This window comes from Pseudomonas iranensis (assembly GCF_014268585.2).
GTDB classification, from domain to species: domain Bacteria; phylum Pseudomonadota; class Gammaproteobacteria; order Pseudomonadales; family Pseudomonadaceae; genus Aquipseudomonas; species Aquipseudomonas iranensis.
The window spans coordinates 1,433,392-1,659,644 of record NZ_CP077092.1; the positions used below are offsets into that span (position 1 = coordinate 1,433,392).

The 226,253-nt window shown below is 60.3% G+C and carries 209 protein-coding genes, 2 tRNA genes and 2 pseudogenes (2 of these 213 only partly in view); 124 read left to right on the forward strand and 89 right to left on the reverse strand.

Annotated features, from left to right (window positions below; all coding sequences use genetic code 11):
• On the forward strand, nucleotides 1-1,404 hold the 3' portion of the coding sequence (locus HU724_RS06245) for an efflux RND transporter permease subunit (protein WP_186569532.1). It extends 1,665 nt beyond the left edge of the window; only the last 1,404 of its 3,069 coding nucleotides appear in the window; its start codon lies beyond the left edge, outside the window; its stop codon occupies nucleotides 1,402-1,404.
• A 586-nt stretch (nucleotides 1,405-1,990) separates the two neighbouring features.
• Nucleotides 1,991-3,382, forward strand: a complete 1,392-nt coding sequence (locus HU724_RS06250) for a Fic family protein (RefSeq protein WP_186569533.1) — start codon at nucleotides 1,991-1,993, stop codon at nucleotides 3,380-3,382.
• On the opposite strand, the gene HU724_RS06255 is transcribed toward HU724_RS06250, so the two are convergent.
• From HU724_RS06255 to plsB, 3 genes are all read right to left on the reverse strand, one after another.
• Nucleotides 3,379-4,068: a DUF4197 domain-containing protein gene (locus HU724_RS06255; protein WP_110645885.1), complete on the reverse strand. Its 690-nt coding sequence runs from the start codon at nucleotides 4,066-4,068 to the stop codon at nucleotides 3,379-3,381. The genes HU724_RS06250 and HU724_RS06255 overlap by 4 nt on opposite strands.
• A gap of 27 nt (nucleotides 4,069-4,095) precedes the next feature.
• Nucleotides 4,096-4,494 (reverse strand): YbaY family lipoprotein, encoded by a 399-nt coding sequence (locus HU724_RS06260; RefSeq protein WP_186569534.1) that lies wholly within the window; start codon nucleotides 4,492-4,494, stop codon nucleotides 4,096-4,098.
• Nucleotides 4,495-4,613: 119 nt separating this feature from the next.
• Nucleotides 4,614-7,115 carry a glycerol-3-phosphate 1-O-acyltransferase PlsB gene (plsB, locus tag HU724_RS06265; RefSeq protein ID WP_186569535.1) on the reverse strand — a complete coding sequence of 834 codons (2,502 nt, stop codon included), beginning with the start codon at nucleotides 7,113-7,115 and terminating at the stop codon, nucleotides 4,614-4,616.
• A 236-nt stretch (nucleotides 7,116-7,351) separates the two neighbouring features.
• On the opposite strand from plsB, the gene HU724_RS06270 reads away from it, so the two are divergent.
• Complete coding sequence (locus HU724_RS06270; protein ID WP_003222087.1) at nucleotides 7,352-7,561, forward strand: cold-shock protein; 210 nt, start codon at nucleotides 7,352-7,354, stop codon at nucleotides 7,559-7,561.
• A gap of 139 nt (nucleotides 7,562-7,700) precedes the next feature.
• Here HU724_RS06270 and HU724_RS06275 read toward each other — a convergent pair whose 3' ends face one another.
• The 4 genes from HU724_RS06275 to HU724_RS06290 form a co-directional block, all read right to left on the reverse strand.
• Entirely contained in the window at nucleotides 7,701-8,078 is a 378-nt protein-coding gene (locus HU724_RS06275) for a hypothetical protein (RefSeq protein WP_186569536.1), read from the reverse strand.
• A 75-nt stretch (nucleotides 8,079-8,153) separates the two neighbouring features.
• Nucleotides 8,154-8,963 carry a putative RNA methyltransferase gene (locus HU724_RS06280; protein WP_016771487.1) on the reverse strand — a complete coding sequence of 270 codons (810 nt, stop codon included), beginning with the start codon at nucleotides 8,961-8,963 and terminating at the stop codon, nucleotides 8,154-8,156.
• Nucleotides 8,963-10,114, reverse strand: a complete 1,152-nt coding sequence (gene dapE / locus HU724_RS06285) for a succinyl-diaminopimelate desuccinylase (RefSeq protein ID WP_016771486.1) — start codon at nucleotides 10,112-10,114, stop codon at nucleotides 8,963-8,965. Before dapE ends, HU724_RS06280 begins: the two co-directional genes overlap by 1 nt.
• Before the next feature lie 242 nt (nucleotides 10,115-10,356).
• Nucleotides 10,357-12,948 carry a glycosyltransferase gene (locus HU724_RS06290; RefSeq protein ID WP_186569537.1) on the reverse strand — a complete coding sequence of 864 codons (2,592 nt, stop codon included), beginning with the start codon at nucleotides 12,946-12,948 and terminating at the stop codon, nucleotides 10,357-10,359.
• 214 nt (nucleotides 12,949-13,162) lie between these two features.
• Between HU724_RS06290 and tcdA the strand changes: the two genes are divergently transcribed.
• Nucleotides 13,163-13,981 (forward strand): tRNA cyclic N6-threonylcarbamoyladenosine(37) synthase TcdA, encoded by an 819-nt coding sequence (gene tcdA, locus HU724_RS06295; protein ID WP_039762445.1) that lies wholly within the window; start codon nucleotides 13,163-13,165, stop codon nucleotides 13,979-13,981.
• Nucleotides 13,982-14,117: 136 nt separating this feature from the next.
• Here the strand turns inward: tcdA and HU724_RS06300 are convergent, their stop codons facing one another.
• From HU724_RS06300 to HU724_RS06315, 4 genes are all read right to left on the reverse strand, one after another.
• On the reverse strand, nucleotides 14,118-14,522 hold the full coding sequence (locus tag HU724_RS06300) for a SufE family protein (RefSeq protein WP_186569538.1): 405 nt from the start codon (nucleotides 14,520-14,522) through the stop codon (nucleotides 14,118-14,120).
• A complete protein-coding gene (locus tag HU724_RS06305) occupies nucleotides 14,519-15,724 on the reverse strand; it encodes an aminotransferase class V-fold PLP-dependent enzyme (protein WP_186569539.1) in 1,206 nt (401 codons plus the stop codon). The genes HU724_RS06300 and HU724_RS06305 overlap by 4 nt, the downstream gene beginning before the upstream one ends.
• Before the next feature lie 126 nt (nucleotides 15,725-15,850).
• A complete protein-coding gene (gene dapD / locus HU724_RS06310; protein WP_041478134.1) occupies nucleotides 15,851-16,885 on the reverse strand; it encodes a 2,3,4,5-tetrahydropyridine-2,6-dicarboxylate N-succinyltransferase in 1,035 nt (344 codons plus the stop codon).
• Nucleotides 16,886-16,916: 31 nt separating this feature from the next.
• Nucleotides 16,917-17,279 carry an ArsC family reductase gene (locus HU724_RS06315; protein WP_038860603.1) on the reverse strand — a complete coding sequence of 121 codons (363 nt, stop codon included), beginning with the start codon at nucleotides 17,277-17,279 and terminating at the stop codon, nucleotides 16,917-16,919.
• 292 nt (nucleotides 17,280-17,571) lie between these two features.
• Between HU724_RS06315 and HU724_RS06320 the strand changes: the two genes are divergently transcribed.
• A complete protein-coding gene (locus HU724_RS06320; protein ID WP_186569540.1) occupies nucleotides 17,572-19,206 on the forward strand; it encodes a Na+/H+ antiporter in 1,635 nt (544 codons plus the stop codon).
• 24 nt (nucleotides 19,207-19,230) lie between these two features.
• Here the strand turns inward: HU724_RS06320 and HU724_RS06325 are convergent, their stop codons facing one another.
• The 4 genes from HU724_RS06325 to map all read right to left on the reverse strand — a co-directional run bounded on the left by HU724_RS06325 (nucleotide 19,231) and on the right by map (nucleotide 25,122).
• Nucleotides 19,231-19,986: a M12 family metallopeptidase gene (locus HU724_RS06325; protein ID WP_125917998.1), complete on the reverse strand. Its 756-nt coding sequence runs from the start codon at nucleotides 19,984-19,986 to the stop codon at nucleotides 19,231-19,233.
• A gap of 188 nt (nucleotides 19,987-20,174) precedes the next feature.
• A complete protein-coding gene (dapC, locus tag HU724_RS06330) occupies nucleotides 20,175-21,374 on the reverse strand; it encodes a succinyldiaminopimelate transaminase (RefSeq protein WP_186569541.1) in 1,200 nt (399 codons plus the stop codon).
• A 222-nt stretch (nucleotides 21,375-21,596) separates the two neighbouring features.
• Nucleotides 21,597-24,299 (reverse strand): [protein-PII] uridylyltransferase, encoded by a 2,703-nt coding sequence (locus HU724_RS06335; RefSeq protein ID WP_186569542.1) that lies wholly within the window; start codon nucleotides 24,297-24,299, stop codon nucleotides 21,597-21,599.
• A gap of 40 nt (nucleotides 24,300-24,339) precedes the next feature.
• Entirely contained in the window at nucleotides 24,340-25,122 is a 783-nt protein-coding gene (map, locus tag HU724_RS06340) for a type I methionyl aminopeptidase (RefSeq protein ID WP_133334983.1), read from the reverse strand.
• Between the two features lie 373 nt (nucleotides 25,123-25,495).
• On the opposite strand from map, the gene rpsB reads away from it, so the two are divergent.
• The 23 genes from rpsB (at nucleotide 25,496) to ispD (ending at nucleotide 51,631) form a co-directional block, all read left to right on the forward strand.
• Entirely contained in the window at nucleotides 25,496-26,233 is a 738-nt protein-coding gene (gene rpsB, locus HU724_RS06345) for a 30S ribosomal protein S2 (RefSeq protein WP_003222119.1), read from the forward strand.
• Nucleotides 26,234-26,424: 191 nt separating this feature from the next.
• Entirely contained in the window at nucleotides 26,425-27,288 is an 864-nt protein-coding gene (gene tsf, locus HU724_RS06350) for a translation elongation factor Ts (protein ID WP_016771476.1), read from the forward strand.
• 210 nt (nucleotides 27,289-27,498) lie between these two features.
• Nucleotides 27,499-28,242, forward strand: a complete 744-nt coding sequence (gene pyrH / locus HU724_RS06355; RefSeq protein ID WP_003222124.1) for a UMP kinase — start codon at nucleotides 27,499-27,501, stop codon at nucleotides 28,240-28,242.
• The gene (gene frr / locus HU724_RS06360) at nucleotides 28,239-28,796 is read left to right on the forward strand and encodes a ribosome recycling factor (protein ID WP_007954771.1); all 558 of its coding nucleotides are present in this window, start codon (nucleotides 28,239-28,241) and stop codon (nucleotides 28,794-28,796) included. The genes pyrH and frr overlap by 4 nt, the downstream gene beginning before the upstream one ends.
• A 14-nt stretch (nucleotides 28,797-28,810) precedes the next feature.
• The gene (uppS, locus tag HU724_RS06365) at nucleotides 28,811-29,566 is read left to right on the forward strand and encodes a polyprenyl diphosphate synthase (protein WP_186569543.1); all 756 of its coding nucleotides are present in this window, start codon (nucleotides 28,811-28,813) and stop codon (nucleotides 29,564-29,566) included.
• Nucleotides 29,566-30,372: a phosphatidate cytidylyltransferase gene (locus HU724_RS06370; RefSeq protein ID WP_186569544.1), complete on the forward strand. Its 807-nt coding sequence runs from the start codon at nucleotides 29,566-29,568 to the stop codon at nucleotides 30,370-30,372. Before uppS ends, HU724_RS06370 begins: the two co-directional genes overlap by 1 nt.
• On the forward strand, nucleotides 30,369-31,559 hold the full coding sequence (ispC, locus tag HU724_RS06375) for a 1-deoxy-D-xylulose-5-phosphate reductoisomerase (protein ID WP_186569545.1): 1,191 nt from the start codon (nucleotides 30,369-30,371) through the stop codon (nucleotides 31,557-31,559). Before HU724_RS06370 ends, ispC begins: the two co-directional genes overlap by 4 nt.
• A 55-nt stretch (nucleotides 31,560-31,614) precedes the next feature.
• Nucleotides 31,615-32,967, forward strand: a complete 1,353-nt coding sequence (gene rseP, locus HU724_RS06380; protein WP_186569546.1) for a sigma E protease regulator RseP — start codon at nucleotides 31,615-31,617, stop codon at nucleotides 32,965-32,967.
• A 74-nt stretch (nucleotides 32,968-33,041) separates the two neighbouring features.
• A complete protein-coding gene (bamA, locus tag HU724_RS06385; RefSeq protein WP_125925190.1) occupies nucleotides 33,042-35,417 on the forward strand; it encodes an outer membrane protein assembly factor BamA in 2,376 nt (791 codons plus the stop codon).
• Between the two features lie 45 nt (nucleotides 35,418-35,462).
• On the forward strand, nucleotides 35,463-35,966 hold the full coding sequence (locus tag HU724_RS06390; protein WP_003222140.1) for an OmpH/Skp family outer membrane protein: 504 nt from the start codon (nucleotides 35,463-35,465) through the stop codon (nucleotides 35,964-35,966).
• A 3-nt stretch (nucleotides 35,967-35,969) separates the two neighbouring features.
• Nucleotides 35,970-37,025, forward strand: a complete 1,056-nt coding sequence (gene lpxD, locus HU724_RS06395) for a UDP-3-O-(3-hydroxymyristoyl)glucosamine N-acyltransferase (protein WP_016771470.1) — start codon at nucleotides 35,970-35,972, stop codon at nucleotides 37,023-37,025.
• 106 nt (nucleotides 37,026-37,131) lie between these two features.
• Entirely contained in the window at nucleotides 37,132-37,572 is a 441-nt protein-coding gene (fabZ, locus tag HU724_RS06400) for a 3-hydroxyacyl-ACP dehydratase FabZ (protein WP_016771469.1), read from the forward strand.
• On the forward strand, nucleotides 37,569-38,345 hold the full coding sequence (gene lpxA / locus HU724_RS06405) for an acyl-ACP--UDP-N-acetylglucosamine O-acyltransferase (protein ID WP_186569547.1): 777 nt from the start codon (nucleotides 37,569-37,571) through the stop codon (nucleotides 38,343-38,345). The genes fabZ and lpxA overlap by 4 nt, the downstream gene beginning before the upstream one ends.
• 2 nt (nucleotides 38,346-38,347) lie before the next feature.
• Entirely contained in the window at nucleotides 38,348-39,478 is a 1,131-nt protein-coding gene (lpxB, locus tag HU724_RS06410) for a lipid-A-disaccharide synthase (RefSeq protein WP_189691535.1), read from the forward strand.
• An 11-nt stretch (nucleotides 39,479-39,489) separates the two neighbouring features.
• Entirely contained in the window at nucleotides 39,490-40,116 is a 627-nt protein-coding gene (gene rnhB, locus HU724_RS06415; RefSeq protein WP_016771466.1) for a ribonuclease HII, read from the forward strand.
• Between the two features lie 76 nt (nucleotides 40,117-40,192).
• On the forward strand, nucleotides 40,193-43,714 hold the full coding sequence (gene dnaE / locus HU724_RS06420) for a DNA polymerase III subunit alpha (protein WP_122747625.1): 3,522 nt from the start codon (nucleotides 40,193-40,195) through the stop codon (nucleotides 43,712-43,714).
• A 139-nt stretch (nucleotides 43,715-43,853) separates the two neighbouring features.
• Complete coding sequence (locus HU724_RS06425) at nucleotides 43,854-44,801, forward strand: acetyl-CoA carboxylase carboxyltransferase subunit alpha (protein WP_133334993.1); 948 nt, start codon at nucleotides 43,854-43,856, stop codon at nucleotides 44,799-44,801.
• Nucleotides 44,802-44,949: 148 nt separating this feature from the next.
• Nucleotides 44,950-46,278, forward strand: coding sequence for a tRNA lysidine(34) synthetase TilS (tilS, locus tag HU724_RS06430; protein WP_186569548.1), 1,329 nt, complete (start codon nucleotides 44,950-44,952; stop codon nucleotides 46,276-46,278).
• Between the two features lie 274 nt (nucleotides 46,279-46,552).
• On the forward strand, nucleotides 46,553-48,184 hold the full coding sequence (gene pyrG / locus HU724_RS06435; protein WP_133334997.1) for a CTP synthase: 1,632 nt from the start codon (nucleotides 46,553-46,555) through the stop codon (nucleotides 48,182-48,184).
• 4 nt (nucleotides 48,185-48,188) lie between these two features.
• On the forward strand, nucleotides 48,189-49,034 hold the full coding sequence (gene kdsA, locus HU724_RS06440) for a 3-deoxy-8-phosphooctulonate synthase (RefSeq protein WP_016985082.1): 846 nt from the start codon (nucleotides 48,189-48,191) through the stop codon (nucleotides 49,032-49,034).
• A 155-nt stretch (nucleotides 49,035-49,189) separates the two neighbouring features.
• Nucleotides 49,190-50,479 carry a phosphopyruvate hydratase gene (gene eno, locus HU724_RS06445; protein WP_016771461.1) on the forward strand — a complete coding sequence of 430 codons (1,290 nt, stop codon included), beginning with the start codon at nucleotides 49,190-49,192 and terminating at the stop codon, nucleotides 50,477-50,479.
• A 169-nt stretch (nucleotides 50,480-50,648) separates the two neighbouring features.
• On the forward strand, nucleotides 50,649-50,927 hold the full coding sequence (gene ftsB, locus HU724_RS06450; protein ID WP_016771460.1) for a cell division protein FtsB: 279 nt from the start codon (nucleotides 50,649-50,651) through the stop codon (nucleotides 50,925-50,927).
• The gene (ispD, locus tag HU724_RS06455; protein ID WP_125918006.1) at nucleotides 50,924-51,631 is read left to right on the forward strand and encodes a 2-C-methyl-D-erythritol 4-phosphate cytidylyltransferase; all 708 of its coding nucleotides are present in this window, start codon (nucleotides 50,924-50,926) and stop codon (nucleotides 51,629-51,631) included. The genes ftsB and ispD overlap by 4 nt, the downstream gene beginning before the upstream one ends.
• Before the next feature lie 143 nt (nucleotides 51,632-51,774).
• Here the strand turns inward: ispD and HU724_RS06460 are convergent, their stop codons facing one another.
• Nucleotides 51,775-52,671, reverse strand: a complete 897-nt coding sequence (locus tag HU724_RS06460) for a LysR substrate-binding domain-containing protein (protein WP_073476033.1) — start codon at nucleotides 52,669-52,671, stop codon at nucleotides 51,775-51,777.
• A 116-nt stretch (nucleotides 52,672-52,787) separates the two neighbouring features.
• On the opposite strand from HU724_RS06460, the gene HU724_RS06465 reads away from it, so the two are divergent.
• The 8 genes from HU724_RS06465 to rpoS all read left to right on the forward strand — a co-directional run bounded on the left by HU724_RS06465 (nucleotide 52,788) and on the right by rpoS (nucleotide 60,012).
• The gene (locus tag HU724_RS06465; RefSeq protein WP_007908835.1) at nucleotides 52,788-53,900 is read left to right on the forward strand and encodes an S-(hydroxymethyl)glutathione dehydrogenase/class III alcohol dehydrogenase; all 1,113 of its coding nucleotides are present in this window, start codon (nucleotides 52,788-52,790) and stop codon (nucleotides 53,898-53,900) included.
• A gap of 88 nt (nucleotides 53,901-53,988) precedes the next feature.
• A complete protein-coding gene (gene fghA / locus HU724_RS06470) occupies nucleotides 53,989-54,834 on the forward strand; it encodes an S-formylglutathione hydrolase (RefSeq protein WP_186569549.1) in 846 nt (281 codons plus the stop codon).
• A 44-nt stretch (nucleotides 54,835-54,878) separates the two neighbouring features.
• On the forward strand, nucleotides 54,879-55,352 hold the full coding sequence (gene ispF, locus HU724_RS06475; protein WP_125925197.1) for a 2-C-methyl-D-erythritol 2,4-cyclodiphosphate synthase: 474 nt from the start codon (nucleotides 54,879-54,881) through the stop codon (nucleotides 55,350-55,352).
• Nucleotides 55,349-56,407 (forward strand): tRNA pseudouridine(13) synthase TruD, encoded by a 1,059-nt coding sequence (truD, locus tag HU724_RS06480; protein ID WP_186569550.1) that lies wholly within the window; start codon nucleotides 55,349-55,351, stop codon nucleotides 56,405-56,407. Before ispF ends, truD begins: the two co-directional genes overlap by 4 nt.
• The gene (surE, locus tag HU724_RS06485) at nucleotides 56,395-57,144 is read left to right on the forward strand and encodes a 5'/3'-nucleotidase SurE (RefSeq protein ID WP_024011837.1); all 750 of its coding nucleotides are present in this window, start codon (nucleotides 56,395-56,397) and stop codon (nucleotides 57,142-57,144) included. The genes truD and surE overlap by 13 nt, the downstream gene beginning before the upstream one ends.
• Before the next feature lie 38 nt (nucleotides 57,145-57,182).
• Nucleotides 57,183-57,818 (forward strand): protein-L-isoaspartate(D-aspartate) O-methyltransferase, encoded by a 636-nt coding sequence (locus HU724_RS06490; protein WP_160768345.1) that lies wholly within the window; start codon nucleotides 57,183-57,185, stop codon nucleotides 57,816-57,818.
• A gap of 210 nt (nucleotides 57,819-58,028) precedes the next feature.
• A complete protein-coding gene (locus HU724_RS06495; RefSeq protein WP_016771452.1) occupies nucleotides 58,029-58,898 on the forward strand; it encodes a peptidoglycan DD-metalloendopeptidase family protein in 870 nt (289 codons plus the stop codon).
• Between the two features lie 106 nt (nucleotides 58,899-59,004).
• Nucleotides 59,005-60,012 carry an RNA polymerase sigma factor RpoS gene (gene rpoS, locus HU724_RS06500; protein WP_016771451.1) on the forward strand — a complete coding sequence of 336 codons (1,008 nt, stop codon included), beginning with the start codon at nucleotides 59,005-59,007 and terminating at the stop codon, nucleotides 60,010-60,012.
• A gap of 532 nt (nucleotides 60,013-60,544) precedes the next feature.
• Here rpoS and fdxA read toward each other — a convergent pair.
• Both fdxA and mutS read right to left on the reverse strand, forming a co-directional pair.
• The gene (gene fdxA, locus HU724_RS06505; RefSeq protein ID WP_041478114.1) at nucleotides 60,545-60,868 is read right to left on the reverse strand and encodes a ferredoxin FdxA; all 324 of its coding nucleotides are present in this window, start codon (nucleotides 60,866-60,868) and stop codon (nucleotides 60,545-60,547) included.
• A 163-nt stretch (nucleotides 60,869-61,031) separates the two neighbouring features.
• Nucleotides 61,032-63,614: a DNA mismatch repair protein MutS gene (gene mutS / locus HU724_RS06510; protein ID WP_041478113.1), complete on the reverse strand. Its 2,583-nt coding sequence runs from the start codon at nucleotides 63,612-63,614 to the stop codon at nucleotides 61,032-61,034.
• Nucleotides 63,615-63,816: 202 nt separating this feature from the next.
• Between mutS and HU724_RS06515 the strand changes: the two genes are divergently transcribed.
• From HU724_RS06515 to recX, 26 genes are all read left to right on the forward strand, one after another.
• On the forward strand, nucleotides 63,817-64,560 hold the full coding sequence (locus HU724_RS06515; RefSeq protein ID WP_110600122.1) for a LexA family transcriptional regulator: 744 nt from the start codon (nucleotides 63,817-63,819) through the stop codon (nucleotides 64,558-64,560).
• A gap of 111 nt (nucleotides 64,561-64,671) precedes the next feature.
• Nucleotides 64,672-66,096 (forward strand): IS1182 family transposase, encoded by a 1,425-nt coding sequence (locus HU724_RS06520; protein WP_217847183.1) that lies wholly within the window; start codon nucleotides 64,672-64,674, stop codon nucleotides 66,094-66,096.
• Between the two features lie 596 nt (nucleotides 66,097-66,692).
• Entirely contained in the window at nucleotides 66,693-67,031 is a 339-nt protein-coding gene (locus tag HU724_RS06525) for a phage holin family protein (protein ID WP_024011844.1), read from the forward strand.
• 153 nt (nucleotides 67,032-67,184) lie between these two features.
• A complete protein-coding gene (locus tag HU724_RS06530) occupies nucleotides 67,185-67,769 on the forward strand; it encodes a phage tail terminator protein (RefSeq protein ID WP_186569841.1) in 585 nt (194 codons plus the stop codon).
• A complete protein-coding gene (locus tag HU724_RS06535) occupies nucleotides 67,766-67,948 on the forward strand; it encodes a DUF2635 domain-containing protein (RefSeq protein WP_016771429.1) in 183 nt (60 codons plus the stop codon). Before HU724_RS06530 ends, HU724_RS06535 begins: the two co-directional genes overlap by 4 nt.
• Nucleotides 67,948-69,444 carry a phage tail sheath subtilisin-like domain-containing protein gene (locus HU724_RS06540; RefSeq protein ID WP_130909728.1) on the forward strand — a complete coding sequence of 499 codons (1,497 nt, stop codon included), beginning with the start codon at nucleotides 67,948-67,950 and terminating at the stop codon, nucleotides 69,442-69,444. The genes HU724_RS06535 and HU724_RS06540 overlap by 1 nt, the downstream gene beginning before the upstream one ends.
• A gap of 67 nt (nucleotides 69,445-69,511) precedes the next feature.
• The gene (locus tag HU724_RS06545; RefSeq protein WP_007908779.1) at nucleotides 69,512-69,859 is read left to right on the forward strand and encodes a phage tail tube protein; all 348 of its coding nucleotides are present in this window, start codon (nucleotides 69,512-69,514) and stop codon (nucleotides 69,857-69,859) included.
• A complete protein-coding gene (locus tag HU724_RS06550; protein WP_007908778.1) occupies nucleotides 69,856-70,152 on the forward strand; it encodes a phage tail assembly protein in 297 nt (98 codons plus the stop codon). The genes HU724_RS06545 and HU724_RS06550 overlap by 4 nt, the downstream gene beginning before the upstream one ends.
• A 130-nt stretch (nucleotides 70,153-70,282) precedes the next feature.
• A complete protein-coding gene (locus HU724_RS06555) occupies nucleotides 70,283-72,049 on the forward strand; it encodes a phage tail family protein (RefSeq protein ID WP_186569840.1) in 1,767 nt (588 codons plus the stop codon).
• On the forward strand, nucleotides 72,046-73,281 hold the full coding sequence (locus tag HU724_RS06560; RefSeq protein WP_186569839.1) for a DNA circularization protein: 1,236 nt from the start codon (nucleotides 72,046-72,048) through the stop codon (nucleotides 73,279-73,281). Before HU724_RS06555 ends, HU724_RS06560 begins: the two co-directional genes overlap by 4 nt.
• A gap of 4 nt (nucleotides 73,282-73,285) precedes the next feature.
• A complete protein-coding gene (locus HU724_RS06565; protein ID WP_186569838.1) occupies nucleotides 73,286-74,329 on the forward strand; it encodes a phage baseplate assembly protein in 1,044 nt (347 codons plus the stop codon).
• A 142-nt stretch (nucleotides 74,330-74,471) separates the two neighbouring features.
• A complete protein-coding gene (locus HU724_RS06570; protein WP_110645920.1) occupies nucleotides 74,472-74,981 on the forward strand; it encodes a phage baseplate assembly protein V in 510 nt (169 codons plus the stop codon).
• Nucleotides 74,981-75,379 (forward strand): phage GP46 family protein, encoded by a 399-nt coding sequence (locus tag HU724_RS06575; RefSeq protein WP_016771422.1) that lies wholly within the window; start codon nucleotides 74,981-74,983, stop codon nucleotides 75,377-75,379. Before HU724_RS06570 ends, HU724_RS06575 begins: the two co-directional genes overlap by 1 nt.
• The gene (locus tag HU724_RS06580) at nucleotides 75,369-76,415 is read left to right on the forward strand and encodes a baseplate J/gp47 family protein (RefSeq protein WP_160768305.1); all 1,047 of its coding nucleotides are present in this window, start codon (nucleotides 75,369-75,371) and stop codon (nucleotides 76,413-76,415) included. The genes HU724_RS06575 and HU724_RS06580 overlap by 11 nt, the downstream gene beginning before the upstream one ends.
• The gene (locus tag HU724_RS06585; RefSeq protein ID WP_042607028.1) at nucleotides 76,403-77,002 is read left to right on the forward strand and encodes a YmfQ family protein; all 600 of its coding nucleotides are present in this window, start codon (nucleotides 76,403-76,405) and stop codon (nucleotides 77,000-77,002) included. The genes HU724_RS06580 and HU724_RS06585 overlap by 13 nt, the downstream gene beginning before the upstream one ends.
• 13 nt (nucleotides 77,003-77,015) lie before the next feature.
• Nucleotides 77,016-78,173 (forward strand): phage tail protein, encoded by a 1,158-nt coding sequence (locus HU724_RS06590; RefSeq protein ID WP_186569837.1) that lies wholly within the window; start codon nucleotides 77,016-77,018, stop codon nucleotides 78,171-78,173.
• Complete coding sequence (locus HU724_RS06595; protein ID WP_186569836.1) at nucleotides 78,170-78,685, forward strand: phage tail protein; 516 nt, start codon at nucleotides 78,170-78,172, stop codon at nucleotides 78,683-78,685. The genes HU724_RS06590 and HU724_RS06595 overlap by 4 nt, the downstream gene beginning before the upstream one ends.
• A 122-nt stretch (nucleotides 78,686-78,807) precedes the next feature.
• On the forward strand, nucleotides 78,808-79,701 hold the full coding sequence (locus tag HU724_RS06600) for a gp53-like domain-containing protein (protein WP_186569835.1): 894 nt from the start codon (nucleotides 78,808-78,810) through the stop codon (nucleotides 79,699-79,701).
• A complete protein-coding gene (locus tag HU724_RS06605; protein WP_186569834.1) occupies nucleotides 79,702-80,148 on the forward strand; it encodes a phage tail assembly chaperone in 447 nt (148 codons plus the stop codon).
• A 17-nt stretch (nucleotides 80,149-80,165) separates the two neighbouring features.
• Nucleotides 80,166-81,368: a carbohydrate-binding protein CenC gene (locus tag HU724_RS06610; protein ID WP_186569833.1), complete on the forward strand. Its 1,203-nt coding sequence runs from the start codon at nucleotides 80,166-80,168 to the stop codon at nucleotides 81,366-81,368.
• 11 nt (nucleotides 81,369-81,379) lie between these two features.
• Nucleotides 81,380-81,598, forward strand: a complete 219-nt coding sequence (locus tag HU724_RS06615) for a hypothetical protein (RefSeq protein ID WP_186569832.1) — start codon at nucleotides 81,380-81,382, stop codon at nucleotides 81,596-81,598.
• 36 nt (nucleotides 81,599-81,634) lie between these two features.
• Nucleotides 81,635-82,201, forward strand: a complete 567-nt coding sequence (locus HU724_RS06620) for a glycoside hydrolase family 19 protein (protein ID WP_186569831.1) — start codon at nucleotides 81,635-81,637, stop codon at nucleotides 82,199-82,201.
• On the forward strand, nucleotides 82,180-82,698 hold the full coding sequence (locus HU724_RS06625; protein WP_186569830.1) for a lysis system i-spanin subunit Rz: 519 nt from the start codon (nucleotides 82,180-82,182) through the stop codon (nucleotides 82,696-82,698). The genes HU724_RS06620 and HU724_RS06625 overlap by 22 nt, the downstream gene beginning before the upstream one ends.
• A gap of 67 nt (nucleotides 82,699-82,765) precedes the next feature.
• Nucleotides 82,766-83,266 carry a CinA family protein gene (locus tag HU724_RS06630; protein ID WP_038861108.1) on the forward strand — a complete coding sequence of 167 codons (501 nt, stop codon included), beginning with the start codon at nucleotides 82,766-82,768 and terminating at the stop codon, nucleotides 83,264-83,266.
• A gap of 83 nt (nucleotides 83,267-83,349) precedes the next feature.
• A complete protein-coding gene (gene recA / locus HU724_RS06635; RefSeq protein ID WP_024011876.1) occupies nucleotides 83,350-84,408 on the forward strand; it encodes a recombinase RecA in 1,059 nt (352 codons plus the stop codon).
• Between the two features lie 8 nt (nucleotides 84,409-84,416).
• Nucleotides 84,417-84,887 carry a recombination regulator RecX gene (recX, locus tag HU724_RS06640; protein ID WP_133335041.1) on the forward strand — a complete coding sequence of 157 codons (471 nt, stop codon included), beginning with the start codon at nucleotides 84,417-84,419 and terminating at the stop codon, nucleotides 84,885-84,887.
• 59 nt (nucleotides 84,888-84,946) lie between these two features.
• On the opposite strand, the gene HU724_RS06645 is transcribed toward recX, so the two are convergent.
• Nucleotides 84,947-86,062 carry an LOG family protein gene (locus tag HU724_RS06645; RefSeq protein WP_186569829.1) on the reverse strand — a complete coding sequence of 372 codons (1,116 nt, stop codon included), beginning with the start codon at nucleotides 86,060-86,062 and terminating at the stop codon, nucleotides 84,947-84,949.
• 340 nt (nucleotides 86,063-86,402) lie between these two features.
• On the opposite strand from HU724_RS06645, the gene HU724_RS06650 reads away from it, so the two are divergent.
• Nucleotides 86,403-86,600, forward strand: a complete 198-nt coding sequence (locus HU724_RS06650; RefSeq protein ID WP_016770569.1) for a hypothetical protein — start codon at nucleotides 86,403-86,405, stop codon at nucleotides 86,598-86,600.
• Here HU724_RS06650 and HU724_RS06655 read toward each other — a convergent pair whose 3' ends face one another.
• Nucleotides 86,601-87,026 (reverse strand): PA3611 family quorum-sensing-regulated virulence factor, encoded by a 426-nt coding sequence (locus HU724_RS06655; RefSeq protein WP_007908738.1) that lies wholly within the window; start codon nucleotides 87,024-87,026, stop codon nucleotides 86,601-86,603.
• Between the two features lie 189 nt (nucleotides 87,027-87,215).
• On the opposite strand from HU724_RS06655, the gene HU724_RS06660 reads away from it, so the two are divergent.
• The 3 genes from HU724_RS06660 (at nucleotide 87,216) to HU724_RS06670 (ending at nucleotide 89,274) form a co-directional block, all read left to right on the forward strand.
• Entirely contained in the window at nucleotides 87,216-87,962 is a 747-nt protein-coding gene (locus HU724_RS06660; RefSeq protein WP_186569828.1) for a tRNA-uridine aminocarboxypropyltransferase, read from the forward strand.
• 224 nt (nucleotides 87,963-88,186) lie between these two features.
• Complete coding sequence (gene erdR, locus HU724_RS06665) at nucleotides 88,187-88,837, forward strand: response regulator transcription factor ErdR (RefSeq protein ID WP_186569827.1); 651 nt, start codon at nucleotides 88,187-88,189, stop codon at nucleotides 88,835-88,837.
• A 74-nt stretch (nucleotides 88,838-88,911) separates the two neighbouring features.
• The gene (locus tag HU724_RS06670) at nucleotides 88,912-89,274 is read left to right on the forward strand and encodes a diacylglycerol kinase (RefSeq protein WP_016771411.1); all 363 of its coding nucleotides are present in this window, start codon (nucleotides 88,912-88,914) and stop codon (nucleotides 89,272-89,274) included.
• On the opposite strand, the gene HU724_RS06675 is transcribed toward HU724_RS06670, so the two are convergent.
• Complete coding sequence (locus HU724_RS06675; protein ID WP_186569826.1) at nucleotides 89,271-90,197, reverse strand: LysR family transcriptional regulator; 927 nt, start codon at nucleotides 90,195-90,197, stop codon at nucleotides 89,271-89,273. The two genes, HU724_RS06670 and HU724_RS06675, sit on opposite strands and share 4 nt — an antisense overlap.
• Nucleotides 90,198-90,329: 132 nt before the next feature.
• Between HU724_RS06675 and fpr the strand changes: the two genes are divergently transcribed.
• Complete coding sequence (fpr, locus tag HU724_RS06680) at nucleotides 90,330-91,109, forward strand: ferredoxin-NADP reductase (RefSeq protein WP_007908723.1); 780 nt, start codon at nucleotides 90,330-90,332, stop codon at nucleotides 91,107-91,109.
• Between the two features lie 416 nt (nucleotides 91,110-91,525).
• Here the strand turns inward: fpr and HU724_RS06685 are convergent, their stop codons facing one another.
• The 7 genes from HU724_RS06685 to rimO all read right to left on the reverse strand — a co-directional run bounded on the left by HU724_RS06685 (nucleotide 91,526) and on the right by rimO (nucleotide 98,097).
• Nucleotides 91,526-92,626, reverse strand: a complete 1,101-nt coding sequence (locus HU724_RS06685; protein WP_189691555.1) for an IS110 family RNA-guided transposase — start codon at nucleotides 92,624-92,626, stop codon at nucleotides 91,526-91,528.
• Between the two features lie 99 nt (nucleotides 92,627-92,725).
• Nucleotides 92,726-93,424 (reverse strand): tRNA (N6-threonylcarbamoyladenosine(37)-N6)-methyltransferase TrmO, encoded by a 699-nt coding sequence (tsaA, locus tag HU724_RS06690; RefSeq protein WP_186569865.1) that lies wholly within the window; start codon nucleotides 93,422-93,424, stop codon nucleotides 92,726-92,728.
• Nucleotides 93,425-93,606: 182 nt separating this feature from the next.
• Nucleotides 93,607-94,377 carry an SDR family oxidoreductase gene (locus HU724_RS06695; protein ID WP_186569866.1) on the reverse strand — a complete coding sequence of 257 codons (771 nt, stop codon included), beginning with the start codon at nucleotides 94,375-94,377 and terminating at the stop codon, nucleotides 93,607-93,609.
• A gap of 129 nt (nucleotides 94,378-94,506) precedes the next feature.
• A complete protein-coding gene (locus HU724_RS06700) occupies nucleotides 94,507-94,977 on the reverse strand; it encodes a YehS family protein (RefSeq protein WP_056783315.1) in 471 nt (156 codons plus the stop codon).
• 70 nt (nucleotides 94,978-95,047) lie between these two features.
• Nucleotides 95,048-95,758: an rRNA pseudouridine synthase gene (locus tag HU724_RS06705; RefSeq protein ID WP_056783317.1), complete on the reverse strand. Its 711-nt coding sequence runs from the start codon at nucleotides 95,756-95,758 to the stop codon at nucleotides 95,048-95,050.
• Nucleotides 95,759-95,949: 191 nt separating this feature from the next.
• The gene (locus HU724_RS06710) at nucleotides 95,950-96,423 is read right to left on the reverse strand and encodes a GNAT family N-acetyltransferase (protein WP_110645929.1); all 474 of its coding nucleotides are present in this window, start codon (nucleotides 96,421-96,423) and stop codon (nucleotides 95,950-95,952) included.
• A 336-nt stretch (nucleotides 96,424-96,759) separates the two neighbouring features.
• Complete coding sequence (gene rimO, locus HU724_RS06715) at nucleotides 96,760-98,097, reverse strand: 30S ribosomal protein S12 methylthiotransferase RimO (RefSeq protein WP_024011887.1); 1,338 nt, start codon at nucleotides 98,095-98,097, stop codon at nucleotides 96,760-96,762.
• A 349-nt stretch (nucleotides 98,098-98,446) separates the two neighbouring features.
• Here rimO and HU724_RS06720 point away from each other — a divergent pair, with 349 nt between their 5' ends.
• Together HU724_RS06720 and HU724_RS06725 are read left to right on the forward strand one after the other, a co-directional pair.
• Nucleotides 98,447-100,288, forward strand: coding sequence for a potassium transporter Kup (locus HU724_RS06720; protein WP_371699263.1), 1,842 nt, complete (start codon nucleotides 98,447-98,449; stop codon nucleotides 100,286-100,288).
• A gap of 204 nt (nucleotides 100,289-100,492) precedes the next feature.
• A pseudogene (locus tag HU724_RS06725) lies at nucleotides 100,493-101,592 on the forward strand (IS110 family RNA-guided transposase).
• Between the two features lie 291 nt (nucleotides 101,593-101,883).
• Here the strand turns inward: HU724_RS06725 and HU724_RS06730 are convergent.
• Nucleotides 101,884-102,210 carry a DUF3077 domain-containing protein gene (locus HU724_RS06730; RefSeq protein WP_186569870.1) on the reverse strand — a complete coding sequence of 109 codons (327 nt, stop codon included), beginning with the start codon at nucleotides 102,208-102,210 and terminating at the stop codon, nucleotides 101,884-101,886.
• Nucleotides 102,211-102,684: 474 nt separating this feature from the next.
• On the opposite strand from HU724_RS06730, the gene HU724_RS06735 reads away from it, so the two are divergent.
• Genes HU724_RS06735 through HU724_RS06745 form a run of 3 tightly spaced genes read left to right on the forward strand, consistent with a single transcriptional unit; the run spans nucleotide 102,685 to nucleotide 104,832 of the window.
• Complete coding sequence (locus HU724_RS06735; protein WP_186569869.1) at nucleotides 102,685-103,452, forward strand: MarR family transcriptional regulator; 768 nt, start codon at nucleotides 102,685-102,687, stop codon at nucleotides 103,450-103,452.
• Between the two features lies 1 nt (nucleotide 103,453).
• On the forward strand, nucleotides 103,454-104,152 hold the full coding sequence (locus HU724_RS06740; protein WP_123442998.1) for a hypothetical protein: 699 nt from the start codon (nucleotides 103,454-103,456) through the stop codon (nucleotides 104,150-104,152).
• Nucleotides 104,149-104,832 carry a serine/threonine protein phosphatase gene (locus HU724_RS06745; RefSeq protein WP_130887136.1) on the forward strand — a complete coding sequence of 228 codons (684 nt, stop codon included), beginning with the start codon at nucleotides 104,149-104,151 and terminating at the stop codon, nucleotides 104,830-104,832. Before HU724_RS06740 ends, HU724_RS06745 begins: the two co-directional genes overlap by 4 nt.
• A gap of 186 nt (nucleotides 104,833-105,018) precedes the next feature.
• Here HU724_RS06745 and HU724_RS06750 read toward each other — a convergent pair whose 3' ends face one another.
• The 4 genes from HU724_RS06750 to HU724_RS06765 form a co-directional block, all read right to left on the reverse strand.
• The gene (locus HU724_RS06750; protein ID WP_186569868.1) at nucleotides 105,019-106,314 is read right to left on the reverse strand and encodes a virulence factor family protein; all 1,296 of its coding nucleotides are present in this window, start codon (nucleotides 106,312-106,314) and stop codon (nucleotides 105,019-105,021) included.
• The gene (gene mprF / locus HU724_RS06755; RefSeq protein ID WP_217847184.1) at nucleotides 106,314-108,953 is read right to left on the reverse strand and encodes a bifunctional lysylphosphatidylglycerol flippase/synthetase MprF; all 2,640 of its coding nucleotides are present in this window, start codon (nucleotides 108,951-108,953) and stop codon (nucleotides 106,314-106,316) included. The genes HU724_RS06750 and mprF overlap by 1 nt, the downstream gene beginning before the upstream one ends.
• 279 nt (nucleotides 108,954-109,232) lie before the next feature.
• Nucleotides 109,233-109,309, reverse strand: a tRNA-Met gene (locus HU724_RS06760).
• 217 nt (nucleotides 109,310-109,526) lie between these two features.
• A tRNA-Met gene (locus HU724_RS06765) sits at nucleotides 109,527-109,603 on the reverse strand.
• A gap of 279 nt (nucleotides 109,604-109,882) precedes the next feature.
• Between HU724_RS06765 and dinB the strand changes: the two genes are divergently transcribed.
• Nucleotides 109,883-110,944 (forward strand): DNA polymerase IV, encoded by a 1,062-nt coding sequence (gene dinB / locus HU724_RS06770; protein ID WP_038861106.1) that lies wholly within the window; start codon nucleotides 109,883-109,885, stop codon nucleotides 110,942-110,944.
• 124 nt (nucleotides 110,945-111,068) lie between these two features.
• Here the strand turns inward: dinB and HU724_RS06775 are convergent, their stop codons facing one another.
• The 4 genes from HU724_RS06775 to HU724_RS06790 all read right to left on the reverse strand — a co-directional run bounded on the left by HU724_RS06775 (nucleotide 111,069) and on the right by HU724_RS06790 (nucleotide 115,841).
• Nucleotides 111,069-112,022: a hypothetical protein gene (locus HU724_RS06775; RefSeq protein ID WP_186568185.1), complete on the reverse strand. Its 954-nt coding sequence runs from the start codon at nucleotides 112,020-112,022 to the stop codon at nucleotides 111,069-111,071.
• A 17-nt stretch (nucleotides 112,023-112,039) separates the two neighbouring features.
• Nucleotides 112,040-113,755, reverse strand: a complete 1,716-nt coding sequence (locus HU724_RS06780) for a proline--tRNA ligase (RefSeq protein WP_186568187.1) — start codon at nucleotides 113,753-113,755, stop codon at nucleotides 112,040-112,042.
• 129 nt (nucleotides 113,756-113,884) lie between these two features.
• On the reverse strand, nucleotides 113,885-115,444 hold the full coding sequence (locus HU724_RS06785) for an AmpG family muropeptide MFS transporter (RefSeq protein WP_024011895.1): 1,560 nt from the start codon (nucleotides 115,442-115,444) through the stop codon (nucleotides 113,885-113,887).
• Between the two features lie 43 nt (nucleotides 115,445-115,487).
• Nucleotides 115,488-115,841, reverse strand: a complete 354-nt coding sequence (locus HU724_RS06790; protein ID WP_016771391.1) for an MGMT family protein — start codon at nucleotides 115,839-115,841, stop codon at nucleotides 115,488-115,490.
• 165 nt (nucleotides 115,842-116,006) lie between these two features.
• Here HU724_RS06790 and HU724_RS06795 point away from each other — a divergent pair, with 165 nt between their 5' ends.
• On the forward strand, nucleotides 116,007-117,014 hold the full coding sequence (locus HU724_RS06795) for a DUF481 domain-containing protein (protein WP_024011896.1): 1,008 nt from the start codon (nucleotides 116,007-116,009) through the stop codon (nucleotides 117,012-117,014).
• Nucleotides 117,015-117,064: 50 nt separating this feature from the next.
• On the opposite strand, the gene HU724_RS06800 is transcribed toward HU724_RS06795, so the two are convergent.
• Both HU724_RS06800 and HU724_RS06805 read right to left on the reverse strand, forming a co-directional pair.
• Complete coding sequence (locus HU724_RS06800) at nucleotides 117,065-118,519, reverse strand: toxin-antitoxin system YwqK family antitoxin (RefSeq protein WP_225927669.1); 1,455 nt, start codon at nucleotides 118,517-118,519, stop codon at nucleotides 117,065-117,067.
• A 130-nt stretch (nucleotides 118,520-118,649) separates the two neighbouring features.
• Nucleotides 118,650-118,859 carry a cold-shock protein gene (locus tag HU724_RS06805; protein ID WP_002554837.1) on the reverse strand — a complete coding sequence of 70 codons (210 nt, stop codon included), beginning with the start codon at nucleotides 118,857-118,859 and terminating at the stop codon, nucleotides 118,650-118,652.
• A 355-nt stretch (nucleotides 118,860-119,214) separates the two neighbouring features.
• Between HU724_RS06805 and dcd the strand changes: the two genes are divergently transcribed.
• Together dcd and HU724_RS06815 are read left to right on the forward strand one after the other, a co-directional pair.
• Nucleotides 119,215-119,781, forward strand: a complete 567-nt coding sequence (dcd, locus tag HU724_RS06810) for a dCTP deaminase (protein ID WP_007940589.1) — start codon at nucleotides 119,215-119,217, stop codon at nucleotides 119,779-119,781.
• 107 nt (nucleotides 119,782-119,888) lie between these two features.
• The gene (locus tag HU724_RS06815) at nucleotides 119,889-120,098 is read left to right on the forward strand and encodes a hypothetical protein (protein WP_016771389.1); all 210 of its coding nucleotides are present in this window, start codon (nucleotides 119,889-119,891) and stop codon (nucleotides 120,096-120,098) included.
• 44 nt (nucleotides 120,099-120,142) lie between these two features.
• Here HU724_RS06815 and pdeM read toward each other — a convergent pair whose 3' ends face one another.
• The 10 genes from pdeM to HU724_RS06865 form a co-directional block, all read right to left on the reverse strand.
• Complete coding sequence (gene pdeM / locus HU724_RS06820; RefSeq protein WP_410056006.1) at nucleotides 120,143-120,796, reverse strand: ligase-associated DNA damage response endonuclease PdeM; 654 nt, start codon at nucleotides 120,794-120,796, stop codon at nucleotides 120,143-120,145.
• Nucleotides 120,793-123,282, reverse strand: coding sequence for a ligase-associated DNA damage response DEXH box helicase (locus tag HU724_RS06825; protein WP_186568189.1), 2,490 nt, complete (start codon nucleotides 123,280-123,282; stop codon nucleotides 120,793-120,795). The genes pdeM and HU724_RS06825 overlap by 4 nt, the downstream gene beginning before the upstream one ends.
• A gap of 194 nt (nucleotides 123,283-123,476) precedes the next feature.
• Entirely contained in the window at nucleotides 123,477-124,241 is a 765-nt protein-coding gene (locus HU724_RS06830; RefSeq protein WP_186568191.1) for an ABC transporter ATP-binding protein, read from the reverse strand.
• A 12-nt stretch (nucleotides 124,242-124,253) separates the two neighbouring features.
• Entirely contained in the window at nucleotides 124,254-125,372 is a 1,119-nt protein-coding gene (locus HU724_RS06835) for a succinylglutamate desuccinylase/aspartoacylase family protein (protein ID WP_186568192.1), read from the reverse strand.
• Between the two features lie 27 nt (nucleotides 125,373-125,399).
• Nucleotides 125,400-126,110 (reverse strand): ABC transporter permease, encoded by a 711-nt coding sequence (locus tag HU724_RS06840; RefSeq protein ID WP_016771384.1) that lies wholly within the window; start codon nucleotides 126,108-126,110, stop codon nucleotides 125,400-125,402.
• Nucleotides 126,107-126,835, reverse strand: a complete 729-nt coding sequence (locus HU724_RS06845; RefSeq protein WP_016771383.1) for an ABC transporter permease — start codon at nucleotides 126,833-126,835, stop codon at nucleotides 126,107-126,109. The genes HU724_RS06840 and HU724_RS06845 overlap by 4 nt, the downstream gene beginning before the upstream one ends.
• 56 nt (nucleotides 126,836-126,891) lie before the next feature.
• Nucleotides 126,892-127,674, reverse strand: a complete 783-nt coding sequence (locus HU724_RS06850; protein ID WP_024011901.1) for a transporter substrate-binding domain-containing protein — start codon at nucleotides 127,672-127,674, stop codon at nucleotides 126,892-126,894.
• Nucleotides 127,675-128,046: 372 nt separating this feature from the next.
• Nucleotides 128,047-129,735: an ATP-dependent DNA ligase gene (locus HU724_RS06855; RefSeq protein ID WP_186568193.1), complete on the reverse strand. Its 1,689-nt coding sequence runs from the start codon at nucleotides 129,733-129,735 to the stop codon at nucleotides 128,047-128,049.
• A complete protein-coding gene (locus HU724_RS06860; RefSeq protein WP_186568195.1) occupies nucleotides 129,732-130,766 on the reverse strand; it encodes a ligase-associated DNA damage response exonuclease in 1,035 nt (344 codons plus the stop codon). Before HU724_RS06860 ends, HU724_RS06855 begins: the two co-directional genes overlap by 4 nt.
• Before the next feature lie 524 nt (nucleotides 130,767-131,290).
• On the reverse strand, nucleotides 131,291-133,741 hold the full coding sequence (locus HU724_RS06865; RefSeq protein ID WP_186568197.1) for a penicillin acylase family protein: 2,451 nt from the start codon (nucleotides 133,739-133,741) through the stop codon (nucleotides 131,291-131,293).
• Between the two features lie 201 nt (nucleotides 133,742-133,942).
• On the opposite strand from HU724_RS06865, the gene HU724_RS06870 reads away from it, so the two are divergent.
• Nucleotides 133,943-134,500, forward strand: coding sequence for a cysteine hydrolase family protein (locus tag HU724_RS06870; protein ID WP_186568199.1), 558 nt, complete (start codon nucleotides 133,943-133,945; stop codon nucleotides 134,498-134,500).
• A gap of 145 nt (nucleotides 134,501-134,645) precedes the next feature.
• On the opposite strand, the gene HU724_RS06875 is transcribed toward HU724_RS06870, so the two are convergent.
• From HU724_RS06875 to HU724_RS06890, 4 genes are all read right to left on the reverse strand, one after another.
• A complete protein-coding gene (locus tag HU724_RS06875; protein ID WP_003198420.1) occupies nucleotides 134,646-134,849 on the reverse strand; it encodes an SEC-C metal-binding domain-containing protein in 204 nt (67 codons plus the stop codon).
• Nucleotides 134,850-134,854: 5 nt separating this feature from the next.
• On the reverse strand, nucleotides 134,855-135,340 hold the full coding sequence (locus HU724_RS06880) for an LEA/WHy family protein (protein WP_133335093.1): 486 nt from the start codon (nucleotides 135,338-135,340) through the stop codon (nucleotides 134,855-134,857).
• Between the two features lie 116 nt (nucleotides 135,341-135,456).
• The gene (locus tag HU724_RS06885; protein ID WP_071174594.1) at nucleotides 135,457-135,933 is read right to left on the reverse strand and encodes a YchJ family protein; all 477 of its coding nucleotides are present in this window, start codon (nucleotides 135,931-135,933) and stop codon (nucleotides 135,457-135,459) included.
• A 4-nt stretch (nucleotides 135,934-135,937) separates the two neighbouring features.
• On the reverse strand, nucleotides 135,938-136,435 hold the full coding sequence (locus tag HU724_RS06890) for a DUF6231 family protein (RefSeq protein WP_039762620.1): 498 nt from the start codon (nucleotides 136,433-136,435) through the stop codon (nucleotides 135,938-135,940).
• Nucleotides 136,436-136,634: 199 nt separating this feature from the next.
• Between HU724_RS06890 and HU724_RS06895 the strand changes: the two genes are divergently transcribed.
• The 4 genes from HU724_RS06895 to HU724_RS06910 all read left to right on the forward strand — a co-directional run bounded on the left by HU724_RS06895 (nucleotide 136,635) and on the right by HU724_RS06910 (nucleotide 139,336).
• Complete coding sequence (locus HU724_RS06895; RefSeq protein WP_041478049.1) at nucleotides 136,635-137,330, forward strand: PA1041 family peptidoglycan-binding anchor lipoprotein; 696 nt, start codon at nucleotides 136,635-136,637, stop codon at nucleotides 137,328-137,330.
• A 90-nt stretch (nucleotides 137,331-137,420) separates the two neighbouring features.
• Nucleotides 137,421-138,143 carry a PA1041 family peptidoglycan-binding anchor lipoprotein gene (locus HU724_RS06900; RefSeq protein ID WP_186568200.1) on the forward strand — a complete coding sequence of 241 codons (723 nt, stop codon included), beginning with the start codon at nucleotides 137,421-137,423 and terminating at the stop codon, nucleotides 138,141-138,143.
• A 160-nt stretch (nucleotides 138,144-138,303) separates the two neighbouring features.
• Nucleotides 138,304-138,585 (forward strand): DUF1145 domain-containing protein, encoded by a 282-nt coding sequence (locus HU724_RS06905; RefSeq protein WP_186568202.1) that lies wholly within the window; start codon nucleotides 138,304-138,306, stop codon nucleotides 138,583-138,585.
• The gene (locus tag HU724_RS06910; protein ID WP_186568204.1) at nucleotides 138,578-139,336 is read left to right on the forward strand and encodes a collagen-like protein; all 759 of its coding nucleotides are present in this window, start codon (nucleotides 138,578-138,580) and stop codon (nucleotides 139,334-139,336) included. The genes HU724_RS06905 and HU724_RS06910 overlap by 8 nt, the downstream gene beginning before the upstream one ends.
• A gap of 200 nt (nucleotides 139,337-139,536) precedes the next feature.
• Here HU724_RS06910 and HU724_RS06915 read toward each other — a convergent pair whose 3' ends face one another.
• Complete coding sequence (locus HU724_RS06915) at nucleotides 139,537-140,001, reverse strand: CopD family protein (RefSeq protein ID WP_016771373.1); 465 nt, start codon at nucleotides 139,999-140,001, stop codon at nucleotides 139,537-139,539.
• A 99-nt stretch (nucleotides 140,002-140,100) separates the two neighbouring features.
• On the opposite strand from HU724_RS06915, the gene dinG reads away from it, so the two are divergent.
• From dinG to HU724_RS06945, 6 genes are all read left to right on the forward strand, one after another.
• Nucleotides 140,101-142,245 carry an ATP-dependent DNA helicase DinG gene (dinG, locus tag HU724_RS06920; protein WP_024011911.1) on the forward strand — a complete coding sequence of 715 codons (2,145 nt, stop codon included), beginning with the start codon at nucleotides 140,101-140,103 and terminating at the stop codon, nucleotides 142,243-142,245.
• Between the two features lie 95 nt (nucleotides 142,246-142,340).
• A complete protein-coding gene (locus tag HU724_RS06925) occupies nucleotides 142,341-144,809 on the forward strand; it encodes a beta-galactosidase (RefSeq protein ID WP_186568207.1) in 2,469 nt (822 codons plus the stop codon).
• Nucleotides 144,810-145,019: 210 nt separating this feature from the next.
• Nucleotides 145,020-146,165 carry a serine hydrolase domain-containing protein gene (locus HU724_RS06930; RefSeq protein ID WP_186568209.1) on the forward strand — a complete coding sequence of 382 codons (1,146 nt, stop codon included), beginning with the start codon at nucleotides 145,020-145,022 and terminating at the stop codon, nucleotides 146,163-146,165.
• A 113-nt stretch (nucleotides 146,166-146,278) separates the two neighbouring features.
• Nucleotides 146,279-147,382, forward strand: coding sequence for an OmpA family protein (locus tag HU724_RS06935; protein WP_186568211.1), 1,104 nt, complete (start codon nucleotides 146,279-146,281; stop codon nucleotides 147,380-147,382).
• A 24-nt stretch (nucleotides 147,383-147,406) separates the two neighbouring features.
• A complete protein-coding gene (gene pdxH / locus HU724_RS06940) occupies nucleotides 147,407-148,054 on the forward strand; it encodes a pyridoxamine 5'-phosphate oxidase (RefSeq protein WP_130902007.1) in 648 nt (215 codons plus the stop codon).
• 180 nt (nucleotides 148,055-148,234) lie between these two features.
• A complete protein-coding gene (locus tag HU724_RS06945; RefSeq protein ID WP_016771369.1) occupies nucleotides 148,235-148,699 on the forward strand; it encodes an outer membrane lipoprotein in 465 nt (154 codons plus the stop codon).
• A gap of 73 nt (nucleotides 148,700-148,772) precedes the next feature.
• Here HU724_RS06945 and HU724_RS06950 read toward each other — a convergent pair whose 3' ends face one another.
• The 5 genes from HU724_RS06950 to nhaA form a co-directional block, all read right to left on the reverse strand.
• Entirely contained in the window at nucleotides 148,773-149,024 is a 252-nt protein-coding gene (locus HU724_RS06950) for a pyocin S6 family toxin immunity protein (protein ID WP_186568213.1), read from the reverse strand.
• Nucleotides 149,025-149,044: 20 nt separating this feature from the next.
• Nucleotides 149,045-149,290, reverse strand: a complete 246-nt coding sequence (locus HU724_RS06955) for a colicin E3-like toxin immunity protein (RefSeq protein WP_186568215.1) — start codon at nucleotides 149,288-149,290, stop codon at nucleotides 149,045-149,047.
• 63 nt (nucleotides 149,291-149,353) lie between these two features.
• On the reverse strand, nucleotides 149,354-149,590 hold the full coding sequence (locus HU724_RS27925) for a DUF7683 domain-containing protein (RefSeq protein WP_437180348.1): 237 nt from the start codon (nucleotides 149,588-149,590) through the stop codon (nucleotides 149,354-149,356).
• Nucleotides 149,587-150,798: an S-type pyocin domain-containing protein gene (locus HU724_RS06960; RefSeq protein ID WP_186568217.1), complete on the reverse strand. Its 1,212-nt coding sequence runs from the start codon at nucleotides 150,796-150,798 to the stop codon at nucleotides 149,587-149,589. The genes HU724_RS27925 and HU724_RS06960 overlap by 4 nt, the downstream gene beginning before the upstream one ends.
• 170 nt (nucleotides 150,799-150,968) lie before the next feature.
• Nucleotides 150,969-152,153 (reverse strand): Na+/H+ antiporter NhaA, encoded by a 1,185-nt coding sequence (nhaA, locus tag HU724_RS06965; RefSeq protein ID WP_186568219.1) that lies wholly within the window; start codon nucleotides 152,151-152,153, stop codon nucleotides 150,969-150,971.
• A gap of 251 nt (nucleotides 152,154-152,404) precedes the next feature.
• On the opposite strand from nhaA, the gene HU724_RS06970 reads away from it, so the two are divergent.
• Nucleotides 152,405-153,499 (forward strand): PLP-dependent cysteine synthase family protein, encoded by a 1,095-nt coding sequence (locus HU724_RS06970; protein ID WP_186568221.1) that lies wholly within the window; start codon nucleotides 152,405-152,407, stop codon nucleotides 153,497-153,499.
• 138 nt (nucleotides 153,500-153,637) lie between these two features.
• On the opposite strand, the gene HU724_RS06975 is transcribed toward HU724_RS06970, so the two are convergent.
• The 3 genes from HU724_RS06975 to HU724_RS06985 all read right to left on the reverse strand — a co-directional run bounded on the left by HU724_RS06975 (nucleotide 153,638) and on the right by HU724_RS06985 (nucleotide 156,661).
• The gene (locus HU724_RS06975; protein WP_186568223.1) at nucleotides 153,638-155,251 is read right to left on the reverse strand and encodes an NAD(P)/FAD-dependent oxidoreductase; all 1,614 of its coding nucleotides are present in this window, start codon (nucleotides 155,249-155,251) and stop codon (nucleotides 153,638-153,640) included.
• 96 nt (nucleotides 155,252-155,347) lie between these two features.
• On the reverse strand, nucleotides 155,348-156,001 hold the full coding sequence (locus tag HU724_RS06980) for a COG3650 family protein (RefSeq protein ID WP_186568225.1): 654 nt from the start codon (nucleotides 155,999-156,001) through the stop codon (nucleotides 155,348-155,350).
• A gap of 60 nt (nucleotides 156,002-156,061) precedes the next feature.
• The gene (locus tag HU724_RS06985; RefSeq protein WP_186568227.1) at nucleotides 156,062-156,661 is read right to left on the reverse strand and encodes a short chain dehydrogenase; all 600 of its coding nucleotides are present in this window, start codon (nucleotides 156,659-156,661) and stop codon (nucleotides 156,062-156,064) included.
• Nucleotides 156,662-156,765: 104 nt separating this feature from the next.
• On the opposite strand from HU724_RS06985, the gene HU724_RS06990 reads away from it, so the two are divergent.
• Nucleotides 156,766-157,680, forward strand: a complete 915-nt coding sequence (locus HU724_RS06990; RefSeq protein ID WP_186568229.1) for a LysR family transcriptional regulator — start codon at nucleotides 156,766-156,768, stop codon at nucleotides 157,678-157,680.
• Nucleotides 157,681-157,790: 110 nt separating this feature from the next.
• Here the strand turns inward: HU724_RS06990 and HU724_RS06995 are convergent, their stop codons facing one another.
• From HU724_RS06995 to HU724_RS07035, 9 genes are all read right to left on the reverse strand, one after another.
• Nucleotides 157,791-158,267 carry a DoxX family protein gene (locus tag HU724_RS06995; protein WP_186568231.1) on the reverse strand — a complete coding sequence of 159 codons (477 nt, stop codon included), beginning with the start codon at nucleotides 158,265-158,267 and terminating at the stop codon, nucleotides 157,791-157,793.
• Nucleotides 158,264-159,022 (reverse strand): HvfC/BufC N-terminal domain-containing protein, encoded by a 759-nt coding sequence (locus HU724_RS07000; RefSeq protein ID WP_186568233.1) that lies wholly within the window; start codon nucleotides 159,020-159,022, stop codon nucleotides 158,264-158,266. Before HU724_RS07000 ends, HU724_RS06995 begins: the two co-directional genes overlap by 4 nt.
• Nucleotides 159,019-159,906, reverse strand: coding sequence for an MNIO family bufferin maturase (bufB, locus tag HU724_RS07005; protein ID WP_186568235.1), 888 nt, complete (start codon nucleotides 159,904-159,906; stop codon nucleotides 159,019-159,021). The genes HU724_RS07000 and bufB overlap by 4 nt, the downstream gene beginning before the upstream one ends.
• 25 nt (nucleotides 159,907-159,931) lie before the next feature.
• Complete coding sequence (locus HU724_RS07010) at nucleotides 159,932-160,237, reverse strand: BufA1 family periplasmic bufferin-type metallophore (RefSeq protein ID WP_016771358.1); 306 nt, start codon at nucleotides 160,235-160,237, stop codon at nucleotides 159,932-159,934.
• 291 nt (nucleotides 160,238-160,528) lie between these two features.
• On the reverse strand, nucleotides 160,529-161,230 hold the full coding sequence (locus HU724_RS07015) for an ABC transporter ATP-binding protein (protein WP_003222380.1): 702 nt from the start codon (nucleotides 161,228-161,230) through the stop codon (nucleotides 160,529-160,531).
• Entirely contained in the window at nucleotides 161,231-161,998 is a 768-nt protein-coding gene (gene livG, locus HU724_RS07020) for a high-affinity branched-chain amino acid ABC transporter ATP-binding protein LivG (protein ID WP_016771357.1), read from the reverse strand.
• Complete coding sequence (locus HU724_RS07025) at nucleotides 161,995-163,251, reverse strand: high-affinity branched-chain amino acid ABC transporter permease LivM (protein WP_016771356.1); 1,257 nt, start codon at nucleotides 163,249-163,251, stop codon at nucleotides 161,995-161,997. The genes livG and HU724_RS07025 overlap by 4 nt, the downstream gene beginning before the upstream one ends.
• Entirely contained in the window at nucleotides 163,248-164,171 is a 924-nt protein-coding gene (livH, locus tag HU724_RS07030; RefSeq protein ID WP_016771355.1) for a high-affinity branched-chain amino acid ABC transporter permease LivH, read from the reverse strand. Before livH ends, HU724_RS07025 begins: the two co-directional genes overlap by 4 nt.
• A gap of 229 nt (nucleotides 164,172-164,400) precedes the next feature.
• Nucleotides 164,401-165,528, reverse strand: coding sequence for a branched-chain amino acid ABC transporter substrate-binding protein (locus tag HU724_RS07035; RefSeq protein WP_016771354.1), 1,128 nt, complete (start codon nucleotides 165,526-165,528; stop codon nucleotides 164,401-164,403).
• Nucleotides 165,529-165,879: 351 nt separating this feature from the next.
• On the opposite strand from HU724_RS07035, the gene HU724_RS07040 reads away from it, so the two are divergent.
• Nucleotides 165,880-166,185, forward strand: a complete 306-nt coding sequence (locus HU724_RS07040; RefSeq protein ID WP_016771353.1) for a DUF2288 domain-containing protein — start codon at nucleotides 165,880-165,882, stop codon at nucleotides 166,183-166,185.
• Nucleotides 166,186-166,468: 283 nt separating this feature from the next.
• Here HU724_RS07040 and HU724_RS07045 read toward each other — a convergent pair whose 3' ends face one another.
• Nucleotides 166,469-168,667 carry a hypothetical protein gene (locus tag HU724_RS07045; protein ID WP_076566290.1) on the reverse strand — a complete coding sequence of 733 codons (2,199 nt, stop codon included), beginning with the start codon at nucleotides 168,665-168,667 and terminating at the stop codon, nucleotides 166,469-166,471.
• Nucleotides 168,668-168,863: 196 nt separating this feature from the next.
• Here HU724_RS07045 and HU724_RS07050 point away from each other — a divergent pair, with 196 nt between their 5' ends.
• On the forward strand, nucleotides 168,864-169,760 hold the full coding sequence (locus tag HU724_RS07050; RefSeq protein ID WP_186568237.1) for an NAD(P)-dependent oxidoreductase: 897 nt from the start codon (nucleotides 168,864-168,866) through the stop codon (nucleotides 169,758-169,760).
• On the opposite strand, the gene HU724_RS07055 is transcribed toward HU724_RS07050, so the two are convergent.
• Together HU724_RS07055 and HU724_RS07060 are read right to left on the reverse strand one after the other, a co-directional pair.
• Nucleotides 169,651-171,933, reverse strand: coding sequence for a putative bifunctional diguanylate cyclase/phosphodiesterase (locus HU724_RS07055; RefSeq protein ID WP_186568239.1), 2,283 nt, complete (start codon nucleotides 171,931-171,933; stop codon nucleotides 169,651-169,653). The genes HU724_RS07050 and HU724_RS07055 overlap by 110 nt on opposite strands.
• 150 nt (nucleotides 171,934-172,083) lie before the next feature.
• Nucleotides 172,084-172,452 carry a YkgJ family cysteine cluster protein gene (locus HU724_RS07060; RefSeq protein ID WP_125925258.1) on the reverse strand — a complete coding sequence of 123 codons (369 nt, stop codon included), beginning with the start codon at nucleotides 172,450-172,452 and terminating at the stop codon, nucleotides 172,084-172,086.
• A 301-nt stretch (nucleotides 172,453-172,753) separates the two neighbouring features.
• Between HU724_RS07060 and HU724_RS07065 the strand changes: the two genes are divergently transcribed.
• Nucleotides 172,754-174,103, forward strand: coding sequence for a spinster family MFS transporter (locus HU724_RS07065; protein WP_073475856.1), 1,350 nt, complete (start codon nucleotides 172,754-172,756; stop codon nucleotides 174,101-174,103).
• Nucleotides 174,104-174,295: 192 nt separating this feature from the next.
• Here the strand turns inward: HU724_RS07065 and rapA are convergent, their stop codons facing one another.
• Complete coding sequence (gene rapA, locus HU724_RS07070) at nucleotides 174,296-177,142, reverse strand: RNA polymerase-associated protein RapA (RefSeq protein WP_186568241.1); 2,847 nt, start codon at nucleotides 177,140-177,142, stop codon at nucleotides 174,296-174,298.
• Nucleotides 177,143-177,394: 252 nt separating this feature from the next.
• Between rapA and HU724_RS07075 the strand changes: the two genes are divergently transcribed.
• The 3 genes from HU724_RS07075 to ccoM all read left to right on the forward strand — a co-directional run bounded on the left by HU724_RS07075 (nucleotide 177,395) and on the right by ccoM (nucleotide 178,260).
• Complete coding sequence (locus tag HU724_RS07075; RefSeq protein ID WP_024011931.1) at nucleotides 177,395-177,736, forward strand: hypothetical protein; 342 nt, start codon at nucleotides 177,395-177,397, stop codon at nucleotides 177,734-177,736.
• A gap of 94 nt (nucleotides 177,737-177,830) precedes the next feature.
• Nucleotides 177,831-177,992: a hypothetical protein gene (locus HU724_RS07080; RefSeq protein ID WP_016771347.1), complete on the forward strand. Its 162-nt coding sequence runs from the start codon at nucleotides 177,831-177,833 to the stop codon at nucleotides 177,990-177,992.
• A gap of 154 nt (nucleotides 177,993-178,146) precedes the next feature.
• Nucleotides 178,147-178,260, forward strand: a complete 114-nt coding sequence (ccoM, locus tag HU724_RS27770) for a cytochrome c oxidase subunit CcoM (protein ID WP_016771346.1) — start codon at nucleotides 178,147-178,149, stop codon at nucleotides 178,258-178,260.
• A gap of 746 nt (nucleotides 178,261-179,006) precedes the next feature.
• Here the strand turns inward: ccoM and HU724_RS07085 are convergent.
• Together HU724_RS07085 and HU724_RS07090 are read right to left on the reverse strand one after the other, a co-directional pair.
• Nucleotides 179,007-180,482: an inorganic phosphate transporter gene (locus HU724_RS07085; RefSeq protein WP_016771345.1), complete on the reverse strand. Its 1,476-nt coding sequence runs from the start codon at nucleotides 180,480-180,482 to the stop codon at nucleotides 179,007-179,009.
• Between the two features lie 370 nt (nucleotides 180,483-180,852).
• Nucleotides 180,853-181,053 carry a hypothetical protein gene (locus HU724_RS07090; protein WP_008080067.1) on the reverse strand — a complete coding sequence of 67 codons (201 nt, stop codon included), beginning with the start codon at nucleotides 181,051-181,053 and terminating at the stop codon, nucleotides 180,853-180,855.
• Nucleotides 181,054-181,683: 630 nt separating this feature from the next.
• Here HU724_RS07090 and pcaR point away from each other — a divergent pair.
• The 11 genes from pcaR to pcaC all read left to right on the forward strand — a co-directional run bounded on the left by pcaR (nucleotide 181,684) and on the right by pcaC (nucleotide 192,754).
• Nucleotides 181,684-182,526, forward strand: a complete 843-nt coding sequence (pcaR, locus tag HU724_RS07095) for a pca regulon transcriptional regulator PcaR (RefSeq protein ID WP_016771343.1) — start codon at nucleotides 181,684-181,686, stop codon at nucleotides 182,524-182,526.
• A gap of 293 nt (nucleotides 182,527-182,819) precedes the next feature.
• Nucleotides 182,820-184,166 carry a 4-hydroxybenzoate transporter PcaK gene (gene pcaK, locus HU724_RS07100; protein WP_039762657.1) on the forward strand — a complete coding sequence of 449 codons (1,347 nt, stop codon included), beginning with the start codon at nucleotides 182,820-182,822 and terminating at the stop codon, nucleotides 184,164-184,166.
• 274 nt (nucleotides 184,167-184,440) lie between these two features.
• The gene (locus HU724_RS07105; RefSeq protein WP_024011937.1) at nucleotides 184,441-185,298 is read left to right on the forward strand and encodes a CoA transferase subunit A; all 858 of its coding nucleotides are present in this window, start codon (nucleotides 184,441-184,443) and stop codon (nucleotides 185,296-185,298) included.
• Complete coding sequence (locus HU724_RS07110; protein WP_186568243.1) at nucleotides 185,298-186,077, forward strand: CoA-transferase subunit beta; 780 nt, start codon at nucleotides 185,298-185,300, stop codon at nucleotides 186,075-186,077. Before HU724_RS07105 ends, HU724_RS07110 begins: the two co-directional genes overlap by 1 nt.
• A complete protein-coding gene (pcaF, locus tag HU724_RS07115; RefSeq protein WP_186568245.1) occupies nucleotides 186,074-187,279 on the forward strand; it encodes a 3-oxoadipyl-CoA thiolase in 1,206 nt (401 codons plus the stop codon). Before HU724_RS07110 ends, pcaF begins: the two co-directional genes overlap by 4 nt.
• A 36-nt stretch (nucleotides 187,280-187,315) precedes the next feature.
• On the forward strand, nucleotides 187,316-188,020 hold the full coding sequence (gene pcaH / locus HU724_RS07120; RefSeq protein WP_186568247.1) for a protocatechuate 3,4-dioxygenase subunit beta: 705 nt from the start codon (nucleotides 187,316-187,318) through the stop codon (nucleotides 188,018-188,020).
• A gap of 1 nt (nucleotide 188,021) precedes the next feature.
• On the forward strand, nucleotides 188,022-188,588 hold the full coding sequence (pcaG, locus tag HU724_RS07125) for a protocatechuate 3,4-dioxygenase subunit alpha (RefSeq protein WP_186568248.1): 567 nt from the start codon (nucleotides 188,022-188,024) through the stop codon (nucleotides 188,586-188,588).
• A 254-nt stretch (nucleotides 188,589-188,842) separates the two neighbouring features.
• Complete coding sequence (locus HU724_RS07130; RefSeq protein WP_186568250.1) at nucleotides 188,843-190,138, forward strand: MFS family transporter; 1,296 nt, start codon at nucleotides 188,843-188,845, stop codon at nucleotides 190,136-190,138.
• Between the two features lie 45 nt (nucleotides 190,139-190,183).
• Complete coding sequence (locus tag HU724_RS07135; protein WP_186568252.1) at nucleotides 190,184-191,548, forward strand: 3-carboxy-cis,cis-muconate cycloisomerase; 1,365 nt, start codon at nucleotides 190,184-190,186, stop codon at nucleotides 191,546-191,548.
• Nucleotides 191,549-191,559: 11 nt separating this feature from the next.
• A complete protein-coding gene (pcaD, locus tag HU724_RS07140; protein ID WP_186568253.1) occupies nucleotides 191,560-192,351 on the forward strand; it encodes a 3-oxoadipate enol-lactonase in 792 nt (263 codons plus the stop codon).
• A gap of 10 nt (nucleotides 192,352-192,361) precedes the next feature.
• Nucleotides 192,362-192,754 (forward strand): 4-carboxymuconolactone decarboxylase, encoded by a 393-nt coding sequence (pcaC, locus tag HU724_RS07145; protein ID WP_007917093.1) that lies wholly within the window; start codon nucleotides 192,362-192,364, stop codon nucleotides 192,752-192,754.
• Between the two features lie 164 nt (nucleotides 192,755-192,918).
• On the opposite strand, the gene HU724_RS07150 is transcribed toward pcaC, so the two are convergent.
• The 4 genes from HU724_RS07150 to emhA all read right to left on the reverse strand — a co-directional run bounded on the left by HU724_RS07150 (nucleotide 192,919) and on the right by emhA (nucleotide 200,377).
• Nucleotides 192,919-194,178 carry an OprD family porin gene (locus HU724_RS07150; RefSeq protein WP_186568255.1) on the reverse strand — a complete coding sequence of 420 codons (1,260 nt, stop codon included), beginning with the start codon at nucleotides 194,176-194,178 and terminating at the stop codon, nucleotides 192,919-192,921.
• A gap of 416 nt (nucleotides 194,179-194,594) precedes the next feature.
• On the reverse strand, nucleotides 194,595-196,055 hold the full coding sequence (gene emhC / locus HU724_RS07155) for an efflux RND transporter outer membrane subunit EmhC (protein ID WP_016771333.1): 1,461 nt from the start codon (nucleotides 196,053-196,055) through the stop codon (nucleotides 194,595-194,597).
• Complete coding sequence (gene emhB, locus HU724_RS07160; RefSeq protein WP_024011946.1) at nucleotides 196,052-199,216, reverse strand: efflux RND transporter permease subunit EmhB; 3,165 nt, start codon at nucleotides 199,214-199,216, stop codon at nucleotides 196,052-196,054. Before emhB ends, emhC begins: the two co-directional genes overlap by 4 nt.
• A 3-nt stretch (nucleotides 199,217-199,219) precedes the next feature.
• A complete protein-coding gene (emhA, locus tag HU724_RS07165) occupies nucleotides 199,220-200,377 on the reverse strand; it encodes an efflux RND transporter periplasmic adaptor subunit EmhA (protein WP_186568257.1) in 1,158 nt (385 codons plus the stop codon).
• A 266-nt stretch (nucleotides 200,378-200,643) separates the two neighbouring features.
• Between emhA and emhR the strand changes: the two genes are divergently transcribed.
• Nucleotides 200,644-201,276, forward strand: coding sequence for an efflux system transcriptional repressor EmhR (gene emhR / locus HU724_RS07170; RefSeq protein WP_186568259.1), 633 nt, complete (start codon nucleotides 200,644-200,646; stop codon nucleotides 201,274-201,276).
• 211 nt (nucleotides 201,277-201,487) lie between these two features.
• Here the strand turns inward: emhR and HU724_RS07175 are convergent, their stop codons facing one another.
• From HU724_RS07175 to HU724_RS07185, 3 genes are read right to left on the reverse strand one after another with little or no spacing between them, the layout of a single operon-like run.
• The gene (locus HU724_RS07175) at nucleotides 201,488-202,537 is read right to left on the reverse strand and encodes an alkene reductase (protein WP_186568261.1); all 1,050 of its coding nucleotides are present in this window, start codon (nucleotides 202,535-202,537) and stop codon (nucleotides 201,488-201,490) included.
• A gap of 28 nt (nucleotides 202,538-202,565) precedes the next feature.
• Complete coding sequence (locus HU724_RS07180; protein ID WP_016771328.1) at nucleotides 202,566-203,732, reverse strand: MFS transporter; 1,167 nt, start codon at nucleotides 203,730-203,732, stop codon at nucleotides 202,566-202,568.
• Between the two features lie 34 nt (nucleotides 203,733-203,766).
• Complete coding sequence (locus HU724_RS07185) at nucleotides 203,767-204,069, reverse strand: ArsR/SmtB family transcription factor (RefSeq protein ID WP_016771327.1); 303 nt, start codon at nucleotides 204,067-204,069, stop codon at nucleotides 203,767-203,769.
• 168 nt (nucleotides 204,070-204,237) lie between these two features.
• Between HU724_RS07185 and HU724_RS07190 the strand changes: the two are divergent.
• Nucleotides 204,238-204,801: pseudogene (locus HU724_RS07190) on the forward strand (acyl carrier protein phosphodiesterase); the annotation flags it as partial.
• A 126-nt stretch (nucleotides 204,802-204,927) separates the two neighbouring features.
• On the opposite strand, the gene HU724_RS07195 reads toward HU724_RS07190, so the two are convergent.
• Both HU724_RS07195 and olsB read right to left on the reverse strand, forming a co-directional pair.
• The gene (locus HU724_RS07195) at nucleotides 204,928-205,722 is read right to left on the reverse strand and encodes a lysophospholipid acyltransferase family protein (RefSeq protein ID WP_186568263.1); all 795 of its coding nucleotides are present in this window, start codon (nucleotides 205,720-205,722) and stop codon (nucleotides 204,928-204,930) included.
• Nucleotides 205,722-206,477: an L-ornithine N(alpha)-acyltransferase gene (gene olsB / locus HU724_RS07200; protein WP_016771324.1), complete on the reverse strand. Its 756-nt coding sequence runs from the start codon at nucleotides 206,475-206,477 to the stop codon at nucleotides 205,722-205,724. Before olsB ends, HU724_RS07195 begins: the two co-directional genes overlap by 1 nt.
• 153 nt (nucleotides 206,478-206,630) lie before the next feature.
• Between olsB and HU724_RS07205 the strand changes: the two genes are divergently transcribed.
• The 5 genes from HU724_RS07205 to HU724_RS07225 all read left to right on the forward strand — a co-directional run bounded on the left by HU724_RS07205 (nucleotide 206,631) and on the right by HU724_RS07225 (nucleotide 210,974).
• On the forward strand, nucleotides 206,631-207,509 hold the full coding sequence (locus HU724_RS07205) for an acyl-CoA dehydrogenase middle domain-containing protein (protein WP_186568265.1): 879 nt from the start codon (nucleotides 206,631-206,633) through the stop codon (nucleotides 207,507-207,509).
• Nucleotides 207,510-207,674: 165 nt separating this feature from the next.
• On the forward strand, nucleotides 207,675-208,754 hold the full coding sequence (locus tag HU724_RS07210; RefSeq protein WP_186568267.1) for a serine hydrolase domain-containing protein: 1,080 nt from the start codon (nucleotides 207,675-207,677) through the stop codon (nucleotides 208,752-208,754).
• Nucleotides 208,751-209,053: an amidase gene (locus HU724_RS07215; protein WP_186568269.1), complete on the forward strand. Its 303-nt coding sequence runs from the start codon at nucleotides 208,751-208,753 to the stop codon at nucleotides 209,051-209,053. The genes HU724_RS07210 and HU724_RS07215 overlap by 4 nt, the downstream gene beginning before the upstream one ends.
• 171 nt (nucleotides 209,054-209,224) lie before the next feature.
• Nucleotides 209,225-209,815 (forward strand): YceI family protein, encoded by a 591-nt coding sequence (locus HU724_RS07220; RefSeq protein ID WP_186568271.1) that lies wholly within the window; start codon nucleotides 209,225-209,227, stop codon nucleotides 209,813-209,815.
• A gap of 1 nt (nucleotide 209,816) precedes the next feature.
• Complete coding sequence (locus HU724_RS07225) at nucleotides 209,817-210,974, forward strand: phospholipase D-like domain-containing protein (RefSeq protein WP_122612582.1); 1,158 nt, start codon at nucleotides 209,817-209,819, stop codon at nucleotides 210,972-210,974.
• A gap of 185 nt (nucleotides 210,975-211,159) precedes the next feature.
• On the opposite strand, the gene bglX is transcribed toward HU724_RS07225, so the two are convergent.
• Nucleotides 211,160-213,451 (reverse strand): beta-glucosidase BglX, encoded by a 2,292-nt coding sequence (bglX, locus tag HU724_RS07230; protein ID WP_130887059.1) that lies wholly within the window; start codon nucleotides 213,449-213,451, stop codon nucleotides 211,160-211,162.
• A gap of 258 nt (nucleotides 213,452-213,709) precedes the next feature.
• Between bglX and HU724_RS07235 the strand changes: the two genes are divergently transcribed.
• The 6 genes from HU724_RS07235 to HU724_RS07260 all read left to right on the forward strand — a co-directional run bounded on the left by HU724_RS07235 (nucleotide 213,710) and on the right by HU724_RS07260 (nucleotide 218,395).
• On the forward strand, nucleotides 213,710-214,318 hold the full coding sequence (locus HU724_RS07235; RefSeq protein ID WP_024011957.1) for a LemA family protein: 609 nt from the start codon (nucleotides 213,710-213,712) through the stop codon (nucleotides 214,316-214,318).
• A gap of 13 nt (nucleotides 214,319-214,331) precedes the next feature.
• Nucleotides 214,332-215,090 carry a TPM domain-containing protein gene (locus tag HU724_RS27720; RefSeq protein WP_125917730.1) on the forward strand — a complete coding sequence of 253 codons (759 nt, stop codon included), beginning with the start codon at nucleotides 214,332-214,334 and terminating at the stop codon, nucleotides 215,088-215,090.
• Nucleotides 215,091-215,123: 33 nt separating this feature from the next.
• A complete protein-coding gene (locus HU724_RS07245) occupies nucleotides 215,124-215,741 on the forward strand; it encodes a TPM domain-containing protein (protein WP_024011959.1) in 618 nt (205 codons plus the stop codon).
• A 256-nt stretch (nucleotides 215,742-215,997) separates the two neighbouring features.
• The gene (locus tag HU724_RS07250; RefSeq protein ID WP_186568273.1) at nucleotides 215,998-217,224 is read left to right on the forward strand and encodes a class I SAM-dependent methyltransferase; all 1,227 of its coding nucleotides are present in this window, start codon (nucleotides 215,998-216,000) and stop codon (nucleotides 217,222-217,224) included.
• 164 nt (nucleotides 217,225-217,388) lie between these two features.
• Nucleotides 217,389-217,970 (forward strand): DJ-1/PfpI family protein, encoded by a 582-nt coding sequence (locus HU724_RS07255; RefSeq protein ID WP_186568275.1) that lies wholly within the window; start codon nucleotides 217,389-217,391, stop codon nucleotides 217,968-217,970.
• A gap of 80 nt (nucleotides 217,971-218,050) precedes the next feature.
• Entirely contained in the window at nucleotides 218,051-218,395 is a 345-nt protein-coding gene (locus HU724_RS07260) for a YegP family protein (RefSeq protein WP_133335170.1), read from the forward strand.
• A 164-nt stretch (nucleotides 218,396-218,559) separates the two neighbouring features.
• Here HU724_RS07260 and HU724_RS07265 read toward each other — a convergent pair whose 3' ends face one another.
• A complete protein-coding gene (locus tag HU724_RS07265; RefSeq protein WP_186568277.1) occupies nucleotides 218,560-219,579 on the reverse strand; it encodes a DUF4917 family protein in 1,020 nt (339 codons plus the stop codon).
• A 154-nt stretch (nucleotides 219,580-219,733) separates the two neighbouring features.
• Here HU724_RS07265 and yiaY point away from each other — a divergent pair, with 154 nt between their 5' ends.
• Nucleotides 219,734-220,882, forward strand: coding sequence for an L-threonine dehydrogenase (gene yiaY / locus HU724_RS07270; RefSeq protein ID WP_186568279.1), 1,149 nt, complete (start codon nucleotides 219,734-219,736; stop codon nucleotides 220,880-220,882).
• On the opposite strand, the gene HU724_RS07275 is transcribed toward yiaY, so the two are convergent.
• Nucleotides 220,843-221,520: a hypothetical protein gene (locus HU724_RS07275; RefSeq protein WP_186568280.1), complete on the reverse strand. Its 678-nt coding sequence runs from the start codon at nucleotides 221,518-221,520 to the stop codon at nucleotides 220,843-220,845. The two genes, yiaY and HU724_RS07275, sit on opposite strands and share 40 nt — an antisense overlap.
• 218 nt (nucleotides 221,521-221,738) lie before the next feature.
• On the opposite strand from HU724_RS07275, the gene HU724_RS07280 reads away from it, so the two are divergent.
• The 4 genes from HU724_RS07280 to HU724_RS07295 form a co-directional block, all read left to right on the forward strand.
• Nucleotides 221,739-223,049: an NHL repeat-containing protein gene (locus HU724_RS07280; RefSeq protein ID WP_186568282.1), complete on the forward strand. Its 1,311-nt coding sequence runs from the start codon at nucleotides 221,739-221,741 to the stop codon at nucleotides 223,047-223,049.
• Nucleotides 223,050-223,111: 62 nt separating this feature from the next.
• On the forward strand, nucleotides 223,112-224,017 hold the full coding sequence (locus HU724_RS07285; protein ID WP_186568284.1) for a LysR family transcriptional regulator: 906 nt from the start codon (nucleotides 223,112-223,114) through the stop codon (nucleotides 224,015-224,017).
• A 252-nt stretch (nucleotides 224,018-224,269) separates the two neighbouring features.
• Complete coding sequence (locus HU724_RS07290) at nucleotides 224,270-225,463, forward strand: CaiB/BaiF CoA transferase family protein (protein ID WP_123442951.1); 1,194 nt, start codon at nucleotides 224,270-224,272, stop codon at nucleotides 225,461-225,463.
• Nucleotides 225,460-226,253, forward strand: the 5' portion of a protein-coding gene (locus tag HU724_RS07295) for a hydroxymethylglutaryl-CoA lyase (protein WP_186568286.1). Its footprint extends 133 nt past the window's final position; only the first 794 of its 927 coding nucleotides appear in the window; its start codon is at nucleotides 225,460-225,462; its stop codon lies beyond the right edge, outside the window. The genes HU724_RS07290 and HU724_RS07295 overlap by 4 nt, the downstream gene beginning before the upstream one ends.

The window sequence follows — 226,253 nt, forward strand, 5'->3', positions numbered from 1 at the left end:
TTCTTCCCGGCTTCGAACCGGCTGGAGTTGATGGTCGACCTGAAACTGGCCGAAGGTGTTTCGCTGGCCAACACCACCAGTGAAGTCAAACGCCTCGAAGCGCTGCTCAAGGAGCACGCCGGCATCGACAATTACGTGGCCTACGTCGGTACCGGCTCGCCGCGTTTCTACCTGCCGCTGGATCAGCAACTGCCGGCGGCGAGTTTTGCCCAGTTCGTGGTGTTGGCGAAAACCATTGAAGAGCGTGAAGCGCTGCGCAGCTGGTTGATCGAAACCCTCAACGAACAATTCCCGGCCCTGCGTTCGCGGGTCACTCGCTTGGAAAACGGCCCGCCGGTTGGCTATCCGGTGCAGTTCCGCGTCACTGGCGAGCACATCGAAGAAGTCCGTGCGTTGGCGCGCAAGGTGGCAGCGAAGGTTCGCGAGAATCCGCATGTGGTCAACGTGCATCTGGACTGGGAGGAGCCGAGCAAAGTTGTTTATCTGAACATCGATCAGGATCGCGCCCGTGCGCTTGGTGTGAGCACGGCCAATCTGGCGAAATTCCTGCAGAGTTCGCTGGTCGGCTCGACGGTCAGCCAGTACCGCGAAGACAACGAGTTGATCGAGATTCTGCTGCGCGGCACCGTGCACGAGCGCACTGAATTGTCGTTGTTGCCGAGCCTGGCGGTGCCGACCGATAACGGTCGCAGTGTGGCGTTGTCGCAGATTGCCACGCTGGAATATGGCTTCGAGGAAGGCATCATCTGGCACCGCAATCGGCTGCCAAACGTGACGGTACGCGCTGACATTTATGGCAAGGAGCAGCCGGCGACGCTGGTCAAGCAGATCATGCCGACGCTGGACCCGATTCGCGCTGAGTTGCCCGATGGTTATCTGCTGGATGTCGGTGGCACGGTGGAGGACTCCGAGCGCGGGCAGAAGTCGGTGAATGCCGGGGTACCGATGTTCATTGTCGTGGTGCTGACCTTGCTGATGGTGCAGTTGCGCAGTTTCTCGCGCACGGCGATGGTGTTTCTGACGGCGCCGTTGGGCTTGATCGGGGTGACCCTGTTTCTGATGGTGTTCCGGCAGCCGTTCGGGTTTGTGGCGATGCTCGGGACCATTGCGTTGTCCGGGATGATCATGCGCAATTCGGTGATTCTGGTCGATCAGATCGAGCAGGATATCGCTTCGGGGCTCAGGCCCTGGCAGGCGATTATCGAGGCTACGGTTCGGCGGTTCCGGCCGATTGTGTTGACGGCGCTGGCGGCGGTGCTGGCGATGATTCCGCTGTCGCGCAGTGTGTTTTTCGGGCCGATGGCGGTGGCGATCATGGGCGGGTTGATTGTTGCGACTGCGCTGACGCTGTTGTTTTTGCCGGCGTTGTATGCGGCCTGGTTTCGGGTGCGTAAGGAGGCTTGAGTTTCTTTGTCGTGGCGGCCTTCGGGCCGACCATGACTTGGGGTTTTGGGTGTATATCCGTTGCTGTGGGTGTTGCGGCTGGCGGTTTCGCCCTTACGGTGAGGCACTTTTTCCAGACGCCCGGAATGCCGGCCCAGAAAAAAGTACCCAAAAAGGCTTGCTCCTGCGTTCGGCCCTCGCAGGCTCGGGTTCCTTCGCTGCGGGATCGATCCGGGCGCAGCGGCTACGGTTTGCTTCGCTGCACCTCCTTGCGCTGTGTCTGGCTGCGCCAGACGGTCGCTGCGCTCTCACGCCCGGATCAATCCCTCCACTCAGCCTTCCGATGTCGCCGGTGGATCAAGATCAAGAGCACTCGAGCTTGCGCTCATTGTTGAGTGGGGCGGCTTTGCCGCAGGCAGCTGCGCTGCTTTGCTTTTGCTTTTGTGGGAGCGAGCCTGCTCGCGAAGGCGGTCTGACAGCCAATTCATTTCGAATCGCCAATTCACGCTGCCTTCCTACAGCTTTTTCAGAGTCCTCCGATCTTGAGGCGCTGGCCGTCCAATGCTGTACTCCGGGTTCTGCCTTTCCGAGTCCTTGAGTCTGTCTGATGAAGAAACCACCGACATTAGCCGGCAGAACGGATCCTGTTTTCGAACTGTTGGCCCGCTCGCCCCACAAGCAACGACTTGCGGATTATCTGGCGCTGCTCAAGCCGCTCGATGATCAGGGGCGCTATCTGCCATTCGAGGCGTTGCGCTATCGCTGGGCGGCAGGGTTGGACGCGAATCTTTGTTGGGCGTTGGTGAAGAAGGCGCGGGCGGCCCAGTACATTCATTTGTTGCCGTTGGGCGAGCCGGTGCAGTGGGGCAAATACGTGCCAACGCCGTTGGCGCAGAAAACCTTGGCTGTGGTGGATCGTTACGCCAGTACGGCCGCGCTGGATTACATGACCAGTCAGATCGGCGAGCGGGCGCATTTCTCCTGTCTGCTCAATGACCTGATCGAAGACGAAGCCATCGCCAGTAGCCAGTTGGAGGGCGCGGCGACCACTACTCGTGTTGCCAAGGACATGCTCAAGCATCAGCGCCAGCCGCGGACGCCGGATGAGCGCATGGTAATGGGTAATTATCGAATGATGAATTTCGCTTGGGAAAAGCGTTATGAACCTCTGAGCATTGAGCTGATTGCAGAGATCCATCGAGTGGGTGTGGAGGGGATCGACGACGAGCAGTATTCCCCCGGATTGTTCCGGACCAATGATGAGGTGGTTGTTCAGGATGGTTCAGGCAACACCGTGCACCGACCACCTCCTGCTCCAGGATTGGTTGCGCGGTTGGCGAGGTTGTCCGCCTGGATCAACCGGCCCGCTGCCTCGATTCTGGACAAAAATTATCTGCATCCACTGATCAAGGCCGTGACGCTGCATTTCGCCATGGGTTATGAACATCCATTTCGCGACGGTAACGGGCGGGTCGCGAGAGCCTTGTTTTACTGGTTCATGTTCAAACATGAGTTCGCGGCGTTTCGCTACATTGCGATCAGTCTGTTGCTGCGCAATGCACCGGTGAAATACGGACGCTCCTACCTGCACACCGAGGCAGATGAGCTGGATCTGACTTATTTCATCGAGTTTCAATGCGCGGTGATTTTGCGAGCCGTGGTCGGTTTTATAACTGTGTACCGCAAGAGTCTGGCAGACACTCAGGACTTTGAGCGCTGGCTGACGAGCTCTGGCGTAATTGCTCAACTGACGGAACGGCAGCGCGCGGTTTATCAGGTGGCTAAAAGCGGGGAGGCGAAGGAGTTTACGGCGAGCAATGTCGCGGAAAATTTTTCCTGCTCGGGTAGCGAGGCGGCGTCGATTCTGGAAGGGCTGGACCAATTGCAGCTTTTTGAGAGAAGGAAGATGGGGCGGGAGTGGGTGTTTTTTTTACGTAGTTCTCTACGTGGAGGCAAGCATGGGAGCGAATTGAATCGCCCCCATGTTGTAACGACTTAAAGCGTACCAAACACCTTCTTCGCCAGACTCGTCGCCGCAGCGGCCGGGTTCTGACGAATTGTTTCTTCCTGCTTGCCGATCATCTCGAACAAACCATTGAGTGCCTGTTCGGTGACGTAGCTTTCAACGTTGGCGCTCTTGGCGTCGACGACACCGAAAGCCGCAGCTTGACCTGCAAATGAATTGTACTTCTGCGCGACGCCGACCTTGTCGGTGGCTTGTTTGACGATGGGCAGGAATTTCGCGCGGATCTGTTCGCGGCTGGATTTGTTCAGGTATTGGGTCGCCGAATCGTTGCCGCCGCTGAGGATGCCTTTGGCGTCGGCCACGCTCATTTTCTTCACTGCATCGACGAGGATGGGCTGGGCTTGGGTCACGGCGGATTCGGCGGCTTTGTTCATTGCGGTTTCCAGTTCTTCGACCTGGGCGCCCATGCCGAAGGCTTTCATCTTGCTCGCGGCTTTGCCGAGTTTGCCCGGCAGTTCGATTTTCACTTCGGGGTTATTGCTGAAGCCGCCCGGGGTGCCGAGTTGCTTCACGGCGATCTGTGCGCCTTGGGTCAGGGCGTCCTTGAGGCCGCCGGTGGCGTCTTGTTGCGACAGGTCGTTGAGCGACAAGGCCAAGGCGTTGGCGGAGATCAGCAGGCCGGCGCAGGCGGCGGCGAAGCGAAGGGTAGGGCGGCGCATGGCGGCTTCCTTGTGGCGAAAAATGGATTAACGAACGGCGTCGACGCGAATTTTCAGCGGCTGCGGGTCGTTGCCGTCGAGTTGCACGGCGTGGTTTTCGGTGGTGATGAACATCAGCTCGCCGTTGACTTCAATGCGCGCGCTGACCGAGTAACGGTGGCCGGATTTGACCTGCGCCGGATCGTAGCTCAAATGAAACGGCAGCGGCACCTGGCCTTTGATCGGGCCTTTCTGTTCGGCGAGGACGAAGGCCGGCGCATCGGCCAGCGACACATCTTGCAGGCTGACGCTCAGGGTCGCGCTCGGGGGCAGGGCGATGCGTTGCAGGTAGAAGACTTCGCCGTCGAGGCTGGCCTTGCCGGCGGGTGTGGTTGATTGGCAGGCGCTGAGCAGGGTGGCGGCAGCGAGGGTTAGCAGTTTTTTCATGGGTGAATCTCCTTTCGATGTGGGAGCGAGCCTGCTCGCGAAAGCGCTGGATCAGTCAAAATAAATGGCGACTGACACTCCGTCTTCGCGAGCAGGCTCGCTCCCACAGGGGTAAGGCTTCAAGGCTCAGGCTGTGGCGTGATCTGATCCGCCGCATCTTCACTGCGGTGCAGCGCGACCTGGCGGATCGACAGGCGAATCTCCGCCGGCAGCACGCGTTTGGCCGCGCCTTCGGCCAGCTCGCCGAGCAGTTCGTGATAGCTGAGCTTGCCGGCTTCGTCGCGGCGCAGGACGTCGAGTTCGAGCAGGGTCTGGATGAAGTGGCGGAACAGACTCTTGTCGAAAAACTCTGGGGCGTTCAAACCGTGGAGGATCGACAGGCGCTGGGCCATCACTGTGCAGAGGTCTTCCAGCTCTTCGGCGCTGATGCTGTTCTGGCCGCTGTTGAGCAGCAGGGACACGGTCATGTAGAAGCGCTGCAAGGTCTGCGCGATGCTTTTCGACAGCAGCGTCAGCAGCACGAAATGCCGCGAACTCGGCGCCGGGCGCATGTAAACGTCCTTCTCGAAACGCAGCAGGCCCTGCTCGACGAACGCTTCCAGCCACTGATCGATCACGGCATCAAGTTCGTCCAGACTCCAGCGGATGAACAGCTCCGATTGCAGGTACGGATACAGCGCGCGGGTGTAGCGCAGGATCTGCTCGCGGCTCATGCGCGAGGTGCTCTGGAAGAAACTCGCCAGCAACGACGGCAGAGCGAAAATGTGCAGGACGTTGTTGCGGTAGTAGGTCATCAGGACCGCGTTCTGCTCGTCCAGATAGAGAATCTTGCCCAGCGCATCGTTCTGCTCGGCGAGCAGATCCATGTCTTTCACATGCTCGATCAGCGCCCGGCCATCGCCTTCCGGCAAGGTGGTGTGTGGCGAATACGGGACCTTGCGCAGCAGCGCGAGATACAAGTCAAGCACCCGCGCCATGGCCCGATCATCCAGGGCCAGACGCGTGGTCGACAGCAGAGCCAACGCCACCAGATTCACTGGATTGATCGCCGCCGCTTCGTTGAGGTGCCGGGCGACTTTCTCGCCGAGGCGGTTGGTGGTTTCGTTGAGCCACGCCGGTTTGAACTGCGGGCCGAGCTCCTGCTGGCGCCAGTCCGGTTGCTCGGCGTCGAGGAATTCGGCCAGTTTGATCGGCTCACCGAAGTTGACCGCGACCTGACCGAAACGCTGCTTGAGCGCGCCGATCACTTTGAAAATATCGAAGATCGATTCTTTTTTCTTGCTCGCCCCACGCAGTTCGCCGAGGTAGGTGCGGCCTTCGAGCACGCGCTCGTATCCGATGTACACCGGCACGAAGACGATCGGCATCCGCGACGAACGCAGGAAACTGCGCAGGGTGATCGCGAGCATGCCGGTTTTCGGTTGCAGCATGCGCCCGGTGCGCGAGCGACCGCCCTCGACGAAATACTCGACCGGGAAACCTTTGGTGAACAGGGTGTGCAGGTATTCGTTGAACACCGAGGTGTACAACGGATTGCCCTTGAAGGTGCGGCGCATGAAAAACGCACCGCCGCGACGCAGCAGGCTGCCGATCACCGGCATGTTCAGGTTGATCCCGGCGGCAATGTGCGGCGGGGTCAGGCCGTTGCGGAACAGCAGATACGAGAGCAGCAAGTAATCGATGTGGCTGCGGTGGCACGGCACGTAGATCACTTCGTGACCTTGCGCGACGTTCTGCACGCCCTCGATGTGGTTGACCTTGATGCCGTCGTAGATCTTATTCCAGAACCAGCTCAGCACCACTTCGAGAAAACGGATCGCGGTGTAGGTGTAGTCCGAGGCGATCTCGTTGCCGTAGCGCAGGGCCTGGGCCTTGGCTTTTTCCGGCGAGATTTTTTCGCGCTCGGCCTCCTCGAGGATCGCCTGTTTGACCAGTGGCTGGTTGAGCAGGCCTTTGACCAGATTGCGCCGGTGAGAGATGTCCGGGCCGATCACCGCAGCTTTGAGGTTGCGGAAGTGCACGCGCAGGATGCGCTGGGCCATGCGCACGGTGCGCTCGTGGCCCTTATTGTGATCGATCAGTTCGCGCAGGTGGATCGGCGCGGAAAACTGCACGCGGGTTTTACGCCCGAGGACGATGATGCTCAGCAGCCGGCGCAGACGGCCGGTGACTGCCCAGCTGTCGGCGAACAACAGTTTCCACGGACTGTTTTCGCTGTCTGGGGACTGGCCCCAGAACACGCTGACCGGAATGATCTGCGCGTCTTCGGCAGCATTCTGAGTCAGCGCGCTGACCAGACGGGTGAGAGTCGGCGGCGCGCCGCGTTTGTCCTGGCGGCCAAGCCAGTCCGGGTCCGGCGTCAAATAGAAAAACGCCGCCGGCTCGATCAGCGCACCCACCGATACCGCCAGCACCGGGCGTGGCAGACCGGCCTTGGTGCACTCGGTGTCAACCACCGCCAGATCGGTCAGTGACGGGTTTTGCAGGACGTAGAACACCGGACGACTGCGGTCGAGGTTGAGGGTGAACGACGACTGATTGATGGTCTCGGAGCGAACCCAGAGATACAACAGGCGGCGCAGGGTGCCAAACACAAGACGGCGGAACGGGGAACGGGTCATACGGCTTCTGCGTGAGTGAATAAAACCGAGCAGGCGCTCGGGGCGGACAGTTTGCCGTATTAGGCGAAAATCGGCAAAAAAGCGCCGAAGTAATCTCCTGTTGAGAGTTTCTTCACCTGTCATATACTCGGCGCTCTGTTGCCGGTGCCCTGTCATGGACGTCGGACGCAGGCTGACGTTCCTCGAAGGCTTTCCTGCGAAAAGCCCGTTCAATAATAAAAAAGGAGTATGAACAGATGGCAACACGCGAAACCGGCAACGTGAAGTGGTTCAACGACGCCAAAGGCTATGGCTTTATCCAGCGCGACGACGGCGTGGACGTGTTCGTGCACTACCGCGCGATACGCGGCGAAGGGCACCGCTCGCTGACTGAAGGTCAGCAGGTTGAGTACGCGGTGGTCACCGGCGAGAAGGGGTTGCAGGCTGAGGATGTTGTAGGCCTGTAACACAAACCTCCAGAACGCCAAAAACCACTGTGGGAGCGAGCCTGCTCGCGAATGCGGTGTATCAGTCACCATTCATATCGACTGACACTGCGCATTCGCGAGCAGGCTCGCTCCCACGTGGACTCTACGTTGCCCGTGGTTACGCGGTCTTCCAGGTAATTTCTTCTTCACCATCGGCACTGATGCGAATCCAGCGGTCGGCGGTTTCTTCACCTTCTTCTTCGACCCACGTCCCGGGTGCACAACGCACTTCGACGTTCAGTGCCGCGAAGGCTGCGCGGGCGCAGGCGATGTCGTCGTCCCAGGGGGTCTGGTCGCTTTCCAGGAACAGGCTGTTCCATTTGCCCACGGCTTTCGGCAGCCAGGTCACCGGCACGTTGCCGGCCTTGCACTTGTACGTCTGGCCTTTCTGCACCCAGTCGCTGCACGGGCCCAGCGCTTGGCCGAGCCAGGCGGCGATGGCCTTGTGGTCGACGTCGGCGTCTTTCAGGTAAATCTCGATGTCCGGTTGGCGCATGGATGTCCTCACTGCGGGTCTGAAAAATCCATTCGCGGATTTAGCCGGCCCCGGGCCTTTGCCCGAGACCAAAAGTTATTGAAGAACGAAATAATCGTAGCGCATCGACACGGTGGTCTCGAACGGCTCGGCCTGCTCGATCACCGCCGCACGACGCTCGGCACTGGCACGCCAGCCGTGAGGCGTCATCGCCAACAGGTTGGCGCGGTCCTCGGGCTTGTCCAGGGTCAGCTTGAATTCCAGGGTTTCGCTGTGCGCCAAGGCCATGCCTGCCGGCACCAGGGCCAGGTGCTTGTCGTCGGTGTACTCGCGCACTTCGTCGTACAGGCGTTCGCGCAATTCCATCAGATGGCCACGGGTCGGGCCGACTTTCATCAGCCCACCGCCGACGCTGAGCAGACGCTTGGCTTCCTCCCAATCCAGCGGACTGAAGACGCTGGCGAGAAACTGGCAACTGCCTGAAGCCAATGGCACGCGGGCCATGCTGGCGATCAACCAGGTAATCGCCGGGTTGCGCTTGCAGGCGCGTTTGACGGCTTCGCGGGAAATGTCCAGCGCGTAGCCGTCAGCATTGGGCAAAGCCTCGGCGATTTGCGCGGTGTAGTAACCCTCGCCACAACCGATGTCGACCCAGCGCTCCGGCGCATAACTCGCCGCCAATTCAGCCAGACGCCTGGCAACTGGCGCGTAGTGCCCGGCGTTGAGGAAATCACGCCGCGCCTCGACCATCGCTTGATTGTCGCCCGGGTCGCGGCTGTTCTTGTGCTGCACCGGCAACAGGTTCAGATAACCCTGACGCGCACGGTCAAACCGATGCCCGGCGGGGCAGACCACGCCGTTCTCTACCGCATTGAGCGGCTCACTGCAGATCGGGCACGCGAGCATCAGGCGAGCAACTTGATCAGGGTCTGGTAATAGATTTCCGTCAGCACGTCGAGATCGGCTGCCAGCACGCGCTCGTTGACCTGGTGGATGGTCGCGTTGACCGGGCCCAGTTCAACCACTTGCGTGCCCATGGTCGCGATGAAGCGGCCATCGGAGGTGCCGCCGCTGGTCGATGCCTTGGTTTCGCGACCGGTGATGTCCTTGATGCTCGACGACACCGCATCGAGCAGCGCGCCCGGTTCGGTGAGGAATGGCAGGCCGGACAGCGCCCAGTCGATGTGCCAGTCCAGGCCATGCTTGTCGAGAATATCGGCAACGCGTTTCTGCAGGCCTTCGACGGTCGATTCGGTGGAGAAACGGAAGTTGAACACCGCCACCAGATCACCCGGGATCACGTTGGTCGCGCCGGTGCCGGAATTGAGGTTGGAAATCTGGAAACTGGTCGGCGGGAAGAAATCGTTGCCGTGGTCCCAGTGCTCGGCGGCCAGCTCTGCCAGCGCCGGAGCGGCGAGGTGGATCGGGTTCTTCGCCAGATGCGGATAGGCCACGTGGCCCTGCACGCCTTTGACCGTCAGCTTGGCGCCGAGGGAGCCGCGACGGCCGTTTTTCACCACATCGCCGACCAGCGTGGTGCTCGACGGCTCGCCAACGATGCACCAGTCCAGACGCTCGTTGCGCGCGACCAGACGCTCGACCACTGCCTTGGTGCCGTGATGCGCCGGGCCTTCTTCATCGCTGGTGATCAGGAAAGCGACCTTGCCCTTGTGATTCGGATAGTCGGCGACGAAGCGTTCAGCGGCGACTGTCATCGATGCCAGGCTGCCTTTCATGTCTGCCGCGCCACGGCCGCAGAGCATGCCATGTTCGTCGATCACGGCATTGAACGGATCGATCTGCCATGCGGTAACCGGACCGGTCGGCACCACGTCGGTGTGGCCGGCGAAGCACAGCACCGGGCCGTCGTTGTTGCCGTGAGTGGCCCAGAAGTTATCCACATCTTCGATGCGCATCGGCTCCAGGGTGAAACCGGCATCGCCCAGGCGCTGCATCATCTGCTTCTGGCAGTCGGCATCGACCGGGGTCACGGAAGGACGGCGGATCAGGTCGATGGCCAGTTGAAGGGTCGGCGATAGGTCGGCGTGGGCCGTCATGGAAAACTCCGGGATCATGGGGTATGAGCTTGGGCGTCTAATGTGGGAGCGAGCCTGCTCGCGAAAGCGGTCTACCAGGCACCTTAAAGGTTGAATGTTACAACGCCTTCGCGAGCAGGCTCGCTCCCACAAGGGATAGGGGTGGTCAGTCAGACCGGCTATCACGCCAAGCCCCGCAAAATGGCGGTTATCTTAAAGCAAAACGGCGACCATTGGCCGCCGTTTAGTGCTGCGTTGCGGATTTAGACGACCGGTGCCGGCTCAGCCTTGGCCACAGGTTTGGGCAGCGACGACAGGAACGCCATGATCAGCGCAGCCAGATACGGCAGCGACTGCACCAGCAGCATGGTCACCCAGAAGCGCATGTCATTGCTCGGAATGCCCTGCACGAGGAAGATCCCCAGCGCCGCGCCCCACAGCAACAGCATGATGAACAACTCTTCGCGAGCCTCGCTGATCGCCACCCAGAAGCCGTGGTTGTCAGCGTTTTTTGGCGTGCGGAAAAACGGAATGCTGCTGGTGAAGAAACCGTACAGCACCGCTTTGGCGATGGTGTGCGACAACGCCAGCCCGGCCAGTGCCGCGCAGAACGCATCCTTCAGATTCACACCGACGGCGCGGCGATAGAGAAAGATGATCTTGCCGACCTTGAACACGAACAGCGCCAGTGGCGGGATTGCGAAAATCAGCAGCGGCGGATCGACCCGTTGCGGCACGATGATCATCGCCGCCGACCACAACAGCGCGCCAACGGTGAAGAAGATGTTCATGCCATCGGCGACCCACGGCAGCCAGCCAGCGAGGAAGTGATAACGCTGACCGCGAGTCAGTTCGGTGTCCTTGCCGCGCAGCAGGCTGCGGGTGTGGCGCTTGATGATCTGGATCGCGCCATAGGCCCAGCGGAAACGCTGTTTCTTGAAGTCGATGAAGGTATCCGGCATCAGGCCCTTGCCGTAGCTGTCGTGGTAATACGCCGCCGACAGGCCCTTCTCGAACACGCGCAGACCGAGCTCGGCGTCTTCACAGATGCACCAGTCAGCCCAGCCCAATTCTTCCAGCACGGAACGGCGGGTCATGGTCATGGTGCCGTGCTGAATGATCGCGTCACGGTCGTTGCGAGTGACCATGCCGATATGGAAGAAGCCCTTGTATTCGGCGTAGCAGAGCTTCTTGAAGGTGCTTTCGTTCTGGTCGCGATAATCCTGCGGCGACTGCACTACGGCGATTTTTGGGTCGGCGAAGTGCGGCACCATGTGCTTGAGCCAGTTGGGGTGCACGCAGTAGTCGGAGTCGATCACGGCAATGACCTCGGCATCCTTGGCTGTGTGCGGGATCAGGTAATTCAGCGCGCCGCCCTTGAAACCGGCCAGCGGCGATACGTGGAAGAACTTGAAGCGCGGGCCGAGGGTTGCGCAGTAATCGCGCACCGGTTCCCACACCGCCGGGTCCTTGGTGTTGTTGTCGATGATCAGGACTTCGAAGTCGGGATAATCGAGTGCGGCCAGTGCGTCGAGGGTCTGTTTGACCATCTCTGGCGGCTCGTTGTAGCACGGCACATGGATCGAGACTTTCGGTCGGTAATCGGAATCGCCCAACACTGGCAGGAATTCCCGACGGCGCTTGTGAATCCACACCGCTTCGGCCAGTTCATGGGCCTCGGTGAGCAGGACGATGAACACCCCGAGCGCACCGAGCGCCAGGAGGAATCCGACCGTGAGGCTGAACCACGTGCTGTATTGCTGGCTGTAGTCGTAACCGATGTACACCAGCACCGAACCGCAGAGGAACGCGATAAACGTCAGGAACGTGCGACCGCGCTGGCGCAGCGCCGAGCCGTCGATCATCAGCAGGGTCAGCGACAGCAGCGCCAGCACCACCGAGCCGATGGCCAGCACGCGCCATTGCGGAATCGCCACCACCGGGCCTTCGAAATTGAATTTCTGCTGGCGCGCGGCGTTGAACACGCCCCAGTAGGCGCCGACCGAACCTTCATCGCTGGCCTTCCACGGCTGGTCGAACGCTTCGATCACGAAGTAGTTGAAGCCCTGGCGATTGAGCTTGTTGACCAGTGTGCGCAGGTAAATCGCCTGATCTGCCGGCGAGGCATCGGCGCCACCGCGCATGCGACCGTTGCTCGGCCAGCCGACCTCGGAGAGCAGCAGCGGTTTTTTCGGAAACAGTTTCTTCAGATCGCGGGCGCGGTCGAAGACGAACTGGCCGGCCTTGTCCACCGGAATGAATTCCCAGTAGGGCAGGACGTGGGCGGCGATCAGGTCAACGTGCTTGGCCAGTTGCGGGTATTTCTCCCAGATATGCCATTGCTCGGAGGTGGTCACCGGTACTTTGACCGCAGCGCGCACCCGATCCAGCAGAACGATCAGCGCTTCCGGGGTGATCTCTTCGCGAAACAGCGCCTCGTTGCCGACCACCACGCGCACGACGCTTCTGGAGGTGTTGGCCAGTTCGATGGCTTTGCTGATTTCCCGTTCGTTGCGTTCCTGGTCCGGGCTGATCCAGATGCCGAGGGTGACGCGCAGGCCGAATTCCTCCGCCAGTTTCGGGATGTCTCCCAGCGAACCGTCGACCGAATAGATACGAATGTTGTCGGTCAGCTTGCTCATGATTTCCAGGTCACGGCGCATTTCGTCGTCAGACGAATACTGATCCTTCTGTGGGAATTGCCCCTGCTGGAATGGCGAATACGAGAAGCCGGAGATTTGCTGCGGCCAGTTCGGCGCCGTGACCGGGCGATTGACCAGCGCCCAGAAACCGGTGAACAAGGCAGCGATGGCCAGCACCACCACCAGGTTGAGTCCAAATTTACGCGATGACATAGCTGTTTCGGGTTCCAAAGGCTGTGGAACGAAGGATCGGTCGGATAGACGCCCTAGGGGCGCGCATCCTACACCGGCGATTAACCAGTCGTACAACTGACGGGAAAATGCCTGACGTTGGGCAGCCGTCTCTGACTTAAGTTCTTACACTTGTCGCTTGCAGCTTAAAACTTGTCGCTGCGTAGCCCTATAATGCGCGCCGGTTTTTGGGGTAATGGTCATGAGTACAGAAGATCCGCGGTTTGCAGGTATCGCCCGTTTATATGGCATCGAGGGCCTGGAACGCTTGCGCGCCGCCCATGTGGCGATCGTCGGCGTCGGTGGCGTCGGCTCCTGGGCGGCGGAAGCCATGGCGCGTTGCGGGGTTGGCGAGATCTCGCTGTTCGACCTCGACGACGTCTGCGTCAGCAATGCCAACCGCCAGTTGCATGCGCTGGACAGCACCGTCGGCAAACCCAAGGTCGAGGTGATGGCCGAGCGTCTGCGCGGGATCAACCCCGATTGCACGGTGCACGCCGTGGCCGATTTCGTTACCCGCGACACCATGGCCGAATACATCACGCCGAACATCGACTGCGTGATCGACTGCATCGATGCGGTCAATGCCAAAGCGGCGCTGATCGCCTGGTGCAAACGCCGCAAGATCCAGATTATTACCACTGGCGGGGCGGGCGGGCAGATTGACCCGACGCTGATTCAGGTCTGCGATCTGAACCGCACCTTCAACGATCCGCTGGCTTCGAAAGTGCGCTCGACCTTGCGTCGTGACTACGGCTTTTCCCGCACCGTGACCCGCCACTACAGCGTGCCGTGTGTGTTTTCCACCGAACAGCTGCGCTACCCGAAACCGGACGGCAGCATTTGTCTGCAGAAGAGTTTTGTCGGCGATGGCGTGAAGCTCGACTGCGCCGGCGGGTTTGGCGCGGTGATGATGGTTACCGCGACATTTGGCATGGTCGCGGCGACCAAGGCTGTGGACAAGATTGTCGCTGGTGTACGGCGCCCGGCGGACCGGGTCAAGCCTCAAGCCTGAATGTATTAATGAGGGCCTCTTTTGATCGTTCCCACGCTCCGCGTGGTAATGCAGCCCGGGACGCTCCGCGTCCCATCCAGAGCCGAACGCGGAGCGTCCGTTGAGGCATTCCCACGCAGAGCGTGGGAACGATCAGTCAGCGAGCCAACTCATTCATCCGCTGAAGCACGGCATTGAGGCCATTGCTGCGCGATGGCGATAGCTGGCGGGACAGGCCGAGCTGATTAAACCAATCCGGCAAATCGATTTGCTTTATATCAGCCGCCGACAAGCCGTTGACCCGCAATAGCAGCAACGCCACCAACCCGCGAATCATCCGCGCATCGCTGCTTGCCTTGAACTGCCAGTGTCCGTCGCGGAAATCTCCGACCAGCCACACCTGACTCTCACAGCCATGCACCCGGTTGGCCTCGCACTTTTGCGCGTCATCCAGCGCCGGCAGACGATCACCAAACTGCATCAGCAACCGCGCCCGCTGTTCCCAGCCCGCCGCAGTCTGAAACGTCTGCAGCGCTTCGGCCGCTTCCACCGGCAGGCTCATCGCAACATCTCCAGCGCCTGATCCAGCGCCTCGAAAAAGCGCTCCAGATCTTCCGATTCGTTATACAGCGCCAACGACACACGAATCGCGCCAGCCAGTTCGAAGCTTTTCATCAATGGCATGGCGCAGTGATGTCCGGCGCGCACGGCGATGCCTTGTTCGGTGAGCAGATGCGCCAAATCGGCGTTGTGCACGCCTTCGACGACAAAACTGGCCAGCGCCAGTTGCGGCTTGCCCAGCAGGCGAATGCCATTGCGTGCGGCGAGGCCGCGCAGCAGATAGTCGTGCAGTGCCGCTTCATGGGCAGATACGGCGTCCTGATCCAAACCGGCCAAGTAGTCGAGGGTCGCTCCGAGGCCGATGACGCTGGCGATCGGCGGTGTGCCTGCCTCGAACCCCAACGGCGCCGGGCGGAAGCGCGAATCCTGATAGTTGGCGTCTAGCACCATCTCGCCGCCGAACTGCCAATGCTGCAATTGCTCCAGCGCAGCGTTGCGCCCGAACAGCACGCCGAGGCCATCCGGGCCGTAGAGCTTGTGGCTGGAAAATACATAGAAGTCGCAACCCAGCGCCTGTACATCGTGCCGACCGTGCACCACACCTTGCGCGCCATCGACCACGGTCAGCGCGTTCTGCGCCTTGGCCATGCCCAGCAAAGCGGTCAGTGGCTGCCAGGCGCCGAGGACATTGGACAACTGGCTGACCGCCAACAAACGCGTGCGCGGGCCGATCAGATGCACGGCAGCGCCGAGGTCGATCAGGCCGTCGGCATCCAGCGGCAGGATCACCAGTTTCAGCTGACGGCGTTGCGCCAGTTGCTGCCACGGCAGCAGGTTGGCGTGATGCTCCAGAGCGCTGATGACAATCTCATCGCCCGGCTGAAACAGAGGCTCCAGACCATAAGCCAGCAGATTCAGCGCACTGGTGGCGCCGTGGGTGAAGATGATTTGCCCGCTGTCACCGGCATTCAGCCATTGGCCAACCTTGCGCCGACTGTCTTCGAACGCTTGCGTCGCGTGGGCACCGGGCAGGTGTTGCGCACGATGCACATTGGCCGCGCCGTTGGCGTAGTAATGCGTCAGTGCGTCGAGCAGGGCCTGGGGTTTTTGCGTGGTGGCGGCGCTGTCCAGATAGGTCTGGTCTTGCCGTTGCAGGGCGGCGATAGCCGGGAAATCGGCGCGCCAGGGGGAGGGGATCATCATGAGTTCAGCCCTGTGAAATTGGGCGGCGTGTACGCCAAACCTTGTGGGAGCGAGCCTGCTCGCGAAAGCGTCCTTGAGGACGCCAGAAGTTTCGCGAGCAGACTCGCTCCCACAGGCCTACAGCGCTTAGTTGTGAGCGTGCAGCGCTTCGTTCAGTTCGATCGCCGATTTGTGGGTCTTGCATTCCACAGCACCGGTTTCCGAGTTGCGACGGAACAGCAGATCAGTCTGACCAGCCAGCTCACGCGCCTTCACAACCTTGACCAGATTGTTGTTTTCGTCCAGCAGCGCAACCTTGGTACCGGCGGTCACGTACAGGCCCGATTCCACAGTGTTGCGGTCGCCCAGCGGAATACCGATACCGGCGTTGGCGCCGATCAGGCAGCCTTCGCCGACCTTGATCACGATGTTGCCACCGCCCGACAGGGTGCCCATGGTCGAGCAACCGCCGCCCAGGTCCGAACCCTTGCCGACGAAGACGCCAGCGGAAACGCGGCCTTCGATCATGCCCGGGCCTTCGGTGCCAGCGTTGAAGTTGATGAAACCTTCGTGCATGACGGTGGTGCCTTCGCCGACATAGGCGCCCAGACGCAGACGTGCGGCATCAGCGATACGCACGCCAGCCGGTACCACGTAGTCGGTCATTTTCGGGAACTTGTCCACCGAGAACACTTCCAGAAGCTCGCCGCGCAGGCGCGCTTCGAGTTGCATTTCCGCCAGTTCGCTCAAGTCGATCGCGCCCTGGCTCGTCCACGCCACGTTCGGCAGCAGCGGGAAGATACCGGCCAGGCTCACGCCGTGCGGCTTGACCAGACGGTGCGAGAGCAGATGCAGCTTGAGGTAGGCCTCAGGCGTGGAGGTCAGTTGCGCGTCTTCGGCCAGCAGCGTGGCGACCAGCGGCTTGTGGCTTTCAGCCAGGCGGGTCAGCAGCTTGCCTTGCACGGCGTCGATGCCTTTCACGGCTTCAGCCAGTTGCGCAGCCTGGGCGGTGGTGAAGGTGATGGCCTGGTTGCCTTCGGTGTAACCGAGGATCGGCGCAACAGCCGCGACCAGTTCGGCCGAAGGGTTGAGCAGTGGCTGAGCGTAGAACACTTCCAGCCATGCGCCTTGACGGTTCTGGGTGCCGACACCAAAAGCGATGCTGAACAGGGAATTGGACATGTGAATACCTCTACAAAGAGTGACGGGCTGCTTACTTCAGAGCGGCCGCGTAGATATCTGGCTTGAAGCCAATCAGGGTTCGGTCACCGAGATCGAGCACCGGGCGCTTGATCATCGAGGGTTGTGCGAGCATCAGTTCGATGGCTTTCGCTTGGTCGAGATCGGCTTTGCGTTCGTCGTCGAGTTTGCGAAAGGTCGTGCCGGCGCGGTTCAACACGGTTTGCCAGCCGTGCTCGTCGCACCATTGGGTCAGGTGCTCACGGTCAATGCCGGCGGTCTTGTAATCGTGAAAGTCATAGCTGACAGCGTGTTCATCGAGCCAGGTGCGCGCCTTTTTCATGGTGTCGCAGGCTTTGATGCCGAAAAGGTGCAACGTTTTACTTGAAACGGCCAAGGAATCGCCCCCTTTACAGGTGCTGGAAAAAAATGGTGACGGATTATGCCATGACCGGACGGTTTCGTCGGCCACGGTTGTCGTAACGCTGTAAAACCTGTGGGAGCGAGCTTGCTCGCGAAGGGGGCCTGTCAGTCAATTCCTGTGCTGAATGACACACCGCATTCGCGAGCAAGCTCGCTCCCACATTTAGTCCGGCGTCTGGCCGTGCGACATAGGTGCAACGGTCAGCCACAGCCTAAGGCGCTAATATGGCAGTTCAATGCTATCGATCGCCTGAGATTCTGGTTTTATGCAAACTGCTTACACCGTCCTCATCCTGCTGATGCTGGTCAGCGTCTCGCGACTGGTCGGGCGGGTCATCCCGCTGCCGTTGCCGTTGGTGCAAATTGCTGCCGGTGCCTTGCTCGCCTGGCCGACGCTTGGCCTGCACGTCGCCCTCGATCCCGAATTGTTCCTGTTTCTGTTCCTGCCGCCGTTGTTGTTTTCCGATGGCTGGCGCATGCCCAAACGCGCGCTCTGGCAATTGCGCGGGCCGATACTGACCCTGGCCGTGGGCCTTGTGCTGTTCACCGTGGTCGGTGCCGGCTATTTCATTCATTGGCTGTTGCCGACGATTCCGCTGCCGGTAGCCTTCGCCCTTGCGGCCGTGTTGTCGCCAACCGACGCCGTAGCGGTTTCAGCGATTGCGCAGAACCGCTTGCCGACGCCGCTGATGCACATGCTGCAAGGCGAGGCGCTGATGAACGATGCATCGGGTCTGGTGACTTTCAAGTTCGCCCTCGCTGCTGCGGTCACGGGTGTGTTCTCGTTGACCAATGCCAGTCTGACCTTCGTTGCGGTGGCGCTCGGTGGCCTGGCTGTGGGTGTAGCGTTGAGCTGGCTGGTCGGGCGCCTGCGCGCATGGATGATCGCCCGGGGCTGGGACGATCCGGCCACTCACGTGGTGTTCATGTTGCTGCTGCCCTTCGCCGCTTATGTACTGGCCGAACGTTTGGGCGCCTCGGGCATTCTTTCCGCTGTGGCAGCGGGGATGATGCAGAGCTGGCTCGATCTGCTGCCACGCCAGACCAGCACGCGACTGCTTAATCGCAGCGTTTGGGCGCTGCTCGAATTTGCGTTCAATGGCTTGATCTTCCTGCTGCTTGGCCTGCAATTGCCAGACATCATCAAAGCTGTGGTCAGCCATGAGCCGACGCTGTGGCCGACGCTGTTCTATCGCTGCCTCGATGTGCTGGCGATCTTCGTCGCGCTGGTGTTGCTGCGCTTCATCTGGGTGCAGAGCATCTGGCGCTTGTCGGTGTTGCTGCGCCGAGTGCGCGGCAAGGGCGAGCTGACGCAAGTGCCGACGGCGCGTTCATGCTGGTTGCTGACGGTGGGCGGTGTGCGCGGGGCGGTGACGCTGGCGGGCGTGATGTCGGTGCCGATGCTGATCGGCGCCGAGGCTTTTCCTGAACGCGACTTGCTGATCTTCATTGCTGCCGGGGTGATTCTGCTGTCGCTGGTCTCGGCCTGTATCGCGCTGCCCTTGCTGCTGCGCGGCATCGACAAAAGTCCCGACGACAAGCGTCGTCAGGAAGTGCGCGACGCCTGGCGCAAGACAGCCGAAGCGGCGATTCACTCGCTGGAAAGCGAAGAAGTGGTCCCGCAGGATGCCGCTCAAGCGGCGCTGGCAGCGGAGCTCAAGGCGCGGATCATGTCCGAATATCGCCATCAACTTGATGTGTTCAATGATTCCGCCGAGGCTCAGGCGCTGGCATTCCAGATGGATCTGCTTGAACGGCGTTTGCGCTTGAAAGCGCTGCGCGCGCAGCGTCTGGAACTCTACAGCCTCAGTCGTCAGCACCAGATCGGTGATGACGTGTTGCGAGAAGTGCTCGGGGAACTGGATTTGAGCGAGGCCAATCTGGGCCAGGTCAAGTCGTAGCACGAGATGATTCCTGATGGCGATTCAAGGGGATTCGCAAGAGCCGCCGTCAGGAATTTCGATCGGATAAAAATGTGCGCAGATGCGTTTGTCCTGCCAACTTATTTCCGTGTTCATCGGTATCTCAAACTTCCCATCGGTTAGTTCCTTCTCGACAGGATAATGCATGATTGAAGTCGGATCGTATGGGGTGACGGTGATCGCCTCGTCTATCGGTGTAAAAATGTTCAGGTCCACGCTTTGCTTATCCATTCCCCATTTTTCCGCATATTCCTGATAGACCTTCGGTCTATTCCAGGGAATGTTAGCATCAGGGTGCAGATGCTCATGATGAAAACCGAGCGCATGACCGAACTCGTGTATTACTACCGTGCGAAAATCCGCATCTCCCGGTCGCGCGTATATGAACATCGTGGGTTTTCCTGCCGCGACTGTTAGTGCGTCGGTGCCAATTTGCGAAGCGTTTTGAGTAGTGTCGGTTGTAATTCGGATTACGCCGTCTTTACTATCGATGAAGCTAAAGGTGAGGCTGACATAGTCCGCCCATTCCCATATATGGCTCTTTATCGCTTCTTTCAGCGAGGCGGGTGGGTTGTCCATAAACGAAATGGTCAGATGGCGGCTCGGGTGCCAACACTTTGCATTGAGTGCCATGGTCCGGGAGGTCAGGCCTGAGTTGTTGGTGTACGAAATATTTTTCGAGTTTTCATTGATGGCCGCTCGAAAGCTGGCAACTGGATCTTCTATTTCAAGATTCAGACAGGGTCTGGTTTTGTACATGGTCAATTCCTTTGAGGTTTTTATCCAGGGTTGACTGCAAGTTAGTGGTTAAAAGCTTGTAGTTTGTAAGTTGGTTATTGCGGGGGGTAGGTTATTAGTTAGTGTATTGAGGAGTAAAGGAGGGGGTTGTAAGGTAGCGTTTCTTTTTTTTAATCCGCATCAGGTGGCCTGATGCGGACACTTGAAAGTTACTGTTGGCGAGTAACGAATGCGCGTATTCTTTCGGCGGCCTCGACACATTCCGCCAGCGGCGCAACCAGCGCCATGCGCACGCGGCCCGCCCCCGGATTGACGCCATCGACATCGCGAGACAGATACGAGCCCGGCACCACGGTCACGTGTTCCTGCTCGAACAGATCGCGGCAGAACGCCGCATCATCGCCCTGCACGTTCGGCCACAGATAGAAGCTGCCGTCCGGGCGCTGTACGTCCATGACCGGGCTGAGAATGTTCAGCACCGCATCGAACTTCTCGCGGTACAGCGCACGGTTGGCGCGCACATGCACTTCGTCATTCCACGCGGCAACGCTGGCCAGTTGAGTCTGTACCGGCATCGCGCAGCCGTGGTAAGTGCGATAGAGCAGGAAGCCTTTGAGGATGTCGGCATCGCCGGCAACGAAGCCTGAACGCAGACCCGGGAGGTTGGAGCGCTTGGACAGGCTGTGAAACACCACGCAGCGCTTGAAGTCATTGCGCCCCAGTTCAACGCAAGCACTCAGCAGGCCGGGCGGCGGGGTTTGTTCGTCGAAGTACAGTTCGCTGTAGCACTCGTCGGCGGCGATCACGAAGTCATACTCATCAGCCAGGGCGATCAACTTCTTCAGAGTCTCGACCGGAATCAGCGCGCCGGTCGGATTGCCCGGCGAGCACAGGAACAGAATCTGGCAACGCTGCCAGATCTCCGGCGCTACTGCGTCGAAGTCCGGGTTGAAGCCGTTTTCATCCAGGCATGGCAGGTAATGCGGCTTGGCCCCGGCGAGGAACGCCGCGCCTTCGTAGATCTGATAGAACGGGTTGGGGCTGACCACCAGCGCATCGTCGCCACGGTTGACCACGGTCTGGGTAAAGGCGAACAGGGCTTCGCGGGTGCCGTTGACCGGCAGCACATTGCGCGCCGGATCAATCCAGCCGTTCGGCACACCGAAGCGCCGCTCGCACCAGCCGGCGATGGCTTCGCGCAGGGCCGGGATGCCGAGGGTGGTCGGGTACACCGCCATTTGATCCAGATTGTTCGCCAGCGCTTCGGCGACAAAGCTCGGCGAACGGTGTTTCGGCTCGCCGATCGACAGGGCGATCGGGCGTTTGTCCGGGTTCGGCGTAACGCTGCCGAGCAGGGCGCGGAGCTTTTCGAACGGGTACGGCTGGAGCTGGTTCAGAGCGTTGTTCATGGGGGCCTCTTTTAAATGCTCAAGAGCTTTCTGTGGCGAGGGGATTTATCCCCGTTGGGCTGCGCAGCGGCCGCAAAACCATTCACTGCGGTTCAACTGAATGTCCGCATACACAGGTTTTACGACTGCTTCGCAGCTGAACGGGGATAAATCCCCTCGCCACAGGGAATTGTATGTACCGGAGGAAAGCATGGGCTGCATTCACAGGGATAAACGGGTGATTCAGATACTGATCCGCGAAAGTTTGATATCCGGTTCCTGATTGACGCTCAACTGTTCGACGATCGCATCCTGCAGACGGCTGCACAGCAGCGGATCGGACAGCGGCTGGTTGTGCGCGTCGGTGATGAAGAACACGTCTTCCACGCGCTCGCCCAGGGTCGCAATCTTGGCGTTCTGCAGCGACAGATCGAACTCGAGGAAAATCCCCCCGACCCGCGCCAGCAGGCCCGGCCGGTCAGGCGCCGTCAGTTCCAGCACGGTCACCGGACGCTGGGCGTCGTTGTGAATGGTGACCTGCGGCGCAAAGGCGAAATGCTTGAGCTGACGCGGCACACGGCGCTGGATGATCGTCGGGTAGTCGTCCGGGTTGCGCAGGGCTTCGGTCAGGCCTTCGCGGATTTGCTTGATCCGCGCCGGATTGTCGCCGATCGATTCGCCTTCGTTGTCGAGCACGATGTAGGTGTCGAGCGTGAACTGGCTGCTCGAGGTGATGACCCGGGCGTCGTGAATGTTCAGGTTGAGCTGGTCCATCGCCGCCACGGTCACGGCGAAGAAGTCATGCTGGTCCGGTGCATAAATGAAGATCTGCGTGCCGCCCTCGAACTCGCGCTGGGTGGTTTCCTTGATCAGCACCAGCGGCCCGCCATCCACCGGTTGCTGCAGGATCGCGTCGCTGTGCCAGGCTACATCGCCGGCGGTGTGACGCAGGAAATAGTCATCGCCCAATTGCGCCCACAGCTGCTCGACGTCGTCCGGATCGGTGCCGCCGCGCACCAGAATGTCCAGCGCCGCGCTTTGCGTCTGGCGGATCTGTTCTTCGCGATCCACCGGGTTTTCCAGACCCCGGCGCAGGGCGCGCTTGGTCTCGGTATAAAGCTGGCGCAGCAGGCTCGCGCGCCATGAATTCCAGAGCGTCGGGTTGGTCGCATTGATGTCGGCTACGGTCAGCACGTAGAGGTAGTCGAGGCGGGTTTCGTCGCCGACCGCCTGGGCGAAATCGTGGATCACCTGCGGGTCCGACAGATCCTTGCGCTGTGCGGTGGTGGACATCACCAGGTGGTTCTGCACCAGCCAGACGATCAGGCGGCTGTCCCACACCGGCAACTGATGGCGCTGGCAGAACGCCTCGGCATCGACCGCGCCGATCTCCGAGTGATCGCCGTGTCGACCCTTGCCGATATCGTGATACAGACCGGCCATGTAGATCAGCTCAGGCTTGGGCAACTTGGCCATGAGTTTGGCGGCCAGCGGAAATTTCTCCGACACTTGGGTGTACTGAAGTTTGCGCAGGTGTTTGATCAGATTCAGCGTGTGCGCATCGACCGTATAAATGTGGAACAGGTCGTGCTGCATCTGCCCGACGATAAAACCGAACTCCGGCAGATAGCGCCCGAGAATGCCGTAACGGTTCATCCGCCGCAGATTGCGATGGATGCCGATCTTGCACTTGAACAGCTCGATGAACAGGCTGGTGTTGCGGATATCGTTACGGAAGTTGTCATCGATCAGATGACGATGTTCGCGCAGCAGACGAATGGTGTCGGCGCGCACGCCTTTGATTTCCGGCTGTTGGGCCATCAGCACGAAAATTTCCAGCATGGCGAACGGCGTGCGGCGGAACACATTGTCATTGCGCGCTTCGATGTAACCGTCATGCAGCTGGAAGCGTGAATTGATCGGTTGCGGCGGCGCCTCGTCTTCCGGAGCGAGGATGACTTCCTCGAAGTGCTGGATGATCAGATCGCTCAGTTGGGCGATGCTCATCACGGTGCGGAAGTACTGCTGCATGAAAGCTTCGACCGCCTGTTTGGCATCATCACCTTCAAAACCGAGCAGGCCGGCGATGGTGCGCTGGTGATCGAACAGCAAGCGGTCTTCGGAGCGGCCGGCGAGCATGTGCAGGGCGTAACGCACTTTCCAGAGAAATTCCTGGGAGGAGGCGAGCAGGGCGTTTTCGCTTTCTACCAGAAATCCTTCGCCGGCGAGGGCGCGCAGGTTCAGGGTGCCGTACTGACGCCGCGCCACCCAAAGGATGGTTTGAATATCGCGCAGGCCGCCGGGCGAACCTTTGACGTTCGGTTCGAGGTTGTACTCGGTGTCGTTGTATTTGTGGTGACGTGCTTTCTGTTCCGCACGCTTGGCCAGGAAGAACTCCTTGGCCGGCCACATGTGCGCGGTGCTGGTCACTTCGAGCATGCGCTGACGCAGACGCTCGGGGCCGCAGATGGTGCGGCTTTCCATCAGGTTGGTGACCACGGTCAGGTCGGCGCGGGCCTCTTCTGCGCATTCGTCGACCGAGCGCACGCTCTGGCCGACTTCCAGGCCTATGTCCCACAACAACGTCAGAAAACGCTCGATGGAGTCGCGGAAAACTTCGTGGTCGGCACTGTCGAGCAGGATCAGCAGATCGATATCGGAGTATGGATGCAGTTCGCCGCGACCGTAGCCGCCCACCGCCACCAGAGCGATGTCGGCGTCTTCGCTCCAGTTGAACTGCTCCCAGGCCTTTTGCAGGATGTTGTCGACAAACCAGGCGCGGTCCTCGATCAGCCGGCGGATGTCGCGGCCATTGCGAAAACGCGTGTCGAGGACCTCGCGAGCCTGGCGGATCGCCTTCTTGAACGCCGCGATGGGACTCGCTTTGAGGGCCAGTTCAGCCTGGAACTGGCCGCGGTCGAAGAGTTCGGGATCCACCTGCGGCATCGATTGGCTTTCCTTCTATAGGCTGGGAGCGTTCTGGGTGTCAGGCCGAGATACGCGGGATGGTGTCATCGCTGCGCAAAGTGAAAATCTCGTAGCCGGTCTCGGTGACCAGCAGGGTGTGTTCCCACTGTGCCGAGAGCTTGCGGTCCTTGGTGATCGCCGTCCAGCCGTCGCCGAGAACCTTGGTGTCGGCCTTGCCCTGGTTGATCATCGGCTCGATGGTGAAGGTCATGCCAGCCTTCAGTTCCATACCGGTGCCGGCACGACCGTAGTGCAGGATCTGCGGTTCTTCGTGGAAGACCTTGCCAATACCGTGGCCGCAGAACTCGCGTACCACCGAGAAACCGTTCTTTTCTGCGTGCTTCTGGATTACTTCGCCGATGTCGCCGAGGCGGCAGCCGGGTTTGACGATCTCGATCGCCTTGTACATGCATTCCTGGGTGACCTGCGACAGGCGCTCGGCCCAGACCGGCACTTCGCCGACGTGGAACATGCGGCTGGTGTCACCGTGGTAACCGTCCTTGATCACCGTGACATCGATGTTCAGGGTGTCGCCGTTTTTCAGCGGTTTGTCGTTCGGGATGCCGTGGCAGACCACATGGTTGATCGAGGTGCAGATCGACTTCGGGTAGCCCTTGTAGTTGAGCGGTGCAGGGATCGCTTGCTGCACATCGACGATGTAGTCGTGGCAGATCTGATTGAGCTGATCAGTGGTCACGCCGGGTTTGACATGTTCGGCAATCATTTCCAGCACATCGGCGGCCAGTTTGCCGGCGACACGCATGCCAGCGATGTCCTCGGGGGTTTTGAGGTTGACGGTCATACAGGCTCTCTCTGCGCTCGGCGGCGCTTACGGATACGAATTGGGTGGCAAGCGTACATTTTGCGACCCTGAAAAACGCGATTCTACCAGACGGGAGGCGCAAATCCGCGCCTGCATGTCCAGCTTCTGTCTATACAATGGTGCCCATCGAGCCGATTCCAAGGGGGCTGCGCCCATGTCACTGGCGCGAATACAGATTCCGGGTTCCGTTTCTGCGCACCCTGTGGTATAAAATGCGCCGCTTTCCGGGGATGCCCCGAAAAGCTTAAATCCACACACGTGTCGACACGATGACCTGGGTGCCTTGGGCTTTATGCCTCTGGTTGGTCATTGGGATACGTGGAGGCCAAACCCGACTTATCAAGGAACTATCATGTCCCAAGTCAACATGCGCGATATGCTGAAGGCCGGTGTGCACTTCGGTCACCAAACCCGTTACTGGAATCCGAAAATGGGCAAGTACATTTTCGGCGCGCGTAACAAGATTCACATCATCAACCTTGAAAAAACCCTGCCAATGTTCAACGAAGCTCTGACTTTCGTAGAGCGTCTGGCCCAGGGCAAAAACAAGATTCTGTTCGTCGGCACCAAGCGTTCCGCTGGCAAGATCGTTGCTGAAGAAGCAGCACGTTGCGGTTCGCCGTACGTCGATCACCGCTGGTTGGGCGGCATGCTGACCAACTTCAAGACCATTCGTGCTTCCATCAAGCGTCTGCGTGACCTTGAAGTTCAAGCCGAAGACGGTACTTTCGCCAAGCTGACCAAGAAAGAAGCGCTGATGCGCTCCCGTGATCTTGAGAAGCTGGATCGTTCGCTGGGCGGCATCAAGGACATGGGCGGTCTGCCAGACGCACTGTTCGTGATCGACGTTGACCACGAGCGCATCGCGATCACCGAAGCCAACAAGCTGGGCATCCCGGTCATCGGCGTCGTCGATACCAACAGCAGCCCGGAAGGCGTTGACTACATCATCCCAGGCAACGATGACGCCATCCGCGCTATCCAGCTGTACATGGGTTCGATGGCTGACGCAGTTATCCGCGGTCGCAACAACGTTGCTGGCGGTACTGTTGAATTCGCAGCTGAAGAAACTCAGGCTGCAGCTGAGTAATCGACGCCCCTGGCGTTGACTCAGTAAGCAAAAAGGGGGCTTGGCCCCCTTTTTGCCACCTCGAAAACCATTTGTCGGCGCCCACGTCTGTATTTGTCATGTGCGGCAGCCAACATGGGTGGTTCGGGAAGAATTGAACGCCCGTTCGATCGGGTGGAATGGTTGAAAACCTATCCAAGAGGAATTTGAAAATGGCAGCAATTACTGCAGCGTTGGTCAAAGAACTGCGCGAGCGTACCGGCGAAGGCATGATGGATTGCAAGAAAGCCCTGGAAAAGGCTGACGGCGACATCGAAAAAGCCATTGATGACATGCGTGCTTCGGGCGCCATCAAGGCTGCGAAAAAAGCTGGCAACGTTGCCGCTGAAGGCGCAATCGCCATCAAATCGAATGACAAGGCGGCCGTGCTGCTGGAAGTCAACTCGCAGACCGACTTCCTGGCCCTGCAAGACGATTTCAAGAACTTCGTTGCTGCCAGCGTAGAAAAAGCTTTCGACGAAAAACTGACCGACGCAGCTCCGCTGATCGCCGCTCAGGAATCGGCTCGTGAAGCGCTGGTTGCCAAAGTCGGCGAGAACGTCAACATCCGTCGTCTGGTACGCGTAGAAGGTGACGTTGTCGGCACCTACCTGCACGGTAACAAGATCGGTGTTGCTGTTGTCCTGAAAGGCGGTGACGTCGAGCTGGCCAAAGACATCGCTATGCACGTTGCTGCAAGCAACCCTGAGTTCCTGCTGCCTTCGCAAGTCTCCGACGAAGCGATCGAGCGTGAGAAGGCTGTGTTCCTGCAGCTGAACGAAGAAAAGATCAAAGGCAAGCCAGAAAACATTGTTGAGAACATGGTCAAAGGCCGTATCAGCAAGTTCCTGGCAGAAGCGAGCCTGGTCGAGCAGGCGTTCGTCAAGAACCCTGAAGTCAAGGTTGGCGAACTGGCCAAGAAAGCCGGCGCAGAAATCGTTTCCTTCACCTACTTCAAAGTAGGCGAAGGCATCGAGAAGCCGGTCGACAACTTCGCTGAAGAAGTTGCTGCCCAGCTGGCTGCCGCCAAGCAATAAGACGGTTTTTCAACTGTCGCCCGAAAGAGGCTGCCCGCTAACGCGCGCAGCCTCTTTTCAGATGGGGTTGCCAATTTTTTATTTGGTTTCCACCCGGAACTGACTTACAAAGCCATGTTCCGATGGCGCTGCAGCAGCGCCAAGCTAGAGTGAACGCCAGCTGTAAACAGCTCGCAAAGAATTTTAAATACGCCGCAGGAGAGATTCGCAATGGCTCAGCAGGGCAGTGGTTATCAGGCTCGCTATAAACGCATTCTACTCAAGCTTAGCGGCGAGGCCCTGATGGGCTCGGAAGAGTTCGGGATCGATCCGAAGGTGCTCGATCGCATGGCGCTGGAAGTCGGCCAACTGGTCGGCATCGGCGTCCAGGTCGGTCTGGTGATCGGCGGTGGCAACCTGTTCCGGGGCGAAGCCCTGAGCAAGGCAGGTATGGATCGGGTCACGGGCGACCACATGGGCATGCTGGCCACTGTGATGAACGCCCTGGCCATGCGCGATGCGCTGGAACGTGCCAATATCTCGGCCATCGTCATGTCGGCCATTTCCATGGTTGGTGTGACCGATCACTACGATCGCCGCAAAGCCATGCGCCACCTGAACTCCAAAGACGTCGTGATCTTCGCGGCCGGTACCGGCAATCCGTTCTTCACCACGGATTCGGCAGCCTGCCTGCGTGCAATCGAAATCGACGCCGACGTTGTGCTCAAGGCCACCAAGGTTGACGGCGTGTACACCGCAGACCCGTTCAAAGACCCGCATGCCGAGAAGTTCGATCATCTGACTTATGATGAAGTACTGGATCGCAAGCTGGGCGTAATGGATCTGACTGCCATCTGCCTGTGCCGCGATCACAAGATGCCGCTGCGCGTATTCAACATGAACAAGCCCGGCGCCCTGCTGAACATTGTGCACGGCGGCGCTGAAGGGACATTGATCGAGGAAGGCCAACAATGATCAACGAAATCAAGAAAGACGCCCAAGCGCGTATGCAGAAATCCCTGGAATCTCTGAACCACGCGTTCGGCCAGATTCGTACCGGCAAGGCTCACCCGAGCATCCTTGGCAGCGTCATGGTGCCTTACTACGGCACTGACACTCCGCTGAGCGGCGTTGCCAACGTCACCGTGAAAGATTCGCGCACCCTGCAGGTCGTGGCCTTCGAGCGCAACATGCTCGCTGCCGTCGACAAGGCAATCCAGAGCGCCGGTCTGAACCTCAACCCGACCAATCTGGGCGAGTTGCTGTTGATCCCGATGCCTGCCCTTACCGAAGAAACGCGCAAAGGCTTCACCAAGCAGGCCCGCAGTGCAGCCGAAGACGCGCGCGTAGCCGTGCGCAACATCCGTCGCGATGCTTTGGGTGAGCTGAAAAAACTGGTCAAGGACAAGGAAATCAGCGAAGACGAAGAGCGTCGTGCCATCGCCGATATCGATAAGCTGACCAAAGAATCCGAGGCCCAGATCACCAAGGCCACGGACGAGAAAGAAAAAGACCTGATGGCCGTATAAGGGTCGAGCTTTAAATGGACAAGACCAAGCAGACTGCGCCGTCCGCGGTGCCGCGCCATGTCGCGATCATCATGGATGGCAATAATCGCTGGGCGAAAAAACGCTTTATGCCGGGTGTCGCCGGGCATAAAGCGGGCGTGGATGCTGTGCGGGCGGTGATCGAGGTGTGCGCTGAGGCCAAGGTCGAAGTCCTGACCCTGTTCGCCTTCTCCAGTGAAAACTGGCAGCGCCCGGCCGATGAGGTCAGTGCCTTGATGGATTTGTTCTTCAAGGCGCTGCGTCGTGAGGCCAAGCGTCTCAACGACAACAACATCAGCCTGCGCATCATTGGCGATCGCTCGCGCTTCCACCCTGAGCTTCAGGCGGCGATGCGCGAGGCCGAGGCCATGACGGTCGGTACCAACCGCTTTGTCCTGCAGATCGCCGCCAACTATGGCGGTCAGTGGGATATCGCTCAGGCTGCGCAACGTCTGGCGCGTGAGGTTCAGGCCGGGCATTTGCGCCCGGAGGACATTACCCCGGATCTGCTGCAAACGTGTCTGGCCACCGGCGATCTGCCGTTGCCTGACCTGTGCATCCGCACCGGTGGCGAGCATCGCATCAGTAACTTCCTGCTCTGGCAGCTGGCCTACGCCGAGCTGTACTTCTCCGACCTGTTCTGGCCGGACTTCAAACACGAAGCCATGCGCACTGCGCTGGCCGATTTCGCTTCGCGCCAGCGTCGCTTCGGTAAAACGAGCGAACAGGTCGAAGCTGGAGCCCGGGTTTAATGCTTAAACAACGAATCATCACTGCACTGATCCTGCTGCCGATTGCCTTGTGCGGGTTTTTCCTGCTCAAAGGTGCCGGCTTTGCGCTGTTCATTGGCCTGGTGGTGAGCCTCGGTGCCTGGGAATGGGCGCGTCTGGCCGGCTTCACCGCACAATCGTTCCGCGTCGGCTTTGCCGCGGTGGTCGCCTTGATGCTGTTCGTCATGTATGTGCTGCCGGGCCTTGCGCCTTGGGTGCTCGGTGCATCGGTGATCTGGTGGGCGATTGCGACTTATCTGGTGCTGACGTATCCACGCTCCAGCGCGCATTGGTCTCCTGCGGCGACCAAACTGCTGATTGGTCTGCTGATCCTGCTGCCTGCGTGGCAGGGGCTTGTGCAGATCAAGCAATATCCGCTGGGTAACTGGTTGATCATGGCGGTGATGGTGCTGGTCTGGGGCGCGGACATCGGCGCTTATTTTTCCGGGCGCAAGTTCGGCAAGCGCAAGCTGGCGCCGCAGGTCAGCCCGGGCAAGAGCTGGGAAGGCGTTTACGGTGGTCTGGCGCTGAGTCTGGTGATTACCGCGATCGTCGGGCTGGTGCGCGACTGGACCGTGGCCGAGCTGCTCAAAGGCCTGATCGGCGCGGCAGTGATCGTCTTCATTTCCGTGGTCGGTGACCTTACCGAAAGCATGTTCAAGCGCCAGTCCGGCATCAAGGACAGCAGTAATCTGCTGCCCGGCCATGGTGGCGTGCTGGACCGCATTGACAGCCTGACCGCAGCCATTCCGGTGTTCGCCGTATTGCTCTGGATGGCCGCACCGTGAGTCGTCCCCAGCAGATTACGGTGTTGGGTGCGACCGGTTCGATCGGTCTGAGCACTCTGGATGTGATTGCCCGTCATCCTGAGCGTTATCAGGTTTTTGCATTGAGTGGTTTCACGCGCCTTAGTCAGTTGTTCGCCTTGTGCGTACGCCATGTGCCGCAATTTGCCGTAGTGCCTGAAGTGGCCGCAGCGCGCGGTTTGCAGGATGACTTGCGTGCAGCCGGCTTGCCGACTCGTGTGCTGGTAGGCGAGGAGGGCCTGTGTCAGGTCGCCTCCGCGCCTGAAGTCGATGCGGTCATGGCGGCCATTGTCGGTGCGGCGGGTTTGCGTCCGACACTGGCGGCGGTCGAGGCGGGCAAGAAGATTCTGCTGGCCAACAAGGAAGCGCTGGTGATGTCCGGCGCTCTGTTCATGCAGGCCGTGCGCAAAAGCGGTTCGGTACTGCTGCCGATCGACAGTGAGCACAACGCGATTTTTCAGTGCATGCCCGCGGATTTCGCCCGCGGCTTGAGCTCGGTGGGTGTGCGGCGGATCTTGCTGACGGCCTCTGGCGGTCCTTTCCGGCAGACGCCGATGTCCGAGCTGGCGCATGTTTCGCCGGAACAGGCGTGTGCGCATCCGAACTGGTCCATGGGGCGCAAGATCTCCGTGGACTCGGCGAGCATGATGAACAAGGGGCTCGAGTTGATCGAGGCCTGCTGGTTGTTCGATGCCAAACCGTCTCAGGTCGAAGTGGTAATTCATCCGCAAAGCGTGATCCACTCTCTGGTGGACTATGTCGATGGCTCGGTCCTGGCGCAGTTGGGTAACCCGGATATGCGCACACCGATTGCCAACGCATTGGCCTGGCCGGAGCGTATCGATTCCGGCGTAGCGCCACTGGACCTGTTTGCCATTGCACGACTGGATTTCGAAGCGCCCGATGAAAGCCGTTTCCCCTGTCTGCGTTTGGCCCGTCAGGCGGCCGAAGCTGGCGACAGCGCGCCGGCGATGCTTAACGCGGCCAATGAAGTAGCAGTTGCAGCGTTTCTCGACGGACGGGTTCGCTACCTGGAAATCGCGAGTATCATCGAGGAAGTCTTGAATCTGGAGCCGGTGGTGGCGCTGCACGACCTCGACGCCGTATTTACGGCGGACGCGAAAGCGCGATTGCTGGCTGAGCAGTGGTTGAGTCGGCACGGCCGATAGTTTTTTGTAACGCAACGGCGACACGCGACACTGAACAGGATTGCGGAGAAAGTAGATGAGCGCGCTCTATATGATTGCCGGCACCCTGATCGCCCTGGGTGTGCTGGTCACCTTCCACGAATTCGGCCACTTCTGGGTCGCGCGTCGCTGTGGCGTCAAGGTTCTGCGGTTTTCCGTGGGCTTTGGCATGCCGTTGCTGCGCTGGCACGACAAGCAAGGCACTGAATTTGTGGTCGCCGCGATCCCGCTGGGCGGCTACGTCAAGATGCTCGATGAGCGCGAAGGCGAAGTGCCGGTCGATCAGCTCGATCAATCGTTCAATCGCAAATCGGTACGTCAGCGTATCGCCATTGTTGCCGCTGGCCCGATTGCTAACTTCCTGCTGGCGTTAGTCTTCTTTTGGGTCTTGGCGATGCTCGGCAGCGAGCAGGTGCGTCCGGTCATTGGCGCAGTCGAGTCTGGCAGCATTGCCGCCAAGGCTGGTCTGAATGCTGGCCAGGAGATTGTCTCGATCGATGGCGAGCCAACGTCCGGTTGGGCTGCGGTCAATCTGCAACTGGTGCGTCGTCTCGGTGAGAGCGGTGCGATTCAATTGCTGGTGCGCGAGCAGGGTTCGACTGCCGAGTCGCCGCGCACCCTGGCACTGGATAACTGGCTGAAAGGGGCCGACGAGCCGGATCCGATCCGCTCGCTGGGCATTCGTCCTTGGCGTCCGGCCTTGCCGCCGGTGCTTGCCGAGCTGGACCCGAAAGGTCCGGCCCAGGCCGCCGGGCTGAAAACCGGCGATCGCTTGCTGGCGCTTGATGGTCAGCCGCTGAGTGACTGGCAGCAGGTGGTTGATACTGTTCGTACGCGTCCTGATACCAAAATCATGCTGCGCATCGAGCGCGACAATGCTCAAATCGACGTCCCTGTGACCCTGGCGGCGCGCGGTGAAAGCAAAGCGCCAAGCGGTTATCTGGGCGCTGGCGTCAAAGCCATCGACTGGCCGCCGGAAATGATCCGCGAGGTCAGTTATGGCCCGCTGGCCGCGATTGGCGAGGGTGCCCGTCGCACTTGGACCATGAGCATTCTGACGCTGGATTCACTGAAGAAAATGCTGTTCGGCGAGCTCTCGGTAAAAAACTTGAGTGGACCGATAACCATTGCTAAAGTGGCGGGCGCTTCTGCCCAGTCGGGCGTCGCTGATTTCCTGAATTTCCTTGCTTATCTGAGTATTAGCCTGGGGGTTCTGAATTTGCTGCCCATTCCTGTACTGGATGGGGGGCATTTGTTGTTTTATCTGATCGAGTGGGTGCGTGGTCGCCCCTTGTCGGATCGGGTGCAAGGTTGGGGGATACAGATCGGTATCAGTTTGGTGGTCGGGGTGATGTTGCTTGCTCTGGTCAACGATCTGGGTCGACTGTAACGCTTCGCTGAATTGCGAATCTGCCGCATTTTGCGGCAGTTTGTTTATTGCCAGTTGGAATAAGAAAGGACTTCATGAAACGTCTGCTGCTAACTGCGGTTCTCACCGTATTGATGATCGCCGAAGTTCACGCCGAGTCCTTCACTATCTCTGATATTCGCGTCAATGGCCTCCAGCGGGTCTCCGCGGGTAGCGTCTTTGGTGCCTTGCCGTTGAACGTCGGCGAGCAGGCGGATGATCGTCGCCTGGTGGAATCCACTCGTGCGTTGTTCAAAACCGGTTTCTTTCAAGATATCCAGCTGGGCCGCGAAGGCAACGTTCTGGTCATCACCGTGGTCGAGCGTCCATCGGTCGCCAGTATCGAAATCGAAGGCAACAAGGCGATTTCCACTGAAGACCTGATGAAAGGCCTCAAGCAATCCGGTCTGGCCGAAGGCGAAATCTTCCAGCGCGCTACCCTTGAGGGTGTGCGTAACGAACTGCAGCGTCAGTACGTTGCCCAGGGTCGTTACTCCGCTACCGTCGATACCGAAGTGGTTTCGCAGCCGCGTAACCGCGTGGGTCTGAAGGTGAAGATCAACGAAGGCACCGTTGCCGCCATCCAGCACATCAACGTGGTAGGCAATACGGTTTTCCCTGAGGAAGACCTGACTGACCTGTTCGAACTGAAAACCACCAACTGGCTGTCGTTCTTCAAGAACGATGACAAATATGCCCGCGAAAAACTCTCCGGTGACCTGGAGCGTCTGCGTTCCTACTATCTGGACCGCGGCTATATCAACATGGACATCGCTTCGACCCAGGTATCGATTACCCCGGACAAGAAGCACGTCTACATTACTGTCAACGTCACCGAAGGCGAGAAGTACACCGTTCGTGACGTCAAGCTCAGCGGTGACCTGAAAGTCCCTGAAGAACAGATCAAGTCGCTGTTGCTGGTGCAGAAGGGCCAGGTGTTCTCGCGCAAGCTGATGACCACCACCTCCGAGCTGATCACTCGTCGTCTGGGTAATGAGGGCTACACCTTCGCCAACGTCAACGGCGTGCCTCAGCCGCACGATGATGACCACACTGTGGACATCCTGTTCGCTGTCGATCCGGGCAAGCGTGCCTACGTCAACCGCATCAACTTCCGTGGCAACACCAAGTCCGAAGACGAAGTGCTGCGTCGTGAAATGCGTCAGATGGAAGGTGGCTGGGCTTCGACCTACCTGATCGACCAGTCCAAGACCCGTCTGGAGCGCCTGGGCTTCTTCAAGGAAGTCAACGTTGAAACCCCGGCCGTGCCAGGTGTCGACGACCAGGTTGATGTGAACTACGCCGTTGAAGAACAGGCTTCCGGTTCGATCACTGCCAGCGTTGGTTTCGCCCAGAGCGCCGGTCTGATCCTTGGTGGCTCGATCACCCAGAACAACTTCCTCGGTACCGGTAACCGCGTCAGCATCGGTCTGACCCGCAGCGAATACCAGAGCCGCTACAACTTCGGCTACGTTGACCCCTACTGGACCGCTGATGGCGTGAGCCTGGGTTACAACGCGTTCTATCGCACCACCGACTACGATGAACTCGATGCCGATATTTCCAGCTATGCGGTAGACAGCCTCGGTGCGGGCGTGAACGTCGGCTACCCGATCAGTGAGACTTCGCGTCTGACGTTCGGTCTGTCGGCCCAGCAGGACAAGATCAACACCGGTCGCTATACCGTTGACGAGATTTTCGATTTCGTCGAGAAGGAAGGCGACAACTACCTGAACTTCAAGGCCTCGGCCGGTTGGTCCGAGTCGACCCTGAACAAAGGCGTGTTGCCGACCCGTGGTCGTTCCCAGAGCCTGACCCTGGAAACCACCATTCCGGGCAGCGACCTGTCGTTCTTCAAACTTGACTACCGTGGTCAGCTGTTCCAGCCGATCACCGAAAACTACACACTGCGCCTGCACTCCGAACTCGGTTATGGCGATGGTTACGGTTCGACCGATGGTCTGCCGTTCTATGAAAACTACTATGCCGGTGGTTTCAACTCGGTTCGTGGCTTCAAGGACAGCACCCTTGGCCCGCGCAGTACGCCGAGCCGTGGTAACAACCCTGGCACTATCGCTGACCCGGACCAGGATCCGCTGCCGTTCGGTGGTAACGTCCTGATCCAGGGCGGTGTAGAAGTTCTGTTCCCGCTGCCATTCGTCAAGGATCAGCGTTCCCTGCGTACTTCGGTCTTCTGGGATGTCGGTAACGTGTTTGACTCGCAGTGCAAGGACACTACGAACGCCAATGGTTCGTCGTCCAACACCAAGTGCAACGACATCAGCCTGAGCAACATGGCCAGTTCCGTCGGTGTCGGCGTGACCTGGGTCACCGCACTGGGGCCGTTGAGCTTCGCCCTGGCGATGCCGATCAAGAAACCGGATGACGCTGAAACTCAAGTGTTCCAATTCTCCCTCGGCCAGACGTTCTAAGCGTCTGACCCAAGATAACGACAATGGATTTTGTAGGAGTGCATCGTGCGTAAGTTGACTCAATTGGTTCTCCTGGCCTCCGTACTGGTGGCAGGCCCGGCGTTCGCCGACATGAAAATTGCCGTGCTGAACTATCAGATGGCTCTGCTGGAATCCGACGCGGCGAAGAAGTACGCGGTGGATGCAGAGAAGAAGTTCGGTCCGCAACTGACCAAGCTGAAAACCCTGGAAAGCAGTGCCAAAGGCATTCAGGACCGTCTGATGGCCGGTGGTGACAAAATGCAGCAGGGCGAGCGTGAGCGTCTGGAGCTGGAATTCAAGCAAAAGGCCCGTGACTTCCAGTTCCAGTCCAAGGAACTGAATGAAGCCAAAGCCGTTGCCGACCGTGAAATGCTCAAGCAACTGAAGCCGAAACTGGACAGCGCCGTGGAAGAAGTCATCAAGAAAGGTGGTTTTGACCTGGTGTTCGAGCGTGGCGCAGTCATCGATGTCAAACCTCAGTACGACATCACGCGCCAGGTTATCGAGCGCATGAATCAGCTGAAGTAACCCATGACCGTGACTATCAGGCTCGGCCAGTTGGCCGAGCACCTCGGCGCCACCCTGCGTGGCGACCCCGAGAGGCAAATTACTGGGCTAGCCACTTTGCAAGAGGCTGGCCCAGCTCAGTTGAGCTTTCTGGCAAATCCCCAATACCGCAAATACCTGGCCGGTTCTCAGGCAGCTGCACTGCTGCTCAAGGAAGCCGACGCCGAAGGTTTCGCAGGTAATGCTTTGGTGGTGCCGGACCCTTACCTGGCCTATGCACGTATCTCGCATCTGTTCGATCCAAAGCCAAAAGCGGCTGGCGGGATTCATCCGACAGCGGTGATCGCGGCGGACGCGGTGGTTGACCCGAGTGCCAGCATCGGTCCGTTCGTGGTGATCGAAGCCGGTGCACGCATCGCTGCACAGGTCACGCTGGGCGCGCATTGCGTAGTCGGCGCGCGCAGCGAAATCGGTGAAGGCGGCTGGCTCGCTCCGCGCGTTACGCTGTATCACGATGTGCGCATCGGCAAGCGTGTGGTTATTCAGTCCGGCGCAGTGATCGGCGGTGAGGGCTTCGGCTTCGCCAACGAAAAAGGCGTCTGGCAGAAAATCGCCCAGATCGGTGGCGTGACCATCGGCGACGATGTCGAGATCGGCGTGAACACCGCCATCGACCGCGGCGCTCTGGCCGATACTGTGATCGGCAACGGTGTGAAGCTCGACAACCAGATTCAGATCGCGCACAACGTCCAGGTCGGTGATCACACCGCCATGGCCGCGTGTGTCGGCATTTCCGGCAGCACCAAAATCGGCAAGCACTGCATGCTAGCCGGCGGGGTTGGTCTGGTCGGCCACATTGATATCTGTGACAACGTTTTCCTTACCGGGATGACCATGGTGACTCACTCGATTACCGAGCCGGGCGCCTATTCTTCCGGCACAGCCATGCAACCGGCGGCCGAATGGCGCAAAAGCGCGGCCCGCATCCGTCAGCTCGATGACATCGCGCGACGGTTGAAACAGCTGGAAAAGCGCGTTGGGGAAGTGACCCCTGACGGCAATGCTTCATCTGATGGCTGATACCATTTCCATATCAAGTGTGCACAGCCTCTGGACTGCCTCCTTGATTTGCTAGAGGAGTGCGCGTCAGTCGCGCTCCCAATCTTTACATAGGCTTTCCCCTGAAATGATGGACATCAACGAGATTCGCGAATACCTGCCTCACCGTTACCCGTTCCTGCTGGTGGACCGGGTGGTGGAACTGGACACTGAAGGCAAGCGAATTCGCGCCTACAAGAATGTCAGCATCAATGAACCGTTCTTCAATGGTCACTTCCCTGCGCATCCAATCATGCCGGGCGTGCTGATCATTGAGGCGATGGCTCAGGCTGCCGGGATCCTCGGTTTCAAGATGCTCGACGTCAAACCGGCCGACGGCACCCTGTATTACTTCGTCGGTTCCGACAAGCTGCGCTTCCGCCAGCCAGTCAAGCCGGGCGATCAGTTGATCCTTGAAGCGACCTTCATCAGTTGCAAGCGCAAGATCTGGAAGTTCGAGTGCCAGGCTTCGGTGGACGGCAAGCCGGTCTGCTCGGCAGAAATCATCTGCGCGGAACAGAAAGTATGAGTTTGATTGACCCTCGCGCAATCATCGATCCGTCCGCCGTTCTGGCTGACGGCGTCGAGGTCGGCCCGTGGTCGATCATCGGCGCAGGTGTGGAAATCGGCGAGGGTACCGTGATCGGGCCGCACGTGATTCTCAAGGGGCCGACCCGCATTGGTAAGCACAATCGCATCTACCAGTTTTCTTCGGTAGGCGAAGACACCCCGGATCTGAAGTACAAAGGCGAGGAAACCCGCCTGGTGATCGGTGACCACAATGTCATCCGCGAAGGCGTGACGATTCACCGTGGCACCGTTCAGGACCGGTCGGAAACCACCCTGGGCGATCACAACCTGGTCATGGCCTATGCCCATATCGGTCACGATAGCGTCATCGGCAATCACTGCATTCTGGTCAACAACACTGCGTTGGCCGGGCATGTACACGTTGACGATTGGGCGATCCTCTCCGGTTTCACCTTGGTACATCAGTACTGCCACATCGGCGCTCACAGCTTTTCCGGCATGGGCACGGCGATCGGCAAGGACGTTCCGGCATTCGTCACCGTGTTCGGTAACCCGGCCGAAGCGCGCAGCATGAACTTCGAAGGTATGCGCCGTCGCGGTTTCAGTGAAGACGCGATCCACGCATTGCGTCGAGCCTACAAAACGGTCTACCGCCAGGGCCTGACGGTCGAGCAGGCGCTGGCCGAGCTGGCAGAGCCGTCTGCGCAGTTCCCTGAAGTCGCCGTGTTCCGCGATTCGATCCAGGCGTCGACTCGCGGCATCACCCGCTGATCATGGCCAGTCTGCGTATTGCGCTGGTGGCGGGTGAGGCTTCCGGTGACATTCTCGGCGCCGGCCTCATGCGCGCGCTCAAGGCACAGCACCCGGCGGTCGAGTTCATCGGCGTCGGCGGTCCGCTGATGCAGGCCGAAGGCCTGACGTCATACTTTCCCATGGAGCGCCTGTCGGTCATGGGCCTGGTGGAAGTCCTTGGTCGGCTGCGTGAGTTGCTCAAGCGCCGTAAGGAACTGATCGCCACGCTGATCGCCGCGAAGCCGGATGTGTTCATTGGCATCGATGCTCCGGATTTCAACCTCAACATCGAACTCAAACTGCGTCAGGCCGGAATCAAGACCGTGCATTACGTCAGCCCGTCGGTATGGGCGTGGCGGCAGAAACGGGTGCTGAAGATCCGCGAAGGCTGCGATCTGATGCTCACCCTGTTGCCGTTCGAAGCGAAATTCTACGAAGAGAAAGGCGTGCCGGTGCGTTTCGTCGGTCACACCTTGGCCGATACGATTCCGCTCGAGGCTGACCGAGCTGCCGCGCGCGCCGAGCTGGGTTTGCCTGACGGCCCATTGGTGGCGCTGATGCCGGGCAGCCGTGGCGGTGAGGTCAGTCGTCTCGGTGCGCTGTTCCTTGATACTGCCGAACGCCTGCGCGGCATGCGTCCGAGCGTGCGCTTTGTCATGCCTTGTGCAAACCCGGAACGCCGGGTGCAACTCGAGGCCTTGCTTGCTGGCCGGGATTTGCCGGTAACCTTGCTCGACGGTAAATCCCACTTGGCCCTCGCCGCGTGCAACGCCGTGTTGATCGCCTCTGGCACTGCTACCCTTGAAGCGCTGCTGTACAAGCGGCCGATGGTGGTGGCCTATCGGTTGGCGCCGCTGACGTTCTGGATTCTCAAGCGCATGGTCAAGAGCCCGTACGTGTCGCTGCCCAACTTGCTCGCCCAGCGCTTGCTGGTGCCGGAGTTGTTGCAGGATGATGCGACTGTCGAAGCCTTGGCGCAGACGCTGTCGCCCTTGATCGATGGCGGCGAGGAACAGACCCGCGGCTTCGACGAGATCCACCGCACGCTGCGGCGCGATGCTTCCAATCAGGCGGCGCAAGCCGTCCTTGACCTGATCGGCAAACCACAATGAGCAAGACAAGCATGCAAATGGGCCTGGATTTCACTCTGGTGGCCGAAGTCGAAGAACTGGTCGCCGGTGTTGATGAAGTCGGTCGTGGCCCGTTGTGCGGTGCGGTGGTAACGGCAGCAGTGATTCTCGATCCGAACCGGCCGATCCTCGGCCTCGACGATTCGAAAAAGCTCACCGAAGCCAAGCGCGAAAAGCTCTACGACGAGATCTGCGAGAAAGCCCTGAGCTGGTGCATCGCCCGTGCCGAAGTTGAAGAAATCGACGATCTGAATATCCTCCACGCGACCATGCTGGCCATGCAGCGCGCGGTCGCCGGTCTGCACATTCAGCCGAAGCTGGCGATGATCGATGGTAACCGCTGCCCGCATTTGCCGATGCGTGCCGAGGCGGTGATTCAGGGCGACGGCAAGGTGCCGGCGATCGCGGCGGCGTCGATTCTGGCCAAGGTCAGTCGTGATCGCGAAATGGCGGCGTTCGAATTGATCTACCCGGGCTACGGCATCGGCGGCCATAAAGGCTACCCGACGCCCGTTCATCTGGAAGCACTGGCGCGGCTCGGCCCGACGCCGATTCACCGCCGCTCGTTCGCCCCGGTACGCCTGGCTTACGAGGCGCGGGAAAGCCTGACGCAGGTTTAGGCCCAAGGCTGATGTTTTAACCAAGGCCCGGTACAATCCGGGCCTCGTTGTCTCTATGTAACTGGACAGGATCACTATGCCGGCTTCATTCGTTCATCTACGCCTGCACACTGAATACTCCCTGGTCGACGGGCTGGTGCGGATCAAGCCGCTGGTCAAGGCGCTGACCGCCATGAACATGCCGGCGGTCGCGGTCACCGACCAGAACAACATGTGTTCCCTGGTCAAGTTCTATAAAAACGCAATGGGCGCCGGCATCAAGCCGATTTGCGGCGCCGACCTGTGGCTGGCGAACAAGGACCCGGATGCACCCCTGAGCCGCCTCAGCCTGCTGGTGATGAACGCTCAGGGTTATCGCAATCTCACCGAACTGATCTCGCGGGGCTTCATTGAAGGCCAGCGCAACGGCATGGTCATCGTCGAGCGCGAGTGGGTGGCCGAGGCCAACGAAGGCCTGATCATGCTGTCCGCCGCCAAAGAAGGCGAGATCGGCATGGCCATGATCGGCGGCAACCCGGCGGAAGCCGAAGCGCTGGCACGCGAGTGGATGGCGGTGTTCCCGGATCGTTTCTATCTGGAAATCCAGCGCACCAACCGCCCCAACGATGAAGAGCAACTGCACGGCGCCGTGGCGCTGGCCGACAAGCTTGGCGCGCCGCTGGTGGCGACCAACGATGTGCGCTTCATCAAGCAGGAAGACTTCGCCGCCCACGAAACCCGTGTGTGCATCGGTGAAGGCCGCGCCCTCGATGACCCGCGTCGTTCGAAGAATTACAGCGATCAGCAATACCTGAAGAGCGCCGAGGAAATGCTCGAGCTGTTCAGCGATATTCCCGACGCCATCGAAAACACCGTCGAGATCGCCAAGCGCTGCAACATCGAAGTGAAGCTGGGCACGCACTTCCTCCCCAACTTCCCGATCCCCGATGGCATGACCATCGACGAATATTTCCGCAAGGTCTCCTTCGAAGGGCTCGAAGAACGCCTGGCGGTGCTGCTGCCCAAGGACACCACCGAAGACTACGAAGCCAAGCGCCAGGTCTACGTCGACCGCTTGAATTTCGAGCTGGATATCATCATCCAGATGGGCTTCCCCGGTTACTTCCTGATCGTGATGGACTTTATCCAGTGGGCCAAGAATAACGGCGTACCGGTAGGTCCGGGCCGTGGGTCAGGTGCCGGATCGCTGGTGGCTTACGTACAGAAGATCACCGACCTCGACCCGCTGGAATATGACCTGCTGTTCGAACGTTTCCTTAACCCGGAACGGGTTTCCATGCCCGACTTCGACGTCGACTTCTGCATGGACGGCCGTGACCGGGTGATCGATTACGTGGCCGAGAAATACGGCCGCAACGCGGTGAGCCAGATCATCACCTTCGGTTCCATGGCCGCCAAGGCTGTGGTCCGTGACGTGGCGCGGGTGCAGGGCAAGTCCTATGGCCTGGCGGATCGTCTGTCGAAGATGATTCCGTTCGAAGTCGGCATGACTCTGGAAAAAGCCTACGAGCAGGAAGAGATCCTGCGCGACTTCATCAAGGTCGATGAAGAAGCGGCGGAAATCTGGGAGATGGCGCGCAAGCTCGAGGGCGTGGTGCGTAACGTCGGCAAACACGCCGGTGGCGTGGTGATCGCGCCGACCAAGCTGACCGACTTCTCGCCGATCTATTGCGACGAGGCCGGTGACGGTCTGGTAACCCAGTTCGACAAGGATGACGTTGAGGCCGCCGGTCTGGTGAAGTTCGACTTCCTCGGCCTGCGGACCCTGACGATCATCGACTGGGCGCTGAAAACCATCAACCGCGATCGCGCCAAGGTCAACGAGCCGCCGCTGGATATCGCTTTTATTCCGCTGGACGACAAGCCGACCTACCAGTTGCTGCAAAAAGCCGAAACCACGGCGGTGTTCCAGCTTGAATCCCGAGGCATGAAAGAGCTGATCAAAAAGCTCAAGCCCGACTGCCTGGAAGACTTGATCGCACTGGTGGCACTGTTCCGTCCCGGTCCGCTGCAATCGGGCATGGTGGACGACTTCATCAACCGTAAGCACGGTCGCGCCGAACTGGCGTATCCGCACTCGGACTACCAGTACGACGGGCTCAAGCCGGTATTGGCGCCGACTTACGGCATCATCCTGTATCAGGAACAGGTGATGCAGATTGCTCAGGTCATGGCCGGTTACACCCTCGGCGGTGCGGACATGCTGCGTCGGGCGATGGGTAAGAAAAAGCCCGAAGAAATGGCCAAGCAGCGCGGCGGTTTCATTGAGGGTTGCGCGACCAACGGGATCGACGCGGATCTTGCCGGTAACATTTTCGACCTGGTGGAGAAATTCGCCGGTTACGGCTTCAACAAATCCCACTCCGCCGCCTACGGCCTGGTGTCGTACCAGACCGCTTGGCTGAAAGCTCACTACCCGGCGCCGTTCATGGCCGCGGTACTCTCGGCGGATATGCACAACACCGACAAGGTCGTGACCTTGATCGAGGAAGTGCGGACGATGAAGCTGCGCCTCGACGCGCCAGACGTGAACACTTCGGAGTTCAAGTTCACGGTGAACGACGACGGCCGCATCGTTTACGGCCTCGGCGCGATCAAAGGCGTTGGTGAAGGTCCGGTTGAAGCGATCACTGAAGCGCGACAGGCCGGTCCGTTCAAGGATCTGTTCGATTTCTGCGCGCGGGTCGACCTCAAGCGCATCAACAAACGAACTCTTGATGGCTTGATTCGCAGCGGCGCGCTGGATCGTCTTGGTCCGTATTTCCACGATGAACAAAAGGCCTATCAAGCCAACATCGACCGCAACCGTGCGGTACTGCTGGCGGCGATGGAAGAGGCGATCAAGGCTGCCGAGCAGACTGCGCGGACCCACGACTCTGGCCACGCCGACCTGTTTGGCGGCTTGTTCGTCGAAGAAGATGCCGACGTCTACGCGTCCCATCGCAAGGCCAAGGAACTGACCCTCAAGGAACGCCTCAAGGGTGAGAAAGACACCTTGGGCCTGTACCTGACCGGTCACCCGATCGACGAATACGAAGGCGAGATCCGCCGTTTCGCCCGCCAGCGCATCATCGACCTGAAACCGGCGCGCGATACGCAAACCGTAGCGGGGATGATCATTGCCCTGCGGGTGATGAAGAACAAGAAGGGCGACAAGATGGGTTTCATCACCCTCGACGACCGCTCCGGGCGGATCGAAGCGTCGCTGTTTGCCGATGCGTTCCATTCGGCGCAATCGCTGCTGCAGACCGACGCGATGGTGGTGGTTGAAGGCGAGGTCAGCAATGACGACTTCTCCGGCGGCCTGCGCCTGCGGGTCAAGCGGGTGATGAGCATGGAGGATGCGCGGACCAATCTGGCCGAAAGCCTGCGCTTGAAGCTGCACACCCAGGATCTCAAAGGCGATCAGCTACGCTGGTTGGGCGAACTGCTCAAGCGTCATCGCGGCGCGTGCCCGGTGACCATGGAGTACACCAGCCCGGATGCGAAGACCTTGCTGCAGTTCGGCGAGACCTGGCGGATCGACCCGGCGGATACCTTGATTCAAGCCCTGCGTGACCAGTTCGGGCGAGACAACGTCTTCCTCCAATACCGTTGACCGGCAAGTGCCATCATGGCGCTTGCCCGCAACCTGAATTTTTAATCTCGACCTCAGCGCGCCTCTCCCTTAAGGTAGGGCGCGAATAGACAACCGGCCGGCCCAAGCTCACTTGGGACACGACCCAAGACGGACGCCTATGAACCCGAATTTTCTAGATTTCGAACAGCCGATCGCCGACCTGCAAGCCAAGATCGAAGAGTTGCGCTTGGTCGGTAATGACAATTCGCTGAATATCGGCGATGAGATCTCCCGCCTGCAGGACAAGAGCCGAACGCTGACCGAAGACATCTTCGGCAAGCTGACCAGCTGGCAGATCGCACGCCTGGCGCGTCACCCGAAACGCCCGTATACCCTCGATTACATCGAGCACATCTTCACCGAGTTCGACGAACTGCACGGCGACCGTCACTTCTCCGACGACGCTGCCATCGTTGGCGGTATCGCCCGTCTCGAAGACCAGCCGGTAATGATCATCGGCCACCAGAAGGGCCGTGAAGTGCGTGAGAAAGTTCGCCGCAACTTCGGCATGCCGCGTCCGGAAGGCTACCGCAAGGCCTGCCGTCTGATGGAGATGGCCGAGCGCTTCAAGATGCCTATCCTGACTTTCATCGACACCCCGGGTGCCTACCCTGGCATCGACGCTGAAGAGCGCAACCAGAGCGAAGCGATTGCCTGGAACCTGCGTGTGATGGCGCGGTTGAAGACCCCGATCATCGCCACCGTAATTGGTGAGGGTGGTTCCGGCGGCGCACTGGCCATCGGCGTCTGCGACCAACTGAACATGCTGCAATATTCGACCTACGCGGTGATCTCGCCAGAAGGTTGCGCATCGATCCTGTGGAAGACTGCCGAGAAAGCACCGGATGCCGCAGAAGCAATGGGCATCACCGCTGAGCGTCTCAAAGGCCTGGGCATTGTTGACAAAGTGATCAGCGAGCCACTGGGCGGCGCCCACCGTGATCCGGCTGCTGCCGCTGCGTCGATCCGCGCCGAGCTGAGCTCGCAACTGGCGATGCTCAAGCAGTTCGATAACGAAGCGCTGCTCAAGCGCCGTTATGATCGCCTGATGAGCTACGGTCTCTAATCGAGCGCCGATTTGGCTGACGATGCAAAACACTGTGGGAGCGAGCTTGCTCGCGAAGGCGTTATAACAGACGACGAAATTGTTGAATGTTAATCAGCTTTCGCGAGCAAGCTCGCTCCCACACTTGGTTTCCGGCGAGGGTAAAGACATGGGTGAACGCTCGATTGATTTGCCATCCCGTCTTCTGCTGAACCTTGAGCCCTGGCGCAACGTCGCTCACTGGCGCGTCGCCTTCTCCGGCGGCCTCGATTCCACCGTCCTCCTGCACCTTCTCGCCACTCTGGCGAAAAGCCAATCCCTCCCTGCGTTAAGCGCCATCCACATTCACCACGGCCTCCAGGCTGCGGCCGACGCGTGGCCGCAACATTGCCAGGCCGTTTGCGATGCGCTGGATATTCCCTTGCAAGTAGAGCGGGTCACCGTGAAGGGCGGGGCGAGCCTGGAGCGGGCGGCGCGGGATGCGCGTTACGCGGTGTTCAGTTCGCTGACGCAGAGCAATGACGTGCTGTTGACTGGCCAGCACCGCGACGATCAAGCGGAAACCCTGCTGTTTCGGCTGTTGCGCGGTGCCGGTGTCCGCGGGCTCGGCGCGATGCCGCAGCAGCGCCCAGTGGGGCAGGGCACGCTGGTTCGACCGTTGCTGGATGTCAGCCGCGCCGAGCTGGAAGGTTATGCACAGGCGCATCGGTTGCGCTGGATCGACGACCCGTCGAACCAGGATCGGCAGTTTTCGCGCAACTACCTGCGCCATCAAGTCATGCCGGTGCTGACCGAGCGCTGGCCGCAAGCGCAGGCCAGCATGGCGCGCACGGCTGCGCATCTGCGTGAGGCGCAGGGCTTGCTCGATGAGCTGGCGCAGATTGATCTAGCACAAGCCGAAACGCCCCATGAATTCGCTTGGCTGGGTGTGCCATCGCTGGAGTTGACACCATTGACAGCGTTGTCTGACGCGCGCCAGCGAAATGCCCTCAGCCACTGGCTCGAACCGTTGACCCGGCTGCCAGACGCTGACCATTGGTCGGGTTGGACAACGCTGTGCAATGCCGGCGCCGACGCTTCACCGATCTGGCGTCTGGCCGACGGAGAGCTGCACCGCAGCGCCGGTCGCGTCTGGTGGCTGAGCGGCAATTGGTTGCGCACGCCAGCGATCGGCGCCGACTGGCAGACCCCGACTTCAGCGCTACGCTTGCCGGATAACGGACGCGTCATGCTCCACGGCCAAGTTCCATGCGGGCCTTTGCGTATTGCCTATCGGCAGGGCGGTGAGGTCATGCAACTGGCCGAGCGCGGCAGCCGGGATCTCAAGCGTCTGCTCAACGAGCGCGCGGTGCCGGCCTTCGTGCGTGGCAGATTGCCGCTGCTGTTTCGCGGTGAAGAATTGCTCGCGGTGGCGAACCTGTCGGGTCTTGATGGTCAGATGCGCGAAGGCTGGGCATTGCACTGGCAGCCGACAGACGAAGATCAAGGTTTGAGCTGAAAGGAGCATTCCGGTAGACTACGCTCCCTTCTTGATACAACTTCTGTGGATTCGCCTGAATTGCAGAAGTTGCCGATTACCAAGCAGTCTTTGCTGGGCGATTCCAAAAAATGTGTAGCGAGCAACGTACCGGTGTTTCATCTGCCGGTCTGTCACAACGCGGCGGTTTTTTCGAAAGGTGCACTGTGATTAATGCAGGTGATCGGGGGCTTCGGCCTTCCTTCGCTTTCCCCGGCGGCTCGTTCCGCTTTAACGCAGACTTCTAGGGTTTTTCATGACGCGCTACATATTCGTCACGGGCGGTGTTGTTTCTTCATTGGGGAAAGGCATTGCCTCGGCTTCATTGGCGGCTATCCTGGAGGCGCGGGGGCTTAAGGTCACCATGCTGAAGCTGGATCCGTACATCAACGTCGATCCAGGCACCATGAGTCCGTTCCAGCACGGTGAAGTGTTCGTCACCCACGACGGCGCCGAGACCGACCTGGATCTGGGGCACTACGAGCGGTTCATCCGCACGACCATGACCCAGAACAACAACTTCACCACTGGCCGTGTCTACGAGCACGTGCTGCGCAAAGAGCGCCGTGGCGACTACCTGGGTGCAACCATCCAGGTGATCCCGCACATTACCGACGAAATCAAGCGCCGCATCATCAAGGGTGCCGGTGACGCTGACGTGGCGATGGTCGAGATCGGTGGCACCGTCGGTGACATCGAGTCGCAACCATTCCTCGAAGCCATCCGCCAGTTGCGTTTCGAAGTCGGCGCCAAGCGCGCGATGCTGATGCACCTGACGCTGGTGCCGTACATCGCCACCGCTGGCGAGACCAAGACCAAACCGACCCAGCACTCCGTCAAGGAACTGCGTTCGATCGGTCTGCAGCCAGACGTGCTGGTGTGCCGCTCCGATCACCCGATCGACATTTCCTCGCGTCGCAAGATTGCGCAGTTCACCAACGTTGAAGAACGTGCGGTGATCGCGCTGGAAGACGCCGACACCATCTACAAGATCCCGGGCATCCTGCATTCGCAGGGTCTGGACGATTTCGTCGTTGAGCGTTTCGGCTTGCAGTGCGGCAGCGCTGACCTGTCCGAGTGGGACGCAGTGGTCGATGCCAAGCTGAACCCGGAACACGAAGTGACCATCGCCATGGTCGGCAAGTACATGGAGCTGCTCGATGCCTACAAGTCGCTGATCGAAGCGATGAGCCACGCTGGCATCAGCAACCGCACCAAGGTCAACCTGCGCTACATCGATTCCGAAGACATCGAGAATCAGGGCACTGCGCTGCTCGAAGGTGTCGACGCGATTCTGGTGCCGGGCGGCTTCGGTCTGCGTGGCGTGGAAGGCAAGATCACCGCTGTTCAGTACGCTCGCGAAAACAAGGTTCCGTACCTCGGCATCTGCCTGGGCATGCAAGTGGCGGTCATCGAGTTCGCCCGTAACGTGCTGGGCTGGAAAGACGCCAACTCCACCGAGTTCGATCGTGCCAGCGGCCATCCGGTTGTCGGCCTGATCACCGAGTGGGAAGACGCCACCGGCGCTGTCGAAGTGCGTACCGAAGCGTCCGATCTGGGCGGCACCATGCGCCTCGGCGCACAGGATTGCCTGCTCGAGCCGGGCTCCAAAGTCCATGATTGCTACGGCAAGGACGTGATCGTCGAGCGTCACCGTCACCGTTACGAAGTGAACAACAACCTGCTGCCGCAGATCATCGAAGCCGGCCTGAAGATTTCCGGTCGCTCCGCCGATGCTGCGCTGGTCGAAGTGGTTGAAGCGCCGGATCATCCATGGTTCGTTGCCTGCCAGTTCCACCCTGAGTTCACCTCGACCCCACGCGACGGTCATCCGCTGTTCAGCGGTTTCGTCAAAGCCGCGTTGGCTCAACACCAGAAGAAGGCGTAACCCGATGGCACAGAAGATCATCCGCGTCGGCGACATCGAGATTGCCAACGACAAGCCCATGGTGCTGTTCGGCGGCATGAACGTGCTGGAAAGCCGTGACATGGCCATGCAGGTTTGCGAAGAGTACGTGAAGGTCACCGAAAAACTCGGTATCCCTTACGTATTCAAGGCCAGCTTCGACAAGGCCAACCGTTCTTCTGTGACCTCGTATCGCGGTCCTGGCCTGGAAGAGGGCATGCGCATCTTCCAGGACATCAAGCAAGCGTTCGGCGTGCCGATCATCACCGACGTCCACGAGCCGGATCAGGCTGCGGTCGTCGCTGAAGTCTGCGACATCATTCAGTTGCCGGCCTTCCTGTCGCGCCAGACCGATCTGGTCGTGGCGATGGCCAAGACCAATGCCGTGATCAACATCAAGAAAGCCCAGTTCCTCGCGCCTCAGGAAATGAAACACATCCTGAACAAGTGCGTGGAAGCCGGTAACGATCAGTTGATCCTTTGCGAGCGTGGTTCGAGCTTCGGCTACAACAACCTCGTGGTCGACATGCTCGGCTTCGGCATCATGAAGCAGTTCGAATACCCGGTGTTCTTCGACGTGACCCACGCGCTGCAAATGCCTGGCGGTCGTGCCGACTCCGCCGGCGGTCGCCGTGCCCAAGTTCTGGATCTGGCCAAGGCCGGCATGAGCCAGTCGCTGGCGGGTCTGTTCCTCGAAGCGCATCCGGATCCGGACAACGCCAAATGCGACGGCCCTTGCGCCTTGCGTCTGGACAAACTGGAGCCATTCCTGGCCCAGCTCAAAGCTCTGGACGAACTGGTGAAGAGTTTTCCGACGGTAGAAACCGCGTAACGCTCGATTCTCCGGTAAAGTACCGCACGATTTGTCGCTCATGCCCTCGGGCGTGAGCGTTGTCGTCTGCAAGTCTGCCCGCTGTACTTCGCTTGCCGACGATAAAGATTTCCTCTAGCTGCGTCGTTTTCGTCAACTTTGGAGTGTTTACAACAATGGCAAAAATCGTCGACATCAAAGGTCGTGAAGTTCTCGACTCCCGTGGCAATCCCACCGTGGAAGCGGACGTGCTTCTCGACAACGGCATCATCGGCAGCGCCTGCGCGCCGTCCGGTGCATCCACTGGCTCGCGTGAAGCGCTCGAGCTGCGTGATGGCGACAAGAGCCGTTACCTGGGCAAGGGCGTGCTCAAGGCGGTAGCCAACATCAACGGTCCGATCCGCGATCTGCTGCTGGGCACCGACCCGAGCGACCAGAAAGCCCTCGACCACGCGATGATCAAGCTCGACGGTACCGAAAACAAAGCGACCCTGGGCGCCAACGCCATCCTCGCCGTGTCCCTGGCTGCGGCCAAGGCTGCTGCGCAGGATCAGGATCTGCCGCTGTACGCACACATCGCCAACCTCAACGGCACCCCGGGTGTGTACTCGATGCCGGTACCGATGATGAACATCATCAACGGTGGCGAGCACGCCGATAACAACGTCGACATCCAGGAATTCATGGTGCAGCCAGTTGGCGCCAAGTCTTTCTCGGAAGGTCTGCGCATGGGCACCGAGATTTTCCATCACCTGAAAGCCGTGCTGAAGGCCCGTGGCCTGAGCACCGCCGTTGGCGACGAGGGCGGTTTCGCACCGAACCTGGCGTCCAACGAAGACGCGTTGAAAGTGATCTCCGAAGCCGTGGCCAATGCCGGTTACAAGCTGGGCACCGACGTGACCCTGGCGCTGGACTGCGCCGCGAGCGAGTTCTACGAAGACGGCAAGTACAACCTGTCCGGTGAAGGCCAGGTGTTCACTGCTGAAGGTTTCGCCGACTACCTCAAAGGCCTGACCGAGCGTTACCCGATCATCTCCATCGAAGACGGTCTCGACGAGTCTGACTGGGCAGGCTGGAAAATCCTCACCGACAAGATCGGCGAGAAGACCCAGCTGGTGGGCGACGACCTGTTCGTGACCAACACCAAGATCCTCAAAGAAGGCATCGATAAAAAGATCGCCAACTCGATCCTGATCAAGTTCAACCAGATCGGCACCCTGACCGAAACCCTGGAAGCCATCCAGATGGCCAAGGCTGCCGGTTACACCGCAGTGATCTCGCACCGCTCTGGCGAAACCGAAGATTCGACCATTGCCGACCTGGCTGTGGGCACCTCGGCTGGCCAGATCAAGACCGGTTCGCTGTGCCGCTCCGACCGCGTTTCCAAGTACAACCAACTGCTGCGTATCGAAGAGCAGTTGAACGGCAAGGCCAAGTACAACGGCCGTGCCGAGTTCCGCGGTTAAGCGCAACCTGATCAAAGGACACCGGATTGTGTCGGAAAAGTCGTGACAGCGATGGATTTGCCACTAATCTGATGCCTTAAGCACAAGCCTGGATCTTTCCAGGCTTCGTGCTATCAGATGCTGCAACATTATGCGTGGCTGTCTTTTTTCACTGGATACCTGATATTCGATGCGCAGTCCTTACTGGTTGTTTCTTGTTTTGCTCTTGCTGCTGGCCGGTCTGCAGTACCGCCTGTGGGTGGGCAATGGCAGTCTGGCGCAGGTCGCCGAGCTGAAACAGCAGATCGCCGAGCAACATGCCGAAAACGAAGGCCTGCTGGAGCGCAACCGGGTGATGGACGCGGAAGTCAGCGAATTGAAAAAAGGCATGGAGACCGTTGAAGAGCGGGCTCGTCACGAACTGGGCATGGTCAAGGACGGCGAAACCCTTTACCAGTTGGCCCAATGATCGATTCCCTGCCGGCCTTCTGGGCCGTGATTCCTGCCGCGGGCGTCGGTGCCCGAATGGCCGCGGACCGTCCCAAGCAATATCTGCAACTGGGCGGGCGCACAATTCTCGAACACAGCCTCGGCTGTTTCCTCGATCACCCAAGCCTCAAGGGCCTGGTGGTCAGTCTTGCTGTCGATGATCCCTATTGGCCGAATCTGGCATGCGTCAACGATCCGCGCATTCAGCGGGTTGATGGCGGGGCGGAGCGTTCCGCTTCGGTGCTCAATGCCTTGCTGCACCTGCATGCGCAAGGCGCCGACGATGACGATTGGGTGCTGGTGCACGATGCGGCCCGGCCGAATCTGAGTCGTGATGATCTCGACAAGTTGCTTGCCGAACTGGCGGACGACCCAGTCGGCGGTCTGTTGGCGGTGCCCGCTCGCGACACGCTCAAACGCGTTGATAACAACGGGCGTGTGGTTGAAACCGTGGATCGCAGCGTGATCTGGCAGGCGTATACGCCGCAGATGTTCCGCCTCGGTGCGTTGCATCGGGCGTTGGCCGATAGCCTGGTTGCGGATGCCGTGATTACCGATGAAGCTTCGGCGATGGAATGGGCCGGTCTGGCACCGCGTCTGATCGAAGGGCGCGCGGATAACCTCAAGGTGACCCGGCCGGAAGATCTGGAGTGGTTGCGCCAGCGATGGGCTAACCGCCGCTGATTGCTGTGGCGCCCATTGCGCCGCCTTCGCGAGCAAGCTCGCTCCCACATTTGATTTGCGCCTGACACCAGATTTGCAGTCACTGCACGTCCACTGTGGGAGCGAGCTTGCTCGCGAAGGCGGCCGCACTAACAACCCATCACTCAGCTTCGATACTCCGCCCGCTCAGCCAACCCTTCTTTAAGAAAATCCACCAACTTGCGCACTTTCGGCGACAGATGCCGCTGCTGCGGATACAGCGCCCACACCGCCGTATTAGGCGGCTGATGCGCCTCGAGCAAGGAAATCAGCGCGCCGCTGTGCAGGTGCTCGAGCACGTAATAGTCCGGCAACTGACACAATCCGACACCCTGAAGCGCCGCATCCAGCACCGCCTGCCCACTGTTGCAACGCCAGTTGCCTTGCACTCGCTGGGAAAATTCCCGCCCGTTCTGTTCCAGTTGCCAGATATCGGAACTGCCGATCAGGCAATTGTGCCGACTCAGTTCCGACAGACTGTGTGGGCGCCCGTACCGTTCCAGGTAGGACGGCGACGCGCACAGGTACATTCTCCGTGGCGCCAGGCGTGTCGCAACCAAGCGCGAATCCTGTAACCGACCCAGACGGATCGCCAGGTCCAGCCCTTCATGCACCAGATCCAGCTGGCGATTGCTCAGCTCGATATCTATACGCAGCTGCGGGTACAGCCCCATGAAGCGAGTCACCAGCGGCACGATAAAGCGTTCGCCATAGGCCACCGCGCAGGTCATGCGCAGCATGCCTTTCGGTTCGCTGGTCAGATCGCCTACCGCGCGCAAGGCTTCTTCGCGACCGTCCTGCAGGCGCTGGCAATGTTGCAGGAAAGTCTGCCCGGCTTCGGTCAACGTAACTCGCCGAGTGCTGCGGTAGAGCAGGCGCGTCTGCAAACGCTCTTCGAGCCGTACGATTTGTCGACTGATGTGCGAGGAAGAAACCCCAAGACGCTCGGCAGCGGCGGTGAATTGGTTGCATTCGGCGACGGCAACGAACTCGTCGATGCCTTCCCAGCGGTTTTCCGACACTTGGATTATCCCTGTATGGCAATAATGTTTTGCTTTCGTCCGGATTATTCCTCAGGACGCGCTGAACTACACTGTCTGTCTGCTTTTTTATTTATTGGATTCACTGGAGAGTCAGCATGATCAAGTCGCGCGCCGCCGTTGCCTTCGAGGCCAAGAAGCCGCTGGAAATCGTAGAAGTCGATGTCGCCATGCCCAAGGCTGGTGAAGTGTTGCTGCGCGTTGTCGCTTCCGGGGTGTGCCACACCGATGCCTACACCTTGTCCGGCGCAGACCCGGAAGGCATCTTCCCGTCGATCCTCGGCCACGAAGGTGGCGCCATCGTTGAAGCGATCGGCGAGGGCGTGACCTCGGTTGCCGTCGGCGACCACGTCATCCCGCTGTACACCCCGGAATGCGGCCAGTGCAAATTCTGCAAGTCGGGCAAGACTAACCTCTGCCAGGCGATTCGCGCCACCCAAGGCAAGGGCCTGATGCCGGACGGCACTTCGCGCTTTTCCTACAAGGGCGAAACGATTTTCCACTACATGGGCACATCGACGTTTTCGGAATACACCGTGCTCCCGGAAATCTCCGTGGCCAAGATCTCCAAAGACGCGCCGCTGGAAAAGGTCTGCCTGCTCGGTTGCGGCGTGACCACCGGTATCGGCGCCGTGCTCAATACCGCCAAGGTCAAACCGGGTGACACCGTGGCCATCTTCGGTCTCGGTGGTATCGGCTTGTCGGCGGTGATCGGCGCGGTGAAAGCCAAGGCTGCGCGCATCATTGCGATCGACATCAACCCGGCCAAGTTCGAAATCGCCAAACAACTCGGTGCCACCGATTGCGTGAACCCGAAAGACTTTGATCGTCCGATTCAGGAAGTAATCGTCGACATGACCGATGGTGGCGTCGACTTCTCCTTCGAGTGCATCGGCAATGTGCAATTGATGCGCGCCGCGCTTGAGTGCTGCCACAAAGGCTGGGGCGAGTCGGTCATCATCGGTGTCGCCGGTGCCGGTCAGGAAATCGCTACCCGTCCGTTCCAGTTGGTTACCGGTCGCGTCTGGCGCGGTTCGGCGTTCGGCGGCGTGCGTGGCCGTACTGAATTGCCGAGTTACGTCGACATGGCCCAGAGCGGCGAGATCCCCCTGGATACCTTCATCACCCACACCATGGGCCTGGAAGATATCAACAAGGCGTTCGACCTGATGCACGAAGGCAAGAGCATCCGCACCGTCATTCATTTCTAAGGAGCAGCGGCAAGCTACAAGCCACAAGCTGCAAGCAGGCGCAACGCCCTCTTGCAGCTTGAAGCTCGCAGCTTGCGGCTGAAGTGCTATGAATCTGGAAAACATTTCCTGTCAGAAGAGTTTCGGTGGCTGGCACAAGCGTTATCGCCATCGCTCCGAAGTGCTTGATTGCGACATGGTCTTCGCCGTGTACCTGCCGCCGCAAGCGGAGCAGGGCGGCAAGCTGCCAGTGCTGTACTGGTTGTCCGGGCTGACCTGCACCGATGAGAATTTCATGCAAAAGGCCGGTGCGATGCGCATGGCCGCCGAGCTTGGTTTGATTATCGTCGCCCCGGATACCAGCCCACGTGGCCCGGATGTCCCGGACGATGCCGAAAAAGCTTGGGATTTCGGTCTCGGCGCCGGGTTTTATCTGAACGCCACGCAGGAACCGTGGGCGCGGCACTATCAGATGCATGACTATGTCGTGCAGGAATTGCCTGCATTGGTTGAAGCGCATTTCCCAGCGTCCGACAAGCGCAGCATCAGCGGTCACTCCATGGGCGGCCACGGTGCTTTGGTCTGTGCCTTGCGCAATCCTGGGCGGTATAAATCGGTCTCGGCCTTTTCGCCGATTACCCATCCGATCGATTGCCCGTGGGGTGAGAAGGCCTTTTCCAACTATTTGGGCGAAGACCGTTCGAAGTGGAAGGAGTGGGACGCCTGTGTGCTGATCGCCGAGGCGACGGAGAAGTTGCCGTTGTTGGTCGATCAAGGTGATCGTGACGATTTCCTCGCCACCCAACTGAAACCCGAAGCCTTGCAACACGCGGCAAAACAAGCGGGGCATCCGCTGGAGCTGCGCCTGCAACCGGGCTACGACCACAGCTATTTCTTCATCTCAAGCTTCATTGACGACCACTTGCAGCATCACGCACGCGCTCTGCGCGGTTAATGCAGGTAGAATCACGCCCTGACAAAAATCGGGGCGTTTTTTTTATGCGTATTGGCCACGGCTACGATGTGCACCGTTTCGCTGAAGGCGATTTCATTACTCTGGGCGGCGTGCGGATTGCACACAGCTTCGGGCTGCTCGCTCATTCCGACGGTGACGTCCTGCTGCACGCCTTGAGCGATGCCTTGCTCGGCGCGGCGGCGCTGGGTGATATCGGTAAACACTTCCCGGACACCGATCCGCAATTCAAGGGCGCCGACAGCCGTGTGCTGTTGCGTCATGTGGTCAGTCTGATCCACGCCAAGGGCTGGAAGGTCGGCAACGTCGACAACACCATCGTTGCCCAGGCGCCAAAAATGGCGCCGCATATCGAATCGATGCGCGCGCTGATCGCGGCGGATCTTCAAGTTGAGTTGGATCAAGTGAACGTCAAAGCTACCACCACCGAAAAGCTTGGCTTTGTCGGTCGCGAAGAAGGTATCGCCGTGCACTCCGTTGCCTTGTTGCTGCGCGCATGAATGAACTGCAATTGCTCGGCCCACGGGCCTATGGCGAACCCCTCGGCACAGCGGTACTGAAAGCCATCGCCGAAGATTTTCAGGTCGATGAAGTGCTGGATATCCCGTTCAGCGGTGACGGCGAACATTTGTGGATCTGGGTGGAAAAGCGCGGCCTCAATACCGAAGAAGCGGCGCGGCGGATCGCCAAAGCGGCGGGCGTGCCGTTGCGTACCGTCAGCTATGCCGGCCTCAAGGACCGTCAGGCCTTGACCCGACAGTGGTTCAGCGTGCAACTGCCGGGCAAGGCCGATCCGGATCTGTCGGCAGCGGAGAACGACACGCTGAAGATCCTCAAGACCACGCGCCACAAGCGCAAGCTGCAACGCGGTGCGCATTCGGCCAACGGTTTCACGTTGCGCCTGACGCAATTCAATGGCGACAAAGACGCGCTTGAACAGCGCCTGCAACTGATCGCCAAACAAGGTATTCCCAATTATTTCGGCGCCCAGCGCTTCGGCCATGACGGCGGCAACGTTATCGATGCGCGGGCGTGGGCGGCGCGCAAGGCTTTGCCGGAACAGCGCAATGTGCGTTCGCGGTTGCTGTCGACGGCGCGCAGCTTTCTGTTCAACCAGGTGCTGGCGGCGCGCGTCGCCGATGGCACCTGGAACACGGCGCTGGTTGGCGATCTGCTGGCCTTCACCGACAGCCGCAGTTTTTTCCCGGCCGGTGAAGCCGAATGCAGCGACCCGCGTCTGGCAATTCTCGACCTGCACCCGACCGGTCCGCAGTGGGGCGAAGGTGACTCGCCGGCTGCCGGTGCTGTCCATGAACTGGAGCAGGCGATCGCCGCCCGCGAAGCGGATCTGCGCGACTGGTTGATCCACGCCGGCATGAGCCATGAACGTCGCATCCTGCGGCTGCCCATTGGCGGGTTGACGTGGCATTATCCCCAACCTGACATTCTGCAACTGGAATTCGTCCTCCCGGCCGGATGCTTTGCCACCGTATTGGTGCGCGAGCTCGTTGATCTGGTGCCGGTGGGGCAGACGGACAGCCCATGCGTATTCTGATTTCTAACGACGATGGGGTAACTGCACCCGGTCTCGCCGCGCTTTATGCTGCGCTGGCGGATTACACCGAATGCGTGGTTATCGCCCCGGAGCAGGACAAAAGCGGCGCCAGCAGTTCGCTGACGCTCGACCGTCCGCTGCACCCGCAATACCTGGCCAACGGCTTTATCAGCCTCAACGGCACACCGACCGATTGCATTCACCTGGGCCTCAACGGCTTGCTTGAGCGCGAGGCGGACATGGTGGTTTCCGGCATCAACCTGGGCGCCAACCTCGGTGACGACGTGCTGTATTCCGGAACCGTGGCGGCAGCCCTTGAAGGACGATTTCTCGAGCGCCCATCGTTTGCCTTTTCACTGGTCTCGCGTCAGGTGGATAACCTGCCGACTGCGGCCTACTTTGCGCGCAAACTGGTCGAGGCCCACGCCGGGCTCGATCTGCCACCGCGCACGGTACTCAACGTGAACATTCCCAATCTGCCTATCGATCACATCCGTGGCATTCAGTTGACCCGTCTCGGCCATCGCGCCCGCGCGGCGGCGCCGATGAAAGTGGTCGATCCGCGCGGCAAGGCCGGTTACTGGATCGCCGCTGCCGGCGACGCTGAAGACGGCGGCCCGGGCACCGATTTTCATGCCGTGATGCAGGGTTATGTGTCCATCACACCGTTGCAGCTCGATCGTACCTTCAATGATGCCTTCAGAAGTCTGGATGGCTGGCTGGGGGGGCTGAGCTGATGCGTGAACATGACGACCGCCTGCGCAGCGGCATTGGCATGACCTCCCAGCGTACGCGCGAGCGACTGATCCAGCGGCTGTATGAAGAAGGCGTGTCGAACGCCAAAGTCCTGGAAGTGATCCGCCGCACACCGCGTCACCTGTTTGTCGACGAGGCGCTGGCGCATCGCGCTTATGAAGACACCGCGCTGCCGATCGGCAACAACCAGACCATCTCCCAGCCTTACATGGTGGCGCGCATGAGCGAGCTGCTGCTGGAGGCCGGCCCGCTGGATAAAGTGTTGGAGATCGGCACCGGTTCCGGCTACCAGACGGCGGTGTTGTCGCAACTGGTTGAACGGGTGTTTTCGGTCGAGCGCATCAAGGTGTTGCAGGATCGCGCCAAGGAGCGTCTGGTCGAGCTGAACCTGCGCAACGTGGTGTTTCGCTGGGGCGATGGCTGGGAAGGCTGGCCGGCGCTGGCGCCATACAACGGCATCATCGTCACCGCCGTTGCCACCGATGTACCGCAGGCTTTGCTCGATCAACTGGCTCCCGGTGGACGCATGGTGATTCCCGTCGGCTCCGGTGAAGTGCAACAGCTGATGCTGATCGTGCGCGAAGAACATGGCTTTTCCCGACACGTTCTGGGCGCTGTGCGTTTCGTGCCTTTGCTCAACGGTCCACTGGCCTGAGCATTTGTAAACAGGCGCTGAATTCCTTTCAACGGCGCCGGTCTTACACGGCAGCCAGAGTTTAAACGCAGCGTACTTGCCCCTGGCAAACGTGTGCGCACGGTGATTTCGCTTCATTAAAGGTAAAGCCGTTTCGGCCCGTTATACTTGCGACACCTCATGCCGCAACGCGGCATTCAGAATTTTCAGCCACCACAAAGGGAGCGGCGGGTGAGTCTCACAGTCATTGCGCAGCGTATGGGTAACACGAGCTTTCAGCGCCTGGTGACTGGCCTTGTCTTGAGCACCTTGCTGGTCGGTTGCTCCAGCACCAAATCGAGCAACGTACGGGTTGTCGATCGCAATAATTCGGTCGCACAACGTCCGACCGTTACTACCGGGCAATATGTAGTCCGCCCCGGCGATACCCTGTTTTCGATCGCCTTTCGTTACGGCTGGGACTACAAAACCCTCGCCGCCCGGAACAATATTCCTACGCCGTATACGATCCATCCGGGTCAGACAATTCGCTTCGACGGGCGCAGCGGTTCAACGCCGACAGCCGTGGTGAGCAACTCCAGTTCTTCACCTTCTTCGTCGAGTAAAACCACGGTAATCCGGCGCCAGGCGAATGGCACCACAACCACTACAACCACCGGTTCCAAAGGGGTTGTACCGTCCGTCGCGAGCAAACCTGCACCCGCTCCACTGCCTCCGGCAGGCCCGGCCCCGACCGGCTGGGGATGGCCATCTAATGGCGTTCTGATTGGAAAATTCTCTTCAAACGGTAGTTTGAATAAAGGAATTGATATCGCCGGAGATTTGGGACAGCCTGTTTTAGCTGCGTCTGATGGGACGGTCGTATACGCCGGGAGTGGCTTAAGGGGCTACGGCGAATTGGTCATCATCAAACACAGCGAAACCTACGTCAGTGCTTACGGTCACAACCGCAGGCTGTTGGTTCGGGAGGGGCAGCAGGTCAAGGTCGGACAGACAATTGCCGAAATGGGGTCAACGGGTACAGACCGGGTGAAACTGCATTTTGAGATTCGCCGCCAAGGTAAACCTGTAGATCCGCTGCAGTTCCTGCCAAGACGTTGATTTGTAGGCCAGCCTGTTCCGTCGCGTAGAGGGGACAGGCTCCAGCGTTGCCAAGGATAAAGGCGTCGCTTGAGCTTGGGGTCGAACTCACCAAAGGACTATAACAATGGCTCTCAGTAAAGAAGTGCCGGAGTTTGACATCGACGATGAGGTTCTCCTTATGGAGACCGGCATCGATTCGGATTCGATGTTGAATGATGAAGGGGCTGCTCCACCTTCCGTTCGTTCCAAATCCAGACACTCCGCCACACTCAAACAACATAAATACATCGACTACACTCGGGCACTTGATGCCACGCAGCTGTATCTCAACGAAATCGGCTTTTCCCCTCTGCTCTCCCCGGAAGAAGAAGTTCATTTTGCGCGCTTGTCGCAAAGTGGCGATCCGGCCGGGCGCAAGCGCATGATCGAAAGTAACCTGCGGCTGGTCGTCAAGATCGCCCGGCGTTACGTCAATCGGGGGCTGTCGCTGCTGGATCTGATCGAAGAGGGCAACCTCGGCCTGATCCGCGCGGTGGAAAAGTTCGATCCCGAGCGCGGCTTCCGCTTCTCGACCTACGCCACTTGGTGGATCCGTCAGACCATCGAACGCGCGATCATGAATCAGACGCGGACCATCCGGTTGCCGATTCATGTGGTCAAGGAGCTCAACGTATACCTGCGGGCTGCACGTGAGCTGACGCAAAAACTCGATCACGAACCTTCACCCGAAGAAATCGCCAACCTGCTGGAAAAACCGGTGGGCGAGGTCAAGCGCATGCTCGGCCTCAACGAAAGGGTTTCTTCGGTCGACGTCTCGCTGGGTCCGGATTCGGATAAAACCCTGCTGGACACACTCACTGATGATCGTCCGACCGATCCGTGCGAACTGCTGCAGGACGATGACCTGTCGCAGAGCATCGATCAATGGCTGTCGGAGCTGACCGACAAGCAGCGCGAGGTGGTGATTCGCCGCTTCGGACTGCGCGGTCACGAAAGCAGCACGCTGGAAGATGTCGGCCTGGAGATCGGTCTGACCCGCGAGCGGGTACGGCAGATCCAGGTGGAAGGCCTCAAGCGCCTTCGCGAGATCCTGGAGAAGAATGGCCTGTCGAGCGAGTCGCTGTTCCAATAAGCGCCTGATCGTCCGCCCGCAAAAAGCCCCGGCTGATTCAATCAGTCGGGGCTTTTTGTTTATGCCTGTCTCGTGCATCGCGTTTGTCGAGCGATGTGCCAGACGAGCGGTCAGCATTTTCTGAGTTTGTAGTCTCGCGCTGTAAGCCTTTGCTTACTGTGTCGTAAGTGTTCGTTATTTATACACTTCGGCAGAAGGCGATTGCGATCGCTGCTAAACGGTAAATTACTGATTTATTGAAATATTTATAAATTGTTATGTCTTTATGTCAGCGCAGACTTGCGCCTGAGCCTGATTGCTCCGCTGCGGAAACTCTCTAATATCAGGGCTGTGTCGACGGACAGACACGCCCTTCACGGAAGAGGGGAACGGACATCGCAGGAGGCGATTCATCAGGACGATGAAAAGGACTACAGGGAATAGGGAAAAAATGTGGGCGGGTCATACCGCCCCTTTTTTCGTCTGCAGAAAAGCAGAACCTGCAAAAGCAAAAAGGCCCACAAGGGGCCTTTTAGTCGAGCGGGGGGATAGATCAGCGTTCGAGTTGTTCGATCTTGTTCGGCTTGCCATCCCACTCTTCAGCATCAGGCAGCGATTCTTTCTTTTCGGTGATGTTCGGCCAGATATCCGCCAGCTCGGCATTGAGCTCGATGAAGTTTTCCATGCCGCTTGGGATCTCGTCTTCCGAGAAGATCGCCACAGCCGGGCATTCTGGTTCACACAGCGCGCAGTCGATGCACTCGTCCGGGTGAATCACCAGGAAGTTCGGGCCTTCGTAAAAGCAGTCCACCGGACAGACTTCTACGCAGTCGGTGTACTTGCACTTGATGCAGTTGTCGGTGACGACGAAGGTCATTTCTAATTTTCTCCTCAGGCGGCGGCAGCGTTGCCCCTTCACGGTTGGGGTCGCCAGGTTCGGGAGCGATACCTGCTGACCAGGCTATGAGCCAGCAGCATCCCGAACCGCGCGAGATTCTAACAGCTTGAAGCGAATTGCGTTATATCCGCTTCTTCAGTGCTTATATCCGGTTCTTCAGTGCATAGAGCATTTCCAGCGCACGACGCGGAGTCATGTCGTCGAGGTCCACTTTCGCCAATTCGTCCAGCACTGGATGCGGCAGCGAGGCGAACATATCGCTTTGCTGCGGTGTCGACGGCTTGCCCTTGGCCGCCGGTTTCGGCGCCTCGTGGGGCAGGGCAGTGTCTTCCAGGCGACTCAGATGCTCGCGCGCGCGCAAGATCACTTCGCTCGGCACACCCGCCAGTTGTGCGACTGCCAAGCCATAGCTCTGACTGGCAGGCCCAGGCAGAACGTGGTGAAGGAACACGATGCGTTCATTGTGCTCGGTGGCATTGAGATGCACGTTAGCGACAAGAGGTTCGGCTTCCGGCAGCACGGTCAGTTCAAAATAGTGCGTAGCAAACAGGGTGTAGGCGCGCAAATGGGCCAAGCGCTCGGCCGCTGCCCATGCCAGCGACAGACCGTCAAAGGTGCTGGTACCGCGCCCGACTTCGTCCATCAGCACCAGACTGCGCTCGGTGGCGTTATGCAGGATGTTGGCGGTTTCGCTCATCTCGACCATGAAGGTCGAGCGACCGCCGGCCAGATCATCGCTCGAGCCGATACGGGTGAAGATGCGGTCGACCAGCGACAACTCGCAACTGGCGGCCGGTACGAAACTGCCGATATGCGCCAGCAACACGATCAAAGCGGTCTGGCGCATGTAGGTGGATTTACCGCCCATGTTCGGGCCGGTGATCACCAGCATGCGCGTGTTGTCATCGAGGCTCAGATCGTTGGCCACGAACGGCGTGGTCAGCACTTGCTCGACCACCGGGTGACGACCCTGGGTGATGCGCATGCACGGCTCGCTGACGAAACGCGGGCAGTTAAGATCGAGGTTCAAGGCACGCTCGGCGAGGTTGCTCAGCACATCCAGCTCGGCCAAGGCGCCGGCGGTGTCCTGCAACGGCGGCAACTGGCTGATCAAGTCTTCGAGCAGCGCTTCATAAAGCATCTTTTCCCGAGCCAGCGCGCGACTCTTGGCCGACAGCGCCTTGTCTTCGAATTCTTTCAGCTCGGGCGTGATGAAACGCTCGGCGCCTTTGAGCGTCTGCCGGCGGATGTAGTCGGCCGGCGCCGATTCGGCCTGCTTGCTCGGCAATTCAATGAAGTAGCCGTGGATACGGTTGTAGCCGACTTTCAGATTGGCCAGACCCGTACGAGCCTTCTCCCGAGCTTCGAGATCGATGAGGAACTGGCCGGCGTTTTCGCTCAGCGATTGCAGTTCATCGAGTTCGCTGTCGTAACCGGTTTTCAGCACGCCGCCGTCACGGATCACCGCAGGCGGGTTATCGATGATGGCTTTGGCCAGCAGCGCCGCCAGTTCTGGATAGGTGCTGGTGGTGGCCGCCAGATGCTGCAGGTGCGGCGCTTCCAGATCGGTCATCGCCACTTGCAGTTCGGGCAGCGCGCCGAGAGCGTCACGCAGACGCGCAAGGTCACGTGGTCGGGCATTGCGCAGACCGATTCGCGCGAGGATCCGCTCGATGTCGCCGATTTCCTTGAGCTGCGGTTGCAGCTTTTCGAAGCGGTAGCCGTCGAGCAGGCAGCGGATCGAGGTCTGACGCGCCAGCAACACGGTGAGATCGCGCAACGGTCGGTTCAACCAGCGAGTCAGCAAGCGACTGCCCATGGCGGTCTGGCAGCGATCGACCACCGATTGCAGGGTGTTGTCGCGGCCACCGGCCAGGTTGGTGTCGAGTTCCAGATTGCGCCGGCTGGCGCCGTCGAGCACCACGGTGTCATCGAGACGTTCGTGACGCAGGCTGCGCAAGTGGGGGAGGGCGGTGCGCTGGGTTTCCTTGGCGTAGGCCAGCAGGCAGCCGGCAGCGCCGATGGCCAGGGTCAGGTTTTCGCAGCCGAAGCCTTTCAGGTCTTGGGTGGAAAACTGCTGGCAGAGACTTTTCAGCGCAGAGTCACGCTCAAAGTCCCACGGCGCACGACGACGTACGCCACGGCGTTTTTCCGCCGGCAGGTCTTTTGGCCAGTCATCTGGAATCAACAGTTCCACCGGGTTGACCCGCTCCAGTTCCGCCAGCAGGTTTTCCCAGCCTTTGATCTCAAGTACGGTGAAGTTGCCGCTGGTGATGTCCAGCACGGCCAGACCGAACAGACGCTCGTCGCCCAATACCGCTGCAATCAGGTTATCGCGGCGCTCATCCAGCAGCGCTTCGTCACTGACCGTCCCCGGCGTGATGATCCGTACGACTTGACGCTCCACCGGGCCTTTGCTGGTGGCCGGGTCGCCGACCTGCTCGCAGATCACCACCGACTCGCCGAGCTTGACCAGTTTCGCCAGGTACCCTTCCGCCGCGTGGTAAGGAATCCCACACATCGGAATCGCCTGTCCCGCCGACTGCCCGCGCGCGGTCAGGGTGATGTCCAGCAACTTGGCGGCTTTCTTCGCATCTTCGTAGAAGATTTCGTAGAAATCGCCCATGCGATAGAACATCAGCTGGTCCGGATGCTGGTTCTTCAGGCGCCAGTATTGCTGCATCATCGGAGTGTGGGAGGACAGGTCGGAGACGGCTTTATTCATCGGATTGTCGGGCAACTCGTTAAAAGATGTAGGGCAAAGCGCGCGCAATGGCCGGGCTTTTCCGCGATGGGCGCAAGGTTACCATGGGCAGTCAGCCCGACGCAGGCACTGCGGTCGGGTGAGCGTTTACTTGCAATGAAAAGTTGATCTATGCACGATTTATGCAAATCAGCATTTGTCTTCGCGAAAAACTTCAAGCACTATGCGCGTTATGCAAAAACGCAACGTTTCCTCCGTCTTAAGAGCACTGCTCGACCAGCACGGGATCTCCCCCACGGAGCTCCACCGTCGCACCGGCGTGCCTCAATCAACGCTCTCGCGGATTCTCAGCGGGAAGATTGTCGATCCTTCGGATAAACACATCTCGAAGATCGCCGAGTATTTCAACGTCAGCACCGATCAGTTGCGCGGGCGCGCGGACGTCGCGCCAACGACCGGCGGCACTCGCGCTGACGTGCATGCGGAACTCAAGGACATAAGCCTGTGGGACGACGACACGCCCGTCGATGACGACGAGGTGTCGGTGCCCTTTCTACGCGAGGTTGAATTGGCTGCTGGATCAGGAAGATTCGTCATCGAAGAGAGCGAGCGCTCTAGCCTGCGCTTCGGCAAGCGCAGCCTGCGCCACAACGGCGTGCAATTCGACCAGGCCAAATGCGTGACGGTGCGCGGCAACAGCATGTTGCCGGTTCTGCGTGATGGCGCCACCGTCGGCGTCAACGCCGGCAAGTGCGGCATCGGCGACATCATTGATGGCGATCTGTATGCGATCAATCACAACGGCCAGCTGCGCGTGAAACAACTCTATCGCCTGCCCACCGGCATCCGTCTGCGCAGCTTCAATCGCGACGAGCATCCGGACGAGGACTATAGCTTCCAGGAAATCCAGGAAGAGCAGATTGTCATCCTCGGTCACGTCTTCTGGTGGGGCATGTACGCCCGCTAACTCTCGTTCATCCAACTGAAACCTGCCCCTCCAGACTGTGTGAAAACCTAGCAATCTGCGCAGCGCTCAAAGAAAATGCTCCGTATCGAAAGATACGGAGCATTTTTCGTTATGGCCTACATCCAGGGACAGTCCCGCAGCCAGACCAGCCTGTTTCCGGTCTCGCTGGAAGAGTTGATCCCCGAGGATCACCTCGTTCGCGTTATCGATCTTTACGGCGCCAAGCTGGATCTGGCTCGACTGGGCTTTGATAAAGCACTTCCCAAAAGCACCGGCCGTCCCTCTTACGATCCAGCGGATCAGCTCAAACTCTACCTCTACGGCTATTTCCAGCGGATTCGCTCATCACGACGGCTCGAAGCCGAGTGCCAGCGCAACGTCGAAGTGATGTGGCTGATCAATCGACTCAAGCCTGATTTCAAGACCATCGCCGATTTCCGTAAAGACAACAAAGCCGCTTTCATCGCGACGTGCCGGGCCTTCGTGCAGTTTTGCCGCTCAGCGGGGCTGATAACCGGCGAGTTGGTGGCCATTGATGGCAGCAAATTTCAGGCGGTCGCCTCTTCACGGCGTCATATGAATTTGAAGCGGCTCCAACATCAAGAGCAGAAGCTGGAGAAGCGCATCGCCCACTATTTGGCAGAGCTGGACGAGGCAGATAAAACCGAAGCCGGCGAGAAGATTGACCGCAATGCAATCAAGGCGACTTTGGCGCAACTTAAAGTCAGGCATTCCAATAACTTGACGTGCCAGGCGCTGATGAAATCCATGGAGCTTGAGCAATTCAATACCCACGAAAGCGATGCGCGAATGCTGCGAACGCACAAAGGGCCTCGGGTCGGGTACAACGTGCAGACAGCCGTGGACGCTGAAAACTGCATGATCGTGCATCATGAAGTGACTCAGGACAGCGATGATCGCAAGCAACTTGAACCGATGGCCAAGGCCGCCAAGGAACAACTTTCACAAGATGAACTGACGGTCACCGCGGATGCGGGCTACTCCAATGGCAAGCAGTTCCAGGCATGTGAGGATGAGAACATCACGGCTTATGTGCCTGTGGCGCGATCACTCAACTCCTGCGGCAAGGAGCAGATATTTTTCGATCGAACAGCATTTGCCTACGATGCGTCGCAAGATCGATATCAATGCCCTGCCGGAAAATGGCTGATCTTTAAGCAGATCAGCAACAAAGGCCGGATCTACCAAGCGAAGGTCAGCGACTGCGCAAGCTGCCCGATTAAAGCGAAGTGCACCGACGCCAAACGCCGATACATCTCGCGCCATCTGCACGAACAGGCTTTCGAGCGAATGGAGCAGCGAATGCAGGCACATCCCGAAATGATGGTCAGTCGACGATCCATCGTCGAACATCCCTTCGGCAACCTTAAACAGTGGTTATTTGGTAACGCTCGCTTCTTGCTGCGACAGCTTGAAGGCGCGAGAGCTGAAATGGCCTTGGCGGTGAACGCCTACAACCTGAAAAGAGCAATTAACGTGTTGGGCGTGCGCCAGATGATGGCGCTGATGGGCTGAAACGCCTTTTTTCGTTTGCTGTGAGCACAAAAGCAAACGCCCCGAACAAGTCGGGGCGTTTGCTGGAACCACCATCAGTGCGTTTTCACACAGTCTGCCTCGGCAGGTTTTTTTTCGCCTGCACAAATCTCCCCACCCCTTGGCCCGCTTGGGTTTCATGCATGCGCGCAAATTTAATGCATAAATAAATGCATTCACGCATTGACTGTATATGCATCCATGCATATTCTTGCCACCAAGCCGCTCGACAAAGCGGCTGGCAAGACAAGCTCTTTAGTTCCACAAGAACAGGCAGCGATGAACCGGCCTCAACGGTTCAGAGGGTTGGCAACTGACCCGGGTGTGCAGCGTAAAGCACCAGAAGCAGTTATCCGGCGGGCAGGGACCGCGGTCGGAAAAACAATCTGAATGGACTCGTACCGCGCCAGTAGCGCCGAAAAGTCAGCTTCCTTCTCGAACACAGGATTTGAAGGAAGGCGAAGGAGCGCATTACTGAAAAGCCCGGTGTGCAAGCGCCGGGCTTTTTGGAATGCCTGCCTCAAGAGAAATCGTTTGAATCCAACCCATCACTCATCAATCACCCACGGAGGCGTGACATGACAAACGAGCAACAAGCGTTGGCGGACATGCCGATCTGGCTGGTCATCCTCCTCGCCGTCGTCGGCGGGGTGTCCGGCGAAATGTGGCGCGCCGACAAGGAGGGCGCACGCGGCTGGTCGCTGGTGCGGCGTCTGGCTCTGCGTTCCGGTGCCTGCATGATCTGCGGCGTGTCGGCGATCATGCTGCTGTATGCCGCCGGCATGTCGATCTGGGCCGCTGGTGCGTTTGGCTGCCTGACCGCCATGGCCGGCGCCGACGTCGCCATCGGCCTTTACGAGCGCTGGGCAGCCAAGCGCATTGGCGTCTGTGAAGTGCCGCCGCGCGACCAGCCTTAACCCTTCACGCATAGCCCTATGGGAGCGAGCTTGCTCGCGAATGCAAGCTGATATTCGAAAAATTCATCGACTGAAGCACCGCTTTCGCGAGCAGGCTCGCTCCCACAGGGACTGCGGCGTCCTCTGTAATTCCCCTTATTCCGGAACACCCCCATGAAGATCACCCCGATCCTCACGCAACTGCGTGGGCAATGCCCTGGGCTTGCCAATCATATTTCGGTGGGCCTCGATCTGGCGTTGCTGCAAGGCAACCCGGATCTGCCAACACCTTCGGCCCACGTGCTGCCAATCGCCGATCTGGCCAGCAACAGCACCACACAAAACCTCACCACCCAACCAATCCGCGACCGCTTTGAAATCGTCCTGGCCCTTGACGCGACCGACGCGACAAAAGCGCTGGATCTGTTGCACGACCTGCGCGCCGAACTGTGGCGCGCGCTGGTGGGGTTCAAGCCCGATGCCGACTACAGCGCCATCGCCTACGACGGCGGCGAGATGGTCTCGATCAACAGCAGCCGCGCCTTCTATCGGCTGCGCTTTTATGCCGAGTTCCAGCTCGGCCGCAATCTGCCAAGTCAGCCTGCGGAGAGTTGGCACGAGCGCGAACTGGACGCTTTGTCGTCCTTTACCGGGATGACGGTGCGGGTCGATGCGATCGATCCGGCCGACCCCAACCTGCACCGCCCGGGCCCGGATGGCCGGGTGGAAATGACTTTCTCTGGAGACGTAACCCCATGAGCAACCGCATCACCGTAGTGCCGGCCGCTGGCCGTGTCGTACCTGACCCGGAGGCGGGCGACCTGTTGCCGGCTGCAGGCCGTGACGTGCTGGACAGCGCCTGGTGGCGCCGGCGTCTGGCCGACGGCGATATCACACTCAAAACCGCAAAAGCGGCTAAACCACAGGGAGCCAAATAATGGCGATCGGATTCAGCAACATCCCGGCGGACATTCGTGTGCCGCTGTTCTATGCCGAAATGGACAACTCGGCGGCCAATAGCGCGACCTCGGCCATGCGCCGTTTGATCGTCGCGCAGGTCAACGACAATATTGCCCCGACTGAAGTCGGCAAGCTGGTGCTGGTTTCCAGCGTGGCGCTGGCGAAAAGCATCGGCGGCCAGGGCTCAATGCTCGCCTCGATGTACGAAACCTTCCGCAAGGCCGACCCGATCGGCGAGATCTGGTGCCTGCCGCTGCACAACACTGAAGGCGCTATCGCCAAAGGTGTGTTGACCCTGACCGGCACCGCAACTCAGGCGGGCATGCTCAACCTGTATGTCGGCGGCGTGCGTGTGCAAGCCACCGTGGTCAACGGCGCCACCGCCGCTCAAGCGGCCACTGCACTGGCGCAGAAAATCAACGCCACTGCCGACCTGCCGGTCAGCGCTGCCGCTGCTGAAGGTATTGTCACCCTGAACGCCAAATGGACCGGCGACAGCGGCAACGACATCAGCCTGCAATTCAATCGCCTGGGCAAGAGCAACGGCGAAGAAACTCCGGCCGGTCTGACCAGCGCAATCACCGCCATGACCGGCGGCGCCGGCGTGCCGGATCAGATCGCCGCCGTCGCGGCACTGGGCGATGAGCCGTTCGAATTCATCGCGCTGCCGTGGTCCGATCTGGCCACCCTCAACACTTGGCAAGCGGTCATGGATGACAGCACCGGGCGCTGGTCGTGGGCCAAGCAACTGTTCGGTCACGTCTACAGCGCCAAGCGCGGCACCGTTGGCACTTTGGTCGCTGCCGGCCAGGCGCGCAACGATCAGCACATGACCATCCAGGCGCTGGAACCGGGCGTGCCGCAACCGTTCTGGGTACAGGCCGCGGCACTGGCTGCGCGCACGGCGGTGTTCATCTCTGCCGACGCCAGCCGCCCGACGCAAAGCGGCAGTCTGCCGGGCGTTGACCCGGCGCCGGCCAGCGAGCGCTTCACCCTGACCGAGCGTCAGTCGCTGCTCAACTACGGCATCGCCACCGCGTACTACGAAGGCGGTTACGTGCGCATCCAGCGCTCGATCACCACCTACCAGAAGAACGCCTACGGTCAGGCCGACAACTCCTATCTGGACAGCGAAACCATGCACCAGTCGGCGTTCATCGTGCGTCGTCTGCAAAGCGTGATCACCAGCAAATATGGCCGCCACAAACTGGCCTCCGACGGCACCCGTTTCGGCGCCGGTCAGCCGATCGTTACCCCGGCGACCATTCGCGGCGAGCTGATCGCGCAGTACGCCAAGCTTGAGCTGGAAGGCCATGTGGAGAACGCCGAACTGTTCGCCGAACACCTGATCGTCGAGCGCGACGTGCAGGACCCGAGCCGCGTGAACGTGCTGTTCCCGCCGGATTACATCAACGGCCTGCGCGTGTTCGCACTGCTCAACCAGTTCCGTCTGCAGTACGACGACGCGGCCTGATCCGCGCAGTCGGCGTTAAGCATTCAGCCCACCTCGCGTGGGCTTTTTATTTGAAGGGAGAAACACCATGGGTCAACTGATTGCAGGCACCTGCTACGTCAAGGTCGACGGCGCACAACTGACCATCAATGGCGGCTGCGAAGCCCCGCTGATGGCCGTCAAACGTGAAACCGTCGTGCCCGGTTTCTACAAGGAAACCGACATCGCACCGTCGTTCAAAGTGACCGCGCTGCACACCGCCGACTTCCCGCTGAAGAAGCTGATCGAAGGCACCGATATCACCGTCACCTGCGAGTTCAGCAACGGCAAAGTCTACGTGCTGGCCGGCGCCTATCTGGTCGAGGAGCCAGTTTCCAAGGGCGACGACGCCACCATCGAACTGAAATTCGAAGGCATCAAGGGGACCTGGCAATGAGCGGCGCCGTGAAGCTTCAGGTAGCGATCGAAGCCCACGGCGAGCCACTGACCGAACTCGTTCTGCGCCGTCCGACGGTGCAGGAAGTGCGAGCGATCAAGGCGCTGCCGTACAAGATCGACAAGAGCGAAGAAGTCAGCCTCGACATGGACGTGGCGGCCAAATACATCGCCGTGTGCGCCGGCATCCCGCCGTCGTCGGTCAACCAGTTGGATCTGGCTGACCTCAACGCGCTGAGCTGGGCCGTTGCGAGTTTTTTCATGAGTGCGGCGTCGGCGCCATCACCGACCTGATCGCAGTCGCCTATGACCTGGCCTGGTTCTGGAAGGTTGACCCCGAACAGATGATGGCCAGGCCACTGGATGTGCTCCGCGAATCGCTGGAGCACGCGCAACGGATCAATGCGATGCAGCAGGTGCAGTGATGGCAGACGAAGAGAAGAAAACCCCGAAACCGGTGCTGATCACCGGCATCGATGAACTTTCGCCCAAACTGGGCGCCCTGCGCATGAAGGTTGAGAGTTTTAAAAACAATCTCGAGCAGACCGGCCTCGGCAAACTGGACATCAGTGGTCTGTTCAACGGCGGCAGCGTGATCACGCCGTTTGTAGACGGCATCAAATCGGCCGCAGCGTTCCAGGGAAAATTGAGCGAAGTCAGCGACACGGCGAAAACCGTCGATCTGCCCGCCGCGCCGACTGCTGCCACGCAGAACATGAACGTGTTCAGTGCGTCGATGCAGAAGGTTTCGGCGGCGGTGGACGCCGCGCTGGTGCCGGCGGTGGGGGCCTTGGTGGTCGGGCTGGAACCGATGCTGACGCAGGTTGGCAGCCTGCTCGCCGACAACCCGAAACTGGTCGAAGGCCTGGCGGCGGGGGCGATTGCCTTCTCCGCCATGCAAACCGCGGTCACCGGTATGACTCAGGTGATGGACCTCATGAGCATGGTGCTCAAGACCAACCCGATCATGCTGATCGCCATGGGCATTGCCGTGGCTGCCGGATTGATCGTGGCCAACTGGACACCGATCAGCGCGTTTTTCACAGGGATGTGGGAAGGCGTGAAAAACGCCGGGGCGAGTGCGATGGCGACGTTGCGCTCGGTACTTGACTGGCGACCGCTGGCGGCACTGGCGGTGTTGTGGGAACCGGTCACGGGATTTTTCTCCGGAGTCTGGGACAAGGTGATGGCCGTGACGGCGCCAGTGATCGACTTCTTCAAGTCGGTTTTCGCGTGGTCGCCTGCGGGGATGATCATTGAAAACTGGGGGCCGCTGACCGGCCTGTTCTCGGCGATCTGGGAATTGCTCGAGGCCTTGAGTGTGCCGGTGATGGCGTTTCTCAGAAACCTGTTCGATTTCTCGCCGATGCAGATGATTACCGATGCCTGGGGTGGTGTCGTGACGTTCTTCGAACCGATGTTCACGACGCTGCAATCGGCCGTACAAAGCACCCGGGATATCCTGCGGACACTGTTCGATTTTTTCCCGTTGGAAATGCTCACCAGCGCCTGGGGTGGAGTTGTCGGGTTCTTCGAACCGATCTGGATGGCGCTGCAAACGTCTGTGCAGCGAGTCAGGGGCTTTTTCACCAGCCTGTTCGAGTGGTCACCGCTGGAGCAGATTGCCCAGTATTGGCAGCCGATCGGTGAGGTCTTTTCGGCGCTCTGGGGCGTTGTGTTGGCGCTGTCCGCGCCGGTCGTGGACTTTCTGCACAGCCTGTTCGAATGGAAACCGCTGGATCAGATCATCGAGAGTTGGGGGCCGATCACTGAGTGGTTCGGCGACTTGTGGCAAAAGCTGCAAACCGTCATTGCGCCGATCAAGGAGTTGTTCGACGGTGGCTTCGCCGGACTGATCGCCAAGGTCACCGGCAAAGTTGAAACTCTCACTGAAGCACAACGCCAGACCAATGCCGAAGGTAAAGGCGAACTGGCACCGGCGTTCTTCGCTGCCAGTCCGGCGCCTGCTGGCAACGGCGCACTGCAAAGCGGTTCGTTGCCACAAACCTCCAGCGCGCTGATCCAGCAAAGCGCCGCCAACAACCGCACGCAACTCGAAGGCGGCCTGACCGTGCGCTTCGAAAATGCGCCGGCAGGCCTGCGCACCGAACAACCGCAAACCAATCAACCGGGCCTGGCCGTGTCTTCACGCATCGGCTATCGCTCACTGTCGATGGGAGGTTCCCAATGAACTGGCGTGACCGTTTATTGCCGGCATCCTTTCGCGGTGTCGGTTTCTGGATCGACCAGGCGAAAACCCCGGTCGGGCGCAAAGGGCAGTTGCATGAATACCCGCAACGCGACCTGCCGTATTTCGAGGACCTCGGCCAGCAGGCCAAGACCCACGATCTGACCGCGTTCATCATCGGCCCCGATTGCCTGGAGCAGCGCGACAAGCTGCTCAAGGCGCTGGAGCAGGGCCGTGGCGAGCTGGTGCATCCGTGGCTTGGACGCCTGCAAGTCAAGGTCGGCGAATGCGACATGACCCACACCCGCCAGGACGGTGGGCTGGTGACGTTTGCATTGAAGTTCTATCCCGACCAACCCCTGCCGTTTCCGACAGCCACGGTCAGCACGCAGAAAGTGCTGCTGGCCAAAGCCGACGGTCTGCTGGGTTCAGCGGTGGCGCGTTTCGAACAGGCGATGACTTTGATCAAGGCTGCGCGGATCGGCATCACCAACCTGCGCAACAGCCTCACCGGGGTTTACGAGGTGATCAAGGAGCAACTGAAACCTTTGATCGAGCAGTACCGCCAGATCACTGAGCTGGTCAAGGCCGTGAAGGAGCTGCCCAAGGAAGTGGCGGCGGAATTCAAGGGTTTGCTCGGCGATATCAAGGAGCTGAAAGCGTTCGCCAAGGAAGGCTACCGTGGCGTGATAGCCGACGTGTCGCAGCAACTCGAAGCGATTCGCAAGGCTGATGCGCCAAAGATCACCACGGGCAGAGACACCAATGCCGCAGCGCAGGCGATGGCCGATCTGGTGCAGGACACGATGCTGGTCAAAGTGGCGCAGTGGGTGGCGTCGATGCCGGTGGCGACCACGCCGGTGAAGCTGGCGTCGACGCCGTCGGTGGCTCAACAGTCGACGTCGCCGGTCAGCCGTCAGGAAGTCCCTGTCAGCGATGACATGCAAGCGCTGCGCGCGGCTGTGACTGCCGCCATTGATCCAATGCTGGCAAAAGCCGGACCTGCCCACTTCCAAGCCATCAACGATGTAAAGGAAGCGCTGGTGGCTCATCTCAAAGCGGTGGCGTCCTCCGGCGTGCGGCAAGTCAGCAAATCGTTTCAGGAAAGCTTTCCGGCAGTGGTCGTGGCCTACAAGCAGTTCGGCGACGCCACGCGAGTCGAAGAAGTGACTCAGCGTAACGCGATTACCCATCCCGGTTTCTCGCCCAACGATGTGAAAGTCTCGCGGGAGTGATGCCATGAACGAGATGGACAATCACGTCACGCTGACGGTCAACAATATGGAATACGGCGGCTGGAAAAGCGTCGAAATCACCGCTGATCTGGAGCGCCAGTTCCGCACCTTCAAGCTCGACATTACCTGGCAATGGCCGGGGCAGGCGGTGAGCAAACCGATTAAACCCGGTGACCCCTGTGAAGTGAAAATCGGCAAGGACCTGGTGCTCACCGGTTACGTGTTCAAAGCACCGATCCGCTATGACGGGCGGCAGATCAGCCTGACCATCGAAGGCAGTTCCAAGACCCAGGATCTGGTCGATTGCGCCGCTCGCAACCTGCCCAGCCAATGGCAGCAACAACCCTTGCTGACTATCGTCCGCGATCTGGCGAGCGAATATGGGCTGTCAGTGGTCAACGAAATCAGCGAAACCACACGCCTGACCAAACACACCATCGTGCCGGGTGAAACGGCATTCCAGTCGATCGACCGATTGCTGTCGCTGCTGCGGGTGTTTTCCACCGACAACGAGCTGGGCCAGTTGGTGCTGGCCAAACCCGGCAGCGGCGGACGCGCCAGCGATGCGCTGGAGCTGGGCAAGAACATCCTGTCGGCCAGTGCGCCAATGGATTTCAGCCAGGTGTTCTCCGAGTACCGGGTGATCGGCCAGCAAAAAGGCTCGGATGCGAAGAGCGGCGCGGCGGTCAGCGAAGTCGAGTCGACCGCGGCCGACCTGAGTTTCAAACGGCGGCGCACCACGGTGATCAATGAAGGCACGCAACTGACCTTTGAGTTAGCGCAGCAGCGTGCTCTATGGGAAAGCGCGACTCGCATGGGCCGCGCGCAGACCACCACCTATAAGGTGCAGGGCTGGCGGCAGAGCAATGGCGATTTGTGGCGCCATAACACGCTGGTCAAGGTCAAGGATCCGGTGCTCGATTTCGATGGTGACATGCTGATTTCCAAGGTCACTTATTCGCTGTCGGCGCAGGGATCGGTGACCACATTGCAAGTGGCGCCGCCGCATACCTTTGATGCCAATCCGACTCCCCCGAAAGAAACCTGAGCCTGACCCCGAACCCTGTGGGAGCGAGCCTGCTCGCGAAAGCGTCGCCAGCCTCAACATCACAGCGCCTGACCCGCCGCGTTCGCGAGCAGGCTCGCTCCCACACTGATCCCATTCGGGCGACTCTTTTCAAGGACACCCCATGAGCCTACTGACACGCCTGCTGGCGCGCGGCACTGTCGTGCTCGCCAATTCGGCTTCGAAACTGCAATCGCTGCAAATGCGCCTCACCGCCGGTGAAATCAACGACGACCTCGAACACTTCGAGCCCTATGGTTTCACCAGCCATCCGCTGGCGGGAGCGGAAGGGGTCGTCACCTTCATCGGCGGCGACCGGTCCCACGCCATCGCCCTGGTCATCGCCGACCGTCGCTATCGCCTGCAAGCACTCGCTGCCGGTGAAGTGGCGATCTACACCGACGAGGGCGACAAAATTCATTTCAAGCGCGGGCGGATCATCGACATCGAAACCGCCACGCTGAACATCCGCGCCAGCAGCGCGGTGAACTTCGACACACCGGTGATAAACCAGACCGGCAAGATCGTCTCCACCGGTGATCAACTGGCCGGCGGCATCAGCCAGATCAAGCACGTGCATGTTGGCGTCCAGGCCGGTAACGGTCAGACCGGCGCGCCGGCAGGAGGCCAATGATGTTCATCAGCCAGAACCTCCACGCCGCACTGACCCGCGCGGTGCTGATCAGCCTGTTCACCTGGCGTCGCGCCGCCGATGACGATGCCCTCGATGACGAAGAACGCTTCGGCTGGTGGGGCGACAGTTTTCCCACGGTTGCCGACGATCGCATCGGCTCGCGGCTGTGGCTGTTGCGCCGGGTCAAGCTGACCCGGCAAACGCAGATGGACGCCGAGTTCTATGCCCGTGAAGCCCTGCAATGGCTACTCGACGACGGCCACTGCAGCGCCATCGACATCATCAGCGAACGCCTCGACGCCCAGCGCTTGAACCTGCGCACGGTCCTGACCCTGGCCGACGGTGAACGTCTGGACATCAACCCCGATAACAGTTGGCAGGTGATCTATGCCGTTTGAAACCCCTTCGCTGCCGGTGCTGATCAAGCGCACCCAAAGCGACCTGGCCGGCGATTCGCTGCGCCAGTCCGATGCGCAAGTGCTCGCCCGCACCCTCGGCGGCGCCGCTTATGGTCTGTACGGTTATCTCGACTGGATTGCCGAGCAGATCCTGCCCGACAAAGCCGATGAGTCAACCCTGGAACGCATCGCCGCGCTGCGCCTGAATCAGCCGCGCAAAGCTGCGCAAGTGGCTACCGGCAGCGTCAGTTTTACCGCCACTGCCGGCGCGGTGCTCGACGTCGACACGCTGCTGCAAGCGAACGATGGCCGCACCTACAAAGTCACCGCCGCGCGCACCACGGTCAATGGCAGCAACAACACCACAATTGCCGCGTTGGAGGCCGGCAGCCTCGGCAACGCTGACGCCGGTCTGACGCTGACCCCGGTGCAGCCGATTGCCGGGATTGTCGGCAACAGCTTCGTGGTGCTGGCGCCGGGCCTCAGCGGCGGTGTGGCGCGGGAAAGCCTCGAATCGCTGCGCTCGCGGGTGATTCGTTCCTATCGGGTGATTCCTCACGGAGGCGCGGCCAGCGACTACGAAACCTGGGCACTGGAAGTGCCGGGCGTGACGCGGGCGTGGTGCCGTGGTGGCTTGCTCGGCCCGGGCACCGTAACCGTGTTCATCATGCGCGACGATGATCCGCAACCGGTGCCGAACGATGAACAGTTGGCGGAGGTTCAGGAGTACATCGAACCGCTGCGTCCGGTGACCGCGGAAGTGCACGTGCAGCGACCGGTTCAGGTGCCGGTGGTGTATCGCTTCAAGAGCGTCAATCCGGACACCACCGCCGTGCGCGCCGCCGTCGAAGCGCAGTTGCGCGATCTGCACAACCGCGAGGCTGACCTCGGCGTGCCGCTGCTGATCAGCCATATCCGCGAAGCGATCAGCAGCGCCGGCGGCGAATACGATCACACGCTCACTGCTCCAGCCGCTGACGTGCCGGCCGGGCAGAGCGAACTGCTGACCTTCGGAGGCTGCGTATGGGGGGCATAAGAACCGCCGCGCAATACCAGGCGCAGTTGCGCGCCTTGCTGCCCAGTGGCCCGGCATGGGATCCGGAACGCGTGCCGGAACTCGAAGAAGTGTTGCAAGGCGTCGCCGTCGAACTGGCTCGTCTGGATGCGCGCGCCGCCGACCTGCTCAACGAAATGGACCCGGCCGGCGTCAGCGAACTGGTGCCGGACTGGGAACGCGTCATGCAATTGCCCGACCCGTGCCTGGGCACCACGCCACTGTTCGACGACCGCCGCCTCGCCGTACGCCGCCGCCTGCTCGCGGTCGGCAGCCAGGCTGTCGGCTATTACCTCGACATCGCCAAAAGCCAGGGTTACCCCAACGCCAGCATCACCGAACACGAAGCCCCACGCATGGGCCGCGCCCGGTTTGGTTCGGCGCACTGGGGCACCTGGGAAGCGCAATTCATGTGGACGCTCAACACCGGCGGCCGCCTGCTGCTCGGTCGGCGTTACGGTGCGAGCTACTGGGGCGAGCGCTTCGGCGTAAACCCGGGCTCGGCGCTGGAATGCCTGATCCACCGCAGTGCGCCGGCGCATACCAAGGTGCATATCAATTATGACTAGGGAGGAATGAGGGATGGATTATCCGAAGAGTGTGCCCAGTGCCGGGCTGGTCAATGGGAAGTTTGTTGATGAGAACCCGTTGATGGGGACACCGGGGTCGTTGATCCCGGCGGACTGGGGTAACGGAGTTACGCAGGAAATTCTCAACGTGATCAAGGCGGCGGACCTGACGCCGGACGAGAAGAAATACGATCAGTTGTTGCAAGCGATCCAATCGGTGACGGCCAAGGGCTGGAACCAGGATCTGGCGCTGCCGTTGGCTGCTTTGCCTTTACCTACAGTTGCCACCGCCGATGCACGTCTGCCGGTCAGTCCGGCTGCGGCCTCAACCAGTGGCGGCCGGGTTTCGATCGCAGCGGGAACCTTTATCAGTCTCGGCCAGGAAGTAGTGGCCGGCCAACTCGGACGCTCGCGCACCTTTGTGACGGCGGCGTGGAGCAGTGCGGACCTGCTGCCCAGCAGCCATTACTTTCTGCGAGCGCAAGTTATCGCTGGGGTACTCACGTTCTACACCCAACGCGGTGGCATTCATGACGTCGTGCCTGACTCGCTCAAAGGAATGGTCAACGGCGCTGCCGGCGGCGGTTTTCAGTCCACGCCTCTGGACATGTGTCTGGCGTGGGTGATAACCGGAGCACCGGGTTCGGTGCCGGTTTTGCGGACCATATACAACCGCGCACGATTGACTTGGACGCAAACGGTGAATGGCACAGGGGCGATATTTTTACCGCTCGACCCGCATGCGCGTGCGGCACGACTAGTCGCCGGTAACCCAACGCCATCGTCCACGGCGGTCACCTCAGTCGCCTTTCCGTCCACCGGGTGGGCAGGGGGCAACTACTGCTTCCTGTCGCCGATCCTGACAGGCAGTTCTAACAACCCGGGAGGGTGGAACCCGGCAACGGTTTCCCCGTGCGTACTGTTCACCAACAACATCGTCAATGACGTCACGGTTTCGACGTTGGCGGCCAGCTTCGACCACGCCAATTTGCGCTCACTGTGGCAGTGCTATCAGGCCGAACACAACCTGGGCCAATCGAATGCCGACAGCGATGAGTTATTGCTGAGCATGGGCATCAAAACCCATCCAATCACTGATTACAGTGTGGGCATTGCCATCAACTTTTCCGACGCGGTGAACGTGCAATTCTCGTGGGAGCTTATTCGATGATCGTTATTCAGGAGCTTCATCAGTGCGACGGTGAGTTGCGCCTGCCGCAACCGTCGGCTGCGCACGAGTGGGACGGGCAGAACTGGGTTTTCAATGCAGACAGGCAGATTGCACTGGATCTGCAGGAAGCCGAACGCCTTTGCGCCAAAGTCGACGCCGCCGCCGACAACGCTCGCAACGCACTGGCTGGTGATCCACTCAAGGCCATGGAGTACGCACAGGCAGCCGCAGACGCTCAGGCTTTCAGCGACGCCGGATACCCGAAAAAGGAAGTGCCACTTTCGGTCGCAGCGTGGGTTGCCAAAGGGCGCAGCGCCAAACAGGCCGCCGAGCAAATTCTGAGCAAGGCGGAGCAGTTGACTGCGCATTTGCTCACGCTGCGCACTTTGCGCCTGAAAGCCAAGGCGCAGATTCGCGCACAGGCTGGCAAGGGCAAGGTCGATTTGGCGCGTGGCGCGGCAGACGATGCGTTGATCGGGATTCGTGACCTGATCAACGGTATATCCAGCTAGGCAACAAGGTCCATTTCTACGTCACCGACGCCACGCGATATGGGCTTGTTTAGTTTGTACATCATTTGGCCAGTGGCGCCGCGCGACCGCAAGGATCGAAGTCATCGTTAAGGAAAAAGACAATGGATTATCCAATCAGTGTGCCAAGCGCAGGCTTGGTCAATGGCATGTTTGTTGATGAGGACGCGCTCGCGGGCACACCCGGCTCGTTGATTCCCGCGAGTTGGGGCAACGGCGTGACGCAGGAAATTCTCGGCGTTGTGCGGGCCGCTGGAATGACACCGACCGAGACTTCAAATACACAAATGCTCGACGCGCTACGTAGCTCGCAGCTCTTCAAAACCCCGGCGCAATTCGATTTCAGCCGTTCAGTGGCTACGGCCGAGTTCGTGCAGCGTGCACTGGGCAATCACGCAGGGTCTCGCGACATCGCAGCCACGGCGCAACTTTCTTTTGCGGATGTGGGATGGGCGATCGGCCTGGGCGGAAACTCGGCCTATACCGTGTCTTTGCCAGACATCAAGTCAGTTCCCAATGGCGCAACGTTCACGCTGCATTGCCGTAGCAACGCCCCGGTCACTATTGCCTGTACAGGCATTGCGAAAATAAGCCCGCAAGGAGCTGAACTGACCTCGATTGTCATGAACAGTGGTGAGAGCGCCACTGTCGTCAGGGAAAACGGAGTCTGGGCAGTCCACGGCACCGCGAGTCTCAAATATGCCGCGCTGTTTTCAGGGTTGACTGCTAACCCCGGGTATCAGAAGCACGCCAGTGGGAACATAGATCAATGGGGAACCGGCATTACGGATGCCAACGGTGAAATGTGGGTCAATTTCCCGGTTTCCTTCCCGAATGGGTTTTTCTCATGTGTCGCCAACCACGCTGGTGGCGAAGCGGCCATCGTGATTGTTGTCGGAGGCACCGCCACCAAGCAAGGCGTTCGCTTGAAAGTGCGCAACGCGGTCAACCAGCCTGGCGCTGGCTGGACCGTGTTTTATTTTGCCAAGGGTTATTGAATGAATACTACCAACGTGCTTTTCAGCGCCGGTACGCGAGGCGTGTATGTACCGGGTATCAATTCGTCGGACATTCCTGACGATGTCATCGAAATTCCCCAAGCCTATTGGATCTCGCTGCTGCAGCAACTGTCGGTCACCGCGAAAGTTATTGGCGTGCATGCTGAAAGCGGTTATCCGGTCCTGGTCGATCCACCGCCTCCTTCGGCAGAGGCGGCCGCAGGCTTCGAGCGCACTTGGCGCAACGCCCAGCTTGCCGCCACTGACGGCCTGGTCGCACGCGACCGTGATGAACTGGAGGACGGCGGCGGCACAACATTGACCACTGAACAATATGCCGAACTGCAAACTTATCGACGGGCGTTGCGCGAGTGGCCGCAAGGCTCATTCTTCCCGTCCAGCGCGCATCGGCCGGTGGCACCGAGCTGGCTGTCTGCTGCGCTTTAAATCATCAGGAACGTGATATGGATTATCCGAAAAGCATTCCGGGCTCAGGTCTGGAAAACGGCAGATTTGTCGACGAAGACCCGATTGAAGGAAAGCCTGGGTCACTGATTCCGGCGAGTTGGGGGAACAGTGTTACCGAGGAAATACTCAATGCAATCACGGCTGCCGGCCTGACACCTGATGAAAATCAGACCCATCAATTGGCCCAGGCCATTCGACAGTTGTCCAGACCTGATCCGCTGCAAGCGTTTCCGGTGCAGGTCTATCGCAAGAATCTGTTGATCAATGGCGATTTCCGAATCTGGCAGCGTGGTGCGAGCAATCAGGCGCCAAATGTCGGCGGGTACGTGGCTGATCGTTTCCGTTGTGACTGGAACGGAAACGCCGGAGTGAGCATCACACGGCAAAATTTTGCTCTCGGGCAAGGCGAGGTCTCTGATGAGCCGGCCTGTTTCCTGCGCTGGCAGCAAACGTCCGCAGGGGCGGGAGCTACCGTTCACAAAATTTCCCAGAATATAGAGTCGGTCAGAACGCTCGCCGGAAAAACGGCAACGCTGACGTTTTGGGCTCGATCCGATGCCGTACGGCCTTTGCAAATAACAATTGCGCAGCAATTCGGGGTGGGTGGATCGGCAGCCGTTGGGAAATTGATTGATACGTTTCAACTGAACACAGTGTGGACGCGCTACACCGCAACGTTCCAGGTGCCTGCCATTGCAGGGAAAATGCAAGGCAGCGGCGACTGTCTGACATTGGCGTTCGATCTGCCTCTCGACGTGCTGCAAACGGTCGATCTGACACAGGTCCAATTGGAGGAGGGGCCTGTATCCACGCCCTTTGAACTTCGTCCCTTAGCGCAGGAGCTGGCGTTATGTCAGCGCTATTACGAAAAGTCATTTGCTTCCGGGTTGCCGGTTAAAGCCAATAATGGCACCAATACCTGTATCTCGACGTTTACTCAGGTCCCGGCAGGAAATACCGGCCAATACGGGATGACGATCGGCTTTCTGGTTCAGAAAAGGGTTCAACCGACGGTTACTGCCTATAGCCCGGCGGACAGCAGTAATCAGGTCTGGAATCAAACGATCAGCAAAGCTTGCACCGGCACACTACTTCAAGGCGTAACGGATCGTAGTATTTCTTTTGCCACTGTCACGCCTGTTGGCAGCGCACCGGGGCAGACTTTGCAACTGGAATGGACAGCGGACGCTGAAATCTAGGAGCGACACTCATGGCTTATAAACTAAGCGCTTGCGGCGTGTTGCGCCTGTCTGATTGTGCATTTATTCCACAGGACTCCAATAATCGCGACTGGCTAGAGTTCCAGCAGTGGCAGCTCTCGGGCGGGCAGGTGCTACCGGCGGATGGGGGACTCGCGGAAACTGGTGCGACCGGCACCCTGAAAACTCTGGCAAATAAATGGCTGGCAACCATCAGCCGCCAGCCGTGATTCAATCGGGACAACATCCAGGGAGGATCATGCATCATGCAATTAACTGAAAAACACCTTACCGACATCATGCCCAACGCCCGCTCCCAAGCGGGCGTTTTTGTTTCGGCGCTCAACACCGCGATGGCCAGGCAGCGCATCGATACGCCAAAGCGTATCGCGGCGTTCCTGGCACAGGTCGGTCACGAGTCGGGCGAATTGCGTTACGTGCGCGAACTGGGCAACAACCAGTACCTGAGCAAATACGATACCGGCACCCTGGCGCTGCGTTTGGGCAATACGCCGGAGGCGGATGGCGACGGGCAAAAGTACCGAGGACGCGGGCTGATACAAATCACCGGTCGCGCCAACTATCGCCAATGCAGCCTCGGCTTGTTTGGCGATGAGCGTCTGTTGGCATTGCCCGAACTGCTCGAACAACCGCAATGGGCGGCCGAATCGGCGGCGTGGTTCTGGGCGCAGAAGGGCTTGAATGAACTGGCCGACGCTGACCAGTTCAACACCATCACCCGCCGGATCAACGGCGGGTTGAATGGCTTGCAGGATCGACTCGAGATTTGGGCACGGGCGAGGGCGGTGCTATGTCCAGCTCCTGGCGCGTGATGGGTCTGTTGCTGCTGCTGGCCGGGGCGTTTGCAGCGGCATGGCAGTTTCAGGACTGGCGCTACGGGCGGCAATTGGCCGAGCAGGCGCGGTTAAACGCCGAAACCCTCAATCAACTGACGCTGACCGCCGCCACCGCGCAACAGGCCGAGCAGGACAAACGCCTGGCGCTGGAGCAGCGGCTCGCGGCCAGTGAACAAACCCATTATCGAGCGCTGAGCGATGCCCAACGTGATCAGGATCGCCTGCGCGATCGTCTTGCTACTGCCGATGTGCGGCTGTCGGTCCTTCTCGACGCCGGTGACGTTGCCCACGGCTGTGCGCTGCCAGCCACCGCCGGCAGCGGCGGCGTGGATTCTGCAGCCGTACGCGCCCGACTTGACCCGGCGCATGCTCAACGAATTATCGCCATCACCGACACCGGCGACCGTGGATTGATTGCGTTGCAGGCCTGTCAGGCCTATGTCAGAGCGCTGGCGCCCGAACATCTTGAATGATTCTGTGTATTGAAAGCATGGCCGGCTCGTGTACGGTGAAGGCATTCCACACGATCCGGAGCTCGCCGTGAAAGAGACCACCCAACTGGCCGCAGAACTGGGCCGACGTCTGCAAGTGCTCAATGCCCATGTGACCACCGCAGAGTCCTGTACCGGTGGCGGTATCGCCGAAGCGATTACGCGGATTCCGGGCAGTTCGGCCTGGTTTGAAGCGGGGTACGTGACGTATTCCAATCGGCAGAAGACCCGGCAGCTGGATGTGCCGGGCGATTTGTTCGAGACGGTAGGGGCGGTCAGTCGCGAAGTGGTCGAGGCCATGGTGCGCGGTGCGCAGCAGCACAGCCTGGCGCATTTTGCCGTGGCGGTCAGCGGTGTCGCCGGCCCCGACGGTGGCACACCGAACAAGCCAGTCGGCACGGTATGGCTGGCCTGGGGTGTTGGCGACGAGGTTTACAGTGAGGTTCAGCACTTCCCCGGCAACCGTGATGAGGTCCGCCGACAAACGGTGAAGGCCGCGCTAGAGGGGCTTGTGCGACTAGCGGCACGAGAAATCGAAAATCAGGGGTAGGCGATCTTCGAACGCTGTGGAATAATACTGGCTACTTATACAGGTGTTGGCCGTCAGGCCTTATTGATTACGTGAGGACTTTAATGGACGACAACAAGAAGAAAGCCTTGGCTGCGGCCCTGGGTCAGATCGAACGTCAATTCGGCAAGGGTGCCGTAATGCGTATGGGCGATCAGGACCGTCAGGCGATCCCGGCCATCTCTACTGGCTCTCTGGGTCTGGACATTGCACTCGGCATCGGCGGTCTGCCAAAAGGCCGTATTGTTGAAATCTACGGTCCTGAATCCTCCGGTAAAACCACACTGACCTTGTCCGTGATCGCCCAGGCGCAAAAAGCCGGCGCGACCTGCGCATTCGTCGACGCCGAACACGCGCTCGATCCAGAGTATGCCGGCAAGCTGGGCGTCAACGTCGACGACCTGCTGGTTTCCCAGCCGGACACCGGCGAACAGGCACTGGAAATCACCGACATGCTGGTGCGCTCCAACGCTGTTGACGTAATCATCGTCGACTCCGTGGCGGCACTGGTACCGAAGGCTGAAATCGAAGGTGAAATGGGTGACATGCACGTCGGCCTGCAAGCACGTCTGATGTCTCAGGCGCTGCGTAAAATCACCGGTAACATCAAGAACGCCAACTGCCTGGTCATCTTCATCAACCAGATCCGTATGAAGATCGGCGTGATGTTCGGCAGCCCGGAAACCACCACCGGTGGTAATGCGCTGAAGTTCTACGCTTCGGTTCGTCTCGACATCCGTCGTACCGGCGCGGTGAAGGAAGGCGACGAAGTGGTCGGCAGCGAAACCCGCGTCAAGGTTGTGAAGAACAAGGTGGCTTCGCCGTTCCGTCAGGCCGAGTTCCAGATTCTTTACGGTAAAGGCATCTACCTCAACGGCGAGATGATCGACCTGGGTGTGCTGCACGGTTTCGTCGAGAAGTCCGGCGCCTGGTACGCCTACGAAGGCACCAAGATCGGTCAGGGCAAGGCCAACTCGGCCAAGTTCCTGGCGGACAACCCGGAAATCGCCGCGAAGCTCGAGAAGCAGCTGCGTGACAAGCTGCTGTCGCCAGCGGTGATCGCGGACTCCAAGGCCTCGGCGGTCAAAGAGACCGAAGACGACCTGGCCGACGCTGACCTCTGATACCAGCGATGACCACCGCCGTACTGGATACCCTCGTCGCGGTGCGGCGAACCGCTATGGACCTGCTCGCACGTCGCGAGCATGGTCGAGTCGAGTTGACGCGTAAGCTGCGTCAGCGCGGCGCCGAGGCGGAGCTGATCGAAACAGCCCTCGACCGTTTGACGGAAGAGGGGCTGCTTTCCGAAGCCCGTTACCTTGAAAGTTTTGTTTCCTACCGCGCCCGTTCCGGCTATGGCCCTCTGCGAATTCGTGAGGAGCTCAGCCAGCGGGGCTTGCAACGTGCCGATATCGAAATCGCCCTGCGCGAAAGCGGTATCAATTGGCAGGCGCAGCTTCAGGATACGTGGCAACGCAAGTTCTCCGGACATTTACCGATTGATGCGAAAGAACGGGCCAGGCAAGGCCGGTTTCTGGCGTATCGGGGGTTCTCGATGGAGATGATCAACCGCTTGTTCAGCGGTCGAGGGATGGACGATTAGACCGATTCAACAAAAAAGGCCCGCTATTTTTTAGAAAATAGCGGGCCTTTTTTTTGCTTTCAAATCACGTTGAAAGGTTCGCGTGAGCGTTGTGCAGTGGGCGGTTTCGAATCGGCCCAGTTTTCCGGCAGATTGATAAAGTCCACCAACTCCCTCAGGCGACCATGGGTACGGCCATTGAAGGCAAACGCCAGCCGTGCCAGATGGCTGAACTGTGCATCGTCGTGTTCTTCACCGCTGTAGGCGTGTTGATGAAACTCGTCGCTCAGGCACAGGTCGGCGAACTCTTCCTGCATCTGTGTCAGTGCCTGGTCGCTGAGCTTGTGGTTCATGCGAATTACAAATTGCCGCTTGAGCCAGCGGCTGGAGTGGAAGTTGCTATAGAACTGATTGATCTCATCCACCGCGTCTTCAACGCTGTAAACCAGTCGCATCAACTTCATATCGGTCGGCAGGATATAGCGGTTTTCTTCCAGCTGATTGCGGATGAAGTCCAGCGCTCCCTGCCAGAAGGTACCGCCCGGAACATCCAGCAATACCACTGGCACCAATGGGCTTTTGCCGGTCTGAATCAGCGTCAGCACTTCCAGCGCTTCATCAAGGGTGCCGAAACCGCCCGGGCACAGTACCAGCGCGTCTGCCTCTTTGACGAAGAACAGTTTTCGGGTGAAGAAAAAGTGGAATGGCAACAGATTATCGGTGCCGTCGACGGTGGGGTTGGCATGTTGTTCGAAGGGCAGGGTGATGTTGAATCCCAAACTGTGGTCACGCCCGGCTCCTTCGTGGGCGGCGGCCATGATGCCGCCGCCGGCGCCGGTGATGACCATCATGTCTGCGCGTGTCAGCGCTGCGCCGAGTTCGCGGGCCATCGCGTATAGCGGATGTTCCACTGGCGTACGTGCCGAGCCGAACACGGTGACTTTGCGCCGGCCCTTGAATTGTTCGAGCACGCGGAACGCCTGCTCCAGTTCACGCAGGGCTTGCAGGGTGATCTTGGCGTTCCAGCGGTTGTGGTCTTCCTGAGCCATGCGCAGCACGGTCAGGATCATGTCGCGGTAGATGGGGATGTTCGGGCTGTTGGTGGAAATACGGTTGAGTTGGGCTTCGACCTGGCTGATGAGGTCGCCGCTTTCCTGAAAATGACGGCTCAAGAGGTCATTCGGTTGATAAGGCATTCAACGTCTCCTTCTGTACAGAGCGGGTAGCCCGGACAACCAGCGTCCGGGTCGCACTGCAAAACACACAGGGCCGGCAGTTCCATTTCTGCCGTTAACGAATGATCGGGAATACTCTCAATCTAGACCCTCGCACGCATTCGCGCTGACTTGAACAGTGCGCTGTAACGTTTTGCCTGGCAACCGCTTACTGATTTGCGCCAAAGCGTCGCCGCTCGTCTGAACGTGTCGCAAAGGGCCATCACTCTGATTTACTCAAATACAGACGTCGTAAGACAACCTTGCGCTTGCGCAAGGCTAGGCAATTCATGGATTCGTGGGTGGCAAGGAGGCGGGATGCATGGTCAGAGTGGTTCTGGAGATCGATACTCAGCTGTATCGAATGTTGCAGGAGTCGGCCGAGACGCATCAATTGAGTCTCGAAGAAGAGTGCTGCCGACGATTGGCCGGCGGCGAACGTCGCTCGCGCTATCTGCAAGCGCTAGTGGCGGAATTGCGCGCCGAGGATGAGCAGCGGCGCGCCAAGGCTTCGCGCTGATTACTTCTTCTTCGCCGGCGCGGCTTTCGGGCAATCGGATTCCTGATAGCTGGCCGAACCGATGGCTTTGTTGGTTTTCACTTCGGTGAAGTCGTAGCGCATGATCGCGCCCTTGGCCATCAGCTTGCGGTACGACGGGTTGTTGCAGACCGACGCGCCCAACTGGAAATAGACAGCCTTGGGATCGGCGCGCATCTTGTCGGCGTGGCTCTTCTGCACACTCAGATGGTTGATCAGCTGCGTGCCCTCGACGGTGTAGCCTTGATCAAGAATGTCTTCATTGATCGCCCGTGGCGTGCCGACGCTGCTTTGGGCGGCGACGTTGCGCAGCTCTCGGTTCAGATTCTGCTCACTCAGGGACGCAGCCTGAGCGGTAAAGGACGACGCCAGCAGAATGGCAGCGGTGGGAACGATAAGGCGCAGCATGAAACTCTCCTGATTCGGTGACTGGTGGTTCGACCCGTCACGGGGCGGTGCGTTCAGTGGCGGCGAATTATAGGTGAGCCGGTCTGGACGGTACAGGCTTGTGGCCGTCGCTCTGGTAAACTGCCGGCCTTTATTGCCCTGCCGAGTGTCGTTCGTGTCGAGTTTTCCTGTCTGCCGGTGTTGCCTGCGATGATCCATGCCCCCAACGCCGTGGCCCGCCTGCGCGATCAGCGTGAGGACGAAGGCATCAAGCCGATTCAGGCGCGCGGCTTTCGCTCCGAGCGTTGCCGCGATTGCCGGGTCATCATCAGTCATTGCCTGTGCGCGTGGCGACCAAGCGTCGACACCCGTTCCGGCGTGTGCCTGATCATGACCGGCAAGGAAGTGTTCAAGCCAAGCAACACCGGTTGGCTGATTGCCGATGTGGTGCGCGACAACCACGCGTTCATCTGGTCACGCACCGAGCCCGACCCGCACATGCTCGCATTGCTCAACGATCCGCAGTGGCAGCCGTATCTGGTGTTTCCGGGTGAGTATGTCGAACCGTCGCGGGTGACCAACACGGTGACAGTCGATAGCAGCAAGCGGCCGCTGTTCATTCTGCTCGATGCGACCTGGACTGAAGCGCGGAAGATTTTCCGCAAGAGTCCGTATTTCGACCGCCTGCCGATCCTCAGCCTGCTGCCCGACAAACTCTCGCGCTATCGCTTGCGCCGTTCGACCCGTAGCGAGCATCTGTGCACCGCCGAAGTCGCGGCGTTGTGCCTGGAATTGGCCGGTGACAGCGCTGCCGCTTCGGCGCTGGATGCTTATTTCGATGTGTTCAGCCAGCATTACCTCGGTGCCAAGCAGCAACTGGACATGAATGAATCAACGCCCGCTCACGCCGAACTGTTGCCCTATATACGAAAGCCGCAGCCGGAGTTGGCCCGATAGTGGCCCATACTGTCGACAGCGCTGGCCATGTTGCTTGACCACCCCGGCTGCGCTGGGCATGCTTGGCGCCGATTAGGGTGCGGCCAAGGTTTGAGACGCCGTGTTTGCTGTTGATTGGCGTTGAACGTGCCCCTGTGGATATCGCTTCCAAGCGCTGTCTCGAGTTGCTTTGGCAAGACCGGAATGCACCGCGTCTGCCATTAAAAAACAGGATCATTTGAAAAATGGCCACATACGACATCCTGATTGCCGATGATCACCCCCTGTTTCGCAGCGCCCTGCACCAAGCGGTGACGCTGGGCCTTGGCCCGGACGTGCGACTGGTGGAGGTTACGAGCATTGCCGAACTGGAAGCTCGCCTGACTGAAAAGGCTGACTGGGATCTGGTCCTGCTGGATCTGAACATGCCCGGCGCCTATGGTTTTTCCGGGCTGGTGCTGCTGCGCGGGCAGTATCCGCAGATTCCGGTGGTGATGGTCTCGGCCCAGGAGGAGGCTTCGGTGATGGTCAAGTCCCGCGAGTTCGGCGCCAGTGGCTTCATTCCCAAGTCCAGCGATCTGAGCGTAATTCAGGAAGCGGTGCGCAAGGTGCTCGATGGCGACGTGTTCTGGCCGCCGCAAGCGTTCGAAGCAGTCAGCGTCTCGGATGAAGCGAAAGCCGCCAGCGATGGCCTCGCCAGCCTGACGCCGCAACAGTTCCGCGTGCTGACCATGGTCTGCGAAGGTCTGCTGAACAAGCAGATCGCTTATGAGCTGAGCGTGTCGGAAGCGACCATCAAGGCCCACGTCACGGCGATCTTTCGCAAACTGAACGTGCGCACTCGCACGCAAGCGGCTTTACTGCTGCAACAACTTGAGTCAATTCCCAGCCAGTGATGGCTGGCGGTTTCACGCTTTTTTGACTTTCGTTGATCTAGCTTCCCCACACCTTTTTGGCTGGTTTTTTTCTTATGTCACCTTTCAAGGGCCAGACCGGCCTGAAACGCATCCTCAACGCGTCCGGCTATTCGCTCGATGGCCTGCGCGCGGCCTTCACTGGCGAAGCGGCATTCCGCCAACTGGTGCTGCTCAACGTGGTGCTGATTCCGCTGACATTCTTCCTCAATGTCAGCCGGGTCGAGCAGGCGGTGTTGATCGCGGTTTGCTTGCTGGCGCTTATTGTCGAGCTGCTCAACTCAGCGGTGGAAGCGGCCATTGACCGCATCTCGCTGGAATTGCATCCGCTATCGAAGAACGCCAAGGACATGGGCAGCGCCGCGCAATTCGTGGCGCTGAGCATGATCGGACTGGTGTGGGCGGTGATTCTGCTTTAAGCAATGGTCGGCAAGACGATCTCGTCGCTGCGCTGCACCCCGGCGGTAAAAGCGCGGCACAGCTCGAGAAACTCGCGCATGGCCGAGGTCTGGTACTTCTGTTTGTGCCAGATGAAATAGAACTGCCGGGCCAGGTCCAGATCCGGCGTCTCCACCGGCACCAGACTGCCGCGCCGGAAGGCATCGCGCAGCGCCAGCCGCGAAATGCAGCCAATCCCCAAGCCGGATTCCACTGCGCGCTTGATCGCTTCGGTGTGTTCCAGCTCGAGACGAATATTCAGCGCGCTGCGATGGTGACGCATGGCCTGGTCGAAGGTTAGCCGCGTGCCGGAACCCTGTTCCCGCAGAATCCATGCCTCATGGGTCAGCGCTTCCATCGTCGCACTGCCACGTTTGGCCAACGGATGCTGCGGCGCGCAAAACACCACCAGCTCATCCTCGACCCAACTCTGCACTTCGATGTCAGGGTGGCTGCAATCGCCTTCAATCAGACCCAGATCAATTTCGTAGTGGGCGACCTGTTGCACGATATTGGCAGTGTTCTGCACGTGCAGCTTGACCTGACTTTCGGGGTGGCGCTGCATGAAGCTGCCGATCAGCAGGGTGGCCAGATAGTTGCCAATGGTCAGGGTCGCCCCCACTGATAACGAGCCGAAACCGGATTTGCCATTGAGCAGGTCTTCGATTTCCTTGGCCTGGTCGAGCAGGGCCACCGCTTGCGGCAACAGTTGTTTGCCGAGGGCGTTGAGGCTCAGACGTTTGCCGGCGCGGTCGAACAGCTGGCAGCTGGACTGGCGCTCGAGCTCGGTGATCGAAGTGCTGGCCGCCGATTGCGAGAGGTTGAGCAGACCCGCAGCACGGGATACGCTTTCCTGCTGGGCGACGGCGACGAAGACTTGCAGTTGACGGAGAGTAAATCGCATATCGATATAACCGATAACCCTTATCTTAATAATCCAGTTAACAGATATTGTCGTCGCTATTAGAATGCGATGCAATTGCGCACGTTAAGCCTCATTGAGCCGCGCAGACCAATCTCCAGGAGTCAAACGTACATGAGCAACATGAACCACGAGCGTGTCCTCAGTGTTCATCACTGGAACGACACTCTGTTCAGCTTCAAGTGCACCCGCGATCCGGGCCTGCGCTTCGAGAACGGTCAGTTCGTGATGATCGGCCTGCAACAGCCCAACGGCCGCCCGCTTATGCGCGCTTACTCGATCGCCAGCCCGAACTGGGAAGAGCATCTCGAGTTCTTCAGCATCAAAGTGCAGGACGGTCCGCTGACCTCCCAGCTGCAGCACTTGAAGGAAGGCGACGAGATCATCATCTCGAAGAAGCCTACCGGCACGCTGGTTCTTGATGACCTGAACCCGGGCAAGCACCTGTACCTGCTGAGCACCGGTACCGGTCTGGCGCCGTTCATGAGCGTCATTCAGGACCCTGAAACCTACGAGCGCTTTGAGAAAGTGATCCTGGTTCACGGTGTGCGTTACGTCAACGAAGTCGCTTACCGCGAATTCATCACCGAGCACCTGCCGCAGAACGAGTTCTTCGGCGAAGCGCTGCGTGACAAGCTGATCTACTACCCGACCGTGACCCGCGAGCCGTTCGAGAATCAGGGCCGCCTGACTGACCTGATGCGCAGCGGCAAGCTGTTCAGCGACATCGGCCTGCCACCGATCAACCCGCAGGACGACCGAGCAATGATCTGCGGCAGCCCGAGCATGCTCGATGAAACCAGCGAAGTGCTCGACAGCTTCGGCCTGAAGATCTCGGCGCGGATGCGCGAGCCGGGTGATTACCTGATCGAGCGTGCGTTCGTCGAGAAGTAAGCGCCACAGAGAGCCCCCATTGCCTTGCAGGCAATGGGGGCTTTTTTATGCCCGACACATTTCCCCATGCTTACGACAATCTCCTGTAGGAGCTGCCGAAGGCTGCGATCTTTTGATCTTGATCTTAAAAGCAAGATCAACAGATCGCAGCCTTCGGCAGCTCCTATGTATGGACTCGCCCCACCATTCAACCCGCTTTTGAACACTGCTACCCGGTTGCATCTATGTATAAGGCCTGTTCGAGGAAGCGTTGAGCGGCTTCTGGCCAACATTGGGTTAGCTCGCGGTATGCCGATTACAGTAAGGCCTCAAGGGCCAGTAGGAGCTCAGGCATCAATCCGCGACGGTCTGACCTGGGGTCAATGTTCTTCAGCATGGGTTGGAGCGGTTTACGCCCCGGTGGCAGAACTTTGTTGTCAGTGACTCATCGCAGCCTCCTGGCCATCGCCCGGCCGGCGCCGATAAGTCTGGTCGTTTTGCAGCAGCACCCAGAGGATGCGCAGATTTCGATTGGCTAATCGCACTGCTGCCTGCTTGCGGCCCAGGCGGGAAATCCAGCGCCAAAGACGCCTGTCGTCCGGCTGCTCTGAATCCGGACGTATCTGTCTTAAAACGGCATGAGCGCCCTGAATCGTTAAACTTCGCAGATAAGCGTCACCGTTCTTGCTCATTCCGCCCAATCGGTTTTTCTCGCCAGAGCTGTGCTGGCTGGGCACCAATCCGAAGTAGGCGGCGAACAAACGGGCGTTGGCGAAGCGTTCGGGTTCGGTCTGCTTGGCCAGCAGCGCCGTGGCAATGATCGGACCAACACCGCGCACCGTCATCAGCCGCTTCGCCGTTTCATCCTCATTCGCTGCCGTTTCCAGCCGACCGGTCAGCACGTTGACGCGCTCACCCAGTTGGCCCCACTCACCCAAAAGTTCGGCGATCAGTTCACGCAGCAAATCAGGTAGCGGCTGAGTGGCATCTTCCAGAACTCGAGGCACGAGCTGCCTGATCGCTATCTCACCCTGAGCCATGGCTACCCCATGTTCCAACAGCAAGGCGCGTATCTGATTACCCACCGCAGTGCGGCGCCGCACATAGCCCTGACGAGCCCTGTGCAGGGCCTGCATCGCCAGCGCCGCAGCACTCTTGATCGGTACTGCCGAAATTTTGCAGTCGCGGCCTGCACGCAAGATCGCCAATACATCGTTGCGATCATTTTTTGGGCCGCTACGATGACTGGCAACCAGCTGGGCCGGCAGGATGCGGACGGAATTACCCTGCATCTGGAGCAATCGCGCCCATGCTTGAGCGCCGGGCCCGGTTTCAACTAACACCGTAACGCTCGCGGGAAGCCCACGCAGAAATACCTGAAAGGCTTCTCGCGACTTGATTCGATCTTCGAAAATCACCTGACCGAGGGCATCCTCCCCAGCCACCTGAAAAACCCTCTTGGCAAGATCTATCGCAACTGTGGAGCATGCCGACACGTCGGCTGACAAGGATTGATCAATCGTCGTATGCTTTTTCATGGCCTCGCCCTCGCTGTCGTTGGCTTCTATAAGAATGCCACCGTGGCGCACAGACGCCTCGGCTTGGGCGAGTCCATCCAATTACATCGACCGTGAGCATCAATCCCCGGCAGGAATGACTTCCAGCACGCGGATCTGTTCGGGCGTCGGGTAGTGCCAGCGCACGTCCAGGTCCCAGAACTGCGCACCATATTCACGTTCCGGCGCCGGCGTCTGATACGCCGGGCGTGGATCCTGCGCCAGGCACTGCTCGATCAGCTCAACCAGCGGCTCATCGAGCCGCTGAGCGTGGGTGTGCGCCTGTTTCAAAGCCGAATCCGCCCACTGCACTTCGATCAGCTGCGGCGCGGCGCTGGCGATGTCATTGGTCGCCCCCGGGATGATATCGGCGTACGGCACATAGGGTTTGATATCCAGCACCGGCGTGCCGTCGAGCAGATCGATCCCGGAAATAAACAGGCGATTGCCTTCGACTTTGTCCAGCTTCACCACCGATTGGCCGATGCCGTTCGGCCGGTGCGTGGCGCGGGTGGCAAACACGCCCATCGACTTGTTACCGCCCAGGCGAGGCGGGCGCACTTTCAGGCGCGGTTTGTCTTCCAGGGCTTGGTGGAACAGAAACAACAGCCACACATGGCTGACCTGCTCCAGCCCCTGCACGGCGTCACCCTGGTCGAACGGCGCGACCAGTTCCAGCACGCCACGGGCGGCCGGGGCCAGTTGCGGTTGGCGGGGGATGGCGAACTTCTCCTTGAAGCAGGAGCGCACGAAGCCGATGGGGGAGAAGCTGTAAGTCATGGTCTGGGATCGAAGCGGGTAGGGCGGGCATGATAACCCGGCTCGCTTCAAGTCTGGTGGCGACAGGGCGGACGCCATCGCTGGCAAGCCAGCTCCCACAGGTTTTTGAGTGAACCTGGATTGTTCAAACACCAAAGAACCCTGTGGGAGCTGGCTTGCCAGCGATAGTCACACCGCCGATGTCAGAGGCTGAAGCCACCATCCAGCGGAATGATATTCCCGGTCATATAAGCCCCCGCCGTACTCGCCAGGCTGATCGCCAGCGCCGCCATCTCTTCCTCACGCCCCCAGCGCTTCATCGGAATCAGCGCAGTATCCTCAGCCAATGCCTGCTCATCATTACCAATATGCTGGGTCATCTTGCTCGGAAAGCGGCCCGGCGCAATCACGTTGACGTTGATGTGCTGGCTCACCAGTTCCCGCGCCAGAATGCGCGACAACTGATGCAGGGCGGCCTTGCTCGGCCCGTAGGCATACGCCTGCTCGCCAAACGAAGAAATCCCCGCCACCGAACCGATATTGATGATCCGCGCCGGATTCGCCGCCGAACCGGCCTTGCGCAGCAACGGCAGAAACTGCTGGATGCAACTGAACACCGAGGTCACGTTGAGCTGCATGACCTTTTCCCAGCCCTTGACCGGATAACTCTCCAGCGGCGCGCCCCAGGTGGTGCCGGCGTTGTTCACCAGAATATCCAGATGAGTGATCTGCTCACCCAGGCGCGCGGCCAGTTCCCGCACACCTTCTTCGGTCGCCAGATTCGCCGCCATGCCGTGGCAAGTGCCCAGGGCGCCAAGTTCTCCGGCGGTTTGATGGCAGGCTTCGACGTCGCGCGAGCACACGTAGACATGGGCGCCGGCCTCGACGAACGCCTTGGCGATCATTTTGCCGATACCACGAGTACCGCCAGTCACCAGAGCGGTGCGGCCTTGCAGGGAAAAGTAGGGATGCATGGCGAATCCTGAAGATTAGGGATCAGTACACCCTAGTCGTCAGCCGCGAAAAGCGGAGCCATTATTTTTGCAAGGAATGAACGGTCATGCGTTGCGGCGGCGACTATCGGTCGCCACCGCACAAGGGCATCAGGCAGGGCGGACGCGCAGGGTCAGGCCCTTGAGGAAGTTACGCAGCAACTGGTCGCCACACGGGCGATAGTTGGTGTGGCCGACCTTGCGGAACAGCGCGCTCAGTTCAGGCTTGGATACCGGAAACTCGGCGGCCTTGAGGATCGCGTGCATGTCGTCTTCTTTCAGTTCGAAGGCCACACGCAGTTTTTTCAGGATGATGTTGTTGGTCACCGGCACTTCGATCGGCTGCGGCGGACGGCTTTCGTCCTTGCCGCGCTTGAAGATCACCAGTCCGTCGAGGAAGTGCGCGATGACTTCGTCCGGGCAGCGCACGAAGCCTTCTTCGTCTTCTTCTTTCTTGTCGAGCCAGGTGATGACATCGGCGAGCGTGACGTCCATGCCGCCGAGTTTGATGATCTCGACAACTTTCTTGTCGCTGATGTCGAGCATGTAGCGCACGCTGCGCAGTACGTCGTTATGAACCATGTCGGTATTCCTGATGCGTTGTGGGCAGCGCTCGTAGGCGCTGCCGGAATGTGTGGCGGCAGTGGAAGTTCTAGAACTTCTCTTTGCCGGACAGGTAGCGCCATTGGCCAACCGGGACCTTGCCGATCGACACGCCGCCGATGCGGATGCGGCGGATGCCGATGACCTTCAGGCCGACCGCTTCGCAGAACTGCGCGATGATTCCCGGCTGCGGGTTTTTCATGGCGAAGCGCAGGCGGTTTTCGTTCTGCCAGCTGGCCTTCACCGGCGGCAACTCCTTGCCCTTGTGCGTCAGGCCATGCTGCAGGCGGTTGAGGCCGTGGGCAGCCATCTCACCTTCGACTTCGACGATGTATTCCTGCTCGATCTTCGCTGCGTCGGCGGTGAGCTTGCGCAGGATTTTCCAGTCCTGGGTGAACACCAGCAGGCCGCTGGCCTTGGGCTGCAGGTCGGCGCTGGCGGTCAGGCGCAGGAAATGCCCGCGCAACGGACGCTTGCCGTAGCGATGCTCTTCGCTGAGGGTTTCGGCGCTGAGCGATTGCATGGCGCTGTCGACATCCATGCCGGCGGGCGCGTTAAGCAGGATGGTCACCGGCTCCGGCGCGGTGGCCTTGGCGTCCTTGTCGAGCTCGACCTTTTGCTCGCCAACCTTGAATTGCGGCTCATCGATGACTTCGCCGTCCACGGTGACCCAGCCGCCCTCGATGAACAGCTCGGCCTCCCGGCGGGAGCAACCGACCAGTTCGATGAGGCGTTTGGAGAGGCGAATCGGGTCAGTCATGACGGGGCCGTAACAAAAAAGGGGTGGGCATTGTACCTGTGTGGAAGCGGTTAAGCCCGGTTCCATTTGCAGGCGCTGTATTCAATGTGGGAGCGAGCCTGCTCGCGAAGGCGTCCTGCCAGTCAATGTTTGCAGTGACTGATACACCGCATTCGCGAGCAGGCTCGCTCCCACAGGGGTTTCATGGTGTGTCAGCCGTTGCCTGAGCGCTGTTGGGACTGCCGCAAGCGCATATGCAGCAGCGGATACGGCTGGCCCATGCCATCGACCTCGGAGCGGCCGATCACTTCAAATCCCTGCTTTTCATAAAAACCCAAGGCTTGCGGGTTCTGCTCATTGACGTCGAGTTCATCGGCGTTGAGCCGTTCGATCGCATAGCGCAGCAACTGCTTGCCCAAGCCTTGACCACGATGATCAGGATCGATGAACAGCATTTCAATCTTGCCCGCCGCCACACCGGCAAACCCGGTGATGCGCTGCTGGCGGTCCTTGGTGCAGATCAGCATGACCGCATCAAGATAGCGGGTGAGCACCAGATTGCGCAGCAGCTCGATGTAGCTGTCCGGCAGGAACTGGTGAGTCGCACGGACCGAGGCCTCCCAGACCCGGGTCAGTTCTTCGTAATCGCTGATTTTCGGTGTGTGAATGACCGAATGCTGACGCATGTGCGTGTGCCTCTTGTGCGGTTCAAGGGAGTCCGTCCCCCGCTAAACGATAGCCGCAAAAAAGCCCCGCATCTCGGAAAAGAGCGGGGCTTTTTGGATTTGTTGCGGTGTCTGGCTGGCTATTTCTGTCGCCAGCAAGATCTCTCCCCCTCACCCCAACCCTCTCCCCCAGAGGGGGCGAGGGGGAAGGGAGCTGATCTTCGTGCTGTTCAAAGCCTGAGTTCGACTCGATATTTCAAGTCGCCGTCATTCTGAAGAGCACCTCGATCAGTCCCCTCTCCCTCTGGGAGAGGGGTAGGCGGGCGGCGTTCCGATGAGGGGCTTTTGAGGTTCAGATCAGATCTGCTCAGCCCACAAATCATATTCGTCGGCATCAGTCACCTTGCACCAGACCTTGTCGCCCGGCTTCAGGTTGCTGCCATTGTCGATAAACACGTTGCCATCGATTTCCGGGGCGTCGAAGAAGCAACGGCCGACCGCACCTTGTTCGTCAACCTCGTCCACCAGCACTTCAATCTCACGACCGATGCGCATTTGCAGGCGTGCCGAGCTGATCGCCTGCTGGTGCGCCATGAAGCGCTCCCAACGATCCTGCTTGACGTCGTCCGGTACCACTTCCAGATCCAGATCATTCGCTGGTGCGCCGTCAACCGGCGAGTACTGGAAGCAGCCGACGCGGTCGAGCTGGGCTTCGGTCAGCCAGTTGAGCAGGTACTGGAAGTCTTCTTCGGTTTCGCCCGGGAAGCCGACGATGAAGGTCGAACGGATGATCAGGTCCGGGCAGATTTCGCGCCAGTTCTTGATGCGCGCCAGGGTCTTGTCTTCGAACGCCGGGCGTTTCATCGATTTCAGGACTTTCGGGCTGGCGTGCTGGAACGGGATATCCAGGTACGGCAGGATCTTGCCGGCGGCCATCAGTGGAATCAGCTCGTCGACGTGCGGGTACGGATAAACGTAGTGCAGGCGGACCCAGACGCCCAGCGTGCTCAGCGCCTCGCAAAGCTCGGTCATGCGGGTTTTCACCGGCGCGCCGTTCCAGAAGCCGGTGCGATATTTCACATCAACGCCGTAAGCGCTGGTGTCTTGCGAGATCACCAGCAGCTCTTTGACGCCGGATTTCACCAGGCGCTGAGCTTCGTCGAGCACATCACCGACCGGACGGCTGACCAGTTTGCCGCGCATCGACGGGATGATGCAGAACGAGCAGCTGTGGTTGCAGCCTTCGGAAATCTTCAGGTAGGCGTAGTGGCGTGGGGTCAGTTTGATGCCTTGCGGCGGCACCAGGTCGATCAGCGGGTTGTGATCCTGACGCGGCGGCACCACTTCGTGCACGGCGTTGACCACTTGCTCGTACTGCTGCGGACCGGTCACGGCGAGCACGCTCGGGTGTACGTCGCGGATGTTGCCTTCTTCCACGCCCATGCAACCGGTGACGATGACCTTGCCGTTTTCCTTGATCGCTTCACCGATCACTTCCAAAGATTCAGCCTTGGCCGAATCGATGAAGCCGCAGGTGTTGACGACTACAACGTCGGCGTCCTGATAGGTGGACACCACGTCATAACCTTCCATGCGCAGCTGGGTCAGGATGCGCTCGGAGTCGACCAGTGCTTTCGGGCAACCCAGAGATACAAAGCCAACCTTTGGATTGGCCGGCGCAGGAGTGGTGGACATGTCTAACCTCGGTGTTTTGTGACGTCGCTGGCCACGCGCGGCAGCTGACGGATGGGCGCTTGAGATGCGCCTCTGATCAAAAAGTGCGCAATTCTAGCGGCGGGCAACGCACTTGACCAGCTTTATACGGGGAAATACGACGAGTGCTGCGCTATGCTTCGCGCCGTTGAGCTTTACCGATTTCGTGCAGTCAATCATTGGTCTGTAACAACAGGTAAAACAGCGCATGCTGCAACTCAAAGCATAGTGCTTCCTTCAAAGAAGCCGGTATCGAGATCAGGAGTGTTGGATGGGTCAGGCAAGTAGTCATGCGGCGGGCGCCGAGGGTTCGGCAAGCAGACCGCTGAGCATGCTGGTCGCGGCAGTCGGGGTGGTTTATGGCGACATCGGCACGAGCCCGTTGTACACCCTCAAGGAAGTGTTCTCCGGCGGATACGGCGTGCCGGTCAATCACGACGGCGTGCTGGGCATTTTGTCGTTGATCTTCTGGTCGCTGATCTGGGTGGTTTCGATCAAGTACATGATGTTCGTCCTGCGCGCCGATAACCAGGGCGAGGGCGGCATCATGGCCCTGACGGCACTGGCACGGCGGGCAGCGGCGGGGCGCAAGCGCCTGCGCACGCTGTTGGTGGTGTGCGGGCTGATCGGCGCGGCGCTGTTCTACGGCGACAGCATGATCACCCCGGCCATTTCGGTGCTGTCGGCGATCGAAGGCCTCGGCCTGGCGTTTGAAGGCATCGATCACTGGGTGGTGCCGCTGTCGCTGGTGGTGCTGGTCGCGCTGTTTCTGATCCAGCGCCACGGCACCGCGCGGATCGGCATTCTGTTCGGGCCGATCATGGTCACTTGGTTCCTCGTCCTCGGCGCCCTCGGTGTGTACGGCATTAGCCACACGCCGGAAGTGCTGCACGCACTGAACCCGATGTGGGCGGTGAATTTTTTCGTCGTGCACCCGGGCATGGGCGTTGCAATTCTCGGCGCCGTGGTGCTGGCGCTGACCGGCGCCGAAGCGCTGTACGCCGACATGGGCCACTTCGGCCGCAAGCCGATCGCCCGCGCCTGGTTTCTGCTGGTGCTGCCGGCGCTGGTGCTCAACTACTTCGGCCAGGGCGCATTGCTGCTGGAAAACCCGGACGCGGCGCGTAACCCGTTTTATCTGCTGGCGCCGAGCTGGGCGCTGATTCCGCTGGTCGGCCTTTCCACCCTGGCCACGGTGATCGCTTCGCAAGCCGTGATTTCCGGTGCGTTCTCCCTGACCCGTCAGGCGATCCAGCTCGGTTACATACCGCGCATGTACATCCAGCACACCTCCAGCGACGAGCAGGGCCAGATCTACATTGGCGCGGTGAACTGGGCGCTGATGGTCGGCGTCGTCTTGCTGGTGCTGGGCTTCGAATCCTCCGGTGCACTGGCCTCGGCCTACGGCGTGGCAGTGACTGGCACCATGCTGATGACCACTATTCTGGTGTCGGCGGTCATGCTGCTGCTATGGAAATGGCCACCGATCCTCGCGGTGCCGGTGTTGCTCGGCTTCCTGTTGGTGGACGGTCTGTACTTCGCCGCCAACGTGCCGAAGATCGTTCAGGGCGGCGCGTTCCCGGTGATCGCCGGTATCGCCCTGTTCGTGCTGATGACCACCTGGAAGCGCGGCAAACAACTGCTGGTCGAACGCCTCGACGAAGGCGCGCTGCCGCTGCCGATCTTCATCAGCAGCATCCGCGTGCAACCGCCGCATCGCGTGCAGGGCACCGCCGTGTTCCTCACCGCCCGCTCCGACGCCGTGCCGCATGCGCTGTTGCACAACCTGCTGCATAACCAGGTGCTGCATGAGCAAGTGGTGTTGCTGACGGTGGTCTACGAAGACATCCCCCGTGTGCCGCCATCACGGCGCTTCGAAGTGGAAGCCCATGGTGAAGGCTTCTTCCGGGTAATCCTGCACTTCGGCTTCACCGACGAGCCCGACGTGCCGCAAGCGTTGAAGCTGTGTCATCTGGATGATCTGGACTTCAGCCCGATGCGCACGACCTATTTCCTCAGTCGCGAGACGGTAATTGCCTCGAAACTCGAGGGGATGGCGCGTTGGCGTGAGGCGCTGTTTGCGTTCATGTTGAAGAATGCCAATGGCAATTTGCGGTTCTTCAATCTACCGCTGAACCGAGTGATTGAGTTGGGGACGCAGGTGGAGATGTAGCTTCGCGTTATAGAAAGAGCCCCCGTCAGCCTTGTGGTTGGCGGGGGCTTTTTTGTCGGCGGCAACTTCAGATCAAAAGATCGCAGCCTTCGGCAGCTCCTACAGGTTTCGCATTCCATGTAATTGGATGGACTCGCCCAAGCCGAGGCGTCTGTGCGCCACGGTGGCATTCTTATAGAAGCCAACGACAGCGAGGGCGAGGCCATGAAAAAGCATACGACGATTGATCAATCCTTGTCAGCCGACGTGTCGGCATGCTCCACAGTTGCGATAGATCTTGCCAAGAGGGTTTTTCAGGTGGCTGGGGAGGATGCCCTCGGTCAGGTGATTTTCGAAGATCGAATCAAGTCGCGAGAAGCCTTTCAGGTATTTCTGCGTGGGCTTCCCGCGAGCGTTACGGTGTTAGTTGAAACCGGGCCCGGCGCTCAAGCATGGGCGCGATTGCTCCAGATGCAGGGTAATTCCGTCCGCATCCTGCCGGCCCAGCTGGTTGCCAGTCATCGTAGCGGCCCAAAAATGATCGCAACGATGTATTGGCGATCTTGCGTGCAGGCCGCGACTGCAAAATTTCGGCAGTACCGATCAAGAGTGCTGCGGCGCTGGCGATGCAGGCCCTGCACAGGGCTCGTCAGGGCTATGTGCGGCGCCGCACTGCGGTGGGTAATCAGATACGCGCCTTGCTGTTGGAACATGGGGTAGCCATGGCTCAGGGTGAGATAGCGATCAGGCAGCTCGTGCCTCGAGTTCTGGAAGATGCCACTCAGCCGCTACCTGATTTGCTGCGTGAACTGATCGCCGAACTTTTGGGTGAGTGGGGCCAACTGGGTGAGCGCGTCAACGTGCTGACCGGTCGGCTGGAAACGGCAGCGAATGAGGATGAAACGGCGAAGCGGCTGATGACGGTGCGCGGTGTTGGTCCGATCATTGCCACGGCGCTGCTGGCCAAGCAGACCGAACCCGAACGCTTCGCCAACGCCCGTTTGTTCGCCGCCTACTTCGGATTGGTGCCCAGCCAGCACAGCTCTGGCGAGAAAAACCGATTGGGCGGAATGAGCAAGAACGGTGACGCTTATCTGCGAAGTTTAACGATTCAGGGCGCTCATGCCGTTTTAAGACAGATACGTCCGGATTCAGAGCAGCCGGACGACAGGCGTCTTTGGCGCTGGATTTCCCGCCTGGGCCGCAAGCAGGCAGCAGTGCGATTAGCCAATCGAAATCTGCGCATCCTCTGGGTGCTGCTGCAAAACGACCAGACTTATCGGCGCCGGCCGGGCGATGGCCAGGAGGCTGCGATGAGTCACTGACAACAAAGTTCTGCCACCGGGGCGTAAACCGCTCCAACCCATGCTGAAGAACATTGACCCCAGGTCAGACCGTCGCGGATTGATGCCTGAGCTCCTACTGGCCCTTGAGGCCTTACTGTAATCGGCATACCGCGAGCTAACCCAATGTTGGCCAGAAGCCGCTCAACGCTTCCTCGAACAGGCCTTATACATAGATGCAACCGGGTAGCAGTGTTCAAAAGCGGGTTGAATGGTGGGGCGAGTCCATACATAGGAGCTGCCGAAGGCTGCGATCTTTTGATCTTCAAACCTCTACAAGCTTTCAGGCATCTCTGCTTCAGACTCGGTCTTCGTCCGCGCAGGTCGTGGGATCAGCGCTTGGATCACATCATCAACCAAGGCTTTGCCCATCACTGTCAGGTAATGCGCAGCCCAAGCATGCCGGTCGGTGTCTCTGTTGAAAGCAGCGTCTTCTGCGAAGGATTTGGCGAGGGACAGCAGGTCGGAGGATTGCGACAAGGCATCGATGATCGGAATGCCGGTGCGGACGTTGAAGAACGCTTGATCCGCGTTGTAGAGGAAAGGGGTGAAGCCGATGGTTTTAACGCTTGCGAGTCCGTGCAGATCAGATTCGGTCATCGTGTTACTCCTTAGTTCGAAGCGCCGCGACTTTCGTTACCACGCGAAAGGGAGGCAACTGTACGCAGGGTGGTAAACCGGGAACCAAGGAAACCGGCACGCCCGAAAGCGTCCCACGCACAGCCGCCATAACTCGAGGAGCGGGCTGTTGCGATGGTTTCTCCGGGTTACCACACCCGATCGCTGAATGGGTCAGCGACGTCCGGAGAGTATCCCGTCGAAAAACAGCGCAATAGAGCGGAAAAGCGCCCGAACACGAGTATCGGAGTTTGCCTACAAGGTCTGTGGGCGTCATCTGATATTGCGAAACTGGAAGTAAACGATACTAAACGTCTGACACGAACACAGCCATGACGATATGCGGGCAAGGTATGCAGCGATTAGTGATCGACCCAAGGGCTTGACGACCCGGCCTCGGCAGTGAGACAAGTGTCCACGTTTTATGGAATGTGGACACTCGAGGTTTTGAGCTAAATGAAGAGTCAAGACATTTTACTTTTGTTCAAGATGGCCAGTCTCCACGCTCAGGAAGAGAACCTTTTGGGGGAGATGGAGGCCGAATCGAATTCGGACAGGGTCGAAGAGCTGCTCAGGCCTTATGTCGTCAGCCCGATGACCGCAGGGGAGAGTGTGGGGAAGCCATTGGTCACCTACTCCACTGATGGGGAAGACACAATCTTCCAACACCGCGAACTCGATTCGCCTTTCGCTGATGGGCCAGGCTGGGAGGGTTGGGCGGAACCAGCATCTGATCCACCGCTGACAAGTTGGAGCGATCGGTACTCTCTGCGTGCGCTGTCTGCCTCTCTCGGACTGAGCAAAAGCGAAGTCTCAAATGCTCTCGCCCGATGCCGGGAATCCGGATTGCTCATCCATGACTACGACACCGGGCTTGCCAAAGTGCACCGCCGGGAACTGCTGAAAATTACCGAGCACGCGCTGAAGTACTTCTTCCCGGTCAAGCCTGGCGCGATGGTTCGTGGCATACCCACAGGTTTTGCAGCGCCTGCGCTGTCCAAAAGCATCAAGAGTGCGGGTGGTTTGATTCCGGTCTGGCCGGATGCGCAGGGAACCGAGCGAGGCCAAGCGATCGAGCCGCTTTACAAAACAGTGCCGGAAGCGGTGAAAAAAGACCGGATTCTTTACCACTATCTGGCGCTCGCTGATGCAATCCGTCTGGGTGGTCCGCGTGAGTGTGGTGTGGCAATCAGTATTCTGAAGGCAGGGATGGGGCTGAAATAACATGTCGTCAAACGCGGATCACAACTACGAACTCATTGAGTTCGTGGCTGGAGGCTTGGGCGAGGCGTTTCTCGCCGAAGTTGCTTTTGTTGGCGGTTGCACAACCGCCATGCTGGTTACAGATACAGCCGTGCTGGACGACATTCGTTTCACTGATGACGTTGATCTAGTGATCGAGTTGGCCGGTATCAGCGCCTGGAACCAACTCACCGAACGGCTGGCGGCCAAGGGATTCAAGATCACGGGTGAGGACGAGGTGAATTGTCGTTTTCGCTTCAATGACGTTGTCGTGGATGTCATGCCTTCCGACCCTGCAGTGCTCGGCTATGCCAACCGCTGGTTCGTCGAGGGGCTGGCGAGGGCGGATAAATTCACCCTGCCCAGCGGCACTGCCATCCAGATATTCCAGCCCGCGTATTTTCTCGCGACGAAACTGGAAGCTTTCGCCGGTCGGGGAAATGGCGATCCTTATCACAAGGATGTCGAGGATATGATCATCTTGATCGATGGTCGGCCTGAGCTGTTGGAGGAGGTGGTCCAGGCTGACAAGGACCTCAAGGCATTCATTACAGAGGGAGTCCAGAAGCTGATGGCGCTCGATGGGGTTGGCTACGTGATCGAAAGTTCAGGCTCGGTGCAGGCGAATCCAGGCAGAGGGCAGATTATTCACAGGCGTATGAAAGCGCTGGCCAGCGCATGAGATACCTCTCCCGATCAATCACTGGGCAAGCCAGCAGAGCAAATAATGACTATGCCGGAGCTACCTGTGAGGGTGACCGTGGTTTTTTTGTTGTCGCGGATGGCACTTCAAGGCGCGGCAGTGGACAGCTGGCTGAATGCTTCGTAAGCGGCATGTTGGCGGCTGATTCCACACAGTTGGAGCAGGGGGGCTATCCTGCAGAACCCGGAGCTATCGAGCGTCTATTGGGTTCAATACTGTCGGATTTTCATGCGTCGTTGCCTGCTGATCAGACGGGAGCCATCTGTTACCTGATTGGCTTGGTCGCTCATGGCCGACTCACCGTTGCATACGAAGGTGACTGTTCATGCGGGATTGTGACGCTGTTGGGAGCCATCGAGTGGATTACGCCTCCTCACTGCAAGGCCAATTGGCGGCGCGACCGTTCGCACTGTGAGTTGGCGCAAGATCCTGCTCGAAATTCAGTAACGCGATGCTTGAAGATCAATCGGGTTCCGAACCCTGACTTTGTTTGGTGTGAACTGGAGGCTGTTGAGCGCTTGGTATTTGTCACTGATGGCTTTTGGGCGGACTTGACGCAAGTCCAGCAAAGCAGTTTGTTGGCGGCGCCGGATAGCGACTTTAGCGTTGGCGACGATGATGTCACGTGGATAGATGTTCAGCTTGGCCGGCGGGACTGACGAGTTGTCTGAGTCCGGCACAATACCCTGTGGGAGCGCGAAGACGTAGTGTCAGTCGACGAATCTGTAAACTGACCCACCGCTTCGCGAGCAAGCTCGCTCCCACAGGGATTTTGGTGGCGGCTGGAATGTAAAAAGCCCCCGTAACTGCGAAGTTGTGGGGGCCTTTTGTGGATGCGGCTCAGATCACTCTTCGGCGACCGAGTCCTTGCTCTGGCGCTTCTCGATCAAGTCCACCAGACGCTTGGCCAGCGCCGGGTAGTTCTCGTCGAAGTGGTGGCCACCAGGCAGTTTCACTGCTTCACCGACTGCAGTCTTGTCCGTGCAGCCACTTTCATCGGTCTCTTCTTCACCGTAGATGCACACAACCTTGCCGGCTGGCAGTTTGGCCATTTCCGGGCCGGTGGCGGCTTCTTTACCAGCGTTGCCCAGCCAGCCTTCGACTTCGATTTCGAAGCTGCCGGTGCGGGCGAAGGCGAGCAGGATGATCGCGTCGACGCGTTGCTGTTCGTTCTCTGGCAGACGGTTGTAGATCGCTGGCAGAACGTCGGCACCGAACGAGTAGCCGGTGAGGATGAAGCGCTTGGTGCCCCATTTCTGCCGGTAGTGCTGCATCAGTTCGGTGAGGTCGAGTGCGCTTTGCTCCGGGCTCTTGTGCTGCCAGTAGTAGCGCAGGGTGTCGATGCCGACCACCGGGTAGCCGATCTTGGCCATTTCCCCGGCCACGTCGCGGTCGAGGTCACGCCAGCCGCCGTCGCCGGAGAGGAACAGGGTAACGGTGTCGTTGGCCTGACCGGCCGGCACTTCCACGACCGGGATCGCCAGGCCGCCGTTGGCCTTGTCGCCACCGACGAGGATTTTGCGCAGTTCGTTGTTCAGCACTTGCGGCAGGTTGATGTCGTAGTCGCTGATGCTGGTTTCGGCGTTCGGCTGATCGCGCACGAAGCCTGCGCTGGCGTCGTCCGGGTTGTCGTTCCACGCCACCAGCCAGTGGCCGTGGGCGGCGGATTTCGGCAGCAGGTGGGTGCAGCCGGGCTTTTCCAGAGCCAAGTCGACGGAGATGGCCTGGGCCTTGTCGTCTTTCTGTTCCGCCAGCCAGCGCCACGCCAGCACAGCGCCTGGGCCGATGCCGCTGACCAGAGTGGCCGGGCCATTCAGTTCACGCAGGCCTGATTGCAGGGCGCGGCTTTGCAGCAGGCAGTCCTTGGGCAGAATCACCTGAACGATCTGCGCCGAAGCGCTGCGGCTGAGGGTGGTCAGTTGTTTCTCGGAGAGCTTCTGTTCGTCGGTGACGGCCACCAGCACCTGAGCCTTCGGCTTGCTGCCGGGGATCACGCGGGTCATGGCTGTGCCATCGGCGGGTTTCAGTTGTTCGACGGTCGGTTCCGGTGCCGGACGTTTGAGGTACCAGTAACCGCCGCCGGCAATCACGGCCAGCACCAGCAGGGCGGCCAGGATGTACTTCAGGGAGCGTTGAATCATCAGCGTTTCACCAATCCAGTCAAGCCGCCCGCGATCAGGGCGGCAGTGTCGGCCAGCGCCACGAGCGGATCGAGTCCGGCGGGCACGGCCATATAACGGGGTTCCCAGTCAGGCTGGAACTTGTCTTTGAAGCGGCGCAAGCCTTGGAAGTTGTACAGTTGCTCACCACGGCGGAAGACCATCGAGCCCAGGCGCTGGGTCAGTGGTGCGCCGCGCCGGGGTTGCAGCCCCGACAACGGCACCATGCCCAGGCTGAAGCGCGCGTATCCGTGACTCTTATAGTGTTGAATCAGGCCGACCATCATGAATTCCATGGTCAGCTTCGGCGCTTCCGGGTGCGCGCGCATCAGGTCGAGACTGGCCAGATCGTGGCTGTAGGTCTCGAGCAGATTGGCGAACGCCACCGGGCGGCCTTCGAAGCGAATCACCGCAATGCGGAAATGCTTCAGGTAATCGTCGCTGAAACGGCCGAGGGAGAAGCCTTTCTCACGCACGTTCTTGCCCGTCAGCCAGGCATCGGAAATCACTTTCAGCTCGTCCATCGGCGCCTGCCCGGGCTCATGAATTTCCAGCGAAAGTCCATCGCGGGTACCACGGTTCCAGGTGTAGCGCAGGTCCTTCATCTCCTTGCCCTTGGCTTCCAGATCGAAGCGCAGCAGATCGACCCGGGCTTCTTCGCCGAGCTTGATCGCCGTCAGGCCGATGTCCATGTAGTACGGCAGGTTCTCCGCGCGCACTTGATAGAACACCGGGCGCGTGTGGTGGATGTCGCAGAGATCGCGGAACTGCCAGATCATTTCCGCACGTTGCTGGCTCGGCCCGATCGGGTCGTACAGCGCCACCAGACTGCGGCCACGGCGGGCGTACATCAGGAACGCTTCATCGTTGGGGTGAAACAGCAACGCCTTGTCACCGGTCAGCGCGAGGCCGCCATCGGGTTGCGACGAGGCCATGAGGATTTTTGCCGCGCGATCCAGTTCGTCCGGCGTCGGCAAATGGATCACCGGGCGCGCGGTGCGCAGCAGCCAGGTCAGCGAGATGATCACCAGCAACACCGCCGCACCGAGCAGCGAGCGCAGGCCACGCGGCGCGTCAGCGTCGAGGGTGAACTGCCACCACAATTGATGGCTGTAGGGCACGTCCTGATAGGCAAACAGCAGCAACCAGGCCGAAGCGCCCAGCACGCAGAGACTGGCGACCAGATACAGCGGCGAAAACGGCAGTTCGGTCAAACGGCTCGGGCGATAGAAGGAGCGGCGGAACACGCCGAGCAGCGCGGCCGTAAACGTCATCAGCGTGGCTTCTTCCCAGTCGAAGCCTTTGAGTAGCGAGAGCAGGGCACCGACCAGCAGCAGAATGACGGTCAGCATCCACGCCGCCGACAGGCGCCGGCGCAGGCCCTGCGCGAGTAACAGACAGAGGACGCCGATCAGGCTGGCGCCAAAGTGCGAGGCGTCGACCAGGCGATGCGGGATCAGAAAACCGATGTGCTCCAGGCGCGTGTCGATCTCCGGTGTGGCGCCGGAAAACAGCAGCACGACGCCAGACAGAAACACCAGCACCGCCAGAACCGGCGCGGCCAGACCGGACGCGGCGCGCATGGTCTGGGATTGAAACAGGCGCTGGCCTTCGTTGATCAGCAGCAATACGCAAGCGACCAGCAGCGGCAGCACCACGTAGATCAGGCGATACAGCAGCAGGGCAGCGGCCAGCGGTGCGGCGCCAAGCTTGTCGGCAAACGCGGCGAGCAGAATCGCTTCGAACACACCGACGCCGCCAGGTACATGACTGAGGACACCGGCGGCGAGTGCCAGCAGATACACCAGCAGGAACGGCGCAAACGGCGGCGCTTCCGGCAGCAACAAATACAGAACGGTGGCGGCAGCCGCGACATCGAGGGCGGTGATCACCAGTTGCAGCAAGGTCAAGCGTCGACCCGGCAGGCGCAATGTCCGCCGCCCGGCACGAACCAGCAGATTGTCGGGGTAGGGTTGTTCCGGCAGACGACGGCGATAGATGCCGATCGCCAGCACTGCACCGAGGATCAGTACGGCAGCGGCGACGGAGCCGAGCAAGACTTCGGACAATCCCAGCGCTTGCGAGGCGGCGGGCAGGTTGCTCAGCGTGGCCAGCGCTGCCAGTGGCGGCAATGCGCAGCCCAGCGAGAGGCTGGCAAATAGCGTCATGTGCGCAACTTCCGACGCACCGACGCCCAATCGCGCATATAAGCGATAACGAACCGAGCCGCCGGACAGTAGCGACAGACCAATGGCATTGCCAATCGCAAATGCGGTGAAGCCGCCGAGGGCGAGCGTGCGCGGCGGCAGTTTCACGCCAGCGTAGCGGCTGGCCGACCATTCATAGCCGAGCAGAATAATGAAACCGACCACGGTCGCACCGATGGCGCCAAGCAGGGCGGGTTTCGGCACGTCGAGAATCGAGTCATGCAACGCGTCGAGATCGAGCTCGGCGAGCAGATGGCGGCAGGCAATCAGGGCAATGGCAAACAGCAGCAACGTGACGGCCAGACCGATCGGCTGACGGTATTTGCTTAATCGATCCAGCCAGCGCAAACGCTCGGGTTTGATCGGTTGTTCTGCTGTAACGGTGTCTTGTGGATCAGACGAGTTGGCGCGCATCAATCACCTCTTGGATTGTGCGCGACAGGATGGAGGTATCCAGCCAAGTTACCAATCCCTGTAGAAAAAAATAATCACAAAATACTACGCCTCTCGTCGGGCATCGGCGAGGGCAGTTCCTGGATTGCAGATACCTTGTCCGCGACTCAAGCATAGTCGCAAGTCAGTGGTACTGATGATCCCCAGCGGTTCACTGCACAGTGACAGATCATTGTTGCGAAAGGACTTTTTCAACAGATACAAAAAAGGCCACTCTTTCGAGTAGCCTTTTTTGATGTTTGGTTGCGGGAGCCGGATTTGAACCGACGACCTTCGGGTTATGAGCCCGACGAGCTACCAGACTGCTCCATCCCGCGTCTGTGTGGCGGCATTCTACAGGCGAACGACGAGGTGTCAACCGCTAATCCAGGAATGGGCCAAATAACTGCGAAATCGCGGCAAACGGTCGCAGGTGATGCGTAAGTTTCGGAAATGCAACGAATTGCCGTTTCGCCAGCGATTGAGCGGGGCGCCCCTTTGCAAAACAGACGCGCACAAAAAAGGCCACTCTTTCGAGTAGCCTTTTCTGATGTTTGGTTGCGGGAGCCGGATTTGAACCGACGACCTTCGGGTTATGAGCCCGACGAGCTACCAGACTGCTCCATCCCGCGTCTGTGTGGCGGCATTCTACAGAGGTTCGCGAGTGTGTCAACCGTCGATCTGGATAAATCTGTTGAGGTTCAAGCGCTTAGCGTATTTTCGCGGCGGTTGGCCGGCGCGCAGGGCAGGTAGCGCAAGGCTTTCAGCTCTATTGCACCTTGATCTGTGATTGAAAAAATAAATTCAGCGGAAATCTCCTACGGTCGGAAAAGAACATTCAACCACTGGTGCTATATACAGGTGCCAATGAGATACTGCCGCTCCGGCTTGCCACGTTGTCTTTTTCCGACATGACCCAGCGAAAAATCATCCACATCGACTGTGACTGTTTCTACGCCGCCATCGAGATGCGCGATGATCCGCGTCTGGCCGGCAAGCCGTTGGCGGTGGGTGGTTCGGCGGATCGACGCGGGGTGATCGCCACCTGCAATTACGAAGCGCGCGCCTATGGTGTGCGCTCGGCAATGGCTTCCGGGCATGCATTAAAGCTGTGCCCGGACCTGACCATCGTCAAGCCGCGTATGGAGGCTTATCGCGAAGCTTCGAAAGAAATTCATACGATCTTTGCCGACTACACCGACCTGATCGAGCCGCTTTCGCTGGACGAGGCCTACCTGGATGTGTCGGACAGCGCGCATTTCGGCGGCAGCGCCACGCGCATCGCCCAGGACATTCGCCGCCGGGTCTCCAACCAATTGCACATCACCGTTTCCGCAGGCGTTGCGCCAAACAAGTTTCTGGCGAAGATCGCCAGCGACTGGAAAAAACCCAACGGTTTGTTCGTGATCACCCCGGATCAGGTCGAAGAGTTCGTCAGTGGTCTGCCGGTAAGCAAGCTGCACGGCGTCGGCAAGGTCACCGCCGACAAGCTCGGCAAGCTCGGCATCGTTGACTGCCAGCATCTGCGCGAGTGGGGCAGGCTGGCGCTGGTGCGCGAATTCGGCAGTTTCGGCGAGCGCTTGTGGAATCTCGCCCGTGGAATCGATGACCGGCTGGTGCACAACGACAGCCGCCGTCAGTCGATCAGCGTGGAAAACACCTACGACGTTGATCTGCCGGACTTGCGCAGCTGCCTAGAAAAATTGCCCGAGTTGCTCGATACCCTGAAAACCCGCATGGCGCGGATCGACAGCAGTTATCGACCGGGCAAGCCGTTCGTCAAAGTCAAATTTCATGATTTCACCCAGACCACGCTGGAACAGGCCGGGGCAGGGCGTGACCTGGGCAGTTATCAGTTGATGCTGACGCAGGCGTTCAATCGCGGCGGCAAACCGGTGCGGTTGTTGGGGGTGGGGGTGAGGCTGGAGGATCTGCGGGGCGGGTTTGAGCAGATGGAGTTGTTTGAGCGGTAGATTTGCGGCGCCTGGCAGGGCCTCTTCGCGAGCAGGCTCGCTCCCACATTGGATCTGCGTCGTTTACAGATCCCTTGTGGGAGCGAGCCTGCTCCGGGCGGCGTTCCGACGAAGCTTCTAAGCTTTAATTCGGTCCCGGATCAGCCACTAAACGCCCGGCATCCTTGGCCAGAGACTTGAGAAACTCAGTCTGCAACTCAGGATCATTGCGGGTCAGTTCGATCAGACTCTGCTCCAATTCGCTGGCTTCTTCTTCCAGGCCCAGCTCCGACAGGCGTTTGACCCGGTGTACCCACTGGCTCACCTCATCATCTTCCAGGTCGTCATAAATCAGCCCGTGCGCCTCGATCAACTTGCCGCGCAGGTGGCCGCTGAGCATCAGGGTCGAGTCGGTATGCACGTCGTCCTTGGCGTCTTCGACACTGATCTGCAAGCGGCCAACATGGTTGAGTTCATGTTCGGCGAAAGGGCTATCGAGCAGATTCAAGCGCAGCACACCGTTGCGGTCGGTGGTCATGTCGAATGTCTGCTTGCCGGCCTTGACCTGCACCGGTCGTTCGCTCCACGGCAGGCTCGAATACTCCGTGCGCTTGTCGCGCTGGACTTCATCGATGCCCGCGAGGTTCTGCTGCGCGCGACCGTTGGACTGCACGTTCATGAACGGGTTGAGCCCGGCAAAACCGTAGCTCAGCCAATCCTTGGTGACGCTGTCCGGCAGGTTACCGAGGGCAAACACGTTGACCACGTTGGCACCGACACCACCGACCACGGCCACCGCCCCCAGCGGAATCTCGTAGACTTCGCGCCAGGGTTGATAAGGCGTGTAGCGGTCGTAACGGCGGGTGACCTCGAACTCGGTGACTTCGAAAGTCTTCTGCTCGTTGATCTTCACGCGTCGCTGCGGCAGCTCGAGCACCTTGGGCTCGCCGACATCGATCTGCAGGCTGTGATCGAGCAGTTTTCGCTCGACCCGCTCTTCGTGCTCGCTGCGTTGCGACATGTGATTGGCGCAGCCGCTGGCCAGCAGGGCGCCGCACAGGGCGGCGCCACCGAGGCCTAAGGTGTTTCGCTTGAACATGACGTCTCTATCTGGTTTCAGCGGCGGATACGGGCCTGAAGGAAGGACACAACATCGGCCACCGGCAGTGCTTGCGCCTCTGCTTCGGAACGACTCTTGTATTCCAGGTTGCCTTCGGCGAGGCCGCGGTCGCTGACCACGATCCGGTGTGGAATGCCGATCAGCTCCATGTCCGCAAACTTGATGCCCGGGCTGGTTTTCTTGTCGCGATCGTCCAGCAGCACTTCGAAGCCGGCCGCCGTAAGTTCGGCGTACAGCTTGTCGGTGGCTTCGCGCACCTGCTCGGTTTCATAGCGCAGCGGTACCAGCGCGATCTGGAACGGCGCCAGGGTGTCGCTCCAGATGATGCCGTTGGCGTCGTTGTTCTGCTCGATGGCAGCGGCGACCACGCGGGAAACGCCAATCCCGTAGCAGCCCATTTCCAGGGTCACCGGCTTGCCGTTTTCGCCCAGCACTTCGCACTTCATCGCCTTGCTGTACTTGTTGCCCAGCTGGAAGATGTGGCCGACTTCGATGCCGCGCTTGATTTCCAGCGTGCCTTTGCCGTCCGGGCTTGGGTCGCCGGCGACGACGTTGCGCAGGTCGGCAACGGTCGGAACCGGCAGATCACGCTCCCAGTTCACGCCGAAGTAGTGCTTGTCGTCGATGTTCGCGCCAATGCCGAAGTCGCTCATCATCGCGACCGAGCGGTCGATGATGATCGGCAGCGGCAGGTTCAGCGGGCCGAGCGAACCGGCGCCGGCGCCAATCGCGTCACGCAGTTCGGCATCGGAGGCCATCACCAGCGGGCTGGCCACGCCAGGCTGGTTGGCAGCCTTGATTTCGTTCAGTTCGTGGTCGCCACGAATCACCAGCGCGATCAGCTTGCCTTCTTCTTCGGCGTGGACGATCAGGGTCTTGATGGTCTTTTCAATCGGCAGATTGAATTTTTCCACCAGCGCCGCGATGGTTTTGGTGTCTGGCGTATCGACCAAGCGCAGTTCTTCGGTTGGCGCAGGGCGCGAGGTTTCCCGTGGCACCGCTTCGGCTTTTTCGATGTTCGCCGCGTAGTCGGAACCGTTGCTGAAGACGATATCGTCTTCGCCGGACTCGGCCAGCACGTGGAATTCGTGGGAGCCGGCGCCGCCGATGGAGCCGTTGTCGGCTTCTACCGGACGGAATTTCAGACCCAGACGCGTGAAGATGTTGCAGTAGGCTTCATGCATGCGGTCATAAGTGATCTGCAGCGACGCCTGATCGGCGTGGAAGGAGTAGGCGTCCTTCATGGTGAATTCGCGGCCGCGCATCAAACCGAAGCGTGGGCGGATTTCATCGCGGAATTTGGTCTGGATCTGGTACAGGTTGATTGGCAGCTGTTTGTAGCTGCTCAACTCGTTGCGCATCAGATCGGTGATCACTTCTTCGTGGGTCGGGCCCGCGCAGAAGTCACGACCGTGGCGGTCTTTGATGCGCAGCAGCTCAGGGCCGTATTCTTCCCAGCGCCCCGATTCCTGCCACAGCTCGGCCGGTTGGGTGCTCGGCATCAACACTTCCAGAGAACCGGCAGCGTTCATTTCTTCGCGAACGATGGCTTCGACCTTGCGCATGACTCGCAGGCCCATCGGCAGCCAGGTATACAGGCCCGAGGCAAGCTTGCGGATCATGCCGGCGCGCAGCATCAGCTGGTGGCTGATCACGACCGCGTCGGAAGGCGTTTCTTTCTGTGTGGCGAGCAAAAATTGACTGGTGCGCATGGTTGGCCGTTGTCGGTTGCTATGACTGGAAATGACGGAGCAGTGTACCGGCGAGTTTTGCTGACGTACAGAAGTGTGGCCGGGCGAGGACGTCAGCGGCGGGATTCCTCCCGCCATTGGCGAAGCGTCCTACGATTCTTCGGTGACGGGCGTCGGTGCAGGCTCGGGCGTCGGTGTCTGTCCTTCGCGGCGGCGCTCCTGAAACCAGTGCAGCGCGATCAGTAGCAGCGTCGGCACGCCGAGCAGGGCGGTAATGAGGAAGAAGCTGTGATAGCCGAACTTCTCGACCAGCACGCCGGAATAGCCGCCCATCAGGCGCGGCAGCAGCAACATGATCGAGCTGAGCAGGGCGTATTGCGTTGCGGAAAACTTCAGGTTGGTCAGGCTCGACAGGTAAGCGACGAACGCCGACGTCGCCAGGCCCGAACTGAAGTTGTCGAGGGAAATGGTCACCACCAGCATCTGCAGGTTCGGGCCCATGTCCGCGAGCATGACGAACAGCAGGTTGGTCGCTGCCGAAGACACACCACCGATAAACAGGATCGGCAGAATGCCGAAACGCACGATCAACAGGCCACCCATGCCGGCACCGACGAGGGTCATGATCAGGCCGAAGATCTTGCTGACACTGGCGATCTGATCCTTGGTGAAACCCTGGTCGATGTAGAACACGTTGGCCATCACGCCCATTACCGTGTCCGACATGCGATAGGTCGCGATCAGGCCCAGCAGCAACAGCGCCTGCCAGCGATAACGCAGGATGAAGTCATTGATCGGCGTGAGTACCGGCGCCAGTCCGCGTCGGCCCATGGCCGACAGGCACATGCCGGTGAGCAATATGTAGAGGATGGCGCGCAGAAAAGCGCGGTCTTCGAGGAGCAGGTCGAGCGGGCTCATGTCACCAAACAGCACGCCAGCGAAATCGGTGTTGTACAGCTGGGTGAACATCGCCGGTACGGAAACCAGCAAAACGATCAGCACGAACACCGACATCAGTTGATGCATGAACGTGTAGCGCCCGGCCTGCAACTGCGTGCGCAGCGGCACCGGTGGTTCGCGCATGAACAGCGTGGTCAGCAGCGCGGGCACCATCAATGCGCCAAACAGCACATAGGTGCCGGTCCATGCCGCGTGCTTATAGTTGAAGCCGGTGGAGCCGAAACCTTCGGCGAAAAACAGCGCGCCGGCGGTGGCGAGCAGGGCGGCGACGCGGTAACCGGACATATAGCTGGCGGCGAGGGCGGCCTGGCGGCTGTCATCGGCGATTTCCAGGCGATAGGCGTCGACCGCGATATCTTGCGTGGCCGAGGCGAAGGCGACGACGACGGCAATGGCGATCAGCCAGGACAAATGCTTCTGCGGATCACAGAAGCCCATGCCGATCAGCCCGAGAATCACCAGTGCCTGGGAGAGCACCAGCCAGGAACGGCGGCGGCCGAGCTTGCCCAGCAAGGGCAGGCGCCATTGGTCGAGCAGGGGCGACCAGACCCATTTGAACGCATACGCCAGGCCGATCAGGCTGGCATAGCCGATGGTTTCACGGGCCACGCCCGCTTCACGCAGCCATACGGAGAGCGTCGAGAACACCAGCATGTACGGCAGGCCGGCGGCAAAACCGAGCAACAACAGCACGAGCGTCGAAGGACTGGCATAGGCGGCGAGCGCGGCGCGCCAGGTTTTACGGGGCATGGGCTGAAGTCTGCCTCAAAATTGCGAAAACAAAGCGCGCACTCTAACCGCTGTGCTCTACCGGACGCCAGCCATGGCGCCGAATATCCACACGATTGTTCTGGACGGTGATGCCTTCCATGCGCAATCGCGCACGTTGTTCATCACCGGAAGGGCTGCCGACCGGCAGGCTGATGCGTCCGCCGGCGCCGAGCACGCGGTGCCAGGGCAGCTTGGTGTCGCCGGGCAACTGGCTCAAAGTCCGCCCGACCCAGCGCGCGGCGCGGCCCAGCCCGGCAAGTTCGGCTAACTGGCCATAACTGACGACTTTGCCTTCGGGCACTTGCGCGAGCGTCGAGTAGAGTGCCGTGCGTCGGATTTGCGCATCGTTTTCGACGCTGTCGAGCGGGTCTTTCACGTACGCGGCTCCTGAGCATTGGCGTGACGATGGCGACAAGGGTAATCGCTCGTGGCCCAGTTGAGAAATGAACTCAATTGAAATAGTCCGGTCAGTCCTTGTCATGGGCAAAATCCTACGGATAATGCCGACCCTTTTCGCCAACTCTGAGCCCCCGATCTGCTTATGTTCCCCAGAACCCTGTTGTGCCTTGCTGTTTTCAGCGCGTCCACGCCCCTGCTTGCCGACACCGTCTGGTTGAAAAACGGCGACAAGCTGAGTGGCACTATCACGGTATTCGATGGCGGCAAGCTGTTGATCCAGACCAAATACGCCGGCGCAGTGGCGATTGACTGGAAAGAGGTCAAGACCCTCGACAGCGATCAGCACCTGTTGGTGAAGCAGGACGCCTATGCCGGTGAAGTATCGAAGTCGCTGACGGCGGCCGACGATGGCAAGGTCACCCTGGCCAACGGCGAGGCGCCGAAGACGGTCGAGCTGGCGAGCATTCAGCAGATCCTCAAGCCCAAGCCGATCGTCACCGACCTGGTGTGGAAGGGCAACGTCGATCTGGCGCTGGACTATCAGCGCGCCGAAAAGGACACCGACGATTACGACGTTGCCTTCAAGACTTCGGCTCGCCATGGCCGCTGGCGCCATACCGGCGAGGGTGAGTACAACCGCGAAGTCCAGGATGCGGAAACCACCACCAACAACTGGCGCGCCGAATACTCTCTCGACCGTTTCCTCACCGATCAGTGGTTCTGGCAGGGGCGCATCAACTACAAGCGTGATCACATCGAAGAGCTGGCGCGTCAGCGCGTGGTCGGTACCGGTCCGGGCTACCAGTTCTGGGACGACGAACTCGGCGCGTTCTCCCTGGGCTCGTTGCTCAACCGCACCGATTACGAGTATCGCGATGGCAGCAAGGACAACTTCTATTCCGTCGCGATGAAGTGGGACTATAACCGCTACCTGATCGGCAAGAAGGTCGAGTTCTTCACCAATGGCGAAGTCGGCAAGCCGCTGTCGGGCGTTGCCGATTACGCGCTGGATGCCGAACTGGGCCTGCGCTACAAGGTCACCGACTGGGCCTCGCTCAACCTCAAGGCCGAGCGCGACATCATCAGCGGCACCAACGATGCGGATCTGAACAAGACCCGTTATACCGCAGGGTTTGGTGTGGCCTGGTAAGCACCTGCGCTAGAAAGGAGAAAGCCCCGTGATTGCGGGGCTTTTCATTGTCAGCTTTCTGCTTTGGTCTTGCTGACGGGAATCGAAACACATTCTCCCTGCCTGACGCCCATCTGGTATTGGCATTGGTAGCTAAGGCTGCCGTCTTTCCTGAAGAAGCGCATCGGTCCATGCTCGGCGCCATCGATATAATCGGTAAATGAAGCCATCTCACCGTTTTCGTGCCATGTCGTGGATGATCCGTGAAGGTTGCCGTCTTTGTATTTTCGATGTTCTTTAAGCTGGCCGGTCGCGTACCACTGTTTGAAGTCGCCCTGTTGGCGATGTTTTTCATCCCACTGCCACTGCAAGGTTTGCCTGCCTTGCTCATTCCATTGCTCATAGCTTCGTTGCACACCGTCCCTGTAAAACTGTTTCTCTTTGACTGTCCCGTCGATGAAGTAAGTGGTTAGCCAGCCATCTGGCTTGCCGTCGACATTGGTGCGGGAGGTCTCAACGGCTCCATTATCAAAATAATGATTATTTGGCCCTTGGGATTTGCCGTTGATGAAAACGGTTTCGTACCTGATCTGTCCATTCGAGTGGTATCCAAGGGCAGGGCCGTGGAGAACGTCATTTCGATAACTGCTGCGCCCGATCAGCGTCCCGTCCTCGTCATATTCCAAATACTCGCCATCTACATGCTTGCCCAGATGCCAATTGTAGGACTCAGCGATTTTGCCATTTTCGTGATAGATAAATTGCCAACCCTCGAGATGGTTGTTGAGGTAGTTTTCACGCTTGATGACGACCCCTTGTTCGGAATATGTCAGCGCCTCGCCCTGACGCAGGCCGTTAGCATCATTCTGGTAGGTCCGGCGGGGTTTTCCGTTTCGATAGTAAGCTTTGTATGTCAGAACGGGTTTCGCTGAAGCGAAGTCTTCTCTGTCGACGTAATGCTCGCTGCGTAGACTTCGCGTGTCCCGGTAAAAAATTTGTGCTTGCCACGCCTGTTTTTCTTCGTCATAGGACATTGGCATTTTCAGGTAGTACAACGCCAGGCCTTCGCCGATCGGCTTGAGGTGCTCGTCCAGATAAAGCTTGTCGTCTGCCAGAGGGTTCGTCAGGTCTGCGCACTCCTCAGGAGTGCAGGGGCGTACCTTTTCGAAGAAGGCGCGTTTTCGCTCGCAAGCGGAGAGCGTCAGAATCAGGGGGATTTTTTGGTCGATCAAGTCTTGGACTTCGCCGAGCGCTCGTCGAAATGATTCGTTCGGAATGCCCAATGATTCTGGCGTCAAATAGACCTCGTTGCTCCCGCAGGCGTGAGGAGTCGAGAGCGTCAGGAGCGCTGCGCCTCTGAGTTGCATCGAAGAGTGGCCATTGACTTCTGGTCCTTTCGCCAGATATGTCGCACGAGGGTTCATGCCGAGAATCACCGTCGGATGATCAGATTTGGTCTCTGCATTCAGAGGGGGGGCGAACGCCAACAGCAACGCGTTGAATGTGTTCCAAGAGATGAATTGCATCCTGCTTCTTCCATGTGATTCCAGGGCGCGGATCATATAGAGCGGAGGCAAAAAGAGGGGCAGACAAAATATACAGACACAAAAAAGCCCCGCTTTTAAGGGCGGGGCTCTTTTCTAAAGAAGCTACAAGTTAGATAACTTGTACTTCTTCAGCTTGCATGCCTTTCTGACCGCGGGTAGCGATGAAAGAAACCTGTTGGCCTTCTTTCAGGCTTTTGAAGCCGTCGGATTGGATAGCTTTGAAGTGAACGAACAGGTCGTCACCGGATTGTGGAGTGATGAAGCCGAAGCCTTTTTCATCGTTGAACCACTTAACGGTACCGGTTTGGCGATTAGACATGGTGTAACTCCTTGAACAAAGATAACTGCGACTCAGGAAGAACCCTGGCCGAGACTGAGTGCAAAGAGCAGGAAAAATTCTTGTAGATGGTTGGATCGAAATTCAACATATCGTGTAGAGATTCTCAGTGACACAAGCAACACAGTGACGCCACCTTAACCCTTTTTCCGGAACGTGCCAATGTTTCTTGCAAAGGATTCTGTGTTTTAGGGATCGGCGGTGCGACGGTTCGTCGCCACAGCGCGTAAATACGGGGTGTTCGCCGAGAATTGCGTTGCGCACTTTGATCGCGGCGACGCGCCCGGTAAGATGCCGGACAGAATTTTTCCACCTCGCTATTCAGGACAAACCCGCCATGAGCATCAAATCGGACAAGTGGATTCGCCGCATGGCGCAGGAACACGGCATGATCGAACCGTTCGTCGAGCGCCAGATGCGCGGCAGCGACGACAGCCGGGTGATTTCCTACGGCGTATCGAGCTACGGCTACGACGTGCGTTGCACCAACCACTTCAAGGTGTTCACCAACATCAACTCGGCCATTGTTGACCCGAAGAACTTCGACGCCGGCAGCTTCGTCGACATCCACAGCGACGTCTGCATCATTCCGCCGAACTCCTTCGCCCTGGCCAGCACCGTCGAGTACTTCCGCATTCCGCGTAACGTGCTGACCATCTGCCTGGGTAAAAGCACCTACGCGCGCTGCGGCATCATCGTCAACGTCACTCCGCTCGAGCCTGAGTGGGAAGGTCATGTGACGCTGGAGTTCTCGAACACCACCAATCTGCCGGCGAAAATCTACGCCAACGAAGGCGTGGCGCAGATGCTCTTCCTCGAATCCGATGAAGAATGTGAAGTTTCCTACAAGGATCGTGGCGGCAAATATCAGGGCCAGCGTGGCGTAACCTTGCCGCGTACCTGATCGACCATCCGACGGATGTCGGGAATTCTTTGGCGGGCAGACACTCTATGGGGTGTACTGCCCGTTTTTGTTACACACAAATTCGGGCCTTCACTGAGGAGTGCCCTATGAAGATCGACCCGCGAATCAGCGCTGAACTGGCAAGGCTTGAGCCCAATCAGATAGGCGTTCTGGCTTGGTCGTTACTGGCGAATCCGTCTTTGAGCCTGTCCGGCGGCGTGCCCGGCCAGCCCGATCCCGATACTCCCAACGAACAACCGACCGAACCAGGCGAACCGACGCTGCCGGATGAGCCGCCGCCGGCGCCTGTTGCCTGATCCACTGTCATGAATATGGCCCGTCAGTCTGATCGATTTGCGATCTAGCTGACGGGCCATATTTCGTTGTCGCCGATCACGAAGACCTTGCAGCTGTCATCGCGCTCGACCTGATAGCCGCCGGTAAACGCACCGAATGCCGGCATCAGGCTGATGCGCTCACCGAGTCTGAAACAAGCCAGGCGCAAGCTTTGCCGACCTTTGCCATGCAGCCGATAGACCGGGTGAACGTGGCCGGCGAGCACGTGCCGTTCCGGATGCGCATCGGGCTCATGCTGCAAGGCAAACGGCCCGAGTAACAGCGGTTCTGGCACCACGCGCATATTCAGCGAGGCCGGCGGGTCGCCTGCGCGTTTGTCATGGTTGCCGCGAATCAGCGTCATCGGCAGGTCAGCGTGCCGCGCTCGCCACTCTGCCAGCGCATTCAGTGTGGTCGGGACATGGGAACCAGGCCCATGCAGAAAATCCCCGAGAAAAATCAATTGGCGACACGGCAGCCGCGCCAGCAATGCGTCGATCACCTCGATGTTGCTCGCCGTCGTGCCATGCGGCACCGGCTGGCCGAGGCTGCGATAGGCCGCCGCCTTACCGAAGTGCACATCGGCGATCAGCAATGCTTCCTGCGCTGGCCAGTACAGGGCTTTCTCCGGCAGCAGCCACAACTCCTCACCGGCCAAACGCACTGGGTACGCACTCACGACGATTTTCCGTTATCAGCGGTTTTTTCCAGGTCACCGACCATTCTTCTGATCCTGTCAGCCAGTTTTTCCGAACTCATGCTCTCGCGCATCCGCTCCACCAGCAGCGGAAAGCCCAGTGGGGTAGGACGTTTAACCTGATGCACGTCGAGTTTCATCTGATTGATCCGCTCCAATGTCTGTTCCAAACGACGAATATCCAGTTCCTCGCGTAGGACTTCTTCCCCTGCCTGGGCCAAGAGCAGATTGTCGGCGTCGTATTGTTTGAATACCTGGAAAAACAGACCACTCGACGCCTGCACCTGGCGGGTGCTTTTCGGTGCGCCCGGATACCCGGCGAAGACCAGCCCGGCGATCCGCGCGATTTCGCGGAAGCGGCGCAACGCCAGTTCACCGGCATTGAGACTGGCCAGCACATCCAGCAACAAGTCATCGGCGTTGAACAGGTGAGCGTCGAGATGCGCGGCCCAATCCACCGGCGTGGCGCTGAGCAGTTCCAGGCCGTAATCATTCACGGCAATCGAGAAGGTCACCGGTTGCCGCTGACTGACGCGCCACGCCAGCAGGCTCGCCAGTCCCAGATGCACTTGGCGCCCGGCGAACGGATAGAGGAAAAGATGCCAGCCTTCGCGGGATTTCAGTACCTCGGCCAGCAGATTTTCCGTGGTGGGCAAGCCGGACCAGCGTATCTGCGTCTCCAGCAGCGGCCGCAGCGCGTGCATTTCCGGGCCGTTGAACTGACCTTGAGCAGCGGCGCTGAAGCGCGTCACCACCGCTTCGGCCAGTTCGTTGGATAACGGCATGCGCCCGCCATTCCAGCGCGGCACGGCGGCTTTTTTTGCGGTGCTGCGTTTGACGTAGGCGGTCATGTTTTCCACCCGCACCAGCTCCAGCAAGCGCCCGGCGAAGAGGAAACCATCGCCGGGTTTCAGCCGGGCGATAAAGCCTTCCTCGACGCTGCCCAGCTGTTTCCCGCCGCCGCCCTTGCTCCAGAATTTCAGGTTGATGCTCGCGTCGCTGACGATGGTGCCGATGCTCATGCGATGGCGCCGCGCCAGACGCGCATCCGGCACACGCCAGACGCCGTGTTCGTCCGGCTCGACCCGGCGGTAATCCGGATACGCTGTAAGAGACATCCCGCCATGGCGTACGAACGCCAGCGCCCAGGCCCAGTCTGCCGCTGTCAGGTCACGATAAGCCCAGGCACCACGGACTTCTTCGTACAAGTCTTCAGGAATAAACCCACCGCCAAGGGCCATGCTGACCAAATGCTGGACCAGCACATCCAGCGGCTTGTGCGGTGACAGACGCGGCTCGATGCGCCGCTGTTCGACGGCGTCGCGTGCGGCAACCGCTTCGATCAGTTCAAGACTGTGGGTCGGCACCAGCGTCACCCGCGAGGTGCGCCCCGGCGCGTGGCCGGAACGGCCGGCACGTTGCATCAAGCGCGCGACGCCTTTCGCCGAGCCGATCTGCAGCACGCGCTCGACCGGGAGGAAATCCACACCCAAGTCCAGGCTCGAAGTGCAGACCACCGCTTTCAACTGGCCATTCTTCACCGCCTGCTCGACCCAGTCGCGGGTATCGCGTGACAGTGAGCTGTGGTGCAGCGCGATCAACCCGGCCCAGTCCGGCCGCGCTTCCAGCAGCGCCTGATACCAGATCTCCGATTGCGCGCGGGTGTTGGTGAACACCAGGCTGCTGGCGCAGGCGTCGAGCTCGGCCACCACTTGCGGCAGCATCTTCAGACCGATGTGGCCGGCCCAGGGGAAACGCTCGATGGCCGGTGGCAGCAGGGTGTCGACTTGCAGGGTTTTTTCGCTTTTGCCCTGAACACTGACGCCGCCGCCCTGTGGGATCAGCACTTGCTCGGCGTGGGATTGATTACCGAGGGTGGCGGACACGCCCCAAACGATCAGTTCCGGCTGCCAATGACGCAGGCGGGCGAGGGCCAGTTGCAATTGCACGCCACGCTTGTTGCCGAGCAACTCGTGCCATTCATCGACGACGATCATGCGCAGGCTCGACAACGCCGTGCGCGCATCGGCGCGGGCCAGTAGCAGAGTCAGGCTTTCCGGGGTGGTGATCAGCGTCGTCGGCAGGCGTCGGCCCTGGCGGGCGCGTTCGCTGCTGCTGGTGTCGCCGGTGCGTAGGCCGATGCTCCACGGAATCTGTAAATCATCTACCGGGCTTTGCAGCGCGCGGGCGGTATCGGCGGCGAGGGCGCGCATCGGCGTGATCCACAGCACCGTCAACGGCTCGGCCGGCGGTTTGCGTTTGCGCGGTATGGCCACGGGCGGTTGCAGACGGGCGAAGCGGTTGAGCGCAGCAAACCACACCGCATAGGTTTTGCCGGCGCCGGTGCTGGCGTGGAGCAATCCGGACTCACCGTTTTTCACCGCCGCCCACACCTGTTTCTGAAAGGCGAACGGCTTCCAGTCGCGGGCGCTGAACCAGGTTTTTGCAAAGTCGGGGGATTTCGCCATGCCGGCTGCGTGCGCTCTGGAGGTGTTGTTTCAGAGACAGCGAAGCGGGGGGACAAGTTTAACTTTGTCGGTCGGTGGATTCCCCCTGTGGGAGCGAGCCTGCTCGCGAATGCGATGTCTCATTCAACATTGATGTTGATTGATAAACCGCTTTCGCGAGCAGGCTCGCTCCCACACAGGGTTGGGTGCCAACCTTATTTAAGATTGCCGCTGAGGAACTGCTTCAGCCGTTCGCTTTTCGGATTGCCCAGCACGTCTTCAGGTGCACCTTCTTCCTCCACCAGACCCTGATGCAGAAACAGCACCTGATTCGACACCTTGCGCGCAAAACTCATTTCATGGGTAACCATGATCATCGTCCGACCTTCCTCGGCCAGACCCTGAATCACTTTCAGCACTTCGCCGACCAGTTCCGGGTCGAGTGCCGAGGTCGGTTCGTCGAACAGCATCACTTCCGGTTCCATCGCCAGTGCCCGGGCGATCGCCACGCGCTGTTGCTGACCGCCGGACAGAAACGCCGGGTATTGATCGGCGACCCGCGCCGGCAAGCCGACTTTGTCCAGATAACGTCGGGCCCGATCCTCGGCTTCCTGTTTGCTGCAACCGAGCACCCGGCGCGGGGCCATGGTGATGTTTTCCAGCACGGTCATGTGGCTCCACAGGTTGAAATGCTGGAACACCATCGCCAACCGCGTGCGCAGGCGTTGCAGTTCATCGGCGTCGGCGACGTGCATGCCGTGGCGGTCGGTGACCATGCGGATCGATTGGCCATCAAGGCTCATGGCGCCGTCATTCGGTTGCTCGAGGAAATTGATGCAGCGCAAAAAGGTGCTTTTGCCCGAGCCGCTGGCGCCGATCAGGCTGATCACGTCGCCGGTTTTGGCCTTGAGCGAAACGCCTTTGAGCACCTGATGATCGCCATAGCTTTTGTGCAGGCCTTCAACGGTCAGTTTGTACATGGACGAGCATCCTCAAGGCGAAAGTAGGTAGCCGCTGCGATAGGCTTCGGCGCCCGCGACGTGGGCGATGACCATGCCGGCAGTGGCCATGCGCCGCAGCGAGCGCGCATACAGCATGCCGGCGGCGGTGCAATGAATGGGGGTGACCTTGTCGTGGACCGGGTCAATGATTTCGGCGATCTGCTGGCCGGCTTCCAGGTATTGGCCGGGTGTGGCGCAGTACACCAACAGGCCACCCACTGGCGTGGTCACCGGTTCGACCCCGGCCAGCGGCGTGGCCGGGTGCGGCAGTGGCGGTTGCGGCTTGGTCTCGCCGACGATGGCATCGAACTGGATCAGGTAATCGATCAGCGCCTGACAATCGCGGCTGGCCAGCGGGTGATTGACGTCGCCCTGACCGCGCAATTCGACGGTCACCGAGAAGCTGCCCAGCGGAATCTCGAACTGCTCACCGAAGCGCTCGCGCAGTTGCCACCAGAGCAGGGTGAAGCACTCGTCGAACGACTGCCCGCCGGAATCCGTAGCGAGCAGACTGGCCTGGGCTTCGATATAGCGCGCCAGCGGCTCGACCTGCGGCCAGGCTTCGGGCGTGGTGTACAGGTGCACCACCGATTCGAAGTCACAATGCAAGTCCAGCACCATATCGGCATCGCAGGCCAGGCGTTGCAGGGTCAGACGCTGGGATTGCAGTTGTGTGGTCGGCGTCTGACGGTCGAGGGCGTTGCGCAGGCTGGCGCGGATCAGTTCGAGGTTGTGCTGCGCATCGTCGTTCAACTGGCCTTCGATGGCGTTGCCGATTTCTTCGCTGAGGTCGACGAACCAGCGATTGAAGTTCTGCCCACTCTCGAGGTCGTAACGGCCCAGCGGCACATCCATCAGCACTTGTTCGAGGCCGACCGGATTGGCCACCGGCACCAGGACGATTTCGCTGCGCAGGCGGCCGGCGGCTTCCAGCTCGGCGAGACGCTGCTTGAGGTGCCAGGCGACCAGCATGCCGGGCAGTTCGTCGGCGTGCAGCGAGGCCTGAATGTACACCTTGCCCTTGGCCTGCTGTGGGCCGAAGTGGAAACTGTGAATCTGCCGTGCGGTCCCCGGCAGCGGGGCCAGCAAGTCATGAATCTGGTGGCGCATTGTTATCTCTTTATTTTCAAACCGGTGCTAGTGAGTCGGCCCGAGGAAGGCCAGCCAGCGGCGTTCGGCGAGGCGGAACAGGCCGACCAGCGCAAAAGTAATGGTCAGGTAGATCAGCGCGGCGATGCCGAACGACTGGAAGGTCAGGAAGGTCGCCGAGTTGGCATCCCGCGCGACTTTCAGAATATCGGGAATGGTCGCGGTGAACGCCACGGTGGTCGAGTGCAGCATCAGGATCACTTCGTTGCTGTAGTAAGGCAACGAGCGGCGCAATGCCGACGGCATGATCACGTAGGCGTACAACTTCCAGCCGGTCAGGCCATAAGCCTTGGCCGCTTCGACTTCGCCGTGGTTCATGCTGCGAATTGCCCCGGCGAAAATCTCCGTGGTGTACGCGCAGGTATTGAGCGCGAAGGCGAGGATCGTGCAGTTCATCGCATCGCGAAAGAAACTGTCGAGGATCGGCTGTTCTCGTACGGCGGCGAGGCTGTAGATGCCCGTGTAGCAGATCAGCAGCTGGATATACAGCGGCGTGCCACGGAACAGATAGGTGTAGAACTGCACCGGCCAGCGAATGTAGAAGTGCGGCGAGACGCGGGCAATCGACAATGGGATCGAGACGACGAAGCCGATGCAGATCGAGGCGGTCAGCAGCCACATCGTCATCGCCAGCCCGGTGATGTTCTGGCCGTCGGTATAAAGGAAGGCGCGCCAATATTCCTGCAGGAGTTCGATCATCGTACGGCCTCCCGGGCACCGGCGGCGTAGCGGCGTTCGAGCCAGCGCAGGATGAAGTTCGAAGCACTGGTGATCAGCAGATAGATCAAAGCGGCAAGAACCAGAAAGTAGAACAGTTGATAGGTGCTTTTACCGGCGTCCTGCGCTGCCTTGACCAGATCGGCGAGGCCAATGATCGATACCAGGGCGGTGGCCTTGAGCATGACCATCCAGTTGTTGCCGATGCCCGGCAACGCGAAGCGCATCATTTGCGGAAACACCACAAAGCGAAAACGCTGGCCACGTTTGAGGCCGTACGCGGTGGCGGCTTCGACCTGACCACGCGGCACCGCGAGGATCGCGCCACGGAAGGTCTCGGTGAAATACGCGCCATAAATGAAGCCCAGCGTCAGCACGCCGGCGCTGAACGGGTCGATTTCGATGTATTCCCATTCCATGTAGTCGGTCAGTGACGTCAGCCAGGTTTGCAGGCTGTAGAAGATCAACAGCATCAGCACCAGATCCGGCACGCCGCGAATCAGCGTGGTGTAGAGCTGCGCGGGCAGGCGCACCAATTTGACTTTCGACAGTTTGGCACTGGCGCCGAGCAGGCCGAGCAACACGGCCACCAGCAGCGACATCGCCGATAATTTGATGGTCATCCAGGTGCCTTGCAGCAGCAACGGGCCGAAGCCCTGCAGACTGAACGAGGCCAGCCCCAGATTTTGCAGGAGGGTTTCAAACATAAATCAGCAACCTGAGCGGATGGAAAAGGCGCCCATCGAGGATGGGCGCCGGGGCATTATTTGCCGCTGTACAGATTCAGGTCGCCAAAGTGTTTCTTTTGAATCTCGGCGTATTTGCCGTCGTCGTGTAACGCTTTGATACCTTTATCCAAAAGCGCTTTCAGCTCAGTGTTACCTTTCTTGATACCGATAGCGGTTTTCGACGGCAGCAATTCGCTGTCGACCGGCTGGCTGACTTCGTAACCTTCGCCTTTCGGCGACTTGAGGAAGCCCAGTTCGGCTTGCAGCATGTCCTGGATGGCTGCGTCGAGGCGGCCGGAGGTCAGGTCGGAATACACCTGATCCTGGTTCTGATAGGCCTGGGTTTTCACACCGGCCTTGTCCAGCACGGCTTTGGCGTAGGCTTCCTGAATCGTGCCTTGCTCATAGCCAACGGTCTTGCCCTTGAGCGACGCGACGTCTGCGCTGAGGCCGGAGCCTTTCTTGAACACGTAAGCGGTCGGGCCGGAAAACAGTTCGCTGGAGAAGTCGATGACCTTCTCGCGCGCCGGGGTCACGGTCATCGACGAGATCACACCGTCGAACTTGTTGGCTTTGAGGCCCGGAATCATGCCGTCGAAATCGCTTTCGACCCATTTGCACTTGACCTTCAGTTCGGCGCAGATGGCGTTACCCAGATCGATATCGAACCCGACCAGGCTGCCATCGGCCGCTTTCGACTCGAACGGTGCGTACGAAGGGTCAACGCCAAAGCGCAGCTCTTTGTATTCCTTGGCCAGCGCGGAGCCGGCGGCCATGCACAACGCCAGTGCAGAAAGGGTCAGCAATGCTTTTTTCATTATTCAATCCCTAAGAACCAATATGAGCGCTTGTGGCGCAGAATTATTGTTACTGCAACGCTTACGACCTATAGAAAGTAGCAATTTCCGAACCAGAGTGCCGAACAGGTGTTTTAAAAGGTCGAGTGCAGAGAGGCAAGGGTAGTTGAATGCCCGGAAACGGGCATTGCTGTTTGCATGCACTGTTTCGGTTCAAGCGCGTGGCTGAGAGCAGGTAAAACTGTGGCAAGGGATTTGTCCCTGATGACTGATCGTTCCCTCGCTCCTGCGTGGGAATGCATCAACGGACGCTCCGCGTTCGGCTCTGGGGGGACGCAGAGCGTCCCGGGCTGCATTCCCACGCAGAGCGTGGGAACGATCAGTGAAAAGGGGTCAGGCCAACAGATCCTGAAGGGTAGCGAGGCTGTCGGCTTCTTCGACGGTCTTGTCCTTGCGCCAGCGCAGCATGCGCGGGAAGCGCACGGCGATGCCGCTCTTGTGTCGGCGCGACAGGGCGATGCCTTCGAAGCCCAGTTCGAACACCAGGCTCGGTTTGACGCTGCTCACCGGGCCGAATTTTTCCACCGTGGTTTTGCGCACGATGCTGTCGACCTGGCGCATTTCTTCATCGGTCAGCCCAGAATACGCCTTGGCAAACGGCACCAGTGAGCGCTGGCTGGATTCCGGCGGGCCGTCCCACACGGCGAAGGTGTAATCGCTGTACAGACTGGCGCGACGGCCGTGTCCGCGCTGGGCATATATCAGTACCGCGTCGACGCTGAACGGGTCGACCTTCCACTTCCACCACACGCCCATGTCCTTGGTCCGGCCGACGCCATACAACGAATCGCGCGCCTTGAGCATCATGCCCTCGACGCCGAGTTTGCGTGACGCTTCGCGCTGGCGGCCGAGGTCGAGCCAGTCTTCGCCGTTCAATACCGGGGAGGGCAGCAGTACCGGGCTGTTGCAGCGCGCGATCACCTCTTCGAGTTGCGCCCGGCGCTTGACCTGCGGCTGGTTACGCCAGTCTTCGCCCTGCCATTCCAACAGGTCGTAGGCCAGCACCACCACCGGCACTTCTTCGAGAATCTTCTTGTCGAGGGTCTTGCGACCGATGCGTTGTTGCAGCAGGGCGAACGGTTGCACGGCCGACGGCTCATCGGATTGCGGATCGAAGGCATCTTCAGTAGTCGGATGGGTACTCTTCCACACGACGATTTCGCCGTCGATCACCGTGCCGTCGGGCAAGCCGTGGACCAGCACATCGAATTCAGGGAAGCGCTCGGTCACCAGTTCCTCGCCGCGCGACCACACCCACAGCTTGCCGTCGCGCTTGACCACTTGCGCGCGGATACCGTCCCACTTCCATTCCACCTGCCAGTCGCTGGCGGGGCCGAGCAGAGCTTCGAATTCCTCGACCGGTTGCGACAAGGCGTGGGCAAGAAAGAACGGATAGGGCTGACCGCCGCGCTGGGCATGTTCGTCGGCGGACTCCGGGGCGATCAGTTTCAGGTAACTCGCCGCGTTGGGCCGGTTCGACAGATCGGTATAACCGACCAGGCGCTGTGCCACGCGCTTGCTGTCGAGCCCGGCCATTGAGGCGAGGGCGCGGGTGACCAGCAACTTCGACACGCCAACGCGGAAACTGCCGGTGATCAGCTTGATGCACAGCATCAGGCTAGGCCGGTCCAGTTGCGCCCACAACATCGGCAGCTGCCGCGCCAGATATTCCGGGGTTTCACCGCGCAGTGGCAACAGCTTGTCTTCGATCCATTCGGCAAGACCGGCCTCGGAGCTGTGGGAATTTTCCGGTAGTACCAGAGAAATGGTCTCGGCCAGATCGCCGACGGCTTGGTAGCTTTCTTCGAACAGCCATGGCTCCAGTCCTGAGACTTCGACCGCCAACTCGCGGAGGATGCGCACCGGCACCAGTTGCCGAGGTCGCCCGCCGGAAAGGAAATACACCGCCCATGCGGCATCTTCCGGCGCGGCCTGCGCGAAGTAAGCCTGCATCGCCGCCAGCTTGGCGTTGCTCGACGTGGTGGCGTCGAGTTCGGCATATAACTCGGCGAAGGCTTTCATGGCGATGTCTCGGCAACGGTGGGTTCACTGGCGATGTTGTCGTCTTCGTCATCGCCGTATTCGGTGGTGAAGCCTTGTGCATCGAGGCCCTGCTCGCGCAGATGGCGCACGAGCACGCCGATCGAGCCGTGGGTGACCATCACCCGTTCCGCACCGGTCTGGTTGATCGCCCACAGCAGGCCGGGCCAGTCGGCGTGATCGGAAAGGACGAAACCGCGATCGACGCCGCGCCGCCGCCGGGTCCCGCGCAGGCGCATCCAGCCGCTGGCAAAGGCATCGCTGAACTCGCCGAAACGACGCATCCAGGTACTGCCGCCTGCTGACGGCGGAGCAATGACCAGCGCCTGGCGCATGATCGGGTCGCTTTTTTTTACGTCGCCCGCATAGACCGTCGGCGGCAGGTACACGCCGGCAGCGCGGTAGACGCGGTTCAGCGGTTCGACCGCGCCATGGCTGAGGATCGGCCCGAGGGTTTCGTCGATGCCGTGGAGAATCCGCTGTGCCTTGCCGAAGGAATAGCAGAACAGCACGCTGGCCTTGCCGGCGGCAATATTGGCCGCCCACCACTGATTGATCTCGGCGAAGATCTGCGCCTGTGGCTGCCAGCGATAGATCGGCAGGCCGAAGGTCGATTCGGTGATAAACGTGTGGCAGCGCACCGGTTCGAATGGGGTGCAGGTGCCATCCGGCTCGACCTTGTAATCGCCCGATGCGACCCAGACTTCGCCGCCGTATTCCAGGCGCACTTGCGCTGAACCGAGGACATGCCCGGCGGGGTGAAAGCTCAGGGTCACGCCGTGGTGGGTCAGGCGCTGGCCGTAGTCGAGGGTTTGCAACTGGATGTCCTGACCCAGACGCGCGCGCAGAATCCCGGCGCTGGCGCTGCTCGACAGGTAGTGCTGATTTCCGGTGCGCGCGTGATCGCCATGGGCATGGGTAATCACCGAACGCTCGACCGGCCGCCACGGATCGATATAGAAATCCCCGGCGGGGCAGTAGAGACCTTCAGGTCGGGCAATAACAAGATCCATGTCGTGACCGGAATGGGGGGCTTGTTAGCTATGAGGCGGGCGTAAGGCTGGAAGTTCGATCGGCTTTAAAGCGCTACCCTCACCCCAGCCCTCTCCCAGAGGGAGAGGGGGCCGACCGAGGTGTCTGGTGAGGTACATCGACCTGGGGGACCGAGTTGAATATGGATCCGGCACAGCCTTGAGCCTGATCCAATGTTGGATTCACCCCGCTTTGTAGAGGGGCCGACCGAGGTGTCTGGTGAGGTGCATCGACCTGAGGGACCGAGTTGAATATGGATCCGGCACAGCCTTGAGCCTGATCCAATGTTGGATTCACCTCGCTTTGTAGAGGGGCCGACCGAGGTGTCTGGTGAAGTACATCGACCTGAGGGGCCGGGTTGGATATGGATCTGGCACAGCCTTGAGCCTGATCCAATATTGGATTCACCGTCTCTCTTTCAGGTCGGCGCAAGACCCAAGCATCCCCCAATCAGTCCCCTCTCCCTCCGGGAGAGGGCTAGGGTGAGGGGCTGTTGATCTTTGCTTTATTTCCCTGGAGTCAGGGTCAAGCGGGTCTTGCCATACACCCGATCAAAGTTTTGCGGCTGCATCGGCAGGCCGATGTACTGACCTTTCAGCCACGCATCGGTCCCGTTCAGGTAATTTGGACTCAGTGGATTGCCCGACTGCCCCGTAGCGTTCTGCGCCATCAGCGGCTCGCTCTGGCCGAAGTCGACGATAAAGCGCATCGACGGCGCGCGCGTGGTGACGAAGTCCTGGCCCCAGGCAAACGCCGAGCTGTTCAGCGTGGTGTGATCGCCACCGGCCGCCAGCGGCCCGCGTACAGTCTGACCGTTGCTGTTTTTCCACGCATAGCTGTGCAATTTGCCCCACTGCCAGGCGCGATGATCGCCGCCCAACTGGCTGTCGCCCGCTGTAATCGCTGCAGCGAGACTGCGGGCGAGAATCACCGCTTTGTCTTCCTTCTGCGGCGTGCGCAGGTCATCCCAGAACGGACTGTCCTCACGCCCCAAGAGATGATCGGCCTGCGCCGCGTAGGACAGATCGCCATTGGCGACAAAGGCCTTCCACGCCGGGCTCGACTCAGGACCCAGTTCATCGAGGAAGATCTGCTTCATGCTTTCCTGCAGAAACAGTTCGTAGATCGCCGCATCCGCCGAGGTCGGGCTGAGCTTGCCGTCGAACGCCATCAAACGGGTGAAGGCTTCGCGCGCCTTGCTGCGTTCGGCTTCCGGCAGGGCGTCGATCGCCTGTTTCAGCGGTTGCTTCATGCCCGGCGCTTCGAAGACTTTTTTCAGCTTGGCGGCGAAGGTGGTGGTCTGGTCGTACTGCATGGCGATCACGCTGCGGCTGTCGTGCTTGCCGCTGCCGGCCATTTCCGCCAGGCGTTCGCCGCGCTCCGGTGCCGCCCAGGATTTCGACAACTGCATGCCGTAGCCGTCGGGGATGACACGCTGGTTGGCGGTGCCGAGCCAGCCTTGTGCCGGGTCCTGATCGTAAGGGTGCAGCATCGGGTCGGCATAACCGTCCCAGTCATAGCGACCGTCCCAGCCCGGCGAGGGCAGCAGACCTTCGCCTTCGCGACGGTTGGGGAAGCGCCCGGTGACTTGCCAGCCGATATTGCTTGCGTCGGCGAATACCAGATTGAGGGTGATGGCGCGGATTTCGCGGCTGGCGTCCGAGGCGCGCTCGACGTTCTGCGCGCGGGTCAGATCGAAAAAGGCATCCAGGGTTTTGTCGTCGGTGAAGCTTGGCGTCTGCAGGGCGAGGCCGAAACCGCTGCCTTGCGCCGCTGCCTGGGCACTGTTGAGCAGCGCGCCGTGGCGGGTTTCGTAAACGGCTTCGCGAATCGGTCGCTGGCCTTTGACGAAGTAGGTCTCGTTGCGCACGCCCAACGGCTGCCATTTGCCGTTGACTTCGTAAGTGAGGCTGCTGCCCTGACGGCGGATTTTCTCGAGGAACAGGTCCTGGTTATCGCCGAGCACGCTGGTCATGCTCCACGCCACTTTGCCGTTGAAACCACCGAGCACCATCGGCAGACCGGCAACCGTGACCCCAGCCGCCTGATATTTCGGCGCGCGGATCTGCACGAAACTCCACAGCGACGGCGCGGCCAGCGGCCCGTGCGCATCGCTGGCCAGCAGGCTCTTGCCGCTGCGGCTGCGTTGCGGGGCAATCGCCCAGTTATTCGCAGTCGGCGTGGCGAGCAGGTTCAGCGCCGACAGTTGCTGGCTGGCGCTGCTCAGTTCGGTCAGCCCCGGAATCTGCCCGTTGAGCTTGAGGCCTTGCAGCTTGTCGGCTTCAGCCACTGGCAGGTTTTCATCAGGCGCCGACGGGCTCAGCCAGGCGAGTTTGTCAGTGGTCACGGTTTGCGCGAGCACCAGCGACTGGATTTCCTCCGGCAGGTTGGCCGACTGGCTGAAATTCAGCAGGGCAAAAATCAGCGCCGAATCTTCCGGTTTCCAGTATTCCGGCTTGTAACCGCTGGCGGCGAGATCGCCCGGCAACTTGTCGGCGTAGCGGAACAGGTAGGCGTTGACGCCCCGTGCATACACCTCGAAGAAGCGCTTGAGCCGTGGCGACGAGGCCTTGTACAGCTCGCCGGCGCTTTTCTTCAGATTGACCGCGCGCATGTAACGGTCGGCATCGAGCATCGACGCGCCGGACATTTCCGCCAACCGGCCCTGAGCCAACAGGCGCAGGGTGACCATCTGATTGATGCGGTCGCTGGCGTGGACGTAACCGAGGCTGAACAGCGCGTCATGGAAGCTGTTGCTTTCGATCAGCGGCATGCCCATCGCATTGCGCCGCACCGAAACGTTCTGCGCCAGGCCCTTGAGCGGTTGCACGCCGGAGGTCGGCGGCAGGCTGTCCTGGGCGTTCCAGGTCTGGCAGCCTGACAGGCCGAGGACACCGGCCACTGCTGCGGCAACGCCGAACCGGGGAAGAATAAGTGTAAGGGCTGGCGAGGCCATGGCGAAGCTCCTGCGGGGGTATAAGGCTGGGGGCGCAATAAAGCCGCTACGTTAGTGAGGGCGCGATGGCCGCGCAAGCAGGGCGAGTGGTTATTTATGCAGTTGTCGGCTGATCGGTCAGGGCTGTGGCGGTTGCTTGTGGGAAAGCGCTGATGTTGAACTACGGAACAAGTCCCGAGCCCTGTCAGGAGAAAGATCGCTATGGAGCTTCAGAGCAACGCTGCGCTGATCATCATCGACCAGCAGAAAGGCATTCTGCATCCGCGTCTGGGGCGGCGGAATAATCCTCAGGCCGAGGAAAGAATGCTTGAGCTACTGGCGCTGTGGCGGCGCAGCGGGCGCCCGGTGATTCACGTGCAGCATTTGTCGCGCTCGCCTGATTCGGTGTTCTGGCCCGGGCAGGACGGAGTGGAGTTTCAACCGCGCTTTGCGCCGCAGAAGGGTGAATGGCTGATCCAGAAACAGGTGCCGGATGCGTTTTGTGCCAGTGGGCTGGAGGCGCAGTTGCGTGAGGCTGGCATCGGGCAATTGATCATCGTTGGCGTGGCGACCAATAACTCGGTTGAGTCGACGGCGCGCACTGCGGGCAACCTGGGGTTCGACACATGGGTGGTAGAGGATGCGTGTTTTACCTTCGACAAGGCCGATTATTTCGGCACACCGCGTACCGCTGAAGAGGTGCACGGGATGTCGCTGGGCAATCTGCATGGGGAGTATGCGACGGTGGTCAATAGTGTGCAGGTTTTGGCGGCAGGCTGAAGTTTTGTAGTGGAGGCGCCGCCGCCTTCGCGAGCAGGCTCGCTCCCACAGTGACCATATTTCTTCAGATGAAACGCGATCCCTGTGGGAGCGAGCCTGCTCGCGAAAGCGGTGTGTCAGGCGAAGAAGACCTTCGCCAGTGACATCAAGCGCCGTGGCACTTCTTGAATTTCTTGCCGTTGCCGCATGGGCAAGGGTCGTTGCGGCCGACGTCTTTCAAGGCGTTGCGCACCGGTTCCTGGTGGGCGTGGCCGCAGTTCGGGCCGTGGACATGGCCATGGTCGTGATCGTGATGGTGGTCATGATCGTGGTTGCAGTCAGGGCCATGGACATGGGGTTGCTGGGTCATCGAGGTCACTCCGGAGTTAGATCGGCGGGGATTATCACGCCATTGCGCTCAAGGTGCACGTAGTGGGCGATGAATAAACCGGTTTCCATTTCCCCCTGCAATCGATAGGGAATCTGCTGATTCGGGTTTTTCAGCAGTTTCACCACCTGTTTCACCTTCGGCCACAGGTTGGTGCGGATCGGCACTTTGAAGTAAGCGCTGCGCTTTGGCCCGACGGTAAACCAGTGCTCGTGCTCGCCTTCGGTGAGCAGCATGTCGGCCAGGTGAATCCGGTATTCGAGGCCGCGCACGGTCAGGTCGCTGTCGTTGGGATTGTCGACGCGAAAGTGCAGGATGAATTTCTGCTCGAGCAGTTTGGCCCGCACCACCTCGACTTTCACCAGATGCACGGCGGGCTCGACGCTTTCGTCGCTGAACCACGAGGCACAGCCGCCGAGGTTGAGGATCAGCATCAACAGCAGAAAATGTAATGTGCGCCGACGACCGAGCATGAAATTGACTCCCTTTGTGCCCAGTCTAGACCTTAAAAGATTTCAGCCTTCGGCTAATCCCGTGTAGGAGCGGCCGAAGGCTCGGGCCGCGATCGGACGATCTTTTGATCTTCAGCTCAAGCGCCGAAATAACCCGAACAACACTTCTTGAACTTCTGCCCGCTGCCACACGGGCAGCCGTCATTGCGCCCTAGCTTCATCTGTACCGTCGGATCGATGAAGTACCAGCGCCCGCCGTTCTGCACAAACGAGGAGCGCTCGCGATGGCTGTGCTCGCCCTGGCTGTCATGCCAGCGCGCGGTGAAGGTCACAAAAGCGTGTTCCGGCTGGCCGCCGAACACTTCCGAGCTTTCAACCTCAAGGCCGAGCCAGGTGCTTTGCGCACTCCAGTCGCTGATCGATTGTCGATTCAATCCCGCCTGCTGCGCGGGCAGGGTAGTCGCCACCAGATAATCGACGAGCCCCAGCACATAAGCGCTGTAGCGCGAACGCATCAAGGCTTCGGCACACGGTGCCGGGTGGCCGTCGTGATAAGGGCCGCAGCAGGCATCCAGCAGATTGCCGCTGCCGCATGGGCAAATGGCTGTACTCATTGCATTACCACCAGTATTTCCCGAAGTTTTCCGGATTGGCCCAGAAGCGTGAATTGAGCCAGTCGGGGACTTGTTTGTAGTCAAGCAGATCGTAGGTGAACAGGGTCAGCACCTGCTCGTCGCGCTGGAAACGCTCGCTGGCCTGCAGGGCCAGCGAATAGAAATCGGTTTCCTGCCAGCCACTGGCCGCCAGATCCGCCAGCACCGCGATGCGACTGGCGTTGAGATTGCGGATGCCGCCCAAAAGATTCAGGCCGTCGCGCTTGGGCAAATGTTCCAGGCAATCGACTACCAGCGCCAGATCGAAGCGTTGCGCGGCCAGCTCAGCCGGCAGTGCGCCGGGTGCGGCATGGGCGACCACGGTGTCTGGATGCGCGTCCTTGAAAGCGCTCAAGGCGGGAAACTCGCTGGCGCCGATCAGCAGCAGACGGGCCGGGGCGTAGCGATCCAGCAAAGCGGCCAACGCCTGTTGTGGCGTGCGCGAAGAAATGGCGGCGTTCATCGAAGCTCCTCAGTCAGACCGCCAAGACTAGCCTGCCAGACCGCGTCGGCAAAGCGCCCGGTGGCAGCGGTTTTCGCCAAAAGAGGCAAACCCCTGTGAACACGGTCGCAAACAGCGGTGGCCTATTGCTGGCGGAGATTAAAACTCCGGTCTTTACTCCCTGAATCGGTTTTAAGCCGATCCCTCAGGAGAAAACTAGATGAGCATAGTTCGGACAGCATTACCCTTGGTTCTGCTAACCAGTGTGTTGACTGGTTGTGCAGGTTTGCAGAAAACCGACTGGCCGACCTGTGCGGCGGTCGGTGGTGTGGTCGGTGCCGGTCTCGGCGCGACCGAGAGCGCCTCGTGGGCGGGCGGCGGCGCACTGATCGTCGGTGGTATGGCGGCGGCCTATTGCTGGGTGCATGGTGATGGCGATGAAGACGGCGATGGCGTGCCGGACAGTCGTGACAAGTGCCCGGGTACGCCTAAAGGCGTGCAGGTCGATGCTGACGGTTGCCCGCCACCGACGCCTGCGCCAGTGGTCGAAGAAGCGGTTGTGGTCAAGGAAGAAACCATCGTCATTCGTGATGTGCATTTCGAATTCGACAAAGCCACGCTGACCGGCCCTGACAAGCAAGTGCTGGACAAGGTCGCCGATCGCCTGAAACAGGAATCCTCTACCGCGCAACTGACCGTGACCGGTCACACCGACAGTGTCGGCAGCGATGCCTACAACAAGAAACTGTCGGATCGTCGTGCGCACTCGGTGGTGGAATACCTGATCCAGCAGGGCGTGCCACGTGCCAGCTTCGTTTCGGTGTCGGGCCTTGGTGAAAGCCAGCCTGTGGCTGACAACAAGTCGGCTGATGGTCGTGCGCAGAACCGTCGCACCGAAATCAAAATCGTCCGCTAGCCCCTCTCGCATCCGCGGCTTGTGCAGTCGCGGATGCGGGTCTTTACTCCTGTGTAACCGGTATGGGCCGGTACACAGGAGCGTTCACAAATGCGTCTTTTCTCAAGGTCCGTCTTGCCGGTGCTGCTGCTAGGCAGCTTGCTCACCGGTTGTGCCACTCACAGCGATGGCACCGCCCCCCTCAATCAACGTACGTGGCCGATCTGCAGCCTGCTTGGCGGCCTGGTCGGCGGCGGTCTTGGCGCCATTGAAAGCGCCGGCTGGGCCGGTGGCGGCGCGGCATTGGGTATCGTCACCGGCGGGCTGATCTGTTACGCCCAGGATGGTGACGAGGACAGCGACGGCGTTTTCGACCGCCGCGACCGCTGCCCGGACACACCGGAAAATACCGAAGTCGATCACCGTGGCTGCCCGCTGCCGCAATATCCGGCGGCAGTCAAACCGGTCGAACCGGCGCCGCAAACCGAAGTGATCACCTTGAGCGATGCCGGCAACGTGCTGTTCGATTTCGACAAGTCCGATCTGACCCCGGCGGCCAAAGCCCAGCTCGACACCTTGATGGACAAACTGCGCAATGCCGATGTGGTCAGCATCAAAGTCATCGGGCACACCGACAGTAAAGGCTCCGACGCCTATAACCAGGCTTTGTCCGAACGGCGCGCGAGCAGTGTTGCAGCGTACTTGCTCAGTCAAGGCTTGACGCCGAACAAGCTCACCAGCGAGGGCCGTGGCGAGAGTGAGCCGGTCGCCGATAACGCCACCGATGAAGGCCGCGCGGAAAATCGCCGGGTCGAGCTGCATATCAATCGTTAGGAAAGGTCTGTAGTCCGCCGGCTAGAGCTGCCGGGTCGAAATCATCGGCCAGGCAGCCATTTACCCGGCGTTTGTAGAAATTTCATTTTTCCCTCTGGCTTATCCCCCGCAGAAGCCGGTACTGTGCGTGCAAAGAATAATTCGCAACACGGGGGAGCGTATGAAGGTGTTCTGGGGGCTGGGGCGTTTGCTGACCCTGCTGTTCTGCTGCGTGGTACTGGCCAATCAACTGGTGCCGTTTGTTCATCCGCTGCATCTGCTGGTCAATATGGCCGGCGCTCTGTTGTTGCTGATTCATCTACTCGAAGTGCTGCTGTGCAACCGCAGCCTCAAGGGCCGTCCGCACCCTTGGCGTGACCGTGGCCGCATCCTGTTGTTCGGCGTTTTCCACCTGCAAACCATCCCGGCCCCGGCCGCCCCGGAGGCTTCTTCCCATGCGTAAACTCTGCCTGCTCGCTGCATTCATCAGTCCACTGGCCTGCGCCCAGGTGGTCAACGTGCAAAGCAATTCTTTGATGCGCTTGCCCAACACCACCAGCACGCTGCAACTGGAGAAACTGGAAGTCGCCGATTACGGCACCTTGCTGATCCCGTCCAACGTGACTGAATTGAACATTGATGAACTGCGCCTGGGCCACGAAGCACGTATTGCTATCGTTCCGGCTGAACAGGCGCTGGAAGTGAAGGTCAAGCGCGCTGAATTGAGCGAGGGCAGCCAGATCACCGCGCGCGGCGCCCCCGGCACTTATGAAAAAGCAGCCCGGGCCGGGCGCAATCTGAATCTGCAATTCCAGGCCCTGAGCGCGCCGCAACTGACGGTCGATGCCCGTGGCGGCAGGGGCGCGCCGGGGTTCGTCGGCCTCGACGGCGGCAACGGTGAAGATCCGGGCTGCACCTATGGCTCGGCCGGCCACGGTGCCGATGGCAGTGACGGCAGCGATGGCCAGCCAGGCGCGCGGGGTGCGCTGGTACGCCTGGCCGTACCACGGGATTTCCCGGTCGAGCTGATCAAGGTCAACGTGGCTGGCGGTGCCGGCGGCCCGGCGGGTGTCGGTGGTAAAGCAGGGAAGGGCGGCAAATCCAAGGGCTGCCTGGTGTACCGCGCAGATGGCGGCAAGAACGGCAAGGCCGGCGCGGATGGCCAGCCGGGGCCGGAGGGAGCGGCGGGTTCGGTTACCGTGCAACGCCTCTAAAACTGCGACCCACTCTCTGATGAATAAAATGCTTTGGTGAGTGAAATTCTGTGGCGAGTGAAATTATGTGGCGAGGGGATTTATCCCCGCTGGGTCGCGAAGCGGCCCCGCTCTAAAAATCAAAAGCGGGACTGCTACGCAGCCCAGCGGGGATAAATCCCCTCGCCACAACTGTGTTCACAGCAGAACAAGAGTGCGATTCAGAGCATCGGCCGAGCCGCAGCCACGGCCACCAGCACCAACCCGACCAGCAGATTAAGCCCCACCACTCGGCGAATCCGCCCCAGCACTGCCGCACCCGCCGGCCAATCCTTCGCCTCAACCGCCTTGCGCAATTCCGGCAGCATCAGCCCCTGAATGCGGATGAACAGCGCCGTCATCACCACATACAAACCGATCATCACCTGCACATACTTCGGCGCGGTCTCGAAGCCGACCTGCTGTAGATGCAGCATGCCCACGCCGCTGATCGGCAACAGGATCACGGCGACCCAGACCCAACGGAAAAAACCTTGAAACACTTCCACCCACAGGGTCAGGCGAGCTGGGCCGTCCAGAGCCTTCACAGCCGCAGGGCGCAAGACCATCCAGGCGAAAAACATGCCGCCAACCCACACCAGCGCGGCGAGGACATGCAGGGGATAAACAAGGCTAAAAGGTGTCATTCGGGCACTCCGTTCTGCGCAGGATCGATTAGGCAGGTATGATAGCCGGCGAACCAAACTACTGAAAATTTATCCAGCGTTTCCAGCGCCCGACACTCAATGATCAGCACTGAACTCAAAACCACGATCCAGGGCGCCTATTCGCGTTTTCTAGAGGCCAAGAGCCTCAAGCCGCGTTACGGCCAGCGCCTGATGATCGCCGAAATCGCCAAGGTCCTCGGGGATATCGACACCGACGATGAAGGCCGGCGCAGTGGCGACCCCGCGATCGTCGCGGTGGAAGCCGGCACCGGTACCGGCAAGACGGTGGCCTACAGCCTGGCGGCGATTCCTACGGCGAAACTGGCCGGCAAGCGTCTGGTGATTGCCACCGCGACCGTCGCCCTGCAAGAGCAGATCGTCTACAAGGATCTGCCCGACCTGATGCGCAACAGCGGGCTGAATTTCAGTTTCGCCCTGGCCAAGGGCCGTGGCCGCTACATGTGCCTGTCCAAGCTCGACATGCTGTTGCAGGAAGGCCACGCGCAAACCGCCACCGCGCAGCTGTTCGAAGAAGAAGGCTTCAAGATCGAAGTCGACGAGGCCAGTCAGAAGCTGTTCACCAGCATGATCGAAAAGCTCGCCGGCAATAAGTGGGACGGCGATCGCGACAGCTGGCCGAACGCGCTGGAAGACGCCGACTGGGCGCGCCTGACCACCGATCACAGCCAGTGCACCAACCGTCATTGCCCGAACTTCGGCCAGTGCGCCTTCTACAAGGCTCGCGAGGGCATGGGCAAGGTTGACGTGATCGTCACCAACCACGACATGGTCCTGGCGGATCTGGCACTGGGCGGCGGCGCCGTGCTGCCCGATCCGCGCGACACCATTTACGTGTTCGACGAAGGTCACCATTTGCCGGACAAGGCCATCGGCCACTTCGCTCATTACACGCGCCTGCGCTCCACCGCCGACTGGCTGGAAACCACCGCCAAGAACCTGACCAAACTGCTGGCTCAGCATCCGTTGCCGGGTGATCTCGGCAAGCTGATCGAGCAGGTGCCCGAGCTGGCGCGGGAGATCAAGACCCAGCAGCAGTTCATGTTCACCGCGTGTGAGCAGATCGCCGATTTCAAACCCGGCGAAGACGTCGAAGGCCGAGAACGTCCGCGTCATCGCTTTGTCGGCGGGGTGATTCCCGAGGACATGCGCGAGATGGGCATCGAGCTGAAAAAAGGCTATTCGCGCCTTAACGATCTGTTCCAGCGCCTGACTGATCTGCTCAAGGAAGGCATGGATGGCGAGGTCAATATCGGCATCGCCAGCAATCAGGCCGAAGAGTGGTATCCGCTGTTCGGCAGCCTGTTGTCCCGCGCTTCCGGTAACTGGGAGTTGTGGACCGCGTTCACCGCCGAAGACCCGGAAGACAGCCCGCCCATGGCCCGCTGGCTGACCCTGGCCGAAAGCGGTTCGCTGTTCGACATCGAGGTCAACGCCAGCCCGATTCTGGCGGCGGAAACCTTGCGTCGCAGTTTGTGGAATGTCGCTTACGGCTGCCTGGTGACGTCGGCGACGCTGACGGCGCTGGGCACTTTCGACCGTTTCCGCATGCGCGCCGGTCTGCCGAAAAAAGCTGTCACGGCGGTGGTGCCGAGCCCGTTCCATCATGCCGATGCCGGCGTGCTGCGAGTGCCGGATCTGAAGGCCGACCCGCGCGATGCCGCCGCCCACACGGCGGCGATCATTCGCGAACTGCCGGATCTGGTCGAAGGGTCGCGCGGCACGCTGGTGTTGTTCTCCTCGCGCAAGCAAATGCAGGACGTGTTCGACGGTCTCGACCGCGACTGGCGCAAGCAAGTGTTCATTCAGGGCAACCTGTCGAAACAGGAAACGCTCAACAAGCACAAGGCGCGGGTCGATGGCGGTGATTCCAGCGTGCTGTTCGGGCTGGCCAGTTTTGCCGAGGGTGTCGATTTGCCGGGTGCCTACTGCGAGCACGTGGTGATCGCCAAGATTCCGTTCTCGGTGCCCGATGATCCGGTCGAGGCCGCGTTGTCGGAGTGGATCGAGGCGCGCGGCGGCAATCCGTTCATGGAAATCTCCGTGCCCGATGCCTCGCTGAAACTGGTTCAGGCCTGCGGGCGTCTGCTGCGCACCGAAGAAGACCGCGGCACCATCACCTTGCTCGACCGGCGTCTGGTCACCCAGCGCTACGGCAAGGCGATCCTCAATGCGTTGCCTCCTTTCCGTCGTGAAATATCCTGAGACACGGGTGGGCCGATTGGCCCGCCGCGTTGTCTATCTCTCTGCCACCGCTTTTCCACTGGCCTTGACTGGTCGTTAGGGAGAACTCCGTTCTTATGATCCGCCGTTCGTTGCCCGCTGTTTTCGCCATGATCTTTGCCGCGCCGTTGCTGGCCGCGCCCGCCGGTCAGCAGACGCTGTTCAACTTCGTACGCCCGGCCGACGTGGTCAAGGTCGCCACGGAAAACGCCGACCTGCCCCAGGCCAATGCCGAACAGACCGCGGAAGGCGAAGTGCTGCGCCGGGTGACGTTCAACCCGGTCGCCCGGCCGACCTTGCGCCTGACCCCACAGAGCGGCGCTTGGGACTGGTCGCAGTCCGGCATGATGACTCTGCGACTGCAGAGTGCGATGAACTGGGCGGTGACGGTTTATGTGCAGATCCAGAGCAACGATGGCCGCACTCTGGTCAGCCGCGTCGATCTGCCGGCCGGCCCCGCGCAGACCTTGCTGGTGCCGCTGGTGGCTTCGACGCCGCTGAGCCAGGGCATGAAAGCCGGGCCGCCGATGCCGATGACCGTCGATGGCCAACGCATCCTGCTGGCCAGTAGCACCGGCGAGATCGACCGCAGCCAAGTGGTCTCGGTGAGTCTGTCGATGGATCAGCCGAAAGTTGCGCAGAGCCTGTTGCTCGAGCGTTTCGGCGTGCAGGACGGCGAGTCGGTGACGCGCGCGGTGTACGGTAATCTGGTCGACGCATACGGGCAGTCAACCCGCAGTAAATGGCCGGAAAAAGTCAGCAGCGACGAGCAACTGAAAAGCGCCGCCAGCAAAGAGCAGCAACAGCTGAAAACATGGCTGGCCGAGCGTGAAAAGGCTTCGCTGGACAAGTTCGGCGGCTGGAACAAGGGCCCGGCGTTCAAGGCCAGCGGTTTCTTTCGCACGGAAAAACGTGACGGCCGCTGGTATCTGGTGACCCCTGAAGGCCACCCGTTCTATTCGCTGGGCGTCAACACCGTCAGCCCGCAGGTCAACCAGACCTACGTGGCTGGTCGTGAGTACATGTTCGAATCGTTGCCGAAGAACGACGACCCGCTGGCCGCGCATTTCGGCGAGGGCGACAACCGTGGCGGCAACGGTGCCGATCAGGGCCGTGGCTACGGCAACGGCCGCTGGTACGACTTCTATGGCGCCAATCTGCAACGCCTGTACGGCGAACCGTGCAAGGCGGACAGCGACAACAAGGCCGGGATTGCCGAAGCGGCGAAGGCGGGGGCGGCTGAAGCCGGCTCGGTGCAGGCTGCTGAAACTGCAGCGGTGCCTGCCGAGCCAAAATCCGGTATTGCCGAAGCGGCGCAGACCGATGCGGTGCAAGCGTCCAGCGCGCAAACCACTCCGTGCACAGCCGCAATTGATGAAGAACGCTGGACCCGGCATACCCTCGATCGGCTGCAAGCCTGGGGCTTCAACACGGTGGGCAACTGGAGCGCGCCGTCGCTGGCTGACGCTGAGCGCGTGCCGTACACCTTGCCGCTGTCGATCGTCGGCGATTACACCAGCATCAGCACCGGCAGCGATTGGTGGGGCGGCATGCCGGATCCGTTCGATCCGCGTTTCGCCATGGCCACCGAGCGCGCCGTGGCCATTGCCGCCCGCGATCACCGTGACGATCCGTGGCTGATCGGTTATTACGCCGACAACGAACTGGCCTGGGCTGGCCCTGGCGACGATCCGAAAGCTCGCTACGCGCTGGCCTACGGCACGTTGAAAATGACCACCGACGTGCCGGCCAAACGCGCCTTTCTCAAGCAATTGCGCGACAAGTACCGCAATCAGGCCGGACTGTCCAAGGCCTGGGGCATCGAGTTGCCGGCGTGGGAGTTGATGGAAGATCCGGGCTTCGTGCCGCCATTGCCGAACCCGGAGCATCCGGAGATCGAAGCGGATTTCAAATACTTCCAGAAGGTCTTCGCCGATACCTATTTCAAGACCATTTCCGATTCGCTGAAATGGCACGCGCCGAACCAGATGCTGCTTGGCGGCCGCTTCGCTATCAGTACGCCTGAAGCCGTGGCCTCCTGCGCGCAGTACTGCGATGTGTTGAGCTTCAACATGTACACGCTCAAGCCGCAGGACGGTTACGACTTCGCCGCGCTGGCGGGGTTGGACAAGCCGGTGCTGATCACCGAATTCAACTTCGGCTCGGCTGACCGAGGGCCGTTCTGGGGCGGCGTGACGCAATTGGCCAAGGAAGAAGATCGCGGGCCGGCTTATGCCAACTTCCTCAAACAGGCGCTGAGCGAACCGTCGATTGTCGGCGTGCACTGGTTCCAGTATCTCGACCAACCGGTGACCGGGCGTTTGCTCGACGGCGAGAACGGCCATTTCGGTCTGGTCGGGGTCACTGACCTGCCGTATCAGGGCTTTGTCGAGGCGGTGCGTAAAAGCAATCTGCAGGCGCTGGAGCAGTTGGGCAAGGAGGCGCAGAAAACCCCGGCGGCGGAAGTGGAAGGCGGGCGCAAGGCCGAGGCTGGCAAAGCTGCGGAGGCTGCACAGGCGGGTGGGCATTCGGGGAATGGTCACTAGGTTTCCGACCGCGTTATCGTTCTTGGCGAGCAGGCTCGCTCCCACAGGGGATCTGCGCTGCTGTTGAGATCCAGTGTGGGAGCGAGCCTGCTCGCGAAGGGATCAACACAAATTGCCGATCAACCGTCTGGCCCGCGCCTGTTCCCAAATCCCTCAAGGGCTGGAACAATGCGGGCCACTTTGTAGAGCGTTTTCGCGGGGGAGTTGCGGGTGCAGATTCAGGGACATTACGAGCTTCAATTCGAAGCGTTGCGCGAGGCTTTCGCCGCACTGTTCGACGATCCCCAGGAACGCGGCGCAGCCCTGTGCATCAAGGTCGGTGGAGAAACCGTCCTCGACCTCTGGTCCGGTACTGCCGACAAGGACGGCGCCGAGGCTTGGCACAGCGACACCATCGCCAACCTGTTCTCCTGCACCAAGACCTTCACCGCCGTTACCGCGCTGCAACTGGTGGCCGAAGGCAAGTTGCAACTCGACGCCCCGGTTGCCCGCTACTGGCCGGAATTCGCCGCCGCCGGCAAAGAATCCGTCACCCTGCGCCAATTGCTTTGCCATCAGGCCGGCTTGCCGGCGCTGCGCGAACTGCTCGCACCTGAAGCCCTTTACGACTGGCAAACCATGGTCGACGCCCTTGCGGCCGAAGCGCCATGGTGGACGCCGGGCACCGGTCACGGTTATGCCGCGATCACCTACGGTTGGCTGGTCGGCGAATTGCTGCGTCGCGCCGACGGTCGTGGGCCGGGCGAGTCGATCGTCGCTCGGATCGCCAAACCGTTGGGCCTGGATTTCCATGTGGGCCTGGCCGACGAAGAGTTTCATCGCGTGGCGCACATTGCCCGTGGCAAGGGCAACGCCGGCGACGCTGCGGCGCAGCGCCTGCTGCAAGTGACCATGCGCGAACCGACTGCCATGACCACCCGCGCCTTCACCAATCCGCCGTCAGTGCTGACCAGCACCAACAAGCCGGAATGGCGCCGCATGCAGCAGCCTGCGGCTAACGGCCACGGCAATGCGCGCAGCCTCGCCGGGTTTTACGCCGGCCTGCTCGACGGCAGCCTGCTCGAGAGCGAGATGCTCGAAGAGCTGACCCGTGAGCACAGTCTTGGCGATGACAAGACCTTGCTCACCCGCACCCGTTTCGGCCTCGGCTGCATGCTCGATCAACCGGACGTGCCCAACGCCACCTACGGCCTCGGCCCACGCGCGTTCGGCCATCCGGGAGCAGGCGGCTCGATCGGTTTTGCTGATCCTGAGCACGATGTGGCTTTCGGTTTCGTGACAAATACCCTGGGGCCTTACGTTTTGATGGATCCGCGCGCGCAAAAGCTGGCGCGGGTGCTTGCCACTTGTCTGTAAAGCTTCAACAGAGGTTCCAGGGTCGGAACCTCGAAGGGATTTTCGTTTCAAAACGGCTGTTTATCCGGGCGAAAGTGCTCTGATTTTTCATTACTTCATTTTGTGGATTTTCAATGTCATCTAAAAAGACCCTCGCCCTGGCCCTGTGTGTAGCGATCACCGGTTGCGCACAGACTCCGAAAAACGATGCAGATGGCGGCAGTTGGTGGCCATTCGGTTCTTCCGACAAAGTCGCGGCCAAAGATTCGACTTCGGCTCCAGCTCCTTTGAAACCTGCGGCGACCGCGCCAGTGGCCAAGGCTGAGAGCAGCAACCCGTGGTACTGGCCGTTCGGTTCCAGCGATGAAGCGGTCAAGGCTGATCTGAAAGCCGAGGTCAAACCTGAAGCCAAACCGGTCGAGGTGGCCAAAGCCGAGGCGCAGTCCAATGGCAAATGGTGGTGGCCGTTCGGCGGCAAGGACCAGCCAACCGCCAAAGCCGTGCCGATGCCGGATCCGAAGGTGACTCAGGCCTGGCTGGATGACTACGAGCCGCGTCTGCGTGAAGCGGTGAAGGACAGCAATCTGCAACTCGAGCGTCGCGACAATGTGCTGGTAGTGACGGCGCCGGTCGAAGGCTCGTTCAATCCAGACCGCCCGGCGATGCTGCTGCCGGTCACCCTTGGCCCGTTCACTCGCGTAGCGAAAATCCTTGAAGCCGACCCGAAAACCGCAGTTCTGGTGCTCGGTCACAGCGATACCAGCGGTGCTGCGCCGGCCAACGTCAAACTGAGCCAGGAGCGTGCGCAATCGGTGGCGGCGATCTTCCGCCTCAGCGGCTTGCAACGTGATCGCCTGATGCTGCGCGGCATGGGTTCCGAAGCGCCGCGTGCGGCCAACGACAGCGTTGAAGGCCGTGCCTTGAACCGTCGCGTCGAACTGCTGGTGACTCCGCAGAACACCATGGTTGCGCTGCTGAGCAAATACAACATGCCAGCACCGAAGCCTGTAACGATGGTCGCTGCGCAAGACGTCAAGCCAGTTGCCAAACCGGTTACCCCGGCGCCTGCGGCGAAAAAAGCCGCTGTGCCGGCGGCGAAAAAGGCGCCAGCCAAGAAAACCGCCGCCAAGGCTCCTGCGAAGAAGGCACCGGCCAAGGCTCCAGCGAAAAAAACTGCACCAGCCAAAGCCGCCGCGACCGACAAGAAAGTCGCCGCAGCCGACGCCGCCAAGAAGTGATCCGCTAACGAAAAGGAATCCGCCATGACCCAGGCTCTGGCCGATATGCGTCGCGACTACACCCGTGACGGTTTGACCGAGGCGCAAGCCCCGGCCGAGCCGTTTGCGCTGTTTCACCAGTGGTTCGCCGATGCGGTGAAAACCGAGCAGGCGCCGGTAGAAGCCAATGCCATGACCCTGGCCACGGTTGATGCCGACGGTCGTCCGCATTGCCGCATTTTGTTGCTCAAGGGCCTGGACGAGCAGGGCTTCACCTTCTTCACCAACTACGACAGCGCCAAGGGCCAGCATCTGGCGGCCAACCCGTTTGCCGCCATGACCTTCTTCTGGCCAACCCTGGAGCGCCAGGTGCGCATCGAGGGGCGGGTGGTCAAGGTCACGGCGCAAGAGTCCGACGCGTATTATCAGGTGCGTCCGCTGGGCAGCCGCCTCGGCGCTTGGGCCTCGCCGCAGAGCCGAGTCATCAACGGTCGTGGTGAGCTGGAGGATTTGCTCAAGGCCACCGAGCAACGCTTCAGCGACAGCCAGCCGCACTGCCCGGAACATTGGGGTGGTTACCGCTTGTTGCCCGAGCGCATCGAATTCTGGCAGGGCCGTCCGAGCCGCCTGCACGATCGCCTCAACTACCGCCTCCAGGGCACCGAGTGGATTCTGGAACGACTGGCACCCTGAGCAGTCTACCGAGCGAGATAAACGCGGATGGCGCAGGATCGCTGATTTGACGCTACCTTGAGTGGACGCTCGCGGGCATCTGTACCAGGCCTGAATGGAAGCCAATTTTATCCGGATGGTGTCGTGACAGGCGCCAGGCCACGGGGTTTAATGAACACATGTTCTTTTGGAGTTGATGCTATGCGTAAGTCTGTTCTGCTGGTTGCTTCTTTTTCGACGATGGCGATGTTGCTGACCGGCTGCCAATCGAGCCTCACCGGCGACTCCTACTCCCGTGACGAAGCGCGTCGTGTGCAGACGATTCGCATGGGCACCATCGAATCCCTGCGCCCGGTAAAAATCGAAGGCACCAAGACCCCGATCGGCGGCGCAGCAGGCGCAGTGGTCGGCGGCGTCGGCGGTAGCGCCATCGGCGGCGGCAAGGGCAGCATTGTTGCTGCGGTCATCGGTGCAGTGGCTGGCGGCCTGCTAGGCTCGGCCACCGAAGAAGGCCTGACCCGCACCCAGGGCGTGGAAATCACCGTCCGCGAAGACGACGGCAGCATGCGCGCCTATGTGCAGCAGGTTCAGGAGAATGAAGTATTCCGCGTTGGCGAGCGGGTACGGATCTCCACCGTTGGCGGAACCAGCCGCGTTTCGCACTAAGCGGGAAGCTGGGTAAAAGAAAACCCCGATCAGGTGACTGGTCGGGGTTTTTCTTTGTTTGTGAATTGCTCATTCAGTATGTGGAGCAGGTGCCCATGAAGTATTCGAGGCCCTTTGGAAAACTGACGTTGAGCAGGGTTTCCAATGCGGTTACCTGATCCTGAGTCAACAACAGCTCGCCGGGTTCCACCTCATCCAAGGGCTTGGATTCAATGAGCTGGGCCACTTTTTCATTCATCTCGCTGCCTGTGATATCCAGCTCGAATTGCAAGGAGTCATCTTGGACTTCGTCAGGGAAGAATCCGGTAATCGAAAGAAAGCGCATGAAGAACTCATCCCGGTTATTTAACTGTAATCAAACGAAATCTGGTAGTCGCAGGTATTCAGAGTGATTTGATGTTGAAAGTACGGCTGAATGCTAGCTACCCACTTTTCGATGACGTTGAAGCCGCCATTATTGATGCTGCCTTCCACCGGAATACTCAGAGCATTCAAAACTGATTCATCGTCCCCCAGATCTTTTGACGATTCCTCGCCCTGAATTTGTAGGGTTGCTGTGTCGTACCACTCCAGCCTCAATACCAGACCCATTTCTTCCTCGCAGATACTTTGATGTTGCTTTTATTTTTTGTTCTTCACATTGCTCGCTTACGGCTAATCGGGGCCGTTACATGTCAGCTGAAAGTAATAGCGTGAATCTGCGATTGATATCTGCATCAGTTTTTCAAAGGCTTGAACTTGATTCTGATTCAAATCGTAGCCTTCCCACCCTTGCTGCTTGGTCGTCCAACCCATAATCGACTTAATGTGCTCCGCATACTCTTTGGGTATTTCGGTTACCGATACTTGGTAATCAGTCTGCTTATCAAAAGCTTCTATCAAAAATCTCAAGGCTCAACGCTCCGTTTTTTTCCTTTCTTCGAGTTTTTATTCTTTTTTGTAGACGTGGGCTCACCAGTCGCTGGATCGAATTCCCCGATGTGGTTTCCCCGAGGATCATATTTTTCAATCGTTCCGTGCATGGAGTCCCATTCAAGAATATGCCCTTTGGCGGTTTTCCATCTTTTGCGTTTTGAACCACCGCCTTGGACTACTGTTTTACGGCCGACGATTCTGGCATCGGGAAAAGCTGGCAGTATGTCAGGCGGCGGATGATATTCGTGATCACCAGCGCGAGTACTGATGACGATGTAGACCGGTTTAATACTAGATCCGGCCGGAAACACCAAAATAAAGTCTTTGTACTCCGGCGGATAAACCGGATTCACCAATATTCCGTCCGCCGCCTTCGTCGGTGGATACACCCAGATATGCGGTGTCTGCGGTGCGGCCTCCAGCGCTGGAATGCCTAGAATGTCCGAGCCATCCACCGCCGGGGTCCAGAGCAGTTCGACGCCTTCACCCAGATCCGCAACGAACCGGTCGCCGCGCGCAGTGAATTGCACGACATCAACCATTTCCCAACCGCGGTTCTTACCGGTGTAGAAACCGTAACCCTTGAGGCTGCCATCGGCCTGTTGCTCGACGCGCAGGCGTACGCGGGTTCGAGCTTGTTTGAGCGTGTTCAGTTGCTCGTCGGTATAGAGCGCGCTGTCGCCCAGGCTTGACGGCATCAGCAGCGCAACGAGGCCCACCAAAGACGCAGCGGCTGCGCTTGATGCGAGCGCTGGCAGCGCTTCAAAAGCCGAACCTGCCAGGGCCAGACTGCCGAACCCGACCGGGATGGCGTTGGCGCTGATTTTCTTGAGAGGAATGCCGCCGCTTTCGTCGACTTCGCGCGCGCCGAGCAGAATCAGCTCGCCGTAATCCTTCAGGCTGTCGGTCGGCACCATGCCGGAGGGATTGCTGTAATCGATAATCGCATCCGGCAGCTTGCAGGACTTGGCGAATACACAGCCGGCACGCACGGCTTCAGGTTTTTTCGCCGCCACTTCACGGCTGTGCTCGAAAGCCTCCTGCCGCGCCAGCATCGCGTCGTAAGCGTTTTGCCCGGCTTCGCGCTCGGCCAGTTCTGCCGCCGTCATATACCGCCAGGTAACGTGATGTCCGTCGCCCTGCGGTGGGTTTTGCACCCGGGGAATGTCCTTGTTCCGCGCCACTGATCGTCCCTTCCTTCACCATCGACAGCCCCTGAGAAGGGGCCGCACGACGTTATCGAAGCGGGGAAAGTGTGGCTGTAGGACGGGTCGCTAATGACGTGGGGATTGTTCGCTGCGTAACTGTCAGGCGAGGAATCAGTGGCGAGGGCCAAGCTCCCTCGCCACAGAGGTTATTGCCGTTGTGAATTCTTGCGACTCGCCGCCGCCGTCACCGCATAACCGATCACCGCCGCGAGGATCGAGCCGGTGAGGATGCCCATGCGATCCATGCCGGCGTAATCACTCACGCCCGGTTCGAAGGCCAGCGAGCCGACGAACAGGCTCATGGTGAAGCCGATGCCGCAGAGGATCGCGACGCCGAGGACCTGGCCCCAGTTGGCGCCTTGGGGCAGGGCGGCGATACCGATCTTGACCGCCAGCCAGGTCAGGCCGAACACGCCGATGGTCTTGCCCAGCAGCAGGCCGATGGCGATGCCCATCGGTACGTCGTGGGTGAAGCTTTCGACGGTGACGCCGCTCAGCGACAGGCCGGCGTTGGCGAAGGCGAACAGCGGCAGGATGCCGTAGGCGACCCAAGGGTGCAGCGCGTGTTCGAGGGTCAGCAGCGGCGACGACTCGGCGTTTTTCGTGCGCAGGGGAATGCAGAAAGCCAGGGTCACGCCGGCCAGTGTCGCGTGGACACCGCTCTTGAGTACGCAGACCCAGAGGATCAGGCCGATGATCATGTACGGGCCGAGCTTGACCACGCCGAGCCGGTTCATCGCCACCAGCGCGGCAATGCAAGCAGCCGCCAGGCCAAGGGACAGGGTCGAGAGTTCGCCGGAATAGAAGATTGCGATGATGACGATAGCGCCGAGGTCATCGATGATCGCCAGGGTCATCAGGAACAGTTTCAGCGACACCGGCACGCGCTTGCCGAGCAGCGCCAGTACGCCGAGGGCGAAGGCGATATCGGTGGCGGTCGGAATGGCCCAGCCACTCAGGGCGGCGGGGTTGTCGCGATTGAGGAACCAGTAGATCAGCGCCGGCACCAGCATGCCGCCGATCGCCGCTGCGCCGGGCAGGACGATTTGCGAAGGCTTGGACAGCTGGCCGTCGAGCACTTCGCGTTTCACTTCCAGGCCGATGAGCAGGAAGAACATCGCCATCAGGCCGTCGTTAATCCACAGCAGCAGGGGTTTGGCGATTTTCAACGCGCCGATCTGCGCCACCACAGGAGTGTCGAGCAGGCCGGTGTACAGCCACGACAGCGGTGAGTTGTTGATGATCAGCGCGAGAACGGCTGCGGCGATCAAAAGCAGACCGCTGGCGGCTTCCAACTGGAAGAAACGCGTGAAAGTGCTACGCAGAGGCAAGGTCGCTCTCCATGGAATCGTGAAAAAGATGGGCTACCCTAACCCGTACCGTTAGTTGTTAAAATAAAAGTTATATTCTTTTTTGTTATATGTCGTTACAGACTGTCTGGTACGGGCAGCACTGAGCCTAGCAGTTGCCTGACACATTGAGACTCAGCTGTATCTTTGCCGCCTGCGGGATTTTTCCTAAGCTTGCGGCAGACCTTTTTCAGAAGACCGATCTTCTGGCTGATTCAACGAGAACCGAAACCATGAGCGACAACCGACAGTGGGCCCGTGAAGCCATCCGCATCATCGAGGCGGACTTCCAGCGCAGCGCCGACACCCACCTGATCCCTTTGCCGCTGCCCGGTTTTGCCGGCATCGAGTTGTATTTCAAGGACGAATCCAGCCACCCGACCGGCAGCCTCAAGCACCGCTTGGCCCGCTCGCTGTTCCTTTACGCGCTGTGTAACGGCTGGCTGAAACCCGGCGCGCCGGTGATCGAAGCGTCCAGCGGCTCGACGGCGATTTCCGAAGCGTATTTCGCGCGCATGCTCGGTTTGCCGTTTATCGCGGTGATGCCGGCGACCACCTCGAAAGAGAAGATTGCCCAGATTGCCTTCTACGGCGGCCAGAGCCATCTGGTGCAGGATCCGACGCAGATCTATGCCGAATCCGAGCGCCTGGCCCGCGAGCATGGCGGTCACTTCATCGATCAGTTCACTTACGCTGAACGCGCCACCGACTGGCGAGCGAACAACAACATCGCCGAGTCGATCTTCCAGCAGATGCGCTACGAAAAACACCCTGAGCCGACCTGGCTGATTTCCAGCCCCGGCACCGGCGGCACCACCGCGACCCTCGGCCGTTACGTGCGCTATCGCCAGCACTGCACCCGCGTGTTGTGTGCCGATGCCGAGCGTTCGGTGTTCTTCGATTTTTACCAGACCGGAGATGCCAGCCTGCGCCTGGATTGCGGTTCACGCATAGAAGGCATTGGCCGGCCTCGGGTGGAAGCGTCGTTCCTGCCCAAGGTGATTGATGCGATGGTCAAGGTGCCGGACGCCCTGTCCCTGGCGGCCATGCATTATCTGGCGCAGCGTTTGGGGCGGCATGTCGGCGGGTCGAGCGGGACCAATCTGATCGGTGCGCTGATGGCGGCGCAGCAGATGAAAGCGGCGGGGCAGTCGGGGTCGATCGTGGCGATCCTGTGCGATGGCGGCGAGCGATATGCCGACACCTATTACGATCAGGATTGGCTGACGGCGCAGGGGTATGCACTGGGTGATTTGATTGCAGCGGCGGCGGCAAGTGCCGAGCGCGGGGAGGCGCTGCCGACCTCGGTGCTGCGCGCGAATATCTAAAGCCAAATGCAGAAACTACTGCGGGAGCGAGCCTGCTCGCGAAGGCGAAGTCACATTCAACAACTTCGTTGAATGACAGGCCGCTTTCGCGAGCAGGCTCGCTCCCACAGGGTTTTGCGTTGTTGCGAACTTAGCGGATCAGGCGTCGAGGCCGAGGATGTCTCGAGCCACTGCCTCGGCAATGCGAATCCCGTCGACACCCGCCGAGAGAATTCCGCCGGCATAGCCCGCGCCTTCACCGGCCGGGAACAGGCCTTTGACGTTCATGCTCTGCAGCGACTCGTTGCGGGTGATGCGCAGCGGCGATGAAGTGCGGGTCTCGATTCCGGTCAGCACGGCGTCGTGCAGGGAATAACCGCGAATCTGCTTCTCGAACGCCGGCAAGGCTTCACGGATCGCCTCAATGGCAAAATCCGGCAATGCCAAGGCCAGATCGCCCAAGGCCACGCCCGGCTTGTACGACGGCTCGACTTCGCCCAGCTCGGTCGACGGCTTGCCGTTGATGAAGTCGCCAACCAGTTGCGCCGGGGCCTTGTAGTCGCTGCCGCCAAGGATGAACGCGTGAGATTCCAAGCGCTCCTGCAACTCGATACCGGCGAGCGGGCCGCCCGGATAATCGACTTCCGGGGTGATGCCGACGACGATGCCGGAGTTGGCATTACGCTCGTTACGCGAGTACTGGCTCATGCCATTGGTGACCACGCGATTGGGCTCGGAGGTGGCCGCGACCACGGTGCCGCCCGGGCACATGCAGAAGCTGTAGACCGAACGCCCGTTCTTGGCGTGGTGCACCAGTTTGTAATCGGCAGCGCCAAGTTTCGGGTGGCCAGCGTATTTGCCCAGGCGCGCGCGGTCGATCAGCGACTGCGGATGTTCGATGCGGAAACCCACCGAGAATGGCTTGGCTTCCATGAACACGCCACGGCTGTGGAGCATGCGGAAGGTGTCGCGGGCGCTGTGGCCGAGGGCCAGAACTACGTGTCTGGAGTGCAGGGTTTCGCCGCTGGCCAGTTGCACGCCGACCAGTTGGCCATCTTCGATCAGCACGTCGCTGACGCGCTCCTGGAAGCGCACTTCACCGCCCAGTTCGCGGATCTGCTCGCGCATGTTTTCGACCATACCGGTCAGGCGGAACGTACCGATGTGCGGCTTGCTGACGTAGAGGATTTCTTCCGGCGCGCCGGCCTTGACGAACTCGTGCAGGACTTTACGACCGAGGAATTTCGGGTCCTTGATCTGGCTGTACAGCTTGCCGTCGGAGAACGTCCCCGCGCCGCCTTCGCCAAACTGTACGTTGGACTCGGGATTGAGCACGCTTTTGCGCCACAGGCCCCAAGTGTCCTTGGTGCGCTGACGGACTTCGGTGCCGCGTTCGAGAATGATCGGTTTGAAGCCCATTTGTGCCAGCAGCAGACCGGCGAAGATGCCGCACGGGCCGAAACCGACGACGATCGGCCGTTGGCCGAGATCGCTCGGTGCCTGGCCGACGAATTTGTAGCTGACATCCGGCGCCACGTTGACGTTACGGTCGTCGGCGAACTTGCCCAACACTCTGGCCTCGTCGCGTACGTTGAGGTCGATGGTGTAGATGAAGCACAGTTCTGAGGACTTTTTGCGCGCGTCATAGCTGCGCTTGAACAAGGTGAAATCGAGCAGATCATCACTGGCGATGCCCAGGCGTTGCACGATAGCAACGCGCAGGTCTTCTTCGGGATGGTCGATTGGCAGCTTGAGTTCAGTGATTCGTAACATGGCGGGGATCCGGATTCGCGGGGCGCACAACTGCGCCAGGGCGTTTGAAGGCGGCGATTATAAGCCGCCGCGAGCGGATCCGTGGGGGAAAAACGATCAGTCGTTGCGTGCGCCGCCGAAATAGCCGCAGCCGCGCTGCACCTGACCGTCGATGCGCAACTCGGCGCTCATGTGCTGCACGCTGCCGGTGCTGCTGTCGACGCAGCGCTGTGGCGCGACCCACAATTCGATGCGCTGGTTGTTGGCTTCGCTGCTGAGATTGAAGCGGCCGTCGCCCAGTTGCTCTTCCACATACGGCACGGCGAGTGGAGCCTGGCCGTCGCGCTCGATGACCATGCCTTTGCCGCTGATCTTGACGTTCCACTCCGGGCCATGGCCGGCGGCGCGCAGGATCAGCAGTTTGAAATTCGGATCGTCGCAGGCCGTGCCCGAGCGCTCGACGCGATACAACTGGCCGAGGTCGAGACGGTCGCCGGAGACCTTGCCGCGCACATCGGCAAACAGCTTGCCCTGCTCGTCGGCAAGGGTGGCGGCCTCTTGCAGGACGCTGGTGCCGCCGATGTCGTTGACCACCAGTTGCCGCTGATCCTGGCACGGCTGGAACATCAGTTTGCCGTCGGCGGCGGTCAGTTGCCCCTGCATCCGCGTCTGCCCGGCATGGGACACACTTTCACGCTGGCCGTCGAACAACTGGCAGGCGGCAAACATCGGCAGCAGGGCAACGAGGACAAACGAACGGGCAACACGCATCTTTGGCTCTCCAGACAAGTGCTGCCACGTTACGCAGCCTGACCGTTCATCACAAGGGCCTTAACCCACGTGAAACGTCTGGCCGGACTGCAAGCCCTCGACACTTTTCGCGTAGGCCAACGCCACGTCCGCCGCAGGCACGGGCTTGTAACCACGGAAGTACGGCGCATAGCTGCCCATCGCTTCCAGCAGCACGGTCGGGCTCACCGAATTCACCCGCAGGCCACGCGGCAGTTCGATGGCGGCGGCGCGGACGAAGCTGTCGAGGGCGCCGTTAACCAGCGCTGCCGAGGCGCCGCTGCGAATCGGGTCGTGGCTGAGCACGCCGGTGGTGAAGGTGAACGAGGCGCCGTCATTGGCGAACTCGCGACCGATCAGCAGCAGGTTGACCTGGCCCATCAGCTTGTCTTTCAGGCCGAGGGCGAAGCTGTCCCCAGTCATCTCGTCCAGCGCTGCGAAGGTCACGTTGCCCGCCGCGCAGATCAGCGCATCGAACTTGCCGGTCTGCTCGAACAGCTTGCGGATCGACGCGCTGTCGCTGATATCCACTTGCAAGTCACCGCTGTTGCGGCCGATACGAATGACCTCGTGGCGTTGCGACAATTCTTTGTCCACCGCCGAACCGATGGTGCCGCCGGCGCCTATCAACAGAATTTTCATCGAGCTGTACCCCATGTGTGTGAATGAGGTTTCAGTCTAGAGTGGTTTTTTCTGCGGATAAGCGCACTAATAGGCAACCTTTGGTTTTCAAATGGAAACAATCCTTGAGCGAAATGGATGACCTTGCTGCATTCGCCGTGCTGATCGAGGCCGGCAGTTTTACCCTCGCCGCGCAGCAGTTGGGCTGCAGCAAGGGCCAGTTGTCCAAGCGCATCAGCCAGCTCGAAGCGCAGTTCGGTGTGGTATTGCTGCAACGCACCACCCGGCGCTTGAGTCTGACGGCGGCAGGGGCGGCGTTGCTGCCGCAGGCTCAGGCTCTGGTGGTTCAGGTCGAACGCGCGCGGCAGGCTTTGGCGCGTTTGAAGGACGACATGGCCGGTCCCGTGCGCATGACGGTTCCGGTGTCGCTCGGCGAAACCTTCTTCGATGGCTTGCTTCTGGAGTTTTCCGGGCAATACCCGGAGGTGCAGATCGAGTTGGAGCTGAACAATAGCTATCGCGATCTGGCCCGCGATGGCTTTGATCTGGCGATTCGTGCCGAAGTGGCCAATGACGATCGGCTGGTGGCCAAGCCGCTGTTGGCGTGGCACGAAATGACCTGCGCCAGCCCAGCCTACCTCGAGCGCTTCGGCGAGCCGGCGACGCCGCAGTCACTGGCTGAGCATCGTTGCCTGCTCAACAGCCATTACAGCGGCCGCGAAGAATGGCTGTATCACCAGCAGCATGAGTTGTTGCGGGTGCGGGTTTCGGGTCCGTTTGCCAGCAATCACTACAGCCTGTTGAAGAAAGCAGCGCTGTCCGGTGCCGGCATCGCCCGTTTGCCGTCGTATCTCCTGCAAACGGAACTGGCTGACGGCCGCTTGCGCTGGTTGCTGCGCGATTACCAGACCCGACGCATGCCGATGTATCTGGTGCACCCGTATCAGGGTGGATTACCGAAACGCACGCAGGTGCTCGCGGATTATCTGATGGGCTGGTTCAAGCGCAGTGGCGAGGCGCTGGATCGACTCCAGCGCTGATGTGATTTCCGTGTGGGAGCGAGCCTGCTCGCGAATGCGTCAGCTCAGTCGATATCGATGTTGAATGACACACCGCTTTCGCGAGCAGGCTCGCTCCCACAGGGGGGATCTTATTTTGCGAATCGGCGGGCAATCAGCTGATCAATCGACAACCTGCCCGGCCCGGTCGCCATCAAATACAGCAACACCGCCGCCCAAGTGCCATGGGTCGGGTAGGCATCCGGATAGACAAACAGTTGGATAGTCAGGGTCATGCCCAGCAGCGCCAGCGCCGAAAACCGTGTGGCGAAGCCGAGCAGAATCAACAGCGGAAACAGATGCTCGGCAAAAGCCGCCAGATGCGCGGCAATTTCCGGCGACAACAGCGGCAGGTCGTACTCGCTCTGAAACAGCGGAATCGTCGAGTCGGCCAAGCGTGGCCAGCCCAGTTCAAAGGTGCCGTCAATCAAATCCACGGCCAGTCCTTCGACCTTGGTTTGCCCGGATTTCCAGAACACCGCAGCGATGGAAAAACGCGCGATGAAGGCAATCAGGCTGTGCGGGATTTTTTCGAACAGCGCGATGACGCGCAGGATAAAAGCCTTCATGGCAACTCCTTGTAATTCAGACGGGTAATCGCGTTATGCGCAATCAGTAAGGCGAGGGTTTGGGCGAGATCGAACGGCGGGCTGTTTTCTGCCGCCGCGAGCAGTGGCGAGCCCTGGAGCAGATGACCAATGAACACGCTCGCACCCGCCTCAAGAGCGAACACCTCAACGTCGAGACCATTGCGCAGCACCAGGGCATGCTGGCCTTGATTCAGGCCAATGCCCGCCAGAGTTGGCTCCTGCTGATGCGCGGCCCAGATCGCCACGACCGCAAAAGCAGAGTCGAGCAGGTGCAGCGAGGGATGCAGTTCGAAACACAGTCCACTCAGCGACTGCGGATCGGCCAGCGCGGCACTGACTTGTTCAGGCCGGATCGGCTGCGCATCGGCGGCGTGGTAGGCGACAGTGCGCAAGTGCTCGAGTCGCGCGACATCAGCCACATAAGGCACGCCGGCAATGGGTTCGAATTGTGCGATGAAGTCGGCGAAGTGCTCGCCATAGCGGCTCATCAACGGACTGTGTGGCGGCTGACTCTGGACGAAAATCGCCGCCATGGCGCGGAAGAATTCTTCGCCGACCAACTGCTGCACCACCGGATAGCTGTCGGCCAGGGCATTGATCAGCGAGCTCTGCACGTTGTTGCGATAGACCGCAAAACGCCGCGACGGATCAGCGCCATTGCGGCTGCACAGGCCCTTGGGATACGGCAGTTGCGCATTGAGCAGGGCGGCGGCGAAGTCCGCTTGCGTGCTCATGCCGCACGCTCCGCGCGGCGCAACAGAGTCTCGGCTTGCTGCGCTTCGGCGAGCAAAACGTCGAAGGCCGGCACCTGGTTATCGCGTTCGATCAGCGTCGCCACCGGGCCGATACGTTGCAGCACTTGCCGGTACAGATCCCAGACGGCCTGATCAATAGGCGCGCCGTGATCGTCAATCAGCAAGCGATCGCCGAGGTTGTCGCAATCTTCAGCGAAGCCGGCCAGATGAATCTCGCCGACCGCGTGCAGCGGTAACGCATCGAGGTAGGCCAAAGGATTGCGCTGATGGTTTATGCACGACACGTAGACATTGTTGACGTCGAGCAACAAGCCGCAGCCGCTGCGGCGGATCACTTCGGCGATGAACTCGGCCTCGTCGATCGTCGAGTGCTCAAATCCCAGATAGGTCGCCGGGTTCTCCAGCAGCATCGGTCGTTTCAGGGTGTTCTGCACCTGGTCGATGTGCGCACAGACGCGGTTCAGTGTCGGCGTGTCGTAAGCCAGTGGCAGCAGGTCATTGAGGAACACCGGGCCGTGGCTCGACCACGCCAGATGTTCGGAAAAGGCTTGCGGTTGATAGCGCTCGATCAGCTCGGCGAGGCGTTTGAGGTGCTGGCCGTCCAGCGGGCCTTCGCCACCGATCGACAGGCCCACGCCGTGCAATGACAGCGGGTACTGTTGGCGAATCAGACCGAGAAAATGATGAAAAGGGCCGCCGGCCACCATGTAGTTTTCGGCGTGGACCTCGAAGAAACCGAGGTCCGGTACGGAGCCGAGCACTTCGAGGAAGTGCCCGGTCTTGAGCCCCAGCCCGGCGCGGGCAGGGAGCTCGGTGCGAGCTGCCTGAGTGCGCGGCAGGGACGGTTCGTGATGACTGAACATGGGCGTCACTCAGGCAGGCCGTGGATCAGGACTTGGCTTTGAAGGCTTCGAGCTGACCGAAACCGGTCGGCGAGGTTTTGCTTTCGGTGGTGGCGCAGGTGCCTTTCGGAACGAGCTTCCAGGCGTTGGCCTGGTAGTCCATTTTCGCCGTGCCGGCGCAGGTAGTCCCGGCACCTGCGGCGCAATCGTTCTTGCCCTTCATGGCCACGCCGAAGCATTTTTCCATGTTGGCATCGGCGGCTTGGGCGGTGGAGACAGTGGCGATGCTCAGAGCGGAACCGAGGGCCAGAACCAGGGCGGTAGCGGACAGGGTACGGGTAGTCGCAGTCATGATGTTTCTCCAGTTTTTATCAGGGTTTCTGCAAGCGGTTTGCGCTTGCTTGTCCCTCTAGAGAACGGGTGGGGGGATGCGTTACAGGCGGGGCGAGAAATTTATGAAAAATTTCGGATTCAGCGGTATCCCGGTGGGAGCGAGCCTGCTCGCGAAGGCGGTGTGTCAGGCACCCATAATGTTGAATGACAGAGCGCTTCGCGAGCAGGCTCGCTCCCACAGGGTTACCTTGGTGGTACTCAGGAAATAAAAAAACGGCCCGAAGGCCGTTTTTTTGTGCAGCGATAACACTCAACCACCGAGATACGCCTCGCGTACTTTCGGGTCGGTCAGCAGCGCTTCACCGGTGCCTTGCATGACCACGCGGCCGTTCTCCAGAACGTAGGCGCGGTCGGCGATTTTCAGCGCCTGGTTGGCGTTCTGCTCGACCAGGAACACCGTCACACCGTCCTTGCGCAGCTGTTCGATGATGTCGAAGATCTGCTGGATGATGATCGGCGCCAGACCCAGCGACGGCTCGTCGAGCAGCAGCAGCTTGGGCTTGCTCATCAGCGCACGGCCGATGGCGAGCATTTGCTGTTCGCCGCCGGACATGGTGCCGCCGCGCTGGTTGAAGCGTTCTTTCAGGCGTGGGAAAAGTCCGAGAACCTTGTCCATCTGTTCCTGATAGTCGCCCTTGTCGGTGAAAAATCCGCCCATCGACAGGTTTTCTTCAACGGTCAGACGGGCAAACACCCGACGCCCTTCCGGGACCACGGCGATGCTCTTGCGCATGATCTGCGACGAGTCCTGGCCGACCAGTTCCTCACCCATGTAGCGGATGCTGCCGCTGTGCGCCTGCGGCGAACCGCAGAGTGTCATCAGCAGCGTGGATTTGCCGGCACCGTTGGCGCCGATCAGCGTCACGATCTCGCCCTGACGGACTTCGACGTTGACGCTGTGCAGGGCCTGGATCTTGCCGTAGAAGGTGGAAACGTTTTCGAACTGCAGCATTTACGCTTCCCCCAGGTAGGCTTTGATCACTTCAGGATTGTCGCGGATCTGTTCCGGCGTGCCGTCGGCCAGCGGCGTGCCCTGGTTGATCACGACGATGTGGTCGGAAATGCTCATGACCAGTTTCATGTCGTGTTCAATCAGCAGCACGGTGACGTTGTGCTCTTCGCGCAACACACCGATCAGCGCCTTGAGGTCTTCGGTTTCCTTCGGGTTCAGGCCGGCGGCCGGTTCGTCGAGCATGAGAATCCGCGGGCGGGTCATCATGCAGCGGGCGATTTCCAGACGCCGTTGCTGGCCGTAGGCGAGGGTGCCGGCGGTGCGGTTGGCGAACTCTTTGAGATTGACCTTTTCCAGCCAGTACTCGGCAAATTCCATGGCCTCGCGCTCGCTTTTGCGGAACGCCGGGGTCTTGAACAGGCCGGACAGGAAGTTGGTGTTCAAGTGACGGTGCTGGGCGATCAACAGGTTCTCGACGGCAGTCATGTCCTTGAACAAACGCACGTTCTGGAAGGTCCGCACCACGCCTTTGAGGGCGATCTTGTGGCCCGGCAGGCCCTGGATCGGCTCGCCGTCGAGCAGGATGCTGCCGCCGGTAGGCTGATAGAAGCCGGTCAGGCAGTTGAACACGGTGGTCTTGCCGGCGCCGTTCGGGCCGATCAGGGCAACCACCTGCTTTTCCTTGACGGTCAGCGCCACGCCGTTGACCGCGAGCAAGCCGCCGAAGCGCATGCTCAGATTTTCGACTTTAAGGATCTCGCGGCTCATTTGCGCAACTCCATGTGTGGGCGTTGCATCGGCAGCAGACCTTGTGGACGCCAGATCATCATCAGCACCATCAGCGCACCGAACATCAACATGCGGTACTCGCTGAACTCACGCATCATTTCCGGCAACAGGATCATCACGATCGCCGCCAGAATCACGCCCAGTTGCGAGCCCATGCCACCCAATACGACGATGGCGAGGATGATCGCCGACTCGATGAAGGTGAACGACTCGGGCGTCACCAGGCCCTGACGCGCGGCGAAGAAGCTGCCGGCGAAACCGGCGAACGCAGCACCTAGGGTGAAGGCGGAGAGCTTGATCACGGTCGGGTTCAGGCCCAGCGCACGGCAGGCAATTTCGTCTTCACGCAACGCTTCCCACGCACGGCCGATCGGCATGCGCAGCAGACGGTTGATCACGAACAGCGCGGCCAGTGCGAGCAACAGCGCAACCAGGTAAAGGAAGATCACCTTGTTGATCGAGTTGTATTGCAGGCCGAAATACTCGTGGAACGTCTGCAGGCCTTCGGCGGCTTTGCGCTCGAAGGTCAGGCCGAAGAACGTCGGTTTTTCGATGTTGCTGATGCCGTTCGGGCCACCGGTGATATCGGTCAGGTTACGCAGGAACAGACGGATGATTTCGCCGAAACCCAAGGTCACGATCGCCAGATAGTCGCCGCGCAGACGCAACACCGGGAAGCCCAGCAGGAAGCCGAACGTCGCCGCCATCAGGCCGGCAATCGGCAGGCAGATCCAGAAGCTCAAGCCGTAGTAATGCGACAGCAGCGCGTAGCTATAGGCGCCGACGGCGTAGAAACCGACGTAGCCCAGGTCAAGCAGACCGGCCAGACCGACCACGATGTTCAGGCCCAGGCCGAGCATCACGTAGATCAGGATCAGCGTTGCGATATCCACCGCGCCACGGGAGCCGAAGAACGGCCAGACCAGGGCGATCAGAATCAGCGCAATGATGAAATAGCGCTGGGTGGTTGGCAGGGTCAGGAAGTTGCTGGCCTTGGCCGGGATCAACGGCATGCCCGGCGAGGAGCGCCAGGCCTTGCTGATCTGCTGGTTGAACAGCACGCGCAAGAACATCAGCACCGAGCAGATCGCGATGGTCGCGAGTACCGCAGGGCTGGTGTTGTGCACTTCCAGATTGATGCCGACGATGGTCAGTTTCAGACCGAGTACCGGGTAGGCCACCGCCCACACCAGCAAGGCACTGAACAGTGCCTGTTTAAGATTCCTAGTCATACTTTCTCAACCTCCGGACGGCCCAGAATGCCGGTCGGACGGAACAACAGCACCAGAACCAGCAGGCCGAACGCAACGACGTCCTTGTACTGGTCGCCGAAGATATCGGCACCGAACGCTTCCGCTACACCGAGCACCAGGCCGCCGAGCATTGCCCCGGGGATGCTGCCGATGCCGCCCAGTACCGCAGCGGTGAAGGCCTTGAGGCCGACGAGGAAACCAGCGTTGGGGTTGATCACGCCGTATTGCATGCTCAGCAGCACTGCGGCAACGGCGGCCAGCGCAGCACCGATGACGAAGGTCAGGGCGATGATGTTGTTGGTATTGATGCCGAGCAGGTTGGCCATCTTGATGTCCTCGGCACAGGCGCGGCAGGCGCGGCCCAGACGGGAACGGGAGATGAACAGGGTCAGGCCGAGCATGGCGATCAGGGTCACCACAAACACCACGATCTGCATGTAGGAAATCAGCACTTCTTGTGCGCCACCCGGACCGAAGGCGAAGTTGCCCGGGATCAGGTTGGGGATAGCTTTGTCCTTGGAGTCTTGCGCCAGCAGAACGGTGTTCTGCAGGAAGATCGACATACCGATGGCAGAAATCAGCGGGATCAGACGGTTGCTGCCGCGCAGGGGGCGGTAGGCGATCCGTTCGATGCTGTAACCGTAGGAACTGGTGACGACGATGCTGGCGATGAACGCCGCGGTCATCAACAGCGGGACACTGTCGAGTCCCATCATGGTCAGCCCGGCGATGGCGATGAAGGCCACGTAGGAACCGATCATGTACACCTCGCCGTGGGCGAAGTTGATCATTCCAATGATGCCGTAGACCATCGTGTAGCCGATGGCGATCAGGGCATACATGCTGCCAACGTTGAGGCCGTTAACCAGCTGTTGGAAGAAGTGATAGAGGTCAGGCATTACAGCGCTCCTAAAAACCTGTACGCATTTCACTGGTGGAGTCATTTTCCCGCCCGGCCCCGTGGATCTCTATCCACTTCGAATCCGGGTTTTGCCAGCGAACCGCTGATGACGGTTTTGAGATTTTCAGGTGGGTCGACTGGCGGATCACGCCAGCGCGGCCCATACATTCGCAAAACAAAGCCCACGGCACGCCGTGGGCTTTATTGGCAGTCAGTCGGGCAAGGCCTTACTGAGGCGAAACTTCGGTTTTAGGTTTGCCGTTGTGCCACTCGTACACGACAAATTTGAAGTCCTTCAGGTCGCCCTTGTCGTCGAAGCTCAGGTCGCCGGTCGGGGTCTTGAACGAACCGGCGTGGATGGCTTCAGCCACTTTGGTCGCGTCTTCGGACTTGGCCGCCTTGATGCCTTCGGCAATCACGGTCACTGCCGAGTAGGACGGGAACACGAACGGACCGCTCGGATCTTCCTTCTTGGCTTTGAACGCGTCAGCCAGGGCAACGTTGGCCGGATCCTGGTCGAAGGATTTCGGCAGGGTCACCAGCAGGCCTTCGGACGCGTCCTTGGCGATCTGGGTGATCGAGTCGTTACCCACGCCTTCCGGACCCATGAAGCGGGCTTTCAGGCCTTTTTCCTGAGCCTGACGCAGAATCAGACCCAGCTCCGGGTGGTAGCCGCCGTAGTAGACGAAGTCGACGCCGGCTTGCTTGAGCTTGGCGATGATGGCGGAGAAGTCCTTGTCGCCAGCGTTGACGCCTTCGAAGACGGCAACCTTGGTGCCTTTCTTCTCGAGGGTCGATTTCACGGCGGTGGCGATGCCTTCACCGTACTGCTGTTTGTCGTGCAGCACGCCAACCACTTTCGGTTTCACGTGATCGGCGATGTAGTTGCCGGCGGCAGGGCCCTGGGCGCTGTCGAGACCGATGGTGCGGAAGATCATTTTGTAGCCACGGGCGGTGATATCCGGGCTGGTGGCAGCCGGGGTGATCATGATCACGCCTTCGTCTTCGTAGATGTCCGAAGCTGGCTGAGTGGAGCTGGAGCACAGGTGACCGACCACGAACTTGACGCCGTCGTTGACGACCTTGTTCGCTACCGCTACCGCTTGTTTCGGATCGCAGGCATCGTCGTATTCAACGGCTTCGAGTTTCTTGCCGTCGACGCCGCCCTTGGCGTTGATCTGCTCGATGGCCATTTTCGCGCCACTGAACTGCATGTCGCCGTACTGGGCTACTGGACCGGTTTTAGGACCGGCGATACCGATTTTGATGGTGTCAGCTGCGAACGAATGGCTGGCAACCCCGGCCAGAACCATAGCGGCAAACAGTTTGGAAATCTGCTTAGTAGCCTTAGTCATAGTGCTCCACTCTTACTGTTGTATTTTTTAGAGTTCTGGCGCCGTAGCAGCAGAACCGGGTCAGATATCTTTGCGATACCCTCCGGAAAATGCCCCGGCAACTGTACCGGTACAGTGTAGAGCGCCGCTTGATCAACTGGGAAGCGGGCGCCACGGGGCAAAACTTGGGGGTGTCGCATTTTTGAATGAAAGAGACAGAATTGCGGCGGGGCAATCGGGGGCATATATCCCAAAAGGCAGCATTCCCTGGCGTTCCTGCTCTTTTCGTTCGGTGCAGCGATTTGCAACCGGGTTTTTCTGACGGACCACCGACGTTATCATTCGCGTCGATTTCTTTTCCGGACAGCTCCCATGAATCAAGAACCTAGCACCCTCTATGCCAAGCTGCTTGGTGAAACGGCATCTATTACCTGGAAAGAGCTGGAGCCGTTCTTCGCCAAGGGTGCCCTATTGTGGGTCGACCCTGACCTGGATTTGATCGCCGCCGCCGAGGCCGTGGCTTCGGATGAAGGCGAGAAAGTCGCGGCCTGGCTGGCCGACGACAAGGTCGCCAAGCTGTCTGAAACGCGGGCACTGGATATTTTCGAACGTGATCCGCAGCTGTGGGCCGTGGTGGTTTCGCCGTGGATTCTGATCCAGGAAAGGGCGGCCGTTTAATTGCCCGCACCCTTTTGGTGCCTCGATTGCCGCGCCGCAAGTGTGTAGCGGAGTAGCGTGATGGCACCTTGCCGTGGAGAAATGCCACGCCTCACGGTGACGTAAACGTAACGGGAACAGTTTATGGAGCGGCCTGAGGGTCGCTTAATTGTTTCTGGATGTTCGTAAAGCTGAATTTGTCGGTGAAGTCGAGGGCGCCTTCGCGAGCAGGCTCGCTCCCACCTTGGAATGCACTTTCCTGTGGGAGCGAGCCTGCTCGCGAATGGGGCGACTCGCTGCTGGATCAGACCGAGTAAGTCTTCCCGGTATGGTTATTCAGCGAAATCACCTTGGTCTTGCCAATCCGGTGGCGGTAGATCTCGCGCAGGTACTTGATCGACTTCTTCACGCAATCGCGTGACAGGCGAATGTCATTGATCGAGACGAACTTGTCCTTGTCGTTGATCAACTCACGGTATTTCTTTTCGTACATCGGTTTGATCGCGTACCAGTTGGTATCGAGGATCTTCGCCGGGTTTTCGAATTCGTTGAGCAGGTCGTCGATCCGCTCCTCGTCGAAGTCTTCCTGAATGATGAAGTCGAGAATCGAGTTATCCAGCGTCTCGTCGAAACGGTACGGATTCTTCGCGAAGCAGCGCTTGATGAACGCCACGATCAGTGTGAGGAAGTCGTCCGACAGGCACGGGCTCTTGGCGATCAGGGTGGTCAGCGACAGGTTGGCCGAAGCGCCGATCACCAGCGCGTAACGCTTGAGCGTGGTGTTGGGGAACAGGCTGTTGAGGTGGGTCTTCAACCGGTTCAGGTCCATGTACGACAGTTTGTAGTCTTTCGGCAGCGAGACGATCGACACCACCGACGAGCAATTCTTGAAAAAGTGCAAATCGTGCAGCGCGGCGGCGTCGTAGCCGGAATTCTTGTACTGCTCAAGCGAAGCGCGATAACGCTTGGATTCAATCGGCAGCAGGCTGATGCCTTCGATGGCCTGAGTGACCTTGTTGAAGTGCGGCAGGTCGATCGAACGGAAGAACAGGTCGTCGATGTTCAGGCGTTGCGGCTCTTTATCGAAGACCTTGAACTTGTCGCTGCTCGGCGGTGGGGTTTCCGGGACTACCGATTCGGCGTAGGCAATCGCCACCGGGCCGGCCAGACTCATGAACAGGTCGTTGGCATCCAGGCGGATGGTTTCGCCGATGTCGATGCCGGCGCGGCGGAAGTAGTTCTGGTCGTAGTCAGTGGTGACTGCCTGCGCCGTCAGAATATTGAAGATCTGCTGCGAGATGTACTGGTTGGCGTGTTTCTCCATGGCATTGACATCAATGTTCTGGATATTGCCGTCATCGCTTTCTTCGGCGTAACGCATGATGTCGTTGGAGATCAGCATCATCGCGTTCCACGGGCGGATACGCCCCATCACGCTGGCTTCGCTGCTGTCTTCGTTGGCGAAGTTGTAGGAGAAATCCCATTCCTCCGACAGGTATTTGCACAGCAGGCGCCCGGCGTTGATGTGCAGCGCCTCGGACATTTCGCTGCGGTGGTCGGAAATGTTCGGCAGCACGCAGATGCCGCTGGTGAAGATCGGCTCGAAGACAAACGAATGACCGCTCTTGCCGTCATGCTCGTCCATCGGCTTGGTGTCGAAGGTCTTGTTCATGTACGAGTGCTGCTGGGCTAGACCGAACTCCGAGGCCATGCCCGAACCGGTACCGCCGCCGGCACTGAAGATCGAGAAATACAGGCGCGACTGGTTGGCCTTGATCCCGCAGCTGTCGATCAGGTACGAGTGGATCATTTTCCAGTCGGGACTGGAGAAGCGCTGGGTGTCCTTGTTGAGGATGATTTTCGCCAGGTACTGGCCGAGGATCGGCGCGTTACCGGCGCCACCGGCGTGGACTTCGGACAAGTCCATGATCTTCATTTTGCTGTAGTCGCGCAGGAAGCCGCTTTTCTCGCCCTTGCGCGAGAAACGGATGCGCCCGGCGATGTCCTTGTCGAGGTCGCCGAGCATCACCAGCGGTTCGACCAGAAACACCGGTTTGGTCGATTTGCTGGTGCCGATGCGCAGGTTGTTCTTGATCCACTGCGCCGGGCTGTAGCCCTTGTCGGCCAGACGCCGGTCGGTCGGGCGGTCTTCGTTGTTGAATTCGTTGAGGTAGAACTTGCGCGCGTTGTACACCAGCTCCGCCACGTCGAGGGCGATGTTGGAGCCGCAGCGACCGAGGCCGATCAGGCACACCGAGGGGAATTCCTGGTCGTTGTGCTGCTCGTTGTCGCCTTCCTGATGCGCCGGGCGCGGGAACACCGAATCGCGCAGGCCGTCGAGGTTATCGAGGATGCGGTCGGTGTTGGTCTCGGTGAAGTACAAGTATTGCTGGGTCGACAGCGGGCGCGAAGGCGGCGTCGGTCTGGATAATGACGCGCTGTTCGCGGCGGGGCTCAGGGTCAGATCGGCTGTTGCACTGGCGGGGTTGTTTTTAGAGGTCATGGTGCGCCATTTACCTGGACTGGATTGGCCCGCCGAACAGTGCCGGCGAACCTCACGGAATAAGATCTCGCGTCTTGTGTGCGCGAATACGGCCCGGGCGTCGTAGTGCTGGCTGATCTGATCGCCGGGCGGAATCCTTTCCTGATCGTTGATGAATCGGCCATGATTCGGTGATCTTTAATCGAAAAGAGGCGAAATGATGTCAACGCTACCTTCGTTGGGGTTTGCCGGAATCGGCCTGATGGGCCTGCCCATGTGCCGGCGTCTGCTGGCGGCGGGTTATCCGCTGACGGTGTGGAACCGCAACCCGGACAAGTGTGCACCGCTGGTTGCGGCCGGCGCCCGCCAGGTATCGAGCCCGGCTGACCTGTGCGCACACGCCGACATCGTCATGCTGTGTCTGGCCGACACTGCCGTGGTGCGTGAGGTGGTGTTTGGCGCTGGCGGCGTTGCCAAAGGTGCGAAAAACGGCCAGCTATTGGTGGATTTCTCCAGTCTTGAACCGACCGCCACTCGCGAAATGGCCGCAGCGCTGGCCGAGAAAAGCGGCATGGGCTGGCTTGACTCCCCGGTTTCCGGCGGCGTGGGCGGCGCCGACGCTGGCAGTCTGGCGATCATGGTCGGTGGTGCAGCGGCAGATCTTGAGCGCGTACGCCCGGTGCTGCTCAGCCTCGGTCAGCGCGTCACGCACATGGGCGGCGTCGGTGCTGGCCAGGTCACCAAGGCCTGCAACCAGATGATTGTCGCCTGCAATGCGCTGGTGATTGCCGAAGTGGTGGCGTTGGCCGAACAGGCCGGGGTCGATGCCAGCCTGATCGCCGAGGCGCTGGCCGGTGGTTTTGCCGATTCCAAACCGTTGCAGATCCTTGCTCCGCAAATGGCCGAGAGCCGTTTCGAACCGATCAAGTGGCATGTGCGCACGCTGCTCAAGGATCTCGACACAGCGGTGAAATTTTCCCGCGAGCAGGGCTCGGCGACGCCGATCAGCGGATTGGCCGCACAATTGATGCGCCTGCATGGGGCGCAAGGCTTTTTAGCGAAGGATCCAGCGACGCTGGTGCAAATGTATCGCGCGCCAGACTCAACGGATTGACCCCGAGCACGGGTTTGCGCTGGTTGATTTCATCGAGCACCGCGCGTAATTCGTCCAGCGGCACCGGGCGGCTGAGCAGATAACCCTGAATGAAGTCGCAGCCCGAACGCTCGAGAAACTCGTATTGCTCCAGGCTCTCGACGCCCTCGGTGACCACCTGCAGATGCAGGGTGTGAGCCATGACGATGATCGCCTGGACGATCTCCATGTCCGCCGTAGCGGTGGGGATGTCGAGGATGAACGAGCGGTCGATTTTCAGGGTGTTCAGCGGCAGACGCTTGAGGTAGGCCAGCGACGAATAGCCGGTGCCGAAATCATCGATCGACAGCGACACACCGAGGGCGCGGATCTGCCGCAGCAGCACCAGAGTGTTGGCGATGTTGCCCATCAAGGCGTTTTCGGTGACCTCCAGTTCCAGGCGTTCCGGCGCCACACCGGCGGTGCGCAAGGCGTGTTCGATCTCCTCGGCCAGCTCCTCGCGCGCCAGATTCAGCGGCGAGCAGTTCCAGGCGATTTTCAATTCGGCACAACCATGCCGCGACAGCTCGCCAAGATCCTTGCAGGCGCGGCGCAACACCCAGTTGTCCAGTTCGGCGATCAAACCGTTGTTCTCGGCAATACTGATGAAGCGATCCGGGGTGAGCAAACCGTGAACCGGATGCTGCCAGCGAATCAACGCTTCGAGCTTGGTCACGCGACCGGTTTTTACTTCGAAGATCGGCTGGTAATAGAGCATCAGCGCGTGGTCTTGCCGTAGCGCACTGCGCAGTTCTTCTTCCAGTTGCAGCTCGAAACTGGCGCGGGTCTTCAGGCTGGAATTGAAGAAATGCAGACCGTTGCGCCCGGCGCCTTTGGATTGGTACAAGGCCAGGTCGGCGTGTTTGAGCAGCTCTTCGCAAGTGGTGCCGTCTTCGGGAAACAGGCTGATGCCGATGCTGGTGGTCATCACCATGCGCCGGCCGGCCAGTTCGATCGGCTCTTTCATCTTGTGCATGATGCGCTGCGCCATACCGCGCGCCTCTTCGCGGTCACGCAGGCTGATGAGTATGCAGAATTCGTCGCCGCCGAACCGCGCGACCACGTCTTCATGGCTGCGCACCGAGCTTTTGATGTGCTGGGCGATGACTTTGAGCAGCGCGTCGCCGGCGTCATGGCCAAGGCTGTCGTTGATGCGCTTGAAGTGGTCAATGTCGAGAAACATCACCGCGAGCATGCCGCCCTCGCTGGTTTTCTGGCTGAGCTTCTCGGCGAACATCTGGTTGAAACCACGGCGGTTGATCAGGTTGGTCAGCGCGTCGTAATTGGCCGCTTGCTGCAAAGACATGCGCGCCTGATCGAGTTGGCTGAGCAGGGCGTTGAGCCGGCGCAGGTCGTTTTCCTTGTTCTGCAGCTTTTTGTCGGCGAGGGCGGCGCTGATCGCACTGCCGAGAATCAACAGGATGATCAGCGCTACGGTCAGGCCCAGTTGCAGATGGCCGGTGTCGCCACCGCTCGCTGCCAGAGCGCCTTCTGGAAGCACCAGATCCAGCGCAGCCATGCCGGTGAAGTGCATGCTGATAATGCCGGCGCCGAGAATCAGCGCCGCGCTGTACTTGAGCAATTGATGCGCGACGCCGCTGCCTTCGCTGAGATAGCGCGCCACCCACAGCGCGGTGAAACTGGCGCCGATGGCAATCAGCACCGACAGCGCGAACAGCCCTGGCTGATAGTAGGCGGTGGCGCTCGACTTCATCGCGGCCATGCCGACGTAATGCATGCCAGCGATGCCCAAACCGATGACACACGCGGTCTTCAGGCAATGCAACGCGCTCGGCTGCACCTCACTGAGGGTGTGCATGGCCAGCCAAGAGGCGAGCAGGGCGATCAGCAACGACAGGAGGGTAATGCCGAGGTCGTACTGAATATCGATGGGGGTCTGGAAGGCCAGCATGCCGATGAAGTGCATGGCCCAGATGCCGCCGGCCAGGCAGGTCGCGCCGATCCAGCGCCAGATTCGCCGCGACCCCGGATCTTCGGCATGCACCAGGCGCTCTGCCATGTCCAGGGTGGCGAAGCTCGCTGCACAGGCGACCAGATAGGCCACCATCACCAGCAGAGGATTGTGACTGCAATCAAGGAGAATCTGCCCGCTCGCCGGCAGCTCGGCAACAAACTGCAAACCAAGCCACTCCATAGCATGCCCCGTCTCGGATTCATCTGGCCCGTGCGTCAATCAACGCAGGCGAATGAAAGCAGTATAGAGGCGGTTTCCCGGCTGCAAGCCGTAGTGGCACATTGGTGGTAATGATTTTGCCATTAGGCTCATAGCGATTCGCGCTAACGCTCAGGCAATGCGCTCCAGCGGCAGGTCGTTCCAGTGTGGCGGCAAGGGTGGCAGGCCGTGGGCGGCGCGGGCCTTGTCGCAGTCGGGATTGTGCTCGCCGTTCTCCCACGACGCCTCGAACTCGCGGCAGGTGCTCGAGCGCTTGTCATAGATCGTGCAGGCCACAGCGCTGCCGACCTCACCCGCCAGCGACATGCAACGCGCCGGTTTGCGATCGGTGCCGATCATTGCCACCCGGCTCGGAGTGATCTGCGCGACCAGTTCATCGGGCACCGTCCCGCCAGCGGATGAGCACTCACCCCAGAAAAAAGACACGCGAAAGTGGGAACAGCAGGCACCGCAATTCAGACACGGACTGGCTTCGGACATGGGCGGGGGTATCAAAGGGATTGATCGGAAGATCCGGACGGATCCGGCGGCCATTCTAGGCTTTGCCATGGCGTTGGGAAGGGGGGCGCGAAACTATTTTTTTGTCGCCGGATTTTGCCGCGAAAGCCCCGTATGGCGGGGGATTCCAGACTTATCAAGGGCTTACGTTTCGTTACAGTGCGATGGGTCGATATCAGGCTGACGAATGATGACAGACAGCCCCCGTGCGGCTGACTAGATTGCAGGTTCCGGGCTCGACGCGCTGGCAGTGAAGCCCTCATAACAATAAAGAGACGGACCCATGCAGAACTCGACCCAAGCGGCGAATGCCTGGCGCATTCTGTTCCTGCTGTTCCTCGCCAACCTGTTCAATTTCTTCGATCGCACCATCCCGGCGATCATCATCGAACCGATCCGCATGGAATGGCACCTCAGCGACTTTCAGCTGGGCATCATCGGCACTGCGTTCACCATTGTTTACGCGATTGCCGGCCTGCCACTCGGGCGCATGGCCGACACCGGTTCACGCAGCAAGCTGATGGGCTGGGGCCTGGCGACCTGGAGTGCGCTGACTGCGGTCAACGGCATGGTCGGCAGTTTCTGGAGTTTCCTCATCGTGCGCATGGGCATCGGCATCGGCGAAGCCAGTTACGCACCAGCGGCCAACTCGCTGATCGGCGATCTGTTTCCCGCACACCGTCGGGCGCGGGCGATGGGTATTTTCATGCTTGGCCTGCCGCTGGGGCTGCTGCTGGCGTTCTTCACCATCGGCGCGATGGTCAAGGCGTTCGACAGCTGGCGCGCGCCGTTCTTCATCGCTGCCGTGCCGGGGCTGATCCTCGCGGTGTTCATGTTCTTCATCAAAGAGCCGAAACGCGGAGCGGCTGAAACCGTGCAGGTCTCGCAAGAGAAAGTCGACAAACCGATCCGCCGCGTCCTCGCCGTGCCGACCTTCCTGTGGCTGGTGATGGCCGGGCTGTGCTTCAACTTCGCGACCTATGCCTGCAACTCGTTTCTGGTGCCGATGCTGCAGCGCTATTTCCTCATGCCGTTGCAGGAGGCGGCGGTGGCCACCGGTGTCATCGTTGGCGTGACGGGATTGGTCGGGCTGACCCTTGGCGGCTGGATCGCCGACAAGATTCATCAGCGCTTCGCCAGTGGGCGGCTGTTGTTTGCCGCGTTCAGCCTGATCATTTCAACGTTGTGCACAGCCTGGGCGCTGCATGCCGGGCGCATCGAGATCGGTGTGTTCGTCGCGGTATTCAGCGTCGGCTGGCTGTTCGCCTACAACTTCTATACCTGCGTGTACACGGCAATTCAGGACGTCGTCGAACCGCGCCTGCGGGCCACGGCGATGGCGTTGTTCTTTGCCGGTCTGTATCTGCTCGGCGGCGGGTTGGGGCCAGTGGTGGTGGGTGGGCTGTCGGATCACTTCGCGCACACGGCGATGCTGGCGGCGGGGGCTGAGCAGATGACCGAAGCGTTCAAGGCTGTCGGCCTGCATGACGCGATGTACCTGATCCCGGTGGCGCTGTTCCTGACGATGGTCTTTCTGTTTCTGGCATCGCGGTGTTTTGTTCGCGATGCACAGCGGATGAAGGAGGGATTGGTGGCGGTGGTTGAGCCAGAAATTTCTGCGGCGACTGCCTGACCGTTTTCGCGAGCAGGCTCGCTCCCACATGATCGTTCCCACGCTCTGCGTGGGAATGCCTCAAGGGACGCTCTGCGTTCCAGCTTCGGTAGGGACGCGGAGCGTCCCGGGCTGCATTCCCACGCAGAGCGTGGGAACGATCGGCCCGCATCACTGCGGGCCTCTTGGTTTTCAGCGGTGGAGCAGGGCGGTTTAACCCGCCACCAGCACCCGAATCGCTTCCAGGCGCAACGCCGCTTTGTCGAGCATTGCCAGACCCTGCTCACGCTGAGTGCGCAACGCCTCCAGTTCGCTGTCACGCACGGTCGGGTTGACCGCTTGCAACGCGGTCAGGCGCGCCAGTTCTTCGTCAGTGTCGGCGGCCAGACGACGGCGCGCTTCGGCCACACGCTCGGCGTGACGCGGGGCGATCTTTTCTTCGCCGGCGTTGATCCGTGGCGTCAATTGATCGCGCTGGGCCTGGATGAACTTGTTGGCGCTGGCCCGTGGCACGCTTTCCAGCTGATCGTTGAGGGTTTCGAACGACACCCGTGGCGACAGGTCATTACCATTGGCATCGAGCAGGCAACGCAGCGCCGCCGGTGGCAGGTAGCGACCCAGTTGCAGCGAGCGCGGTGCGACCACTTCGCTGACGTACAGCAATTCCAGCAACACGGTGCCCGGCTTCAGCGCCTTGTTCTTGATCAGCGCGACGGCGGTGTTGCCCATCGAACCGGACAGCACCAGGTCCATGCCGCCCTGCACCATAGGGTGTTCCCAGGTGATGAACTGCATGTCTTCGCGCGACAGCGCCTGATTGCGGTCGTAGGTGATGGTCACGCCTTCGTCGTCGCCCAGCGGGAAACTGGCGTCGAGCATCTTCTCGCTCGGCTTGAGGATCAGAGCGTTTTCCGAATGGTCTTCGCTGTCGATGCCGAAGGCGTCGAACAGGGTTTCCATGTAGATCGGCAGGGCGAACTGGTCGTCCTGCTCGAGGATCGCTTCTACCAGCGCTTCACCTTCGCCAGCGCCGCCGGAATTCAATTCCAGCAAACGGTCGCGGCCGGTGTGCAGCTCGGCTTCGAGACGCTCACGCTCGGCCCGTGCTTCGTCGATCAGCGCTTGCCACTCGCCGTCATCGGCTTCTTCGAGCAGCGGCAGCAGGCGTGGGCCGAACTGATGCTGCAAGGCGTTGCCGGTCGGGCAGGTGTTGAGGAAGGCGTTGAGCGCTTCGTGGTACCACTGGAACAGGCGCTGTTGCGGGCTGGTTTCCAGGTATGGCACGTGCAGTTCGATGATGTGCTTCTGGCCGATCCGGTCAAGACGGCCGATGCGCTGTTCGAGCAGGTCCGGGTGCGACGGCAGATCGAACAGCACCAGGTGGTGAGCGAACTGGAAGTTGCGACCCTCACTGCCGATCTCCGAGCAGATCAGCACCTGCGCGCCGAATTCTTCGTCGGCGAAGTAGGCGGCGGCGCGGTCACGCTCGAGGATGTTCATGCCTTCGTGGAACACCGTGGCCGGGATGCCGGAACGCACGCGCAACGCGTCTTCCAGGTCCATCGCGGTTTCGGCGTGGGCGCAGATCACCAGCACTTTGGTGCGCTTGAGCATTTTCAGCTGATCGATCAGCCACTCGACGCGCGGGTCGAATTTCCACCAGCGCTCTTCTTCGCTGGCGTCCGGCTGGGCCTGGAAGCTGACTTCCGGGTACAGCTCGGCGTGTTCGCCCAGCGGCAGTTCGAGGTATTCGTCCGGGCACGGCAGCGGGTATGGATGCAGTTTTCGCTCCGGGAAACCCTGCACAGCGGCGCGGGTGTTGCGGAACAGCACGCGGCCGGTGCCGTGGCGATCAAGCAGTTCACGGACGAGGCGGGCGCTGGCTTCAGTATCGCCATCGTTGACGGCGGTGAGCAGGGCTTCGCCTTCATTGCCGAGGAAACCGTGAATGGTCTTGTGCGCCTCGGCGGAGAGACGGCCCTTGTCGAGCAGTTCCTGCACCGCTTCGGCCACAGGGCGATAGTTGTCGCTCTCGGCGCGGAACGCGGCCAGGTCGTGGAAACGATTCGGGTCAAGCAGGCGCAGACGGGCGAAGTGGCTGTCCTGACCGAGTTGTTCCGGGGTGGCGGTGAGCAGCAGCACGCCGGGAATCACTTCGGCCAGTTGCTCGACCAGCGAGTATTCCGCGCTGGCCTTGTCTTCATGCCAGACCAGGTGGTGCGCTTCGTCGACCACCATCAGGTCCCAACCAGCGGCGAACAAGGCGTCCTGTGCCTTCTCGTCGTCGACCAGCCACTCCAGCGCGACCAGCGCCAGTTGCGTGTCTTCGAACGGGTTGGTGGCATCGCTTTCGATAAAGCGTTCTTCGTCGAACAGCGCGACCTGCAGATTGAAACGGCGGCGCATCTCCACCAGCCACTGATGCTGGAGGTTTTCCGGGACCAGAATCAGCACGCGATTGGCGCGGCCCGAGAGCAGCTGGCGGTGGATGACCAGACCGGCTTCGATGGTCTTACCCAGACCCACTTCGTCCGCCAGCAATACACGCGGGGCGATACGGTCGGCGACTTCGCGGGCGATGTGCAACTGGTGCGCGATCGGTTGCGCACGCACGCCACCCAAGCCCCACAGCGAGGACTGCAACTGGCGGCTGGTGTGTTCAAGAGTGTTGTAGCGCAGGGAGAACCACGGCAGCGGGTCGATCTGTCCGGCGAACAGGCGGTCGCTGGCCAGACGGAACTGAATGAAGTTCGACAGCTGGGTTTCCGGCAGCGTGACGACCTCGTTCTGCCCGTTGAGGCCGTGATAGACCATCAGCCCGTCGACGTCGTCGACCTGCTGCACGGTCATCTTCCAGCCTTCGAAATGGGTGATGGAGTCGCCCGGCGAAAACCGCACGCGGGTCAGGGGCGCATTCCGTAGCGCGTACTGGCGGGTTTCGCCAGTGGCCGGGTAAAGCACGGTCAGCAAGCGGCCGTCCTGTGCCAGAACGGTGCCTAAACCAAGCTCTGCTTCGCTGTCACTGATCCAGCGTTGCCCCGGTTGATACTGCTGCGCCATGCTGCCTGACTCCCACCTTGAAAAAGCGGGCTATCTTAACGGAATGCGACCCTGAGGCCAAAGAAATACTGGGGTAGGAGCTGCCGCAGGCTGCGATCTTTTGATCTGTGGGAACACTTCGGTTTTGCGTTGTCCCATAAGAGATCGCAGCCTTCGGCAGCTCCAACAGGTGCCAAGCGCATCACAAGTTTGCGACAGGCGGCTCAAGGCGCCTGCACCCCAGCCGATAGCCTGCAGACAGGAGACCTTTATATGTTGCCACCGATGCTCCCCTTGAGCGCCGTGCCGATCACTTCCCAGCAGGATCCGATCCGCCAGCGGCCGGACATCCCGCCAGTGGTGCCGGTGCAGGAAAGCTCCAACGAAAGCACGATCGATCTGCAGAAGCGTGATCCGGAAGAGGATCGTCTGCTGGCGCGCGAAGAACAGCGTCGTCAGCAGGAACGTGACCGCCGACGCCGCGAGGCGGATGAGGATCCTGAAGAGCATCTGGCCGTGCCGGGTACCGAGTTGAACGCCGACAACACCGTGCCAGTGGTGCCGTTGATAGATGATCAGCCGCGTCAGGGGCTGTGGGTCGATATCGAGATTTGAGCAGTGACTGGTCAGCGCCTGCGCCAAGCGGCATGATTGGCGCAATCCTGTCGGTGACGGCAGCTGTGATCTCTTCTGCGATGTGCCGGACGCCATGAGCCAAGACGACAAACTGATCGACCTCAGCACTGAACGCGCCAAGCGTGTGCATGACCTCAACGAAAAGCGCCTGAACGAAGTGCGTCAGGCTTTCGAGCAGGCGATGCCGTTGGGAAAAGCCAAGAAAAAGTCGAAGAACAAGCCGAAAAAGCGTTGATCTCCCGCTGCATTGGTTGATGCAGGTCAGTTATTTCCCCTCCTTTATTTCCCTTCGTTGCGGATATTGATCCTGGTCAATATGTGCGCCTGTGTGTTTGTTAATTTGAGTCCATCGCAGCAAAGCAAAGCAAAGCAGGGCCGGGAGGTCAGTCATGTTTTTCGATAACGTGGTGTTTGCCGGGGTTCTCACGGTGGGGCTTATGGTGCTGTTTTTTGCAGGGTTTGGATTTTTTATCTGGAAGGATGCGCATAAGCGGCGCAAGTGAGTTCTTCTGGATTTGATGGGCACGCAAGGCATTTTGGGGCGACTTCGGTTGCCCCTTTTTTTTGTGCCTTGGCGGCCTTTTGGCCGACTAGGCTGTTGGGGTTTTGGGTGAATATCCGTTGCTTCGGGTGTGGCGGCTGGCGGTTTCGCCCTTACGGCGAGTCACTTTTTCAGACGCCAAAAAGTAACCAAAACGCTAGCTCCTGCGTTCGGCCCTCGCAGGCTCGGGTCCCTTCGCTCCGGGACTGATCCGGGCGCAGCGGCTCCGGTTTGCTTCGCTGCACCTCCTTCCGCTGTGTCTGGCTGCGCCAGACGGTCGCTGCGCTCCCACCCCCGGATCAATCCCTCCGCTCAGCCTTCCGACGTCGCCTGTGAATCAAGATCAAAAGCGGTACTCGAGCTTGCGCTCATTGTTTTGAGTGGTGAAAAGCGTGTGATCTGCTTTGGATCTGTGTTGGATTCGCCCCTCATCGGAACGCCGCCCGCCCAGCCCTCTCCCCGAGGAGAGGGAGCTGATTTGTGTGCTTTTCAAATCCTGAGTTCAACTCGGAATTTCACATCGACGTAACTCGCTCAAACACCTCGGTCAGTTCCCTCTCCCTCCGGGAGAGGGCTAGGGTGAGGGGCTCTTGATCTGGCTTTTGCTTTGGCTTTTGATCTTTTGCCCCTTCGGCAGACTTCCTACCCCCAATAACAAAAAAGGCGTGATCCTCACGAATCACGCCTTTTCCAATCAACAGCTAACGATCAACTACCCAAAGCCTTCGAAGCCAACCAGAACAACCCGGCCGACAGCGCCACGGTCGCCGGCAGGGTCAACACCCAGGCCAGCAGAATAGTCTTCACCGTGCCACCCTGCAGGCCGCTTTTGTTAGCAACCATGGTCCCGGCCACACCCGAAGACAACACATGAGTGGTCGACACTGGCAGGCTGAAGATGTTGGCCATGCCGATCAGACTGGCGGTGGTGATCTGCGCCGACATGCCCTGGGAATAGGTCATGCCTTGCTTGCCGATCTTCTCGCCAATGGTCAGCACTACGCGCTTCCAGCCGACCATGGTGCCCAGGCCCAGTGCCAGGGCGACCGCCAGAATCACCCAGAACGGGGCGTATTCAGTGGTGGTGGTCAGATCTTTGCGCAGCTTGTCGAGGTCAGCCTTTTCACGGGCTTCGAGGCCTGGCAGCTTGCCGACTTTCTTCGCCGTGTCGTCCAGGCAGAGCAGGTAGCGACGCACTTCGATGCGGCTGTCCGACGACAGCGAATGGTAGTCCGCTACACCTTTAAGGGTGTGCAGCAGGGCGGTGATGGTCGGTTCGGTCTGCTGCGGGTTGCAGCGGAATTTTTCCGGCAGGTCGCCTTCCACGCTCTTGCCCAGGGCTAGGAACTCACCCAGCGAATCGGCGTTGCGCTGGTAGAACTGGCTCAGGTGCAGGGTCGCGTCGCGGGTGCGTTCGATCTGGTAGGTGGTGCTGTTCAGATCGAGTACGAACTGCGCCGGGACGATACCGATCAGCACCAGCATGATCAGGCCGATGCCTTTCTGGCCATCGTTGGAACCGTGCACGAAGCTCACGGCCATGGCCGAGATCACCAGGACCAGGCGGTTCCAGAACGGCGGGTGTTTTTTGTCGTCGATCTTGCGGCGCTGTTCCGGCGTCTTGTGCATCTTCGACAGCGGGCGCCACCATTTCAGGCCGATCAGCACCAGCGCGGCGATGAGGAAGCCGGCCATCGGCGAGAACACCAGCGAGGCGCCGATGTCGATCGCTTTCTGCCAGTTCACGCCATCTCTCAACGGAATGTCGTTGATCAGTGCGTTGGCCAGGCCGACACCGAGGATCGAGCCGATCAGGGTGTGCGAGCTGGAAGCCGGGATACCGAAGTACCAGGTGCCCAGGTTCCAGGCGATTGCCGCGGCGAGCAACGAGAACACCATCGCCAGGCCATGGCCGGTGTTCACATTGATCAGCAGTTCAACCGGCAGCAAGTGGACGATGGCATACGCCACGCCAACGCCGCCCAGCAGCACGCCGAGGAAATTGAACACACCGGAAAAGAACACCGCCAGGTGTGGCGGCATGGCTTTGGTGTAGATAACAGTGGCTACCGCGTTAGCGGTGTCATGAAATCCATTGATGAACTCGAAGGCGAGGACAAACGTCAGGGCGAGCAAGAGGCTCACAAGCACCCAAGCATCCAGTCCGCTGAATAAATCGATCATGAAGGTTTTCTGACCCGGTCGTAAGGGGGCGCGATTATGCCAGAAAAGACAGGAAATCGATGCCCCGTCTGCTCACTGGTCACACCCTTCTTCGATTTAATTTGTTGCAGGGCGTGAAAACCAAGCAGCACGCAGGGTTTTTCAACTCTTTGATTTTATTGAAAAAAGAAGATTTTTAAGCCAATTTTTCTGATATCTCAAAGGCTCAAACGCTTGTCTGAAATATCTCTGAAACCTGTGGGACGCTCGTTCATAAGCCGCAGAACAGCGATGCAGCCGCTGCCCGCGGTTAGCGGGCGCGCGAGGTGTCGTCTTCCACCGCGCTGTGGCTCAGGCGGACGCCGACTTTCGAATGCTCAATCGCCGTGGCTCATGGCTCTTCGGCTTTGAGTTCCTTTTCGATCTTTTCGATTTCCTGCTTGAACACCTGATCCTGAACAGTAGGGCGCTTGCGCCATGCCTTGCGTTCCGGTTCCGGCTGAGCGGCGTAGGTGGTGACTTCCCCGCCGTAAACTTCCTTGTAACGTTGTTCCTGGCGCTCTAGTTCCGCGCGCAGTTCGTCTTTTGTCACGGTGCTACCTGTATGAGTTGAATTGAATATCCGGTGAAACACACTGCAACGAGTCAATTGAGCGAGCCCGCCAGTCATCCACAGCCCGATCGGGCGCGGAGACATTGCAGAGGCGATCAAGACTTCCGTGTTACAGGCGGCTACGGCACCAGATAAAAACTGACGCAGCATCAGTTTCCTGTTTCAGCGAGCGCTGGCGTTGCATGTGTGATGGGCGCCGGGCGCTGGCCGGAGCTGAGACGAAGGACCTCGTTTCAGCAAGTCGCGGGCTTTTGATTAAAGCGCCGCGACTAGGGTGCATTATAGCGGCCGATTCGGGAATGACTATCTTTGCCAAGTTAAAAACGGTTCTGAATGTGTGATGGTTTTGTTGCTGGCAACTTTTGCCGCTAGTTAAGTGTAAAGACAGCGTTATAGAACCGGCGTTCTGTTTTTGGCGTCATTAACTAGAACAACTAAGTTGCGAGCAGAATCGCTAAAGCTGCCTCAAGGATGAAGAGGAGAGCGGGGGCTGGATTGCGATTATCGGTCGGCGGTTCGATAATCGCCCAATGTTGGCGCCCCGGTGCTTGTGCATCGCGCGGCGAGCCGTTTGACTAGGCATCGATGCGTGCCGGACAAGGACAAGAAATGAACGATCAAATGCGCAACTCCTTCACCTCGGTGGCGCCGCCCATTGTCGCCTCGCCGGCCAAGCGCATTCAGGCGCTGACCGGTGATCCGGATTTCATGACGTCCCTGGCCCGTGGTCTGGCCGTGGTGCAGGCGTTTCAGGAACGCAAACGCCACCTGACCATCGCGCAGATAAGTCATCGCACTGAAATCCCTCGCGCCGCCGTGCGCCGTTGCCTGCACACGCTGATCAAGCTCGGCTACGCCACCACCGACGGCCGCACCTATTCGCTGCTGCCGAAAGTGCTGACCCTCGGCCACGCCTATCTGTCCTCGACACCGCTGGCCGTCTCCGCCCAACCGTATCTGGATCGCATGAGCGAGCAACTGCACGAGGCCTGCAACATGGCGACGCTGGAGGGCGATGACATTCTCTATATCGCGCGTTCGGCGACCACTCAGCGATTGATCTCGGTCGACCTTTCCGTCGGCGGGCGTCTCCCTGCCTATTGCACGTCGATGGGGCGCATTCTGTTGGCCGCGCTGGACGACACCTCCTTGGGCGAATACCTCGACCACGCCGAACTGGTGGCCAAAACCAGCCGCACCATTCATACCCCCGACGCGTTGCTCGAATGTTTGCAGCAGGTGCGGCAGCAGGGCTGGTGCATTGTCGATCAGGAACTGGAACAGGGCCTGCGCTCGATCGCTGTGCCGGTGTACGACGCCTCCGGGCAAGTGGTCGCCGCGCTGAATGTCAGCACCCACGCCGGGCGGGTCAGTCGCGCCGAGCTGGAGCAGCGCTTCTTGCCGGGCCTGCTCAGCGCCAGTCGCGACCTCAGTGCGCAGTTGTTCGCCTGAGGAAGCTGTTCGATAAACGCACAGTGTTGCGTTTATCGAATTGACGCTAAAACCCTCGGATCATTAATGTCGCGGCAGCGTCATCCGGCGCTGATGTGAATGAGCTCGCCGGACTGTCGACCCCATAATAATGACAAGAGGCAACTCACCATGCGCTCGCTCCCCGACTGTCTGTATCCCACCCGTTGTTGCCGGGTTCACCGCAACGCCTGATTACAACCTTCTATTCTTGTGACCGTGCCTTCCTTTGGCCGGCCGCCGTTCGACTGCGTTTTTTGCGTGGAATAAAAATAATGAACCAGCCTCAGTCCGCTGTGGGTAACTGCCTCGATGTGCAGACCTTCATCAACGCCCAACCGATCTCGCGCTATCAGTGGCGGGTGGTGATCCTGTGTTTCCTGATCGTATTTCTCGACGGCCTCGACACCGCCGCCATGGGCTTCATCGCCCCGGCGCTGTCGCAAGACTGGGGCATCGACCGCGCCAGCCTCGGCCCGGTAATGAGTGCCGCGCTGATTGGTATGGTCTTCGGCGCGCTCGGCTCCGGCCCGTTGGCTGACCGCTTCGGGCGCAAGGTTGTCCTCGTCGGTGCGGTGATTCTGTTCGGCGGCTTCAGCCTGGCCTCGGCGTACAGCACCAACGTCGAACAACTGCTGGTGTTGCGCTTTCTGACCGGTCTCGGTCTCGGCGCGGGCATGCCCAACGCGACGACGCTGCTCTCGGAATACACACCGGAGCGCAAGAAGTCGCTGCTGGTGACCAGCATGTTCTGCGGCTTCAACCTCGGCATGGCCGGCGGCGGTTTCATCTCGGCAAAACTGATCCCGGCCTTCGGCTGGCACGCGTTGCTGATGATCGGCGGGATCCTGCCACTGATCCTCGCGGTAGTGCTGCTGTTCTGGCTGCCGGAATCGGCGCGCTACCTGGTGGTGCGCAACCGTGGCACCGACAAAGTACGCAAGACCCTCGCGCCGATCGACCCGGTTACCGTCGCCCAGGCTGCGAGCTTCAGCGTGCCGGAACAGAAGACCGTGAAAGCGCGTAATGTCTTTGCGGTGATCTTCTCCGGCACGTACAGCACCGGCACGCTGCTGTTGTGGCTGACCTATTTCATGGGCCTGGTGATTGTGTACCTGCTGACCAGTTGGCTGCCGACGCTGATGCGCGACAGCGGCGCGAGCATGGAGCAGGCCGCGTTCATCGGTGCGTTGTTCCAGTTTGGCGGCGTGTTGAGCGCGGTCGGGGTGGGCTGGGCGATGGATCGCTTCAATCCGCACAAGGTCATCGGCATTTTCTACCTGCTGGCCGGGGTGTTTGCCTACGCCGTGGGGCAGAGCCTGGGCAACATCACCTTGCTGGCGACGCTGGTACTGGTGGCGGGCATGTGCGTTAACGGCGCGCAATCGGCGATGCCGTCATTGGCAGCACGCTTCTACCCGACTCAAGGTCGCGCGACCGGGGTGTCGTGGATGCTCGGCATCGGCCGTTTTGGCGCGATTCTCGGCGCATGGATGGGCGCAACCTTGCTCGGCCTGGGCTGGAATTTCGAGCAGGTGCTGACCGCGCTGGTGATCCCGGCCGGTTTGGCGACGGCGGCGGTGCTGATCAAGGGCATGGTCAGTCATGCGGATGCGACCTGAGGCAGACCCATGATCGTTCCCACGCTCCGCGTGGGAATGCCTCAACGGACGCTCTGCGTTCGGCTGTACAGGGACGCGGAGCGTCCCGGGCTGCATTCCCACGCGGAGCGTGGGAACGATCATTAGGGAAGCAACAATCCGTTCGATAAACGAACACTCAGTCGATTATCGGATTGTTTGGCGAATTTCCCGAGCTTAATCTTCAGTGACTCCGGCGCTGAACCTCGCGCCTTTTTATCACTGGCGATTCCTTACAAGAACAGGAGCCCGCTCCATGGCTGAGATCCTTTCGCTGCACGACGCGGTGAAGCAATTCGTCAACGACGGCGATACCGTCGCCCTCGAAGGCTTCACTCACCTGATCCCTACGGCAGCGGGTCATGAAATTATTCGTCAAGGCAAGAAAGATCTGACGCTGGTGCGGATGACGCCTGACCTGATCTACGACCAACTGATCGGCGCCGGTTGCGCGCGCAAACTGATTTTCTCCTGGGGCGGCAACCCGGGTGTTGGTTCGCTGCACCGTTTGCGTGACGCGGTCGAAAAGCAGTGGCCGCACGCGCTGGAAATTGAAGAACACAGCCACGCCGACCTCGCCAACGCCTACGTCGCCGGCGCGTCCGGCCTGCCGTTCGCGGTCCTGCGTGCCTACGCCGGCTCCGACCTGCCGAAGGTCAATCCGCTGATCAAAACCGTGACCTGCCCGTTCACCGGCGAAGTGTTGGCGGCAGTGCCATCGGTACGCCCGGACGTCACCGTGATTCACGCGCAGAAAGCCGACCGCAAAGGCAACGTGTTGCTCTGGGGCATTCTCGGCGTGCAGAAAGAAGCGGCGCTGGCGGCCAAGCGCTGCATCGTCACCGTGGAAGAAATCGTCGACGACCTCAATGCACCGATGAACGCTTGCGTACTGCCGACCTGGGCCTTGAGCGCGGTCTGCCATGTGCCGGGTGGCGCGCATCCGTCCTACGCTCACGGTTACACCGAGCGTGACAATCGTTTCTATCAGGCGTGGGACCCGATCGCTCGCGACCGTGAGACGTTTACCGCGTGGATCAACGAATACATCCATGGCTGCGCTGACTTCAGCGAATTCCAGGCCAAATTGGCCGCTGCTTCGGAGGCCAAGTAATGACTTACACCACCAATGAAATGATGACCGTCGCGGCGGCCCGGCGCCTGAAGAACGGCTCGGTATGCTTCGTCGGCATCGGCCTGCCATCGAAAGCCGCCAACCTCGCGCGTCTGACATCATCGCCGGACGTGGTGCTGATTTACGAATCCGGCCCGATTGGCGCCAAGCCGAGCGTGCTGCCGCTGTCGATCGGTGACGGCGAGCTGGCCGAGACCGCCGACACCGTGGTGCCGACCGGTGAGATTTTTCGCTACTGGTTGCAGGGCGGGCGCATCGACGTCGGTTTCCTCGGCGCCGCCCAGGTCGACCGTTTCGGCAACATCAACACCACCGTGGTCGGCGACTACCACGCGCCGAAAGTGCGTCTGCCGGGTGCCGGTGGCGCGCCGGAGATTGCCGGTTCGGCGAAGAGTGTGTTGATCATCCTTAAACAGTCGGCGCGTTCGTTTGTCGACAAACTCGATTTCATCACCTCGGTCGGTCACGGCGAAGGTGGCGATTCGCGTAAACGTTTGGGCCTGCCGGGCGCCGGGCCGGTGGGCATCATCACCGACCTGTGCATCATGGAACCGGAGGAGGGTACCCGCGAATTCGTGGTCACCGCGCTGCATCCGGGCGTGACCCGCGAGCAAGTGGTCGCCGCCACCGGTTGGGCGATCCGTTTTGCCGACTCCATTGAAACCACCGCTGAGCCGACCGAAGTCGAGCTGACCGCGCTGCGTGATCTTGAAGCGCGCACCGCCGCCGCCCACGGTCAGGCACCGGGAGAAGCATGATGCGTGACGTGTATATCTGCGACGCGATTCGCACCCCCATCGGCCGTTTCGGCGGCGGACTGTCCACCGTGCGCGCCGATGACCTCGCCGCCGTGCCGATCAAGGCTCTGATGGAGCGCAATCCATCGGTGGACTGGAATGCCGTCGATGAGGTGTTCCTCGGCTGCGCCAACCAGGCCGGCGAGGACAACCGCAACGTTGCGCGCATGGCGCTGCTGCTGGCGGGTCTGCCGGACAGCGTGCCCGGCGTTACGCTCAATCGCCTCTGCGCTTCGGGCATGGACGCGATCGGTACTGCATTCCGTGCGATTGCCAGCGGCGAGATGGAGCTGGCGATTGCCGGCGGCGTCGAGTCGATGTCCCGCGCGCCATTCGTGATGGGCAAGGCCGACGCGGCGTTCTCGCGCAACATGAAACTGGAAGACACCACCATCGGCTGGCGCTTCGTCAACCCGCTGATGAAAGCGCAGTACGGCGTCGATGCCATGCCGCAAACTGCTGACAACGTTGCCGACGACTACAAGGTTTCGCGCGAAGATCAGGACGCCTTTGCCTTGCGCAGTCAGCAACGTACCGCCGCCGCTCAAGCCGCCGGATACTTCGCTGAAGAAATCGTCGAAGTGCGCATCGCCCACAAAAAGGGCGAAACCGTGGTCAGCGAGGACGAACATCCGCGCGCCGACACCACGATTGAAGCGTTGGCCAAACTGAAACCGGTCAACGGCGCGGACAAAACCGTCACCGCCGGCAATGCCTCAGGCGTAAACGATGGTGCTGCTGCGCTGATTCTGGCATCAGCCGAAGCGGTGAAAAAACACGGCCTGACCGCCTGCGCAAAAGTGCTCGGCATGGCCAGCGCCGGCGTTGCACCACGGGTGATGGGCATCGGCCCGGTGCCGGCGGTGCGCAAACTGACCGAGCGCCTCGGCGTGGCGGTCAGCGATTTCGACGTGATCGAACTCAACGAAGCGTTTGCCAGCCAGGGGCTGGCGGTATTGCGGGAGTTGGGCCTGGCCGACGATGCGCCGCAGGTCAACCCGAATGGCGGCGCGATTGCCCTCGGTCATCCGTTGGGTATGAGCGGTGCGCGGCTGGTGCTGACCGCCCTGCATCATCTGGAAAAGACTGGCGGCAAGAAAGGTTTGGCGACCATGTGCGTCGGTGTTGGCCAAGGTCTGGCCCTGGCCATCGAACGTGTCTGACGCGCTGCGGCACTTACAAGAACTGAGGAAAGCGAAATGACTGACAAGCCTGGTTACCGTCGCCCACAGGCAGGCACTCAGCCTGACTACCTGCACCCGACGTATCAATCCACCAACCTGCGCTCGCCGTCCAAGCCGTTGGTGCACCTGCCGCACTCGCTGTCGGAAATCACCGGGCCGACCATCAGCGCCGAACACGTTGCCGAGAAGGACAATGACCTGACCGCGCAGCACGACGGCGAGCCGCTGGGCGAGCGCATCATCATTCACGGCCGCGTGCTCGACGAAGACGGCCTGCCGGTGCCGGGAATTCTGGTGGAGATATGGCAGGCCAATGCCGCCGGCCGCTACAACCATGCCCGCGACCTGCACGACGCGCCGCTGGACCCGAACTTCACCGGCACTGGCCGCACCGTCACCGATGCTGATGGCTGGTACCAGTTCCAGACCATCAAGCCCGGCGCCTATCCGTGGGGCAACCACCACAACGCCTGGCGTCCGGCGCACATCCACTTTTCCCTGTTTGGGCCGAGCATTCTTACGCGTCTGGTCACGCAGATGTACTTCCCCGGCGACCCGCTGCTGGCGTATGACCCGATCTACAACTGCGTGCCGGACACTTCGGCCAAGGAACGCCTGATCGCTGCTTTCGATCTGGAAAAAACCATTCCGTCCTACGCCCTCGGTTACCGCTGGGACATCGTGCTGCGCGGGCGTGAAGCCACGCCGATGGAGAAATAAGATGACGCTCTATGCGACAACGTCCCACACCGTCGGGCCGTATTACCACATCGGCCTGACCTGGCTGAACCGCGAAACCCTGGCCAACGAGCTGACCCTCGGCGAGCGCGTGGCGATCACCGGCCAGGTGGTCGATGGCAACGGCGATGTCGTCAACGATGCCATGCTCGAAGTCTGGCAGGCCAACGCCGCTGGCAAGTACGACCACCCGGAAGATCAGCAGGACAAACCGCTCGACCCGAATTTCGAGGGCTTCGGCCGGGTGCCGGTGGATGCCGAAGGGCGCTTCCGTTTCACCACGATCAAACCGGGCACGGTGCCGGGGTTGAAAGGCTCGACCCAGGCGCCGCATCTGGTGGTGCTGGTGTTTGCCCGAGGGTTGGTGAAGCACTTGCTGACGCGGATCTACTTTGAAGGCGAGCCGGCCAACGTTGATGATCCGTTGCTTGAGTGCGTGCCGGCTGAACGCCGCGCGACCTTGCTGGCGAAGAAGGATGAATCGGGTGTTTACCAGTGGAATGTGATCCTGCAGGGCACTGATGCCGAGACGGTGTTCTTCGATTATTGAACACTCCATCGGTGGTCAGCGATCAACTGTGGCGAGGGGATTTATCCCCGTTCGAGTGCGAAGCGCTCGCAAATCAGATACACGCGATTTACCTGAAATAACGCGCTGAATGGTTTTGGGGCCGCTTCGCTGCCCAACGGGGATAAATCCCCTCGCCACAAAGGCTGATCCAGACTTGAGTGATGATCCGATGTGGAACGGGACTGTTGCAAAGTGTGTCTAGACTGTGACTGTTCCTATCGAGTGAAAAAACAATGACAACCACCACCTCCCACTACACCGGCGAAGAGCGCAGCAAGCGTATCTTCGCCATTGTCGGCGCTTCCTCCGGCAACCTCGTCGAGTGGTTCGACTTCTACGTCTACGCCTTCTGCGCGATCTATTTTGCCCCGGCGTTTTTCCCTTCCGATAACCCCACCGTGCAACTGGTCAACACCGCTGGCGTGTTCGCCGCCGGGTTCCTGATGCGGCCGATTGGTGGCTGGATTTTCGGCCGGGTCGCTGACAAGCACGGGCGCAAGAACTCGATGCTCATCTCGATTCTGATGATGTGCTTCGGCTCGCTGCTGATTGCCTGCCTGCCGACCTACAAGGACATCGGCGTCTGGGCGCCGGTGCTGTTGCTGTTCGCGCGTTTGCTGCAAGGTCTGTCGGTGGGCGGCGAGTACGGCACCACCGCGACTTACATGAGCGAAGTCGCGCTCAAGGGCCAGCGCGGATTCTTCGCTTCGTTCCAGTACGTGACGCTGATTGGCGGACAACTGCTGGCGGTGTCGCTGGTGGTGGTGCTGCAACAGTTCCTCACTGAAGAAGACCTGCATGCCTACGGCTGGCGGATTCCGTTCGTGGTCGGTGCGGTGGCGGCGCTGATTTCGCTGTTCCTGCGGCGTTCGCTGAAGGAAACCACCAACAAGGAAACCCGCGCGCACAAAGACGCCGGCAGCATCACTGCACTGTTTCGCGATCACAAAGCGGCGTTCATCACCGTCCTCGGCTACACGGCTGGCGGCTCGCTGATTTTCTACACCTTCACCACCTACATGCAGAAATACCTGGTGAACACCGCCGGGATGCACGCCAAGACCGCCAGCTACATCATGACCGGCGCGCTGTTCCTGTATATGTGCATGCAGCCGTTGTTCGGCATGCTCGCCGACAAGATCGGCCGGCGTAACTCGATGCTTTGGTTCGGCGCCCTCGGCACGCTCTTCACCGTGCCGATTCTGCTCAGCCTGAAAAGCGTTAGCAGCCCGTTTCTCGCGTTCGTGTTGATCACCCTGGCGCTGGCGATTGTCAGTTTCTACACCTCGATCAGCGGTCTGGTCAAAGCCGAGATGTTCCCGCCGGAAGTGCGTGCCCTCGGTGTCGGCCTGGCTTACGCGGTGGCGAATGCAATCTTCGGTGGTTCGGCAGAGTTTGTGGCCCTGAGCCTCAAGGCTGGCGGCATGGAAAACGCCTTCTACTGGTACGTCACGGCGATGATGGCGGTGGCTTTCCTGTTCAGTCTGCGTCTGCCCAAGCAGGCGAAGTATCTGCACCACGATCTGTAAACCCATGTGCGCGGGCTGCAAGGCTCGCGCCGGCAAGGACTGTTTATGACTCAGCGACCGGGCAATCAATTGTTCGATGCCTACTTCACCGCCCGCGATATGCGCGAAGTGTTCTGCGATCAGGGCCGGGTGCAGGCGATGCTCGATTTCGAAGCGGCGCTGGCCCGGGCCGAGGCGCGGGTCGGGCTGATTCCTTCATCGGCCGTGGCATCGATTGCCGCAGCGTGCGACGCCAGTCTGTATGACTTCGCAGCGCTGGGCGAGGCGATTGCCACGGCCGGTAATTCGGCGATCCCACTGGTCAAGGCCTTGGGCAAGCAGATCGCCTCGAGCGATGCCGAAGCCGAGCGCTATGTGCATCTGGGCGCGACCAGTCAGGACGTGATGGATTCCGGGCTGGTCCTGCAATTGCGCCAAGCGCTGGCGCTGATCGAAGACCAACTGGCGCAACTGGCCGACTCGCTCGCAGCTCAGGCACAACGTTTCGCTACCACGCCACTGGCCGGGCGCACCTGGCTGCAACATGCCACGCCGGTGACTCTCGGTATGAAAATCGCCGGATGGCTGGGCGCCGTCACGCGCAGCCGTCAGCGTCTGCAACAACTGAAACCGCGTTTGCTGGTGCTGCAATTCGGTGGCGCCTCCGGCACGCTCGCGGCGCTGGGTGAACAGGCGTTGCCGATCGCCGAAGCATTGGCCGAAGAGCTGCAACTGACGCTGCCCGAGCAACCGTGGCATACCCAGCGTGATCGCATCGTCGAATTCGGCGCGGTGCTTGGCCTGATCGCCGGCAGCCTCGGCAAATTCGGCCGCGACATCAGCCTTTTGATGCAGACCGAAGCAGCGGAAGTATTCGAGCCTGCGGCACCGGGCAAGGGTGGTTCGTCGACCATGCCGCACAAACGCAATCCGGTCGGCGCGGCGGTGCTGATCGGCGCGGCCACGCGGGTGCCGGGGCTGGTGTCGACGCTGTTCAGCGCGATGCCGCAGGAGCATGAACGCAGCCTCGGTTTGTGGCATGCCGAATGGGAAACCCTGCCGGAGATCTGCTGCCTGGTGTCCGGTTCGCTGCAACAGGCGCGCTTGCTGGCCGACGGTCTGGAAGTCGACGCGGCGCGCATGGCCCGCAACCTCGAATTGACCCAAGGCCTGGTGCTGGCCGAAGCGGTGAGCATCGTCCTCGCCCAACGCGTCGGCCGCGACACCGCGCATCACCTGCTCGAACAATGCTGCAAACGTGCAGTGGCCGAGCAACGCCATTTGCGTGCGGTGCTGGCTGACGAGCCGCAAGTCACCGCCGAACTCAGTGGCGCTGAACTCGATGATCTTCTGAACCCCGCGCATTACCTTGGCCAGGCGCAAGTCTGGGTCGAGCGCGCGGTGGCTGAACACAACGCTTTGACTGTCTGAAGGAGAGGGCTGTGGCTTTCGTTCAACTCGCCGATGGCGAACTGCACTATGAAATTGAGGGCCCGGCGGAGGCGCCGGTGCTGGTGCTGTCCAACTCGCTGGGCACCGACCTGCACATGTGGGACGCGCAAATGCCGGCGTTCACCGAGCATTTCCGCGTGCTGCGTTTCGACACGCGCGGCCATGGGCAATCGCTGGTCACCGAGGGGCCGTACAGCATCGAACAACTCGGTCGCGACGTGCTCGGTCTGCTCGATGCGCTGCACATCGAGCGCGCGCACTTCTGCGGACTGTCGATGGGCGGGCTGATCGGTCAGTGGCTGGGGATCAACGCAGGCCATCGTCTGCACAAACTGATCGTGTGCAACACGGCGGCGAAAATCGGCGATCCGTCGGTATGGAATCCACGCATCGAAACCGTGTTGCGCGACGGCCCGGCGGCGATGGTCGCACTGCGTGATGCCTCGATTGCGCGCTGGTTTACCCCGGACTTTTCCGCAGCGCATCCCGAGGCGGCGAAGAAGATTACCGACATGCTTGCCGCAACCAATCCACAAGGCTATGCGGCCAACTGCGCGGCCGTGCGCGATGCCGATTTCCGTGAACAACTGGCTTCGATCAACGTGCCGTTGCTGGTGATTGCCGGCAGCGAAGATGCGGTGACGCCGCCGTCCGGCGGGCACTTCATTCGCGACCACGTGCGCGGTGCCGAGTACGCCGAGTTCCATGCGGCGCATTTGTCCAACGTGCAGGCCGGCGCCGATTTCAGCGACCGTGTGCTGGCGTTTCTGCAGGCTCAGTGAGGAAGAATTTATGGACGAGAAACAACGTTACGACGAAGGCATGCAAGTCCGCCGCGCGGTGCTGGGCGATGCCCACGTCGATCGCAGCCTGACCACGCTGACCGAGTTCAACTCGGAATTCCAGGAGATGATCACCCGCCACGCCTGGGGCGACATCTGGACCCGCCCGGGCCTGCCCCGTCATACCCGCAGCCTGATCACCATCGCCATGCTGATCGGCATGAACCGCGAGGGCGAACTGAAACTGCACCTGCGCGCGGCGGCCAACAACGGCGTCAGCCGCGGCGAGATCAAGGAAGTGATCATGCAGAGCGCGATCTACTGCGGCATCCCGGCGGCGAACGCGACGTTTCATCTGGCCGAATCGGTGTGGGATGAACTCGGGGTTGAATCCCGCGAGTGAGGTTGTTGCCACTGACGCCTTCGCGAGCAGGCTCGCTCCCACATTGGAATGCATATCCCTGTGGGAGCGAGCCTGCTCGCGAAGGCCATTTCATATTCGACAGAGATGTCGACTGAAGCTGCGCTTTCGCGAGCAGGCTCGCTCCCACAGTGGGGCATGTGTGGTTAGAGCAGGCTGATCGGGTAGCTGACGATCAGGCGATTTTCATCGAACTCGTTGTTGCTGAAGTCGCGGCGCATGGTCGAGTTGCGCCATCTGACGTTCAGATCCTTCAACGTGCCGCTCTGCACCGTGTAACCCAGTTCCGATTCGCGACCCCATTCCTTGCCGTCGGTGATCGTCCCGGTGTGCACGTTGTCGCCGCTGATGTAGCGGTTCATCAGGGTCAGGCCGGGGATGCCCATGGCGGCGAAGTTGTAGTCGTGGCGCAACTGCCAGGAGCGTTCCTGAGCGTTGTCATAACTTGCGTTGTAGCTGTCGTTAGCCAGCGTGCCGCCACTGGTGCCGTTGACGCGCATCCAGGCGCTGTCGCCGGTCAGTTTCTGCAGTCCGAGGTAGAACGTGCTGCCGCCGTACTTGGCCGAAAACATCCCGTACCAGGTCTTGTTATCCAGCTCGCCGGCACGCGCGCTGCCATCTTCCTTGCCGTAGAAAAAGCCGAGGTTGGCGCCCAGCGTCCAGTCGCCGAGCGGCTGGCTGTGCAATACGTTGAGGTACTGCTGGCTGTAGATGTCCTTGAGCTGCGCGTTCCACAGGCCGATTTGCGTGCGCTTGTCGTTGAACAGGTATTCGCCGCCCTGGAAGTTGAAACGATCAGAGGTGAACGCGGCTTTACCGGTCATCGACATGTCACTCATGCTGCTGTCGTCGCGCGGGCTGTTGGCGCGGAACTGGCCGCCATAGAGGGTCAGGCCGGCGATTTCCTTCGAGGTGATCTGGCCGCCACGGAAGGTTTGCGGCAGCGAGCGACCGTCGTCCGAACGCAGAATCGGCAGCACCGGCATCCACTCACCGACCTTGACCTCGGTCTGGGACAACTTCGCTTTGAACGCGACGTTGGTGCGGCCGAAGTTGTCCGCCGGGCGCCCGTCATGGTCCAGCGGCAACAACTGCGTACCGCCCGTGCCTTTACCGCCATCGAGCTTGATCGAATACAGCCCGAGTACGTCCATGCCGAAACCGACCGTGCCTTGGGTGAAGCCGGATTTGGCGTCGAGGATGAAACTCTGCGTCCACTCTTCAGCCTTGCCCTGAGTCTTGGTCGGGTTGGTGAAGTTGCGGTTGATATAGAAGTTGCGCAGGTTGAGGCTGACCTTGGCGCCTTCAACGAAGCCGCCTTCTTCGGCGCTTGCCGGCAGGGCCAGACCGGCGATGGCCAGGGCGATCACAGCGGGCAATGCGTAGGGCACAGGGAAAACTGTCATGGACTTGGGTCTCTCTTGTTTTTTTAGGGCGAACGGCTGCGCTGTCGCGGCGGGTGCGGCGCAGGCAACGTGATGCAGGTCTGAGATGCAGCGGTGGCGGTCAGCCGGGCGGGGCAGGGCGCAGGAGCATGGTGTCGAACCTTGTTGTTATTGGTTTTCTGGTTCGAATGGTGAAGGGCCTGTGTGTTCGGGTTCAATTGCTGAAAGCGGGTTTTGGGCGGTTATCGAACGCAAGATTCATGCGGATTTGTAGTGAGTGTGAGGTCCTCTTCGCGAGCAGGCTCGCTCCCACAACTGGAATGCGTTTCCCTGTGGGAGCGAGCCTGCTCGCGAAGAGGCCAGTTCGGCCGCGAAACCTTTGCGACAGGCAACAAAAAGCCCACCAATAAGGTGGGCTTGATGTATTCAGCCGATGATCAGAACAGCTTCATCTTCGGCGCTTCTTCTTTCAGCGCTTCGTTCTGCGCGGTCTGCGCATTCCAGCCACCACCCAGTGCCTTGTACAGGTTGACCGCACTGGTCAACTGCGCGAGGCGGTCGGTGATCAGCGCTTGTTGCGCGCTGAACAACTGACGCTGGGCATCGAGGAAGGTCAGGTTGCTGTCGACGCCGATGCGGTAGCGACGTTCGGCCAGGCGGTAGTAATCCTGGTTGGCCTGAACGAAGTCACGCTGCGCTTGCAGCTGCTCGGTGTAGGTCTGGCGAGCGGCGAGGCCGTCGGCGACTTCCTGGAAGGCGGTCTGGATGGACTTCTCGTAGTTCGCCACGCCAATGTCCTTCTGGATCTTGGCGTAGTCGAGGCTGGCGCGCAGGCTGCCGGCGTTGAAGATCGGCAGGTTGATCTGCGGCTGGAACAGCCACGTCCCCGAGCCACCCTTGAACAGACCGGACAGATCCGGGCTCAGGCTGCCCGCGTTGGCGGTCAGGCTGATGCTCGGGAAGAACGCTGCACGCGCCGCGCCGATGTTGGCGTTGGCCGCCTTCAGGTTGTACTCGGCCTGGAGGATGTCCGGTCGACGTTGCAGCAGGTCCGAAGGCAGACCGGCCGGCACATCGCTGAGCAGGTCATCGGACAGCGGTTTGGCCGTTTGCAGGTTGGCCGGAATACCGGTGCCGAGCAGCAGGGTCAGGCTGTTTTCGTCCTGTGCGACCTGGCGGGTATAACGCGCCAGTTGCGCCCGGGCGTTTTCCACGGAAGTGCGCGACTGCGCGAGATCCAGTGCCGAAGCCACACCGACTTCGTTGCTGCGGCTGGTCAGCTTGTAGCTTTCTTCGAAGGCACCGAGGGTGTCCTGCGTCAGCTTTAGCAGTTCCTTGTCCGCTTGCCAGGTCAGGTAGGCATTGGCGACGTTGGCGACCAGACTGATCTGCGTGCTGCGGCGTGCTTCTTCAGTAGCGAAGTACTGTTGCAGCGCTTGCTCGCTCAGGCTGCGCACCCGACCGAACAGGTCGAGTTCGTAGGCGCTGACGCCGACGGTGGCGGAATACGAACTGCTGATCATCGACTCGCCGGTCTGCGAGGCACGGGCCGGCAGACGCTGGCGGCTGCCTGCGGCATTGGCCGACACTGCCGGGAACAGGTCGGCGCGCTGGATGCGGTACTGCGCCGCGTAAGCGTCGATGTTCAACGCCGCGACCCGCAGGTCGCGGTTGTTTTCCAGGGCAACCTGGATCAGCTGTTGCAGGGCAGGATCATGGAAAAACTGCTTCCAGCCCTGTTCGGCAGCGGCTTGCGCCGGAGCCTGGGCCGGCGAATACGCCGGCCCCTGCGGGTACTGGCCTGCGACCGGAGCCTCAGGCTGCTGATAGTCAGGTATCAGCGAGCAACCGCTCAGCACGAAGGCGGCGACTGCGATGGAGAGTAGCGACTTGCTCATTGGCCAGCCTCTTTAGGAGTTTCAGTAGTCTCATCCGCGTCGGTCTTTTTGCGCTGACCGATGGACGACACAGTAACGAAGAACAGTGGGACCCAGAAGATCGCCAGGATCGTGGCCGTGAGCATACCGCCAATCACGCCGGTACCGATCGCATGTTGACTGCCTGAACCGGCGCCGGTGGAAATCGCCAGCGGCACAACACCGAGAACGAAGGCCAGCGAGGTCATGATGATCGGGCGCAGACGCATGCGGCAGGCTTCGATTGCCGCTTCACGCAGGCTGCGTCCCTGTTCATGCAGTTCCTTGGCGAATTCGACGATCAGAATGGCGTTTTTAGCCGCCAGACCGATGGTCGTCAACAGACCCACCTGGAAGTACACGTCGTTGGACAGACCGCGCAGGCTGGTGGCCATCAGCGCACCGATGATCCCCAGCGGTACCACGAGCATGACCGCGATCGGAATCGACCAGCTTTCATACAGCGCCGCCAGACACAGGAACACCATCAGCAGCGACAGGGCATAAAGCGCCGGTGCTTGCGAGCCGGACAGACGTTCCTCGTAGGACAGGCCGGTCCAGGAGATACCGACACCGGACGGCAGCTTCTTGGCAATCGCTTCGACTTCAGCCATCGCTTCACCGGTGGAGTAGCCCGGCGCCGGAGCCCCGAGGACCTCGACCGCTTCCACACCGTTGTAGCGCGCCAGCTTCGGCGAACCGTAGACCCACTCGCCCTTGGCGAACGCCGAGAACGGAACCATGGTGCCTTCGGCGTTACGCACGTACCACTTCTTCAGGTCTTCGGGGCTCATGCGCGAGTCCGGCTGGCCCTGCACATACACCTTCTTCACCCGACCACGGTCGATGAAGTCGTTGACGTAGCTACTGCCCAGCGCGATCGACAGGGTGTTGTTGATGTCGCTGATGGTGATGCCGAGGGCACTGGCCTTCTCGTCGTCGATTTCCAGCTGGAACTGCGGCTCATCGTTCAGGCCGTTCGGACGCACCTGGGTCAGCACCTTGCTTTGCGCCGCCATGCCGAGGAACTGGTTACGCGCTTCCATCAGTTTTTCGTGACCGATACCGGCGCGGTCCTGCAGGAACACGTCGAAACCGGTGGCGTTACCCAATTCCAGAACCGCTGGCGGGGCGAAGGCAAACACCATCGCGTCGCGGAAGCTGAAGAAGTGTTGCTGGGCACGCGCAGCGAGGTTGAACACGCTGTTGTCGGCGTTACGTTCGCCCCACGGCTTGAGCATGATGAACGCCATACCCGAGCTCTGCCCACGGCCGGCGAAGTTGAAGCCGGTCACGGTAAACACCGAAGCCACCGCGTCCGCCTCACCGCCGTCCTTGTTCGGACGCAGCAGGTACTCACGCATTTCATCCACCACCACCTGCGTGCGCTGGGCACTGGAACCGGCCGGGGTCTGCACCTGAGCGAACAGAACGCCCTGGTCTTCTTCCGGGAGGAACGCGGTCGGAATGCGGGTGAACAGCCAGATCATGCCCACGACGATCAGCAGATACGCCAGCAGATACGGCGCCTTGCGGGTCAGCATGTTGCCGACGCCGCGCTCGTAGCTGCGTACGCCACGGTCGAAATTGCGGTTGAACCAGCCGAAGAAACCTTTCTTCGGGGTACCGTGCTCGCCTTTCGGAATCGGCTTGAGCATGGTCGCGCACAGCGCCGGGGTGAAGATCAGGGCAACCAGTACCGACAGGGCCATGGCCGACACGATGGTGATCGAGAACTGCTTGTAGATCACACCGGTGGAGCCGCTGAAGAATGCCATCGGCAGCAGTACCGCCGAGAGCACGAGGGCGATACCGACCAGTGCGCCCTGGATCTGGCCCATGGATTTCTTTGTCGCTTCCTTCGGTGACAAGCCTTCTTCGCTCATCACCCGCTCGACGTTTTCCACCACGACGATGGCGTCGTCCACCAGCAGACCGATGGCCAGCACCATGCCGAACATGGTCAGGGTGTTGATGCTGAAACCGGCGGCGGCGAGGATGCCGAATGTACCGAGCAGTACCACTGGCACAGTCATCGTGGTGATGACGGTGGCGCGGAAGTTCTGCAGGAACAGGAACATCACCAGGAACACCAGCGCGATCGCTTCGACCAGCGTGTGCACCACGCCTTTGATCGACTCGGTCACCACCGGAGTGGTGTCGTACGGGAACACCACTTCCATGCCTTGCGGGAAGAACGGTTTGAGGCTGTCGATGGTGTTGCGCAGCGCTTTGGCGGTATCGAGGGCGTTGGCGCCGTTGGCCAGTTTCACCGCCAGACCGGAAGCCGGGCTGCCGTTGAACTGGGCGCTGATCGCGTAGTTCTCACCGCCGAGGCCGACTTCAGCCACGTCTTTGAGGCGAACCTGCGAACCGTCCTTGTTGACCTTGAGCAGGATTTCCTTGAACTGCTCAGCAGTCTGCAGACGGGTCTTGCCGATGATCGTCGCGTTCAGTTGCTGGCCCTGCACGGCAGGCAAGCCACCGAGCTGACCGGACGATACCTGGACGTTCTGCGCAGCAATGGCGTTTTTCACGTCGACCGGGGTCAGGTTGAAGTTGTTCAACTTGGCCGGGTCGAGCCAGATACGCATCGCGTACTGCGCACCGAAGACCTGGAAGTCACCGACACCGGCGGTCCGCGAGATCGGGTCCTGCATGTTCGACACGATGTAGTTGGACAGGTCGTCCTTGGTCATGCTGCCGTCGCGCGACACCACGCCGATCACCAGCAGGAAGTTCTTCACTGCCTTGGTCACGCGGATACCCTGTTGCTGCACTTCCTGCGGCAGCAGCGGGGTGGCCAGGTTCAGCTTGTTCTGGACCTGGACCTGCGCGGTGTCGGAATTGGTGCCTTGCTCGAAGGTCGCGGTGATGGTCATGCTGCCGTCGGAGTTACTTTCCGACGACACATAACGCAGGTTGTCGATACCGTTGAGCTGTTGCTCGATGACCTGCACCACGGTGTCCTGCACGGTTTGTGCGGACGCGCCTGGGTAGGTCACCTGGATCGCAATGGCCGGTGGCGCAATGCTCGGGTATTGGTTGATCGGCAATTTCAGGATCGAAAGTGCCCCGACCAGCATGATCACCAGGGCGATTACCCAGGCGAAAATCGGACGGTCGATGAAGAATTTTGACATGGGTTACTCCCCTTTGCCGCCGGCGGCTTTGTCAACTGCCTGTGCGGGGGCCGGGTTCTTGGTGCCGACGTTAGTCGCCTCGGTCGCTTTGACCTCGACGCCCGGTTTGACGTACTGCAGCCCTTCGGTGATCAGACGATCGCCGGCTTTCAGGCCATCTTCGATCAGCCACTGGCTGCCGACAGTGCGGCTGGCCTTGAGCTGACGCAGCTCGACCTTGTTATCGGCGCCGACGACCAGTGCGGTCGGGGTGCCTTTGAGGTCGCGGGTCACGCCTTGTTGCGGCGCGAGGATCGCTGCGCTGTTGACGCCGGCTTGCAGCTGGGCGTGAACGAACATGCCTGGCAAGAGGGTGTGATCCGGGTTCGGGAACACCGCGCGCAGGGTCACCGAGCCGGTGGTCTGGTCAACCGAGACTTCGGAGAATTCCAGCTTGCCTTCGAGCTTGTACTGGCTGCCGTCTTCCAGGGTCAGCTTGACCGCAGCGGCGTTGTCGCCGGCCTTCTGCAGACGGCCGCTTTCCAGCTCGCGGCGCAGCTCCAGCAGTTCCACCGACGACTGGGTCACGTCGACGTAGATCGGGTCGAGCTGCTGAATCACTGCCATTGCATCGGCCTGGCCATTGCTGACCAGTGCGCCTTCGGTGACCGAAGAGCGGCCGATACGGCCAGAGATCGGCGCGTAGACTTTGGTGTAGCGCACGTTGATCTGCGCGCTCTGCAACGATGCTTCCGATTGCAGGCGGTTGGCCAGTGCGGTGTCGTATTCCTGACGGCTCACGGCTTGTTCGTCGACCAGTTGCTTGTAGCGGTCGGAAATCGACTTGGTCGAACGCAGCTCGGCTTCGGCGCTTTTCAGCGTAGCTTCATAGACCGACGGATCGATCTGATACAGCTGCTGGCCGGCTTTGACGTCGGCACCTTCCTTGAACAGACGCTTGAGGATGATGCCGTTGACCTGCGGGCGAACTTCCGCGATGCGGAACGCACTGGTGCGGCCCGGCAGCTCGGATGTGAGGGTAAAGGCTTGTGGTTGCAGGGTGACGACGCCGACCTGAGGAGGCGGAGCGGCTGGGGCCGCTTCTTCCTTTTTACATCCGCTGAGCAGCGATGCCAGGGCGACGGCAGTGACCAGAGCGGTAACAGCTGGCTTGAATTGCATGAAGATCCTCGGGTCAGGCGCGCAAGAAGCGCACAAGAAGTGTGAAAGAGTAAAAATCGGGCACCGGGTGGATAAGTAGCTTGCTAAGTAATATACTTACGTTCATGGTTGTTTGTAAACACCTGCGCCGCGTACCCACCCTGATACAAAAGTCGTCGCAAGGTTTGAAATTGTAGGCCGGGGAGTCGATTCGCGAGAGATCGCCCCCTCTTTATTCAGCGGATATTCAGCCATCCCTGAAACATCCTGTTTGAGGTTTTACTGCCATGGTCCGTCGTACCAAAGAAGAAGCTCAGGAAACCCGCAGCCAGATTCTGGAAGCGGCCGAGAAAGCCTTCTATGAAAGGGGGGTTGCCCGCACCACCCTGGCGGACATCGCGACCCTCGCCGGCGTGACGCGTGGCGCCATCTACTGGCATTTCAGCAACAAGGCCGATCTGGTCCAGGCCATGCTCGACAGCCTGCACGAACCGCTGGATGAACTGGCCAAGGCCAGCGAAAGCGAGGACGAACCGGACCCGCTGGGCTGCATGCGGCAGTTGCTGATTCATTTGTTTCATCAAGTTGCACTGGACCCGAAAACCCGGCGCATCAACGAAATTCTGTTTCATAAGTGCGAATTCACCGATGAAATGTGCGATCTGCGCCAGCAGCGCCGGACGGCCAGTCTCGATTGCAACGTGCGCATCGGCCTGACCTTGCGTAATGCGGTGAATCGCGGCCAGTTGCCGAAAGATCTCGACACTGCCCGCGCGGCCATCAGCATTCATGCCTACATCGACGGCCTGCTGTACGGCTGGCTGCTGGCCCCGGACAGCTTCGAACTGCACGCCGAGGCTGAACGCTGGGTCGACACCGGGCTGGACATGCTGCGCCTGAGCCCAAGCCTGCGCAAATGAAACAAAATGCGCAATTGCCCGGCAGGATGTCAATCAGCCGCTATGGCCGATTATTGCGGCGGGGAGTTTAAACGTAGCGAGTCGTGGATTTTGTAGGGAAATTGTGTCGCTGTTGTGAAACGGTGTTCGCAGGCTCTTACCCTGCGCCAACAGCAAAAAGCCCCGGACTCTCACAAGTCCGGGGCTTTTTCATTGCTGCACTACAGCGTGCTTACAACGTCGGATAGTCGATATAGCCGACCGGACCCTTGCCGTAGAAAGTCTCCGGATGCGGCTCGTTCAACGGCGCATCGGACTGCAAACGTGCCGGCAGGTCCGGGTTGGCAATGAACGGCACGCCGAACGCTACGGCGTCTGCCTTGCCGCTGGCCAGCCACTCGTTGGCGCTTTCCTTGGTGAACTTCTCGTTGGCAATGTATGGGCCACCGAACGCTTCTTTCAGTTGCGGGCCGAGGCTGTCGGCGCCTTCTTTTTCGCGCGAGCAAATGAACGCGATGCCGCGCTTGCCCAGTTCACGGGCGACGTAGGTGAAGGTTTCGGCGAGGTTGTCATCGCCCATGTCGTGGGAATCGGCGCGCGGTGCCAGGTGCACACCAACGCGACCAGCGCCCCAGACTTCGATCGCGGCGTCGGTCACTTCCAGCAGCAGGCGCGCACGGTTTTCCAGCGAGCCGCCGTACTGGTCGGTGCGCTGGTTGGTGCTGCTTTGCAGGAACTGGTCGAGCAGGTAACCGTTGGCGCCGTGGATTTCCACGCCGTCGAAACCGGCGGCCTTGGCGTTCTCGGCGCCGGTGCGGTAGGCGTCGACGATGTCGGCGATTTCAGCAGTTTCCAGGGCGCGCGGGGTTGGGTAGTCGGCCAGTGGGCGCACCAGGCTGACGTGGCCCTTTGGCTGAATGGCGCTTGGCGCGACCGGTGCTTCACCGTTCAGGTACGAAGGGTGGGAAATGCGGCCAACGTGCCACAGTTGCAGGAAGATCTTGCCGCCGGCGCCGTGAATCGCCTTGGTCACGTTGGCCCAGCCACGCACTTGATCGTTGGACCAGATGCCCGGGGTGTCCGGGTAGCCGACGCCCATCGGCGTTACCGAAGTGGCTTCGCTGAGGATCAGGCCGGCCGAGGCGCGTTGTACGTAGTATTCGGCCATCAGCGCGTTTGGCACACGACCTTCGTCGGCGCGGCAGCGGGTCAGCGGGGCCATGATGATGCGGTTGTTCAGCTCGATGTCGCCGAGTTTGATCGGGTCGAAAATAGTCGCCATGTCTAAAACCTCTTGAATGGAAAGTTGATCAGTTGGATGCAGGCGCCAGCTCGGCATTGCCGTTCTGGCGGAAAGTAATCAGGGTCACCAGCAGGGCAAGCACAGCCAGCGCGGCGGCGGCCAGAGGCACGCTGGTCAGGCCGTAGCCGTGGGCGATGACGCTGCCGCCGACCCAGGCGCCGAGGGCGTTGCCAACGTTGAAGGCGCCGATGTTCAGGGTCGAAACCAGGTTCGGTGCAGCCTTGCCGAAGGTCACCACGTTGACTTGCAGCGCCGGCACAGCGGCGAAACACGCGGTGGCCCAGAGGAACAGAGTGATTTCAGTCGGGATCAGCGCGACGCTGGTCCAGCTCAGCACGGTGGAAACCACGGCCATGGCGATGAACACGCCGATCAGCGTGGCGGCCATGCCCTTGTCGGCGAGTTTGCCGCCGATGATGTTGCCGACCGTCAGGCCCAGACCGATGAGCATCAGCGTCCAGGTCACGCCACGCGGCGACACGCCGGTGACTTCCCCAAGCAGTGGGGCAACGTAGGTGAACAGGGTGAAGACCGAGGCGGCGAACAGCGCGGTCATGCTCAGCGACAGCCAGATGCCGGCACCCTTGAGGGCAGCGAGCTCGGCGCGCATGTCGAGTTTCTCTTCGTCACGCTTGGCCGGCAGAAAGCGGATCAGGCCGATCAGCGCGATCACACCGATGACGGTCACCGCCCAGAAGGTCGAACGCCAGCCGGCTTCCTGACCCAATGCGGTGCCCAGCGGTACGCCGAGCACGTTGGCCAGGGTCAGACCGGTGAACATCAGGGCGACCGCCGAGGCACGTTTGTTTGGCGCGACCAGATTGGCCGCCACTACCGAGCCGATGCCGAAGAATGCACCGTGGCACAAAGCGGTGACGACCCGGGCAAACATCAGCACGTTGTAGTCGCTGGCGATGGCGCAGAGCAGGTTGCCGACAATAAAGATGCCCATCAACGCCACCAGCGCGGCCTTGCGCGGCAGCTTCGCAGTGGCCAGCGCCATGAACGGCGCACCGATGGCCACGCCCAGGGCGTACCCGGTGACCAGCCAGCCGGCGCCGGGAATCGACACACCGAGGTCCGCCGCCACGTCGGGCAGCAGGCCCATGATGACGAACTCGGTGGTGCCAATGGCGAAGGCGCTCAGGGCGAGGATGAGAAGCGAAAGGGGCATGCAGGTTTCCTTGTCGGCTGGCTGACGTTAAGGGTCAGAGCTCTTTACTGAGAGTGCTGAGAAACGCCTGGATGACGTCCTCGTTACGTTTGAAGAAATGCCACTGCCCGGCCTTCTGGCTGCTGATCAGCCCGGCCCGTTGCAACGTCGCCAGGTGTGCCGATACGGTCGATTGCGACAGGCCACAACGCTGATCGATCTGCCCGGCGCAAATACCGTATTCGTGGTTGTGCAACTGCTCGGGGAATTCGCCTTTCGGGTCTTTCAGCCAGTTGAGGATGTCTCGCCGTACTGGGTGCGCCAGGGCTTTTATTATTTCGTCGAGGTCGAGGTTCATGGCTTGGGCTCGTGGTGGCAGTGGCGATATATCGCGATGGAGCGAACTTTAAATCGTTGGATCGCGATATACCAATATGAATTCGGTCTGACGAACGCATAAATCGCTATATCGGGTTATAACGATACGAGGATGCTGGAGGAGCGAACGCAGTGCTAAGCTGCGCCCATGAACTATCTCGCGCATTTGCATCTCGGCGGCCAGCGCCCCGGTCAATTACTCGGCAGCCTGTATGGCGACTTCGTCAAAGGTCGGCTGCAAGGCCAGTTCGACCCGGAGGTGGAGGCGGCGATCGCCCTGCATCGGCGCATCGACGTCTTCACCGATCGCCATCCACTGGTCGACATCGCTCTGGGCCGCTTCAGCGAAACGCGGCGGCGCTATGCCGGAATCGTCCTCGATGTGTTTTTCGATCATTGCCTGGCGCGGGACTGGACGCTGTATGCCGACCGGCCGCTGGAGCAGTTCACCGCAGACGTCTATCACGTGCTGTCCCGCGAACGGCAATTGCCGGAACGGCTGGCAAAGATCGCCCCGCACATGGTCGCTAACGACTGGCTGGGCTCGTATCGCGAATTCGAGGTGCTGGAACAGGTGCTGCGCGGGATCTCGCGGCGCCTGACCAGGCCGGAGGAATTGGCCGGGGCCATGGCGGAGTTGCGGCGGTTGTATGAGCCGCTGAGTGAAGACTTCAGCCTGTTTTATCCGCAAGTGCAGGATTTTGCGCAAAACTCTGATCCACTGAGATCTGAATGTGGGAGCGAGCCTGCTCGCGAATGCGGTGTCTCAGCCAATATAGATGCTGAATGACACGGCGCCTTCGCGAGCAGGCTCGCTCCCACAGGGGATTTGTGTTTTTCAGGCGGCGATCAAATCGCCTGCGCGACGCGGTTCGGCAGGTTTCGTCACCTCACCAAACAACACCTTCTGCACCGCCTGCTGCGCTTCGAACGCCAGCGCCGCACGCTCGCGGCCCTCACAGGCAATCGGCTTGAGCAGATGCACCTCGACATCGCCGCAGTCGTGGCTGAACAGGCGCATCAGGTGCGAGAGCAGGTCATCGTCACCAATGAACGGTGCGAGCGTGTCGATTTCGCCGTCACGCAGATAACGGATCGCCACCGGTTGCAGCATCACCTCGGAATCGATCGCCGCCGACAGCAGGCGACCATGGAAAGTGCGCAGCGAACGGCCATCGGTGGTGGTGCCTTCGGGGAACATCAGCAGCGCATGTTCGGTTTGCAGATGGCGGGTCATCTGCTTACGGATCAACTGGCTGTCGCCCGACCCCCGGCGGATGAACAGGCTGCCGGCCTTGGCCGCGAGCCAACCGGCCACCGGCCAGGTGCGCACTTCGGCCTTGGACAGAAACGACAGCGGCGTGAGCATGCCCAGCAGCGGAATGTCGGTCCACGACACGTGATTGCTGACCCACAGCATCGGCTGTTTCGGCAGCTCGCCATGGACTCTCACGCGAAACGGCAGGGCATTGCTCAGCCGCGCCATGAAGAAGCGCGACCAGCGCTGGCGCCGCTCCATCGAGTGGGCCAGACCGATGCGTTCGAACACGCCGAACACGCTGGCCATGGTCAGCCCCAGCGTCACCACCAGCAGCACTCGCGCGATTCGCGCGTACACCCGCAACCGGCTCATTACACGGCCGCCTTGAAGTGCTTGGCGTAGCGCGGGCAGAGTTCGTCGCGCTTGAGCAGGATGAACACGTCGGCGACCTGGAAGTCTTCGTCCCAGCACGGCTCGCCGCAGATCTTCGCCCCGAGGCGCATGTAAGCCTTGAGCAGCGGCGGCATCTCGGCGATGACGTTGGACGGGATATCCAGCGTCGGCAGCGGGTTTTTCGGCTCGGCGCGCAGGTGTTCGGTGCACAGATAACGCTCGCGCAGACGCTGCATGATCGCGTGGGCCTGAATGCCGCCGTCCTGCATCGGGATGCTCGCGCAACCCATCAGGTAGCTGTAGCCGCCCTGATTGAGCACTTCGGCCAACTCGCCCCAGAGCACGGCGATGGTGCCGCCGTTGCGGTACGCCGGATCGACGCAGGTGCGGCCAATTTCCAGGATCGGGCCTTGCAGGTGGGCGAGGCCGTGCAGGCTGAATTCTTCTTCGCTATAGAACTTGCCTAGGCTGCTGGCGGCGGTGTGATCGAGCAGACGCGTGGTCGCCACCAGGCGCCCGGTATTCAGATCACGCACGCCGATGTGGCTGCAGTGAACATCATAATCATCCATGTCCAGACCCAGTTCCGCGCCTTTCAGTTTGGCGTTGAACTCGCCGCTGAAGACGGCGAAGCGCAGGGCCTGGGCTTGCTGCAAGGCTTCGGCGCCGATCAGGCGTTCGGCTTGCAGGCGGCGTTCATTGCCGGTGTCGCTGATGCGGGCGATTTGCGTCATGTGAATCTCCGTACGGGCCTTTAACCCGTCGTGGGTTGCAGCCGATCGACTTTCTTTATGCAGCCGTGTTGTGCAAAGTCAGGCTATGTAGCCCCGGTGTCATCGCCATGAACGTTCGGTGATGCTTATATGACAGCCCGCGAGGAGGCGCCCATGCCCTGGACAGATCTGCTGCACCGCCGTGAACGCTTGCCCGCCGCTGCTGATCTGGCCGAGGGTTTTGCAACGTTGTTGCAGGCGCTGGGCACCGTCACGCCGTTCGAATTGGCGGTGGCCGGCGGGCGGCGAATGGCCACGCCGGGGCTGGCGTTTCTGGTCGGTTATCAGGCGGCGCTGCGCATGTTGTGGCCGAGCGCGCCACTGAGCCTCGGCGCCTTGTGCGCGACCGAACAACGCAGCCTGCGCCCGGCCGACATGCAAACGCGGCTGCGCGATTTGCGCTTGAGCGGACGCAAGGATTTCGTCACCGCAGGCGATGCTGCCGACTGGTTGCTGGTGGCTGCGCGCAGTGAGGAGCCTGGCGAAACACCGCGCCTGAGTCTGGCGGTGGTGTATCCCGGCGAGCCCGGCGTGAAGGTGGAAAAACTGCCGGCGTTGCCGTTGATGCCGGACATCAGCCACGGTCGCCTGCATCTGGACGGCGCCCTGTGCGAACTGCTCGCCGGCGACGGCTGGGACGCCTACGTCAAACCGTTTCGCAGTCTTGAAGATGTCTACGTGCTCAGCGCCATGACCGCGTGGTTGTACGGCGTCGGCCAGGACAGCGACTGGCCGCAGGCCCTGCAATTGCGTTTGCTGGCGCTGCTGGCCGGGTGCGCCGAGGCCAGCCGGCAAGCGCCGAACAATCCGGCCGGACATGTAGTGCTGGGCGGATTGTTTGCGCAGTTTGAAGCGCTGGCGGGGGAGGTAGATGAGGCGCTGGGCAATGGCCCGGCGGAGTGGGCGCAGATGTGGCAGCGGGACAAGGGCGTGATGCAGTTGGCGGCAGGGGCGAGGGCCAAGCGGTTGGCCAAGGCTTTGGCGGTGACCTGAGCGGCCCCTTCGCGAGCAGGCTCGCTCCCACAGGGACGGTATTCTTCAATTGAAATGCGATCAAACTGTGGGAGCGAGCCTGCTCGCGAAGGCGGCCTCAAAATCACCATACATCTGTCATAAACCCCGACTAGTCTCGACAGGTTCATCCCCAGAGCGCCCACCATGTTCAAAGGCTTGTCGCTGTTCCTGCTGCTGATCAGCCTCACCGTCCGCGCCGAACAATGGCCCGGCGAGCAATGGCCCATCGCCCCGCAGATCACCGGCCCGGCCGTCGAGGCGCTGGAAAGCTACGCCTTCGCGCCCCGCAACGACGCCACCCGCGAAGGCATCCGCACCGACGCCTTGCTGATCATCCACGACGGCCAGATTCTCTACGAACGCTACGCCGCTCCGACCACTGCACAGACCACGCACCTGACCTGGTCGATCAGCAAAAGCCTGCTGGCCGCCGTCCTCGGCGTGGCCTACGGCGAAGGCCGGTTCAAACTCGACGATCCAGCGCTGAAGTTCTACCCGGCGCTGGAAAAACACCCGGCGATCACCCTCGGCCATCTGCTGAACTGGGCTTCCGGTCTGGATTGGCAGGAGGACTACGAATACGCCCCGCTGAAATCCTCGGTGGTGGCAATGCTCTACACGCGAGGCCATCGCGACATGGCCGCGTTCACCGCCGCACACGACAGTTATGCCGCAGCGGGTCTGGCTTTTCGTTATTCCAGCGGTGACAGCAATCTACTCGCCGCTACCCTGAAAACCATGGTCGGCCCAGCACGTTATGCCGTCTATCCGTGGACAGCACTGTTCGAGCCGTTGGGCATTCGTCACGCCGTGTGGGAAAGCGATGCCAGCGGCACCTTTGTCGCCTCGTCCTATGCCTATCTCACCGCGCGGGATCTGGCGCGGGTTGGTCTGCTGATGGCGCGCGGCGGGCGCTGGAACGATCGGCAGTTGCTGCCCGAGGATTGGGTGGCATTCAATCTCAAGCCCTTTGCCGGCTACAAGGCGCAGCAGGACGAAGCCGTGCCCGGCGGCCATTGGTGGCTCAATCGCCCTGTCGATGGCGCACCATCACCATGGCCCGACGCGCCACCCGACACCTTCGCCGCCCTCGGCCACTGGGGCCAGGCGCTGTACGTGATGCCCAGCGAGAAACTGGTGATCGTGCGTTACGGCGATGATCGCGATGGCAGCTACCAGCACAACGAATTGCTCAAACGCGTGTTGCAGGCGGTGCGGCCATGAAGCGCTTTCTATTGTTGCTGCTGATCGTACTGCTCGGTTGGGGTTGGTATGAACGGGAAAACCTCTGGGCTTTCCCGGACATCATCAGCGCCTACACCGCCAAGGAATATTGCTCGTGCCGTTATGTGATGAACAACGACGCGGGGTATTGCCGTGGCTACGTCAAACAATGGCTGCCAACCAGCGGTTTCACCGATGATGCTTCGAGCAAAACCATCACCATCACCGTCAGCGGCATGGGCCGCAGCAACAGCGCGCAGTGGCTGAGCGAACGCCAGGGCTGTCGCCTCGATCCCTGAATTATCTGATCACCACCTGTGGGAGCGAGCCTGCTCGCGAAATCGTCGCCAGCCGCAATACATGCCGTGCGGCGAGCATTGCATTCGCGAGCAGGCTCGCTCCCACAGGGCTTGCAATAACTTGGCGGGCGGTTAAGGTTCGTGCAGGTTTATCGCCCCCACGAGTGTTCAATGTTCAACCGCTCCCTCTATACAACCTTCGCCAGTCTGCTGTTGACCGCCGCTGCGATGCCGGCCCAGGCCAATTGGTACCTGGACGGCGAGTCGTCGCGGCTGTCGTTCGTCAGCACCAAAAATGCCAGCGTGTCGGAAGTGCAGCGCTTTCTGGTGCTGCACGGCAAGGTCGACCCCAACGGTCGCGCCGAGGTCGAAGTCGAGCTCGAATCGATCAACAGCGGCATTCCGCTGCGCGATGAGCGCATGCGCAAGGAGCTGTTCCAGATCGAGCAATTCCCTTCGACGACCATCACCACCCAGATCGACTTGCGCCCGATTAACGATCTGGCGCCCGGCGCGCAGTTGGAATTGCGCCTGCCGCTGACCGTCAGCCTGCACGGCAAGCAGCACGAATACCCGGCCGAGTTGCTCGCCACGCGTCTGGATGATCGGCGCTTTCAGGTGGTGACACTGGAGCCGCTGGTGATCAACGCCGAGGATTTCGATCTGGCGCCGGGCCTGGAAAACCTGCGCAAACTCGCCGATCTGTCGGCGATCAGTCTGTCGGTGCCGGTGGGTGCGGTGCTGATTTTCACGGCGCGCTGACATGCGCGGTGCGGTGTTTCCCTGGCGTGACGGCAACCGTTTCGAACTGTTGATCGACGGCCCGCAGTTCTTTCCGCGCATGCTCGAGCACATCGCTGGAGCTACAGAACAGATCGAACTGGAGCTGTATCTGGTCGAGGCCGGCGCCTGCGCCGAAGCCATCGTCCAGGCGCTGGTCGCGGCGGCCGAGCGCGGAGTGCGCGTGCGTTGCCTGTTCGATGATTACGGCAGCCTCGCGTTTACGCTGCATCTGCGTCAGCGTCTGACCCAGGCCGGGGTCGAGCTGCGTTTCTACAATCGCCTGAGCTGGCGGCGCTGGGTCGGCAATTTCTATCGTGACCACCGCAAGTTGCTGCTGGTCGACCAATGCCTGGCAGTGGTCGGCGGCACCGGCGTGACCGATGAATTCTGGACGCCGGGCCATGATGTCAGCGAGTGGCACGAAGTGATGGTCGAGATCAGCGGCCCATTGGTGATCGATTGGCAATTGCTGTTCGATCGCCAGTGGATCGCCAACCGTTACCGCCGCGCCTGGCGCCCGGCCGCGCATTTTGGTCTGCCACGTTTGCCACGCGTGCCGGACAAGGGCGAGGGCATGGGCCGTGTGGCGTATGCCGACGCCCGCCAGCACCGCGACATTCTGCAATCGCTGTTTCGCGCGCTGAACAGCGGGCAAAAACGCATCTGGATGGCCACGCCGTACTTTCTGCCGACCTGGAAAATCCGCCGCTCGCTGCGCAAAGCCGCTGCACGCGGGGTCGATGTGCGGCTGTTGCTGACCGGGCCGCGCACCGATCACCCGTCAGTGCGCTACGCCGGGCACCGCTACTACCCGCGCCTGCTCAAGGCCGGGGTGCAGATCTTCGAATACCAGCCGTGCTTCCTGCACCTGAAAATGGTTCTGGTGGACGAATGGGTAAGCATCGGTTCGTGCAACTTCGATCACTGGAACCTGCGTTTCAATCTGGAGGCGAATCTGGAAGCACTGGACCCGGCGTTGACGGCAGCGGTGGAGGCGAGCTTTGTGAAGGACTTTGGCTTGAGTCAGCTGGTGAGTCTGGAGGAGTGGCAGCGCCGACCGTTTTGGCGGCGGGTCAAGCAGCGGGTGTGGGGCTGGGTGGATCGGTTGGTGGTGAATATTCTCGACCGTCGCGGGTAACCACGATTTTGAATACACCCTGAATCCAATGTGGGAGCGAGCCTGCTCGCGAAAGCGGTGTGTCATTTGATCGTTCCCACGCTCCGCGTGGGAATGCAGCCCGTGACGCTCCGCATCACTGGACGCGGAGCGTCCCTGGAGGCATTCCCACGCAGAGCGTGGGAACGATCAATGTGGGATCGGTGTTACAGCAATTCAAAGCTCTGCTGCGTCACCGCCTGCGAATCCAGGCCGATCTGCACGTTGAACTTGCCAGGCTCGGCTGCGTATTTGAGCTGGGCGTTGTAGAACTTCAGGTCTTCCTCGGTGATGGTGAAGTGCACGACTTTCTGTTCGCCGGCCTTGAGCATGATCTTCTGGAAGTTCTTCAGTTCTTTCACCGGGCGGATCATCGAACCGGTGACGTCCTGGATGTACAACTGCACCACGGTTTCGCCGTCACGCTTGCCGGTGTTCTTGACCATGACGCTGGCGTCGAGCTTGCCGCTGGCGTTGAGGGTGGTCGATGACAGCGCCATATCGCTCAGGGCGAAGGTGGTGTAGCTCAGGCCATAACCGAACGGAAACAGCGGGCCGGTGGTGTCATCGAAATACTGCGAGGTGTAGTTGCCCGGTTTGCCCGGCGTGAACGGCCGGCCGATGCTCAGGTGGTTGTAGTAGGTCGGGATCTGGCCCACGGAACGCGGGAAGGTCACCGGCAGTTTGCCCGACGGGTTGTAGTCGCCGAACAGCACGTCGGCGATGGCGTTGCCGCCCTCGGTGCCGCTGAACCAGGTTTCCAGAATCGCATCGGCCGACTGGTTCTCTTCGAGAATCGTCAGCGGACGGCCGTTCATCAGCACCAATACCAGCGGTTTGCCAGTGGCTTTCAACGCACGGATCAATTCGCGCTGGGTTTCCGGGATGTTCAGGTCTGTGCGGCTCGAGGATTCGTGGGACATGCCACGGGACTCGCCGACAGCGGCGACGATCACGTCAGCATCCTTCGCCGCTTTCACCGCTTCGTCGATCAGCACGCTGGCCGGGCGCGGGTCATCGACCACTTCCGGGGCGTCGAAGTTGAGGAAGTTCAGGTAGTCGAGGACCTTCTTGTCGCCCGTGATGTTGGCGCCACGGGCGTAGATCAGGTTGGCCTTGTCGCCGATCACCGAACTCATGCCGTCGAACAGGGTGACCGATTGCGCCGGGCGCCCGGCGGCGGCCCAACTACCCATCATGTCGATCGGCGCTTTCGCCAATGGACCGACCAGCGCGATTTTCGCGTCTTTCTTCAGCGGCAGGGTTTCGTTGTGGTTCTTCAGCAGCACCAGACTGCGACGTGCCACTTCGCGGGCCTCGGCGCGGTGCAGGCGGCTCTCGGCGTAGGTGTCGGCCGGATCATCCTCGGCCTTGCCGATGCGCAGGTACGGGTCCTTGAACAGGCCCATGTCGTACTTGGCCGCGAGGACTTCGCGCACAGCGTTGTCGATGTCTTTCTGTTCGATCTCACCAGACTTGAGCAACCCCGGCAGCTCTTTGCCGTAAAGGGTGTCGTTCATGCTCATGTCGATGCCGGCCTTGATCGCCAGCTTCGCCGCTTCGCGACCGTCGCGAGCGACACCGTGCTTGATCAGTTCGAAAATCGCGCCGTGATCGCTGACTGCCAGGCCTTTGAAGCCCCAGTCCTTGCGCAGCAGGTCGTTCATCAGCCAGGTGTTGGCCGTGGCCGGAATGCCGTTGATCGAGTTCAACGCCACCATCACACCGCCAGCGCCGGCATCGATCGCGGCGCGGTAGGGCGGCAGGTAATCCTGGTACATCTTCACCGGGCTCATATCGACGGTGTTGTAGTCGCGACCGCCCTCGACCGCGCCGTACAGGGCGAAATGCTTGACGCTGGCCATGATGCTGTCGGCAGCGCTCGGGGTCTCGCCCTGATAGGCCTTGACCATGACTTTGGCGATGCGCGAGGTCAGGTAGGTGTCTTCGCCGAAACCTTCGGAACTGCGGCCCCAGCGCGGATCGCGGGAGATATCCACCATCGGCGCAAAGGTGATGTCGAGGCTGTCGGCGGCGGCTTCTTTAGCCGCAACGCGACCGGACTGGCCGATGGCGTCCATGTCCCAGCTCGACGCGAGGGCCAGCGGAATCGGGAAAATCGTACGGTGACCGTGGATCACGTCGTACGCGAAAAACATCGGAATCTTCAGGCGACTGCGCATGGCAGCGTCCTGCATCGGACGGTTTTCCGCGCGGGTGATCGAGTTGAACGTACCGCCGATGTTGCCGCCGGCAATTTCCTTGCGAATCAGCTCGCGGGGCATTTCCGGGCCGATGCTGATCAGGCGCAACTGGCCGATCTTCTCGTCGAGGGTCATTTGTTTCATCAGGTTGCTGATGAAAGCGTCCTTGTTTTCCAAAGGCACCGGGGTCGTGGCGGCCAGTACCTGATGACTGGCCAGGCTGACGAACAGACCCAGCAAACACAGCTTCTTCATGAATTTTTTCTCTAGAGCCCAAACGGTGATGCAACACCGGCCAGCCAAAATGTAGGGAGCGACTATTGTTGTTCGGATACCGGCGCAAAATCCTGAGCCGGAAAACCGCAGCCGACAGCGGCAACGTGAACGCGAAGGGCACTTTTTAGCCGATTAGCCCGTCGCATGCCAGTGGCGGCGCCGATTATGCCCCAACCGCTGGCCGGGAATGCCCAGCGTTCGGTTTTTAAATCAAATGTGTCATGGAGCATCACTGCAATGAATATCAGCTCAACCTCCCGTTCACGGTTACAGATCGCCACGTTGCTGGTGTTCGCCACGCTGTTGACCGCGTGCGGCATCAACAATATCCCGACCCTCGACGAACAGGCCAAAGCCGCTTGGGGCCAGGTGCAGAACCAGTACCAGCGCCGTGCCGACCTGATCCCCAATCTGGTGGAAACCGTGAAGGGCTACGCGGCCCACGAACAGGAAACCCTGACCGCAGTGATTGAAGCGCGAGCCAAGGCCACCTCGATTCAGGTCGATGCCAGCACCCTCGACAATCCCGAGAAGCTCAAGCAGTTCCAGCAGGCGCAAGATCAACTGACCGGCGCATTGAGCCGCTTGATGGTGGTCTCCGAGCGCTACCCGGATCTGAAGGCCAACCAGAACTTCCTCGCCCTGCAATCGCAACTCGAAGGCACGGAAAACCGCATTGCCGTGGCGCGTCGCGATTTCATTCTGGCGGTGCAGAAATACAACACCGAGATCCGCACCTTCCCCGGTCGCCTGTGGCACAGCGTGATGTACAGCGATCTGCCGATGCGCGAGACCTTCGAAGCCACCACGCCCGGCGCGGAGAAGGCCCCGGAAGTGAAATTCTGATTCGAGGTTGCCCATGCGTGTGTTGAAACTGGGCCTGGTGCTGATGCTCTGGCTGTTCGCCGTCAGCGCCCGGGCCGAATTGACGTTTCCGCCGCTGAGCGGGCGCGTGGTCGATCAGGCGCAAATGCTCGAGCCATCGATTCGCGCGCAACTGAGCCAGCAATTGCAGGCGCACGAGCAGGCCACCGGCGAGCAGTTGGTGGTGGTCACGCTGCCGGATCTGCAGGGCACCACCATCGAGGATTTCGGCGTTCAGCTCGGTCGGCACTGGGGCATCGGCCAGAAGGACAAGAACAACGGCGCCTTGCTGATCGTCGCCCGTGACGAGCGCAAACTGCGCATCGAAGTCGGCTATGGCCTGGAGGATCGCCTGACCGACGCGCAGTCGTCGGTAATCATTCATCAGGTCATCACGCCGGCGTTCAAGGCCGGCAACTTCAGCAAAGGCATCAGCGATGGCGTTGCGGCGATGCTGGTGGTGCTCGGTGGCAATCCGCTCGATGAGCCGTCCACCGTGTACGAATCCAGCGGCGACCCGGCGGATGATTTCATCTCGCGGCACCCGGCGCTGTTCATGTTTCTGGTGATGTTGTTCATCCTGACGGTGTTTGTCTGCCAGATGCTCGGTATCCTGCCTGCCGGCCGGGGCGGCTCCGGAGGAGGGGGCGGCTTTGGCGGTGGCGGCGGATTCGGCGGCGGTGGCGGTGGCGGTGGCGGCTTCAGCGGTGGCGGGGGCAGTTTCGGCGGCGGCGGTTCGTCCGGCGGCTGGTGAGATCAAAAGAATAATGAGCAGGCACTTTTCGACATGGCATTACTGACTGAACACGAACAACGCAAAGTCGCCGAGGCCATCGCCCGGGTCGAACGCGACACCGACGCCGAACTGGTCACGGTGCTCGCTGCCCGTGCCGACGATTACGCGTACATCCCGCTGCTCTGGGCCAGCCTGCTGGCGCTGGTGTTGCCGGGCATCGTCCACTACCTCACCGGCTGGCTGACCCTGCGCAGTCTGCTGCTGGTGCAATGGGGCATGTTCATCGTCCTGTGCCTGCTGTTTCGTCTGCCGAAAATCACCACGCATCTGGTCCCGCGCCGTGTGCGCCACTGGCGCGCCTCCAACCTGGCGCGGCGGCAGTTTCTCGAACAGAACCTGCACCACACCGTGGGCAGCACTGGCGTGCTGATTTTTGTCTGCGAGGCTGAGCGCTATGTGGAAATTCTGGTGGACGAGGGAATTTCCAAACGGCTGGACAACAGCAACTGGGACGCGATTGTCGCAGCGTTCACCGAACAGGTCAGGCAGGGGCGCACGCTGGAAGGGTTTGTCACGTGTGTAGAGGCGTGTGGTGAGTTGTTGAAAGTGCATGTGCCGGTGACGCAGGTGAGGAATGAATTGCCGAATCGGTTGGTGGTGTTGGGCTGAAGCAGTCGCGCATATTTGGCCTGTGTGGCGAGGGGATTTATCCCCGATCGGCTGCGTAGCAGTCGCAACACCTGCGCGCGTTGTTTGACGGGCCGAACACAGAGGGCCGCTTCGCGCCCCATCGGGGATAAATCCCCTCGCCACAAAGGTCGGTGTCATGGATTTTGCCGTTGGGTAAATAAGAGGGTGTCCCCAACCCCCATCCCCCCTAAAATACCCGCCATTCCCGATTCCGCCCGTCCGAGGCCGCTTGTCCATGTCCGTTTCCGCTTCTTCCGCGCCGTCCGCCAAACCGGCCGCCGATCACCACGCCCAGTTCATCGAGCTGCTGCAAACCAGCCTCGACGACAGCGGTTTTATCAAGCTGGTGCTGGCCAAGTACGTCGGTGAAGAGGCGGATCTGCAGCGGGTCATCATCAAACCGGTGACGGTCAAGGCGCAGGCGTGTCTTTCCTTCGTTTATCGCTACAAGACCCGCGACATCACCAAGAATCTGCCGCTGAGCGAAGGCATGGCGCTGATTGCGGGTCTGCTGCCGACCTCGTTCAAAAATGCGCATTTACTGGCGCTGACCGACGAAGCGCAGCTGGAATACAGCAAAAAGGGCAAGAGTTCGCTGTTCAAGAGCAAACCTCAGCAATTGCGTGAAGCGCCGTCCGCCGAGCACAACCGCGAGAAAAACCGCTTTCTCGAACTGAGCCGCCCGTTCCTCAAGGACCTCGGCGTGACCAATGCTCAACACGAGCTGATCCCGGCGATGTCGCGCAAATGGAAGCAGATCAACAAATTCATCGAAGTGTTCAGCCATGCCCTGACTTCGTCGCCGCTGGCGCTGGACAAACCGGTGCGGGTCGCCGATTTCGGTTCAGGCAAGGGCTACCTGACGTTCGCCATTCACGACTACCTGCGCAACACGCTGAAGGCCGAGGGCGAAGTCACCGGCGTCGAGCTGCGCGAAGAAATGGTCACCCTGTGCAACGCCGCAGCGGCCAAACTCGAACATCCGGGGCTGGTGTTCAAGTGCGGTGATGTGCGCACGGTGGCGCCGAGTGAGCTGGACGTGATGATCGCCCTGCATGCCTGCGACATCGCCACCGATTACGCAATTCACACCGGCATCCGCTCGGGCGCGTCGATCATTATGTGCTCGCCGTGCTGCCACAAACAGATCCGCCTGCAGATCCAGAGCCCGGCGCTGCTCAAGCCGATGCTGCAATACGGCTTGCACCTCGGCCAACAGGCGGAAATGGTCACCGACAGCTTGCGTGCGTTGTTCCTCGAAGCCTGCGGTTACGAGACCAAAGTCTTCGAATTCATTTCGCTGGAACACACCAACAAGAACAAGATGATTCTCGCGGTGAAACGCGCCGAACCGGTCGATCCGACGCAGTTGTTGGCGAAGATTGCGGAGCTCAAGGCGTTCTACCACATCAGCGAACACTGCCTGGAAACCCTGCTGCGCGCCGACGGTTATATGCCTTAACAGGCAGCTGCAAGCTTCAAGCTGCAAGTTGCAAGTTGCAAGTTGCAGCATGACGCTGGTGTGCCTGATATGGGTGATCTTGTTTTTTCTTGAAGCTTGAAGCTTGCAGCTCAATTTGGGTCTACCTTGAATACTCCCCAGACCTTTCCCCAAGGAGTATTCCCATGGCCGCGAAAAAGATCCTGATGCTGGTCGGCGATTACGTCGAAGACTACGAAGTGATGGTGCCGTTCCAGGCCTTGCAGATGGTCGGCCACACGGTCCACGCCGTGTGCCCGGACAAGTCCGCGGGCAGCACCGTGCGCACGGCGATTCATGATTTCGAAGGCGATCAGACCTACAGCGAAAAACCCGGGCACCTGTTCGCGCTCAATTTCGACTTCGCCAAGGCCAGCGAAGCCGATTACGACGCGCTGCTGATCCCCGGCGGTCGTGCGCCGGAATACCTGCGGCTGAACGACAAAGTCCTCGAACTGGTGCGCGCGTTCGACAACGCCGGCAAGCCCATCGCAGCGGTCTGCCATGGCGCGCAACTGCTCGCGGCGGCGGGTGTGCTCGAGGGGCGTGAGTGCAGCGCGTATCCGGCCTGCGCCCCGGAAGTACGTCTGGCGGGCGGCACCTACATCGACATTCCGGTGACCGATGGCCATGTTCAGGGCAATCTGGCCACCGCTCCGGCGTGGCCGGCGCATCCTAAATGGCTGGCCGGTTTCCTCGGTCTGCTCGGTACGAAAATCACCTTGTAGTCGAGGCAGGCGACAGACCGCGGCTGCTGGTCTTTACTCTGAAGCGCGAAATCTCTCAATCGCCCCCAGGAGAAACAGACATGTCCGGATGGTACGAAGTGAGCAAAAGCAGCAACGGCCAATTCAGGTTCGTGTTGAAAGCAGCGAACGCCGAAACGATTCTGACCAGCGAGCTCTACAGCACCCGCGCCGGCGCCGACGGCGGCATCGCCTCGGTGCAGGCCAACAGCCCGCATGACGAGCGTTACGAGAAAAAATCGACCAAGGACGGCCACCCGTACTTCAACCTCAAGGCGGCCAATCACCAGGTCATCGGCAGCAGCGAGTCGTACTCATCGGATGGCGCGTGTGACAAGGGCATCGCCAGCGTCAAGGCCAACGGCCCGACGAAAACCATCAAGGACAAGACCCTGCCTGTCCTCTGAAATCCGACATCAACCTGTGGGAGCGAGCCTGCTCGCGAAAGCGGTGTTCCAGTCACCTTTTGTATTGGCTGACAGGCCTTCTTCGCGAGCAGGCTCGCTCCCACAGGTGACCGCATTCCATTGTGGGAGCGAGCCTGCTCGCGAAGGCGTCAGCCCGGCCAATATCAAACCTCAACCGGTACCGACAATTTCGGACTGCCCAACGCATGACTCTTGGCATCAAAGAACCGCAACTCAACGCCGGTACCTTCAAACACCTTGGCGTAGTGACGCTTCTGATGCTGGATGAACGCGGCACTGCGCGGATAAATCGAGACCGCCACGCACTTCGATCTGGCCAGGCGCAGCGCCCGCACCAGATGTGCATCCTGCTCGCCCAGCGCATGGCCGAAGATGCACAGGCTGTCGCCATGGGTCAATAACTGCTCGTAGCAGAACGACAGATAATCCGAGCTGCGGATGGTCTTGAGCTTGTCGGCGCTCGGCCCTTCGGTGACGAACAGGGGCACGTCGTCCAGGGTCTTGATCGTATTGTTGATCGCGAAACTGCCGAGCAGGGTGCCCTCGGTCGAGGTCAGTTTGCGCGCGGTGCCGTCCTGATTGCGCACCAGATGCAGACCACCGTGCAGGTACAGCAGACGCGGTTTGTCGGTGGCGCTCTGGCTCAGATCGAAACTCGCGTCTGCGCCGTTGAACAGGTCGTCAATGGCCTCGCCCGGGTGTTGCAGCGCCCAGTAATTGAGCAGGTCGTAGTTGGTGGTGAACACCGTGCGATAGCGCGCCAGTTCTGCATTGAGCACCGTCAGTGTCGAAGGCTGCACCAGCCGCCACGGGATGTGCACCGCGTGCACCGTGTTGATCAGCGCTTCCTTGATCGCGTAATAGCGATTGCGCGGTGCCGCCGAACTGACCGCCAGCGCCTTGTTGACCCGGCTGGTGGTTTTCAGGGCGCCCAGCACTTGCTCGAAGCTGCGCGTTTGCAGCGCGTCGAACACCGCCAGTTCCGATGGGCTCAGCGGCTTCTCTTCGACCGTACGGGCGTTCTCGAACAGCGAGTCGTAGCCGAAGTCATCCCACACCGCGCGGCTGGCGCCATTGCCCACCAGCAAACCCTGGAAATCGTTCGCGGCGCGCAAGGCATTCCAGTCTTCGAGGGTGGCGTCGACATCGAGAAAATCGGTCATTGCGTGGGCGGTCTCAAAACAAAGGGCAGATGGACGGCGACTTTATCACGAGCGGACATTGAGCCAGATCAACATTGCTCGTGACCGATCGGTCGATCCTGTGTGCACCCGCCGAATCGAGGCAGTCGATCCGGCTTCAGTCAGGAGACACACGATGAGCAGCACCTTCTTCATTCCGGCGGTCAACATCATGGGCAGCGGCTGCCTCGACGAAGCCATGCTCGCGATTCGCAATTATGGTTTTCGCAAGGGGCTGATTGTCACCGACGCCGGGCTGGCCAAGGCTGGCGTGGCCGCAATGATCGCCGAGAAACTGGCAATGCAAGACATCGATTCGGTGATCTTCGATGGCGCCAGACCGAACCCGACCACGGCCAATGTCGAATCGGGTCTGGGGCTGTTGAAGGAAAGCCGTTGCGATTTCGTCGTGTCGCTGGGTGGCGGCTCGCCACATGATTGCGCCAAGGGCATCGCCCTGTGCGCAACCAATGGCGGGCAGATTGGCGATTACGAAGGCGTCGACCGTTCGAGCAAGCCGCAATTGCCGCTGATCGCCATCAACACCACCGCCGGCACTGCCAGCGAAATGACCCGCTTCTGCATCATCACCGACGAATCGCGCCACGTGAAAATGGCCATCGTCGACCGCAACGTCACGCCACTGCTGTCAGTCAACGATCCGGAACTGATGGTCGCGATGCCCAAAGGCCTCACCGCCGCCACTGGCATGGATGCACTGACCCACGCTATCGAAGCCTACGTCTCGACCGCCGCCAACCCGATCACCGATGCTTGCGCGCTTAAAGCGATGAGCCTGATCAGCAGCAACCTGCGCCTGGCCGTGCGCGACGGCAGCGACCTGGCGGCGCGGGAGAACATGGCTTACGCGCAGTTCCTCGCCGGCATGGCGTTCAACAACGCCTCGCTCGGATTTGTCCACGCAATGGCGCATCAACTCGGCGGCTACTACGACTTGCCTCACGGCGTGTGCAATGCCGTGCTGCTGCCACATGTGCAGAGCTTCAATGCGCTGGTCTGCGCTGAACGACTCAGGGATGTCGCCCACGCCATGGGCGCGGACATTCGCGGTTTCAGCGCGGAAGAGGGCGCCCAAGCGGCGATCAATGCCATTCGCAGTCTGGCCAAAGACGTCGAGATTCCCGGCGGACTGCGTGAGCTGGGCGCAAAACTCAGCGACATCCCGGTGCTCGCCGCCAATGCTTTGAAGGATGCGTGCGGACTGACCAATCCACGGGCGGCAGATCAGCGCCAGATCGAGGAAATTTTCCGCAACGCGTTTTGAATGAAGGCGCGCAGGCGAGCGAGGTCGAACAGTCCTTCGCTTGCTTCTGCGACCACGGTAAATGTCCGCACACGGCTCCAATCTGAAACCTGGCCGGCGATGTTGTGAACGGCGGATATACGGTACTGCCCGACCGCCAATGAGTGTGCAGCCGGTGTTTGCCATTTCCGGTCGCTTTCGACCGCTGCTCTGGCAATCTCCAGGCCAGTGTCCAGATCGAAAATACTGACGAATCCCTCGGCCCGTGCGACATCTCCCGACAACATCAGAGACGCATTTACCTCCGCTCCCTCAAGCGGTACGAAGACGCCCGGGACCTCGATTTCGGGCCGTAGTCGCACCTCATATCCGCGCTCTTCACTCCATTCAGACGTGATGCCTGCATACGTCTGGTGGGCGTGAATCTTCTGCTGGCCTGGAGCCTGGGCGCCGCTGATGCTGAACGCCCATCGTCCCTTTGCGCTGACCAGCCCTGCACCGAGCGAATGAGTATTTTCAATGTTCCAGACCTGTACAAGCGCATCGGGTATGCCGCTGCCGAGCAACAATGTCGCAGGTCCCGTCGTGCTGGCCTCCTCGGGGTAGGTGATGGTCGGAGCCGAGGCAGGTTGTGACATTTGCTCGTCGCGAGTGCTCATCGTTCTTCTCGTCCATGGCTGATTTGAACGCTGAGGTTGGCATGACGTGCCTGAATTCGAACCTGTAAGAACTACCAGTCATCCAGTCTTTTTTGCACGGTGATCAATTTCGTTTTCTTCTAAAAAACTGTCATTTGTGTCAGTTGTCCGGCGTGGCTTCTTCGGGTCGAATGCTCCCAGCGAGGGGATCGATGTCGATCCCACAGGAGAATACGAACATGCCGGAATCCACCGCGCCATTGCCCCCAACCGTGCAGTCAGCCGGGGAGCTGGATGCTCAGTTTGGTCTGCGAACGCTGAAATTCCCCGGAGCGGCCAAGACCATTGCCGAAGGCGTGTCGATCACGCCTTCGGGGAAGATCATGGTCAGCGCTACCGTCGAGCAATCGGGCCATTCGTACTACGGCCTTGCGCGCCTGGATGCCGATGGCAATCCGGATCCGGATTTCGCCACCGGCGGATATCTCAGCGGCCAGTTCGGCACAGGCTCGCTCACCCAAGGCGGGCCATTGATCGTTGATGCGCTCGGACGGATCTGGATGTGCGGTGTGATTGGCGTGGTCAAAGACAAGACGCTTGAATACCAGCAAGTCATCGCGCGGTTTCTGCCCGACGGTTCGCCGGATATCGAGTTCGGCGGCGACAGTAATGGCTACCGGATTGTGCCCATGCGGATTCCGGCACTCTTTGGGGCGACCCATGGGCAACTGCTGCTGGCGAAATCCGATCCGCAGCTTGCGCAGCCGGACAGGCTGCTGTTTGTGACCGCGCAAAAGGGCAGTGGCCTGTTGACGCGATTCCATCTCGATGGCTCGGACGATTTATCGTTCGCCAGCAACGGTTGGCTGCCCCTGTCGCTGCCAGGCGTGGCCATTTCGCTGTCCGGGATCATCCAGCTCGACGATGGGCTGATTCTGCTGCACGGCAAAACAGAAATAACCAATCAGGGGTTGGTCATGGCATTCGACCACAACGGGAAAGTTGCAGAAGCGTTCGGCTACAAGGGCGTACTGCTATTGAACCTTCAGCGCGATGGTCACCCGCTCGAAAGCCGCGTGGAGCAGATCATTGAGCAAACGGCAGAGCGCTTGCTTCTGTTCGGTTCGGCGGTCGAGTCAACGGAAGGCACGAAACTGCAACATGCGTTCATCAGTGGTATCAACCATACCGGTGAGTTGGACGAAACGTTCAATGGCAAAAATCCTGTGATCACCCCAGCGACACAGCTACTGGATCTCAGGCAATGGACGGCAGGGTTCGCGCTGGACGACATCGCCGGCAAACGGATCGTTGCGGTCGGACAGACCTCGGGCAGCGCACGAGGCTTGCTGACGGGAGGTTTTCTGGTCGATGGCGCAGTGGATGATTCGTTTGATGTCGAGGGCGCGAAGGACATTTCATGGTCAGCCATCGATGCCTGCCTGCAAGGCTCATTCATCCTTGTGTTGGGTCGCAAGGACGACAGCGCGCAGTTGGTCCGCTTGCTGACCGCGCCTGTCACAAAACAGCGCGCCAGCATGGGCAACTGAGCAGTCAGCGGTAAAACCGGGCTATCCTGCCGGCTCGGATGAACCCTGCCTTCGAGCCCACCATGCTGCAAAAAAGCCTGATCCGCCGTCTCGACCTGATCACTCTACAACTGTTCGTCGCCGTCCACGAGGAAGGCACGTTGACCCGTGCAGCTGCGCGCGAGGCCATCGCGGTTTCGGCGGCGAGCAAGCGGCTGATGGAGTTAGAGGAGGCGTTGGGCATCGCTTTGTTCGTGCGCCAGGCCAAAGGCATGGTCCTCACCCCGGCCGGTGAAACCCTGCTGCACCACGCCCGGCAGATGCTCTTCAATGTGGAAAAAATGGGCCTGGAACTGGGCGAGCACAGCCACGGTGTGCGTGGTTACGTGCGCATGCTGGCCAATCTTTCGGCGATCATTCAATTCCTGCCCGAAGACTTGCGCGACTTCTCCGCGCAGCATCCGCAGGTCAAGACCGACCTTGAAGAACGGCCCAGCGCCGGGGTGATTCAGGGCGTGCTCGACGGCGTTGCGGACCTCGGCATCTGCTCCGACGACAGCGACATCAAAGGTCTGTACAGCGCGCTGTATCGCCCGGACAAACTGGTGGTGGTGATGCTGCCGGAGCATCCGTTGGCTGCGCATGAATCGGTGGCCTTCGATGAAACCCTCGACAGCGACTACGTTGGTTTGCACGCGGCCAGTTCGATCAACATGCGTACCCATGCAGCGGCGCGGCAGGCCGGTAAAGTCCTGCGCATTCGCATTCATGTGCCGGGGTTCGATGCGGTGTGCCGGATGGTCCAGGCGAACATGGGCATCGGCATTCTGCCGCAGCGAGCCTATGAGTTGTTTGGTCAGGCACTGGGCTTGCGCGCGGTGCCGCTGACCGATGTCTGGTCCGATCGCGCGCTGATTGTGGTGGTGCGCGATGAGGCAGGGTTGTCACCGGTGAGCCGGATGTTGTTTGAGCATTTGCGCGGGCGGTAGATCTTCATTGCAGCTGATGGCCTCTTCGCGAGCAGGCTCGCTCCCACATTGAACTTGTGTGGACACAGAATCTGAAACCACTACAGGACCTTGTGGGAGCGAGCCTGCTCGCGAAGGCGGCCCTGAATTCACCACGCAATCACAGCGGAGCATTCGCATTTCGCGAACGCCCATTGCCGAGAGACGGCTGGATTCGCTGACGATCGTTCCTCTAGCCTTGGCGACATATTCCAAGAACAAGAGGTACCCGCGATGACTGCCCCTTTGAGTGCAATCAAAGTGATCGAGATCGGCACCCTGATCGCCGCGCCGTTTGCCGCGCGCATGCTTGCCGAGTTCGGCGCCGAGGTGATCAAGATCGAAGCCATGGGTCAGGGCGACCCGCTGCGCAAATGGCGCAAGCTGCACGAGGGTACTTCGCTGTGGTGGTACCTGCAATCGCGCAACAAGAAATCCCTGGCGCTCAATCTCAAATCCGCTGAAGGCATCGAACTGGTCAAGCAACTGGCCGGTGATGCAGACGTGATCATCGAAAACCTGCGTCCCGGTGCGCTGGAAAAACTTGGTCTGGGCTGGGACGTGCTGCATGCCCTGAATCCGAACCTGACCCTGGTGCGTATCTCCGGCTACGGCCAGACCGGCCCGTACCGCGACCGGCCCGGCTTCGGTGCGATTGGCGAGGCCATGGGCGGCATCCGCTACACCACCGGCAATCCCGATTCGCCACCGGCGCGAGTCGGCGTCAGCCTCGGCGATTCGCTGGCCTCGCTGCACGCGGTGATCGGCGCGCTGATGTCGCTGTTGCGGGTCAAGACCGGGCAGGGCGGTGGGCAGATCGTCGATGTGTCGCTGGCGGAAAGCGTGTTCAACGTCATGGAAAGTCTGGTGCCGGAATACGACATGCTCGGCCATGTCCGCGAGCGCAGCGGCGGTGCCCTGCCGGGTATCGCGCCCTCCAATACTTACCTCACGGCCGACGGCGCTTATGTGGTGATTGCTGGCAACAGCGACCCGATCTACAAGCGTCTGATGCACACGATCGGCCGCGCAGACCTGGCCGAGGCAGAGGAATTCGCCCACAACGACGGCCGTGCGGCGCAGAGCGGTTTGCTCGATGCGGCCATCACACACTGGACCAGCAGCCTGCCGATCGACGAGGTACTGGCCGCCCTCGAAGCCGCTGAAGTGCCGGCCGGGCGCATCTACTCGGTGGCTGACATCGTCGCCGATCCGCACTATCAGGCGCGGGACATGCTGCTCGATGCCGAGTTGCCCGGCGGCGCAACGGTGAAGATGCCCGGCATTGTCCCCAAACTCTCGGAGACGCCCGGCGGGGTGAACTGGTCCGGGCCAAAACTGGGCCAGCACACCGACGCTATTCTCGCCAATCTTGGCCTGACTGAACTCGATATCGAACGTCTGAAAGGCCAGGGGGTGGTGCAATGATCACTGACTATTCGCAAACCCTGATCGTCCAGGAAGTCTCGCCCCGCGACGGTTTGCAGATCGAGCCGACGTGGGTGGAAACCGCTGACAAGATCGCCCTGATCAATCAATTGTCTCAGGCCGGATTCAGCCGCATCGAAGCCGGCTCGTTCGTCTCGCCCAAAGCCATTCCGGCCCTGCGTGACGGCGAGCAAGTGTTCAGCGGCATTCAGCGTCAGCCGGGTGTTATTTACGTGGCGTTGATCCCCAACCTCAAAGGCGCGCAACGGGCACTGGCGGCGAATGCCGATGAGTTGAACCTGGTGATGTCTGCCAGCCAGACCCATAACCTGGCCAATATGCGCATGCGTTGCGAAGAGTCGCTGGCGGCGTTCGCTGACATCGTTGCGTTTGTCAGCGGCTCAGGTGTGCGCCTCAACGGCAGCATCGCCACCACGTTCGGCTGCCCGTTCGAAGGCAAGATTGACGAGGATCGCGTGCTGCAAATTGTCGACGCTTATCAAGAGCTCGGCATTCAGGGCATCAGCCTCGCCGACACCACCGGCATGGCCAATCCGCGTCAGGTCGATCGCTTGGTGCGGCGCGTTTTGCAGCGGGTTTCGCCGGCCGATCTGACCCTGCATTTCCACAACACCCGCGGCCTTGGCCTGTGCAATGTGCTGGCCGCTTACGAGGCCGGCGCGCGGCGCTTCGATGCGGCGCTGGGTGGCCTCGGTGGCTGCCCGTTTGCCCCGGGGGCGTCGGGCAACATCTGCACCGAAGACCTGGTGAACCTGTGCGATGAAGTCGG

Excerpts from the sequence above, each read along its gene's own strand:
- HU724_RS07000 (WP_186568233.1), bottom strand. The coding sequence starts at position 159,022 with ATGAGCACGCAAGCGGACTTCGCCGCCGCCCTGCTCAATGCGCAACTG.
- HU724_RS06945 (WP_016771369.1), top strand. The coding sequence starts at position 148,235 with ATGCGTAAGTCTGTTCTGCTGGTTGCTTCTTTTTCGACGATGGCGATG.
- HU724_RS07260 (WP_133335170.1), top strand. The coding sequence starts at position 218,051 with ATGTCCGGATGGTACGAAGTGAGCAAAAGCAGCAACGGCCAATTCAGG.
- HU724_RS06750 (WP_186569868.1), bottom strand. The coding sequence starts at position 106,314 with ATGATTCAACGCTCCCTGAAGTACATCCTGGCCGCCCTGCTGGTGCTG.
- HU724_RS06370 (WP_186569544.1), top strand. The coding sequence starts at position 29,566 with ATGCTTAAACAACGAATCATCACTGCACTGATCCTGCTGCCGATTGCC.
- HU724_RS06650 (WP_016770569.1), top strand. The coding sequence starts at position 86,403 with ATGGTCAGAGTGGTTCTGGAGATCGATACTCAGCTGTATCGAATGTTG.
- pcaR (WP_016771343.1), top strand. The coding sequence starts at position 181,684 with ATGAACGATCAAATGCGCAACTCCTTCACCTCGGTGGCGCCGCCCATT.
- tsaA (WP_186569865.1), bottom strand. The coding sequence starts at position 93,424 with ATGACTTACAGCTTCTCCCCCATCGGCTTCGTGCGCTCCTGCTTCAAG.
- bglX (WP_130887059.1), bottom strand. The coding sequence starts at position 213,451 with ATGAAGAAGCTGTGTTTGCTGGGTCTGTTCGTCAGCCTGGCCAGTCAT.
- erdR (WP_186569827.1), top strand. The coding sequence starts at position 88,187 with ATGGCCACATACGACATCCTGATTGCCGATGATCACCCCCTGTTTCGC.
- HU724_RS07250 (WP_186568273.1), top strand. The coding sequence starts at position 215,998 with ATGTCCGTTTCCGCTTCTTCCGCGCCGTCCGCCAAACCGGCCGCCGAT.
- HU724_RS06275 (WP_186569536.1), bottom strand. The coding sequence starts at position 8,078 with ATGCGCCAACCGGACATCGAGATTTACCTGAAAGACGCCGACGTCGAC.
- rpsB (WP_003222119.1), top strand. The coding sequence starts at position 25,496 with ATGTCCCAAGTCAACATGCGCGATATGCTGAAGGCCGGTGTGCACTTC.
- dinB (WP_038861106.1), top strand. The coding sequence starts at position 109,883 with ATGACCCAGCGAAAAATCATCCACATCGACTGTGACTGTTTCTACGCC.
- HU724_RS06850 (WP_024011901.1), bottom strand. The coding sequence starts at position 127,674 with ATGAAAAAAGCATTGCTGACCCTTTCTGCACTGGCGTTGTGCATGGCC.
- HU724_RS07180 (WP_016771328.1), bottom strand. The coding sequence starts at position 203,732 with ATGCCCCTTTCGCTTCTCATCCTCGCCCTGAGCGCCTTCGCCATTGGC.
- bufB (WP_186568235.1), bottom strand. The coding sequence starts at position 159,906 with ATGTTCAGTCATCACGAACCGTCCCTGCCGCGCACTCAGGCAGCTCGC.
- HU724_RS06730 (WP_186569870.1), bottom strand. The coding sequence starts at position 102,210 with ATGACCGAATCTGATCTGCACGGACTCGCAAGCGTTAAAACCATCGGC.
- rpoS (WP_016771451.1), top strand. The coding sequence starts at position 59,005 with ATGGCTCTCAGTAAAGAAGTGCCGGAGTTTGACATCGACGATGAGGTT.
- HU724_RS06465 (WP_007908835.1), top strand. The coding sequence starts at position 52,788 with ATGATCAAGTCGCGCGCCGCCGTTGCCTTCGAGGCCAAGAAGCCGCTG.
- HU724_RS06935 (WP_186568211.1), top strand. The coding sequence starts at position 146,279 with ATGTCATCTAAAAAGACCCTCGCCCTGGCCCTGTGTGTAGCGATCACC.
- HU724_RS06260 (WP_186569534.1), bottom strand. The coding sequence starts at position 4,494 with ATGAAAAAACTGCTAACCCTCGCTGCCGCCACCCTGCTCAGCGCCTGC.
- HU724_RS27720 (WP_125917730.1), top strand. The coding sequence starts at position 214,332 with ATGCGTGTGTTGAAACTGGGCCTGGTGCTGATGCTCTGGCTGTTCGCC.
- HU724_RS06870 (WP_186568199.1), top strand. The coding sequence starts at position 133,943 with ATGGAGCTTCAGAGCAACGCTGCGCTGATCATCATCGACCAGCAGAAA.
- HU724_RS06840 (WP_016771384.1), bottom strand. The coding sequence starts at position 126,110 with ATGATCGAACTCCTGCAGGAATATTGGCGCGCCTTCCTTTATACCGAC.
- HU724_RS06620 (WP_186569831.1), top strand. The coding sequence starts at position 81,635 with ATGCAATTAACTGAAAAACACCTTACCGACATCATGCCCAACGCCCGC.
- HU724_RS06585 (WP_042607028.1), top strand. The coding sequence starts at position 76,403 with ATGGGGGGCATAAGAACCGCCGCGCAATACCAGGCGCAGTTGCGCGCC.
- HU724_RS07085 (WP_016771345.1), bottom strand. The coding sequence starts at position 180,482 with ATGATCGATTTATTCAGCGGACTGGATGCTTGGGTGCTTGTGAGCCTC.
- HU724_RS06785 (WP_024011895.1), bottom strand. The coding sequence starts at position 115,444 with ATGCCCCGTAAAACCTGGCGCGCCGCGCTCGCCGCCTATGCCAGTCCT.
- HU724_RS06830 (WP_186568191.1), bottom strand. The coding sequence starts at position 124,241 with ATGTACAAACTGACCGTTGAAGGCCTGCACAAAAGCTATGGCGATCAT.
- HU724_RS06605 (WP_186569834.1), top strand. The coding sequence starts at position 79,702 with ATGAATACTACCAACGTGCTTTTCAGCGCCGGTACGCGAGGCGTGTAT.
- HU724_RS06320 (WP_186569540.1), top strand. The coding sequence starts at position 17,572 with ATGCAAACTGCTTACACCGTCCTCATCCTGCTGATGCTGGTCAGCGTC.
- pyrH (WP_003222124.1), top strand. The coding sequence starts at position 27,499 with ATGGCTCAGCAGGGCAGTGGTTATCAGGCTCGCTATAAACGCATTCTA.
- HU724_RS06880 (WP_133335093.1), bottom strand. The coding sequence starts at position 135,340 with ATGCTCGGTCGTCGGCGCACATTACATTTTCTGCTGTTGATGCTGATC.
- HU724_RS07195 (WP_186568263.1), bottom strand. The coding sequence starts at position 205,722 with ATGAGCCGGTTGCGGGTGTACGCGCGAATCGCGCGAGTGCTGCTGGTG.
- pdxH (WP_130902007.1), top strand. The coding sequence starts at position 147,407 with ATGACCCAGGCTCTGGCCGATATGCGTCGCGACTACACCCGTGACGGT.
- HU724_RS06580 (WP_160768305.1), top strand. The coding sequence starts at position 75,369 with ATGCCGTTTGAAACCCCTTCGCTGCCGGTGCTGATCAAGCGCACCCAA.
- bamA (WP_125925190.1), top strand. The coding sequence starts at position 33,042 with ATGAAACGTCTGCTGCTAACTGCGGTTCTCACCGTATTGATGATCGCC.
- HU724_RS07275 (WP_186568280.1), bottom strand. The coding sequence starts at position 221,520 with ATGAGCACTCGCGACGAGCAAATGTCACAACCTGCCTCGGCTCCGACC.
- pcaC (WP_007917093.1), top strand. The coding sequence starts at position 192,362 with ATGGACGAGAAACAACGTTACGACGAAGGCATGCAAGTCCGCCGCGCG.
- HU724_RS06745 (WP_130887136.1), top strand. The coding sequence starts at position 104,149 with ATGAGATACCTCTCCCGATCAATCACTGGGCAAGCCAGCAGAGCAAAT.
- livH (WP_016771355.1), bottom strand. The coding sequence starts at position 164,171 with ATGCCTGACCTCTATCACTTCTTCCAACAGCTGGTTAACGGCCTCAAC.
- livG (WP_016771357.1), bottom strand. The coding sequence starts at position 161,998 with ATGAGCCGCGAGATCCTTAAAGTCGAAAATCTGAGCATGCGCTTCGGC.
- HU724_RS06955 (WP_186568215.1), bottom strand. The coding sequence starts at position 149,290 with ATGGGTCTGGTATTGAGGCTGGAGTGGTACGACACAGCAACCCTACAA.
- HU724_RS06670 (WP_016771411.1), top strand. The coding sequence starts at position 88,912 with ATGTCACCTTTCAAGGGCCAGACCGGCCTGAAACGCATCCTCAACGCG.
- ccoM (WP_016771346.1), top strand. The coding sequence starts at position 178,147 with ATGTTTTTCGATAACGTGGTGTTTGCCGGGGTTCTCACGGTGGGGCTT.
- HU724_RS06625 (WP_186569830.1), top strand. The coding sequence starts at position 82,180 with ATGTCCAGCTCCTGGCGCGTGATGGGTCTGTTGCTGCTGCTGGCCGGG.
- HU724_RS06970 (WP_186568221.1), top strand. The coding sequence starts at position 152,405 with ATGAGCGACAACCGACAGTGGGCCCGTGAAGCCATCCGCATCATCGAG.
- lpxA (WP_186569547.1), top strand. The coding sequence starts at position 37,569 with ATGAGTTTGATTGACCCTCGCGCAATCATCGATCCGTCCGCCGTTCTG.
- HU724_RS07110 (WP_186568243.1), top strand. The coding sequence starts at position 185,298 with ATGACTTACACCACCAATGAAATGATGACCGTCGCGGCGGCCCGGCGC.
- emhR (WP_186568259.1), top strand. The coding sequence starts at position 200,644 with ATGGTCCGTCGTACCAAAGAAGAAGCTCAGGAAACCCGCAGCCAGATT.
- HU724_RS06855 (WP_186568193.1), bottom strand. The coding sequence starts at position 129,735 with ATGAAAGCCTTCGCCGAGTTATATGCCGAACTCGACGCCACCACGTCG.
- pcaF (WP_186568245.1), top strand. The coding sequence starts at position 186,074 with ATGATGCGTGACGTGTATATCTGCGACGCGATTCGCACCCCCATCGGC.
- HU724_RS06515 (WP_110600122.1), top strand. The coding sequence starts at position 63,817 with ATGCGCGTTATGCAAAAACGCAACGTTTCCTCCGTCTTAAGAGCACTG.
- rnhB (WP_016771466.1), top strand. The coding sequence starts at position 39,490 with ATGCAAATGGGCCTGGATTTCACTCTGGTGGCCGAAGTCGAAGAACTG.
- HU724_RS06815 (WP_016771389.1), top strand. The coding sequence starts at position 119,889 with ATGAAGATCGACCCGCGAATCAGCGCTGAACTGGCAAGGCTTGAGCCC.
- HU724_RS06545 (WP_007908779.1), top strand. The coding sequence starts at position 69,512 with ATGGGTCAACTGATTGCAGGCACCTGCTACGTCAAGGTCGACGGCGCA.
- HU724_RS06530 (WP_186569841.1), top strand. The coding sequence starts at position 67,185 with ATGAAGATCACCCCGATCCTCACGCAACTGCGTGGGCAATGCCCTGGG.
- emhC (WP_016771333.1), bottom strand. The coding sequence starts at position 196,055 with ATGAGCAAGTCGCTACTCTCCATCGCAGTCGCCGCCTTCGTGCTGAGC.
- lpxB (WP_189691535.1), top strand. The coding sequence starts at position 38,348 with ATGGCCAGTCTGCGTATTGCGCTGGTGGCGGGTGAGGCTTCCGGTGAC.
- pyrG (WP_133334997.1), top strand. The coding sequence starts at position 46,553 with ATGACGCGCTACATATTCGTCACGGGCGGTGTTGTTTCTTCATTGGGG.
- HU724_RS07035 (WP_016771354.1), bottom strand. The coding sequence starts at position 165,528 with ATGACTAAGGCTACTAAGCAGATTTCCAAACTGTTTGCCGCTATGGTT.
- frr (WP_007954771.1), top strand. The coding sequence starts at position 28,239 with ATGATCAACGAAATCAAGAAAGACGCCCAAGCGCGTATGCAGAAATCC.
- dapE (WP_016771486.1), bottom strand. The coding sequence starts at position 10,114 with ATGACGGCCCACGCCGACCTATCGCCGACCCTTCAACTGGCCATCGAC.
- HU724_RS06255 (WP_110645885.1), bottom strand. The coding sequence starts at position 4,068 with ATGCGCCGCCCTACCCTTCGCTTCGCCGCCGCCTGCGCCGGCCTGCTG.
- emhA (WP_186568257.1), bottom strand. The coding sequence starts at position 200,377 with ATGCAATTCAAGCCAGCTGTTACCGCTCTGGTCACTGCCGTCGCCCTG.
- HU724_RS06875 (WP_003198420.1), bottom strand. The coding sequence starts at position 134,849 with ATGACCCAGCAACCCCATGTCCATGGCCCTGACTGCAACCACGATCAT.
- dinG (WP_024011911.1), top strand. The coding sequence starts at position 140,101 with ATGATCAGCACTGAACTCAAAACCACGATCCAGGGCGCCTATTCGCGT.
- HU724_RS07065 (WP_073475856.1), top strand. The coding sequence starts at position 172,754 with ATGCAGAACTCGACCCAAGCGGCGAATGCCTGGCGCATTCTGTTCCTG.
- HU724_RS07060 (WP_125925258.1), bottom strand. The coding sequence starts at position 172,452 with ATGTCCGAAGCCAGTCCGTGTCTGAATTGCGGTGCCTGCTGTTCCCAC.
- dcd (WP_007940589.1), top strand. The coding sequence starts at position 119,215 with ATGAGCATCAAATCGGACAAGTGGATTCGCCGCATGGCGCAGGAACAC.
- HU724_RS06800 (WP_225927669.1), bottom strand. The coding sequence starts at position 118,519 with ATGCAATTCATCTCTTGGAACACATTCAACGCGTTGCTGTTGGCGTTC.
- HU724_RS06775 (WP_186568185.1), bottom strand. The coding sequence starts at position 112,022 with ATGTTCAAGCGAAACACCTTAGGCCTCGGTGGCGCCGCCCTGTGCGGC.
- HU724_RS07265 (WP_186568277.1), bottom strand. The coding sequence starts at position 219,579 with ATGACCGATTTTCTCGATGTCGACGCCACCCTCGAAGACTGGAATGCC.
- HU724_RS06980 (WP_186568225.1), bottom strand. The coding sequence starts at position 156,001 with ATGCGTGTTGCCCGTTCGTTTGTCCTCGTTGCCCTGCTGCCGATGTTT.
- rseP (WP_186569546.1), top strand. The coding sequence starts at position 31,615 with ATGAGCGCGCTCTATATGATTGCCGGCACCCTGATCGCCCTGGGTGTG.
- ispD (WP_125918006.1), top strand. The coding sequence starts at position 50,924 with ATGATCGATTCCCTGCCGGCCTTCTGGGCCGTGATTCCTGCCGCGGGC.
- HU724_RS06865 (WP_186568197.1), bottom strand. The coding sequence starts at position 133,741 with ATGGCCTCGCCAGCCCTTACACTTATTCTTCCCCGGTTCGGCGTTGCC.
- HU724_RS07105 (WP_024011937.1), top strand. The coding sequence starts at position 184,441 with ATGGCTGAGATCCTTTCGCTGCACGACGCGGTGAAGCAATTCGTCAAC.
- HU724_RS06540 (WP_130909728.1), top strand. The coding sequence starts at position 67,948 with ATGGCGATCGGATTCAGCAACATCCCGGCGGACATTCGTGTGCCGCTG.
- plsB (WP_186569535.1), bottom strand. The coding sequence starts at position 7,115 with ATGACCCGTTCCCCGTTCCGCCGTCTTGTGTTTGGCACCCTGCGCCGC.
- HU724_RS07235 (WP_024011957.1), top strand. The coding sequence starts at position 213,710 with ATGAATATCAGCTCAACCTCCCGTTCACGGTTACAGATCGCCACGTTG.
- HU724_RS06825 (WP_186568189.1), bottom strand. The coding sequence starts at position 123,282 with ATGGCGAAATCCCCCGACTTTGCAAAAACCTGGTTCAGCGCCCGCGAC.
- HU724_RS06720 (WP_371699263.1), top strand. The coding sequence starts at position 98,447 with ATGCTGGTCGCGGCAGTCGGGGTGGTTTATGGCGACATCGGCACGAGC.
- HU724_RS06685 (WP_189691555.1), bottom strand. The coding sequence starts at position 92,626 with ATGAAAAAGCATACGACGATTGATCAATCCTTGTCAGCCGACGTGTCG.
- HU724_RS07025 (WP_016771356.1), bottom strand. The coding sequence starts at position 163,251 with ATGACTAGGAATCTTAAACAGGCACTGTTCAGTGCCTTGCTGGTGTGG.
- HU724_RS06985 (WP_186568227.1), bottom strand. The coding sequence starts at position 156,661 with ATGAAAATTCTGTTGATAGGCGCCGGCGGCACCATCGGTTCGGCGGTG.
- HU724_RS06425 (WP_133334993.1), top strand. The coding sequence starts at position 43,854 with ATGAACCCGAATTTTCTAGATTTCGAACAGCCGATCGCCGACCTGCAA.
- HU724_RS06975 (WP_186568223.1), bottom strand. The coding sequence starts at position 155,251 with ATGTTACGAATCACTGAACTCAAGCTGCCAATCGACCATCCCGAAGAA.
- HU724_RS07015 (WP_003222380.1), bottom strand. The coding sequence starts at position 161,230 with ATGCTGCAGTTCGAAAACGTTTCCACCTTCTACGGCAAGATCCAGGCC.
- HU724_RS06835 (WP_186568192.1), bottom strand. The coding sequence starts at position 125,372 with ATGCGCCACCAGATTCATGACTTGCTGGCCCCGCTGCCGGGGACCGCA.
- HU724_RS06335 (WP_186569542.1), bottom strand. The coding sequence starts at position 24,299 with ATGCCGCAGGTGGATCCCGAACTCTTCGACCGCGGCCAGTTCCAGGCT.
- HU724_RS06950 (WP_186568213.1), bottom strand. The coding sequence starts at position 149,024 with ATGCGCTTTCTTTCGATTACCGGATTCTTCCCTGACGAAGTCCAAGAT.
- HU724_RS06565 (WP_186569838.1), top strand. The coding sequence starts at position 73,286 with ATGAACGAGATGGACAATCACGTCACGCTGACGGTCAACAATATGGAA.
- HU724_RS06695 (WP_186569866.1), bottom strand. The coding sequence starts at position 94,377 with ATGCATCCCTACTTTTCCCTGCAAGGCCGCACCGCTCTGGTGACTGGC.
- HU724_RS06700 (WP_056783315.1), bottom strand. The coding sequence starts at position 94,977 with ATGGTTCATAACGACGTACTGCGCAGCGTGCGCTACATGCTCGACATC.
- HU724_RS06555 (WP_186569840.1), top strand. The coding sequence starts at position 70,283 with ATGGCAGACGAAGAGAAGAAAACCCCGAAACCGGTGCTGATCACCGGC.
- HU724_RS07150 (WP_186568255.1), bottom strand. The coding sequence starts at position 194,178 with ATGACAGTTTTCCCTGTGCCCTACGCATTGCCCGCTGTGATCGCCCTG.
- HU724_RS06900 (WP_186568200.1), top strand. The coding sequence starts at position 137,421 with ATGCGTCTTTTCTCAAGGTCCGTCTTGCCGGTGCTGCTGCTAGGCAGC.
- HU724_RS06780 (WP_186568187.1), bottom strand. The coding sequence starts at position 113,755 with ATGCGCACCAGTCAATTTTTGCTCGCCACACAGAAAGAAACGCCTTCC.
- pcaK (WP_039762657.1), top strand. The coding sequence starts at position 182,820 with ATGAACCAGCCTCAGTCCGCTGTGGGTAACTGCCTCGATGTGCAGACC.
- HU724_RS06795 (WP_024011896.1), top strand. The coding sequence starts at position 116,007 with ATGTTCCCCAGAACCCTGTTGTGCCTTGCTGTTTTCAGCGCGTCCACG.
- pcaH (WP_186568247.1), top strand. The coding sequence starts at position 187,316 with ATGACTGACAAGCCTGGTTACCGTCGCCCACAGGCAGGCACTCAGCCT.
- HU724_RS06610 (WP_186569833.1), top strand. The coding sequence starts at position 80,166 with ATGGATTATCCGAAAAGCATTCCGGGCTCAGGTCTGGAAAACGGCAGA.
- HU724_RS06805 (WP_002554837.1), bottom strand. The coding sequence starts at position 118,859 with ATGTCTAATCGCCAAACCGGTACCGTTAAGTGGTTCAACGATGAAAAA.
- mprF (WP_217847184.1), bottom strand. The coding sequence starts at position 108,953 with ATGCGCGCCAACTCGTCTGATCCACAAGACACCGTTACAGCAGAACAA.
- tcdA (WP_039762445.1), top strand. The coding sequence starts at position 13,163 with ATGGTCATGAGTACAGAAGATCCGCGGTTTGCAGGTATCGCCCGTTTA.
- HU724_RS06895 (WP_041478049.1), top strand. The coding sequence starts at position 136,635 with ATGAGCATAGTTCGGACAGCATTACCCTTGGTTCTGCTAACCAGTGTG.
- HU724_RS06655 (WP_007908738.1), bottom strand. The coding sequence starts at position 87,026 with ATGCTGCGCCTTATCGTTCCCACCGCTGCCATTCTGCTGGCGTCGTCC.
- tsf (WP_016771476.1), top strand. The coding sequence starts at position 26,425 with ATGGCAGCAATTACTGCAGCGTTGGTCAAAGAACTGCGCGAGCGTACC.
- HU724_RS07040 (WP_016771353.1), top strand. The coding sequence starts at position 165,880 with ATGAATCAAGAACCTAGCACCCTCTATGCCAAGCTGCTTGGTGAAACG.
- rimO (WP_024011887.1), bottom strand. The coding sequence starts at position 98,097 with ATGTCCACCACTCCTGCGCCGGCCAATCCAAAGGTTGGCTTTGTATCT.
- emhB (WP_024011946.1), bottom strand. The coding sequence starts at position 199,216 with ATGTCAAAATTCTTCATCGACCGTCCGATTTTCGCCTGGGTAATCGCC.
- truD (WP_186569550.1), top strand. The coding sequence starts at position 55,349 with ATGAATGAACTGCAATTGCTCGGCCCACGGGCCTATGGCGAACCCCTC.
- mutS (WP_041478113.1), bottom strand. The coding sequence starts at position 63,614 with ATGAATAAAGCCGTCTCCGACCTGTCCTCCCACACTCCGATGATGCAG.
- HU724_RS06740 (WP_123442998.1), top strand. The coding sequence starts at position 103,454 with ATGTCGTCAAACGCGGATCACAACTACGAACTCATTGAGTTCGTGGCT.
- HU724_RS06300 (WP_186569538.1), bottom strand. The coding sequence starts at position 14,522 with ATGAGCCTGCCGGTGGAAGCGGCCGAAGCGCTGCAGACGTTTCAGACT.
- HU724_RS06645 (WP_186569829.1), bottom strand. The coding sequence starts at position 86,062 with ATGCCTTATCAACCGAATGACCTCTTGAGCCGTCATTTTCAGGAAAGC.
- HU724_RS06735 (WP_186569869.1), top strand. The coding sequence starts at position 102,685 with ATGAAGAGTCAAGACATTTTACTTTTGTTCAAGATGGCCAGTCTCCAC.
- HU724_RS07135 (WP_186568252.1), top strand. The coding sequence starts at position 190,184 with ATGACTCAGCGACCGGGCAATCAATTGTTCGATGCCTACTTCACCGCC.
- HU724_RS07245 (WP_024011959.1), top strand. The coding sequence starts at position 215,124 with ATGGCATTACTGACTGAACACGAACAACGCAAAGTCGCCGAGGCCATC.
- HU724_RS07055 (WP_186568239.1), bottom strand. The coding sequence starts at position 171,933 with ATGGAGTGGCTTGGTTTGCAGTTTGTTGCCGAGCTGCCGGCGAGCGGG.
- HU724_RS06550 (WP_007908778.1), top strand. The coding sequence starts at position 69,856 with ATGAGCGGCGCCGTGAAGCTTCAGGTAGCGATCGAAGCCCACGGCGAG.
- recX (WP_133335041.1), top strand. The coding sequence starts at position 84,417 with ATGACCACCGCCGTACTGGATACCCTCGTCGCGGTGCGGCGAACCGCT.
- dapC (WP_186569541.1), bottom strand. The coding sequence starts at position 21,374 with ATGAACAACGCTCTGAACCAGCTCCAGCCGTACCCGTTCGAAAAGCTC.
- HU724_RS06845 (WP_016771383.1), bottom strand. The coding sequence starts at position 126,835 with ATGTTTGAAACCCTCCTGCAAAATCTGGGGCTGGCCTCGTTCAGTCTG.
- HU724_RS06595 (WP_186569836.1), top strand. The coding sequence starts at position 78,170 with ATGATCGTTATTCAGGAGCTTCATCAGTGCGACGGTGAGTTGCGCCTG.
- olsB (WP_016771324.1), bottom strand. The coding sequence starts at position 206,477 with ATGACGCAAATCGCCCGCATCAGCGACACCGGCAATGAACGCCGCCTG.
- HU724_RS07050 (WP_186568237.1), top strand. The coding sequence starts at position 168,864 with ATGATGTCAACGCTACCTTCGTTGGGGTTTGCCGGAATCGGCCTGATG.
- HU724_RS06710 (WP_110645929.1), bottom strand. The coding sequence starts at position 96,423 with ATGCGTCAGCATTCGGTCATTCACACACCGAAAATCAGCGATTACGAA.
- HU724_RS06890 (WP_039762620.1), bottom strand. The coding sequence starts at position 136,435 with ATGAACGCCGCCATTTCTTCGCGCACGCCACAACAGGCGTTGGCCGCT.
- HU724_RS06860 (WP_186568195.1), bottom strand. The coding sequence starts at position 130,766 with ATGGATCTTGTTATTGCCCGACCTGAAGGTCTCTACTGCCCCGCCGGG.
- HU724_RS07225 (WP_122612582.1), top strand. The coding sequence starts at position 209,817 with ATGCGCGGTGCGGTGTTTCCCTGGCGTGACGGCAACCGTTTCGAACTG.
- HU724_RS07010 (WP_016771358.1), bottom strand. The coding sequence starts at position 160,237 with ATGACTGCGACTACCCGTACCCTGTCCGCTACCGCCCTGGTTCTGGCC.
- HU724_RS07045 (WP_076566290.1), bottom strand. The coding sequence starts at position 168,667 with ATGACCTCTAAAAACAACCCCGCCAGTGCAACAGCCGATCTGACCCTG.
- fghA (WP_186569549.1), top strand. The coding sequence starts at position 53,989 with ATGAATCTGGAAAACATTTCCTGTCAGAAGAGTTTCGGTGGCTGGCAC.
- ispF (WP_125925197.1), top strand. The coding sequence starts at position 54,879 with ATGCGTATTGGCCACGGCTACGATGTGCACCGTTTCGCTGAAGGCGAT.
- HU724_RS06520 (WP_217847183.1), top strand. The coding sequence starts at position 64,672 with ATGGCCTACATCCAGGGACAGTCCCGCAGCCAGACCAGCCTGTTTCCG.
- HU724_RS07080 (WP_016771347.1), top strand. The coding sequence starts at position 177,831 with ATGAGCCAAGACGACAAACTGATCGACCTCAGCACTGAACGCGCCAAG.
- HU724_RS06925 (WP_186568207.1), top strand. The coding sequence starts at position 142,341 with ATGATCCGCCGTTCGTTGCCCGCTGTTTTCGCCATGATCTTTGCCGCG.
- HU724_RS07185 (WP_016771327.1), bottom strand. The coding sequence starts at position 204,069 with ATGAACCTCGACCTCGACGAAATAATAAAAGCCCTGGCGCACCCAGTA.
- HU724_RS07175 (WP_186568261.1), bottom strand. The coding sequence starts at position 202,537 with ATGGCGACTATTTTCGACCCGATCAAACTCGGCGACATCGAGCTGAAC.
- HU724_RS06560 (WP_186569839.1), top strand. The coding sequence starts at position 72,046 with ATGAACTGGCGTGACCGTTTATTGCCGGCATCCTTTCGCGGTGTCGGT.
- HU724_RS06675 (WP_186569826.1), bottom strand. The coding sequence starts at position 90,197 with ATGCGATTTACTCTCCGTCAACTGCAAGTCTTCGTCGCCGTCGCCCAG.
- HU724_RS06885 (WP_071174594.1), bottom strand. The coding sequence starts at position 135,933 with ATGAGTACAGCCATTTGCCCATGCGGCAGCGGCAATCTGCTGGATGCC.
- HU724_RS06705 (WP_056783317.1), bottom strand. The coding sequence starts at position 95,758 with ATGACTGACCCGATTCGCCTCTCCAAACGCCTCATCGAACTGGTCGGT.
- eno (WP_016771461.1), top strand. The coding sequence starts at position 49,190 with ATGGCAAAAATCGTCGACATCAAAGGTCGTGAAGTTCTCGACTCCCGT.
- HU724_RS06490 (WP_160768345.1), top strand. The coding sequence starts at position 57,183 with ATGACCTCCCAGCGTACGCGCGAGCGACTGATCCAGCGGCTGTATGAA.
- ftsB (WP_016771460.1), top strand. The coding sequence starts at position 50,649 with ATGCGCAGTCCTTACTGGTTGTTTCTTGTTTTGCTCTTGCTGCTGGCC.
- dnaE (WP_122747625.1), top strand. The coding sequence starts at position 40,193 with ATGCCGGCTTCATTCGTTCATCTACGCCTGCACACTGAATACTCCCTG.
- HU724_RS06910 (WP_186568204.1), top strand. The coding sequence starts at position 138,578 with ATGCGTAAACTCTGCCTGCTCGCTGCATTCATCAGTCCACTGGCCTGC.
- dapD (WP_041478134.1), bottom strand. The coding sequence starts at position 16,885 with ATGTCCAATTCCCTGTTCAGCATCGCTTTTGGTGTCGGCACCCAGAAC.
- surE (WP_024011837.1), top strand. The coding sequence starts at position 56,395 with ATGCGTATTCTGATTTCTAACGACGATGGGGTAACTGCACCCGGTCTC.
- pcaG (WP_186568248.1), top strand. The coding sequence starts at position 188,022 with ATGACGCTCTATGCGACAACGTCCCACACCGTCGGGCCGTATTACCAC.
- HU724_RS06995 (WP_186568231.1), bottom strand. The coding sequence starts at position 158,267 with ATGAAGGCTTTTATCCTGCGCGTCATCGCGCTGTTCGAAAAAATCCCG.
- HU724_RS06525 (WP_024011844.1), top strand. The coding sequence starts at position 66,693 with ATGACAAACGAGCAACAAGCGTTGGCGGACATGCCGATCTGGCTGGTC.
- recA (WP_024011876.1), top strand. The coding sequence starts at position 83,350 with ATGGACGACAACAAGAAGAAAGCCTTGGCTGCGGCCCTGGGTCAGATC.
- HU724_RS07205 (WP_186568265.1), top strand. The coding sequence starts at position 206,631 with ATGCCCTGGACAGATCTGCTGCACCGCCGTGAACGCTTGCCCGCCGCT.
- HU724_RS06590 (WP_186569837.1), top strand. The coding sequence starts at position 77,016 with ATGGATTATCCGAAGAGTGTGCCCAGTGCCGGGCTGGTCAATGGGAAG.
- HU724_RS07280 (WP_186568282.1), top strand. The coding sequence starts at position 221,739 with ATGCCGGAATCCACCGCGCCATTGCCCCCAACCGTGCAGTCAGCCGGG.
- uppS (WP_186569543.1), top strand. The coding sequence starts at position 28,811 with ATGGACAAGACCAAGCAGACTGCGCCGTCCGCGGTGCCGCGCCATGTC.
- HU724_RS06915 (WP_016771373.1), bottom strand. The coding sequence starts at position 140,001 with ATGACACCTTTTAGCCTTGTTTATCCCCTGCATGTCCTCGCCGCGCTG.
- HU724_RS06600 (WP_186569835.1), top strand. The coding sequence starts at position 78,808 with ATGGATTATCCAATCAGTGTGCCAAGCGCAGGCTTGGTCAATGGCATG.
- HU724_RS06905 (WP_186568202.1), top strand. The coding sequence starts at position 138,304 with ATGAAGGTGTTCTGGGGGCTGGGGCGTTTGCTGACCCTGCTGTTCTGC.
- HU724_RS07220 (WP_186568271.1), top strand. The coding sequence starts at position 209,225 with ATGTTCAACCGCTCCCTCTATACAACCTTCGCCAGTCTGCTGTTGACC.
- HU724_RS07285 (WP_186568284.1), top strand. The coding sequence starts at position 223,112 with ATGCTGCAAAAAAGCCTGATCCGCCGTCTCGACCTGATCACTCTACAA.
- fabZ (WP_016771469.1), top strand. The coding sequence starts at position 37,132 with ATGATGGACATCAACGAGATTCGCGAATACCTGCCTCACCGTTACCCG.
- fpr (WP_007908723.1), top strand. The coding sequence starts at position 90,330 with ATGAGCAACATGAACCACGAGCGTGTCCTCAGTGTTCATCACTGGAAC.
- HU724_RS07215 (WP_186568269.1), top strand. The coding sequence starts at position 208,751 with ATGAAGCGCTTTCTATTGTTGCTGCTGATCGTACTGCTCGGTTGGGGT.
- HU724_RS06575 (WP_016771422.1), top strand. The coding sequence starts at position 74,981 with ATGTTCATCAGCCAGAACCTCCACGCCGCACTGACCCGCGCGGTGCTG.
- rapA (WP_186568241.1), bottom strand. The coding sequence starts at position 177,142 with ATGGCGCAGCAGTATCAACCGGGGCAACGCTGGATCAGTGACAGCGAA.
- HU724_RS06305 (WP_186569539.1), bottom strand. The coding sequence starts at position 15,724 with ATGATGATCCCCTCCCCCTGGCGCGCCGATTTCCCGGCTATCGCCGCC.
- HU724_RS07075 (WP_024011931.1), top strand. The coding sequence starts at position 177,395 with ATGTTGCCACCGATGCTCCCCTTGAGCGCCGTGCCGATCACTTCCCAG.
- tilS (WP_186569548.1), top strand. The coding sequence starts at position 44,950 with ATGGGTGAACGCTCGATTGATTTGCCATCCCGTCTTCTGCTGAACCTT.
- HU724_RS06325 (WP_125917998.1), bottom strand. The coding sequence starts at position 19,986 with ATGTACAAAACCAGACCCTGTCTGAATCTTGAAATAGAAGATCCAGTT.
- kdsA (WP_016985082.1), top strand. The coding sequence starts at position 48,189 with ATGGCACAGAAGATCATCCGCGTCGGCGACATCGAGATTGCCAACGAC.
- HU724_RS06270 (WP_003222087.1), top strand. The coding sequence starts at position 7,352 with ATGGCAACACGCGAAACCGGCAACGTGAAGTGGTTCAACGACGCCAAA.
- HU724_RS07290 (WP_123442951.1), top strand. The coding sequence starts at position 224,270 with ATGACTGCCCCTTTGAGTGCAATCAAAGTGATCGAGATCGGCACCCTG.
- HU724_RS06570 (WP_110645920.1), top strand. The coding sequence starts at position 74,472 with ATGAGCCTACTGACACGCCTGCTGGCGCGCGGCACTGTCGTGCTCGCC.
- HU724_RS07210 (WP_186568267.1), top strand. The coding sequence starts at position 207,675 with ATGTTCAAAGGCTTGTCGCTGTTCCTGCTGCTGATCAGCCTCACCGTC.
- HU724_RS06660 (WP_186569828.1), top strand. The coding sequence starts at position 87,216 with ATGATCCATGCCCCCAACGCCGTGGCCCGCCTGCGCGATCAGCGTGAG.
- HU724_RS06250 (WP_186569533.1), top strand. The coding sequence starts at position 1,991 with ATGAAGAAACCACCGACATTAGCCGGCAGAACGGATCCTGTTTTCGAA.
- HU724_RS06290 (WP_186569537.1), bottom strand. The coding sequence starts at position 12,948 with ATGTCATCGCGTAAATTTGGACTCAACCTGGTGGTGGTGCTGGCCATC.
- HU724_RS07255 (WP_186568275.1), top strand. The coding sequence starts at position 217,389 with ATGGCCGCGAAAAAGATCCTGATGCTGGTCGGCGATTACGTCGAAGAC.
- map (WP_133334983.1), bottom strand. The coding sequence starts at position 25,122 with ATGACCGTCAACCTCAAAACCCCCGAGGACATCGCTGGCATGCGTGTC.
- yiaY (WP_186568279.1), top strand. The coding sequence starts at position 219,734 with ATGAGCAGCACCTTCTTCATTCCGGCGGTCAACATCATGGGCAGCGGC.
- fdxA (WP_041478114.1), bottom strand. The coding sequence starts at position 60,868 with ATGACCTTCGTCGTCACCGACAACTGCATCAAGTGCAAGTACACCGAC.
- lpxD (WP_016771470.1), top strand. The coding sequence starts at position 35,970 with ATGACCGTGACTATCAGGCTCGGCCAGTTGGCCGAGCACCTCGGCGCC.
- HU724_RS07130 (WP_186568250.1), top strand. The coding sequence starts at position 188,843 with ATGACAACCACCACCTCCCACTACACCGGCGAAGAGCGCAGCAAGCGT.
- HU724_RS06280 (WP_016771487.1), bottom strand. The coding sequence starts at position 8,963 with ATGCTCGCGTGCCCGATCTGCAGTGAGCCGCTCAATGCGGTAGAGAAC.
- HU724_RS06535 (WP_016771429.1), top strand. The coding sequence starts at position 67,766 with ATGAGCAACCGCATCACCGTAGTGCCGGCCGCTGGCCGTGTCGTACCT.
- HU724_RS06615 (WP_186569832.1), top strand. The coding sequence starts at position 81,380 with ATGGCTTATAAACTAAGCGCTTGCGGCGTGTTGCGCCTGTCTGATTGT.